Genomic DNA, 230,686 nt, shown 5'->3' with positions numbered 1-230,686 from the left:
AGGATTGCGTGCGTCGTACGTTTCGTGACACACCGGTCGGACGCTTCCGCCCGCCGGACCGCACTCGCTTCGCGGGTCACACCCGGGGCAGCGACTCCACCCCGATGCCGCCCTCGATCGCCAGGATGCGGTGCAGTCTGGTGGCGACCAGCAGGCGCTGCATCTGCGGCGGTACGTCGCGCAGGACCAGCCGTCGGCCGCAGCGGCCGGCCCGCCGGTGTGCCCCCATGATCACCCCGAGGCCGGTGGCGTCCCAGGAGTCCAGCTCGGACAGGTCCAGGACCAGATCGCCGACGCCGTCATCGACGGCCGAGTGCAGGACCGTACGGGCGTCCGCCGCGCTGCGTACGTCGAGGCGGCCCCCGACGACCAGCTCGGCGTGGTCGCCCCTGATGTACATACTCGCTCCCCTGTGCGTGCGTGCCGTGCTCCGCGAATGAGTTGCCTTGCCGTGTGCCAGGTGATGCAACCTCTGACGGCGGTGAGCGGTCAGAGGTTGCCGTCTGTAAGCGAACCGATATCGAATTCACCCTGGCGTGTGATGCGCCAGGGGCCTGTGCGAGGTGAGAGCTCTCAGTGCTTGTAGAAGCCCTGCCCGCTCTTACGTCCGATGTCACCGGCGTCCACCATCCGGCGCATCAGCTCCGGCGGGGCGAACTTCTCGTCCTGGGACTCGGTGTAGATGTTGCTGGTGGCGTGCAGCAGGATGTCGACGCCGGTGAGGTCCGCCGTGGCCAGCGGGCCCATCGTGTGGCCGAAGCCCAGTTTGCAGGCGAGGTCGATGTCCTCGGCGGTGGCCACGCCCGACTCGTAGAGCTTGGCCGCCTCGACGACGAGCGCCGAGATGAGACGGGTGGTGACGAAGCCGGCCACGTCCCGGTTGACGACGATGCAGGTCTTGCCGACGGATTCGGCGAACTCCCGCGTGGTGGCGAGGGTTTCGTCGCTCGTCTTGTAGCCGCGCACCAGCTCGCACAACTGCATCATCGGGACCGGCGAGAAGAAGTGCGCGCCGACGACCCGCTCCGGGTGCTCCGTCACGGCCGCGATCTTGGTGATCGGGATCGCGGAGGTGTTGGAGGCGAGGACCGTGTCGTCGCGGACGATCTTGTCGAGCGCACGGAAGATCTCGTGCTTGACTTCGAGCTTCTCGAAGACGGCCTCGACGACGATGTCCGCGTCGGCGACCGCGTCCAGGTCGGTGGTCGCGGTGATCCGGGCGAGGGCCGCGTCGGCGTCGTGCGCCTCCAGCTTGCCCTTGCCGACGAACTTGTCGTACGAGGCCTTGATGCCGTCGGTGCCGCGCCTGAGCGCCTCGTCGGTGACGTCGCGCAGTACGACGTCCCAGCCCGCCTGCGCGGAGACCTGGGCGATACCGGAACCCATCAGGCCGGCGCCGATGACGGCAAGCTTCCGTGCCACTGTGCGACTCCCCTTCGAATGACTGCACACGAGCGCTCACATGACTGCACACGTGCGCTCACACGCTGTTCATGTTTGCCTCTCCGGCGGACCCTAGCGCCCGTGAAGGGCGGTGTGACCGGTAAGTAATGCGCGTCACGTCTCATCTGACGGACATCACACCGCCACGGGTCATTCGACGCCACGGACGGCGTAGTTGGGCACCCGCCGGCCCAACAGCTCCTCCTTGCCGCCGAGAAGCGCGAGGACCACTCGCTCCCCTTCGTCCGGATTGCGCCGCCCCCTGCCGTACGGCGTCCCGATGGCCGTCCGCCGTGCCGCGCGGTCCGTGACAGTGGGCACACCAGCGCGCCGGACGTACGGTACATAACTACTCTGACCCCATGGTCAATCTGACGCGCATCTACACCAGGACCGGCGACCAGGGCAGCACCGCCCTCGGCGACATGAGCCGGGTCGCCAAGACCGATCTGCGGATCTCCGCGTACGCGGACGCCAACGAGGCGAACGCGGCCCTCGGCACGGCGATCGCGCTGGGCGACCTGGACGAGGAGATCGTCAAGGTCCTCACCCGCGTCCAGAACGACCTGTTCGACGTGGGCGCGGACCTGTCGACGCCGGTCGTGGAGGACCCGAAGTTCCCGCCCCTGCGGGTCGAGCAGTTCTACGTGGACAAGCTGGAGGCGGACTGCGACCGCTTCCTGGAACAGCTGGAGAAGCTCCGCTCCTTCATCCTCCCGGGCGGCACCCCCGGCGCGGCCCTGCTCCACCAGGCCTGCACGGTCGTACGCCGCGCCGAGCGCTCCACCTGGGCCGCGCTGGAGGTTCACGGCGACACGATGAACCCGCTCACCGCGACCTACCTCAACCGGCTGTCCGACCTGCTGTTCATCCTGGCCCGGACGGCGAACAAGGCCGCGGGCGATGTCCTGTGGGTCCCGGGCGGGGAGCGCTGAGCCGAACGCGCCGGGCGGTGCGCGCCGACGCTATCGGCCCGGCGCCGACGGGCGGTGGTCCGGCTCGGGGACGTCCGGGGCCTTCTTCGGCCAGATCAGGTAGGTCAGTGCGATGAGGCCGTGGATGCCGGCGGCCCGCCAGGCGGTGGCGCGCCAGCTCTCCAGGGAGCCGGTGCGGGAGGAGTCGTCGACGTACCAGACGGCGATCTGGAGCAGGACCGTCGCGACGACGGCGGCCCCCACCGTGCCCAGCCACACCCTGCCCTCGTGCCGGGCCCGCGGCATCCCGTAGCGCGGCGGTCCGACGGGCTTCGGCGCTCCGGCCAGGCGGTGCGCGGCGTGACCGTCGAGCCACTTCACCGTGCGGTGGCCGTGACCGACCGTGTAGCCGATGTACAGCGCGGCCAGACCGTGCTTCCAGCTCGGGTCCGCCCCGTTCTTCAGGTCGACCGCGGTGGCCACCAACAGCACGACCTCCAGCAGGGGCTCGCACAGCAGCAGCGCCATGCCGGTGCGCTCCATCCGCAGCAGGTACCGGACGGCCAGACCGGCGGCCAACAGCACCCAGAAGCCGATCTCGCAGGCGACGATCAAGGCGACGATCACGGTTCGCTCCTCTCGGTCCCCTTCAGGCTCCCGCCGCGGACGGACCGGGTCGTCGTCGCCGGTGACGAACCTCCGGTACATCGAAAGATGCAGTCCGGGACCGTTCCCGGGGGCCAGGCGTCCGCCGTGCGGGCCGTGTTGGATGGAGACATGGCCTTCCGACCATCCCGCCCACCCCGCTTGCACCGGCCACACCGCTTCGATGTGTACGTGGCGGTGTCCGGGCTGCTCGGCGGGCTGTTCCTGTGGGGTATCGGCCTGGGCGTCCGGCCGGCCGACGATCCGATCGTGCTCCTCGACGGGCGCTGGGCGATCCTGCTGCCGCTCGCCGTCACCGCCGGCTGCGAGGTGCTGCGCCGGGCCGCCCCCCGTACGGCCCTGCTGGTCGGCACGGCCGCGGTGGTCGTGGACCTCGTCACCCAGGGGAGCCTGTTCACGCTCCTGATGTACACCGACCTGATGTACGCGGCCGTCCTGTACGGCACGCCCGGGTCGGCCCGCCGCATCCCCCGGATCACCGGGCTGCTCACGGTGGCCGGGGCGCTGGTGCCGTTCGCGGTGTGGCGGGTGCCCGAAGCCCTGCTGATCGGGGTGACCATCGGCCTCGTGTCGTTCGCGCCCGCCTCCACCGGGCTGATCGTCCGCAACCACCGCGACGTCGCCGAAGCGGCCCAACTGCGTGCCGAGCAGACGGCCCTGCTCGCCGAGATGGACCGCACCCAGGCGGTGGTCGCCGAACGGGCCCGGATGGCCCGGGAGTTGCACGACATGGTCGCCAACCACCTCTCCGCGATCGCCATTCACTCCACGGCCGCGCTCTCCCTGGACGACGCGAAGACCTCCCGGGAGGCGCTCGCGGTCATCCGGGAGAACAGCGTCGAGGGCCTCGCCGAGATGCGGCGCCTGATCGGGATCCTGCGCGACGGCGACGGCGAGCCCACCGCGATCCCGACACTCGACGGACTGCCCGCGCTCGTCGCCGGCGCCCGCGGCAACGGCCTCGACGTCACCCTCGACAACCCCCTCCCCGACACCACGCACGGCCAGGTCCCCGCCCCGGTCGAACTCGCCGCCTACCGCATCGTGCAGGAGTCCCTCACCAATGCCCTCAAGCACGCCTCCGCCGGCCGCGTCACGGTGAGCCTGGACCGGCCGAACGGATCGCTCACGGTCCAGGTGACCAGCCCGTACGGTGACCGGGACGGGCCGAGCGCACCCGGCTCGGGCGCCGGACTCGTCGGCATGCGGGAGCGGGCCGCCCTGCTGCACGGCACCTTCGAGGCCGGACCGGAGGACTCGGCGGACGGCAAGATCTGGGCCGTACGCGCCACCCTGCCCGTCGGGGACGCGGACCCCGCGTGACACCGTCACCGACAGACCCCGCGCGCGAGCGCCGACCAAGGCCCGGAACGAGTCGCCCGAGGCCCCGCGTGAAAGGTGAACCCGCATGATCCGTGTCCTCGTCGCCGAGGACCAGTCCGCCGTCCGCGCCGGACTCGTCCTCATCCTGCGCAGCGCCCCCGACATCGAGGTGGTGGGCGAGGCGGGAGACGGCGAGCAGGCGGTGGCGCTGGCCCGAAAGCTGCGTCCCGACCTGGTGCTGATGGACATTCAGATGCCGCGCCTCGACGGGGTGTCGGCGACCCGGCAGGTCGTCGCCGAGGAACTGGCCGACGTGCTCGTCCTGACCACCTTCGACCTCGACGAGTACGTCTTCGGAGCGCTGCGCGCCGGTGCGGCCGGGTTCCTGCTCAAGAACACGGAGGCGAAGGACCTGCTGGAGGCGGTGCGCGCGGTGGGACGCGGGGAGGGCCTGATCGCCCCGGCCGTCACCCGGCGTCTGATCGCCGAGTTCGCGGCGAAGCCGGTACGGCAGCCGGGCGCCGACCCCGCCGTCCTGGAGAGCCTCACCCGTCGCGAACGCGAGGTGCTGTCCTGTCTGGGTGAGGGGCTGTCCAACGCGGACATCGCCACCCGTCTCACGATGGCCGAGGCGACCGTGAAGACACACGTCAGCCGTCTGCTCGGGAAGCTCGAGCTGCGCAGCCGGGTACAAGCGGCGGTACTGGCGCAGGAGTTGGGGATCTGACGCCCCGTAACAGAACTGGTCCAGACCTATTGACCCGTGGTCCAGACCTTTCTATTCTCGCGGCACCGTGGGCGTGAAGGCTCAGCCACGCCCCCAATCCCCGAGGAGGCGCCGCATGCGCTTCAGACACAGAGCCGCGGCAGGGTTCGCCACCCTGCTCCTCCCCCTCGCCGGCCTGGTCGGCCTGGCAAGCCCCGCTCAAGCGGCGACGACAGCCACCGCCACCTACGCCAAGACCCAGGACTGGGGCTCCGGCTTCGAGGGCAAGTGGACGGTGAAGAACACCGGCACCACCGCCCTCAGCTCCTGGACCGTCGAGTGGGACTTCCCCTCCGGCACATCCGTCACCTCCGCCTGGGACGCCGACGTCACCTCCTCCGGCACCCACTGGACCGCCAGGAACAAGTCCTGGAACGGCTCCCTCGCCCCCGGCGCCTCCGTCTCCTTCGGCTTCAACGGCACCGGCTCCGGCTCCCCCGCCAACTGCAAACTCAACGGCGGCAGTTGCGACGGCGGCACGGTCCCCGGTGACGCGGCTCCCTCCGCCCCCGGCAAGCCGACCGCGTCCAACGTCACCAACACCTCGGTGAAGCTGGCCTGGAGCGCGGCCACCGACGACAAGGGCGTCAAGAACTACGACGTGCTGCGCGACGGTGCGAAGATCGCCACCGTGACGACCACCTCGTACACCGACACCGGTCTGACCGCAGGCACCGACTACTCCTACACCGTCCAGGCCCGCGACACCGCCGACCAGACCGGCCCGGCCAGCGCCGCGGTCGCCGTGCGCACCACCGGCGGCCCCACGGACCCGCCGCCGACCGGTGACAAGGTCAAGCTCGGCTACTTCACCGAGTGGGGCGTCTACGGCCGCAACTACCACGTCAAGAACCTGGTGACCTCGGGGTCGGCCTCCAAGATCACGCACATCAACTACGCCTTCGGCAACGTCAAGAACGGCAAGTGCGTCGTCGACGACACCTACGCCGCCTACGACAAGGCGTACACCGCCGACCAGTCCGTCAGCGGCACCGCCGACACCTGGGACCAGCCGCTGCGCGGCAACTTCAACCAGCTGCGCCAGCTGAAGGCCAAGTACCCGCACATCAAGGTGCTGTACTCGTTCGGCGGCTGGACCTACTCCGGCGGCTTCACCCAGGCCGCGGCCAATCCCGCCGCCTTCGCCGCGTCCTGCAAGTCCGTCGTGGAGGACCCGCGCTGGGCCGACGTCTTCGACGGCATCGACATCGACTGGGAGTACCCGAACGCCTGCGGTCTGACCTGTGACACCAGCGGGGCGGCCGCCTTCAAGAACCTGATGGGGGCGCTGCGTTCGGAGTTCGGCTCCAACTACCTGGTCACCGCGGCGATCACCGCCGACGGCTCCTCGGGCGGCAAGCTCGACGCGGCCGACTACGGCGGCGCCTCGGCCCATCTCAACTGGTACAACGTGATGACGTACGACTACTTCGGCGCCTTCGACGCGGACGGCCCGACCGCCCCGCACTCGCCGCTGACCTCGTACTCCGGCATCCCGGCCGCCGGCTTCAACTCCGCCGACGCGATCGCGAAGCTGAAGTCGAAGGGTGTCCCGTCATCCAAGCTGCTGCTCGGCATCGGGTTCTACGGCCGCGGCTGGACCGGCGTCACCCAGTCCACCCCGGGCGGCACGGCGACCGGCGCGGCACCCGGCACGTACGAGGCGGGCATCGAGGACTACAAGGTGCTCAAGACGTCCTGCCCGGCCACCGGCACCATCGCGGGCACGGCGTACGCCTACTGCGGCAACAACTGGTGGTCGTACGACACTCCCTCGACGATCGCCGGGAAGATGACCTGGGCCAAGAACCAGGGCCTGGGCGGCGCGTTCTTCTGGGAGTTCAGCGGGGACACCGCGGGCGGTGAACTGGTGAGCGCCATCAACAACGGGCTGTCGTAAGGAACATGCGCCTTCGACGCTCCCCCGGACAGCGCGCGGACGTGGTTACGCGACGTTCACTCGCTGTCCGGGCGGGGCCGCCTCGAGCCAGGCGAGGAAACCGGTCAACGCGTCCTCGCTCATCGCGAGTTCGAGACGCGTGCCGCGGTGCAGACAGGTGAGGATGATGGCGTCGGAGAGCAGCGCCAACTCCTCCTCGCCCTCGGGCAGACGGCGGCCGGCCACCTCGATGGCGGCACGCTCCAGGACACGGCGGGGGCGGTAGGCGTAGGAGAAGACGCGGTACCACTCGACGCGGTCGCCGTTGTAGCGGGCGACGCCGTAGCTCCAGCCCTTGCCACTGGTGTCGGACTTCTCCGGTACGTCCCAGCGCAGACTGCAGTCGAAGGTGCCGCCGGAACGCTGGATGAGCCTGCGGCGCAGGCCGAAGACGAACAGCCCGATGACCACCAGGGCCACGACCAATCCGCACACAGTCAGAGCGAGGACCATCGACACCGACCCTCCTCGTCTCCTCGGTTACGGATTTCTCGGTAACGGAATGGAAAAAACACCCACATTCGCCTCAGCCGCGACCGGTACCGGATCGCTCCGGTTCCAGCCGCGGCTGAGTGACGTCATCGCGTGACGTGGCGGGTCAGCGCGCTGTCGCCGCGCGCAGTCGTACGTCGGCGCGACGCTCGGCGGACGCGTCGCCCTCCGCCTTCGCGCGTTCCAGCTCGCGCTCGACGCGCTGGACGTCGATCTCGTCCGACAGCTCGGCGATCTCGGCCAGCAGCGACAGCTTGTTGTCGGCGAACGAGACGAAACCGCCGTGCACGGCGGCGACGACCGTTCCACCGTCACTCGTACGGATGGTCACCGGGCCCGACTCCAGCACACCGAGCAGCGGCTGGTGACCGGGCATGACGCCGATGTCGCCGGACGTGGTGCGCGCGACGACCAGGGTGGCCTCGCCGGACCAGACCTCTCGGTCGGCCGCGACCAGCGCGACGTGCAGCTCAGCAGCCAAGGTGGCTCCTCGGGTCACCACCCGGCGGTTGTGCCGGGTGTTGGTTACAAGTCTAGTGGGCGTGCAAGAGGGGGCGGGACGCGCCCGCCCCCCTCACACGAGCTCAGAGCTCAGATTCACTGAGCCCGGCGTTCAGGAGACGCCCAGCTCCTTGGCGTTGGCCTTGAGGTCCTCAATGCCACCGCACAGGAAGAACGCCTGCTCCGGGAAGTGGTCGTACTCACCGTCGATGATCGCGTTGAACGCGGTGATCGACTCGTCCAGCGGGACGTCCGACCCGTCGACGCCGGTGAACTGCTTGGCGACGTGGGTGTTCTGCGACAGGAAGCGCTCCACGCGACGGGCACGGTGGACGGTGAGCTTGTCCTCCTCGCCGAGCTCGTCGATACCGAGGATCGCGATGATGTCCTGGAGGTCCTTGTACTTCTGCAGGACCGTCTTGACGCGCATCGCGGTGTTGTAGTGGTCCGCCGCGATGTAGCGGGGGTCCAGGATGCGGGACGTGGAGTCCAGCGGGTCCACGGCCGGGTAGATGCCCTTCTCGGAGATCGGACGGGACAGAACCGTCGTCGCGTCGAGGTGGGCGAACGTGGTGGCCGGGGCCGGGTCGGTCAGGTCGTCCGCGGGGACGTAGATCGCCTGCATCGAGGTGATCGAGTGACCACGGGTCGAGGTGATGCGCTCCTGGAGGAGACCCATCTCGTCGGCCAGGTTCGGCTGGTAGCCCACCGCGGAGGGCATACGGCCGAGCAGGGTCGAGACCTCGGAACCGGCCTGCGTGAAGCGGAAGATGTTGTCGATGAAGAACAGCACGTCCTGCTTCTGCACATCGCGGAAGTACTCCGCCATGGTCAGACCGGCCAGGGCCACGCGCAGACGGGTGCCCGGGGGCTCGTCCATCTGACCGAAGACCAGGGCGGTCTTGTCGATGACGCCCGACTCCGCCATCTCCTCGATGAGGTCGTTGCCCTCACGGGTGCGCTCGCCGACACCGGCGAACACGGAGACACCGTCGTGGTTGTTGGCGACGCGGTAGATCATCTCCTGGATGAGCACCGTCTTGCCGACGCCGGCACCACCGAACAGACCGATCTTGCCGCCCTTGACGTACGGGGTCAGCAGGTCGATGACCTTGACGCCGGTCTCGAACATCTCGGTCTTCGACTCGAGCTCGTCGAAGTTCGGGGCCTTGCGGTGGATGGACCAGCGCTCACCGTCGTAGGTCTCGTCGACGTTCAGCACCTCACCGAGGGTGTTGAACACCTTGCCCTTGGTGAAGTCGCCGACCGGGACGGTGATGCCCGTGCCGGTGTCGGTGACGGGGGCCTGGCGGACCAGACCGTCGGTGGGCTGCATCGAGATCGTGCGGACCAGGCCGTCACCCAGGTGCTGGGCGACCTCCAGGGTCAGCGTCTTCTTCGCACCGGCCTCGGCCGGGTCGGAGATCTCGACGTGAAGGGCGTTGTAGATCTCCGGCATGGCGTCGACGGGGAACTCCACGTCGACGACCGGGCCGATGACCCGGGCGACGCGGCCCGTGGCAACGGCCGTCTCAACTGTCGTCGTCATTACCTGTCACTCCCCGCGTTCGCGTCGGCCAAGGCTGCGGAGCCACCGACGATCTCGCTGATTTCCTGGGTGATTTCGGCCTGGCGGGCCGCGTTGGCAAGGCGGGAGAGGGTCTCGATGAGCTCTCCGGCGTTGTCGGTCGCCGACTTCATCGCGCGCCGCGTCGCGGCGTGCTTGGAGGCGGCCGACTGGAGCAGCGCGTTGTAGATCCGGCTCTCCACATAGCGCGGCAGCAGGGCGTCGAGGACGTCCTCCGCCGACGGCTCGAAGTCGAACAGCGGAAGGATCTCGTCCTTCGTCGTGGACTCCTTAGCCACCTCGTCGAGGCTGAGCGGCAGCAACCGGTCGTCGAGCGCCGTCTGCGTCATCATCGACACGAACTCGGTGAACACGATGTGGATCTCGTCCACCCCGCCGTCCGCCGTGTCCGTCTCGATGGCCTCGATCAGCGGGGCCGCGACCTTCTTGGCGTCCGCGTACGTCGGCTCGTCGGTGAACCCGGACCACGACTCCGCGACCTTGCGCTCGCGGAAGTTGTAGTGGGCGAGGCCACGACGGCCGACGATGTACGTGTCGACCTGCTTGCCCTCACGCTCCAGGCGCTCGGTCAGCTGCTCCGCCGCCTTGATGGCGTTGGAGTTGAAGGCGCCGGCCAGACCGCGGTCGCTGGTCAGGAGCAGTACCGCGGACCGCACGACCGTCTCGGCCTGCGTGGTCAGCGGGTGCTTCGTGTTCGACCCGGTACCGACCGCCGTGACCGCGCGGGTGAGCTCGGTCGCGTACGGCGTGGAGGCCGTCACCTTGCGCTGCGCCTTGACGACGCGCGAGGCGGCGATCATCTCCATCGCCTTGGTGATCTTCTTGGTCGCGGTGACGGATCGGATGCGACGCTTGTAGACCCGGAGCTGGGCTCCCATGAGTCAGGTCCCTTCCTTACGTCACTTGGAGACGTTGACAGCCGCCGGGGCGTCCTCGCCGAGCAGCTTGCCGTCCGAGGTCTCGAACTGCTTCTTGAACTCGGCGATGGCGTCCGCGATGGCGGTGAGGGTGTCGTCCGACATCTTGCCGCCCTCCTTGATGGAGGTCATGAGGCCCTGCTCCTTGCGGTGCAGGAACTCCAGGAGCTCCTTCTCGAAGCGGCGGACGTCGGAGACCGGAACGTCGTCCATCTTGCCGGTGGTACCGGCCCACACGGAGACGACCTGGTCCTCGGTCGGCATCGGCTGGTACTGAGGCTGCTTGAGCAGCTCGACCAGGCGCTGACCTCGCTCCAGCTGCGACTTCGACGCGGCGTCCAGGTCGGAACCGAAGGCGGCGAACGCCTCCAGCTCACGGTACTGGGCGAGGTCGAGGCGGAGCCGGCCGGAGACCTGCTTCATCGCCTTGTGCTGCGCGGAACCACCGACTCGGGAGACGGAGATACCGACGTTCAGCGCGGGGCGCTGACCGGCGTTGAACAGGTCCGACTCCAGGAAGCACTGGCCGTCGGTGATGGAGATGACGTTGGTCGGGATGAACGCCGACACGTCGTTCGCCTTGGTCTCGACGATCGGCAGACCGGTCATCGAGCCGGCGCCCAGGTCGTCGGAGAGCTTCGCGCAGCGCTCCAGCAGACGGGAGTGCAGGTAGAAGACGTCGCCCGGGTAGGCCTCGCGGCCCGGCGGGCGGCGCAGCAGCAGCGACACGGCGCGGTAGGCGTCGGCCTGCTTGGAGAGGTCGTCGAAGATGATGAGGACGTGCTTGCCCTCGTACATCCACTGCTGACCGATGGCCGAACCGGTGTACGGCGCCAGGTACTTGAAGCCGGCCGGGTCGGACGCCGGGGCGGCGACGATGGTCGTGTACTCCAGCGCGCCGGCCTCTTCGAGGGCGCCACGCACGGAGGCGATGGTCGAGCCCTTCTGGCCGATGGCGACGTAGACGCAGCGGACCTGCTTCTTCGGGTCGCCCGAGCGCCAGTTGTCGCGCTGGTTGATGATCGTGTCGACGGCCAGGGCGGTCTTGCCGGTCTGGCGGTCACCGATGATCAGCTGACGCTGACCGCGGCCGACCGGGGTCATCGCGTCGACGGCCTTGTAGCCGGTCTCCATCGGCTCGTGCACCGACTTACGGGCCATGACGCCGGGAGCCTGCAGCTCCAGGGCACGGCGGCCGGACGTCTCGATCTCGCCGAGGCCGTCGATCGGGTTGCCGAGCGGGTCGACGACGCGGCCGAGGTAGCCCTCGCCGACAGCCACGGAGAGCACCTCACCGGTACGGGTGACCGGCTGGCCCTCCTCGATGCCGTTGAACTCTCCGAGGACGACGCAACCGATCTCGCGCTCTTCCAGGTTGAGCGCGAGGCCGAGGGTGCCGTCCTCGAACTTCAGCAGTTCGTTGGCCATGGCCGAGGGCAGACCCTCCACCTTCGCGATGCCGTCGCCGGCAAGCGTGACCGTACCGACCTCATCGCGCGAGGCCGCGTCCGGCTTGTACGACTGGACGAAGTTCTCCAGCGCGTCCCGGATCTCCTCCGGCCGGATCGTGAGCTCCGCCATCTGGGTTCCCTGCTCTCCTTGTTGGGCCCGAAGTTTCACTTTGGGGGTCTGGGGGCGACCCCCAGGATTCTTCTGCACGACCCAACTGGGCCGTCATCACGTACGTACTGCTATTAAGTTGCGGTCAGCTCGCCAGCCGGCGGGCGGCGTCCTCGATGCGGTCCGCGATGGAACCGTTGATGACCTCGTCGCCGACCTGCACCCGGATTCCGCCGAGGACCTCGGGGTCCACGTCCAGGTTGAGGTGCATCGTGCGGCCGTAGAGCTTCGCGAGGGCAGCACCGAGGCGCTGCTTCTGCGGGTCGCTCAGCGGAACCGCCGAGGTGACGACGGCCACCATGCGGTCCCGGCGGTCGGCTGCCAGCTTGGACAGGGACTCCAGTCCCGCTTCCAGGCTACGTCCCCGCGGCGCGGCGACAAGGCGCGTCACCAGACGCTCGGTGGCCGGGGCCGCCCTGCCGCCGAGGAGGCTGCGCAGCAGCTCGCTCTTGGCCGAGGTGGTGGCCTTGCGGTTGGTCAGCGCGGCACGCAGCTCGGTGTTCGAGGTGACGATCCGGCCGAACCGGAACAGCTCGTCCTCGACGCTGTCGAGCGTGCCCGCCTTCTGGGCCGCGGTGAGGTCGGCGAGGTTCGCCAGCTCCTCCAGGGCGTCCACCAGGTCGCGCGACTGCGACCAGCGGGAACGCACCAGGCCGGACACCAGGTCGACGGTCGAGCCGCTGACCTGGGATCCGAGCAGTCGCTGGGCCAGCTCGGCCTTGGCCTCACCGGACTGCGCCGGGTCGGTCAGGACCCGACGCAACGACACCTCGCGGTCGAGCAGCGCGGTGACGGCGGCCAGCTCGTCGGCGAGCGAGCCGGCGTCCACGGACGTGGAGTCCGTCAGCGCGTCGAGTCGCTCACGTGCGGCTGCCAGGGCGTCGCGGCTCGCTCCGTTCATCGCGCGGCCTCGGCCTTCTCCTCGAGCTCGCCGAGGAAGCGGTCGATGACGCGGCTCTGCCGGGCGTGGTCGTCGAGGGACTCGCCGACGAGCTTGCCGGCCAGGTCGGTGGCGAGCTTGCCGACGTCCTGGCGCAGCGCGGACGAGGCGGCCTTGCGGTCGGCCTCGATCTGGGCGTGACCGGCGGCGACGATCTCCTCACGCTGCCGCTGGCCTTCCGCGCGCATCTCCGCGATGAGCGTGGCGCCCTGCTCCTGCGCCTCCTGGCGCAGCCGCGCGGCCTCGTGACGGGCCTCAGCGAGCTGGGCCTTGTACTGCTCGAGGACGCTCTGGGCCTCGGTCTGCGCGGCCTCGGCCTTCTCGATACCGCCCTCGATGGCCTCGCGACGCTCTTCCAGAACCTTGTTGATGTTCGGGAGGAGCTTCTTGGCGAGGAAGCCGAAGACGATGACGAAGGCGATCAGGCCGATGACGAGCTCGGGGATCGGCGGGACGAGGGGATTCTCCATCTCCTCGGCCGCGATCGTGAGCAGCGGGCTCATGTGTATGCCTTTCGTCTAGTCGGCTGGTCCGGCAGCGGTTTACTTGTAGCCGTAGACGAAGGGCATGACCAGACCGATCAGGGCCAGCGCCTCACAGAAGGCGAAGCCGAGGATCTGGTTGGCACGGATCAGGCCGGCGGCCTCGGGCTGACGGGCCAGAGCCTGGGTGCCGTTACCGAAGATGATGCCGACGCCGACGCCGGGGCCGATGGCAGCAAGGCCGTAACCGATGGAGCCGAGCGAGCCGGTGACAGCGGCAAGGTTAGACATGCCAGTTCTTCCTTTTCTTTACGGACCCGGTGGGGTTGGCCACCGGACGACTTGTAGGGGGTCCTCAGGGGCGGCGGCTCAGTGGTGCTCGGCCAGCGCGCCCTGGATGTAGGTGCAGGTCAGCAGCACGAACACGTACGCCTGCAGCGCCTGGATGAACAGCTCGAAGGCAGTCATCACGATGGTCATGATGAACGAGACACCCGCGTAGGCGATACCGATGCCGTTCAGCAGGTACCAGCTGGCGAGCGTGAAGAGCAGCAGCAGGGTGTGACCGGCGAACATGTTCGCGAAGAGTCGCACGGCGTGGGTGAACGGGCGGACCAGGATGTTCGAGAAGAACTCGATCAACATCGCCAGCGGAAGCACCGGGCCCAGCGACTTGTCGTAGCCCGTCACGTTCTTGAAGAAGCCGACGAAGCCGTGCCGCTTGAAAGTCAGCGACACCCACAGGATGTAGACGATGGCCGCGAGTCCCGCCGGGTAGGCGATGATCGATGTGACCGGGAACTGAGCGAGCGGGACGATCGCCCACAGGTTCAGCATCCAGACGAAGAAGAAGAGGGAGACGATGAACGGTACGTACTTCTCACCCTCCTTCTTGCCGATGGTCTCGTAGACGACTCCGCGGCGGACGAAGTCGTAGCCCGCCTCGGCCACCATCTGGAGCTTGCCGGGGACGACCTGCGGCTTACGGAAGGCGGCCCAGAAGAAGCCGACGATGATGATCGACCCGAGGAGCGCCAGCAGCATCGTCTTGTTGAAGTACACGTTGCTGTCCGCGTCGCCCACGAGGGGCTCGAACAGGAACGAGTGCAGGCCGGGAGAGGGGAAGCCACAACCTTCGAAGATGTGGCAATCGGTCTCGAAGGCGAGCACCTGCGTCGGGTCAGCACTCACCGCGGGCTCCTTCAGCGTGACGCATAGGTACGGCAACCTCGTTGTGTCGGCGCGGCATGCAGCCGCGGTTCGGCACGGGACTGGTGTTTCGGATGTGGGGGCGGCTCTTGGGCATCTCGCCTCGCGATTGAACAGGCGTCAGCTCAGATGCCCGCGCCCGCGATGCCGCAGTTGGCACCGGACGATAGCAGGAGATCTCGTGCGCCTTTATTCCGGCCCTACCCCTCACGACGAGTGCCCCGATTTTTCGGGTTCGACGTAGAGAATCTTGGACTTCATGTGCGCACGGGTCTGCGCGGCGATCCAGGCGAGGGTGCCGGCGACCAGCGTGAACGCGAAGGCCCTGGGGTGGAAGAGCGTGGTGTTCTTGAACGCGGCCAGGAAGACGAACAGCAGCAGGATCTGGGTCGCGTACAGCATGAGGCCCATCGCCTGGAAGAGGTGCGGAAGCGATTTGGCAGTGCGCTGCAGAATGTAAAGGCCCAGCCCCATGAAGAGGATCACGACCAGCGTCGCGACGACGGCTCCGACCGCTCCCTTGCCACCGGCGACCACACCACTGACGACGGCGGCGAGCGCGCCGGCGACAGCTGTGGGCACAGCGGCCTGGAGGAGGATCCGGACGTCGTTGGACGGCATGGCGGCAACTCCGCTTTCGCAGGGGGGCAGGGGTGTCGTCATGGACGAGCGTAGTCCCCGGGTCGAGTGTCGAGATCTCGCACCAATGAACCGTCGCACTGCGGTCCTTTGGTTCTATCCGGGTTCTCGTGAACCGTATCACAAACTATTTGATGCGGTCTTTACCAAGTGGGTGTGCTCGCTGTCACACATGAGAGTGACAGTGCGCGTCTGTGCAAGATCCGGGGTGTCTTGTCTGGTATTGGGCGGCTTTGCTTCCCCACGAGTTGGCAATGCTCTAGTCAGATTCTTACCTTGTGACGTCAGCGCGAGGTGCTGGCCTTCGCCCGTCCAGGACGTGTGAACGAGCGCCGAGGGCGGTCGCCCCGTTGACACCCGCCACTCCCGCGACCACGGGGGTACGGCTCTTCTCGTCCTCCAGCAGGGCCGCGGGCACCAGATCCTCCACGGCCTGCCGCCGACGGCGGTAGCGCGGCGGCAGGAGGTGCTCGGCCCAGCGCGGGGCGCGTGGCGTGAAGCGCGGCAGAAGGAGCAGGAGGAGTCCGATCGCGCTGAGGAACACGACGCCGAGCACGATCCACATGGACGCGGAGTTCACCGAGTAGGCCAGCGCGCCGAAGGCGATCAGCGCCGACCAGAAGTACATGATCAGCACCGCGCGGCTGTGCGAGTGGCCGACCTCCAGCAGGCGGTGGTGCAGGTGCCCGCGGTCCGCCGCGAACGGCGACTGGCCGCGCCAGGTGCGGCGCACGATGGCCAGGATCAGGTCGGCGGCCGGGATCGCGATGATCGTGAGCGGCAGCAGCAGCGGGATGTACACCGGGACCGTCTGGTGCACGGCCGCCTGCTCGGAACCGGCGAACAGCTTCAGCGCGTCCGGGTCGACCTGCCCGGTGATGGAGATGGCGCCGGCGGCCAGCACCAGGCCGATGAGCATCGAACCGGAGTCGCCCATGAAGATCCGCGCGGGGTGCATGTTGTGCGGCAGGAAGCCCAGGCACATGCCCATCAGGACCGCCGAGAACAGCGTGGCCGGGGCGGCGGCCTCGATGCCGTACGACACCCAGACGCGGTAGGCGTACAGGAAGAACGCGGCCGACGCGATGCACACCATGCCGGCGGCGAGGCCGTCGAGGCCGTCCACGAAGTTCACCGCGTTGATGGTGATGACGACGAGCGCGACCGTCAGCAGGGTGCCCTGCCACTGGGTCAGCGCCACCGAACCGACACCCGGGACGGGCAGCCACAGGATGGTCAGACCCTGCATGACCATCACGCCGGCGGCGATCATCTGGCCGCCCAGCTTGATCAGGGCGTCGATCTCGAACTTGTCGTCCAGGACACCGATCAGCCAGATCAGGGCCGCCCCGGAGAGCAGGGCCCGGGGCTCGTTGGACTTGGAGAAGACCTCGTTGAGGTTGGCGAGGTGGTCGGCGACCAGCAGCCCCGCGCACAGACCGAAGAACATGGCGATCCCGCCGAGCCGCGGAGTTGGCTCCCGGTGCACGTCACGTGCCCGGATCTCCGGCATCGCTCCGGCGACGATCGCGAACTTCCGTACCGGCCCTGTCAGCAGATACGTCACCGCGGCCGTCACGCAGAGCGTCAGCAGGTATTCACGCACGGGCTTCCCCACAGGTCTCGCTGGCCATCTCAGCCCCACACACTAGCGATGCGCGCATACCGTTGGGGACTTTCGGGTAGCGACGATGGTTGCACGTGTGGCTGTGTACGGATGTGCGCCTACCCACGCTCAGCCGGGATAGGGGGGAAATCCGCCGACCAGCTCCCGTACTTCTTCACGAGCCCGCTGGGCCTCGGTCACGCCTCTGAGCACCTGCCCGAACAGCAACGCGATCCGTGCCATCTCCAGCTCCCCCATGCCCTGCGTGGTCACGGCGGCCGTGCCCAGGCGCAGTCCACGGGCGTCGCCGTGCGGCAGCGCACAGCAGTCGAGCACCACGCCGGCGGCGGCGAGACGGCCGCGGGCGGTGCGTCCGTCGACGCCCAGCGGCGCCGGGTCGGCCGTCACCAGATGGGTGTCGGTCCCGCCGGTGGTGACCACGAGACCCTCGGCGGCCAGCCCGGCGGCCAGTACCCGCGCGTTGGCGACCACCTGGTGGGCGTACGCCGAGAAGGCCGGCGTCGCCGCCTCGCCGAACGCGACGGCCTTGGCGGCGATGGTGTGCATCTGGGCGCCGCCCTGGGTGAAGGGGAAGACCGCCCGGTCCACTCGCTCCGCCAGTTCGGCCCCGCACAGGATCATGCCGCCGCGCGGACCGCGCAGCACCTTGTGGGTGGTGGCGCACACCACGTCGGCGTACGGCACCGGACTGGGCGCCGCTCCCCCGGCGACGAGCCCGATGGGGTGGGCGGCGTCGGCGATCAGATAGGCGCCCACCTCGTCGGCGACCTCACGGAAGAAGGGGTAGTCGAGGTGCCGGGGATAGGCGATGGACCCGCACACGATCGCCTTGGGCCGGTGCAGGCGGGCCAGCGTGCGTACCTGCTCGTGATCGATCAGCCCGCTCTCCGCGTCCACCCCGTACCCGACGAAGTCGAACCAGCGGCCGGAGAAGTTGGCGGGCGAACCGTGCGTGAGGTGACCGCCGTAGGGCAGCCCGAGGGCGAGGACGGTGTCCCCGGGTCGCAGCAGCGCGGCGTACGCGGCCAGCACGGCCGACGACCCCGAATGCGACTGCACGTTGGCGTGCTCGGCCCCGAACAGTGCCTTCGCCCGCTCCACGGCGATCCGCTCGGCGACGTCCACGATCTCGCAGCCGCCATGGTGCCGGGACCCCGGATACCCCTCCGCGTACTTGTTCGCCAGAGGTGAGCCGAGGGCCGCCAGCACTGCCGGCGAGGTGAAGTTCTCGGCGGCGACGAGCTGCAACGTCGTCGCCTGCCGGTCCGCCTCCCCGAGCAGGATCTCGGCCAGCTCGGGGTCCTGCCGCCGCAGGACTTCGACGGTCTCTGGGGCATGGGTGACCGGCATGGTGGACTCCGGGCGTCGACGATGGCGTACGTCCAATGTAGGCCCGGGGCGGGTGGGGTGCTCGGCTGTTACGCCTTCGCGGGGACGCCGGTGGGGACGGTGACCACCGGCCGGCACGTCACATGCGCGCGGGCAGCCCGGTCAGCGCCGTCACCACCGGATCCAGCGCCTGGTGTATCTCGTCCCCGATCGAGCGGAAGAAGGGCAGCGGGGCTCCGTACGGGTCGTAGACCTCGTCCGCCTCCGCCGTCGGGGCCAGCAGCCACCCGCGGAGCGCCGCGGCCGCGCGGACCAGGGCGCGGGCGCGGGCCACCATGCCGTGCTCCAGGGGCGGCAGGGTCGCCGGGTCTATCGCCTTCACCAGGCGGGTGAACTCCTTCAGGGTGAAGGTGCGCAGGCCCGCCGAGTGGCCCATGGAGATGACCTGGGCGCGGTGGTCGCGGGTCGCGGTCAGGACCAGGTCGGCCATGATGACGTGCTCGTCGAGCAGTTCCCGGCCGGTGAAGCCGGAGGCGTCGGCGCCGAAGTCGGCGAGGACCGCCTCCGCGTTGGCCTCCATGGGCGCGCCCTCATGGCCCCAGGTGCCCGCGCTCTCCACGATCAGCCCGCCCCACAGGGGGTCGCCGAGCCGGTCCGCCAGGGCATGACGGGTCAACCGCTCGGTGATCGGCGAGCGGCACACGTTGCCGGTGCTGACGTGGAGGATGCGGAAGCTGTCACGCGGTAGCCCTGTGAAGGTCCGCGTCTCTTCCCCGTCCCATATGCCACGCCCCGCGTCAGGGGCCGTCAATTCGCCACCTCGAGGTCGGGTACGACCTTCCTGAGCTCGTCCGCGGAGATCGCGCCCGCGCGCAGCAGCAGGGGCACCTCGCGGGTGACGTCGACGATCGAGGACGGCACGTTGCCCGGGGTCGGGCCGCCGTCCAGGTACACGGAGACCGAGTCGCCGAGCATCTCCTGGGCCGCGTCGCAGTCCTCCGGCGCGGGGTGGCCCGTCAGGTTCGCCGAGGAGACCGCCATGGGGCCGAACTCGGTCAGCAGCTCGATGGCGACCGGGTGCAGCGGCATGCGTACGGCGACCGTGCCGCGGGTGTCCCCGAGGTCCCACTGGAGGGACGGCTGGTGCCTGGCGACCAGCGTGAGCGCGCCCGGCCAGAACGCGTCGACCAGCTCCCAGGCCAGCTCGGAGAAGTCGGTGACCAGGCCGTGCAGGGTGTTCGGGGAGCCGATGAGGACAGGGGTGGGCATGTTGCGGCCGCGGCCCTTGGCCTCCAGCAGGTCGTGCACCGCTTCCGAGGAGAACGCGTCGGCGCCGATGCCGTACACCGTGTCGGTCGGCAGCACCACGAGCTCGCCACGGCGGACGGCGGACGCGGCTTCGCGCAGACCGGTCGTGCGGTCGGTCGCGTCGTTGGTGTCGTATCGCCGAGCCATGTCTAGCGGGCCTCCTCGTACACGAAGTACACGTTCAGCTGCGGGTCGAGAGTCTGCGGGGTGCTCACGGCATCGCCCGGCGGGCGGTCGCGAAGCGCGGGCGGTTGTTGAGGTCGGGGTGGTCGGCCGCGTCGGCCCAGCCCCGTTCCTCGGTGAAGATCCACGGCACCTGGCCGCCCTGGGTGTCGGCGTGCTCGATGACGACGACCCCGCCGGGACGCAGCAGCCGGTGCGCGGTGCGCTCGATGCCGCGGATCAGTTCGAGGCCGTCCTCCCCCGAGAACAGAGCGAGTTCGGGGTCGTAGTCCCGCGCCTCGGGAGCGACGTACTCCCATTCGGTGAGCGGGATGTACGGCGGGTTGGAGATGACCAGGTCGACCTGGCCGTCGAGGTCCGGGAAGGCGTCCAGGGCGTTGCCCTGACGCAGGTCCACCCTGGACCCCTCCACGTTCTTGCGCGTCCACCGCAGGGCGTCCTCGGACAGCTCCACGGCGTGCACCCGGGAGCGCGGGACCTCCTGGGCGAGGGCCAGCGCGATGGCGCCGGAGCCGGTGCACAGGTCGACGATCAGCGGCTCGACGACGTCCATCGCGCGGACGGCGTCTATGGCCCACCCGACGACCGACTCGGTCTCCGGACGCGGGACGAACACCCCGGGCCCGACCTGGAGTTCCAGGTAGCGGAAGAAGGCCCGTCCGGTGATGTGCTGCAGCGGCTCGCGCTGTTCACGCCGGGCGATGACCTCCCAGTAGCGGGCGTCGAAGTCGGGGTCCTTCACGGTGTGCAGCTCGCCCCGCTTCACGCCGTGCACGAACGCGGCGAGCTCCTCCGCGTCGTTGCGCGGCGAGGGCACGCCGGCGTCGGCCAGCCGCTGGGTGGCCTGGGCTACCTCAGCGAGCAGCACGCCTCGGGGGTTGGGGGGCCGCCCCCCAAATGATTGCTGCACGCAGGTCCTCCGTGTCGTACTCGTGCGTGGGTACGTCCTTACGCGTTTATACGTCCTTACGCGCTCACGCGGCCGCCAGCTTCGCCGCCGAGTCCGCGTCGACGCAGGCCTGGATCACCGCGTCGAGGTCGCCGTCCAGGACCTGGTCCAGGTTGTACGACTTGAAGCCCACGCGGTGGTCCGAGATGCGGTTCTCCGGGAAGTTGTACGTGCGGATCTTCTCGGAGCGGTCGACGGTGCGGACCTGGCTGCGGCGGGCGTCGGCGGCCTCCCTCTCCGCCTCCTCCTGCGCCGCCGCCAGCAGCCTGGAGCGCAGGATACGCATCGCCTGCTCCTTGTTCTGCAGCTGGCTCTTCTCGTTCTGGCAGGAGGCGACGACTCCGGTGGGAAGGTGCGTGATGCGCACCGCGGAGTCGGTGGTGTTGACCGACTGGCCGCCGGGTCCGGAGGAGCGGTAGACGTCGATGCGGAGGTCGTTCGCGTTGATCTCGACATCGACCTCCTCCGCCTCGGGCGTGACGAGGACACCGGCCGCGGAGGTGTGGATACGGCCCTGGGACTCGGTCGCGGGCACGCGCTGCACGCGGTGCACCCCGCCCTCGTACTTCAGGCGGGCCCAGACGCCCTGGCCGGGCTCGGTGGCACCCTGGCCGCCCTTGGTCTTCACGGCGACCTGGACGTCCTTGTAGCCGCCCAGCTCGGACTCGGTGGCGTCGATGATCTCGGTCTTCCAGCCGATCCGCTCGGCGTAGCGCAGGTACATCCGCAGCAGGTCACCGGCGAACAGGGCGGACTCGTCGCCGCCCGCGCCCGCCTTGATCTCGAGGATGACGTCCTTGTCGTCGCTGGGGTCACGCGGGACGAGGAGAAGGCGCAGCTTCTCGGTCAGCTCCTCGCGCTGCTTCTCCAGCTCCTTGACCTCGGCGGCGAAGTCGGGGTCGTCGGCGGCGAACTCGCGCGCGGTCTCCATGTCGTCGCCGGCCTGCTTCCAGGAGCGGTACGTGGCGACGATCGGGGTGAGCTCGGCGTAACGCTTGTTCAGCTTGCGCGCGTTGGCCTGGTCGGAGTGGACCGACGGGTCGGCGAGCTTCGTCTCCAGGTCGGCGTGCTCGGCGACGAGTTCCTCGACGGCCTCGAACATCTTGGGCTCCTGATACGGCGATGAGGGGGAAGGCGGGCGACCAAAAACGCCGGTCCCGGTGCGCCCGGAGAAGGGGCGCGACCGTGGACCGGCGGATTGGGGCTCGCTACTTCTTGGAGCCGGCGGCCTTGCCGAAGCGGGCCTCGAAGCGGGCCACGCGGCCACCGGTGTCGAGGATCTTCTGCTTGCCCGTGTAGAACGGGTGGCACTCGGAGCAGACTTCGGCGCGGATGGTGCCGCTCTGGATCGTGCTACGGGTGGTGAACGACGCGCCACAGGTGCAGCTGACCTGCGTCTCGACGTACTCGGGGTGGATGTCGCGCTTCAAGGTGTCTCCTAGTTTCGGGAGGGTTCCGGGTCGCAGCCGCACGATGCGGAAGCGTGAACCGGGACCGACGTACCAGTCTGCCAGGACTGGGCGCATCCCCCAAAACCGGGGGACGCGTCGTTCTATTCCCCGGGCTCCGTGGGGGCCGTACGACCGGCCGTCGCCGACTGCCGACGGTCACGGTCGGTTGCCGCCGACTACGGCGAGGTCACGACACCGGCGGCGTCGCCCTTGGCGTTGCCCTCGGTGGCCGACTTGGGGATCGCCCGGTCGTTCTCCAGGGCGGTCCACACCTGCTTGGCCTTGCTCTTCTGGACGATCACGCGGTTCATGTTCGCCGGGTCGTACTGGACCGGCATCGTGACCATCTTCATGTCCGAGGAGCTGATGCCCTTGAGGCCGTCGGCGAACGACATGAGCGAGTTGACGGAGCCGAGGTCGGAGTCGGTCGTCACGGCCTTGGTCGCGGTGTTGGCGAGGTTGTACAGGTTCTTGGGGTTGCCGAACAGGTCGACGTGCTTGACCTGGTTGATCAGCGCCTTGATGAAGGCCTGCTGGAGCTGGATGCGGCCGAGGTCGGAGCCGTCGCCGACGCCGTGCCGGGTGCGGACCAGGCCGAGGGCCTGCTCGCCGTCGAGCTGGTGCGTGCCGGCCTTCAGGTCGAGGTGGCTGTCGGGGTCCTTGATGGCCTTGGTGGTGGTGACCTCGACACCGCCGAGCTCGTCGATGAGCTTCTGGAAGCCGCTGAAGTCGACCTCCAGGTAGTGGTCCATGCGGATGCCGCTGAGGGACTCGACGGTCTTGACCGCGCAGGCCGCTCCGCCGGTGGTGTACGCGGAGTTGAACATCACGCCGGACGCGGCGTCGTGCTCGATGCCCTTGGCGTCGGTGCACTCGGGGCGCTTGATGATGGTGTCGCGCGGTATGGACACCACGCTGGCCTTCTTGTGGCCCTGGTAGACGTGCACGACCATCGCGGTGTCGGAGCGTGCGCTGCCGTCGTCGGTGCCGCCGCCGAGCTTCTTGTTGCTCCCAGAACGGGTGTCCGAGCCGAGGACCAGGATGTTCTCGGAGCCGTTGTCGACCTTGGTGGGCCGGTCGGTGCCGAGGACGGAGTCGATGTCGACGCTCTTGATGTTGCCGTTGAGCTTGAAGTACAGATAGCCGGCTCCGGTGCCGCCCAGGACGACGACGCCCGCCGCCATCCAGGCCATGATCAGGACACCCTTGCGTTTCGCACGGGGTTTACGGCGGCTGCCCTTGGCTCGGTGGCGGCCTGTGCTTCCGGGCTCTCCGGGTATGCCGGGCTCCGGTGTGCTCTCGGCGGACATGCGCTCCTCGAATCTGGTCCGGTCGGTTACCCCCTGCGTTCAGGGTCAGATGCGGTCCGGGTGGGCCCCTACCGCACCATCGTCGCTCCGCCTGGTCAGACGGCGGAACTCGGGAAAGGGTTGCACAACGCACCGTGACCGCCCTGTGGGCAGGCAGCCACAACACGTAACGGATTCTTCCGGCCAAACACCGTTCACCTGCGGTTTCAGCCACATATGCGGTACGGCGGGAAATCGCCGCCCGCGAAGATCCTTGTGGCCAAGGTCTCGCGCGGCGCCGTGTTCCCGGGCAGTTCGGCGGGTGCGGTCCCGCCCAGCACAAAGGGCCGCCCCCGCGCCGGGGACGGCCCTCTGTCACATCCTTGGACGACTAGTCACCGTTGCCCGGCGTCGGCGTCGTCTTCTGGATCTGCAGCAGGAACTCGGCGTTCGACTTCGTCTGCCTCATCTTGTCGAGCAGCAGCTCGATCGCCTGCTGCTGGTCGAGCGCGTGCAGCACCCGGCGCAGCTTCCAGACGATGGCGAGCTCGTCGCTGCCGAGCAGGATCTCTTCCTTACGGGTGCCGGACGCGTCCACGTCCACCGCCGGGAAGATGCGCTTGTCGGCGAGCTTGCGGTCGAGCTTGAGCTCGGCGTTGCCGGTGCCCTTGAACTCCTCGAAGATGACCTCGTCCATGCGGGACCCGGTGTCCACCAGCGCGGTGGCGAGGATGGTCAGCGAGCCGCCGTCCTCGATGTTGCGGGCCGCACCGAAGAAGCGCTTCGGCGGGTACAGAGCGGTCGAGTCGACACCACCGGACAGGATGCGGCCGGAGGCGGGCGCGGCGAGGTTGTACGCACGGCCCAGACGCGTGATCGAGTCGAGCAGCACGACGACGTCGTGGCCCAGCTCCACCAGACGCTTGGCGCGCTCGATGGCGAGCTCGGCGACCGTGGTGTGGTCCTCGGCCGGGCGGTCGAAGGTCGAGGAGATGACCTCGCCCTTGACCGACCGCTGCATGTCGGTGACCTCTTCCGGACGCTCGTCGACCAGGACGACCATCAGGTGGCACTCGGGGTTGTTGTGCGTGATCGCGTTGGCGATCGCCTGCATGATCATGGTCTTGCCGGTCTTCGGCGGGGCCACGATCAGACCGCGCTGGCCCTTACCGATCGGCGCGACGAGGTCGATGATGCGGGTGGTGAGGATGCCCGGGTCCGTCTCCAGACGGAGGCGGTCCTGCGGGTACAGCGGCGTCAGCTTGTTGAACTCCGGCCGCCCGCGACCGGATTCGGGCGCCATGCCGTTCTGCGAGTCCAGGCGGACCAACGCGTTGAACTTCTCGCGGCGCTCGCCCTCCTTGGGCTGACGCACGGCACCGGTGACGTGGTCACCCTTGCGCAGGCCGTTCTTGCGGACCTGGGCGAGGGAGACGTACACGTCGTTGGGGCCCGGAAGGTAGCCCGACGTACGGATGAAGGCGTAGTTGTCGAGGATGTCCAGGATGCCCGCGACGGGGATCAGGACGTCGTCCTCGTTGACCTGCGGCTCCGGGGCCATGTCGTCGCGGCCACGACGGCCACGACGGTCCCGGTAGCGGCCGCGGCGGCCACGGCGCCCGCCCTCGAAGTCGTCGTCGTCCTGCGGGCCGTTGTCACGCTGACGGTCCTGACGGCCACCGCCGCCCTGCTGCTGGCGGTCCTGACGGTCCTGACGGTCCTGGCGCTGCTGGCCGCCACCCTGACCGCCGCCCTGCTGCTCGTCGCCCTTGCCGCCACGGCGGTCGCGGTCACGGTCCCGGCCGCGCTCACGGCGGTCGCGGCGGCGGCCGTCGCCACCATCGGCGTCGCCGCCCTTGGAGTCGCCCTGCGGCTGCGTCTGGGCGGGCGTCTCGGTCTTCGGCTCGCTCTTGGCCTCGGCGACGACCGTGTCGGGGCTGCCGGCCTCGGCGGTGGCACGACGGCGGCGGCGCTCCGCGGGAGCGTCGTCTCCCCCGCGCTCGGCCGCGTTCGCGCGGGAGCTGCCCCCATCGCGGGAGGCGCCCCCGGCCGGCTGGCCGGGAATCTCGATCTGCTGCTGGGCCACGGCCTTCTCGGCGGGCGCCTCAGCCTTCGCGGCCGCCTTCTTCTCGGCGACGGACGCGGTGTCCTCGCCGGTACGGGCCTTGGAGGTGGCCCGGCGCTTCGGCTTGGTCTCGGCGGCGTCGGCCTTCGCGGCCGGGGCGCCCCCACCTGCCTGCGCCTCCTTGATGACCTCGATCAGCTGGCTCTTGCGCATACGCGCGGTGCCCCTGATGCCGAGGCCGGATGCGACCTGCTGCAGCTCGGCCAGCACCATGCCCTCGAGGCCGGTACCGCGGCGCCGCCGGGAGCCGGCACCGCTGGCAGGCGCGGAGGCGTCCGTGGCGGGCGCGGCAGCGGTCTCCTCGACACGTGCGCCCATCAGATCGGTGGTGTCGCTCACGAAGGGTCCTTCCCTGGAGCGGACGTCGGCCTGTCTGGCTCGGCGACCGGTTGTGCTGTCCGACAGTGGTCCTTGCTGTGTGGACCCTGCCGGGGCGGTGGTCCGCCTGAACGGCGGAGGAATGTGGTGACGGCGCTTCCCAAAGCCGTGGCACTGAGTGTCTGTGTCACATTGCTTGGTCGCACCGGTTCCGGAGCGTGCCCGGCAGGTCGCTCAGCGCTCGGGTACGACGTACTGCTCGCGTACGGCGTACTGAACACAGTGCGGCTTGGGAGGCTCCCGGAAGGATGTCTGTCCCGGACGGGGACACGAAGCACCTCGCCATGGTGGGGTCGGGTGCAGACTTGAGGTTAACACTACCGGATCCAACAAACATTCCCCCTCTCGAAATCCGGCGAGCGCCGCCGGATTTCACCTGTCAACGTCAGATGTCGCTGGTGCTGGCGAGCGGCATCACGCTCGCGCCCCGTGCGTCGAGCTTCAGCCGGTTGGCGGCCCAGCCCTCGCCCGCCAGATGGGCGACCTTGTCGGCGCTGGCCTCGTCGACGAGGGCCAGCACCGTCGGTCCCGCGCCGGAGATCACTGCCGGGACCCCGTCGGCCCGCAGCCGCTCCACCAGCGCCGTGCTCTCCGGCATGGCCGGCGCGCGGTACTCCTGGTGGAGCCGGTCCTCGGTGGCGGGCAGCAGCAGCTCGGGACGCCTGGTCAGGGCCTCGACGAGCAGGGCCGCGCGGCCCGCGTTGGTGGCGGCGTCGACGTGCGGCACGGTGCGCGGCAGCAGTCCGCGCGCGGTCTGGGTCAGGACCGGGTTACCGGGCACGAAAACCACCGGAACGATGGAATCGGAGGGCTCCATCCTGATCGCCCGGGCGGCTCCGGACTCCATCCAGGAGAGGGTGAAACCGCCGAGCAGACAAGCGGCCACGTTGTCGGGGTGGCCCTCGATCTCGGTGGCGAGCTCCAGCAGCGCCGCGTCGTCGAGCCGGGAGTCGCCGCCTATGGTCACGGCACGCGCGGCGACGATGCCGGCGCAGATGGCGGCGGAGGAGGAGCCCAGGCCACGGCCGTGGGGGATGCGGTTCGCGCAGACGATCTCCAGGCCGCGCGGCTGTCCGCCCAGCAGATCGAAGGCGGTGCGCAGGGACCGTACGAGAAGGTGGTTTTCGTCACGGGGGAGCGTCTCGCTGCCCTCTCCCGCGATGTCGACGTGCAGCCCGGAGTCGGCGACCCGGACGACCACGTCGTCGTAGAGCCCCAGCGACAGGCCGAGGGCGTCGAAGCCCGGACCGATGTTGGCGCTGGTGGCGGGGACGCGCACCCGGACGGCGGCGGCGCGGAAGGCTGGACCGGCCATCGCTCGATGACTCTCCTTGAGCTGCGGAACTGTCGAAGACGTTCGATACGTGCATGAGGTCCTGGGGACCTCTGAGGAACCGTGGGACCGCTTCCGGGCCGCGGAGACGGCGCGGCACCCGGCCGTATGCGAGGCATATGCGGCGGGCGGGTTCGCCTACAGCCTATCGAAGGAAGGTTCTGTGGCGACATAGGGCGCACAGGAGGCGCACGATGCGTGTCGTAAGCCCCCTGTGCACCCCCTCTGGCGGTCACCCGTTCCCAGAGGTCAACGCTCAGGTCAGACGAGGCCCAGGCGCTCGGCGGCGGTCGCCGCGTCGACCGGGACGGTGACCGGCTGCGGTGCGCCCGCGACCGCCCAATCGGGGTCCTTGAGGCCGTTGCCGGTGACGGTGCACACGATCTTCTGCCCCGGGTCGACCTTGCCCTGCTCGGCGGCCTTCAGCAGACCGGCGACGGAAGCGGCGGACGCCGGCTCGACGAAGACACCCTCCTGAGAGGCCAACAGCCGGTAGGCACGCAGGATCTCACGGTCCGTCACCTCGTCGATGAAGCCGCCCGACTCGTCCCGCGCCGCCAGGGCGAACTGCCAGGACGCAGGGTTGCCGATCCGGATGGCGGTGGCGATGGTCGACGGGTCCTTGACGACCTCGCCGCGCACGATCGGGGCGCTGCCGGACGCCTGGAAACCCCACATCCGGGGAGTCCTCGCGGCGACCTTGTCGGCGGCGTACTCCTGGTACCCCTTCCAGTACGCGGTGATGTTGCCCGCGTTGCCGACCGGCAGGACGTGGATGTCCGGCGCGTCACCGAGCATGTCCACGATCTCGAAGGCGGCCGTCTTCTGGCCCTCGATACGCACCGGGTTGACTGAATTCACCAGCGCCACGGGGTAGTTGTCGCTCAGCGCGCGGGCCAGGGTGAGGCAGTCGTCGAAGTTTCCGTCGACCTGGAGGATCTTCGCGCCGTGCACGAGGGCCTGGCCCATCTTGCCGAGCGCGATCTTGCCCCGCGGGACGAGCACGGCGCACACCATGCCCGCGCGCACCGCGTACGCGGCGGCCGAGGCGGACGTGTTGCCGGTGGAGGCGCAGATGACCGCCTTCGCGCCCTCTTCCTTCGCCCGCGTGATCGCCATCGTCATTCCGCGGTCCTTGAAGGACCCGGTGGGGTTGGCGCCCTCCACCTTGAGGTGGACCTCGCAGCCGGTGCGCTCGGAGAGCACCTGCGCGGGGACGAGGGGCGTACCGCCCTCGCGGAGCGACACGACCGGCGTGGTGTCGGACACCGGCAGCCGCTCCCGGTACTCCTCGATGATTCCGCGCCACTGGTGGGTCATTGCTGGTTACTCTCCTTCAACCCGCATGATGCTGGCGACACCACGCACGGTGTCGAGCTTGCGCAACGCCTCGACGGTCCCGCCCAGGGCGGCGTCGGACGCGCGGTGCGTGACGACGACGAGGGAGGCCTCGCCGTCCTTCCCCTGCTGGCGAACCGTATCGATCGACACGCCGTGCTCGGCGAACACGGTGGCAACCTGGGCGAGAACTCCGGGTTTGTCCGCCACGTCGAGGCTGATGTGGTAACGCGTGACGACCTCGCCCATGCCCGACACGGGCAGCGCGGCGTACGCGGACTCGCCGGGGCCGGTGGCGCCGTTGAGCCGGTTGCGGCAGACGGCCACCAGGTCGCCCAGGACGGCGGAGGCGGTGGGGGCGCCGCCCGCACCGGGGCCGTAGAACATCAGCTGACCGGAGGCGTCGGACTCGACGAACACGGCGTTGTACGCGCCGCGCACGGAGGCCAGCGGGTGGGTCAGCGGAATCATCGCGGGGTGCACGCGCGCGGTGACGGACGCGCCGTCGGCGGCCCGCTCGCAGATCGCGAGCAGCTTGATGGTGCAGCCCATCTCCTTCGCGGAGGCGAAGTCGGCGGCGGTGACCTCGGCCATGCCCTCGCGGTAGACGTCGTCGAGGCGCACCCGCGTGTGGAAGGCGATCCCGGCGAGGATGGCGGCCTTGGCGGCGGCGTCGAAGCCCTCGACGTCGGCGGTGGGGTCGGCCTCGGCGTACCCGAGCGCGGTGGCCTCGTCGAGGGCCTCCTGGTAGCCCGCGCCCGTGGTGTCCATCTTGTCGAGGATGAAGTTGGTGGTGCCGTTGACGATGCCGAGCACCCGGTTGACCTTGTCACCGGCGAGCGACTCGCGCAGCGGCCGGATCAGCGGGATGGCGCCGGCGACGGCGGCCTCGTAGTAGAGGTCCGCGTCATGGTCTTCGGCGGCGGCGTGCAGGGCGGCGCCGTCCTGGGCGAGCAGCGCCTTGTTGGCGGAGACGACGGAGGCGCCGTGCTCGAAGGCGGTGGTGATGAGCGTCCGGGCGGGCTCGATCCCTCCGATGACCTCCACCACCACGTCGATGTCGCCGCGTTTGACGAGGGCGGTCGCGTCGGTGGTGACGAGGCTCTGGTCGATGCCCGCACGAACTCGGGCGGGCCGCCGGACGGCCACTCCGGCGAGTTCCACGGGGGCGCCGATCCGGGCGGCGAGGTCGTCGGCGTGCGTCGTCATGATGCGCGCCACCTCTGAGCCGACCACTCCACAGCCCAGCAGCGCCACCTTCAGCGGACGCGTACGCATCATCCGACCTCGTTTCCTCATACCGTCTACGGTTGGTCCAGTCTCACTCACCGGACGGGACTTTCTATCCCATGTCCGGATCGTGAGACATCTATTTCATTTGTACGGAGGCGGAAGACAGGAGATCTTCCGCCTCCTCTTTCCGGGCGGATTCACCGACGTTCTCCGGGCGGATTCACCCGACGTCGAGGCGCAGCAGGTCCTCCTCCGTCTCCCGGCGGACGATGACGCGGGACTCACCGTCGTTGACCGCGACGACGGGCGGCCGCAGTACGTGGTTGTAGTTGCTGGCCATCGACCGGCAGTACGCGCCCGTCGCCGGTACGGCGATCAGGTCACCCGGTGCCAGGTCGGCCGGCAGGAACGTGTCCTTCACGACGATGTCGCCGCTCTCGCAGTGCTTGCCGACGACGCGGGCCAGCATCGGCTCCGCGTCCGAGGTGCGGGAGACCAGGGCGACGCTGTACTCGGCGTCGTAGAGCGCGGTACGGATGTTGTCGGACATGCCCCCGTCGACGGAGACGTACGTCCGCAGTCCGTCGAGGGGCTTGATGGTGCCGACCTCGTACAGCGTGAAGGCGGTGGGGCCGACGATGGCCCGCCCGGGCTCGACGGAGATACGGGGAGTGCGCAGCTTGGCGGCCTCGCACTCACGGGTGACGATCTCGTGGAGCGCCTTGGCGATCTCGTGCGGCTCGCTGGGGTCGTCGTCGCTGGTGTAGGCGATACCGAGACCGCCACCGAGGTCGATCTCCGGCAGTTCGACGCCGTGCTCGTCGCGGATGTCCTTGAGCAGCCCGACGACCCGGTGGGCGGCGACCTCGAAGCCGGACATGTCGAAGATCTGGGAACCGATGTGGCTGTGGATCCCGATCACCTCGATCCCGTCCAGCTGCAGCGCACGCCGTACGGCCTCGGCGGCCTGCCCGCCGGCCAGCGGGATGCCGAACTTCTGGTCCTCGTGGGCGGTCGCGATGAACTCGTGGGTGTGCGCCTCCACCCCGACGGTGACTCGGATCTGCACCCGCTGCCGCCTGCCCAGCGACTGAGCGATGTGGGCGACGCGGACGATCTCCTGGAAGGAGTCGAGCACGATCCGGCCGACGCCCTCGCTGACGGCCCGGTGGATCTCGTCCGTCGACTTGTTGTTGCCGTGGAAGGCGATGCGGTCGGCGGGCATGCCGGCCGACAGGGCGGTGGCGAGCTCTCCGCCGGAACAGACGTCGAGGTTGAGCCCTTCCTCGTGCAGCCAGCGGACCACGGCCCGGGACAGGAACGCCTTGCCGGCGTAGAAGACGTCGGCGTCGGTCCCGAAGGCGGCGCGCCACGCCCGCGCCCGGGCGCGGAAGTCGGCCTCGTCGACGATGTAGGCGGGGGTGCCGTGCTGCTCGGCGAGGGTCTTCACGTCGATGCCGCCGACGGTGACGACACCGTCCTGGTCCCGGCCGACGGTCTGGGCCCACACCTTCGCGTCGAGGGTGTTGAGGTCGGCGGGCGGAGCGGAGTAGTGCCCCTCGGGATACACATCGGCGTGACGGGGCCCGGCGGGGTGTGCGGAACGGCTCATGGCTTCTCTTGGGCTCTCTGTGCGTCTGTGTGCGTCTGTGCGCGCTGTCTCACAGGTGATCAGGTGCGTCGATGCCGAGCAGGGTCAGGCCACCGGCCAGCACCGTCCCGGCGGCTTCGGCAAGCGCCAGCCGGGCACGGTGGGCGGCCGAGGGTTTCTCCCCGCCGCGCGGAAGGACAGTGGGGAGGAAGGGGAGAACGGCATCGGCGACGGTGACGAGGTGCCGAGCGAGACGGTCCGGCGCACAGTGCGCGGCGGCCGCGGCGAGGATCCGGGGGTGGTCGGCGAGGACGCCCGTCAGGTATTCCTCTTCCGGTACGTCGCCGGGTTCGGCGCGGAACCCCAGGTCAGCGGCGTTACGGCTGACGGCCCGGGTGCGGGCGTGAGCGTAGCGGACACGGAAGAGCGGGTTGCCCGCACGCTGGACGAGGTGCTCGCCGCCGATCCGGGGGCGGTCGTGGGCGGCGGGGTGCAGGAGTGCCCAGCGGGCGGCGTCGGGGCCCAGGGGGGTGGGGTCGGTGGGGGTGGGGTGCGGGGCGATTTCGATAGGAACCGGGGGCTCCGCCGGGGCCTCTGCCAGGGACTGGAAGGCGCCGTACGCGTCGACGTGGACGCCGAGGACCCTCACCCAATCCAGATCGGGCCGAGCCTCACAGGTGACGCGGACGAGTGCGCCCTGCGCGCGGAGGAGACGGACGCCGGCGTCGGCGACGACGAGGGCCCGGACCTCGTGGGCGGCATGCAGTCGACGGAGCTGCCCGGTGAGCGCGTCGGAGTGCCCGTACGTCTGCCCCGTCCGCAGGATCTCGCCGACGAGAGCGGCGGAAGCGGTGCCGCGCAGGCGGATGTTCAGGAAGCCGGGGCCGGTGATGACGACGTCGGCGATACGGCTGGTGTCGGCGGTACCGCCGCTGCTACCGAGGCCCCCGTCGGTGGCGTCGGTGCCGATGTCGTCACTGAGCAGATGGTCCCGAAGGACCTCGGCGACGTACCGGGGTGTCCGCTCAGCCGGCCGCGCCAGCTGAAGGGCGATGTTGGTGGCGTAGTCCCCACAGCCCCCGGGCCCCGGCGCCGTCACCACGGCCCGCTCCGGAACGGTCACACTCAGCTCCCCCCGGTCCACAGCCCGACGCACCGCGCGCAGCACGGTACGGGAGAGCTCGACGGGGATCACGGGACCAGCGTAGGGGAGGAGGGGGGTGGGTAGGCGAGCCGGTTTGAGCGGGGTTCCGGGATGTGGACGGCGCGAGGACGCGGGCGGCCGCCTCAGTCGCCCCCCAGGGGACGGCTACGGAAACAATCAGCCGCCGGACCGCCCGGCCCGATCGGCCCGTCCAGCCCGCTCGGCCTCTGCGGCGGTCCCGAGAACACCGTCGAACGCGGACTCCTCCGGACCCCCTTCCACAGCCCCGCTGAGGGCACCCCCACTCCCCCCACTCCCCCCACTCCTCTCCCCCTCCACCAACTGCCCTACGAGGCGCACGAGTTCGGCAGGATCGAAGGGCTTGGCGAGGAAAGCGTCGACACCGGCCTCAAGCCCGTTCTCGACCTCGGACTGCGTGCACGCACTGACGATGGCGAGGGGCAGATGACGGGTACGCGGGTCGGATCGCAGCCGAGCGGCGGTCCGGAGCCCGTCGAGGCGGGGCATGACGACATCGAGGGTGATCACATCGGGCCGCACCTGATGAACGACATCCAGACACTCGGCACCATCGGCCGCGGTCACCACCTCGAAACCCTCCAGTTCGAGATTGACCCTGATCAGCTGCCGGATGACCTTGTTGTCGTCCACAACAAGCACCCGGCCGGACGCGCCTGGCACAACTCGAGAGTAGGTCGGCACCGGCCACCGCGTCCGGCTTTTCCCGACTTCCACCCCGCGCGGGCAACCCTCCTCCACGTCAGCCCCACGTCCACCCCTCAAGCCTGCCCCGCCCTTCCCCTTCAGCCCCGGCACCCGCCCTCCCCTCGCCCGACGACGCGACCTCGCCCGACGCCGCAAAACCCGTTCATGAACACCCGGACGGAGCTGGTAGTGTTCTACCCGTCGCCGCGAGCAAGCGCTCAGCCGCCGACACGCCCCCGTAGCTCAGGGGATAGAGCAACGGCCTCCGGAGCCGTGTGCGCAGGTTCGAATCCTGCCGGGGGCACCTTGGATTAGGTGCCCAAAGACCCCGTCACCAGCGGAAACGCTGAGGCCGGGGTCTTCGCGTATGTGCAGGCGGATGCAGCCCAAAGCCGCCGCATGTCGAGGTCTGTGGACGAGGCGTGGACGGGATCTTGGGGTATCGCCGCAGGTGAGGTCTAAGAGAAGCCGACGCTCACGCTAACGCCAGACCCAGGTGCATGTCGTCGCGCCACCGGGGCTACCAACGGCGCCCATGAGTGCTGCCAGCGCCCAGGGGTTCTCTTATGGATCTAGACGAACGACGAGGCCGGAGTCAGAGACGGGCTGACCTGCGTCGTACCGTCCCATCCAATCGTTGGTCCGGCCGTCCCGTCGACTGACGCGTATTGGGTGTACCTGAGCCGCGAATACCGTTCACAGAGTCATGGCGAGCAGGCCGAGGAAGAGGGGCTTGTCGATAGGCACCGCTACTATCCGGGATGCCTCACGGGACGACGAGTGGAGTCAGGGGATGGGCGACGTGAACGAATCAGCGGTCAAGCGGAAGTTGGGGATCCCGAACTGGCGGAACCTGTCCAAGGACAAGGTGCTCAAGTTCGCGGCAGCGATGCCCGAGATGGCCACCGAGGCGCGGCTCAAGCTCATCGAGCAGTTCCCTGCATTCAAGGACCTGGGCAAGGCCAACATCGATGCAGTCGCAGAGGCCCACAGGTCCACTCTCGCAGCCAACGAGAACAGTCAGAACCACTTCTACAAGGCTGCACAGGACCAGCGGGACGCTCTGCAGGCCGACCTTGCTCGGGACGACCTCAGCGAGGCACGGCGGGAGTCCCTCCACGACCGCCTCGAACGAAACGTGGGGCGAGTATTCGAGAAGGACAGCGAGAGCAAGCAGTTCCAGGGGGCGGGGATGAAGCTGGTAGCAGCCACCGGTGTAGCCGCCCTCGCGCTGAGCGTGGCGTTCGTCGGCGGCAGAGTCGCTGGAGTGAGCGAGGACGGTTCCGAGGAATCCCAGTAGGGCTGTTATCGGCCCGTTACGAAACGAAGCATTGGCGCGGGTAGGGCCGGAACGAGGGAGGCCCCAGGCGGCATGCCTGGGGCCTCGGTGTCGGCGCAGGTTGTCTCACTCGTACTCGCGGAGCAGATCCTCGATACGCCGGTTCGCAACGTCCTGCCGTCCGTCGAGGCACTTCGCGTAGCGGGTCAGCAGGACCTCGACGCTGTTGCCAGCGCGCTCGGCCACCTCGGTCGGGTCGACGCCGGCGTTGAGCCATGTGGACAGCGCCGAGTGACGAAGGTCGTACGGCCGACTCGCGAGCGGCGAGGAGGCGACGGCCGGCGGGAGCGCGAGGAGTCGAGCCTCCTGCCAGACGCGGTAGTAGGTCGAGGACGGGACGACCGAGCCCTTCTCGCTGAAGAACAACCGCCCGTCGTCAGCCGTGCCGAAGGTGGCGAGGTGCTCGCGGAGCACGACGACGAGGTGGGGCGGGATGGGTACTCGCCTGACATCCTCGGTCGGCCGGTTCTTCAGCCCGCGGTCGTCGTGGGTCTCCCCCGAATCGGTCCACTGCTTGCCGACCGACGGGCGAGTCCGGTGCAGCAATGCCGAGCCCCACCCCTGTCCGGGAAGCATCAGGTCTGTCTCGACAAGGCCGACCGCTTCAGCCGGCCGAAGGCCACCGAAGTACATGGCGGCGAACAGACCCACCAGGCGACGACCACGAGCGCGCCGGTAACCGCCCACGTAGGAAACCGCCGCCAACAGGTTCCGCGCCTGCTCCGGGTTGGCGACAACCCGAGGATCGACCTGGTTGGACACCTTCGGCTTCTGCCAGCGGACAGCCGTGATGGGGTTTTCGCGCAACTCCCCCAGGTCAACGGCGTAATTCGCGGCATTGACGAGCGCCCGACGCTTACGCCGCACGGTTTCCGCCGCTGCTGCCGTGCCGTCGAGCTTGAGCTTCAGCGAGTCGAGTACCGCACGGGCCGTGGCGGGTTCGGCAAGGTCGGCGAGGGGCCGGGATGCCTTGGACACCCAGTGAAGAACGTTCCGCACGTCGTCCGGGACTTCGCGATCGTTGGGCCCCGGAAGCACGAAAGCCCAGTTCCGAAGCGCCTTGCGGATCACCTCATCCGACGGCCGTCCGGCGCGCTCGTCGAGGAGCTCCACTGTCACGCTCGTGAGCGATTCGTTGATGCCGTCCCGCGTATTGGGGGCGGCGTGCGGCCACTTCATCGCGAGGTACCTGAGGGCGAAGTCGTACCACGACAGGGCCGACTTCTTCTCTTCCATCAAGGCCGGGAGCCCCGACGCCGTGTCGAACTCCTCGCCGTCGCGCATCGCACGCATGAGCTTCGTGCGGTAGTGGTCGGCGAGCGCCTTTGTGCGGAAGGATTCCGAGAACACGTTGCCCGCGACGGACCAGCGCACACCGTACGAGGGCGTTTTGGTGTCCCGCTTTCGGACGCCCCAGACCTTCACGTCAAGAGACTTCACGCCGCCGCCTCCAGCTGTCGCAGCCACGTGGTGAAGTCGCTCCGCCACACCCGGAGCTCTCCGTTGGGCAGCTTGAACGCGGCCGGCCCGTAGCCCAGCTCCCGCCAGCGGTAGAACGTCCGACGAGAGACACCGCCCAGCTCATCCAGGACCTGGCGAACAGTCATTAGCTCGTCGTGACGGGTGTCCATGTCGGTTCTCCTTCCGTTCCAACGGCGGGTTCGAGGGATGAAGCAAGCCAGGCTTCCCCACGGCTCAGGCCAGTTCCGGCGAAGACCCAGTGCGAGAGAACGAGGGTGGTTTCCGACGTCGTCTCGTTCGTCGGGGCGGCTTGGGCGCGTCGCCATTCGGCGCGAGCGTCGCGGAGTGCGCCGAGGGTGGTGGAGTAGCGGCGGGATTTGGTGGAGAAGTGGCCGCGGAAGCCGAGCATGTGCGCCCACGCGCGTAACCGGAGCTCGGCAAGCTCGGGGCGGGCGCCGAGGGTCCAGGCGACGCGGATCATGCGCCGGGCGTGGTCGGTGACGCGTGCTTGGGCGAGTTCGGCGAGAAACTTGAGCGGGCGGTCGAGGGTTCCGGTCGCCGTCTCGGCGCCCTTGGTCGCGTACTTCGCGATGTACGAGGCAACGGCCCCCTCGGTTAGCTCCTGGCCGTCGTCGAAGTCGGCGGAGCGGATCGTGCGGACGTCGAGCTGACGACCGAAGGTGAAGACATGGGGGCGGCCGTCGACGGTCGGGCCGTCGATGCGGGCGGCCGTTGCTGCGGCTTCGATGGCGTCCGTCAGGAGCTCTGCCGTCGCCCAGGCGGGCGGCGCTGTGTCGCCACCTTCCGGGCCGTCTATGCGGATGACCGCATGGAAGTGCACGGCACCGCGTTTCTGGTACTCGGCGACCTTCGCGAAGGAGACGCGGGCATGGTCGCGGAAGGTGCGTTGGGTAAGGCCGGCGCGCTTGGCGATCTCCCGGCGGAGGTAGATGGAAAAGCGCCGCCAAAGAAGCCCGGCGTGGGCGTTCCAGAGCACGGCCGCTTCGTAGTCGTACCGGTCCGGGTCCAGGGGTGTGCCCAGGGCCTGGTCGTCCTCTTCGTGGCGGGTGCCGCAGCGGCAGGGGCGGCCGTCGGTGCGCCGGTTGTGGACCGGGCCGAAGCCGGGGGCGGTGAAGGTGGCGAAGACGCGTGGGTGTGTGGCGACCTGGTCCGAGGTGCCTTTGCCGCCGCGGAGTCCGGCGGTGATCAGGTGGTACGTGTCGCGACGGTAGGTCTCGGCGCAGGCCGGGCAGCGAGTTGCGCGGCGGTTGTTGCAGCGGACCAGGAGTTGGCCGGCCGGAAGGGCGGTCGAGTCGAGGTGGTGCAGGGTTCGGCCGATCTCGCCGGTCGCCGTGTCGACCGCGTATTCGGTGCGGTGGCCGTCGAGGCGGACGGGGTGGGTGCAGCCGCCCAGGCCGGAGAGTTGGCGGGCCAGCTCGGGCATGGTGCCCAGGGAGGCCAGCATGGAGAGTTCCGCCAGTGGGGGCGGAGTCTGCCGGGTGATGATGGGTGTTCCTTTCGGCTGTTTCTGCGGTTGGGAGGGACGGCCCCGGGGCGGCGGGATGCTTGGCGGCGTTTGCCGCCCCGGCGGCCGGTCAGCGCCTGTTGGCGTTGTTCAGCAGGGAGCGCAGGACCACGGCGGCGATGGCCACGGACACGGCCGTTATGGCAACCGCCGCCAGGAGCGCGGTGAGGACGACCCCACCGACGAGGACCGCCGCGACCGGGCCCGCGTAGGGGCTGAGCGAGCGGCCGGCCATGGGGGCCGGGCTGTGCTGGTGGTGCTGCTGAGGGATGAGGGCCGACGGCGGAGCGGGGACATCGGGCAGCTTGGGGCGGAACATGGCGGAGCTCCCTTCAGCGGTTGTCGCCGTTGACGACGCCGACCCCGGAGCGGGTGCCGGACTCGATGGCGGGGGCGAGGAAGGTGTGGGAGAGCCAGAAGCCGAACAGGGCGATCACGACGGCAACCCACATGCGGACGCCCAGGAACTTGATCGCGGCCCAGGCGACGGCGCCCAGGACGAAGACCAGCGGGAGCGAGACAGTCACGGGATCTCCTCAGCGGACGCGGCAGCGGTGGGTGCGGGCGGCGAGTTCTGCGGCGGCTCGGGTGTCGTAGTCGTGGGAGAAACCGCAGCGCGGGGCCGTGCAGACGGCGGTGTGCTTCTCGCGGCCGCGGCCGTCGTAGGCGGTGCCGACCTGGACGGGGCCGATGCGCACGACGTTGCGGAAGCGGCGGTTGGCGGGCATCAGGGCAGCTCCTTCGGGTCGTTGTGGTTCTCGCCGGTGAAGTCGGCGACGTGGTCGGCAAGCCAGCGCAAGATCTCGTCGCCCTCGTAGCTGTCAGCGGCGAGGATCACCGGTTCGGCGATGAGCACGGCTTCGGTGAGGTGGTTCTGTCGGGTCAGCTCGGCGGCACGCTTGAGCGCGCGGAGCGTGGACGGACGCAAGGTGGAAAGTCCTCCGGGGTCAGGTGAGTTGGGCGGCGATGGCTTCGGCGAGCTGGAGCGGGACGCCGAGCCGGGTACGAAGGGTTGATGTGTCGATGTCGCTCCCGGTCCGGGTCCGGTGGTCGTCGGCGACCTTGCGGGCCATGGCGACAAGAGCGGGCGGGACCGGGGCGGCTGTGGGTTGTACCGCCGGTTGCGGATCGACGGCGGGTAGCACAGGCGCAGTTGACGTGTCGGGCTTCGCGGGTACCTCCTCGTCTGTTGGTGGCGCCTCGTCGCGGTCCGCAGTGCCGTGGGCGAGGAGGGTTCCGCCGAGGAAGGCGACCGCGGGCCATCCGGCGACGAGAATGCGCAGCCAGGCCGGGACGTCACCAAGGTCGAGCAGGCCGGCTGTGGCGATGTTCGCGCCCAGCGACGCGACCAGGGCGACGATGAACCAGCACCAGCCAGCGGCTTTCGTGGCACCAGAACGCAGCCGCCGCCAGGCCGCTACCAGAAGCAGGTCAACGCTGATCGGGTAGGCCCACGCCTTCCACCCGTCCTGTCCGGCCGCCGCGGCGAGGTCGTGCAGGTGCGCGAAGGAGAGCGCTGCGGCGATGGCCGCTTGGACCAGGACGGGGTCGAGTCGAATGCGGTGGGTGCGCATCGGTCAGTCCTCCGTTGTCTCGGAGGCCAGGCGCTCGGTGGGTGCCGGTTCGGGGGTGTCCAGGACTACGGGCGGGGCGTACGGCCGGAAGGGCGTGAGCGCCGGAACGTCCGGAGCGAGGTGGGCCGTGTCGCGGCAGGTGGCCGCAGCGGCGGCGAGGGACAGGTGGGGAGTGCGGATGCGGGACCAGCCGCCGGAGGTGTCACCCGCCACGGCCAGGCCCGGCAGCTCGGCGGGAATGGCGCAGGAGGCATAGACCGCTTCGGGCGCGATGTCGCCGAGGGCCATCTTGGCGGATGCTTCGTCGTTGACGCGGTGGCAGACACGGCCGGTGAGTTGGGCCCGCAGCATGGTCGCGCCCTTGCCCAGCTCGGCGCCGAAGCGCTGCCCGCACACCTCCAGGTAGATGCCGGCCGCACGACCGAGCTGGGCGAGCCGGATGAGGTGAGTGACCATCTCGTCGCGGCGTTCCTCGTCCTTACGTGTGGCGATGAGGAAGAGTTCGGCCACCTCGTCGACGAACAGCACGATGGGGGTGGGCCGTTCGCACTCCGGCAGGCCCCAGATATCCGAGGTGATCTCCTCGTCGGGGGTGCCGGGGGCGATCCCCTGCCGTGCTTTGATGAGGTCGTATCGGTCCTCCATTTCCTTGACCAGGACGGGCAGCAGTTCGGCGCCTCGTCCGGGTCGGTCGCCAGCGCGGCGAACCGCGAGGCGAACGGCGCCAGCTCGACGCCGCGCTTGCAGTCGATGCCGACCAGGGCGACGGGCTGTCGCGCCAGACCGGTGATCAGGTTCCGCAGATACATGGACTTGCCCGACAGCGTTGCGCCGAGGACGAGTTCATGTGGCACGGCGCGGTAGTCGCGTAAGAACGCCGTAGCGTCCTCCCGCAGCGCCACCGGCACCTTGAGGAACTCGCCATCGGTCCGCCGAGGCATCCGGACCTTGCGAAGGACGTCGAAGCCGATGAGCCGCAGTTCGACGACACCGGGCTTCACGTCCTTCACGTAGACGCCGTGCACACCCCAGGCGTGGCGGAGCCGTTCCGCAGAGGCGACGACGTCGGCGGGTTCCTGGCCCGGCGCCAGCCGAAGCCGGACACGCAGACCGGTCGTGGTGGGGCGGATCAGGCCCCGACGAGGCGGGACGGGGCGGACCTCCCGGCGACTGGTCGCTTTGATGGCCAACACCCGCAACCGGGACGGCTCGACGGTCAGGCCGCAGGCGTCCATGGTCGAGGAGTACGAGGCCAGCAGCCGGGCCACCGAAACCGGGAGCCCGACCGTGGACCAGTACGCCGCCGGGCTGGCGTGCCGGACGTAGACGGCGCCACCTATCGCAGCGAGCGAGCCGCCCAGTTCGGCAAACGTGATCAGGTCCGACACGGCGATCAGCTCGCCTGAGCGACCGGGAAGGCGCCCGGCGCGATGGCGGTGGCGCGGTACGCGATGCCGTGCCGCTGCTGGCCGTTGAACACGCTCTCCCACGGCCGGGCGATGAGGCCCGGCAGTGATACCGGAGAACCAACGGCCAGGCCCTCCGTCACACCGCTTTCGGGAACGGTGACCTGGATGAGCGACGAGTCCCCCTCGTCGATGAAGACAACGCCGACGGTCATCAGCGCCTCACCGCTCACGGTGTCCTTGGCGATCTCACCGGTCTGCCGGTCACGCACCTTCGGGGTCGGCGCTTCGGTCAGCAGGATCGTGGCCGACGAGGCGTCAACACGGATCACACGCACAGAGATTTCTCCTTCTGAGATCGATCAACTTGCCTCCTGACAAGTTGACTTAGCAAGTTCGAAGCTAGAGATGCCAAGTTGACTTGTCAAGTGGCTTCGGTGACCACAACGAGCGCCACCGACATCACGAGCGCACCATGAAGCCATCAGCGCAGAGGAGGGCGCGACATGGGCAGACAACACCGCGCTCAGGAGCCGCAGTCATGGGGCCCACGCAGCCCGCAAGGCTCCGAACCACCGCCGGACGCCCGGTCGGCACCGCAGCAAGGGCCCCCGCCAAACAGCTCCTACCAGGGCGGGACGACACCCCCGCCGAAGAAGCGACGTCGCGTCTTCCTGTGGCTCTTCCTGGCCCTCCAGATCGCGTTTCTGATCTGGGTGATCGCGGGCGCCGCGAGCGGAAGCGGCACACCCGCGGAGTGCCGAGGCCGGACAGGCGACGCCCTGAAGCTGTGCGAGGACGCAAGCGACGTCGGAACCACCATCGGCGTGGGACTCATCATCGCCCTATGGGCGGCAGTCGACGTCATCCTTGGCTTTACATACGTGGTCTACCGGCTCGCCACCCGCCGCACCAGATAAAGGCCATCACAGCCAAGCAGTGGCCGGCCCGCAGGTTCAGCTCAGCCTGTAAGTGTCTTCGAGTTCCTGCCGATCGGCGGGAAGCAGCACGTCAGAGACTTGCAGAGCTTGACCGGAAGCGTCGCACGCGACGACCAGGACGCTAAGGACGGGCACACCGTCCGGGAGCTCCAAAAGCTCAGCCTCACCCCGCTCAGGCAGCCGAGCCGAGACACGCTCCTTCACATGGTCGAAGCGAGCCTTCTTCCGCGCCTCAAGGTGAGCGCGGGTGCCGCCGCTCAAAGGGGTGGCACTCTCCAACTCGGTACCCTCGACCAGGCTGGCGGGGAAGTACGACGAGACCAGCTCGAAGGGTTCGCCGTCATCGATGACCAGGAACCGGCGCACGAGGACCTTGGCACGCTTCGGCAACCCAAGCACGGAGGCGATGCGCGCCGGAACAGGTACATGACCGACTTCGACCAGCCGCCCTGGGGTCTGTGCCTCGTCACGCGTGAGCGCTTCACTCCCCCGGCGACCCTTTTGCTCGACGACTGCGGGAAGCCCTCGCACCAGCGTGCCGTACCCCTGGCGGGACTCCAGCCAGCCATCACGCTTCAGCAGTTCCAGCGCCCGGACGACGGTCGGACGGGACATTCCGAAGGCCTGCACCAGTTGGTTCTCACTGGGCACGCGGGTCCCGGGCGGGTACGTGCCGTCCTCGATGCGCTGCTGAATCGTCTGGGCGAGGCGTACGTACTTCGGTGCCTCCACTTCATACGCCATGAACGCCGCCGCCTGTCATGATTGGCCAAGTCAACTGGTCAACCAGACTAGCGACGAATCCGCCGGCGCAGTACCAAGGGAGGGTATTCCCCTCGTCACGACGGCCAGGCATCGGCGACCACAAAACTGACCACCGTCCCCCCGAAGCAACTGGGCCCGGAGTGCCACGATTCGGCGATTGAGTCGACGAGCAGCAGCCCGCGGCCGTGCGCGTCGTTGGCGTCCGGACTCCTCAGCCGGACGTTCGCCGGGAAGCCCGGGTTGTGTACCTCGACCCGCAGCGAGGTCTCCTCGCGGAACCATTCCACCCGCACTACCCAGGGATCATCAGCCCGCCCATAGCGGATGGCGTTGGTGACCAACTCCGAGATCATCAGCTCGCAGTCCTCGACCGAGCAGGAGGGGTTGTAGGGGGCGATGAACTTCCGGAACCAGCGTCGCGCCCGGGGTACGGATTCCGGGGCCGGATGCAAGGTCATTGCTCCGAGCCGCGGTGAGCCCTCAGAGGGGTAGCGGTCGATCCTGTAAGCCATCCGCACTCACTCCTTGCCGCTGCCGTCACAGTCGAGGCAGCGCCGCTTCGATGTGGCACGGGTGCGGTCGGCGACAGCGGCGAGCGCCAGGGACGTACGCGAACTGACCCGCTTCCAGCCACGCCCCCGGCAACCCCGGCAAGGTAAGTGCTCTCCCTGGTCCGGCCGCCGACTCGTCACACCGCGCCTCCTCCCGATCAAGTGGCCTTAGCCACTTACTGGATGGTGGCATTAGCCACTTGCGTCGCGCAAGCCGTTCGCCGAAGTAATGAACCATCAGGCGAGCGGATACCCCTGCTCGAACGCCCAGCGCTGCGGCGGGTAGGTGGCTTCAGCGAACTCCAACGGCCGATCCTGGAGGTCGAAGACGACGTGATGCACGATCAGGACAGCCGATCCCTGCTCAAGCTGGAGGTCCGCCGCCTCCTCGTCCGTCGCCTGCCGGGCACACATGCGATCTTCGGCGTAACTCCCCTGCCGCCCCGTCATGTTCTCGACGTACATCAGGGTGCCCTCCTGGATCCGTTCGGGCTCCAGAAGCTTGGGCGCCCGCTGCCCGACGTCCGGCGCGAACCACGAAGTGGACAGATTGATGGGCCCGTCCTGGTTGTTGGTGACCCGTCGGCGGTGCACAGCCCGACGCTCCTTCACCAGACCCAATGCCTCAGCGACATGATCCGGCGCGTCCAGCCACCCGGCCGACGTGATCACCGCGTACTCACCGGCCGTGTAGATTTTCCCGGTCTGCCGGGCCCGCCCGTACAACTCCCTCGCCCGTCGGTTCACTTCGAGGCTCCGCACATATGTGCCCGAGCCCTGCCGCTTCTCGACGAGCCCCTGATGGCTCAGCGCCTCCAGCGACCGCGCCGCCGTCGGCCGGGACACCTTCCAGTCGGCCGCCAACTGCCGCTCCGAGGGAACCTCGTCCCCCGGTCGCAGGTCACCCCGAAGGATCTGATCGCGAATGAAGTGTGCGATCTGAAGATACTTCGGCTGCGCCTCCTCAATCTGAGGCATGTCTCCTCCTCCAAGTGGCTATAGCCTCTAGCCACTATAGGGTGAGTGGTCAAGAGCCGACCCCGTAGTCTTGAGCACATGACGCGGTTGATCGTCGCAGCAGGAGGAGGGGGCGACGCAGTCGCCGCCACAATGCTTGACGCCGCCCTGTACGGGGATGCCGGCGAACAGGCGGTAATCCTCACGTACGCGTGGGACCGCTTGCTCATCGACCCGCTACCGGGCCCCCGAGGAGCCGACGACTTCACAGGCCTCGAACCGCTCACCCCAGCCGTCTGGAAGGTGCCGGCGGATGCCCGCCCGGTCGCACCGGCAGGTTCCACGCTCCCACGACTCGCCGCAGAGCTCCGGCACACGTTCGCGCTGATCGAACCGAGGCACGGCGCCGAGGGAGTCACGCACCAACTCGAAGAACTCGTCACCCACTTAAAGCCGACCTCGATCGATCTCCTGGACGTCGGCGGCGACGTGTTGGCCCGAGGCAACGAACCGACGCTGAAAAGCCCCCTCGCCGACTCCCTGACACTGGCAGCGTGCGGCCAAGTGAACGCGCCCATACGCCTGTTGATCGCAGGCCCCGGCCTGGACGGCGAGCTGCCGCACGAGGACTTGCGAGACGTGCTCGGGCCACTCGTCCACACCTTCACCGCGAAGGACACGGAGCCAATCGGCCCGGTCCTGGAGTGGCACCCCTCAGAGGCAACGGGCATGCTCGCCGCAACAGCCCGAGGCGTACGCGGCACATGCGAGGTCCGAGACGCCGGACTTCCCATCCCCCTCACCGACGAGAGCCCGACAGTCCACGAGGTGGACCTGGACGAGGCTCTGAGCCGCAACGAGTTGGCCCGCGCCATCATGTCGACAACCGCCCTGGACCAGGTGGAGGCACTGAGCCGCGAAATCTGCGGCTTCTCCGAAATCGACTACGAGCGCAACAAGGCCCTCTGGCTCAAGGAGCAACAGCCGGCGAAGCTCGACGCCGAGTCGGCACTTCCCCAACTCGCCCAGTTCGAGGCAGAGGCCCGAAGCCGCGGAGTCACGCACACGACGTTCCGCCACCTCACCGAGGTCCTGAACCTTGACGGCTCACAACGCGATGACCTGCGCCGACTGCTCATTAACAGCCAACCGGAGCGGTACACAGCCCCACTGTGGCGCATCCCAGCCACCACCTGAGTAACAACCTTCATTACGGGTTCAAGCACCCGGCTGCGCTCCGCTCCGCCGGGCGGGCTTCCCGGCTCCGCTCGGGGCGCCGCTCCTGCCTCCGGCCCGCTCCGCCCCGGCTGCGCCGACGCCCGCCCACTGTGGATAGGCCCGGAGGTCATGAGTCGAGCACCCGATGCATCCGGCCCACGGTCAAAGGCGATGCCTCCGGCGGGGGATCGGCCGGCACCGGGATGGAGGGGGCGCCATTCCCGGCTGCGGGCACATCGTGGCGAGTGTGGTGGGCTCCCATCCCGTCCACCATCGCCCCAGGCAGAGCCGAGCAGACGCGGCCCATGGCGTCCAGGTCGTTCGTACAGTGGCGCGCTCCACCTGGACGCCATGAACCACGCCCGCTCCACAGTGTGTGGGTCGACGGCGGACGGGATGGGAGCAGGAGAAAGTGGTGGGCTATGGAGCGTGACAAGTCCCCTTATCCGGGGACGAGTTCACGCCCTAGACACCAGCCATTTTGCGCAGATGCTGACCGATGGTCGCCGCGACGTCAACAGCGACAGCGTTACCCAGCGCCCGCATCGCTTTTGTTCGCGTGCCAACTACGTCGTACCAATCAGGGAAAGACTGCACTCTAGCCGCCTCGCGTATCGTGAGATATCGGAGCGAATCATCGGCATACCGAATCATTCCTTCCCCGCCGCATACACCATGTACGCCAGCCTTCAATGTCTTAGAGGGCATGTCGTAAGGGCTACCGGTATGACCTTTATAGGACCGGGCACCGGGAATACTCCAATGGTTGAGCACTCCATGAGCCTCATCAGGGTCAGGCAAGTCAGCCACCGCATCACGCACAGTGCGCCACCGGTGTTCAGATGGAGCCATGAGTAGCGACCTCAGCCGATTTACACGCCCTGCAGCAGTCAAGGGCACAGCCTGAGGGACATCTTCCTTACATTGTTCCCAGTAGCTGTAATCTACATACTGAGAGTAAAGAAGTGAATCCAAGCTATGCGTGCGCGGAACACTGACCCAATCTTCCTGCCGGATCAAATCGGTTCGAATTCCGATAAGAAAAACTCGACGGCGACTCTGGGGGACCCCTACGTCAGCCGCGTTTATATCTTCCCGGAACACGTGGTAGCGAAGACCCGACTTACGCGACCTCTTGATCCGCTCATGATGTTCAGCCCAGAGCTCTGATTTACCCCGAGGTCGAACTTCCGGCCTACGAAGCTGATCGGCTATATACTCGTAATAAGGCAGAAAAGATTCACGCAGCAGCCCAGGAACATTCTCAAAAACAAAAAGTTTGGGTTTGAGCTGCCGCACTGCATCGATCGCGGCCGGGAACATGTTGCGGTCATCTTCATGCCCAGCATGACTACCGCTCACCGAAAACGGCTGACAGGGTGGCCCGCCAGCCAGCAAGTCGATTTCCCCGAGGTTCAGGGAAGGCACCTCCCGGAGCCACCTTCGAACGTCCATCTCGCGAACGTTTTCGGATTTCCACAGCTCTGGGCGGCTTTCGGCATTAGCCCGCAGAATTTCGCAAGCCGAGGGCATCAACTCAACGAGTTGCTCGTTCGCAAATCCAGCTCTATGCATACCAAGTGCCATTCCGCCACCGCCGGCGAATAGCTCAATTGATCGGGGCACTAGGGCTCCGCTCTCGATGATGCACCACTTTCCCCACCTTTGCGCAAATTCATAGGCGCGTTGCGTTACGCACTTCACACTCGATCTCATCAACGACGGTTTCGAGATCGCTCTTAAGCCGTGATTCGAAGACACGATACACGCGCCAGCCACATTCTTTCAGCTTGACGGTTACTTCCCCATCGCGCTGAACATTGGCAGCGATCTTCGCGCGCCACTTCTCACCATTGTTGATGTTGCGGAACTGGTCATCAAAAGACACCATTCCTCTCAAACGCCAAGCATTCCCATGCCAAAAATCACCATCCACAAAAACAACGAGCCTGGCAGAAGAGAACACAATATCGGGACGGCCCGGAAGCGAGGTGTGCAAGCGGTACCTCAGACCACGATTCCAGAGGGCCTTCCGAAGAGTCACCTCGGGCCGCGTGTTTTTAGATTTAACAGCAGCCATGATCCTACTTGTGACAGCTGGGTCTCTCGGCACTCTTACCTCCCTACAGGGGATCCGTGTCACTGAGCTCGCGCAACGCGACGTGCACAACTTCCAGACCAGCCTGCCGCCCCAAGGTCACATGACGCGCCTTCTCGCCTGGCGCCACTCTGTGCCCTTGCAAGGTCGTAATGACAATGACTGGAAGCGGCAATCTATCAACGACCGCGTTGATGCCCGACCATACAAGTGAGCTCAAGTTAGCTGCCGGCCCCCAGATCATGAGGTGCTTGCTTTCGCCATCACTCACGAGTCCCCTGTTCGGCTTCTCTCGCAAGCTTCCATCGATAACTGACCAGTCACCCCCAAAGACCTGCCGGGCAATCTGCTCTGGCCCTGGAAGACGACGCGCCGCCAATGTTGCATACGGCCCTAGCCCAGACCGGGCACGCGCGTAGTGCTTCATTGGAACGTCCTTGAGCCAGCCGCGAGCCCTCTCCCGCGGCATGTGGCAAAGAATCACGCCACCGATTTCCTGCTCATCAAGCCAGCGATTGTACCAACTGGTTCTATCCCTCTGAGTGAGACCATCCCAGTCTAGCTCATCTGCTCTCTTATACACTGAACGGATTAACTGCTGCCTAATGGATTCGGGAATATCGCTCATTTACTCCCCTCAAGCACCCAAAGCGGGAAATTGGAGCTTAGCCTCGTCTAGTTCCGTTTCCAAGCTTGCGGCGTCATTGATCCACTCACGCATAAGTCCCTCAACCCGCTTGTCGTCGAATTCAAATGAGGTTTCGTTGGGCGGTAGGTAAAGCGTTTCCGTCTCACCTGGTGCCACCTTGTCGCGCAAGCTCATTACTGCTGCGACCCGCCTGATGTCACTGACAAAATCGAGGACCTCCACATGCGTCTTGCCCTCACGTAGTCGCAGCCCGCGCCCTAGTTGCTGAACGAATATTCTCCGACTATGAGTCACTCGTGCGAAACAGAGGATGTTGACGTCAGGCACATCCACGCCCTCGTTAAGAATATCTACTGCGGCAATGATCGGCACCTCACCGTGGCGGAACTTCATGAGCCTCAGCTGGCGGTCTCTCTTTCCTAGGCCAGCGTGCATCGCTTGAGCACCTCGCCACTGAGGCACCTGGTTGAGCAGCTCAGCCATGCGCTCACAATGTTCAATTGTTCGACAGAAAACGACTGCACGAGGGTCTCTCACCTTAGACCAAGTAGCAATCAGCTGATCTCGAATAGCCTCATCCCGTTGCGGGAGAAATAGACGCGAGTTGAGATCGCGAATCGCATAGCTGTGTTGGCTGGCCTCGCGGACAAAATCCCAATTGACATTATCAGCGAAAAGACGGTACTTCACCTCGGCTAGATACCCAAGCCGCATCCCGTCAGAGATGCCGAGGGTGTAGCTCGGCTCACCGAACCTGTCTCGAATATCGAAGCGGTCACCACGCCACGGAGTTGCGGTCGCACCAAACTGCACAGAAGCCTTCAGCCTCTGAAGGAGCTCCGCGAACTGTCCATCCTCAGCAACATGATGTGCTTCGTCCGCCATCACCAGCTGGGGCCTATAGCCGGCTCTCACATAGCTGAGCGCACTCGCAACCGTCGCACACGTGATACCGCGAAGATCGTCAGGACGGTCCAGGCCCGTGAGAAGTTGAGTTCGAACGGTCTTCGGGACGTGATGCCAGAGAGCGCGCTCAAGCTGCTCGACCAGATCCCTGGTAGGAGCAACGACTAGAACCTTGGCTTCCGGAAATCGGCGAACATGTTGGGCGATCACCTCACCGCCGACCACGGTCTTCCCGAGACCGGTAGCAAGTATCAGCAACGCCCTATCTGTTGCTTCTAGAGACTCAAGCACGTTCTCAAACGCAGCCTCTTGATACGGGCGCAACTCTCGTCGCGGCAGACTCTCACGAGCCAGCGAACTATTGTGATATAGATCGCTTAGTTCCTGGCCCGACCAAAGCTCAACTCGAATGCCGAGCCTGTCCAAGTCTGCTCTACGCTCAAAACTGGACGGACCGAACCTCGAGTTTGTGACTACAGCCATCTTATCTGCACCATAGAAGGCTTTTGCGTTAACGACCTCATCAATTGCCGACGGTGCTACAGCGCCTTGCTTCTTCCATTTACTTTGGAAGACCCAACGCTTACCTCGACGGGTAGCGACAATATCGCCACCTTGGTCATTAGCGCCATCGACATTGAATACGTCGGTGAAACCCAAGTGAAGCAGCAAGCGCTCTACTTGCCGGGTAAAGGCAGCCGGGCCAACCTCGCGCAGAAAAGTTGGATTAACGAAAGACGTTTCCATCTCTCACTCCGCCTGCCTCAGCTCGTCGTCCAACATTTCCAGAGTCAGCCGCGTGGAAGAGAGTTCGAGCCGCCCCTTGACGCTTTTGCTGGCAATGAACTCGGCTACGGTGTCGAGGAGTCGCGCTACTCTACTGGCTTGACGTTCGCGTGTGGCTTCATCACTCCAGCTTGAGTAGGTGGAAGTGAATACACCGCCGTCTAGAAGCAAATCTGGACGTGCTCGCACCAACTCAGCAATGGACGCGCCATCCAGGTACGAAGCGAATTCGCCACTTTCCGTGGCAGCACGCCAGTCCAGTTTGGATTGAAGACTCGCCGCCTCTCTTTCGGCGAGCAGTTTACCTTCCTGAGGTAGCTTCGCCCAAAGATCCTTTGGATGAGCTGCAGAGAGTGGAGACAGCAGCTCCCGGATACGAGAGAGGATGGCCTCAGCTCTCTCGCGCAAGGCCGCATCCGTGATTCTCTGATCGGGCAGTTGGCGAATTACCTCAGCGGCCAGAACCGTGATTCTTTCTTTTGTATTGGACACGGTTCTTAGGTGGTCGGCCAACTCAGCAATAGCAAAGTCTCGCGGTTCGCGACCATATTCTCGGAACACCTCGTGCGTACCGTTTACGTATATCTCGATCTTGGGTCCACGCGGTGTGTAGATTACGCATGGAACACGTAGCCCGTCTGTAGCCTGAAGCGTCTCGGTAGTTTCGTATATAGATACGTTGCGCTTACCGATACTACTCAGAGTAAAATCGCCGCGAAGCAGCATTCGCGACTCGGCCCTGTACCGGGCATACCGCTCTTCGTCGGTTTCGCCACGGGTCGAACGACTCTGCGGTGGGATCGTCACCGCGGTCGCTGTCGCTCGATCCGACTCCTGGTCCGGTGCCGGCGGGTCGTCGAGCCCAGTCTTCTTGCTCAGTTCATGCGTTGCCGAATTCTGCTGACTTGCCTGATCGCCAGGATTCCTGACGTCGTCCTTTATTGCCTGGTGGTCAAGAACTGCTTGGTACCAAATTTGATCTGTGAGGTAGTCAGGAAGCCCCTTACGGAAATCCTCTCCCCACTTCCTGGCTTGCTCGTGGGTTGCCTTCTCGCCGTTTCCTGGGATCAGACACTTAGGGCCAGGGTCATTCCTGCGGAATCCTTTGAAGAGCAAGGCCAGTGGAGTACTGTTCTCGGAATATTCCCTCTTGCGTGCTTTCTCGGGCTGTAGCGGGGCGTCACCACGTATTACGATTACTGCATCGTTCCAGTCCCGGGAGGTCCTATCAAAATCCGTCTTCTGATAGAAAACCGGAACATGGTCGAGATGCACCTCGCCCACAATTCGCCCTTGGTTTGCCGGTAGCTCGATCGGGTACTCGACAAAGGATTCGTCGGTATCGATATTTTCCCAGGTGAAGAGCGACTTATCCGCTACCAGAATCTTGCGGCCATTGCGCAAAAAGTCGATGCCAAAATCTGATACGTCCAGGTATCGCTGGATTCCCAGCCAGCCACGTATCTTTCGAGACCTGAGTTCCAAATCTTCGCTTTGGCACTCAACACAGTTGTCAGTTTCCAATCGATGCCAGTGGCCGCACGCCATGCAGGCGTAAGCATCCGGGAGGTCACGCTCTACAGTCTGGATGGCCTGGATCGGAGCACCCCGGTAGTCAACACTTCTATGAGCACTCCAGACGCACGGCAACCGTGGTTTGACGCGACGGTTGTTCACGTACAGCTGGAATCCTCGCCCAGCTAATGAACTATCCGGCATCTCCGGAATCGGAGCCTCGCTCCGAAGGAGATAGGAATAGACATTTCCGAGTTTCTCGCGAATTACTGACGCGGTGTTCGATCTTCTTAGCGAATCACGAATCTCGGGCTTCAGTCGTCGGACGACAATCTCTGTGCCGTGCAAGAGAACGTCGTCTTTCGGTTCGCGCCGTAGTGGCACCTTGAAGTCATTGCTACTACGCATAGCTTGAAAGTCGATCTCCGCGACCAACCATTCAGCATCGCCAGCGCGCGTGGTTCGAACCTCGGTTAGATGACCCAAGCGGGCTGTTGCAATGTTGAAGCCCATGCCGAAGAGCCCCAGGTTGCCGTACCGCGCGTTGGCGCTGTAGCCGGCCTTCAACGCGTTCTGCAAGCGGTCCGCGCTCATCCCGCGGCCGCCGTCAGCTACACAGACTTCGGCATCGAGGTCGGCCGTGCTCGGTTTGGGAAGGGTGACTCGAACGGTTGGCTGCCTGTCACCGTGAGGGTCCGGGTTGGTCAAGAAGTCGTCGAAGGCGTTGTCAATCAACTCTGCGAGGCACTGCCACGGCTTGTAAGGAAGGTCTCCAAGGACTTCCAATAGTCGTGGCGAGGGAGTCAGGTCTAACTGCTCCGGCGTAGCTCGCATCGACTCAACACCCACGCTTCGCCCTCCCATTTGCTCTCACCGTGTCTGGTTCGAGCACGATACGTCAGGTGATAGGCCAGAGTCATAGTTCTCCACAACACAAGCGACATACAGAGAGCGCTTATATCCGTATAGCGGCGTTTTGCAACTTATGTCCGTTATCCGTAACGTGCCGCTCCGATGCCTCTGGACCACCCGTGGACAAGCGGCCGACTTCCGATCAACTTTGGTCGCCTGGCCAGGCATAACGCTAGAGCAGACACCGGCCTCCGGAGAGGCGCGTGCAAAGAGCCGCGCCAGCGCCGTCAGGGTGAGCAGACACGGCTAGCTTGACTCTGGCCTCACTCAAGATCGATATCCAAGATTTCTGCGAAGCGGGAGAGCCCTTCGAGGGATCGCTCCATGTGTACGGGGATGATTCGGTCTCGCGCTGCTCTGGGAAGCTCCTGGTCCGCCTCCTGCATGAGGGAGGCGTACTCGCTGAAGACTTGTACGCACAGGTTCGCGAGTTGCGCGGCTTGACGACGAACCGGATCGTCCGTGTTGAGGTCTGCCTCAAACAGCGCCAAAGCCTCTTGTAGGAGGGAGTGACGATTGGGCGCAAGGGCACCGGGCGTTGGTCGGTCATCCACAGGCGCAGTCTGACGGATCGCACGCAGTCCTGTGAAGAGGGCGCTGGCCCACCTCGACACCGGGGCCGCGTGACACTTGGGCGTCACAGCGGCGCGCGATGTCGCATGGAGGAAGTTCCGTGAAGGTGATGAAGCGGACCATTCACAATCAGGTCACCTGTCTGCGCGCGCCTACTTTTCCTCGGCCAGATGGAACACGGTGGGCCGATGGGGCTTCCGTAAAGCTAACGGTTAGTAAATTGAGCGGTCGGTTTACCACCGCTCTCGCATGGCACAATTGGCTCTTATCGATATCGCGGGGACTCCCCAGCAGATCGCAGACCCGAGTGCCTCAGATTCGGCTTCGAGTAGTAACTAGGCCGTGAATTGCTGAATTCCACGAGGCGTCAAGGTCGCTGGAACCAAATAGAATATTGAGGAAATATCCATACGAAAGGCACAATTGCCATGATTCGACACAATCATCACGGAACATTCAAAAGGTCCACTCGGACTCGTACAGGTGAGCGGGCATCCCCTGTCGTTGTCAACAGTCCTTGCTCGGCTGCGAATGGAGTGGTTAAAGTGCGAACTGATAGGGATCCATCCCTTTACTATGGGTTCCCGTACAGCTGGGGGGCGCACGCGGATCAGAGCCGCATTGCGCTTCCATGTCGCCGTACCAGCGACTGGAAGTCTTCGCTCATGCCGAGGCGTCCGAGGTGGTCTGACCACCCGTCGTCCATGTCGAAGGCTGTAATTTCAATGCAGTCTGGGGGATATTTTCCATGTCCGATTCTGTACGGGAGGCGGACGACGTCGTTGATGTGGTCGAGGACCTGTCACGGCGTGTCCTGAACGTCTATCGGGCGGATCCGGGCCATGTTCTGGAGCATGCGAACAACGAGCGACGTATCACGCAGGGGGGCTACGGCGAGCGACAGATCTACGAGCTCGTCCAAAACGGCGCTGACGAGAACATGGAACGCGCGCCCGGAGTCGTGGGCACGATCCACGTACTCCTCACCGACACCCACCTCTACTGCGCCAACACCGGCACGCCGATGACTGCTGCCGGCGCCGACACGATCCTGCGTATGGCAGTGTCCCGGAAACGGACCGGCAAGATCGGACGTTTCGGGGTCGGCGTCAAATCGGTCCTGAGCGTGTCGGACACTCCCCGCTTCTACAGCACGACCGGGTCGTTCGGCTTTGACAAGGAGTGGTCGGCCCGCGTTATCCGAGAAACGATCCCGGATCATTCGGCGCTGGACCCCACGCCGGTGCTGCGGATGGCGCAGCCGCTGGACCTGAACTCGGAACGTCGGCGTGACGAGCATCTCGACGAACTGATGAGGTGGGCTTCGACGACAGTGGTGCTCCGACTGCATCGCGATGCGGCTGACCGGCTGGGTCGAGACATCGTCAACTTCCCAGCCCACTTTATGCTCTTTTCCCCTCACGTGGATCGCCTCATCCTGGAGGACACCCGCGCCGGCCGCCAGTTGTGTCGGGAGATCACGCAGGAGACGCGCGGCGTCGAGCACCGGGTCGTTGAGTTCCGCAACGGTAACCGTCATAGCAGCGAGCGCTGGTTCGTCTTCAGCATCGACCACGCGCCCAGCGCCACCGCAGCGCGAACAGCGGGAGAATTGCACGATCGGCCTGTCGTCACCATCTCGTGGGCGGTTCCCGACAAGGGGGTCCCGCAACGCGGGAAGCGTGGGAATTTCTGGGCCTACTTCCCAACCAACTACGACACGACCCTAACCGGAATCCTCAACGCGCCGTGGAAGACCCCGGAGGACCGCCAGAACCTGACGAAGAGCGACTTCAACGAGGAGTTGGTGACCAGGGCGGCGGAGTTGGTGGTCGATTCCATCCCAGACCTGTACGAGGAGAAGGACCCGGGGTCCTACCTCACCTTGCTCACAGCGCGTGGCCGGGAGGCCTCCCAGTGGGGCGATGAGATGCTGAGCCAGAAGGTGCTGCAGGCAGCCGCACACCGACCCTCCCTGCCGGACCAGGACGGATTCCTCCGAGTCCCCAAAGGACTGCTGCTTCACCCGGAAAATCTCGAGCTGGCCTGGCTCGAACAGTGGGCGACCCACCCTGGGCGCCCCAAGAACTGGTGTCACCACAGTGTGGAGAGCCGCGAAAGGCGATCAAGGGCGAGGGACATACTCCACCAGGCCAACGTGGCTCCGTCCTCACTGCGCACCTGGCTCGAAGCACTCGTCGCCGACCGCAGCGTGGAAGCAGCAAAGTGCGCGCTGACACTGACTGCCTCCATCGTCGAGACCGGTACTCACCTGCAAGCGACCGAGGCGCGTACGGCCAGAGTCCTGCTCACGGAGCGGGGTGACTTTCGTTCACCTTCCGAGGGCAAGGTGTTCCGCCGACACGATGGTGTTCGTCTCCCCAACGAACCCACGTTGTACTTGCAGGACGCGATCGCGCAGGACCCCGAGATGCTGCACGCGCTGCAGGTTCTGGGCGTAGAAGAGGCCAACGCGGTCGGCCGGCTGCGGGCCGCCGTCGCATCCAAGTTCACCCGGTACCGCAACAACGACTGGGAAGAATTTTGGGCTCTGACTCGCACGGTCGATGGCGACGAAGTAATCAAGGTCGTCAAAGAACACTTTCCCGAACCGGAGCGGACACTCAAGGTGCGCACCGCCATCGGTCAGTTCCGTTTCATCCGCGACTGCATCCTTGCGGGGCCTGTGGTGCCCGAGGACGGACGGCGTGATGCCTCGCTGCTCGTCGACCCAGTCTTCCATGCGGCCGACACCAACGTGCTCAAGGACCTCGGCGCGGTGGCCCGTCCGGCACTGCGGATGAACCCTCGCTCCGATTCCTGGTTCAGCGACTACAACAGCGTCATGTACAACCAGTTCTGCACCGCTTTGCCGCCCCATACCTCCCGCCCTCGACCGTCCTCCGTGAGCCTGGTCGGCCAGGACACTCCTGGCCCCCTGCACCTGCTGCCAGAGCTGTCCCAGGAAGGAAGGGCCGCTTTCGCACGGGAACTTCCCGACGCTGGGATCGTGCCCGACTGGAGGTGCATCCGGACCACCGGTCAGGGCGGTGATCTTCGCGTCGAGTCGCCCCTGGTCTGGATGCTCCGCCAGGAGGGCATGCTCTGCACCTCGATCGGCGCGCGGCGGCCGGGTGCTGCCGTGAGTCCCGAGTTGACCGTGGACGACCGCTTCCTGCCCGTCGCCGACATCGCCGTGGCCTACGCACGCGCGCTCCGGTTGCCGTCCACCATCCAGGACGTCCCCGTCGCCTTGTGGAGTGAACTGGCCCAGCGAGCGGACTCGGGGGCGGACGCCGCCTTCGTGGGAAGCGCCTATGCCTTCATGGCCAGTTCGGCCCCTTCCGGCACTCTCGGGGACGGGCGGCGCCTGTTCCGTTGCCAGGTGGGCGAGAACTGGGAGATGCAATCGAGCGACAACATCGCCGTCACCTCCCAGGAAGACCAGTACGAGGTCCTACTCCGTGAACGCGTGCCGACCCTCCTGGTCCCGACCGAGACTGACGCACAGCTCCTCATCGACCGGTTCCGCTTCCGCGCCCCTTCCGACCTCTTGGTCGAGGAGATCCACTCCGTCCCGCTGACGGAGCCGGTCCCGGTGACGGATGTCTTTCCTCGGCTGCGTCAGGTGCTCCCTCGGGGAGCAGCCTGGAAACTGGGGCACTGCTCCGAGCTGGTCAAGATCGTCCGCAGCCCGGAGGGGCGCCGCGAGCAGATCCTGACCGAAACGCTCGACGGGCTCACGGTGCTACTGGCCGGGGAGCGTGACGATGAGTCGACCCTGCTGGCCGTGGACCGACTACTTGGGCTGCGACTGGGGGTCGACGGTTGTCAGGAGCTCCTGCGTCAGCAGGCACGGGACCGTGACGATAAAAAATTGCTGCTGGTCCGCCAGGAGACTGATCTATCCAAAAAGCTCCTGCTTGCCGTCGGCGAGAACCGACTGATAACCGAGCTGCCCCGGGGGCTGGCGCTCGCCGATGTGGAGCTGCGCGGGATTCCGATCGATGGCCTGCGAGCGGCCGAACTGCTGCTCGCAGCGCACGGGGAAGACGTCCTACGCGTCCTCGCCCCCACACTCACCGAGGCAGGTTTCGATGGGCCGCAGATCTGGTCAGGCGGTCCGGCTGCACGGCGTTTCGTCCGCACGTATGGCTTTCCGGAGTCTTGGGCCGGTGACCCGCAGACCACCAGCAGCCCCAAGCCCTACGAAACGGTGCCGGGTCCGCGAAAACCGCTGAAGTTGCATGACTACCAGATCACCCTGGTGCAACGCATGTACGAGCACCTCGCGCAGACAGCGGAGAAGCGGGCCATGCTGCAGATCCCCACGGGGTCGGGCAAGACACGGATCGCAGCCGAGGCCGGCGTCCGGGCACTGCGTGACGGCCTCCTCAACGGGCCGATCCTGTGGATCACGCAAAGCCAGGAACTGGCGGAACAAGCCATCGAGACGTGGGCCTACGTCTGGCAGAGTAAAGGAACGGACAAGCCGCTGCGCATCACCCGCTTGTGGGGCGGTATCCCGGATGCCGTTCCCGTCTCTGAAGGGCCGCAGGTAGTCGTCGCCATCGACGACACCGCCGTCAAGCGGCTCCCGAAGGAGGATTACGCCTGGCTACGTGAGTGCCCCCTTGTGATCGTCGACGAGGCCCACTTCGCCGTACCGAAGACCTACACCCAAATCCTCGACACCCTCGGCATCGACCAGTACCAGACCTCACGTCATCTCGTAGGTCTGACGGCCACCGCCTTCCGCGGAGACAATGACGACGAGACACGGACCCTGGTCTCCCGGTTCGGACAAAAGCGCCTGGATCACGGCGTCTTCGAGAACAGCGACGCTTATAGTCACCTCCAGTCGTTGAAGGTCCTGGCCGACGTCGAACACGAGGAACTCCTCGGTGGTTCCTATTCGCTGAGCAACGAGCAAGTGACAGAGATGCAGAGAACTCACGCGATGGCCCTGCCAGCAGACGTCATCAGGAGCCTCGCACAGGACGTCGAACGCACTCGGCGCATCGTGGACAGGATTGAAAAGCTGCACCCCGACTGGCCGGTACTGGTCTTCGCCACCTCGGTGGAACACGCCCAGATCCTTGCCGCACTGCTGCAGGACCGCGGTATCACGGCGGCCTCAATCGACGGACGGACACCACCGAGCATCAGGCGCCGCCGCATCGCCGCCTTCAAGGATAAGAAAATCAGAGTGCTGACCAACTACAAGGTGCTAACGCAGGGATTCGACGCGCCCGCCGTCCGAGCCGTCGTGGTCGCCCGTCCCACCTTCAGCCCCAACACCTACATCCAGATGATCGGCCGAGGCCTACGAGGCGAGCTGAACGGGGGCAAAGACTCCTGCCTGATCCTCAATGTGGCCGACAACATCAAGAACTTTGGTCGCGGACTCGCCCACACCCGCATGGAGCATCTGTGGCACCAGACGGATCGATGACCGCATCGCCGGCCGATGCACCGGAACTGACGGATGTCCAGCGCCGCATCGTCGAGGAGCCAGCGGGACGCAAGGCGCTGGTCACCGCAGGCGCCGGAACCGGCAAGACCTTCACACTGGTCAGACGGCTCGAGTACCTGGTATCGGAAGGTCTCGCCAGCGGAGACCTCCTCGTCTTGACCTTCTCGCGCGCAGCCTCAGCGGAGTTGCGTGAACGACTGAGGTCGCTGAGCGGCAGGTCCCGACACACGCGTGTTGCAACGTTCGACGCCTGGGCCCTCAGTCTGCTCCGTGAGGCGGCAAACGACGAAGCCTGGTACGCCCGCGCTTTCGACGAAAGGATCCGTGCGGCCACCCGAGTCATCGAAGACGAGATGCGAGCTCCCGAGTCACTCGACGAGGTCCGACACATCGTCATCGACGAAGTCCAGGATCTCGTCGGTGATCGCCGACGGCTCGTGGAGACCTTCCTTGACACGTACGAGTGCGGGTTCACCATTGTCGGCGACCCGGCCCAGGCCATCTATGGCTTCCAGGTCCAAGACCCCGAAAAGCGAGCCTGTGAGACGGGCAGATTCTTCTCCTGGCTTCGCGAGCGGTTCTCCGACGAGCTCGTGGAATTCACCCTTGATGAGAACTTCCGAGCCGCTTCCGACGAGGCCGCCTGTGCCCACCCCTACGAGGCCGCAGTCCGCGCGTGCTCCACCCGCGCAGAGGCCGACGAGGTCCACGAGCAACTGCGCACGGAGCTGGCCTCCAAGCTGGAGTTCGGAGACCTGCAGGTCCAATATGTGCGGGCTTCCCTGTGCGACGCGAGCCTCACCACTGCCATCCTGTGCGCCACCAACGGTGACGCACTGCTGATCTCGCGGTGGCTGGCCGATCTGGGCATCGACCACCGGGTCCGTAGAGGCACGGATGATCACTTTGTCCCCTCGTGGGTCGCTCAGGTCGTTTCCCGCCTGCCCCATGCCCTCTCCATTTCGCAGGACCGGTTCCTGGAGGTCTGGCAATCCCTGCCGCACGCCCCCGACCTCGACCATGGTCGCAGTGCATGGCAACTGCTTCTGCGGGCCGCGGGCGATCGGAGCCGGCGCGTCATCGAGCTGGAACGGCTTCACGAAGCCATCGTCCGCAGCAACCTGCCGGACAGCCTCGTGGCACAGCATCAGGACGGCCTGATCGTATCCACGTTCCACCGGGCCAAGGGCCTGGAATTCGACCGGGTGCTCGTCGTCGCCCCTGGCTCACTGGACGACGACCACGAGCAAGTGGCTACCGATCGCTGCGACGCTGCACGGGCTCTCTACGTCGCGATGACCCGGGCCCGCCACGATCTTTACCGTCTGCAACCGCCCGATGCATACGCTACTCGTCACCGCGGGTTTCGGCTGGTACGCAAGGTCAAAGGCACACAACGATGGGGGCGATACGGCTACAGGCCGAGCCAGCGATTGGGGCTTTCGTGCCTGGGTGAGGACGTCCGTGGTAACCATCCGGCAGGATTGGAACAGGTCACCTGCGACCCCGGACAGGTACAGGCATACCTGGCGCACAAGGTCCGCCCCGGCGACGAGGTGGTCTGGACAAGACTGACCGACGTGCCAGAGGACCACGAGAACCGGATGGCTCCCGGTTACGCCATCATGCACGGCGAACAGATCGTCGGTGTCGCCTCCGAAGTCTTCCGCCACGACCTATATCGCTTCATGCAGCAATGGAGGTCACATCAGCCAGCGAGCTGGCCTCGTCATGTCACCGGAACACGGATCGACCTCGTCGAGACGGTAGCGGGCGAGGATGCCGCAGCCCTCCGTGCCGGTCTCGGTCCCAGCGGACTCTGGCTCGCACCACGGCTGATCGGAATCGGCCGGTTCCATTACGACCGCAAGGACGAGAACACATGACGGATGATCACGCTCGACACTATTGGTTTCGCGGGCAGTTGACCGAGCGTTTGAAATCGGACCTGCTCGGTCCCCACGGCGAACATCGCCATGACGTCGAGATCCTCCACGACTGGCCTGTGACCACTTACTCCACCGGGGTCCTGTTCCCCCGCGTCGCGGACCCGACGCAGACGGAACATCCCGACCCGGACACCGCGGAACAGGATCTTGACGATGCTGATTCCTCTGTAGCGGTGGATGAAATACCCGACACAGGCATCGTCCTCGCGAAGGTCGCCCGTCCCTCGGCCACCGGTCTCACCTTCGCCGTCGACCCCGCGCGCAGCCGTCACATCCTTGTGAAGGCGTTCGCCGCCGTATACGAGCCGGTGAACGCCACAGGCGAATCGGTCGAGCCCCAACGTGCCGAACAGCGCAGCACCCAGCAACCCGACGTGCGCTGGCGCCGCCGTCCCCTGCTGCTCTCCCCCACACTCGTGGACGTTCTGGCTCCACCCAACAAAGCGGTGAAACTCGACGAAGGCCTGTACCTGCATCTGCGGGTCCGTCCTCCTCACGGGCCGCGCAGAACGATCTCCGTAACTGCCACCCTGATGAACACTCACACCGCGGAGCAGCAGGAGATCAAGGATCCGAAGTGCTTTTTCCAGGTGGGACTCAAGATCACGGTTCCCGACGACAGCCCGGCGCTCGTCGAACGTCCGACAGCCCGTGATCTCGACGAAGAGAGCCGACTCGCCCTGCTGCTGTATCGCCATGCCCCCACGTTCGCCGTCGGCCACGGCTGCGCAGCGGACTGGTCCTGGACCCCCGCACCAGTCGGCCAGCCACAGCGGCACGATACGCCCGCAGGAGTCTGCTCCGTGTGGACGGAGCACGTCCCCGTTAGCGAGGTCCTCCTCTCCGACTCCAACTCCTCCGTCCCCGCGACACTCCTGGAGATGGGGTATCTCGCCGATGCGCCAAAGCACGAACTCATTCGCTCCTTGCGCACATTCGTCTCCCTGTACGGGAATTGGATCGACGACCGCGCCAAGGATGCGGAACTGCTGCGCGACGGAATCTTCGGCGACCCCGCCTACCTGCACCTGGCCGAGGAACAGCTGAAGCGTTGCCGGATCGCGCGGCAGCGCATGAACGCCGGGATCGATCTGCTGGAGAACGATCCAGATGCGTTGGAGGCATTCCGCCTGGCCAACCGCGTCATGGCGCTGCAGCGCGGCAGAGGTCAATGGATCAAGCGGGAACGTGCCGGCGCGCCCTCGCTCGAGGGCACATGGCGGCCCTTCCAGCTCGGGTTCGTGCTGCTGTGCCTGAACGGCATGGTGGACGCGGCCCACCCCGACCGGGCCATCGCCGACCTCCTGTGGTTCCCAACCGGCGGCGGCAAGACGGAGGCCTACCTCGGGTTGATCGCCTTCACCGTCTTCCACCGGCGTCTGAGTCATGGCGCAGCAGGTGGCGGAGTTACCGTGCTCATGCGGTACACCCTGCGTCTACTCACCCTGCAGCAGTTCGAGCGGGCGGCCCTGCTGATCTGCGCGATGGAGACCGTACGTGCCGAGCAGCCCGAACGCCTGGGAGGAGAGAAGATCTCCATCGGCATGTGGGTGGGGAAGGCCGCCACACCCAACAGGCTCAAGAATGCCGACAAGGCGCTGAAGAAGCTGGCACGAGGCGAGAAGCTCCACGAGGAAAACCCGGTCCAACTCAAGAACTGCCCCTGGTGCGGCACCCCTCTCCTGGTCCGCAACCACAAGGTCGACGTGCCCGGGAACCACATGATCATCCACTGCGATGACCAGATGTGTCACTTCTCCTCCGGGCTCCCCGTACATGTCGTCGACACCGAGCTCTACCGGGTCCGCCCCACACTCGTCATCGCCACCGCAGACAAGTTCGCCCGCATTGCCTGGCGTGAGGATGTCGCCGCCCTGTTCAACCGGGACGAGGACCGACTCCAGCAGGGCACCCCACCACCCGAGCTCGTCATCCAGGACGAACTCCACCTGATCTCCGGCCCTCTCGGCACCCTCGCCGGCCTGTACGAAGCGGCCGTGGACATCGCCTGCGCCCAACCGAAGATCATCGCTTCTACCGCGACGATTCGACGAGCCGCAGAGCAAGGGCGGGCTCTCTTCGGCAGGGACGTAGCTCAGTTCCCGCCGTCCGGCCTGGACGCCCGCGACTCATGGTTCGCCGTCGAGGCCCCCGCTGAAATCAGGCCCTCACGCCTCTACGTCGGCCTTCTCGCGCCCGGGCTATCCCAAGCAACCCTCCTCATCCGCGCCTACGCGTCCCTTCTTCACAACGCCAAGCACCTGCCGTTCCCAGACGAGGCGGTACGCGACACCTACTGGACACTGCTCGGATACTTCAACAGCCTGCGATTGCTTGGCGCCGCAGAGCTACAAGTCAACGCAGACGTCAACGAACGGCTCCGGACACTGGCCATGCGGGACGCGGTGGAGCCGCGGCAGGTCCTACCGACCGAAATCACCAGTCGCGTTCCCTCCAGCGACCTTCCAGGACTCCTCAGTGCCCTCGGCCGATCTCTACGGACCGGATCGGCTCTGGACGTGCCGCTGGCGACCAACATCATCTCCGTCGGTGTCGACTTCGATCGTCTCGGCCTCATGGCTGTGGCGGGACAGCCGCAGACCACCGCCGAGTACATCCAGGCCACCAGCCGTGTCGGCCGCGCCCACCCCGGTCTCGTCGTCACCCTGTTCAACGCAGCCCGGTCCCGGGACCTCTCCCACTACGAGAACTTCGTCAGCTACCACTCGGCTCTGTATCGCCAAGTCGAGTCGACCAGCGTGACGCCGTTCGCGGCCCGTGCCCGTGACAAGGCCCTTCATGCCACGTTCCTCGGGCTCGCCCGCCTGCTGCACCCGGAGATTCGGAAGAACACAGACGCCAAGGATGTGAACGGTTTTACCCATCAGCTCTCCTCGGTTCGGCAGCAGTTGGTGAACCGCATCCAAGCCATCTCGCCCTCAGAGGCCGCCCATGCCGACGCGGAGATCCGCGCCTTCGTTCACCACTGGCGCCACCTCGTCGAGACCAACGAGAGGCTGGAGTACGAGGCCGCTTTCGAGTTCAAAGCCGACCCCCGGCGTAGACCGGACCTCGCCTTGCTCCGCACTCATCAGGACCACGACCTCATCAAGGCCCGTCCCACCCTGTGGAGCCTGCGAGACGTCGACGTCGAGTCCCATCTGTACCTGGAGAGCTGACATGCCTCGCAGAATCAACACCAGCACCGCGGCGGCCGGCGACGATCGCAAGCGCCCCTCCGTCGGCTCCATCCGGCGTGCCCAACAGATCACCACGTACGGCGTGGGTGGCCTGCTCGCCGTCGCCGATCAGTCCTACATCGTCAGCGGTCTGGACACCTGGGACGTGACCGGCGAGCCCGATCTGCGAGACCAGCGCTTGGAACCGATGCTGCACGTCAACGGCTTCCGGCGCCCGCCCGCGGCCCGCGTGGCCACCGGCCGTGGCGTGCGTGTGCGTCGCTTCCCAGCCACGTACTCGTGCCCCGAGTGCAAGGCACTCAAGGCATTCCGCGACCTCAGCGTGGGACCTGACAATAACCGGTGCGTCCAGTGCTCGACCCTGCTCGCGCCCTCCCGCTTCATGGTGGCCTGCGAGCACGGGCACCTCGACGAGTTCCCCTACTGGGAGTGGGTCCACGCCGATCCGAAGCGCAAAGGCGTTCGCCCCACTACATGCTCGCGAGCCAACGCGGAGCTGACATTGGAGACCGACGGTCGCACCGCCAGTCTCCGCGGCATCGTCATCAGTTGTAGCTGCGGGCAGAAGGCATCGATGGAAGGTGCCTTCGGCAAGATGGCTCTCCGCTCCCTGGGCCTTCGCTGCCACGGGATCCGCCCGTGGCTGGGCCGTAACGCGGCAGAAAGCGGATGCAACCGTCCTCCCAGGACCCTCCAGCGTGGTTCCTCGGCAGCATGGTTCGCCGACCTGCGGTCCGCCTTGTCCATCCCCCCGTGGCACACGAAGTTGATGGAACTCGTCGAGGCGTACCGCAGGCACCTCGTCAACAAGAACGACGAGCGCATCAGGGAGTTCGCAGAGGACGAAGGCTGGCTCACGCCGGGCGAATACTCCCTCTCCCAGGTGCTGCGCACCGTCCGCACCCTCGAGAACGCAGCCCGCCCCGAACCCGCAGAGGACGACGAAGACCAGATCCGTTTCGCCGCCGGCGAGCCACTCCGGCAGGAGGAGTACGAACAGCTCTGCAGGGTCACCGAGGACACACCTGAGAACAAGCACTTCGTCTGCGAGCCCCCCGAGGAGGATCCGTCTCACATCCCCGGCATCGACCACGTCATGTTGGTCAAACGCCTTCGCGAGGTCCGAGCCCTCACCGGTTTCACCCGCATCCGTCCCCCGCAAGGCTCGAAGGCCGACCGTGATCGCATCAGCCGCCTGAGTAAGAGCCCAAATCTCGGTTGGCTCCCGGCTATCGACGTCGTAGGCGAGGGCGTCTTCCTCACCTTGGACCAGGAGCGACTGCAACAGTGGGAGTCGGCTGTGCTCCGCGCTGACTCCGACCGAACCGAGCGCATGCGGGTAGCGCACGAGGGCCTGCTCCGCGAACAGGAGTGGGAGAGCCCCCGCTCGCCACTGACGTCACGCTTCGTCCTGCTGCACACGCTGGCCCACGTGCTGATCAACGAGTGGAGCCTGGACTGCGGCTATCCCGCAGCGTCTCTGCGGGAGCGGCTCTATGCCAGCGACGAGATGTGTGGCGTCCTCCTCTACACCGCGACCAGCGACTCGGCGGGCAGCCTGGGCGGCATCATCGCGCGAGGAGAGATCGCGGAACTGTCGAGAAGCCTATCGTCCGCCTTGGAACGCGCCTCCTGGTGCTCCTCCGACCCCTTGTGCATGGAGGTCGATGCCAACGGGGTCGGCGGGCTCAACCTGGCCGCTTGCCACGCATGCCTCCTACTGCCTGAAACCAGTTGCGAAATGAACAACACGTTCCTCGATCGAGCCCATCTCAGGGGAACACCTGACGGAGACTTCCCCGGCTATTTCGCTTGAGTCGTCCATACATGTGGCAGCGGCTCTGCGACAGCGCTCGACGAGTATCCCCGTTTCGGTCCGATCGCCAGTGGTCCTGGAGGAATAGCACTGCTTCGCCAGTCGCTCGTCACCGCCGTACAAGACCGCGTCCGATGAACAGAGGCGTCTCTCCGCCCGTGGCCTATTCGTGGACCAATGAGAGGCTTCAGCCAGCCACCGGGCCTCTGACGTGCTGAAACACGATAGCCACACGGGCCCTCCGGAGCCGTGTGCGCAGGTTCGAATCCTGCCGGGGGCACCTTGGATTAGGTGCCCAAAGACCCCGCCATCAGCGCTTTTGCTGAGACGGGGTCTTTGCGTATGCGCAGGCGTGTGCCGCTCGGAGCGGCCGCATGTCGGCGACTGTGTCTTGAGACATTCCCCCAGGTGCACCCCACGAGTGTGACGCCCTTGAACCTCTCCTTTTAGGGGCGGAAATTCGAAGAGGCGGGGCCGCTCCCCGATCCAGCGAGGCAGGCGCTCCCGTACTCACACACCACCAGCTGAAGCAGCGACCTTGAGCCGTCGACTACCGGTAGAAGACAGCCACGCCACCGTGATGCGAGCAGGCCCCCTGATGGTGAGCCGCGTACGAGTACGTACCGTCACTACACAGAGCCGTTGCGCCGCCGCCCGCGGAGCTGGAGCCACCCGACGAGCTGGACCCGCCACTGGATGACGATCCGCCAGACGTCGCACTGCCGCCCGTCCCCGACTCCGCGGCAGCGGCGTGCGCGGTGACGGTCACCTTCACCTTGACCTTGACTGTTTCCGTCACTGTCGGCGCGGGCTTCGGCTTCGCGGTTTCCGTGGCCGTGGCCGTTGCTGTCGCCGTGACCGTGGCGGTGGCCGTCGGCCGCGCCTTGTCGCTAGCTACCGCCTTCGTCGTGTTCGGATTCTGGGTGTCCGCGCCGGCGCTGCCCACGCCGATGATGAACGCAAGGCCCAGGGCGGGCAGTACGAATCGCTTGCGGGCCCACCTCGGTGCGCGACGGGCGGTCGGCGGTCCCGACGGAGGCTGTGACGGCGGTTGAGGCTGGTAGTAGGACACGGGACCCCCCAGTTGAAATACGTGAGGGATGAAACTACCTACGTCGACGCGTCAGATGTAAGGAAAAAGTGAAGACGGTGATCCAGTTGTGACCTCGCGAGGACCAGGACGGAGTCCCAGTCGGATGCGGTAGGTGCGCACCGGTCAGTTCTCCGTTGGCAAGTACCGGTTGACTGCGGACGCGGGACCAGCCATCGGAGGTTTCACCGCCACAGCCAGGACCGGCAGCTCTGCGACCTCGGTTGCGTCGACTCCAGAGTTGAGCCAGGTCGACAGTGCCGAGTGTCGGAGGTCGTACGGGCGGGCAGCGAGCGTGTTCGTTGGTGAAGAGCCGTCCGTCATCGGCCAGGCCGAAGGTGTCGATGTGGTTCCGCAGGATCGCGACGAGGTGAGGCGGGATCCGCACGGGCCGGACCTCTTCCACGGGCCGATTCTTGAGTCCCAGGTCGTCGTGTGTCTCCCCGGAGCCGGTCCCCCGCTTTCCGACGCTGGGACGAGCGCTATTCAGCAGTGCCGTTCCCGCATAGTGCATCGCGTTGACGAGGGTTCGCCGCTTGCCCTGTACGGTTCGGCCGCTGCCGCCGTCCCATCGAGCTTCAGCTTCCGCGAATCCAGTACGGCTGTGGCGGTCGCTGCGGGCCGAGGTCTGAGAGCGAGCACGAGGCCTTGACCACCCAGGGAGTGGGAGCCCGCCCGCGACCTCCCGCTCGACGCAGCAGAACGTGCTGCGACCTTCTGACGAGCAGTCACCGAACGAGGCTGAATCGCTATCTACTGCGATCCGGTCAGATGCACTCACACTCGGCACATGGGGGCATTAGGGGATCACGAGTGGTCATGCCATCGCTGTGGGAGGACAAGCCCCGCTGTGCGCGATCGAGGGCGGATCGACCTCATGGCGAGACTCTGTGAGACGTGCTGGAACATCCTCGCGAACGAGATGGCCCAAGCCGACGGTGCCACGGCTGCACCAAGGCCTGATCCTGGTCCTGACGACGTGTCTTGGATCGAGCCGCCAACCTGCCCCGAGTGTGGGGCGCCGATCCGCGTCTACCCGACCAACTACGACCGGTGGGTGAGCCTCGCCACGGTGGAACTGCCCGCCAAAGACGTCCCAGAGCCCTTCCGGTGGCGTTTGACTAAGCTTCCGGGCCAATCATCCGTCACCGATATCGTGGCTGTACGGGTCCGTGGAGTCGATCCGCTACCCGGCGAGCCCGTCGTACCGGCGCACCACATCATGTGCGTGCCCGGCCTGCGTGAGCCCTAGATCACCGCATGGGGCCGCGAATCGGGGCAGTGTCCTCCGCGTGTCCGATCGAGTGGACAGGTCCCGCCCTAATGATCAATACGCGGCCGTGACCAGGAACAATTCGTAGGACAGCAGGCCCCGATCGGAGCAGGCACAGGGTGGGGCGAGCGCCGCGTGACCGGGTCTCCCGCTGTTCCCGGTGGCACCCTCGTCCTGGACAGCGAAGGGCTGGCCAAGGCCGTGCTGCGTGATCGCACCGTCACCGGCCGGCTCAGCCTCGCCCGCGCCGACGACCTACGCGTGATCATCTCCGCGGCAACCCTCGTCGAGGTGGTTCACCCCCGGATCAACCGGCCAGCCCCGCGCCACCGTCATCAAGATTTGACGCCGGAGGTCTCGGGCAGGCCCCCTCAGACCTCGAGTTGGGCCTCGATTCTCCTCAGCTGGTGGCGGGCCATCGCGAGGTTGGCGCGGCCGGAGTCCAGTACGAGGTAGAGGAAGAGGCCGTTGCCTCCCTGGCTCCTGAGCAGGCGGATGAGGTGGTACTGGGTGCCCAGGGTGATGAGGATGTCCTCGATCTCGTCGTTGATGCCGAGGAGTTCCATGGTGCGCAGCTTGGCGCGGACGACGTCGGTGTTGCCGGCGGCGGCCACGTTCAGGTCGAAGTTGTTGCTGCCTCCGACGGTTCCCAGCGCCATCCCGCTGGTGTAGTCGACGAGCGCGGCTCCGGTCGCGCCCTCGATCGATGAGAGGGCTTCCTTCAGCGCTGCTTCGGTGTTCGCCATGGCGTGCTGTTCCCTTCGGACTGTGCCGGCCCTGGGTGGTTCGGGCCTGTGTTGAGCTGTGGTCAGGGGAGAGGCGTGCGGTCTACCTGGTCGGCGCCTCCCCGGTGGTGGGGCGCGGGGCGCGGGGGCGGGTGCCGTCGGGCCGTGGTGCGGGGGTCCGTACGGGCAGCGGGCCGCCGGGGGCGGTGGTGGGCGGCGGCGGATGTCTCGGGGGGCGGTCGGGTTGCTGGACGGCGGCCTGCAGCAGTTCGCCGATTCGGTTGCCGGAGCGGCGGCCTTCCAGGTGCAGTCGGCCGACGTTCACCCGTCCCTCGGCGACCAGAGTCAGCACTCCGGACGGGCCGGCGGCGTAGGTGGCCACGTAGCCGTGCGCGCCGCGGACGAGGAGTTCGCGGAAGTCGCCCTGTCCGGTGGCGTCGGTGAGCCGCAGGGCGACGCCCTGAGCGGTCGCGGTGAGGGCGGCCAGCCCCTCCGGTTCCACCCCCCGGATGTCCTGGGCCAGCACGAGACCGTCGACGCTGGCGGCGAGGGCGCCGGTCAGTTGGGGAAGGCGGGCCCGGAGGCTGTGCAGTTCGTCGAGGACATCGGCCTCGGCCGCCATGAGCTGTCTCCTCTCGGCGCGCTGTCTGATCGCGCGGATCACAGGGCCTCCAATGCGTTCTTGATTCGGCGCAGCAGGGCGACGTCGGGGCCCGTCGAGGTTTCTGGAAGGCGGGCGGGCGCGGTGGGGCGCGGTCGTCGCCGGGCCGCGGTCACGATGCCGACGGCGGCGAGACGGCGGACGTCGACGAGCGTGTGGAAGGCGGGCCGGCCCAGGACATGGGAGATGTCGGCTGCCGTTCGCGTCCCGTCCACGTGCTGCAGGACCGCACGTTGACGCCGTGGCAGGCATGTGTCGAGGGGGAGACGAGTGCGTACGAGGGGTTGGGTGTCCGTCCCCTCCTCGGGCCAGATCGCGGTCAGCAGCTCCCGTCGGCGCGCCGTCTCACGCTGCACCGCGTCGACGGGCACCGGACGCACCGCCCCCAGCCAGTGCGCGACGCCGCGCCGGAACCGGGCCGGGCCGCCACCCTGGCCGAGCACGAAGAACGCCGCGTCGTACAGCGCCCCGAGGTGACACAGTTCCAGCGCTCCCTCGGGGAAGCGACCGCTGTCCACCAGGAACCGGGCCACCCGCTGCTGGGGCCCGGCCTGGGTGAGGGCCTCGGACCACTCCTCGGGTGACAGGGCGCCGCCCGTGGTGAGCAGCACGTCGAGTCCGGGCGTGTGCGGGCTCTCCGCGTGGATCACCTGGCCGTCGGCGAGGTAGAGAGTGCCGCGTTCCCGCATGAGGGAGCCGGTGGCGTGCTCGGCGACGAGCCGGTCCAGCATCGGCGAGCCGAGCAGCGCGGTGCCGGGGCTTCGCTGGGGCATGTCGGAGGACAGCGTCCGCACAGTGGTCATCCCAGTACGAGCTCGCGCGCCAGGTCGCGCAGCCGGATGCGGGCCAGCGCGAGGTTGCCCTCGCTGCGGCCGAGCCACAGGTGCAGGAAGACGCTGCTGTCGAAGGTGGTGCGGACGAACTGGAGGAGGTGGTAGCTGTCGCGGTTGGTGAGGATCAGATCCTCTACGGGAGTGTCGTCGCCGTTCTGATCGGACCAGTCGGAGCCGTCGGCGGGGGCGAAGGACTGGTACTCGGCCGCGATCCGGGCGAGCTCCGCCGCTTCGGCCGCCGCGACCTCGTCGTCATCGCCCGGGGACTCCCCTGCTGTGCCCAGAGCCAGGCCGCTGGTCCAGTCGACCACCGCGACGCCGCGGGCGCCGGGCAGCTTCATGATCTCCAGCAGACACTCGTCAATTCCGGGCAACGAGGACTCCCCTCCCGAAGTGCGTCGAAGGAATCATGCAGAACCTAGACTCCGTATGTGGAGCTGTTGTGACTACTCAGTCAAACTGACGTGGAGTGTGAGACTGATGGGTAGCTTCTGTTGACTGTTTGATGTTTCGTCAGGCGACTTGGTCGCGGTGTGATAGCCCGGTGGTGACGGGCTCTGGCCTTCGAGCATCGACGTGGTGAAGGTGAAGCGGGCACGGCCGCGGCGCCGGCGGGTCACCCGCCCTGTGTCCCAGTCGGCCTCCAGGCGTCGGGGCGGGGCAGCAGCACCACGGCGACCACCGCGTGGGACGAGGTCATGACGTCGGCCACGAAACGTCGGCGCCCGATGCCGAGTCGGCGCAGGGCCGGGCCGTGGTCGGCGGCGACGACGAGACAGGCCGCGAGTAGAAGAAGTCGCCACAGGGCCATCACCGGGCGGCGCATGGCGCGGGGCAGCTCTGCCAGGGAGGCGTGCAGTCGCTCGCAGTGGAAGGGGACGTGGAGCTGCTCGTCGGACAGGATCCGCCCAGCCACATCCGTGGTGAGCGCGTCGTCGGTGCCGTCGCGCAGGGCCCGGTAGTAACGCAGGGCCACCACTTCCGCGATCATCAGCACCAGCAGTTCCATGCGGAGGCCCATGAGACGCCGTAGCCGTACGAAGACCACGTCGCTCCAGTGGTGGGTCAGCGTCGGTACGCCTCCGGCGGCCAGCAGCCGGGCCAGGAGACGGGCGTGGTTCTGTTCCTCGGCGATGAAGAGCCGTACCGCCTGCGCGTAGTCGGCGTCGCCGGCCTGGTCCGCCTTGCCGATGAGGTTGGCGCCGTCACCGTCCTCGCCGACCTGGAAGCGCTGGATGCCGGCCCACACCGCCGGGTGCAGCGTCGCGCCGCGCCCCCAGTCCGGGTCACCCAGGGCGTGCCTGCACTCGCGCTCGTCCTCGAACCGTCTTGTCCACTTGGCGAAGCCGTCGGTATGCATCCGGTCTCCCTCCCTCAGGACACGGCCACCGTGCCCGGAGAGGGACGACGCAGCCGGGCACCGAGCCGTTCCAGTGCTGCGGGTCGCTCTCCTCGTTCAGCAATCACGTGCCGCACCGTGTGAGCGACCCGCCGGTCCCCGCGGCATACCATCTCCCTGATGAGCAGCGGGGCGGAGTGGAGCGGGGTGCGGGGGAAATCTCTCGCGTTGCTCTGGGGTGTCCTGGGCGTGCTGCTCGGCTCGCAGGTGGTGTGCGTGGATGCGGGGCATGGGGAGCGGACGCAGCAACAGGCGAAGCCACTGGTGCAGGCGCAGGCGCAGGCAGAGGTGCGGCAACTGGTGTCCGAGGGCTGGGGGTCGGCCGTCGCGATCGGCACGCAGGTCTCGGCGGCGCAGGTCGCCCACCGTGTCGTAGCCGCGGAGCACCCGCACCACTGTCCCGCCGGCACCCCGTGCTGCGTCCGGTCCCAGCACGCGGCCCTGCATCCCGTACGGACGACGCTCCCCGGTACCGTCCAGGCGCTGTCGGCCCTCCTCCCCCGGCTGCCGCGCCTTGCCGCCCCGGACGGGCGCCCCTCCCCTCGGCCTCCGTCCAGCCGGGGCGCTCCCGATCTGCACGTCCTTCAGGTGCAGCGGACGTAGGTGAACTCCCGCTCATCCAGGCGGGTCCCTTTCACTCTGCACCCACGTACCGCCGCGTCATCACATCGCGCGGCGGGGACAAGGACGTACCCATGAGCAAGACCAGTAAGAAGGCGGCCTCTTCGGCCCGCAAGGAGCGGATAGAGGAGATGCGCCGGGCCGAGAAAGCCCGCGAGCGGCGCAACCGGATCCTCACCATCGGTCTCAGTACGGTCATCGTCGCCGGGCTCGTCGGCTGGGGCGGGTACGCGCTCAACAGGGCCAACGAGAAAGAGGAACGGCAGGCCGCCGAGGCGAAGGAGCCGGTGCGCGGTGAGAAGACGTGGGAGGCCAAGAAGCTCGGCCGCAACCATGTGACCAAAGCCGTCTCGTACCCGATGACTCCGCCCGTCGGTGGTGATCACCATCAGGCGTGGATGACCTGCGACGGCACCGTCTACACGAAGGCCATCGCGCATGAGAACGCCGTCCACTCGCTCGAACACGGGGCGGTGTGGATCACGTACAGCGACAAGGCCTCCGACGGGGATGTGAAGAAGCTCGCCGACAAGGTGGGCCGTACGCCGTACACGCTGATGAGCCCGGAGAAGGACCAGGCGGGGGCGATCATGCTGTCGGCCTGGGGCCGTCAGCTCACGGTCGACAGCGCGTCCGACCCGAGGGCCCAGCAGTTCCTCAGCAAGTACGTGCAGGGCGCGCAGACACCCGAGCCGGGGGCCGCCTGCACGAATGGGCTGACCGCGACCTGAGCGGACGGCACGGGAGGGGAAGGGGTGGGGCACACCCCTCCCCCCTGCCGGACTCACCTCTCTCCCTCCAGGTCCGCCGCCAGCTCGGCACGCCAGTGGAGGGACATCCGGTGGTGCAGGATCGTCGAGGCGGCCGCGGGAACCGGTGTCTCGACGAACTCGCGTAGCGCGCGGGCCGCCTGTGCGCGCAACACCCACGCGCTCAGGTCGGCCTCCGTCACCGGTCCGTGGTCGTCCCGCGTCCCGTGCTGTCCTCTCCGGCTCTCGCGGGCCGCCCAGACCTCGGCTTCGAGGGTGCGGATGCGCAGGTCCAGTGGGCTGTCCGGGGCGAGTTGAACGGGCTCGTCGCGGTCGATGCGCGCCAGCGCGTCCCTCACCTCGTCGTACACGTCGAGCCGGGTCTCCGCGGCCAGTCGTGCCAACTGGGCCGCTGTCGCCGCCCGTAGACGCCCGGGCGGGGTCCGTGCGACGAGTGCTGCCAGGTCGAACTCCCGTACCTGGTCGACCACTCGGTCCGCCGCCCCGCCGATGTGCTCCAGCGGCGGCAGCAACAGGGCGCTCGTCAGTTCCGTTTCCGTGTCGTCGTCCGGTCGGTACGTGATGCCGAACTCCGCCTCCAGTTCGGTCAGGAAGCGGGCGTACGTCGCCGTCGACCCGGGCCAGTGATCGGGCCCTGCCTCCCGCGGTGACAGGACATGGCGCACGGCGTCCGGAAGCGGTACGCCGTCCTCGGTCACCGTGACCTGGACTTCGGGACCCCGCCTGGTCAGGGCCACCGCGCGGGTGCCCGCGGATGCCCTGCGCAGCACCTCCGGGCGGGTGAACTGGGCCGCCCCGCCCTCCTGGGTCGCGTACGCCCAGCCGCCGACGCTGCCGGCGCGGGCCATCGGACGGTACGCCGCCCAGGGCGAGGCCGCCGACTCCTGGGCCCGGCCACGGGTGCGCGGGCGGACGGTGTCCGGTATCGCGCCCAGCCGGCGCAGCAGTTCGGCGGGGGTGAGGTGCTCCGCGAAGACGATGTCGGGCTGGATCGGCGGGGGCGGGAAGTTGCGGTGCCGGATCCAGATGAGGCGCGGGCCCTTCAGGGCCCCCTCCGGATTCGGCTCCGGATTCGGCTCCGGATTCGGCTCCGGGTTCGGCTCCGGCTCTGGTTCCGGTTGCGGTTCCGGCTCGCCGGCCACGGCGGCGAGGGCGAGCGGAGACACCGGGTCGGGGATGGTGGTCCGCTCGTTCTCCCACAGCAGGATCCCCTCGTGCGGCAGTGGTAAGAGGCCGTTGAACGGGCTGCCGTTCTCCAGGGCGTCCGCGTAGTCGGCGAGCACGTGGCGCAAAGCCGGCCAGGGGGTGAAGGAAGGAGAGTCCTCGTCGAAGTAGCGGCCGGGGCGGCCCCAGTTCGCACCGGCGTGGCAGGTCAGGAACAGGCCGTCGGAGGACTGCCAGCCGACGCCGAGGGTGATCAGCAACCAGTCCTTGTGCCACCAGGTGTCGAGTTCGTGGTCGTCCTCGTCGTACTGGTCGTCCTCGTCGAAGCCTTCGTCGGCTGAGACGTCCGCGCCGATGTCGCGGAGCATCGTGGTGCTGCCGACGATGTCCGAGACGCGGGACAGCGGTCCGAAGTGGGCCAGTACGGGCGCGCCCGGCTTCAGTTCCACGCCGTCGTGGCAGCGCAGGGAGTCGACCAGATCAGGGTGGAAGCGGACCCCGAGGGTGCGCTCGGCGGCCTCGATGTCCGACGTGGACGCCGGCGGACGCAGCAAAGCGTGGCTGACGGGGGCGTGCCGACGCAGCCAGGTGTCGATGCGGGCCCATGAGGCCTCAACGGCGGGAACACTCATGATCGGACCATAGAGGCCACCACTGACAACGGGACGGAGTCGCACGGTTGTCACCAGCTCGCTGTCGCGGCGAGCACGGCCAGGGCGTCAACCTATCGGCGATTCCAAGTCGTTGAGGTTTCCGGCAGGGGCAGATCCGTCCAGGTCGTCTCGGGTGGATCGGTGTCGTACCGGGCACGGATTGGTTGCGGCACGGTGTTTTCGGCGTGCCGGCGCGGGTGGCTCGGCAGCATCACGAGGTATGGACAGAGACCGGTACGTCGACTCCCTGCGCGCCGTGGCGATCGTGCTCGTGGTGTGCGGGCACTGGCTGATCACCGGCCTGGTGCGCGGACCCGGCGGGGAGATCGACGCGCCGGAGTTGCTCGCGGTCGTGCCGTGGACCCAGTGGCTGACCTTGGTGTTCCAGATCATGCCGTTGTTCTTCCTGGCCGGTGGCCATGGAGCGGCGGGCTCCTGGGAACGGCAACGGGCGTCGGGCGGCACGGCCGCCGGGTGGGTGCGGCGGCGGTCGCTGCGGCTGCTGCTCCCGGCGGGTGTCTACAGCGGGCTCGTGTTGCTCGCGGTGGGAATCGCGGCGGGCGTGGGCGTGGATCCGTACACCCTGTCGCTCGTCGGGTGGGCCATGGCGATGCAGTTCTGGTTCCTGCCGGTGTATCTCGTGCTGGGCGCGCTGACGCCCGTGCTGCACACGGCCCATCGTCGTTGGGGCGCGCGCGTTCCGGTCGTGATGGGCGCGGTCGCGCTGGTCACCGATGCCGTGGTGATCGCGGGGGACCTGTCGTACGTCGGGCCACTCAACTACGTGCTCGTGTGGGGCGTCGCCTACCAGTTGGGGTTCTGCTGGCGGGCCGGGCTGCTGGGCCGGGGCCGGGTGGTGCCCGCCGTGCTGGCCGCGGGAGGCGGGCTCGCCTTCGCGCTGCTGATCGGCCTCGGGCCCTTCCCGGTCAGTCTGATCCGGGTGACGGGGCAGCAGCCCGGCAACACCGATCCGCCGTCGGCGGCGATGCTGGCGTGGGCGGTGGCGCAGGTCGGGGTGTGTCTGCTGGTCGCGCCCTCGGTACGGCGGGGGCTGGCTCGGGAGCGGGTGTGGCGGCCGGTGCGGTCGGTGGCCGGCGCCAGCATGAACCTGTACCTGTGGCACATGCTGCCGGTTCTGGTGGTCGCCGCCGCGTTCTATCTGACCGGTCTCGCGCCCGAGCCTGCGTTCGGGTCCGCGGCGTGGTGGGCGCTGCGAGTGCCGTGGCTGCTGGTGCTCGGGGTCGTCATGGCCGGGGTGCTGTCGGCGCTGCGGCCGTTGGAGCGGGGGCTGTCGGCCGCGTACGAACGGGTCCGTCCGGACGCCGGTCCGCGCCGGGCCTGGACGTTGTGGCTGGGGCTGCTCGCGTGTGTCGCCGCACTGAGCCGGTTCGCGGTGCAGGGTTCGCGCACGACGGGCGGTTCCCGGTGCTGCCCGCGGTGGTACTGGTCGCCGGTCTGGTGCTGGTGATGGTGCCCGGAGCGCGGCGGGTCCCGCTCCGGACGGACGGGCCCGGCGAGCGAAGGGCCTTGAGGGGGGCCGCCTGACGTGCGGTGGGATGTCAGGTTCCACGGCCGGTCGCATGTCGGGGGCGGCAAGCGTGGGGGGGCAGGTCGGGCGCCGGTTGGCCCGGGCGCCGGGCGCGCGGGGGGCTGTGTGACAAGATACTGCGGCCAAGACCCGCCAGAAAGGGACGAATTACATGTCCAGCGTCGAGCTGACCACGAACTTCGGCCGTATCGTTCTCGAACTTCATGACGCCGAAGCTCCCAAGACCGTCGAGAACTTCCTGACGTACGTCCAGAACGGCCACTACGACGGCACGATCTTCCACCGTGTGATCGACGGCTTCATGGTCCAGGGCGGTGGATTCACCGCGGAGATGGCGCAGAAGCCCACCCTGGCGCCGGTCCCGAACGAGGCCGACAACGGACTGAAGAACACCGCGTACACCGTGGCGATGGCGCGCACCAGCGACCCGCACTCGGCCACCGCCCAGTTCTTCGTCAACGTCTCCGACAACGAGTTCCTCAACTACACGGCGAAGACGCCGAGTGGATGGGGCTACACCGTCTTCGCCCGGGTCAGCGAGGGCAAGGACGTCGTGGACCAGATCAAGAACGTGCGCACCGGCAGCAGCCGCGGCCACCAGGACGTGCCCACCCAGCCCGTGATCATCGAGTCCGCCAAGGTTCTCGGCTGACGGGACGACGGCGCACCACGGGCCGCCGCCGCGACCTGCGGCTGCGGGCAGGCCGCTGACGCGGTACGCAGGTCATGCGGCGCGGGGCGCACGTGGTGCCCAGGGCACCTGGTGTGCGGGGCTCTCCGTGCGCGGGCCCTCGGTGCGCGGCGCTCGGCTCACGCGGTCCGTTTGCGGGCGGCGGCCTTCTTGGCCGGGGTCTTCTTCGCCGCCGTCTTCTTCGCCCCGGTCTTCTTCGCCGTCGACTTCGTCGTGCTCTTGGCGGACGTCGTCTTCTTTGCTCCCTGGGCCGACTTCGCGGTCGACTTCCGGGCAGCCGTCGTCTTCTTCGCGGCCGTCTTCTTCGACGTGGACGTCGACTTCTTGCCGCCCGCCTGCTTGGGGGTCGACCGCGCCGACTCGCGGGCCGGCATCTGTCTGACTTCCGCGGGCTCCTCGTCCGCCCCTTCCTCCCCACGTGCCTCCTTGGCGTCCCGCACGCTCTTCTCCAGGGCCGCCATCAGGTCGAGGACCTTGCCACCCTTCGCCGGTTCGGGCGCCTCGGGTGGGGCCTCCCCGGCGGCCTTCGCGGCGACGACCTCCTCCAGGGCCTCGCGGTACTCGTCGTGCAGGTCGTCCAGGTCGATCTCGCCGAGGGTGTCCATGAGGGCGTCCGCGAGGTCGAGCTCCTTGTCGTTGACGGTGACGTTCGCGTCGGGGGCGAGGCCCTCGGGGGCACGGACCTCGTCCGGCCACAGCAGTCCGTGCAGGGCGATGGCGTCCTCCACGACGCGCAGCATGCCGAGGCGTTCCCGGCCGCGGAGGGCGTACTTGGCCACGGCGACCTTCTGACTGCGCTTGAGGGCCTCGCGCAACAGGATGTACGGCTTGGCGGCGGGGGCGCCGCCGGCCGCGATGTAGTACGCGGCGTCCATCTGGAGCGGGTCGATCCGGTCGGCCGGCACGAAGGCCACGATCTCGATCGTCTTGGCCGTCGGAAGCGGCAGGTTGGACAGGTCCTCCTCGGTGATCGGGATGATCGTGCCGTCCGCGTCCTCGTAACCCTTGCCGATCTCCGACTGGGTGACCTCGCGGTCGTCCAGTTCGCACACCTTGCGGTAGCGGATACGGCCGCCGTCCTCCGTGTGGATCTGGCGGAAGGAGATCGAGCGGCTCTCGGTCGCGTTCACCAGCTTGATCGGGATGCTGACCAGGCCGAACGAGATGGCGCCGTTCCAGATGGATCGCACGTGCAGCACCCTTTCGATCGGTTTGCCAAGACTTGTATCTACTTCCAGATGAATGTCTGGAATTCTCATCGTATGACGCCGATCACAGAGGTGGAGGGGCGAAGGCTCGCGCTCAGCAATCTGGAGAAGGTGCTGTATCCCGCGACCGGCTTCACCAAGGGCGAGGTGCTCCACTACTACGCGACCACCGCGGAAGTCCTGCTGCCCCATCTGCGTGACCGGCCGGTGTCCCTCCTGCGCTATCCGGACGGCCCCGAGGGCCAGGTGTTCTTCACCAAGAACATCCCGCCGGGCACGCCCGACTGGGTCACCACCGCCGAGGTGCCCCGATCCGAGGGGCCGGCCCGGATGGTGCTGGTGCAGGATCTGCCGAGCTTGATGTGGGCGGCGAACCTGGTCACCGAGTTCCACACCCCGCAGTGGCTGATCGACGCGCCCGGCGAGGCCGACCGGATCGTGTTCGACCTCGACCCCGGCGCGCCGGCGACGATCGTCGAGTGCTGCGAGGTCGCGCTCTGGCTGCGGGAGCGGCTCGCGGCGGACGGGATCGAGGCGTGTGTGAAGACCGCCGGGTCGAAGGGCCTGCACCTGCTGGCGGCCGTACGGCGGACCTCCTCCGCTCAGGTGTCGGAGTACGCCAAGGAACTGGCCGTGGAGGCGGAGCGGGCGCTGCCCAAGATGGTCGTCCACCGGATGACGCGGAGCCTCAGGCCGGGGAAGGTTTTCGTGGACTGGAGCCAGAACGCCGCCCGCAAGACCACGGCCACGCCGTACACCCTGCGGGCCCGGACCGAACCGCTGGTGTCGGCACCGGTGACCTGGACGGAGGTCGAGGAGTGCGGCGAACCCGCCCAGCTGGCCTTCCAGGCACCGGACGTCGCTCCCCGCGTACAGGACCACGGCGACCTACTGGCCGCACTCCTGGACGTCGACCGCGCGGGCACGTTGCCCTGACCCAGGTGCTCTGACTTCGGCTGCGCTGACACCGGCAAAAGATCACCCCAGCCGACGGGGCGCGGTCAGCCGTCGGAGGCCCACGTGTGCCGGTCCCGCGCCATCGCGTGCAGCGCCTCCACGTCCGCCGGTTTGAGGACGCCGCCGGTGCGGGCCAGGCCGTCGAGTTCCGTGGCCGTCAGGACCCGGACCTCGCGCGGTGGGACGGTGACCGACACGTCCGCGGGGCCGACGAGGGCCAGGACCGGGCGGACCTCGGCCGTCAGGGCGTAGGAGGCGCGGTCGGCGTCGGCGCGGACGCGGCGCAGCAGCGGGCGTGGTTCGCGGCGGCCCAGCGCGATCATGGGGTCGGCGACCGTGACCCGCTGCTTGTGGGCGTACAGCGTGTGGACGGCGAACAGACCGCCGGGGCCGATCACCAGATGGTGGACGCGGTCGCCGCCGGGCAGCGGGATCGAGTGCAGGGCGCGCCAGCCCGCCCCGTCCAGCCGGTCCAGGGCCTCCCCCACCGCCTGCTCGGCCGCGAGGGCCCTCCGACGCGGGTCGGGGCGCAGCCGGTGCGCGGGACCCGGGTCCCGGTCCAGGGCGATCTGGAGCGCCTCGCCGGGACGGTTGGGCGCGAGGTCGTCGTCGGGATGGAGGGACAGCCTGGCCAGCTCCGCGGGGGTCGGCACCGGGGGCGGGCCCACGGCCACCGTCCCGGTCAGGAAGGGCCCGAGAACGTCGAGCACATCCTGTCTGCGGTCCTCGCTGAGCAGGTTGATCCGGGCTGCCTCACGGTCGTACCAGGCGATGTTCCTGCCGTCCGTGAGGCAGACGTACAGCCGCTCCTGACCGTGGTTCCAGGTCGGTACGACGCGCAGTCCGCTCATGCACCATCACCCCTCACCATGGGAACAGGCGGGGTGCTCCCGTCGCAAGGACCCGGTTACCTTTGAGGAGGGGCTGACGCGGGTAGGTTCTGTCGGCCCAGGCGAGTTGGCGGGGCTCGGGGAGGCGCCGTTGCGCACACGCGGGAAGCAAGCCGAGGTACCCGCTCCGGACGGTCCGTGGGACGAGATCGTGCCCGGTCTGTGGATGGGCGGGCACGAGTTCAGGAACGGTCCGGGGCAGGTCCAGTTCGCCGTCGTAGGGAACGAGTTCGATCTTGTGCAGACCTTGCTGAGGCTGCCCGGCCACGGGCCCGACCCGGGCGTCGAGCACCATGTGTGGCCGATTCCCGACGGACCCCTGGACGGCACCCAGCTCGCCGGGGTGATCCGTCTCGCGCAGGCCGCGTGCGAGGCGCTGGACGGGGGTCGCAAGGTCCTCGTGCGCTGTTATCACGGGTACAACCGTTCGGGGCTGGTCGTCGCCCACGCCCTGATCCGCCAGGGCCGCTCGGCGGACGAGGCGATACGGCTGATCCGGACCCGACGTTCGCCCTGGGCGCTGCACAACGAACTGTTCGTCGAGTACCTGAAGGCGGGACTGCCGACGGCCCGGCTGCTGGAGGAGCTCGCCGAGTAGTCGCTCCCCGGTGGCCGATCTCCCCGATGGCGCAGTGTGAGGGGCGCCGTGCGATCACCGCTCCTAATGTGGCGATTAGTCAGGTTCCGACTGCTTCGCTCCCTCATGGAGGTACTCCCATGTCCCTGCGTTCCTCCCTCACCCACCGCCTCGCCATAGCGGCCGCCGTCGGCTCCCTGGCCGTCGCGACCCTGGCCGCCCCCGCCGTCGCGGACGACGACTGGAACGGCCAAGGAGGCCAAACCAGCGGCAACGACGGCAACTGGAACCAGGGCGGGGGGAACCAGGGCGGCAACCAGGCCGGGGGGAACCAGGGCGGCAACCAGGCCGGGGGTAACCAGGGCGGCGGCAACCAGGCCGGGGGGAACCAGGGCGGCAACCAGGCCGGGGGTAACCAGACCGGGGGCAACCAGGGCGGCACTCAGACCGGAGGTAACCAGACCGGGGGCAACCAGGGCGGCACTCAGACCGGAGGTAACCAGACCGGGGGCAACCAGGGCGGCACCCAGGCCGGAGGCAACCAGACCGGGGGCAACCAGGGCGGGGGCAACTGGAACCAGAACGGAAACGGGAACAGCAACGCCAACGCGAATGGCAACGGCAACGGGGCCGGGACCGGGAACACCACCGGCAACGGCAGCGGCAACGGGGCCGGGACTGGGACCGGGAACACCAACGGCAACGGCAACCCGAATGGCAACGGCAACGGGGCCGGGAACACCAACCAGAACGGCCACGGAACCGGAACCGGAAACAGCAACCAGAACGGCCACGGGACGGGAAGCGGAACCGGCAACGGCCACGGGACGGGCAACGGCACCAGCAACGGCAACCCGAACCAATCCGGCACCAGCAACGGCAACGGCAACGGCAACCCGAACCAATCCGGCACCAGCAGCGGCACCAGCACCAGCACCGACCCCGGCACCAACACCACCCAGTCCCTCTACAAAGGCCGAGTAACAGCCAGCACCCTCGCCCTGCGCGCCCGCCCCGACCGCGGCGGCCAGATCATCCGGTACGCCCACAAGGGCGAGATCGTCTCGATCTTCTGCAAGACCGGCGGCGAGACCATCGACGGCAACCCGCTCTGGTACCTCCTCACGGACGGCACCTGGGCCTGGGGTGCGGCCCGGTACATCGACAACATCGGGTCCGCGCCACGCTGGTGCTGACGACGAAGACTGACAACCGGTGCTATTTGGGTAGGTTCCGGACATGATCGAGGCCGGAACCACCGTGCGGGCGGCGGACCCGCCCCTGCCCGCCGTACTCCTCCCCCGGCGCCGCGGCGTCGAACTGGCCCTCATCGTCCTCGCCGTGGCGCTGTCGGTGTACGGCTACTGCGCGGTCGGCGTCGCCAGGAACGGCACCGTCCCGCCCGGCGCCGCTGGCTACGGCGCCGGGCTCGGCGTGCTCGCGCTGCTCGCGCACTGCGCGGTACGGCTGCGCGCCCCCTGCGCCGACCCGCTGCTGCTGCCGATCGGCGTGCTGCTCAACGGCCTCGGCCTGGTGCTGATCTACCGGCTCGACCTGGAGACGCCCGGCGACCGGGCCGCGCCCACCCAACTGGTGTGGTCCACCCTCGGTGTGGCCCTGTTCATCGTGATCGTGCTCCTGCTGCGCGACCACCGCGTCCTGCAGCGCTACGCGTACGTCTGCGTGGCCGCCGCCCTCGCCCTGCTCACCCTGCCGATCTTCTTCCCGGCGGTGAACGGCGCCCGCATCTGGATCCGGATCGCCGGATTCTCCATCCAGCCGGGCGAGTTCGCGAAGGTGCTGCTCGCGGTGTTCTTCGCCGCGTATCTGGCGGCCAACCGCAACGCGCTGGCGTACGCGGGCCGGCAGGTCTGGCGGTTCAGCAGGATCCAGCTGCCGACCGGCCGCGTCCTCGGCCCGATCCTGGCCGTCTGGCTGGTGAGTGTCGGCGTGCTCGTCCTGGAACGCGACCTCGGGACCTCGCTGCTGTTCTTCGGCCTGTTCGTCGTCCTGTTGTACGTCGCCACCGGCCGCATCGGCTGGATCGCCGTCGGTGTGCTGCTGGCCTCGCTCGGCGCGGTCGCCGTCGGCTGGCTGGAACCGCATGTGCACAGCAGGGTCGAGGACTGGCTGCACCCGTTCGCCTCGATCGAGGCGGGGCAGGGACCGAACCAGCTCGCGCAGTCCCTGTTCGCGTTCGCGGCGGGCGGTGTGCTCGGCACCGGTCTCGGACTCGGCCACTCCGTCCTCATCGGCTTCGCCACGAAGTCGGACTTCATCCTGGCCACGGCGGGCGAGGAGCTGGGCCTGACCGGCCTGTCGGCGATCTTCCTGCTGTACGGCCTGCTCGTGGAGCGCGGTTACCGGACGAGCCTGTGCCTGCGCGACCCCTTCGGCCGGCTGCTCGCCGTCGGGCTGGCGTCCATCGTGGCGCTCCAGGTGTTCGTGATCGGGGGCGGGGTGACCGGCCTGATCCCGCTGACCGGCATGGCGATGCCGTTCCTGGCCCAGGGCGGTTCCTCGGTCGTCACCAACTGGGCGATCGTGGCCCTGCTGATCCGGGTGAGCGACTCGGCCCGCGGCCGGGCCGAGAACGAGAAGGAGAACCCCGAGCAGGTGATCTGGTGATCCGGCACATCCGGCACGCCGCTGTCTTCTGTGTCCTGCTGCTGATGGCGCTCCTGGTCAGCGCCACCCGCGTACAGGTCTTCCAGGCCCGCCTCTACGACGACAACGTGGGCAACCGCCGCTCGGAGATCGCCCGTTACGGCCAGCCACGCGGCGACATCCTGGTCGGCGGCAAGCCGGTCACCGGATCCCGGGACTCCGGGGAACAGCTTCGTCACGAACGGACGTACACCGACGGCCCGATGTTCGCGCCCGTGACCGGCTTCGCGTCGCAGGAGTACGGGACGAGTCTCCTGGAGCACGCGGAGGACGGCGTCCTGTCCGGCGAGGATCCGATGCTGTCGCCGTTCCCGCTGTGGAACGACTTCACGCGCGCCCGCAACCCGGGCGGCGACGTCGTGACGACCCTCGACCGGGCCGCGCAGCGGGCGGCGTACCGGGGGCTGGCCGGACGCAAGGGCGCGGTGGCGGCGATCGAGCCGTCGAGCGGGCGGATCCTGGCGCTGGTGTCGAGCCCGTCGTACGATCCCGCGGTGCTGTCCGGGAACGACGCGGAGGTGGCCCGGTCCTGGGAGCGGCTGAACAGTGACGCGGACAAGCCGATGCTCAACCGGGCGGTACGGCAGACGTATCCGCCGGGCTCGACCTTCAAGGTGGTCACCGCGGCCGCCGCGCTGGACGCGGGTGTGATCACCGACCTCGACGAGCCGACCCGCTCGCCGGCCCCCTACACCCTGCCCGGGACGACGACCAGGCTGACCAACGAGTCCGACGGCTGTGTCGACCTCTCGCTGCGGGAGGCCTTCAAGTGGTCGTGCAACACGGTGTTCGCGAAGCTCGGCGTGGACGTGGGCGTGCGGGACATGACGGCCACCGCGCAGGCCTTCGGCTTCAACGACAGGGGGCTGCGGATCCCGTTCTCGGTGGCGCCGAGCACCTTCGACACGACGCTGGACCGGGCGCAGTTGGCGCTGTCGTCGATCGGCCAGTACAACACGCGTGCCACGCCGTTGCAGATGGCGATGGTCGCCGGGGCGGTGGCCGACCGGGGGCTGGTGCGGGAGCCGTATCTGGTGGAGCGGACGCTCCGGGCGAGCGGGTCGACGGTGGGGACGGCCGGGTCCCGTCACGTGCGGCAGGCGATGCAACCGCAGACGGCGGCCCGCCTGCGGGAACTGATGACCCAGGTGGTGACGGAGGGCACCGGCACCAACGCCGCCATCCCGGGCGCCACCGTGGGCGGCAAGACCGGCACCGCCCAGCACGGCATCCTCAACTCCGGCACACCGTATGCCTGGTTCGTGTCCTGGGCACAGGACGACAGAGACCTCGAGCCGAAGGTCGCGGTGGCCGTGGTGGTGGAGGACGCGTCACAGGCCCGGGGCGACATCACGGGCGGCGGGATGGCGGCACCGATCGCGCGGGCGGTGATGGCGGCGGTGCTGAATCTGCCGTAGACACCGACGGGCTCGGGCACGTGGGACGGTCGCGGGCCGACACGTCACGCCCAGGGGATTGACGAGCTTGCTGACAGGCAGTCTCATAAGACCCGGACGATGTGACCCCGGGTAACGAGGTGGCCAGCCATGACGACCCTGCCGGAAGCCGACGCGCTCGACGGCCTGCGTGACGCGCTCGGCCTGCTCAAGGACCGGGAGCAGGTGGCCGAGCGGCTGCTCGCCTCTTCCGCCAAGCACTCCTTCGACCCGGACCGGGAGCTCGACTGGGACGCCCCCTTCGAGGAGGGGAAGTGGTTCTGGCCGCCGGAACTGGTGTCGCTGTACGGCACCCCGCTGTGGCGGCGGATGGGCGAGGAGCAGCGGATCCTGCTCTCCCGGCACGAGGCCGCGGCGCTCGCCTCGCTCGGCATCTGGTTCGAGATCATCCTGATGCAACTGCTGGTACGGCACATCTACGACAAGGCGGCGACAAGCGCCCACGTGCGGTACGCGCTCACCGAGATCGAGGACGAGTGCCGGCATTCCAAGATGTTCGCCCGGCTGATCTCGCGGGGCGGCACACCGTGGTACCCGGTGAGCCGGGCCCACCAGCGGCTGGGGCGGTTGTTCAAGACCATCTCCACCACCCCGGGTTCCTTCACCGCCACCCTGCTCGGCGAGGAGGTCCTCGACTGGATGCAGCGGCTGACCTTCCCCGACGAGCGGGTCCAGCCCCTCATCCGGGGCGTGACCCGCATCCACGTGGCGGAGGAGGCGCGCCATGTGCGGTACGCCCGCGAGGAGTTGCGCCGCCAGATGGTGACCGCGCCGAGGTGGTCGCAGGAGTTCACCCGCGTCACGTCCGGCGAGTTCGCACGGGTCTTCTCCGTGGCGTTCGTGAATCCCGCGGTCTACGCGAATGTGGGGCTGGACCCGCGGGAGGCCCTGGCGCAGGTGGGGGCGAGCGGCCACCGCCGGGAGGTCATGCAGACGGGGGCCAAGCGGCTCACCGACTTCCTGGACGACATCGGGGTGCTGCGGGGCGTGGGGCGGCGCCTGTGGCGGTCGTCCGGACTGCTGGCCTAGGAGAACCGTCACTTTGGCCGGGTATTGACCTGTTCGTCAGGGTACTGACGCGGAGTCACCGGTTACGCTGCCCGTCATGACCCCCGCCGCCCCCACCCCCGCCTACCGCCGTCTGAGCGTCGAGGAGCGCCGCAGTCAGCTCCTCGACGCCGCACTGTCCCTCTTCGCCCACCGGGCACCCGAGGAGGTCTCGCTCGACGACGTGGCGGAGGCGGCCGGCGTCTCGCGACCCCTGGTGTACCGGTACTTCCCGGGCGGCAAACAGCAACTCTACGAAGCCGCCCTCAGGTCCGCCGCCGAGGAACTCCGGCAGTGCTTCGACGAGCCCCGCGAGGGCCCGCTCCTCGACCGCCTCGCCCGCGCCCTGGACCGTTACCTCGCCTTCGTCGACCAGCACGACGCCGGCTTCAGCGCCCTGCTCCAGGGCGGCAGCGTGGTCGAGACCTCTCGTACGACCGCGATCGTGGACGGCGTACGACGGGCCGCGGCCGAGCACATCCTCAGCCACCTGCGGGTCACCAATCCGGGCTCCCGGCTGCGGATGACCGTCCGGATGTGGATCACGGCGGTGGAGGCGGCCTCGCTCATCTGGCTGGACGAGGACAAGCAGCCGCCCGCCGGTGAACTGCGGGACTGGCTGGTGGAACAGTTCGTGGCGGTCCTCTCGGTGACCGCGCGCCGGGACCCGCAGACCTCCGCACTGGTCGACGGCCTCCTGGCGGACGGCTGACCGCTACGAGGGGCGGATGACCGACGCCGGTGCGGGGCGGACGGCCGACACTGGTGCGGGTCGGATGGCCGACACTGGTGCGGGTCGGATGGCCGACACTGGTGCGGGTCGGATGGCCGACACTGGTGCCGTGAAGAGCGAAGACACCCCCTTCGAGGGCGGCCCCATGGACGGTCGGGTGCTGCCGGTCCTGCTGGGGCCCACCGGGCATCCGCCCAAGACGTACCGCATCCCCGTCCCGGACGCCGCCGGCGGGCCGCCCACCGTGCTCGTCTACCAGAGGGCCCCGCGCGGCCACAGCAAACGCCTCGGCCTCCCGCGGGGATGGAAGTACGTGTACGACCCCGAGGGGAAGCAGGACAGCAGGCTCAGGTGGCCCTGGTCCAAACCGGAGACCACCGAGCCGGGCACCTGACCCGGCGGCCCGGTCCGGGGGCCGACCAGATGCCGCCCCGGACACCACGCCGGGCGGCAAGCGGTGCGACACCGACGGGTGACCGCGTTGCGCCGAACCGCGCACACCCCGCGCGCGAATCTCCACGACACGTCACATGCTCGCGATGCGGAACCGCGCGGAAGGGCCGCGTACCGCGCACCGGAGGTGATGGCGTGTCAGGAAGGTTTCTGCGTCTCGTATGTACGGCCGCGACGGCGGCGTTGGCGGCCGGAACCGTCCTCGCCCCAATCTCCGCGACAGCCGTACCCGACCCGGCCGCACCGGGCAGCCGCTCCCTGCCCAAGCTGCTGACGGATCTTCAGCGCCTGTACCGGGAGGCGGAGAAGGCCACCGAGACGTACAACGCCACCGAGGAACAGCTGACCAGGCAGCGCGCCCGGACCGAGCGGCTGGAGAACGAGCTCGCCCTGGCCCGGCTCTCCCTGCAGGACAGCCGGGGCGCGGCAGGGCGGCTGGCCCGGCAGCAGTACCAGAGCGTCACCGGCGTCTCTCCGTACGTCCGCCTCCTGCTCGCCCGCGATCCCCAGCACGCCCTCGACCAGGGCCACGTGATCGGCCAGTTGACCCGGGAACGGGCCGAGACGGTGGGCCGCCTGGTCGGCAGCGAGAAGAAGGCCGACGACCTGGCCCGCCGGGCCCGCAAGGCCCTGGACGACCAACTCACCCTCGCCGCCCGCCGGCAGAAGGTCCGCGACGACGTCCACAGACGCCTCAGGAGCGTCGAGGGGCTGCTGTCCTCCCTCACCGCTCAACAGCTCACCGCGCTCGCCGAGTTCGAGAAGAAGGGGGTCGACAAGGCGCAGGGCGAGCTCATGACCTCCGGTGCCCTCAAGGACGACGCCAAGCCGCCGCCGGGCAAGGGCGACCGGGCCGTGCGGTACGCCTTCCGGCAGCTCGGGAAACCGTACGAGTGGGGCGCCGAGGGGCCCGAGTCCTACGACTGCTCGGGCCTGACGTCCGAGGCATGGCGCAGTGTCGGGGTCCCCATCCCGCGCACCAGCCAGGAGCAGTGGGCCCGGCTGCCGAAGATCCCGCTGGACCGACTGCGTCCCGGCGACCTGGTGGTCTACTTCCCCGAGGCCACACACGTGGCGGTGTACGTGGGCAAGGGCCAGGTGGTCCAGGCGCCCCGCCCCGGCACGAAGATCACGATCTCACCCATCGCCTCGAACCCGATCCTCGGCGCCGTACGCCCGGACGCCCCGCAGCGGCCCAGGGGTGACAAGATCCCGTCCGATCACCACCCACAGCCGAAGGGCAACAAGAACCCGCCCGATCACCACCCACGGCCGAAGGGCGACTCACGGCCGAAGGGCGACAAGAACCCGCCCGATCACCACCCACGGCCAAAGGGCGACTCACGGCCGAAGGGCGACAAGAACCTGCCCAATCACCACCCACGGCCGAAGGGCAACAAGAACCCGTCCTAGGACCCGACCACCGACGCCAGGTACGCCTCGGTCTTCTGCGGCTCGTAGAAGAAGTTCTCGAAGTCCGCCGGATCGTTGAAGCCGTTGGCGAACCGGTCGGCGACCGGCGGCAGCTGGCCCGCGGCGCCGATCAGGTTCAGGATGTGCTCCGGCGGCGGGGCCAGCATGGCGTTGGTCCACTTGGTCACGTGCTGGGCCGTCTGCCAGTAGCGGTCGAAGGTGCTCCGCATCCAGATCTCGTCGAACTCCTTCTCCCCGTGTTCGAGGATGGACGCGAGGTACGCGGCGGCGCACTTGGACGCCGAGTTGGAGCCCTGTCCGGTGATCGGGTCGTTGGCGACGACCACATCGGCGACGCCGAGGACCAGGCCGCCGCCGGGGAGCCGGCCGACCGGGTTGCGGACGGTGGGCGCGTACCGGCCGGCCAGCGTGCCGCCGGCGTCGGTCAGTTCGACCTTCGTGGCCCGCGCGTACTCCCACGGGACGAACTTCTCCATGAGTTCCAGGGTCAGGGAGAGGTGCTCCGCCGGGTCCTTGACGCCCTTGAAGACGTCCAGCGGGCCGCCGGGCACGCCCTCCCAGAAGAGGATGTCCGCCCGGCCGGAGGTGGTGAGTGTCGGCATGACGAACAGCTCGCCGACCCCGGGGACCAGGTTGCAGCGGACCGCGTCGTAGTCGGGGTGCTCGGGACGCGGCCCCAGCCCGTGGACGTACGCCACCGCGAGGGCCCGCTGCGGTTCGCTGTAGGGAGAGCGTTCCGGATCCCGGCCGAACATCTGCACGAGCTCGCCCTTGCCCGCCGACACCAGCACCAGGTCGTAGGTGCGGGCGAAGTAGTCGAGGTCGCCGACCGCCGCGCCGTGGATGACCAGCTGGCCGCCGCGCTGAGCGAACGTCTCCATCCAGCCGGCCATCTTCACCCGCTGGTCGACCGACTGCGCGTAACCGTCGAGCCTGCCCACCCAGTCGATCGCCCGCTGGGTCGGGCCCGGGTCGTGGGATCCGGGGGCCGCCACCGAGACGCCGAGTCCCTCGATCTTCGGGGCCTGGGACTCCCAGAAGTTCAGCTGGAGATCCCGCTCGTGCTCGAGTGCCGTGTGGAACATGCACTGCGTCGACATGACCCGGCCGGAACGGATCTCGTCCGCCGTCCGGTTGGACATCAGGGTGACCTCGTACCCGTGCGACTGGAGTCCGAGGGCGAGCTGGAGACCGGACTGGCCGGCTCCGACGACGAGTATCTTCCGCATGCGGGTGCTGGCTCCTTACGGGGACGTGCTCAGGACTACTCGGGGGTCTCGTCCAGCGCGTGGCCGACGAGGGACAGCAGGGTCTCGATCACCGAGATCCTGCGCCGAGCGTCCATGATCATGACAGGTATGTGTGGAGGGATCGTGAGCGCCTCGCGTACATCGTCAGGCTCGAACAGCTCGCTGTGGTCGAAGTGGTTGACCGCGACGACGTACGGAACCCCGCAGCTCTCGAAGTAGTCCAGCGCCGGGAAGCAGTCCTTCAGACGGCGGGTGTCGGCCATCACGACCGCGCCGATCGCGCCACGCACCAGGTCGTCCCACATGAACCAGAAGCGCTGCTGGCCGGGCGTGCCGAACAGGTAGAGCACCAGGTCGTCGTCGAGGGTGAGGCGGCCGAAGTCCATGGCCACGGTGGTGGTCAGTTTGTCGGGCGTGGCGGTGAGGTCGTCGTGCTCCTCGCTCGCCTGGGTCATCAACGCCTCGGTCTGCAGGGGCGTGATCTCCGAGACGGCGGTGACCAGGGTGGTCTTGCCGACGCCGAAGCCGCCCGCCACCACGATCTTCGTCGCGATGGGGGCCCGGGTACGGTCCGTCTGCCAGGACCTCAGGTCCTCCTCGGCCTCGACGAACGGGGAGACGACGCTTCGAGCGGCGTCAGAGGCGACGGAGTCCACCCAGCACCCTTTCCAGCAGCACACGGTCCGGCCGGCCGGTGCCGTGACCGGTCCCGGTTCCGTACACACGGATCTTTCCCTGGTCCGCGAGGTCGCTCAGCAGCACCCGGACCACGCCGAGCGGCATCTTCAGCAACGCGGCGATCTCGGCCACCGTGCGCATCCGGCGGCACAGTTCGACGATGGCCCGCATCTCCGGCATGACCCGGGGGTTGAGCGAACCGTTCGTCAGTTCCTTGCGCTCCTCGGGCGCTTCGAGCGCCGCGACGAACGTCTCCACCAGGAGGACGTGTCCGAAGCGGGTCCGGCCGCCGGTGAGCGAGTACGGGCGCACCCGGGCGGGCTTGCGGTCGGCGCCGCGGACGGGGAGCCCCTTCGGGGTACTGCTCGGTGTGCCGCTCATCGGGCGCTCCCCGTCGACGTCGAGTCGTTCTCCAGGGTCTGTCGTAGCTCGCTGCGCAGTTCGGGCGTCAGGACATGCCCGGCGCGGCCGACGAACAGTGCCATGTGGTACGCCACGACACTCATGTCGCACTCCGCGGAGCCGTGCACGCCGAGCAGTGAGCCGTCGCTGATCGACATCACGAACAGGCTGCCCTCGTCCATCGCGACCATGGTGTGCTTCACCTGGCCGGATCCCATCAGCCGGGCGGCGCCGACGGTGAGGCTGCCGATGCCGGAGACGATGGTGGCGAGGTCGGCGGCGGAGCCACGCGGCCCGGAGGGCGTCTGCGCACGGGCCTCCCGGACCGGGAGACCGTGGGTCCCCCCGCGCGGGCCGGGCCGGGTCGGGGGCAGGACGGGGTCGGTGGACAGCAGGAGCAGTCCGTCGGAGGAGACGACCGCCACCGACTGGATGCCGGGCACCTCCTCGACGAGATTGGTCAGCAGGAAGTGAAGATTGCGGGCCTCACGGCTCAGTCCGAAGGTACTGGGCGCGGTCAACTGCTTGCCTCCTCGACGGTGCCCCCCGTGGCTTCTTCGGCTTGTGCGGGTCCTGCGGTTCCCCCGGCCGGCGCTTGGTGCCGTCCCGTCCCCTCGGCGATCTCCGCCTCCACCTCGCGGTAGCCGGCCTCCGCCCCCCGGCGGAAGCCGCCCAAGCGGCGGCGGAGTGCTTCGGCGTCGACGGATCCGCCGCGTTGACGCGGGGCCGTGGCCGGGGCGGTGATCTTCGGGGTGCGCTTGGGGAGGCCCTTGTCGGTGACCAGCTCCTCCGTAGCGCCCGGGGCGTCCGGCGCGTCCGGGGTGCGGTCGTGGCTCGGCTCCGCCTCGGCTTCGCGTGCGGTCGGTCCGGTCGCGTACGCACGGTCGGCGCGGACGTCGTTCTCGGCCGGGAGCGGTCCCGGTTGGACAGCCTCGCCGTCACCGGGCGCCGGCTCGAAGGTCTCGGGTGCGGAAGTCTCTGGTGCGGAAGTCTCGGCTTCGCGGGTCCCTGATTCACGGACCCCTGATTCGGGGGCCTCGGCTTCGGGGGCTCCGGGTTCCGCCTGCGCGGGTATCGGAACCAGAAGTTCCATGGTGGTCTCGGCCGGGGTCTCGGGAGCCACCGGGTGCTCCTCCGGGCCCGTCCGCGCGTGCCGTACGGCGTCCTCCGCGAGGGCGACCAGCGGGTCCTCGGCCTTGGAACGGCCGCTGAGGACGTTGGAGTTGACCTCGGCGTCCGCGCCCGGCAGGGAGAAGCTGTGGGTGCCGCCCACGACCGGCGCCGACGACGCCGTCGGGACGGCGGCGGACGGCGCGGGAGCCAGCAGGCTCTTCGGCAGGACGACGACCGCGGCGACCCCGCCCTGCTTCTGCTCGCGCAACCGCACCCGCACACCGTGCCGGTGGGCGAGCCGGGCCACCACGTACAGGCCCAGCCCGAGCCCCTCCTCGCCGCCCTGCTCGGACGACGCGGGCGACTCGGACGATCCGGGCGAGCCGTAGGAGTCGTAGGAGGTCTCGGGGGTGAAGTCGGCGAGGCGGGCGTTGAGGCCGGCCAGGCGGTCGGCGGTCATGCCGATGCCCTCGTCCTGGACGGAGAGCATGACCTCGCCGTTCTCCAGGAGCCAGCCGGAGACCTCGACGGGCAGGTCGGGCGGGGAGAACGAGGTGGCGTTCTCCATGAGTTCGGCCAGCAGGTGGGAGAGGTCGTCCGCGGCGAACCCGGCCAGGTGCGCGTGCGGCGGGAGCGCGGCGATACGGACCCGTTCGTACCGCTCGATCTCGCTGACCGCCGCGCGGACCACGTCGACCAGTGGAACCGGACCGGCGCTCTGCTGGACGTGTTCGGTGCCGGCGAGGACGAGGAGGTTCTCGCTGTGCCGGCGCATGACGGTGGCGAAGTGGTCGAGCTTGAAGAGCGTGGCCAGCCGCTCCGGATCCTGCTCGCGCTCCTCCAGGCCCTCGATGACGGCGAGTTGCCGCTCGACCAGGCCCAGGGTACGGAGCGCGAGGTTCACGAAGGTGGCGGAGATGTTGGTGCGGGTCCGCTCCAACTGGGCGGCGGATTCGGCGAGTTCCGCCTTGAGTTGCTCGCGGGCGTCGGCCATCCGCTGCCGCTGGCCGACCAGGTGCTTGCGGTCCGCCTCCAGGGTCATGACCCGCTCACCGAGGGCGGCGGCGTGTGCGTGCAGGGCGTTGACGGAGCGGACGACCTGGGCGAACTCGTCGTTGCGGCCGGTGAAGGCGACCGGTTCCTCGGCGCTCGGGTTCTCCGCCTGGGCGAGCCGGGCGGAGCCGCGGCGCAGCACGGAGAGCGGCTGGGTGAGGGTGCGGGCCATCGCGGTGGCGATGCCGACGGCCAGCAGCATCAGCGTGCCGAGGAGGGCGATCCGGATCTCCAGCGCGGTGACATCGTCGTCGCGCAGCTGGGCGAGTTCCTTGACCCGGCGGTCGTAGAGGGCGGACTCCGCGCCGCGCATCGCGTCGATCCGGGCGGAGAGCGCGGCCTGGACCTTGCCGGCGCTGGTGCCGAGCTCCTTGTCGGCGAGGGACGGCTGGTCGGTGAGGGTCGCCAGGTACTTCTCGGCGGAGTTGACCTCGGGGCCGGTGACCGTGGAGTCGTAGCTCGCCTTGGCCGCCGCGGGCGCGGAGTCCTGGAAGTCGGCGAGGGCGGCGTCGGAACGCACCCGGGCCTGCTGGGCGGCGGCGCTGAGGGCGTCGCGCAGCTTGGTGTCGGCGGCCGAGGAGGTGGGCCGCGTGGTCGGCAGGCCTGTGGCGGGGTCGATGACGTTCGGTGTCGTCGTCGGCACGTTCAGGGCGGCCAGCAGCAGACCTCGGGTCGCGGCGGCCTGTTGGACGGCGGTGTCCAGCTCGGCGAGCGCGTGGGCTCCGGCGCCCGCGCTGGGCGGCATCCCGTCGGCCAGCTGCTCGGCGAGCCGGTGCAGGTCGGTGACGGTGGCGGAGTAGGCCTGGTGCGCTTCCAGCGCGCCGCTCTTGCCGGTGAGGGCCGCCCTGCGGACGGCGTCGATGGTGTCGAGGTCCTTGCGGACGGCGGCGGGGGTGTCCGGGTCGGCGCGCAGTTCCTCGACCTGCCGGTCGACCCGGGCGCTCTGCTGCTCGCTGGGCGCCTTGGACTTGGGGCGGCCGGCCGCGATGTAGGGAGTGACCTCGTCGCGTTCGTCGGCGAGCGAGTGGGCGAGGGTGAGCGCGTCCTGGGTCTGCTCGGCGAGGGTCACCAGGTCCTGGGAGTCACTGAGCTGCCCGGAGGCGGTGACCAGGGAGGGGACTCCGGCTCCGGCGATGGCAGCGGCCACGACGGTGACGGCGAGAATGAGCCGCGTGCGCACATGAGTGGGGCGGCCCTTGCCGACGGGCGCGGCGGAGGGGTTGCCGGGTATGCCGGGGGGCGGGGTTCCCGGCGTGCCGGGGGCGGGCGTGCCGGGTGTGTGGTCCACGCCTTTGCCGGAGGCCGCCTGCTTGCCCGTACGACGAGGCCGCGTCTTCTGCACCGGTGCTCGCATTCCTGACTCGTGAATACCCATGGCCCGGGCGATGGCCCATCAGCCCACCTATCGGGGCCAACTGGTGCATACGCCAGGCGCGGTTCCCGACCCTCCCAGTGCCGGTGGGCGACGGTCGCGCATCGCCTGACCCGCCACCCGAAGGAGTGAACATCGGACGGGAGTTGGCGGGCAAGTTTCTCTGGCCCTTGCAGCGGTCTCGGGCGGCGGGCCGGTTGGACGTCCACGGCGGGCGGTGGCAATATTCGCCGACACACCTTCCCGGAGTCAGTTATTCCACCCCAAATCAGACGTCTGACCTGCACGGCTGCGTGAAATCGGGAACTGATGTCAGCCTTCTGCACACCTTGTGGAGTGCTCGTGCAGACTGGCCGAATGCGTACGGAACTTGTTTCGGAGCCCGGCGACCGGGTCCGCGCCAACGAGGACTTCGCGAGCGTCGCGCTACCGGCTTCCGGGCTGGGCGGCGCGCTCGTGGCCCTGGACGGGGTGACACCGCCGAACGGCGCCACGGGCTGTCTGCATTCCGTCCCCTGGTTCACCGCGCGACTCGGCGGGGCCCTGACCGAACTGACCGTTTCCTGCCGGAATCTTCCGCTGCCGGAGATTCTCTCCCGAGCGATTCTGCGAACAAGCGGGGCCCATCAATCCACTTGTGACCTTTCTCACCCGCGTACCCCGCAGGCCACGGTGGTTCTGGCCCGCTGGTCGTCGGAGACGGTCGAGTACCTGGTCCTCTCGGACTCGGCACTCCTGCTGGAGTCCCCCGACGGCACGGTGACCCCCCACCTGGACGACCGTCTGGCACTCCTGCCCCGCTCCGCCCTCGCCACGGACGCGCTGATCGACGCCACGATCCGCAACAAGGAGGGCGGCTTCTTCACGGCGGCGGCGGATCCGACGGTGGCGGCGCGCGCGGTGACCGGGGCCGTGGCGCGCGAGGACGTCCGTGCCCTGGCCGCCCTGACGGACGGTGCGACCCGCTGGGTGGAGAAGTTCCAAGAAGGCGACTGGACCGACTGCTTCACCTACGTCCGCAAGGAGGGGGCGCAGGCGTTGGTGGACCGGGTACGGGAGTTGGAGCGGGCGGACGCCCGGGAGCGGACGCATCTGGGCCGCAGCAAGACGCACGACGACGCGACCGTGGTGTACGTGGAGCTCTGAGGGGACCGGCCCACCGGACGCGGGTGCCGACGCGGGTGCCGACCGGCCCCGTGGACCTGACCTACTTCTCCATGCCCCGGTTCAACTGGTTGAGCAGGCGCGCCAGTTCCGCGACCTCGCGCGAGTCCCAGTCCTCCAGACGACCGGCGTACCGCGCCCGCCGCGCCTCACGCACCCTGGTCACCCGGTCGTGGCCCTCCTGGGTGAGGGCGATCAGCCAGGCGCGGCCGTCGGCCGGGTCCGGTTCCCGGGCCACCAGGCCGAGTTCCTCCAGCGCCCGCAGCTGACGGGACATGGTGGCCTTGCCGACCCCGATGTACCCGGCGAGCGCGGTGGCCCGCTGACCTCCGCATTCGTCCAGCCGGACGAGGAGGCCGTACGCCGCGGACTCCAGGTCCGGGTGGACCTCGCGGGCCATCTCGCCCTGGTTGGCACGGGCGCGCCGCAGCAGAACGGTCAGTTCGCGTTCCAGCGCGAGGAACGCGGGCTGGTCCACACCGCTCGCGGGGACGTCGGATTCGACTTGGCGTCCGTCGCCGTTCCCGTCTTCGTGCACGTCAGCCCCTGCCTCGGTTTCCCGATCCTGAAAAGTTTCCGCCGAGCGCCGTGGTCGCCGCGGCCCCGCCAGTATTTCGCAGGGCCGGACCAACGGTGGCCTTCGCCCCACCTGCGTGGCCTCTTCGTCCGGCCGAGGTCGGGCGTGGTACGCGACGCACCCGAGGCGAAGGCCCGGGCCTCCCTCACGGGACCCGGGCCTCCCCTCATCCGACCGCGTCCGTCACGCCGCGACCGGAACCTCCGACGCGGCCCCGTTGGTCGCGGGGGCCAGCGCCAGCTCCAGGACCTGGCGGACGTCCGTGACGGCGTGGACGTCGAGCTTGTCCAGCACCTCCGCCGGGACGTCGTCCAGGTCGGGCTCGTTGCGCTTGGGGATGACGACCGTGGTGACACCCGCCCGGTGCGCGGCGAGCAGCTTCTGCTTCACCCCGCCGATGGGCAGTACCCGGCCGGTCAGCGAGACCTCGCCGGTCATCGCGACGTCCGTACGGACCAGACGGCCGCTCAGCAGCGACGCCAGCGCCGTCGTCATCGTGACACCGGCGCTCGGCCCGTCCTTCGGCACCGCGCCCGCCGGGAAGTGGATGTGCACGCCGCGGTCCTTCAGGTCCGCGACCGGCAGCTCCAGTTCGGCTCCGTGCGAGCGCAGGAAGCTCAGCGCGATCTGCGCCGACTCCTTCATGACGTCGCCCAGCTGGCCCGTCAGCGTCAGGCCCGCCGCGCCGGTCTCCGGATCGGCCAGCGACGCCTCGACGTACAGCACGTCACCGCCCGCTCCGGTGACCGCGAGCCCCGTCGCCACACCCGGCACGGCGGTCCGCCGCTCCGCCGGGTCCTGGGCGGACTCCGGCACATGGTGCGGCCGGCCGATCAGCGCGCGCAGGTCCTCGTCCGTGACGGTGAACGGCAGTTCCCGCTCGCCCAGTTCGTGCTGGGCCGCGACCTTGCGCAGCAGCCGCGCGACGGAGCGCTCAAGGGTTCGCACCCCGGCCTCGCGGGTGTACTCGCCGGCCAGCTTGCGCAGCGCGCCCTCGTCGAGGGTGACCTCGTCCTTGTTGAGGCCGGCCCGCTCCAGCTGGCGGGGCAGCAGGTGGTCACGCGCGATGACGATCTTCTCGTCCTCGGTGTAGCCGTCCAGCCGGACCAGTTCCATGCGGTCGAGCAGCGCCTCCGGGATGGCTTCCAGCACGTTGGCCGTGGCCAGGAAGACGACGTCCGACAGGTCGAGTTCGACCTCCAGGTAGTGGTCCCGGAAGGTGTGGTTCTGCGCCGGGTCGAGGACCTCCAGCAGAGCCGCGGCCGGGTCGCCCCGGAAGTCGGACCCCACCTTGTCGATCTCGTCCAGCAGGACCACCGGGTTCATCGACCCGGCCTCCTTGATCGCGCGCACGATCCGGCCGGGCAGCGCGCCGACGTAGGTACGCCGGTGGCCGCGGATCTCCGCCTCGTCCCGCACCCCGCCGAGCGCGACCCGCACGAACTTGCGCCCCATGGCGTGCGCGACGGACTCGCCCAGCGAGGTCTTGCCGACACCGGGCGGGCCGACGAGCGCGAGCACGGCACCGCCGCGCCGCCCGCCGATGACACCGAGGCCCCGGTCGCTACGGCGCTTGCGCACCGCCAGGTACTCGGTGATCCGCTCCTTCACGTCCGCCAGCCCGGAGTGCTCGGCGTCCAGCACCGCCTTGGCGCCCTGGATGTCGTACACGTCCTCGGTCCGCTCGTTCCACGGCAGTTCGAGGACGGTGTCGAGCCAGGTCCGGATCCATGAGCCCTCGGGCGACTGGTCGCTGGACCGCTCCAGCTTGTCGACCTCCTTGAGGGCGGCCTCGCGGACCTTCTCGGGCAGGTCGGCGGCCTCGACCCGGGTCCGGTAGTCGTCGGACTCCTCGCCCTCCGACTCGCCGTTGAGCTCGCGCAGCTCCTTGCGTACGGCTTCCAGCTGGCGGCGGAGCAGGAACTCCCGCTGCTGCTTGTCGACGCCCTCCTGGACGTCCTTGGCGATGGTCTCGGCGACGTCCTGCTCGGCGAGGTGGTCGCGCAGTTGCCGTACCGCCAGCTTCAGGCGGTCCACCGGGTCCGCGTTCTCGAGAAGCTCCACCTTCTGCTCGGTGGTCAGGAAGGGCGAGTAACCGGAGTTGTCCGCCAGGGCCGACACGTCGTCGATGGCCTGCACCCGGTCCACGACCTGCCAGGCACCCCGCTTGCGCAGCCACGCCGTGGCGAGTGCCTTGTACTCCTTGACCAGTTCGGTGACGTGACCGGGCAGCGGCTCGGGCACGGTCTCGTCGATGCGGACGCCCTCGACCCAGAGGGCGGCACCGGGGCCCGTGGTCCCCGCGCCGATCCGCACCCGGCCCCGGCCGCGGATCAGCGCGCCCGGGTCACCGTCGGCGAGCCGGCCGACCTGCTCGATCGTGCCGAGCACACCGGTACTCGCGTATGTCCCGTCGATGCGCGGCACCAGCAGGACCCGGGGCTTGCCGGGCTCCGAGCGGGCGGCGGCCTGGGCGGCCTCCACGGCGGCGCGTACATCGGCGTCGTTCAGGTCCAGCGGAACCACCATGCCGGGCAGCACGACCTCGCCGTCGAGCGGCAGCACAGGCAGAGTGAGCGGTGTAGACGTCGAAGCCATGATCTCCCCTTCGGCATTCAAGTTGAGCTATGCCGACTCAATGCACATGAGCGCTTGAATGTTCCCCACGGGGCGTTCGCTGTCAGCGATCACGGTCGGGGAGGCGGAAACGGCCCGTCCCTCGACCCAACAGCCGGACGGTCCGAAAGATGCCCGGGGGTATCGGGGAGTTACCGGACGGTCGTGCCCTGGTGGGCCCGGCGAGCGCGCCGCGTCACCGGCCAGGTGGCCACGCCGATCCCCAGCGAGATCAGGTGCCCCCAGTTGGTCATGGGGTCCGTGAACGCGATCAGGTCCTGCACCACCATGCCCCCGAAGGCGGCCAGCAGGGGCCAGCGCAGCCAGGGCGTGAGCAGTCCGGCGAGGGCGCCCACGCAGGTGGCGACGCCGAAGCTGACGCCGTAGTCGAGGCGGTGCAAGGAGCTGTCGGGCAGGTGCCCGACCAGGACCGCGAGCCCCACGGTCCCCTCGGTCGCCAGGGTCGCGAGGACATGCCCGAGCAGGAAGACCCCGGCGGTGCGCACGCCACCGATCCGTCGTTCCAGAGCCGTGAGTACGAGCAGGAGACCGATCGCGTACGGCGACAGCATTCCGCCCGCTGTCCACAGCGCGCTGGCCAGCAGTACCGGCACGGGCCACTGCACGAGGTGGGCCACATCGGTGCTGGAGGCCTGGTGCAGGGTGTGCACGACGGCGGGGTCGGCGTACTGCGTGACCAGCGAGGTGACGGCGAGCAGGGCGGCGTACCCGAAGGTGAAGGGCGTCCCGGCGGGCGTGGGGAGCAGCCGCCAGGGGCGCGGGCGCCGGGCGGCCGCGGGGGCGGCGGGCGGGGTCGGTGTGGTGGTCGTGGCTGGGGCGGTCGCGTTCCGCTGCCGCGGCATCGCCTGCAGCAGCCCCGAGGCGTCGGGCAGACCGGCGCCGACGGACGCCTCGGAGGGAGCCTCGTGCGCCACCTCGCACCGCACGCGACCGGGATCGCCGCCAGGCATCTCGCGCGGTGCGCCGCACGGCGAAGGAGCCACATCCGCCGTCGCGTCGGCGGCCGTCACGGTCCGGTCCACGGTGAGGCGCTCCTTCCGTTTCGCCCACCCTTCGCCGTCCCGCACGCCCCTGTCTATGACTGGGGCCACGAAAGCCGCCATTCACAGCGACTTCCCAGGGAAATTCGCGCGCCCCACCCGGCACGGGACTGCCAGGATGGGCCGATGCTCACCCCGAACGACACCCCCGAAGTCCTGGATCGTCGCGAGGGCCCGTACGGCGAGGTCGTGCTGCGCCGCCACGGTGGACTGCTGCAGATCATCGCCAACGGGTGCTTCCTGATGGACACCTCCGACGGCCGCTCGGAGCGGCGGCTGGTCGACACGGCGCTGGAGGCTCTCGACGGACGGGCCGAGCCGAGCGTGCTGATCGGCGGTCTCGGCGTGGGGTTCTCCCTCGCACACGCCGCAGCCGATCCCCGCTGGGGCCGCATCACGGTGGTCGAGCGCGAGGCCGCGGTCGTCGACTGGCATCGCGAGGGACCGTTGTCCGGTTTGTCCTCGCGCGCGCTCGCCGATCCGCGTACCGAGGTTGTGGAAACCGATCTGGTCGCATTCGTCAATGAGACATGCGACACATTCGACGCGCTGTGCCTCGACATCGACAACGGGCCCGACTGGACGGTCACCGAGGGCAACCACGGCCTCTACTCACCAGCCGGACTCACCAGCTGCGCAAGGGTGTTGAGGCCAGGAGGGGTGCTGGCGGTATGGTCCGCCCAACCCTCTCCGGAATTCGAGGGAACCTTGCGGAATGCCGGGTTCCAACAGGTGCGTACCGAAGAGATCCCGGTTGCCCGGGGCGTTCCGGACGTCGTGCATCTCGCCGTCCGACCTGGATAGCAAAGAAACGGTGACTCCCCGTACTCTGCTTCCCTGACGCCGATCATTCAAGCGTCAAGCGCAGTCATGCGCAGACAAGGGATCACCCCACTGGTTCCGGAATTGCACACCTCAGGGGCGGGCGATGGAGCAGACACACACCTCCCACAACGGCACGGCGGCAACCCAGGGCGCACAGCGCCGGGTCCTGGTCGTCGAGGACGACCCGACGATCGTGGACGCCATCGCGACCCGCCTGCGCGCCGAGGGATTCCTCGTGCAAACGGCGGTCGACGGCCCGTCCGCCGTCGATACGGCCGAGGCCTGGCAGCCCGATCTGCTGATCCTCGACATCATGCTGCCCGGCTTCGACGGTCTGGAGGTCTGCCGTCGTGTGCAGGCCGCCCGTCCGGTGCCGGTGATGATGCTCACCGCGCGCGACGACGAGACCGACATGCTGGTCGGGCTCGGGGTCGGCGCCGACGACTACATGACCAAGCCGTTCTCGATGCGCGAGCTGGCGGCGCGGGTGCACGTGCTGCTGCGCCGGGTCGAGCGGGCCGCGCTGGCCGCCGCCACTCCGCGCAGCGGCATCCTGCGGCTGGGCGAGCTGGAGATCGACCACGCGCAGCGCCGGGTACGGGTGCGCTCCGAGGACGTCCATCTGACGCCGACGGAGTTCGACCTGCTGGTCTGCCTGGCCAACACGCCGCGTGCGGTGCTCTCCCGGGAGCAGCTGCTGGCGGAGGTGTGGGACTGGGCGGACGCCTCCGGCACCCGTACGGTCGACAGCCACATCAAGGCGCTGCGCCGGAAGATCGGCGCCGAGCGGATCCGCACGGTGCACGGCGTGGGTTACGCCCTGGAGACGCCGACGCCATGAGCGAGGGTCCGGCCGGACGGAGAGGTCCCGGGGAGCCCTGGGGCGGCGTACGCCCGTTCTCGATCAAGACGAAGCTGGGCGCGCTGGTCGTCACGTCGGTGCTGATCACCACCGGCCTGTCGATGATCGCGGTGCAGACCAAGACGGAGCTCCGCTTCATCACGGTCTTCTCGATGATCGCCACACTGCTCATTACGCAGTTCGTGGCGCATTCACTCACCGCGCCGCTGGACGAGATGAACGCGGTGGCCCGCTCCATCTCGCACGGCGACTACACCCGCCGGGTGCGGGAGAACCGCCGTGACGAGCTGGGCGACCTGGCCGAGACGATCAACCGCATGGCGGACGAGTTGGAGGCCCAGGAGCGGCAGCGCAAGGAGCTCGTGGCGAATGTCTCGCACGAGTTGCGCACGCCGATCGCGGGCCTGCGGGCGGTCCTGGAGAACATCGTCGACGGTGTGACCCAGGCCGACCCGGAAACCATGCGGACGGCCCTGAAACAGACCGAGCGGCTCGGTCGGCTGGTCGAGACCCTGCTGGACCTGTCCAGGCTGGACAACGGGGTCGTACCGCTGCGCAAGCGGCGTTTCGAGGTGTGGCCGTACCTGTCGGGCGTGCTGAAGGAGGCCAACATGGTCGCCTCGGCGCGGGCCGGCATCGCCTCCGGATCCGGCAGCCACACCCGTACGGACGTGCATCTGCACCTGGACGTGTCCCCGCCGGAGCTGACCGCGCACGCGGACCCGGAGCGGATCCACCAGGTAGTGGCGAATCTCATCGACAACGCGGTCAAGCACAGCCCGCCGCACGGCCGGGTCACGGTGAAGGCGCGGCGCGGGTCCCGCTCCGAGTCCCTGGAGCTGGAGGTGCTCGACGAGGGCCCCGGCATTCCGAGGTCGGAGTGGCACCGGGTCTTCGAGCGGTTCAACCGCGGCAGCGTCAACCGGCCGCACGGACCCGGCAGCGACGGCGGTACCGGGCTCGGCCTGGCGATCGCCCGCTGGGCTGTGGATCTGCACGGCGGACGGATCGGGGTGGCCGAATCCGAGCGGGGCTGCCGGATCCTTGTCACCCTTCCGGGACTTCCCTCTCTGCCAAGTTGACGTAAAGTTCGAGGCGGAGCCACAAGATCCATCGGTGTCCGCCGCGGCGTACACGTGTGATCAGGCACAGGCCCGCGCGTTCGACGCGCCGAGGCCCGGTCGCGTCATCCCTCGCGCAACAGAACCACGTTTTTTTCCCGCCATTTCCAGCCCCGAAACCCGCTGTTCGATGTGACTTACACGACGATGAACGGGCCCGGCCTGACCTTGGCGGTCAAGGGGGCGTAGCCTTTATTCCCGCTGTCCATCACCTTGTGAAGCGGAAGAGGGCGGTTGCCGCCGTGTCGCCACAGTCCCCCAGTAACTCGAGCATCTCGACCGACACCGACCAAGCGGGGAAGAACCCCGCGGCCGCGTTCGGACCCAATGAGTGGCTCGTCGACGAGATCTATCAGCAGTACCTCCAGGACCCGAACTCGGTAGACCGTGCCTGGTGGGACTTCTTCGCCGACTACAAGCCGGGCGCGGCCGCCGCGCCGGCTCCGGCGGGTACTGCGGCCGCGGGGGCCGCAGGGACCACCACCCCGGCCGCGCCTGCCGCCCCGCAGGCGCAGGCGCCCGTACCGGCCCCGGCTGCCGCTCCCGCGCCCGCCGCGAAGCCCGCCGCCGCTGCTCCGGCGCCCGCCAAGGCCGCCGCGCCCGCCGCGCCTGCTCCGGCCCAGGCCGCGAAGCCCGCCGCCGCCAAGCCGGCGGCCAAGGCCGCGCCCGCCGCACCGGCGTCGGGCGGCCCGGAGATGGTGACGCTGCGCGGCCCCGCCGCCGCCGTCGCGAAGAACATGAACGCCTCCCTGGAGCTGCCCACGGCCACGTCCGTGCGCGCGGTCCCGGTGAAGCTGCTCTTCGACAACCGCATCGTCATCAACAACCACCTGAAGCGCGCCCGGGGCGGGAAGATCTCCTTCACGCACCTGATCGGCTACGCGATGGTGCAGGCCATCAAGGCCATGCCGTCGATGAACTGGCACTACGCGGAGAAGGACGGGAAGCCCACCCTCGTCAAGCCGGAGCACGTCACCTTCGGCCTGGCCATCGACCTGGTGAAGCCGAACGGCGACCGCCAGCTCGTCGTCGCCGGCATCAAGAAGGCCGAGACGCTGAACTTCTTCGAGTTCTGGCAGGCCTACGAGGACATCGTCCGCCGCGCCCGCGACGGCAAGCTGACGATGGACGACTTCTCCGGTGTCACGGTCTCCCTGACCAACCCCGGCGGCCTCGGCACCGTCCACTCGGTCCCGCGTCTGATGCCCGGCCAGTCGGTCATCATGGGCGTCGGCTCGATGGACTACCCGGCGGAGTTCCAGGGCACCTCCCAGGACACCCTGAACAAGCTCGGCATCTCGAAGGTCATGACGCTCACGTCGACCTACGACCACCGGGTGATCCAGGGCGCCGCGTCCGGCGAGTTCCTGCGCATCGTCGCCAACCTCCTCCTCGGCGAGGGCGGTTTCTACGACGAGATCTTCGAGGCGCTGCGCATCCCCTACGAGCCGGTCCGCTGGCTCAAGGACATCGACGCCAGCCACGACGACGACGTCACCAAGGCCGCCCGGGTCTTCGAGCTGATCCACTCCTACCGGGTCCGCGGCCACGTCATGGCGGACACCGACCCGCTGGAGTACCGCCAGCGCAAGCACCCCGACCTGGACATCACCGAGCACGGGCTCACCCTGTGGGACCTGGAGCGCGAGTTCGCCGTCGGCGGTTTCGCGGGCAAGTCCCTGATGAAGCTGCGCGACATCCTCGGCGTGCTGCGCGACTCGTACTGCCGCACCACCGGCGTCGAGTTCATGCACATCCAGGACCCGAAGCAGCGCAAGTGGATCCAGGACCGCATCGAGCGCTCGCACACCAAGCCGGAGCGCGAGGAGCAGCTGCGCATCCTGCGCCGCCTGAACGCGGCGGAGGCCTTCGAGACCTTCCTGCAGACCAAGTACGTCGGCCAGAAGCGCTTCTCCCTGGAGGGCGGCGAGTCCGTCATCCCGCTGCTCGACGCGGTCATCGACAGCGCGGCCGAGTCGCGCCTGGACGAGGTCGTCATCGGCATGGCCCACCGCGGCCGCCTCAACGTCCTGGCGAACATCGTCGGCAAGTCGTACGCGCAGATCTTCCGCGAGTTCGAGGGCAACCTCGACCCGAAGTCGATGCACGGCTCCGGCGACGTGAAGTACCACCTGGGCGCCGAGGGCACCTTCACCGGCCTGGACGGTGAGCAGATCAAGGTCTCACTGGCCGCCAACCCCTCGCACCTGGAGGCGGTCGACCCGATCCTCGAGGGCATCGCCCGCGCCAAGCAGGACATCATCAACAAGGGCGGCACGGACTTCACGGTCCTGCCGGTGGCCCTGCACGGCGACGCGGCCTTCGCGGGCCAGGGCGTGGTGGCCGAGACCCTGAACATGTCGCAGCTGCGCGGTTACCGCACCGGCGGCACGGTCCACGTGGTCATCAACAACCAGGTCGGCTTCACCGCGGCCCCCGAGTCCTCGCGTTCCTCCATGTACGCCACGGACGTGGCCCGCATGATCGAGGCCCCGATCTTCCACGTGAACGGCGACGACCCGGAAGCGGTCGTGCGCGTCGCGCGACTGGCCTTCGAGTTCCGCCAGGCGTTCAACAAGGACGTGGTGATCGACCTCATCTGCTACCGCCGCCGCGGTCACAACGAGTCGGACAACCCGGCGTTCACCCAGCCGCTGATGTACGACCTGATCGACAAGAAGCGCTCGGTGCGCAAGCTGTACACCGAGTCCCTGATCGGTCGCGGCGACATCACCCTGGAAGAGGCCGAGCAGGCCCTGCAGGACTACCAGGGCCAGCTGGAGAAGGTCTTCACGGAGGTCCGTGAGGCCACCTCGCAGCCGTCCTCGGTGGAGCCCGCGGACCCGCAGGCCGAGTTCCCGGTGGCGGTCAACACGGCCGTCTCCACGGAGGTCGTCAAGCGGATCGCCGAGTCCCAGGTCAACATCCCCGACAGCATCACCGTCCACCCGCGTCTGCTGCCGCAGCTGCAGCGCCGGGCCACGATGGTCGAGGACGGCACGATCGACTGGGGCATGGGCGAGACGCTGGCCGTCGGTTCCCTCCTCCTGGAGGGTGTCCCGGTCCGGCTGTCCGGTCAGGACTCGCAGCGCGGCACCTTCGGCCAGCGCCACGCGGTGATCATCGACCGGGAGACCGGCGACGAGTTCACGCCGCTGATGTACCTCTCCGAGGACCAGGCGCGCTACAACGTCTACAACTCCCTCCTGTCCGAGTACGCGGTGATGGGCTTCGAGTACGGCTACTCGCTGGCCCGCCCCGACGCGCTCGTCATGTGGGAGGCGCAGTTCGGCGACTTCGTCAACGGCGCGCAGACGGTCGTGGACGAGTTCATCTCGTCGGCGGAGCAGAAGTGGAGCCAGACCAGCGGCGTCACGCTCCTGCTCCCCCACGGCTACGAGGGCCAGGGCCCGGACCACTCGTCCGCCCGCCCGGAGCGGTTCCTCCAGCTGTGCGCGCAGAACAACATGACGGTCGCGATGCCGACGCTCCCGTCGAACTACTTCCACCTCCTGCGGTGGCAGGTGCACAACCCGCACCACAAGCCGCTGGTCGTCTTCACCCCGAAGTCGATGCTGCGTCTGAAGGCCGCCGCGTCGAAGGCGGAGGAGTTCACCACGGGCCAGTTCCGCCCGGTCATCGGCGACGAGTCGGTGGACCCGGCGGCGGTCAAGAAGGTCGTCTTCACCGCGGGCAAGGTCTACTACGACCTGGAGGCCGAGCGGAAGAAGCGCGAGGCCACGGACACGGCGATCATCCGCATCGAGCGCCTGTACCCGCTGCCGGGTGCCGAGCTCCAGGCCGAGATCGCCAAGTACCCGAACGCCGAGAAGTACCTGTGGGCGCAGGAGGAGCCGGCGAACCAGGGTGCCTGGCCGTTCATCGCCCTCAACCTGATCGACCACCTGGACCTCGCGGTCGGCGCGGACGTGCCCCACGGTGAGCGGCTGCGGCGGATCTCCCGTCCGCACGGCTCCTCGCCCGCGGTGGGTTCGGCCAAGCGCCACCAGGCCGAGCAGGAGCAGCTGGTGCGAGAGGTGTTCGAGGCGTAGCCCTCTCCCGCAGGCCGTACGTGACCGGGCCGCACCCTCTTTCGGGGGTGCGGCCCGGCCGTTTCCTCGCAATATCCTTGAGCCATGTACTTCACGGACCGAGGCATCGAAGAGCTGGAGAAGCGGCGCGGCGAGGAGGAGGTCACCTTCGAGTGGCTCGCCGAGCAGTTGCGGACCTTCGTCGACCTGAACCCGGACTTCGAGGTGCCGGTGGAGCGGCTGGCGACGTGGCTGGCTCGGCTGGACGACGAGGACGAGGACGACGAGTAGCGGCGTCGGTGACAGGGCGTGGCTTGGGTGCGGGGCTCCGGATGGGGCCCCGCTTCTTCGTACGGTGTGGCGTGCGGTCCGCTGGAGATCACCGAAATGGGTGTCTTGACTTTCCGTGTCCGCGATATATCGTGAATAGCGAGAGGACGCGATATGGCGCGTTGCGACGGGGAGGTCTGCACCATGCCCGAGTGGTCCGTCACGGAGCCCACCAAGCTCACATTCGACGATCCCGTCACGACCCTTCACGTACGCACCGTCAGTGGAACGGTGAACGTGGTGGGCACGGACGAAGGTTCCGCACGCCTGGAGGTCTCCGAGATCCAGGGGCCTCCCCTGACCGTCACGCTGGACGGCGACACACTCACGGTGGCGTACGAGGATCTGCCGTGGAAGGGCTTCCTCAAGTGGCTCGACCCGAAGGGCCGGCGGCGCAGCGCCGTCGTCTCGCTGGCGGTACCGGCGGACACCCGGGTGGAGGTGGGCGTGGTCGACGCGGGGGCCGTCGTCTCCGGGCTGCGCGGGCCGTCCGTCGTCAAGGGGGTCACCGGCGACACGACCCTCGTGGCACTCTCCGGCCCGGTCCGCGCCGACACGGTGTCCGGGAGCCTGGAGGCACAGGCCGTCACCGGTGACCTCCGCTTCAACTCGGTCTCCGGGGATCTCACGGTCGTCGAGGGCTCCGGCCCGTCCGTGCGCGCCGACTCGGTCAGCGGGTCCATGATCGTCGACCTCGATCCGGACGGCCCCACCGACATCAGACTGACCAGCGTCTCGGGCGAGATCGCCATCCGACTGCCCCAGCCTGCCGACGCGGACGTGCAGGCCAATACCGCCAGCGGCACGATCTCCAACGCCTTCGAGGGCTTGCGGGTGCACGGCCAGTGGGGCGCTCACAAGATCACCGGTCGCCTGGGCGCGGGTACCGGCAAGCTGCGGGCTACGACCGTCTCCGGGTCGATCGCCCTGCTGCGCCGGCCTCCCCGGGAGGACGAGAGCGGGCCCTGGGAGGACGAGAGCGGCACACCTCAGGACGCCGGACCCGCGAGCGGCGCCCCGGCGCAGGGACCGCGGGGCGACTCGGGAGACAATTCCGTTTCCGGCCCGGGCAGCGGCTCGCCGAGCTCCCAGGCCGACGGCACGACCGACAAGAAGGTGCTCTGACATGCCCCCCGTCTTCGCCCATGGCCGCCTCCGCCTCTACCTGCTGAAGCTGCTGGACGAGGCCCCGCGTCACGGCTACGAGGTGATCCGCCTCCTGGAGGAACGCTTCCAGGGTCTGTACGCACCCTCGGCGGGCACCGTGTACCCCCGCCTGGCCAAGCTGGAGGCCGAGGGACTGGTCACCCACACCACCGAGGGCGGCCGCAAGGTGTACGCCATCACGGACGCCGGCCGCGCCGAGCTGGCCGACCGCAGCGGCGAACTGGCCGACCTGGAGCTGGAGATCCGCGAGTCGGTCGCGGAACTCGCCGCCGAGATCCGGGCCGACGTCCGCGGAGCCGCGGGCGACCTGCGGCGGGAGATGCGGGCGGCCGCGTCCGAGGCTCGCAGGGGTTCCGCTTCCCGTGGGGCCGGCGCCCGGGCCGACGGCGGACAGGACGGCCCCTTCGCGGGCTTCAAGGACGACACCGACCACGAGGCGTGGCGTGCGGCCAAGGAGGAGATGCGCCGCGTCAAGCAGGAGTGGAAGGAACAGGCCCGGCGCGCCAAGGACGAGAGCCGGCGGGCCCGTGAGGAGGCCCAGCGTGCCCGCCGCCAGGCCAAGGAGGCGCAGGAGCACGCCCGGACACAGGCCCAGGAGGAGGTACAGCGCATCGCCCGGCGGGTCCAGGAACAGGTGCAGGACCACTTCGCCCGGGGCGACTGGCCGACCGGGGTGCGAGAGGGCCTGAGTGAACTGGCCAAGGAGTTCGGCGAGTTCGGGAAGGACTACGGCAAGGAGTTCGGGAAGGACTTCGGCTTCGGCCGCGGCCCCACCGAGCAGGCGGCACCGGCCCCCGAGTACACGCACACCCCGGAGGACTTCCCCGCCGAGTACGAGCCGTCCTGGGCCCATGAGGACCCCACGGGCGACCCGCCCCGAGACCTGGAGCGCCTGCTCGACCGCTTCCGCGACGACATCCGCGACGCCGCCCGCGACCACGGCGTCACCCCCGACCAACTCCGCGACACCCGCCGCCACCTCTCGACAGCGGCGGCCCACATCGGGGCACTGCTGCGCACACCGAAGCCCTGAAGAACCCGCCGGATCGCTCAGCTCGCCCGGCCCTCGCCCTCGCCCTCGCCGTACAGCACCCGTACCAGGGACTCGTACGTCACCCCGTGGTCGGCGAGCACCTCGGCGGGGACGCCGGGGCGGGCGGTGAGGGCCAACAGGATGTGCTCGTCGCCGATGTGGCGGTCACGGCGGGAGACGGCGATGCGCAGCGCCCTCTCCAGGGTGTCCTTGGCGCCCCGCTCGAACGAACGGCGTCCTGACCACCATGCCTTGTCCTTCCGGTCGCCGGACATCGCGCCGACGCCGTGCACTTCCTCGACCCGGGCGACGATCTCCGAGACATCGATCCCCAGGCCGGCCAGAGCGTCGGCCTCGGCCTGGGACAACCCGGCCCGCCGTCGCGCCTCGACCAGCGCCTCCCGGACCGCGTCCCCGCGCTCGGCCAGCCCGAGCGCGGCCAGCGCGAACGAGCCACGGCTTGCCTCCCCGTCGAGGAGAGCCAGCAGCAGGTGCTCCGCCTCCACGGACGGCGCTCCCGACCGCTCGGCGTGCTCGGCCGCCCCGCGCACCACGTCCCGGGCGTTCTTGGTGAACCGTTCGAACATCAATGCCTCCCGTACTTCTTGTGCACGGCTTGCCTGCTCACACCGAGTTCCGCGGCGATCTCCTGCCACGACCAGCCCTGATTGCGCGCCCCACGCACCTGCACCGCCTCCAACTGCTCCAGCAGCCGGCGCAGCGCGGCGACCGCCCGCAGCCCCACCCGGGGATCGCGGTCACCCGCTCGCTCGGCGAGATCCGTTGCTTCGGTCATGGCGTCAACCTACGTTGACATGACCCATGCGTCAACCTTCGTTGACAACAAAGGCCCGCGGACACGCCGACGGCCGGCCCGGAAAACCGGACCGGCCGAGTGGGGCGGAGGGGTCGCGAGGGATCGCGAGGGATCGCTACGCGTTCGTGAGCACGATCTTGCCGAACTGCTCTCCGGACGCAAGTCGTTCGAAGCCCGCTCGGGCCTGGTCCAGCGCCAGCACCTCGTCGATGACGGGACGTACACCGGTGGCGGCGCAGAAGGAGAGCAGATCTTCCAGCTCGTCCTTGGTTCCCATCGTCGACCCCACGACCTTGAGCTCCAGGAAGAAGATCCGGGTCAGTTCGGCGTGCGCGGGCCGGTCGCCACTCGTGGCGCCGGAGATGACGAGCGTGCCACCCGGCCTCAGCGACTTGACCGAGTGCGACCAGGTGGCGGCACCGACCGTCTCGATCACGGCGTCCACACGCTGCGGCAGCCGCGCTCCCGGCTCCAGCGCCTCCACGGCCCCGAGTTCGACGGCGCGCTTCCGCTTCGCCTCGTCCCGACTGCTGGCGAACACCCGCAGCCCGGCCGCCTTCCCGAGCACGATGGCCGCCGTGGCCACGCCACCGCCCGCACCCTGGACGAGTACCGAATCTCCGGGACGCACCTGCGCGTTGGTGAAGAGCATGCGGTAGGCCGTCAGCCAGGCGGTCGGCAGGCAGGCGGCCTCCGCGAAGGAGAGCTCCTTGGGCTTGGGCAGGACGTTCCAGGTGGGCACGGCGACCTGTTCGGCGAACGTGCCCTGGTAGCGCTCGGTGAGGATGGACCGTGGTTCCTCGGGGCCCACGCCGTGGCCGCTCTGCCCGACGACGGAGTGCAGGACGACCTCGTTGCCGTCCTCGTCGACGCCGGCGGCGTCACAGCCGAGGATCATCGGCAGCTTGTCCTCGGACAGGCCCACGCCCCGCAGTGACCAGAGGTCGTGGTGATTGAGGGAGGCGGCACGGACGTTCACGGTGCTCCAGCCGGGGCGCGCCTCGGGAGCGGGCCGCTCCCCCAGTTCGAGGCCGGTGAGGGGCTGGTCACGGTCGATGCGGGCGGCGTAGGCAGCGAACATGACCTTGACGATAGGCTCCGCCGACGACCCGGGGGAACCACGGGGCGCTGTGACACACGCCCTCTTGTCAGGGCGCGGAGGCGGGCCTACGGACGACGCCTCCCGGCCTCACCCGATCCTGTCCCGGCTCTCCACTCGAACGGGCTGACGAGTCGACACATAAATGGCCCCGTCCGCGAACGGACGGGGCCATCACAACCGCACGTACTTCAGCGACGAGCCACGCCCTCGGCCCGCGCCGCCGCGGCCACCGCCGCCGTCACCGCGGGGGCCACCCGCTCGTCGAACGGCGAGGGGATCACGTAGTCCGGGGCGAGGTCGTCCCCGACCACCGCCGCCAGCGCCTCGGCCGCCGCGATCTTCATGCCCTCCGTGATCCGGGACGCCCGCACCTGCAGCGCGCCCGCGAAGATGCCGGGGAAGGCCAGCACGTTGTTGATCTGGTTCGGGAAGTCCGACCGCCCGGTGGCCACGACCGCCGCGTACTTGTGCGCGACCTCGGGGTGCACCTCGGGGTTCGGGTTGGCCATCGCGAACACGAAGGCGCCGTCCGCCATCGAGGCCACCGCGGGCTCCGGGACCGTACCGCCGGAGACGCCGATGAAGACGTCGGCCCCTTCCAGGGCTGCCTCCAGCGATCCGGTGATTCCGGCCTTGTTCGTGAAGGACGCCAGCTCCCGCTTGACGGACGTCAGATCGTCCCGGTCGTCCGAAACGATTCCCTTGCGGTCCGCGACGGCGACGTCCCCGATGCCGGCCTCGACCAGCATCTTCGCGATGGCGACACCGGCCGCGCCCGCGCCCGAGATGACGGCCCGGAGCTCACCGATGCCCCGGCCGGTCAGCTTCGCCGCGTTCCGCAGAGCCGCCAGCGTCACGACCGCCGTACCGTGCTGGTCGTCGTGGAAGACCGGAATGTCCAGCCGCTCCTGCAGCTTCCGCTCGACCTCGAAGCACCGCGGCGCCGAGATGTCCTCCAGGTTCACGCCGCCGAAGGACGGGGCGAGCCGCACCACGGTCTCGACGATCTCGTCGACCTCGGTGCACGCCAGCGCGATCGGCACGGCGTCGACGCCACCGAACTGCTTGAACAGAATCGCCTTCCCCTCCATCACCGGGAGGGAGGCCTCGGGTCCGATGTCACCGAGTCCGAGCACCGCCGTGCCGTCGGTCACGACGGCGACCACGGACGACTTCCACGTGTAGTCGTGGACCAGCTCCGGCTGCTCGGCGATGGCGCTGCACACCTTCGCCACGCCGGGCGTGTACGCCAGGGACAGGTCGTCCTTGTCACGGACGGGCACGGTGGCCTGCACGGCCATCTTGCCGCCACGGTGCAGCGCGAACGCCGGATCGAAGGAATCGAGGGGCTCGGCCTCGCCTTCCTGGTCCGTATTGCTGTCGCTGCGAGGATTGACGATCTCCGCTGCCACTTTGTTCTACCCCTTAGGTATGCATGGTTTGAGGGTGGCCACTCCTGGTTGAGAAGTGGGCGGGCACCGCGCATTGCCCTTGAATGGTGCTGCGTACGGGGGGTACGTACGGGCACATACGCGACGGGCGCGCCGCACACGCGCCCTGAGCCCCGGATGAGGGGTGTAAAGAACCTTCTTACCGGACGAACGGCGCCGAGGACGAGTCCAATGGGTCACATGGCTTGCAAGATCACATCCAGCGTCCCGTCCGCCACACGATTCCGGCGGCACTCAGACTCGTGCCGGTGACATGAATCATGACGAAACTTAGGCGCGGGCCCTCAAGGGCCCCTTGACGGACACTGAACCGATGTCGAACCGGCCCCTGACCAGCTCCGCGCTCCGCCGCGACCTCGAAGCGTGTCCTGAAGGCAGCCGGAGATCCTGCTGCCGGAACGGCGGATTCCTGCAGATGGTGCGGCCAGGATGTACCGACCTGGCCCGATTCGAGGGTGGCTCGTTATCCGATTTTGACATGGCGGGCGTCCTGCACGCCTTCGTCCGAATGGCAAGATGCGGTCATCACACGAGGTCGCGACACTCGAAAGTGTGTGCACTCGTCGACCCAGAACCCAAGGCGGCCGCCGAACCCATCGGTAACCGCCCGCCCCATCGGCAACTCCACCCATCCGCCGGAGGAACCCACCATGACCGCAAGCTCCACCCGTCGTACGACCGCGCACACCCGGACAGCAGCGGTCGGTGCGATCGCGGTCGCAGGCGCGCTGATTCTCACCGGTTGCGGTGACCAGACGGACAAAGGCAGTGACGGCGCGTCGGAGTCGTCCACGTCCGCCGCGCCGCTCGCCGGCAAGCTCCCCGCCGACATCAAGAAGGCCGGCGTCATCAAGGTGGGTTCCGACATCGCGTACCCGCCCGTCGAGTACATGGAGAGCGGCAAGGCCGTCGGTATCGACCCGGACATCGCGGAGGCCCTCGGCAAGCAGCTGGGCGTGAAGTTCGACTTCCAGAACGGCAAGTTCGCCCAGCTCATCGTGGGTCTGCAGTCCAACCGGTTCAACGTGATCATGTCCGCGATGAACGACACGAAGGACCGCCAGACCGGCATCGACGACAACGGCAAGAAGGTCGGCAACGGCATCGACTTCGTCGACTACTTCACCGCCGGTACGTCGATCCTGGTCCAGAAGGGCAACCCCAAGGGCATCAAGTCCCTGGACGACCTGTGCGGACAGGTCGTGGCACTGCAGCAGGGCACGACGTCCGAGGGCATCGCCAAGAAGCAGAGCACGAAGTGCAAGAAGGACGGCAAGAAGGCCATCACGCTGCAGACCTTCGACACCGACCCCGAGGCGCTGCTGCGCCTCAAGCAGGGCGCGTCCGTCGCGGACCTCAACGACTTCCCGGTGGCCGCCTACAACGCCAAGACCGCGGGCGGCGGCAACGACTTCGAGGTCGTCGGCGACCAGATCGAGGCCGGTCCCTACGGCGTCGGCGTCAGCAAGGAGAACACCCAGCTGCGTGACGCCATCCAGGCGGCCATGAACGCGATCATCAAGAACGGCGAGTACACGAAGATCATGGAGAAGTGGAACGTCACGGACGGCGCGGTGACCGAGGCAAAGATCAACGGCGGCTGATGACCCTGCCTGACGCAACACTGAAGGGCAGTCACTGTGACTGACACTGTCGACAAGACTCCGGCGCCGGTACCGCCGGAACAGATCAAGGCCATCCCGGTGCGCCACTACGGCCGCTGGGTGGCCGGCGCCCTGGTCATCGCGGTCCTGGTGCTCATCGGGATCGCCTTCTCCAACGCGAAGATCAACTACAGCATCATCCCGGACTACCTGACGGACGACCTGATCCTGGACGGGGTCTGGCACACGCTGTACATCTCCGTGCTGTCCATGGTCCTCGGACTGGTCCTGGGCGTGATCCTCGCGGTGATGCGGATGTCGTCCAACCCGGTCACCAGCACGGTGGCCTGGGTCTACATCTGGTTCTTCCGCGGCACCCCGGTGCTGGTGCAGCTGCTCCTCTGGTACAACATCGCCCTCGTGTTCCCCATGCTCAACCTGGGGTTCTACAAGGACGAGATGAACGACGTGATGACGCCGTTCCTGGCCGCCCTGCTCGGACTCGGTCTCAACGAGGCCGCGTACATGTCCGAGATCGTCCGGGCCGGCATCCAGTCGGTGGACGAGGGCCAGACGGAGGCCTCCCACGCGCTGGGCATGACGCAGGGCAAGACGCTGCGCCGTGTGGTCCTGCCGCAGGCCATGCGCGTGATCGTGCCGCCGACCGGCAACGAGTTCATCAACATGCTGAAGACCTCGTCGCTCGCCTACGCGGTGCAGTTCAACGAACTCATCAAACGGGCCCAGGACGTCTCCAGCACCACGCTCGCGGTCGTCGAGATGTACTTCGTCGCCTCGATCTGGTACCTGATCCTGACCAGCGTCTTCAGCGTCGGTCAGTACTACCTGGAGCGCCGCTACGCACGCGGCTCCTCGCGCAGCCTGCCGCCGACGCCGCTGCAGCGGCTGCGGAAGAACCTGCGCCTGTTCGGCTCGTTCCGCCGCCCGGAGGTGTCCCGATGACCAGTCTCGGCAAGGACATCGCACAGGGCACGAGCGGCCAGCCGATGGTCAGGGCCGAGGGCGTGCACAAGTCCTTCGGGCTCGCGCACATCCTCAAGGGCATCGACCTGCAGGTGAACCCGCGTGAGGTGTTCTGCCTGATCGGTCCGTCCGGCTCCGGCAAGTCCACCTTCCTGCGCTGCATCAACCACCTGGAGAAGATCAGCGCCGGCCGGCTGTACGTCGACGGCAGCCTGGTCGGCTACCGGCAGAGCGGCGACAAGCTCTACGAGCTGAAGGAAAAGGAAGTGGCCGCGCAGCGACGGGACATCGGCATGGTGTTCCAGCGCTTCAACCTCTTCCCCCACATGACCGCGCTGGAGAACGTCACCGAGGCGCCGATCCAGGTCAAGGGCGAGACCAAGGCCGTCGCCAGGGAGCGCGCCCGGCGGCTGCTGGACCGGGTGGGCCTCGGCGACAAGATGGACAACTACCCCGCGCAGCTCTCCGGCGGCCAGCAGCAGCGCGTCGCCATCGCCCGTGCGCTGGCGATGGAACCGAAGCTGATGCTCTTCGACGAGCCCACCTCGGCCCTCGACCCGGAACTCGTCGGTGAGGTCCTGGACGTCATGCGCGACCTCGCGGAGGACGGCATGACGATGATCGTCGTCACGCACGAGATGGGCTTCGCCCGTGAGGTCGGCGACTCGCTGGTCTTCATGGACGACGGCGTGGTGGTCGAGTCCGGCCACCCGCGCGAGGTGCTGGCCAACCCCCAGCACGACCGGACGAAGTCGTTCCTGTCCAAGGTCCTCTGACCTCGCGGGACGACGACGAAGGGCCGGTGCGGCGGGAGATTCCCCGCCGCACCGGCCCTTCGCTTTCATACGACAGGAAGAGCACTCCTGCTCGGGCGCCGCCAACAGTGCCGGCGACCACGCCTACTTCAGTGCCAGCAACAAGGTGTCCGACGGCGAGCACCACACCGGCCGTGCCTCGCCGAACCCCTTCTCGCGCAGGGTCCGGGCGTGCCACGCGGCGGACGGCATGTCGCCGTCGGCGTGCTCGCCGTAGATCTCGAAGCGCCGGGCGGTGGGCCCGGCGAGGACGGGGTCCTGGGCGGCGAGTTGCCACCACTCGGCCCAGTCGAGGGCGCCGTTCGCCTTGGCCTGATCCATGCCCGCGTGCCGCTGCGCCCGCTCGGCCGCGTTGATCCGGGGCGTGGACTCGTCGATCATGTGGTCCGCGTTCATGAAGACACCACCGTCACGGACGAGTTCCGCGACCTGACCGTAGAGGGCGGCGAGGGGTTCGCTGTGCAGCCAGTGCAGGGCGGTGGCGGTCAGGACCGCGTCGTACGAGTCGTACGGCAGCCTCGAAGGCCAGCTGGGGTCCTTGAGGTCGGCGGTGACGAAGCTGACCCGGTCGTCGTCGGCGAAGGTGCCCTCGGCGATGGCGAGGAGCGCCGGGTCGAGGTCGACGCCGGTGCTGGTGGCCTCGGGGAACCGCGCGAACAGCCGGGCCGTGATGCTTCCCGTGCCGCACGCGAGGTCCAGGACGCGCGGGGCGGTGCCCACCAGGGCCTCGACCATGTCGAGCATGATCCGGAAGCGGTCCTCCCGGTCCGGCATGTACCACTCCTGCTGCCGGTCCCAGCTCTCCTGCCAGGCCTGCCAGTCGGTACCCGCCGTGGTGGTGTTGGTGTCCGTCATCGAGCCCCTCCGTCGCGCGACGTCGCGTAATACCCTGAATGCACGACCGGCTGTTACCCCGACCGCACCACGACCATAGAACGCCTCCGTAAGGACTACAAGTGGAACTGGCCTATTACTCGGACTATGCCGTGCGACTCGTCAACACCGAGGAGCCCGCCCGCGGCAAGGACGCGCTGACCTCGGTCGAGGTGATCCACGACCTCTTCGGGGGCAACCAGGGGGCAGCCCGGCGTGCCACGGACGCGGACGTCACCCGTTTCCGGGGCGTACGGGCCCGGCTGCGAGCGGTCTTCGAGGCGGCGGACGCGGGCAGCGAGACCCTGGCCGTGGACCTGCTGAACTCACTCCTCCTGGAGTTCCCGGTGAGTCCGCAGATCTCCGGTCACGACCACCGGGACGACGAGGGGCGCCCGCTGTGGCACATGCACCTGGCGGACCATCCGTCCAACGCGACCGCGGGCTACGCGGCGATCGCGGCGATGGGCCTGGCCTTCCACCTCACCGAGTACGGCGTCGACCGGCTGGGCCTGTGCGAGGCGCCCCCCTGCCGCAACGCCTACCTGGACACCTCCACCAACCGCTCCCGGCGCTACTGCTCCGACCGCTGCGCCACCCGCGCCAACGTGGCGGCCTACCGCGCCCGCAAACGCCTGGAGGCGGACCGGTCGGACAGCACCGGCCTCGCGGCCGACAGCGCCCAGCGCACCGCGGCGAACGGCGAGCGCTGATCCGGCCGGCGCGGCCGGTAACGGAAGCGGACCCTGCCCAGGACCAACTCGTCGGGCACGGTGCCGTAGTCGGTGCTGTCGCCGCCGGCGTAGGGGTTGTCGCCGAGCACCCACCAGCCGCCGTCGCGCCGCTGGGCCGCCCGCTTGACCACCAGCAGGTCCTGCTGGAACGGATGACGCAGCACGAGCACGTCCCCTGGCCTGATCCGGGCGCCCCACTGCACCACGAGCTGGTCCCCGTGGCGGAGCGTGGGCACCATCGACGGCCCGGTCACCTCGGCCAGCCCGAACGGCAGCACGGCGCCCCGGCCCTCGGTCTCCTGCGACAGCTCCGGCATCACCCGACACCTCCCCACTCCATCCTCCACCAGTCTCAGTCTGACCCCGGACTTTTGTCCTAAGCCCATGGGGGCACCCGCGAAATCCCTTCGCGCGGGGAGTAATGTCGCACCTGAGAAGACGATCACGAGGAAGGAACGCTCCATGCTTTCCCGCCTGTTTGCCCCCAAGGTCAAGGTCAGCGCCCACTGCGACCTGCCCTGCGGCGTGTACGACCCGGCCCAGGCCCGCATCGAGGCGGAGTCGGTCAAGGCTGTCCAGGAGAAGATGGCCGGCAACGACGACCCGCACTTCCAAGCGCGCGCCACCGTCATCAAGGAGCAGCGTGCCGAGCTCGCGAAGCACCACGTCTCCGTGCTGTGGAGCGACTACTTCAAGCCGCCGCACTTCGAGAAGTACCCGGAGCTGCACCAGCTGGTCAACGACGCCCTGAAGGCCCTCTCGGCCGCCAAGGGTTCGACCGACCCGGCCACGGGTCAGAAGGCCCTGGACTACATCGCCCAGATCGACAAGATCTTCTGGGAGACCAAGAAGGCTTGATCTTCGATCCCGCCGCTCGACCTGCGCATTCCCTGGTCGCCCGGTCTTCCTGCCCGCACCCGGTCCGCAGGCCGCCGAGAACGGCGTCCATGACGGTCCGGGTGCGGTCTTTTTCGCCCGGCCACAGCGTGATGACGGGACTGTGGCCGAAAACCAGCTGACCGCTCAGCCGCGCAGGGGTTCGGCCAGGCGCCCGAGGAGCCCGGCGACCAGGGCGGTCTGGTCGGGCACGGTGTCGGGGTAGACGAACTCGCCCCGGGCGTGGGCGCCGTCGCCGACCGCGCCCATGCCGCACAGGACCGGCAGACCGAGTGCGGCGACGAAGTTGGCGTCGCTGGCGCCGCCGACGGCCGCGTAAGGCAGGTCCGCGCGTCCCTGCTCGCGGGCGACCTCGCGGGCGAGGGCGAACAGCGGGGCGGAGGCGTCGTTCAGGGTCATCGGCGGCCGGTTCCAGGCGTGGTCGACCTCGATGCGCACGCGGGGGTCACTGACCCTGATGGCGGCGAACTCGGCGTCCACGCGGTCCTGTTCGGACTCGCTGCTGATCCTGATGTCAATGCTCGCGGTGGCCCGTCCGGCGACCACGTTGGTGGCCGAACCGCCGCTGATCAGGCCGGTGTTGATGGTTGTGCCCCGCTCGGGGCGGGCGACCTTCGCGGCGGCGATCACGAACTCGGACAGTGCCAGGATCGCGCTCGCCCCGTCCTCGGGCGCGAGCCCGGCGTGGGCCTCGACGCCAGTGGCGGCGGCCTTGAAGATGCCGGAGCCCTTGCGGGCGGTCTTCACCGCGCCGTGCGCGGTGGGCTCCAGGACCAGGGTGACGTCGGCCTTCCTCGCGACGTCCTCGATCACCGGCCGCGAGGACAACGAGCCGGTCTCCTCGTCCCCGTTGAAGAGGAAGGTGACGGTGGGCACGGACGCCCCGCTCTCCCGGGCGAGCCTCAGGGCCCAGATGCCCTGCGCCAGACCGGTCTTCATGTCGAAGATGCCGGGCGCGCTGAGCTTCTCGCGACCGTCGCCGTCCGCTTGCGGCTGCTCCCAGTCGGCCAACGTGCCGGTCGGCCAGACGGTGTCGTAGTGGCCGACCAGCGCGACGTGTCCGGCGCCGGTGCCGGTGTAGGTCAGCGTGAGGGTGTCGCCCGACTCGCCGCCGGGGTGGCGGTGCTCGTGGTCGGGCGGCCCGAGCCGGTGCACGGCCAGTTCGCGCAGGAGGTCCAGGCCCGCCGCGAGGGCGGCCAGGTCGTGGCTGCTGGTCTCCTGGCGGACGAGGGTGAGGATGTCGGTGAGGATCTCCGATGACACCTGCTGGGCGCGGGCGGTGAGGGCGGCGGCGGGTTCGGGGGATGTGGTCATGATCGACTTTCTTCGTGTCTGTCGTACGTCTCGCCGGACAGACACGACCCGGTGTCTGTCGTAGGTCCCGTACGACGGCGTGTGGGGGCGCTTGTCGATGGCGGGGCCGGGTCAGCCGACGCCGAAGGGGATGCCGAGCAGGTACCAGAGCACGAAGAACGCGACCCAGACGACCCAGACGACGGCGGCGATCGGGATGGTGAACGAGGCCAGCGTGCCGATGCCGGCGGACTTCCGGTGCTGCTGGATGAAGCCGAGTGCCATCGCGAAGTAGGGGCTCATCGGGGTGACGCAGTTGGTGACCGAGTCGGCGACGCGGTAGACGGCCTGGGTGGTCTCGGGCTCGATCCCGATGAGCATCAGCATCGGGATGAGCACCGGCGCGGCCAACGCCCACAGGGCGGAACCGCTGGTGATCACGAGGTTCATGAAGGTGATCAGTACGGCGATGCCGACCAGCACGCTCCAGCCGCCGAGGTGCATCTGCTTCAGCGTCTCGGCTCCCTCGATGGCGATGACGTTGCCGATGTTGGTCCACTTGAAGTACGCGAGGAACTGGGAGATCGCGAAGAACAGGACCAGGATCGGGGCGAAGGTGCGGGTGCCTTCGACCAGCGCGTCCACGAGGTCGCCCGCCGCGCGGAAGGTCCCGGTGATACGGCCGTAGACCCAGCCGAGCAGGGAGAAGAACAGGAACAGCACGATCGACATGCCGCTGATCACCGGGGACTCGACCAGCGACCCGCCGTCCCCGCGCAGTGGGGAGGACGCCGGGATCATGGCGGCCACGAGGACCGCGATGAAGCCGAGCGCGGCCAGGCCGGTCGCCCGCAGGGCGCGGAGCTGCTCCGGAGTGACCTCGATCGACTTCGACTCCGCGGCGGTCAGCGCCGTGACCGGCTCGTCGGGATCCAGGTCCGAGCGCTTGGCGATGACCTTGTCGACGACGAGCGTGATGACCAGGGCGACGAGCACGGACGAGGCGACGCCGAAGAAGTAGTTCGCCACTGGGGTCACGACGTGGTGCGGGTCGATGGTGTGGGCGGCGGCGGTGGAGATCGACGACAGCAGGACGTCCGTCGTGGTGAGGGACGGGGAGGCGTCGTAGCCGGCGGAGATGGAGACGTAGGCGACGATGCAGCCGAGGACCGGGCTGCGGCCGGCCGCGCGGAAGACGAGCGCGCCGAGGGGGATGAGGGTGACGTACGCGGCGTCGCCGGCGACGTGGGCGACCATCGCCGTCATCGACAGCGCGAAGGTGAGGTACCTGCCGGGCACCCGCGCGACCATGCGGCGCAGCAGGGTCGTGAACAGCCCGCTCGCCTGGGCGACGGAGATCCCGAAGCCGACGATGAGGATGGTGGCCAGCGGCGGGAAGGTCGCGAAGTTGTCGACGGCCCCCTCGACCATCGTCGTGAGCCCGGCCTTGCTGAGCAGGCTCTGGACCTTGATGGTCTCGTGCGTTCCGGGGTGCGGGGTGCTGACGCCGGCCGCCGCCAGGATCGCGCTGAGGACGATCACGACCCCCGCGAGGATCCAGAACAGCCAGAAGGGATTGGGCAGCTTGTTGCCGACCCTCTCGATCGCCGCGAAGGCGCGGAACGCGGCGCGCAGGACTCTCGAAGGCGGTTCGGTCGGCTGGGGCTCGGTGGCGGTGGCACTCATGGGTACCTCTTCGTGCATTCGGGGGGACGTCGGGGAGAACGCTCAGGGGGGACGCCCAGGGAGGACGTTCGGGGAGGACGTTCGGGCGGGCTCAAGATGACGCCGGAGGGATGTTCCTGCAAACCATGACACCAGAGTGAGAGATTCTCTAGACTCGGTTTGTAACAGTGGAATTAATCAGCAGAGGACCGCGGTCTAAGGTGGGCGCATGACCCGCCTTCTCCTGGACGAGCTCGACCGGCGCCTGATCGGGGCACTGCACCTGGCACCCCGGGCCACCTGGGACGACATCGGCGGGATCCTGTCCGCCGACGCCAGCACTCTGAAGCGCCGCTACGACCGGCTGCACGAGGCCCGAATGGTCCGTGTGATCGGCCAGGCCGACTGGGGCATGCACTCCACGGCGATGCCGATCCACGTGTTTTTGGACGTTACCGGCGAAACCCCACTGGCCGTCCTCGACCGGTTGCGTGAGCTGCCCCACCTCCAGCTCCTGGCGCAGATCTCCGGTGACTATCCGCTCTATGCCGTGGTCCACGCCCCCAGCGATGCCGCCACCAGCGAGGCCGTCGACCGGATGTTCTCGGTCCCCGGAGTCCGCCGTGTCAACGCCCTGCCCGCGCTCAGCACCCTGCGCCGGGGCATCACCTGGGACCCGCAGCTCCTGAACGGCACCGAACGGGCCGACCTACTACGCCTCACCGGTGCGCAGCCCGAGGGCATCGCGACGGCGACACCTCCCGCCAAACCTCTGAGCGAGGCCGAGCGCGCGGCCGTCACCCTGCTGATGCGGGACGGCCGGTCCTCCGCGGCGAGCATCGCGCGAGCCGCCGACCTGGCGACCTCCACCGCGCACCGCGTCGTCCGCCGGGTCCTCGACGAGCAATGGGTCAAGCCGCGTCTGGAGATCGTGTCGGAATGGCTCGGCTTCCAGACCCCGTTCCTGCTGCGCCTGCGGGTCGCCCCCGGCGACACCCCGGACGTCATGCGGCGCCTGGACCAGCTCCCGCAGACCCGGCTCGCCGTCCACGTCGCCAGCGACATGTCCGTCCTGTGTGCCGGCCTGGTCACCGACCGCTCCGCCCTCGCGGTCTTCGTCGACGACGAACTCGCCAGGATCCCCGGCATCCTCACCGTCAGCACGGCCGTCATGCTCGCCGAACCGCGCCGCTACTGGCTGGACCGGGACCGGACCTCGGGGCTCGGGGAGTTCCACGCCCCGGCGCTGCTGTAGCCGAGGGGCCACCCCAGGAGTGCCGGGTGACGGAGCCCGTGTATGGATCCGCTGGCCGGCAGTAAACCCGGAGGGGCCCGGCCGGACAGGTTCCGGCCGAGCCCCTTCGTCGTTCCCGCACCGCGGTCCGGGTCAGTGGAACTGCGGCACGATCAGATAGATCCCGTACGCCACCACCGCCGCGCACGCGGCGAAGCAGAGGGCGGCCTGGGTGAGGCTCACGGCGTGGGTGGTGCCGTTCTCCGCCCGTGCTCCCTCGAACCGCGCGAGGCCGAGGACACCGAGGGCGAAGACGACGACCACGGCGACGGTGACGCCGATGCTCACCGCGGTGACCTGGCCCAGTGCGCTCCAGTCGAGACTCATGCTGTGAACTCCCCTGACTCAGGCGGCCGTGCCGACACCGGCCGGCGTGGCGGCTTTGATGGCGACCTCATGGGCGTCGTTGACGTTGTTCGCGTGCACCGGGTTGCGCCGGGACAGGAGCACGATGCCGGCGGCGACCGCCGCACCGACCAGGGCGACCACGATCGTGCCGAGATTGCCGCCGTGCTTGACCACACTCGCGGACACCCCGCCGACCAGCGCGGCGGCGGGCAGAGTGATCAGCCAGGCGGCGACCATCCGGCCCGCGACTCCCCAGCGCACCTCCGCGAGCCGTCGCCCCAGGCCCGCGCCGAGGATGCTGCCGGAGGCGACCTGAGTGGTGGACAGGGCGAAGCCGAGGTGGGCGGAGGTCAGGATGACGGTCGTGGAGGCGGTCTCGGCGGCGAAGCCCTGCGGCGACTGGATCTCCGTCAGGCCCTTGCCCATCGTGCGGATGATCCGCCAGCCGCCGAGGTAGGTGCCCAGACCGATGGCGAGCCCCGCCGACGCGATGACCCACACCGGCGGACCGGCGTCGTGGCCCAGCGCGCCCGCCGAGATGAGCGCCAGGGTGATGACGCCCATGGTCTTCTGCGCGTCGTTCGTGCCGTGCGCCAGCGAGACCAGCGAGGCGGAGGCGATCTGCCCGAGCCTGAAGCCCTTGGTCACCGACTGATTGCGGGCCCGGGCGGTGAGCTTGTAGGCGAAGTAGGTGGCGATCAGCGCCGCGACCCCGGCGACCAGCGGCGAGGCCACCGCCGGGATCAGCACCTTCTCGACCACCTTGTCGAAGTGCACGCCGTGGGAGCCGGCACCGACCCAGACCGCGCCGATCAGCCCGCCGAACAATGCGTGCGACGAACTGGACGGCAGCCCGACCAGCCAGGTCAGCAAATTCCACAGGATCGCCCCGATCAACCCCGCGAAGATCATTCCTGGGGAGACCAGGGTGTCGTCCACGATGCCGCCGGAGATCGTCTTGGCGACCTCGGTGGACAGGAAGGCGCCGACCACGTTGAGGATTCCGCTGATGACGACGGCGGTTCTCGGCTTCAACGCCCCCGTGGCGATGGAGGTGGCCATCGCGTTCGCCGTGTCGTGGAACCCGTTGGTGAAGTCGAAGGCGAGCGCCGTGACGATGACGACGGCCACCAGGAACGTGATGTGGTCCATTCCGCCATGCAAACAAGGCCAAGCCAATCCCCGGAGAACCGGAGGCAACGGCTGTTCCAGAACCGCGCGCACAAGTGATGGAGACCGTGTGACGCTGGGGGCGCGACCCTCGAGGACCCGGTCCGGCTAGGGAAGGCGCGTGACTGGACGGACCGCGCATACGCCGAGCCTGGACCGAATTCGGGCGAGGTCCCTCAGGTGACGTCCCCTGCACCGTCCAGGATGGGGCGGATCACCACCGGGTGGACGGGAGCACCCTCCGGCTGGGGGCAACGGGTGACACGGTCGGCGATCTCCGTGACCCGCTCCAGGCTCGCGCACTCCAGCACCCAGTAGCCCGCCATCAACTCCTCGGTCTCGCTGTACGGCCCGTCGGTGATCACCGCGTTGCCGTCCTCGCCGAGCGTGACCGTGCGGATCCGCGCCGGCTCGGCCAGGCCCTGTCCGTCCACGAGCTCGCCGGTCTTGGAGAGGTCGTCGTTGATCGCGCCCATGTAGGCGTACATCGCCTGGACGTCCTGCTCGTCCCAGGCCGGAGAGCCCGGCGTCGCCTTGCCGCGCATCGCCTCGTAGTCCGTCTGCGTGCCCTGCACCATGACCAGGTACTTCGCCATGAGTCCACTCCTTCGGCTGCCTTCGGAGGCCCCAGTGCGGGGGTCTCACAGGGGACGCCGGAGCCGGTCGGGGTGCCGACACCGTTCGGGTCGTGTTCTCAGGTGCTCTTCTCGGCCCTGTGCGCGCCGGTGTTCCGAGGATCCCCCGCACCGGGCTCGGCCCTGCCGGATTTCCTCCCGGCCTCGGCGCTGTCCGCGAATTCCGTGCCCTCCGCGACGTAAGCCGCGCACTCGGGGTTGCGGCACGGTCCCGCCACCCACACCGGGACCCACGCGCCCAGCGTCTTGTGACGCCGGACGACCGTGTCGACGGGCTGTCCGCAGACGGGACAGGCATGTGCGTCGCTGTCCATGTCCTCAGAGTAGGACGAGCGGGGCGTCAGCGCTTCCTGCTGTACGTGCGCACCAGGGCGCCATTCTTGAAGGTCCGCACGTCGTCGAGCTCGAACTCGCTGATCGCGAAGCCGGACCGGAACATCGGCATGCCGGAGCCCTGCACCACCGGGTAGGCCTTGATGACCAGTTCGTCGATCTCGTCGACCAGCTCACCCGCGAGCACCGACCCGCCGCACAGGTAGATACCGAACGCGCCCTCCTCCGCCTTGAGTTCGCGCACCTTGCCGACCAGGTCGTCCGCGACGATCTCGACGTTCGGGTCGGGCGACTCCTTCAGGGTGCGTGAGGCGACGTACTCACGCAGATGGGCGTACGGGCTGGTGATGCCCTCCTTCAACGCCAGGTCGTAACTGGCCCGGCCCTGGATGACCGTGTCGAACCTCCTGTTCGCCAGGTCGTCGAGGCCGAAGGCCCGGCGGCCCTGGGTCGACATCGTCTCCGGATACTCGGCCTTCAGGAACTCGAAGAACTCCTCATCCACGAAGCGGAACATGTACGACGCGTCGCCGCTCTCGTCCCCGATGAACCCGTCGATGGAGCAGGCGATGAAGTACGTGAGCTTGCGCAAGCCGGTCTCTTTCCGTAGGGGGCGTTCCACGGGAGCCGTGTCAGCCCCCTCTTCAACCACTTCAGTTATAGTGCTCCACTCGTAGTGGTCACAAGGGAATTCCGAGCAGGGAATCAAGTGGGAGAAGAGGTTCCGCCTGGCCTGCGATCCGGAGCGCCGATCCGGGATCAGCCATGAGGCTCACGCCACATCGGCCACATCCTGGGGCCCTCGGGCAGGTCGAGGGGGCGGCCCATGAGCTCGAAGCCGAGGCGCTCGTACAGCAGGCGGCTGCGGGCGTTGCTCGCCTCCAGATAGGCGGGCAGCCCCTCGCGGTCACAGCGGTCGAGGACCGGGGTCAGGAGCGCGGTGCCGAGGCCCTCGCCCTGATGCTCGGGGGCAACGGCGATCATCCACAGGTAGGCGTGGGCGCGGCCCGAGGGGTGGATGTCCGCCGTGAGCCGCCCGATCATTTCGACCCGCTCATTGTCCGGGTCGACGGCCTCACGCAGCCGGGCGGGGCCGTCGCTCTCAGCGGAGTCGTCTCCGGCGGAGTCGTCCGGACCGGAGTCGTGACCATGCTCGTCCCCCGGCACGGGCAGCCACAGCGCGCAAGCCGTGCCGTCCTCGGTGACGTCGATCCGGCCCTCATCGAGCACGATGTCGGTGAACGCGGCCATCAGCAAGGGATGGGTCGTACGCCGGTGCTCGTCTCCTGGGAAAACCCAGCAGCTCACCGGATCGTTGCGAAACGCCGCGTCCAGCAACCGTACGACCGACTCCCGGTCCCCTGCGCCCGCCGTCCGGACCGCCACACCCATCGCTCACCCCTTGGTCTCAACCCGCCTTGGTCGTACGGCGGTTGAGCCTATACGGGACCCTCCGCCGCCTGGGCGGAGGAGCGGGGCCCGCACATCGTGGGGATGTGCGGGACCCGCCGGACCGGAGCCCGCGACCGTGCGGAGTCAGGAGCCGCACCGCCGTCAAGGCCTCCGGGGCCCCGGGCGTCCTCCCCCCTGGTGGACGCCCATCGGTGGACACCTCAGCCGGTGCGCCGGGTCACGAACTCGGCCAGCGACAGCAGACCGCCCGCCGCTTCCGGGTCGGACACCACCCGGGCCAGCTCCTGCATCGCCCGGGCCATCCGGTCGGCGGCCTGGACCTGCGCCCAGTCCCGCCCACCCGCGCGCTCCACCGCGAGGGCGGTCCGCTCCAGGTCCTCCTCCGCGTAAGGGGCTTCGTACAATGCGGCCAGTTCGGCGGACTCCGGTGTCCCGGACACCAGCGCGGCGACCACCGGCAGCGACTTCTTACGGGCGGCCAGGTCCGCGCCGGCCGGCTTGCCGGTGCTGCGCGGGTCCCCCCATATGCCGATCACGTCGTCGATGAGCTGGAAGGCGAGCCCGGCCTCCCGGCCGAACCCGTCCAGCGCCTGGACGTCCTCGTCTCCCGCACCCGCGTACAGCGCGCCGAGCGCGCAGGCGCACCCGAGCAGCGCGCCCGTCTTGGCCTCGGCCATGGTGAGCACCTCGTCGAGAGTGACGTCGCGCGGGCCGAGCGCCTCCATGGCGGTGTCGGCGTGCTGGCCGGCGCAGAGTTCGACGACACAGTCGGCGAGCCGGGCGGCGGCCCGCGCGGACGCCGGATGCGGGTCCTCGGCCAGCAACCGCAGGGCCAGCGCCTGGAGCGTGTCTCCGGCGAGAATCGCGTCGGCGTCACCGAACACGGTCCACGCGGTGGGACGGTGCCGGCGGGTGGTGTCCCGGTCCATCACATCGTCGTGCAGCAAGGTGAAGTTGTGGACCAGCTCCACCGCCGCGGCCGCCCGCACCGCCGCCGCCCGCGCCCCCGGCCCACCGAGCGCGGCGGCCGCGGCGAGGACCAGCGCCGGACGTATCGCCTTGCCCGAGTTGCCCGCCGCCGGGGTTCCGTCCGCGTGCTCCCAGCCGAAGTGGTAGAGCGCGATGCGACGCATGGAGCCGGGCAGCGACTCGATCGCGGAGCGCAACTCGGGATCGACCGACGCCCGCGTCCGTTCAAGGATCACCCCCGCCTCGTGACCGTCGAGCGGATGCGTCCCGGCCAAGCGTCGCTCCGTCTCCGCCATGAACTCGGTCATGGGCCCCCCTCGGCGAATCCGCGGACGGTGGTGTCCGCGCCGCGGCCGGGCGCGGACGACCGGGGTGCACCCGCCCCGAAGGGCGGGAACACGACCTTCAGCTGCGAGGACGTCACCTCCAGCGACCGATCTCGACGTTCTCCAGGACACCCAGCGCGTCCGGCACCAGGACCGCCGCCGAGTAGTACGCCGTCACCAGGTACTTGATGATCGCCTGCTCGTTGATGCCCATGAAACGCACCGACAGGCTCGGCTCGATCTCGTCCGGGATGCCGGCCTGCTGGAGGCCGATGACACCCTGCTCGGCCTCACCGGTACGCATGGCGATGATCGAGGTCGTCCGGGCCTCGGTGACCGGGATCTTGTTGCACGGGTAGATCGGCACCCCGCGCCAGGTGGGAATCCGGTTGCCGGCCACCTCGATGGTCTCGGGGACCAGTCCGCGCTTGTTGAGCTCACGGCCGATCGCGGAGATCGCGCGCGGATGGGCGAGCAGCAGCTTGGTGCCGCGCCGCCTGCTGAGCAGCTCGTCCAGGTCGTCGGGGCCGGGCACGCCGTCGTGCGGCTGGAGGCGCTGGTCGTACTCGCAGTTGTTCAGCAGACCGAACTCGCGGTTGTTGACGAGCTCGTGCTCCTGGCGTTCCTTCAGCGCCTCGACCGTGAGCCGGAGCTGCTGCTCGGTCTGGTTCATGGGCTGGTTGTAGAGGTCGGCCACGCGGGAGTGGATGCGCAGCACCGTCTGGGCGATGCTCAGTTCGTACTCGCGGGGCCGGGCCTCGTAGTCGACGAAGGTGTGCGGGATGTCCGGCTCACCGTCATGGCCGGCCGCGAGGTCGATCTCCTTCTCGCCGAACTTGTTGGTGCGCTGCGAGGGGATCGAACGCTGCTCCTGGAGGTGTTCGCTCAGGGATTCGCTGCGCTCGGCGACCTGCTCGACCGACTGGCGGGGCAGCACGAGCACGGTGCACGCGGTGACCGCGCGGGCCGTGTACTCCCAGATGGCGTCCGGGTCGAGCAGCGCCTGGTCGCCGAAGTACGCGCCGTCGGCGAGGACTCCGAGGACCGCGTCGTCGCCGTAGGGCCCGGTGCCGACCTTCTCCACCCGGCCGTGCGCCAGCAGGAAGACCTCGTCGGTCCGGCTGCCGAACTCGGCGATCACGGTCCCGGCGTCGAACTCCCGCTGCTCGCAGCGCCGAGCCAGTTCGCTGAGCACGTCCTCGTCCCCGTAGGACCGCAGTGCGGGCAGCTCGCCCAGCTCCGCGGGGATCACCTCGACGCGGTCGCCGGTCTTCACGAACGTCACCCGGCCGTCCCCGACCGCGTAGGTCAGTCGCCGGTTCACCCGGTACGTACCGCCCTGCACGTTCACCCACGGAAGCATGCGCAGCAGCCAGCGGGAGCTGATCTCCTGCATCTGGGGTGCGGACTTGGTGGTGGTGGCCAGGTTCCGCGCGGCCGCCGTACCGAGACTCTGCTGCGGCTTGTCCTGCTGTGCGCGGACCTCTTCGCCTACCGACATAAGGAATTGCCCTCCCCGGTCATACGCGGCAGCGTGTGCTCCGCGCATCGATCTGCACGGACAAGCCTTTCATCACGGAGCGTGCCGGTGCTATTACACGAAAGAGCGGGGTTGGATCACTCACGACTGGGCAGACAGGCCTGTCCGTCGGCGGTTCCTGGTGGTGACAATGGATCCGTGACCAGCCTCGCCTCCCTGCACCCCCGGCTCCCCTCCCCGTTGCAGGAGATCGAGGACGACCGTTTCACCCGGTACGGCGTCGGTCTCGTCCTCAAGCGCGACGACCTCATCCACCCGGAGCTCGTCGGCAACAAGTGGCGCAAGCTCGCGCCGAACCTCAGCGCGGCGGCCGGGCGTACCGTCGTCACCTTCGGCGGCGCGTACTCCAACCACCTGCGCGCCACGGCCGCCGCGGGTCGTCTCCTCGGCCTTCGCACCGTCGGTGTGGTGCGCGGTCAGGAACTCGCCGGCCGCCCGCTCAACGCCTCCCTGGCCCGCTGCGCGGCTGACGGCATGCGGCTGCATTTCATCGACAGGTCGACTTATCGTCGCAAGACCGAGCCCGAGACCCTGGCGGCCGTGTTGCGCGCGGCGGGCGCCGAGGACGCGTACGTCGTGCCTGAGGGCGGAAGCAACGCCCTCGCCGTGCGGGGATGCCGCGCACTGGGCGAGGAGTTGCGCGGCCACGCCGACGTCGTCGGGGTGGCCTGCGGCACCGGGGGCACCCTCGCGGGGCTGGCGGCCGGACTCGGCCCCGATCGGCGCGCGCTGGGCGTCCCCGTCCTCAAGGGGGGCTTCTTGGACGGCGACATACGGGCCCTGCAGCAGCAGGCCTTCGGCGGCTTGCGCGGCAGCTGGCGCCTCGACGAGCGGTTCCATTTCGGCGGCTACGCCCGCACCACCCCCGAACTCGACTCCTTCGCCGCGGACTTCGAGAGCCGCCACGGCCTGCCGGTCGAGCGGCTCTATGTCGCCAAGTTGTTGTACGGACTTGTTGCCCTCGCCCAGGAGGGCCACTTCACGCCGGGAACCACCGTGGCCGCGGTGATCACGGGTCGGCCCTAGCAATCAGGCGGTCAGGTGGTCAATCGGTCAGCGGGTGACGGAGGCCCGCGGGGCGCGCGGACGGGGTCCCCCCGTCCTCCAGCAGTGAGTGCTCGGGGGCGTCCACCCACACCTCGACGGAGTCCCACCAGACGACCACCGGGGCGTCCTGGGAGGCCGGGTGCTCGGCACTGCCGATCGCGTGCACGTTGTAGCCGACGAGGTAGACGAGCATCACGGCGGTGACCGCCTTGAAGGAGACCCGGGTGCAGGCGCGCATGCCCCGGCCCAGGCTCTGACCCGCGGTCTTCGTCCAGTCGGAGACGTTCTCGGCCCACTGGCCGTAGATCCGAAGCAGCAGCGGAATACCCCGGCCCTGCCGGAGGAGCAGCAGGGTGCACGCGTACTCGGGGGCGAGGAGCACCGTCGCGACGAGCGCGGACAGTTTCGTTCCCGACCAGTCGGCGGTGCCGCCCGCACGCGGTACGACATGCCGCAGGACGAGCCAGAGCACCACGATCGCCGCGATGATCAGCAAGGGGACGCGTATCGGGTAGACGAACCAGGAGAAGACCTCGGTCCACACGTCCACGAGCAGGTTGAAGATCTCGATCATCGAGCCGGCCCCGTCAGTCGTCTTCACGGCGTGGCTGTCCGGCGTCGTCGTCCTTGTCCGGGCCCGGCCCGCGGTCGCGTCGGTCCTCGTACACGCCGTCGTCCTGGCGACGGGCCCTGCGGTCCCGGCGGCGGGACCGGCCCTCGCCGAGCTGGCGGGGTACGTTCGCCGAGGCCGCGGGCGGCAGCTGGGTCGCCGAGCCCGGCAGGGTGTTGCGGATCTGGGTGAGCAGCTCGTTGACCGCGTGGGCCCGTTCGTGTTCCTCGCTCGAGTCCGACCCGGCCACCGCCTTGACGATCTCCAGATGGGCGAGCATCGCCACCCGCTTGTCCTCCCGGAGGTCGCGGTAGAACTCCATGGCGGCCTCGGGGTCCTTGCTGAGCGCCTCGGCCATCAGGCCCATCTCGCCCTCGTTGAGGATCGCGGCCGCGTTGGTGCGCTGCATGCTGCTCAGCGTGCCGGTACGGGTGATGTCCGTGGCCTCGGCGTCGGGCCGCAGGGCGCAGGCGACCTCCAGGACCTCCAGCAGTCCGTCACCGAGGTGCACGGTCCACTGCTCCCGTGCGGCCCAGGACTCGAACTCCCCGACCGCGTCCAGTCCGAAACCGCGTGCGGCGCTGTTCAGCCGCGGCACGACACGGCGCTTGAGGATCTTCGGTACGTCGAAGGGGGCCTGCTCGGCCGCCAGCCGGGCGTCGGCGATGCGCCAGACCACCTCGACCGAGCCCTGGAAGCGCAGCCCCTTGTCCGCGCTCTCGAGTTCCACGTCCAGAGTGGTGCCCAGTTCCCGCAGGTCCACGATCCAGTACTGCCCCTTGGGCCGGAACCAGCCGATGCCGGACGTGGGCACCTCCCCCCTGGGCAGAGGCTGGAGTTGGTTGCCGAGTTGGACCACCGCGCATTCACCGGCTCCCGGGCGCCCCTGGTCCTCGATGTCGCGCGGGCGAGTCACCGGAAAGGGCCCGCGCACCGGCCCGTTGGTCATGGCCACACTGCTCCTGTCGTTCGTGTCGTTGCCGCTCAGCGCAGCGCGTCCAGCTCCTCGAGGGCCAGTTGCGCGGTGTAGGACGGTGTGGACGGCCCTTGGGCGAGCCGCTGCAGGTAATGGTCGAGCCGACGGAAGTCGCTGTCGTTCACGATCAGTTCGTCGATGAGGTCGAGCAGGGCCTCGCGGCACTCGCCGTTGCGGTCGGCCTGCCGGATCCAGGACTCCAGGACGTCGAGCGCATCCCTGGCCGTGGCGTGGTGCGCGAGGGCGGACCGCCAGAGGTCGACGACGTCATCCTCGACCTCCGCGCCGCCGCTCGGGCCCTGGGGACGATCATGGTCCGAGCCGCTCCGTCCGAACAGCCACAGGACCGTGGGCCAGTTCACCGCGTCCGGTCTGCCGTCCGCGCCATGCAGGCGGCAGACCCGTAGGAACGCGGCGAGAAGCTGACCGCGGGAGGGATCGTCGGCGCCGTCGAGCCAGGTGCCCATCGCCTCCAGGACGAGCGTGGAAGGCCCGCTGGTGAACGCGGCTGACAGCCCCACCCTTGTCGACCAGGCCACGCCCACGTCCTTGGTGTCCAGCAACTCGCCGAGCCCCTGGATACCGACGACCGGCTCCACGGGACTCACCGCGAGTCCCCAGGCGAGCGCGGCGGTCATGCGCCGGTACCGGTTGGGGGCCGCGCCCCAGGACTCCACCAGGCCCAGAGCGTGACCGGCGACGGCGGGGTCGCGCACCGCGACGGAGAGCGCGATGGCCGCGGCCACCCGGTCGCGGCCATCGGGCGAGAGGGACCACGGCTGGAGCACCTCCTCCGCGATCTCGACGAAGCTCAGCAGGGACAGCCGGCCCACGCACACCGCCGCGCGCCGCCGGACCGCCGCGTCGGGGTCGTGCACGAGGTCGGAGAGCCAACGCAGCAACTCGAAGCCGTCGTAATCCAGCCACATGGCGTCGATCAGCGCCGGTGCCAGACCCCGCGCGGAGAAGTCCACGACCTCCGCCGGACTGCTGCCGTAGCGGGTGTGCACCGTCCCGGTGGCGGTGACGGCGCGTACCGCTTCGAGCCGTTGTCTGCGGGTGACGGCGAGGAAGGGGCGCGGACGGGCTCCGTCGTGTGCCATCGCCTCGTGGACGACATCGGCCAGCCGGTTCTCCAGGCGGGTGACCGTGGCGTACGGGAACCCGCCGAAGAACGCCACGGCGAGTGCCAGTTCCCGGGGCAGCTCCGGGTTCTTGAGCAGGTCCGCCGCGTCCTGTTTGAGGCGTACGGCGACCTGCGCCATACACTCGGCCACGGTTACCGATCCGTCGGCGGTCCGCGCCAGTTCGCGGGCGGTCCGTGCGATCTCCTTCGGCGTCGGACTGGTCGCGAGCCACCTGGTCACCTCCTCGTGGCCGAGCAGGGTCTCCGCGTGCGAGCGTCGCTGTGCGGGCAGCCGGTGCCGCAGGTGACTGCCCAGCAGACGCGCGCCGTCCGGACGTGCGTCCACCGACACGGTCCACACCGCCGTGTCCGTCGGCGCGGGCGAGTCGTCGTCGACCGTCAGCACCAGGAAGGCGTCCCGGTCGGTGAGGATCTGCGACAGCTTGGACAGGGTGAAGCCGCTCAGGGGGCGGTCCGTCCGCGCCGGCCCGGTCTCCAGGACGTAGGCGCACCCGGCGGCCAGGTCCTGCGCGACGAGGGCGTCCGGATCGGTGCCCGGGTGGAGGAGGCGGCATTGTCCGTCGGGCGGCGCGAGGGTGACGGCCACGGCCGTGGCGAGAAAACGCAGGCCGCTGTGGCGGGGTCCTCGCAGCACCAGGACACGGTGGCGGCGCAGCGTGCCCTCCGCCTCCTGAGCGCAGGACGGACGCACGTAGACCTGCTCCATCTCCATCAGCTCGGCGTCCGTGAGGCGGTACCAGCTGGGGCGGCGGGCGGGGCGCCCGGCCATGTTGAGGATGAACTGGTCGCCGCCCACGATCGACTCGGCCCGCACCCGGCGTCGGAAGGTCATCGACCCGGCGCCGTCGAAGCGGCCCACGTCGTTGTCCAGGTCGGAGCGCAGCCGGTGCATCTCCCCCGGCTCGAACTCTTCCTCGTCGGCACCGGACACCTGGTCGCCGGTCACGCCCGGCCCGCCACTCGCGGGATCGTCGTCCTTCAGGTCGGTCGCGTCGGCGAGGTCCGGGGACTCCGGTGGACTCACCGAATGTTCCACTGCTTGCCGCTGACCACGTTCTTGGCCCGCACCTGCCCGTTGAAGGTGATACCCGGCCAGGGACGCTCGTCGGAGGATGCGGAGGCACCGCCGTCGCGGCTGGGCGCCTGGTCGGCCTGTCGCGTCTGCGAAGGCTCGGGTTTCGGTGCGGGCCGCGAGGTGCGGGCGGCCGGAGTCAGCCAGGTGGCCACCTTCAGTCCACCCTTGACGGTCAGCTCGCCGGGCGTGAAGGCGTCCGGGTCGAGTTCGCCGTGCCCGTGCCGGACAGCGCCGTACCAGATGCTCTCCGACACCGCGAGCACGTACGGCGCGCCGTTCTCGACGAGCTCGGAACGCAGCCGCTCCGCGTCCAGCATCCCGTGCAGCAGGTTGACGTCCGCTCCGTCGGCGTCGCCCCCGTCGGGGGTGGGCACGAGGTATCCGCCGTGCACGACCAGCCGCAGTACGAGCTGAAGCGCCTCGGACGACTGCTTGTTGTGGCGCCGCAGCAGGCCGGGGAGCCGGCCGGTGACCGCTTCCACCACGGGGACCGGAGAGACACCGGGACGGAAGTCGTACCGACCGCCGTCGCCGCGGCTGCGGAGCGCGTACGAGTCCTGGTCGACGCCCTGCTGGCCCAGCGCCTCGGCGATCAGCCTGGTCTGTGCGGCGCGCAGCGTCGGCAGGACGCTGTCGTCACGGGAAGGCCGGGACGAACCCTGGATGTCGAGGCCGAGCATGACGTGATGAACAGGAAAAACACCGGAAGTGGTCAAGCTGCTCGTCCCCCAAGGTCAAGCACCCCAGAACGCCCCGCCCTTGATGGATGAGGCGGCGGATGCGGCACCTCGACGGGGAGAAACCAGAGATTAGCCAGGAAACCGTGCGTCGAGCCAATGGATCATCAGATCATGCCCAAATGATGACAATCAGTAGCGACAGCAGGGTTCCGCCCGCTACCATCGCCCACGCCAACGCGACCCGGAAGGTGACGTACTTCCGCTCGGCGATCACCGCGAGGTCGACCGCGTGCTGCCACGCCTCGGCCCGCGCCCGCCTGCTTTCCCCGCCCGTTTCCGGAGCCGGCTCCGGGTCGCCGGTCCGCCGCGCGAGCGACGGCCAGCCGTACCGTGTCGGCAGGCCCGCCGTCGACTTCGGGGCCAGCGTGCGGAGGATGAACCAGCCCGACATCGCCACCGAGACCATCACCAGATGCGCCAGCACCAGGATCAGGGCTTCCCGGACCGTGTGCGGCGGAGCCATCGTCCGCAGCGGGGCCGCCTGGGTCAGGAGCCCGGCGACCAGGACCCCCAGGCTCGCGGCCAGCAGGCCCGCCTTGGTGTCGGCCGCGACGATCCACGCGCTCACCTGGTTGATGGCGAGCGTGGCGTCCGCCCCCGGCTCACACGCGTCCCCCATCAGGCCCCCCGCCCCCGTCCTGCATACCGGGATCACCGCGTACGGGGATCACCGCCATGACCACATTAGGGGGAAACGACCCTTCTTCACACCGCTTCCCGGTAAGCCGCCGCCTCCTCCAGGTCCAGCCTGCGCAGCAGCGTTCGCAGCATCTCGTCGTCGATGTGGCGGGCGTCGCGAAGCTTGACGAAGACCTCGCGTTCGGCGCCGATCATCTCCCGGGACAGGCGCCGGTAGGCGTCGTCGACGGTCTCACCGGTGAGCGGGTTGACCTGGCCGAGGCGTTCCCAGACCGCGTTGCGGCGCCGCTCCAGGACCGAGCGCAGACGGTCGGCCAGTGGCCCCGGAAGGACGTTGCGCTCGTCGGAGAGGAGGTCGGCCAGGCGTCGCTCCGCGGCCCGGGAGGCCTGCGCCTGGGCGTTTGCCTCCGCGAGGGTCTCGGCCTGCGCGTCCCGGCCGGGGAGCTTCAGGAGACGGACCAGGGAGGGCAGGGTGAGGCCCTGGAGGACCAGGGTCCCGATCACCGTGGTGAAGGTCAGGAAGAGGATGAGGTTGCGCTCGGGGAAGGGGCCGCCGCCGTGCACGGTCAGCGGGATCGAGAAGGCGATGGCCAGGGAGACCACGCCCCGCATGCCCGCCCAGGCTATGACGAACGGCGCCTTCCAGGTCGGGTTGTCCTCACGTTCCCGGATGCGCGCCCACAGCCTGCGGGGCAGGAAGGTCGCCGGATACACCCATACGAAACGGGAGACGACCACCACGAGGAACACGGCGATCGCGTACCAGGCGGCACGACCCCCCTCGTACTCGCCCAGACCCTTGAGGATCACCGGCAGTTGCAGGCCGATCAGGGCGAACACCGCGGACTCCAGGACGAAGGCGACCATCTTCCAGACGGCCTCCTCCTGGAGACGGGTCGCGAAGTCGACCTCCCAGGCGCGATGTCCGAGATAGAGCGCCACGGTCACGACCGCGAGGACACCGGAGGCGTGCACCTGCTCGGCGGCCGCGTACGCGACGAACGGGATCAGCAGGGAAAGGGTGTTCTGCAGCAGCGCCTCCTTCAGGTGGGTGCGCAGCCAGTGGATCGGCACCATGAGCACCAGCCCGAAGCCGACGCCGCCGACCGCCGCGAGCAGGAACTCGCCGATCCCGCCGGCCCAGGTGGTGCCCTCGCCGACCGCCGCCGCCAGGGCCACCCGGTAGGCCGTGATCGCGGTGGCGTCGTTCACCAGCGACTCGCCCTGCAGGATCGTGGTGATCCGGGACGGCAGCCCAACCCGGCGGGCGACCGCCGTGGCCGCGACGGCATCCGGCGGCGCCACCACCGCGCCCAGCACCAGAGCCGCGGTCAGCGGCAGATCCGGCACGATCATGTATGCGGCCCAGCCGACGGCGAAGGTCGCGAAGAGGACGTACCCCACGGACAGCAGCGCCACCGGCCGCAGCTGCGCGCGCAGGTCCAGGTAGGAACTGTCGGCGGCCGACGTGTACAGCAGCGGGGGCAGCACGAGGGGCAGGACGACATGCGGGTCGAGAGTGTACCCGGGGACTCCGGGGACATAGCTGACCGCCAGCCCGGCCGCGACCAGCAGCAGCGGCGCCGGAACCGGGGTACGCCGAGCCGCCGCCGCGACCACGGCACTGCCCGCCACCAGCAACAGCAGTGGCATCACGTCCATGCTTCCCGCCCACCCTCATCCGTCGTCGGGTGCCCGCCCGCGCCTTTTCGCGCGGCCGTCCGCACGACCGTCGTAACCTGGCAATCATGAAACAGTGCACGCATGCCGACGAGCTGCCGCACCCCGAACCCGAGCCGCTGAGCGACACCTGTACGGAGTGCCAGGCGACCGGCACCCATCCGGTGCAGCTGCGACTGTGCCTGACCTGCGGCCACGTCGGCTGCTGCGACTCCTCGCCGGGCCGGCACGCGACGGAGCACCACAAGGACGCCGGACATCCGATCATGCGGACGTTCGAGCCCGGTGAGGCATGGCGGTGGTGCTTCGTCGACCACGTCCTCGTATGACCCCCGGCCCCACCCCCGATCAGGACGGTTCGACCGTCTGACGTCTGGGTACGTCAACCCGGCGCGCGCTCTTCCCAATTGGGCCCGCAGACCCCCTAGCCACGGAGCGTATCCGTGTGTTTACTATGAGTGACAGCAAGGGGCTGGGGTCACGGGGACAGGAAAGTTCAGAGCGCGGTAGCGTCACCGCAGAACCATGTATCGCGTTATCCCGGGGGGCGACCCTCGGCCCCTGTAAAGCTTGTACCACCTTGGAGGTGAGGGTGTCCCAGATCGCAGGCGAGCCCGCGACCCAGGACTTCGTCGAAGTCCGGCTGCCGGCCGCGGGTGCCTACCTGTCGGTGCTGCGTACGGCCACGGCCGGTCTCGCGGCCCGTTTGGACTTCACCCTCGACGAGATCGAGGACCTGCGCATCGCGGTGGACGAGGCGTGCGCGATCCTGCTCCAGCAGGCCGTGCCCGGCTCAGTCCTCAGCTGTGTGTTCCGCCTTGTCGACGACTCGTTGGAGGTCACCGTCTCGGCGCCGACCACCGACGGTCACGCCCCCGCGCGGGACACCTTCGCGTGGACCGTGCTGTCGGCCCTCGCCGGCAAGGTCTCCTCGGCCGTCGACGAGGACAAGACCGTTTCGATCAGCCTCTACAAACAGCGCGGCGCGGGACCCGGGCCGGCGTGAGGAACGGGGACGGGCCGGTGCGGGACGAAGAGCGCGGCACACGGGAGCAGCCCGCCGCCACGGGCACGGGCGGTCCGAGCACATCCCGACGCATGGCGGACGGCATCGACGGCATCCCCGAGCAGGCCCGGCCACACCCGGAGGACGACTCCTCGGAGGCGGGCCTCCTGGAGGACGGGCAGCATGACGGGGAAGGTGCCGTGCAGAGCACGCCTGCGGACGGACGGATCGAGGTCACCCCTGTCCGAGCCGAGGCGAGGGCTCGGGGAAGGGCGACGGGCGGGACGATGAGCGAGCACCAGCGAAACTCCGAGGACGACGCGAAGGTCGCGCAGCGGGTGCAGGCCACCCGGCACGACCATCAGGACCGCAGCGGGGCGCGCGCCAGGTTCGTCGAACTGCGCGGCCTGAAGGAGGGCAGCCCGGAGTACGCGGAGCTGCGCAACCAGCTGGTCCGTATGCACCTGCCGCTCGTCGAGCACCTCGCGCGCCGCTTCCGCAACCGCGGTGAGCCGCTGGACGACCTCACCCAGGTCGCCACCATCGGCCTGATCAAGTCGGTGGACCGTTTCGACCCGGACCGCGGCGTCGAGTTCTCGACGTACGCGACACCGACGGTCGTCGGAGAGATCAAGCGGCACTTCCGCGACAAGGGCTGGGCGGTGCGAGTACCGCGCAGGCTCCAGGAGCTGCGGCTGGCCCTGACCACGGCCACGGCTGAGTTGTCCCAGCAGCACGGCCGCTCCCCGACGGTGCACGAGCTGGCCGAGAAGCTGGCCATCTCGGAGGAGGAGGTCCTGGAGGGGCTGGAGTCCGCCAACGCGTACTCCACGCTGTCCCTGGACGTCCCCGACACCGACGACGAGTCTCCTGCGGTCGCGGACACCCTGGGCGCGGAGGACGAGGCGCTGGAGGGCGTCGAGTACCGCGAGTCCCTCAAGCCGCTGCTGGAGGACCTGCCCCCGCGCGAGAAGCGGATCCTGTTGCTGCGCTTCTTCGGCAACATGACCCAGTCCCAGATCGCGCAGGAGGTCGGCATCTCGCAGATGCACGTCTCGCGGTTGCTGGCCCGCACACTGGCCCAGCTGCGGGAGAAGCTGCTGGTGGAGGAGTAGTCGGCCGCCGGTCGGGGCGACGGGTCGTCGCCGGGCCCGCCACTCCCCCGGACCGGTTACTTGCCGGGTTCCTGCCTACGACCCGGCCCCTTGATCCCGAGGGCCTGGGTCGTTGCGGCGTTCACCAGCAGCACCAGCGCCGCGATCGCGACCACTGCGAGCGCGATCCCCGCCGGGATGGCCACACTGTCCGCCTGGAGCAGGTTGTAGGCAACCGGCAAGGCCATGATCTGCGTGATCACGGCAGGCCCCCGGCTCCAGCCGCGCCGACCGAGGAGCCCGCGCGCGGCGAGCAGCGGCAACAGCGCGAGCACGATCAGAGTGATGCCCCCGGTGACCGCCGACCGCCGATCGTCCGGGTCCCCCGCGAAGCCCTCCACGAGCATCCAGGCGCCACCGACGACCAGGGCCAGCCCCTCCAGCGCGGTCAGCGCCGCCGCGGCGACCAGCCGACCGGGACGGGGACCCTCCGGACCGGCGGATTCCGCTTCGGACGTGGGGTTCTGCTCAGCGCTCACCCCTGAAGAGTAGCTCTCGGCCCGTACGGCCTCGTGGCGAGGTTCACGGCCCGAAGCCTTACTTGATCCCTACCTCGCCCTGTGCCCGGTACCACCCAGTAGGTACGCTGCAACCCATGCGTGCACTTCTCGTGGTCAATCCGGCGGCAACCACCACAAGCGCACGTACGCGCGATGTCCTGATCCACGCGCTCGCGAGCGAGATGAAGCTGGACGCGGTCACCACCGAGTACCGCGGCCACGCACGCGACTTGGCCCGGCACGCCGCGGAGAGCTCGGACGTCGACCTGGTCGTAGCCCTCGGCGGCGACGGCACGGTCAACGAGGTCGTCAACGGCCTCCTGCACGCGGGGCCGGACCCACAGCGCCTGCCCGGTCTCGCGGTGGTCCCCGGTGGATCCACGAACGTGTTCGCCCGCGCCCTGGGCCTGCCCAACGACGCCGTGGAGGCCACCGGCGCCCTGCTGGACGCCCTGAGCGAGGGCAGTGAACGCACCGTGGGCCTGGGGCTGACCTCGGGCACCCCGGGCACGGAGGACGAGGCAATACCGGCGCGCTGGTTCACTTTCAACGCGGGGCTCGGATTCGATGCCGGCGTCGTCGGGCGAGTCGAACAGCAGCGTGAGCGTGGCAGGAAATCCACCCACGCCCTTTATGTGCGCCAGGCCATGCGTCAGTTCTTCGGCGAGGCGCACCGCCGCCAGGGAACCATCACGCTGGAGCGTTCGGGTGCGGACCCGGTGACCGATCTGGTGCTGTCCATAGTGTCAAACACCTCTCCGTGGACCTTCCTGGGTAATCACCCGATGTACGCCTCACCTAAGGCCTCGTTCGATAAAGGCCTCGACGTACTCGGTCTCAGCCGTATGACGGCACCCGCGGTTGCCCGGTATGGCACCCAGTTGCTCACTTCGTCCCCCGAGCGTGGACCCCATGGCAAGCACGCGGTCTCCCTCCACGACATGGACCAGTTCACCTTGCATTCGAAGGTGCCGCTCCCCCTTCAGATGGACGGCGACCACCTAGGGCTCCGTACGAGCGTGACGTTCACAGGCGTTCGCCGTGCACTGCGTGTGATTGTGTGAGCAGAAAGGGCTGAAGTCCTTTCACTCGAACGTTTAGGCCAGGGTCCACCCCATGGAAGTACGGCTGTGACCTAGTCGACACCGAGGAATCAAAAAAAACTTTCCGGTAGGGGTTGTATCCGCCGCTGAGGTTTGCGAGTCTCTACGTGGCGATCGGGACGGCCCGCAACACCAGCCTCCACTGATCACCAGAACCCCTCTTCAAACCACAGGACCACGTCGGCGAAGCCGGCGGTCGGCCCTTCACTTGTTGAGGGATTCGTGAAAGCGTTCACATTCACAAGCAACCCGCACGTAATACCAAGGAGAGGTAGCAGCCATGGACTGGCGTCACAACGCCGTTTGCCGCGAGGAAGACCCCGAGCTCTTCTTCCCCATCGGCAACACCGGTCCTGCGCTGCTGCAGATCGAGGAAGCCAAGGCCGTCTGCCGCCGCTGCCCCGTCATGGAGCAGTGCCTGCAGTGGGCGCTCGAGTCCGGCCAGGACTCCGGCGTCTGGGGTGGTCTCAGCGAGGACGAGCGCCGCGCCATGAAGCGCCGCGCCGCCCGCAACCGGGCCCGTCAGGCAACCGCCTGACACACCCGCCCCGCGACAGCCTGGCTTGGCGGCGCGTACAGCGAGTACGCATCTCCCGCTCCCGAGCCGCAGCGCGCAGTACCCCCGATGCGCAGCGAATGCTGGCAACGAGCATGATGAGCCCCGGACCCCTGAACGGTCCGGGGCTCTTTGCTGTGCGCATGGGCCCCGCCGCGGTGACCGGCCCCGCTGTACTCACGGGGTCTTGCGCGTCCCTACGGCGTCACTTGTTCGCCCGCACCGGGATGTCCAGGATCACCCGGGTTCCCCGCCCCGGCGCCGGGACCATGTCGAAGGTGCCGCCCAACTCGCCCTCCACCAGCGTCCGTACGATCTGCAGGCCGAGGTTGCCTGCGGTGTGCGGGTCGAAGGCCTCGGGCAGGCCGACACCGTCGTCCTGGACGGTGACCAGCAGTCGGGCCTCCTTGGCGGTGCCGCCGCGGACGGCCGAGACCTCGACGGTGCCGGTCTCCCCCTCGACGAAGCCGTGTTCCAGGGCGTTCTGGAGGATCTCGGTCAGGACCATCGACAGGGGGGTGGCGACCTCCGCGTCCAGGATGCCGAAGCGGCCGGTGCGCCGACCGGTCACCTTGCCCGGGGAGATCTCGGCCACCATCGCGAGGACCCGGTCGGCGATCTCGTCGAACTCCACGCGCTCGTCCAGGTTCTGGGACAGCGTCTCGTGCACGATCGCGATCGAACCGACCCGGCGTACCGCCTCCTCGAGGGCTTCGCGGCCACGGTCGGACTCGATCCGCCGGGCCTGGAGCCGCAGCAGGGCGGCCACCGTCTGGAGGTTGTTCTTCACCCGGTGGTGGATCTCCCGGATGGTCGCGTCCTTGGTGATCAACTCACGCTCGCGGCGGCGCAGTTCGGTGACATCGCGGAGCAGGACCAGAGAACCGATGCGCGTGCCCTTGGGCTTGAGCGGGATCGCACGGAACTGGATCACACCATCGTCGGACTCGATCTCGAACTCCCGTGGCGCCCAGCCGCTGGCCACCTTGGCGAGCGCCTCGTCCACCGGTCCATGGGTCGGGGCGAGTTCGGCGGTGGTCTTGCCGAGGTGCTGACCGACCAGGTCGGAGGCGAGCCCGAGGCGATGGTAGGCGGACAGCGCGTTCGGCGAGGCGTACTGGACGAGACCGTCCGCGTCGAGGCGGATCAGGCCGTCACCCACGCGGGGCGAGGCGTCCATGTCGACCTGCTGGTTCGCGAACGGGAAGGCGCCGGCCGCGATCATCTGCGCGAGGTCCGAGGCGCTCTGGAGATACGTCAGCTCCAGACGGCTCGGGGTACGCACGGTCAGGAGGTTGGTGTTACGTGCGATGACCCCGAGGACGCGCCCTTCCCGTCGCACCGGGATGGACTCGATCCGGACGGGGACCTCTTCGCGCCACTCCGGATCGCCCTCGCGCACGATCCTGCCCTCGTCGAGGGCGAGGTCCAGCATCGGTCGACGCCCACGCGGGACGAGGTGGCCGACCATGTCGTCCTGGTACGAGGTCGGGCCGGTGTTGGGGCGCATCTGGGCGACCGAGACGTAGCGCGTGCCGTCGCGGGTGGGGACCCACAGGACCAGGTCGGCGAAGGAGAGGTCGGAGAGCAGCTGCCACTCCGAGACCAGCAGGTGGAGCCACTCGAGGTCGGAGTCGTCGAGGGCCGTGTGCTGGCGTACGAGTTCGTTCATGGAGGGCACGTGTGCGAGCGTACCTGGCGGTACGGACATGTCCGGAAGCAGCCGCCGCAGGCCCCGGAAACACCCGCGGGCCGCGGCGCCTGAGAGGGACCCTCAACCCTCCCGGCACCGCAGCCCGGAGCAATATCGGCCGTGGGGTGTGCGGTCCCGGTCGGCCGAAGGACGAGGATCCGGGGCAGTCAGGGCAGAGAGCTCCGGTTCCTCGGTCCCGTCCTCCTGTGCGGGGAGGACGGAAGTCTGTTCGTTTTCAGTTGTCTCTACGCATTGTGGACTAGACCACTACGTGTGTCCATGCGTTGGAGGCTGTTTGTTGTTGGGACTTTTCCGCCGCATTCGCACCAGCGGAACCGGCCGGACGTCACTGGCCGGACATCACTGGCCGGATGCGCTCCGTCGGACGAGACCTGGTCGGACGTCCCGGCAACCACCACGCAGCCTAACGCGCGACGGTTCAGGTGTGAGGCCAGATGGCCATGGCAATTTCCACCAGCGCCTCCAACTCGGCCCGGCTCGCGCCGTCGCGCGCCTGCTGGGACATGCCCTGGATCATCGCGCCGGTGTGCCGGGCGAGGGCGGCGGCGTCCGTACCGGCCGGCAGGGCGCCGGCGGCGATGTCGGCCCTGACGCGGCTCTCGAACGCGGCGATGTTGGCATTGCGCCGCTCACGCAGGGAGTCCTCCACCTCGCGGGTCGTGCAGTTGATCGCCGCGTGGATGACGAGGCAACCGAACGGATGGGCGGGGTCCGTGTACTCGGCGGCGGCCTCGCGCAGGGTGCGCTCGACGGCGGCACGGGCCGTGGGCTCCTCGGCGAGAGCGCGGTCACCGAACGAGCCGTACCTGGTGCCGTACTCCCGGACGACCTCCTCGAACAGTGAGCGCTTGTCGCCGAAGGCCGCGTAGAGGCTCGGGGCGCCGATGTCCATCACGCGGGTGAGGTCGGAGACGGAGGTGGCCTCGTAACCGTGCTCCCAGAAGGCCAGGAGCGCCTTCTCCAGCGCGGTCTCGCGATCGAAGGAGCGGGGGCGGCCACGCGGCTTCGACGCCTGTCCGACCTGCGGCTTCGTGTCCTCGCTGCGCACCATGGAGTGAATTGTATAGCGGGTGCTAGAGAAATGATCGACGCGTGCTGTACGGTTTTTCTGTAGCGACCGCTAGGGAAATACGAAGGGGGCGCCGAGATGGGCGTGCTTGCTGGCAGGACAGCTCTGGTCACCGGGGCGAGCAGGGGCATCGGGCGGGGGATCGCCGAGCGGCTGGGGCGCGAGGGCGCCCGGGTGGCGGTGCACTACGGCAGGAACGAGACGGCGGCGAAGGAGACGGTCGACACCATCGAGGCTGCGGGCGGCTCGGCCTTCACCATCGGGGCCGAACTGGGACTACCGGGTGACACGGAGGCCCTGTGGCAGGAGTTCGACCGGCACGCGGACGGGCTGGACATCCTGGTGAACAACGCCGGCATCGGGAACACCCCACCCATCGAGGAGATCGGGGAAGAGGAGTACGACCGGGTCTTCGCGGTCAATGTGAAGGCGCCGTTCTTCCTCGTCAAGCACGGCATGAGCCGCCTGCGCGACGGCGGGCGGGTCATCAATGTCTCGTCGGGACTCTCCCGGACCGCGGTGATGCCGAACAACATGGCGTACGCGATGACCAAGGGCGCGCTGGACGTGCTCTCCCGTGATCTGTCCAAGGTGCTGGGCCCCCGGAACATCACGGTGAACTCGGTGGCGCCGGGGATCATCGCAACCGACAACACCTATGAGTTGCTGCACAGGAGCGAGGACGCCTGGGCGGAGGCGGCGGCGATATCGGCGCTGGGCAGGGTGGGCGAGGCGACCGACGTCGCGGAGGTGGTGGCCTTCCTGGCATCGGACGGGGGCAGGTGGGTCACGGGCAGCTGGGTGGATGCGACGGGCGGTTCACTGACCTAGCCGGCACGGGATTCCACGGGGCACGGCTCCCTGATGCGGGCTCCGCGGGCCCGGGTCCGCCACCCTGGGCCGGAGGGGCGGACTCTGTTAGATTGGTCTAAACCACACACTCCCGGTTCCCCCGTCGAGTCCCCTCTGTTCAGACCGTCTCTTCAGATCGGCAGGCCAGCGTGGAAGTTGTCATCGTCCCGGACGCCAAGGCGGGTGGCGAGCTCATCGCCGAGGCCATGGCACGGCTGCTCCGGAGCAAGCCCGCCGCCCTGCTCGGCGTGGCCACCGGTTCGACACCGCTGCCCATCTACGAGGCACTCGCGGCAAAGGCCCGCTCCGGCACCGTGGACGCCTCGCGGGCCCGGATCGCGCAGCTCGACGAGTACGTGGGGCTGCCCGCCGAGCATCCGGAGTCGTACCGGTCGGTGCTGCGGCGCGAGGTGCTGGAGCCGCTCGGGATAGGGATGGGCGCGTTCATGGGGCCCGACGGCACCGCGGAGGACGTGCAGGGGGCGTGCGAGGCGTACGACAGGGAGCTGACCGAGGCCGGCGGGGTGGACCTGCAACTGCTGGGGATCGGGACCGACGGTCACATCGGGTTCAACGAACCGTGCTCGTCGCTGGCTTCCCGGACCCGGATCAAAACGCTGACCGAGCAGACACGAGTGGACAACGCGCGCTTCTTCGACGGCGATATCGAGCAGGTGCCGCACCACGTGATCACCCAGGGCATCGGAACGATCCTGGAGGCGCGACACCTGGTACTCCTCGCGACCGGCGAGGGCAAGGCGGACGCGGTCGCGGCGACCGTGGAGGGGCCGGTCGCCGCGGTGTGCCCCGCCTCGGCACTCCAGCTCCATCCGCACGCCACGGTCGTGGTCGACGACGCCGCGGCGTCCAAGCTGAAACTGGCGGGGTACTTCCGGCACACGTTCGCCAACAAGCCTGACTGGCAGGGGATTTAGGCGGATCGGGGGTTGGGCCGGAGTCCAACACCTGACATCACCGGCCCTCGGCTCCCGGCTCCCTCAGGCGGTGGGCTCTGCGGCCATTGGGCTTTGCGCCGGTGGACTTTGAGGCCATTGGGCTTCAGGGCGCCGCGTGAATCTCGTCCTCCGTCGCGTCGTCCTGAGCGGTCAGGCCGGCCACCCACAGCGGCATCAGCCAGTGGACGACGAGGACGGCAATGAGGACGGTCGCCGCATAGGCCCTGGCTGCGTCGCCCTCGGCGGCATCCGCCGCGAGGAGGCCTGCGACGGCCAGGGCCAGCAGCAGGGTGGTGATCCGGTGGGACCGGGCCATGACCCGGCTGCGTTCGACCGACTGCCGCTCGTCCAGTGCACGTTCGCGCAGTTCCAGCAACCCACGTGTGGCGCCATTGAGGGCCCCCGTCGCGACCATCCACGGCAGCATCAGCACGGCCATCACAACGACGGCCCACATCTGCTGCGCTTTCGCGAGACAGAAGTGGATCATCAGTCCCCCGATGGCCGCGGTGAGCGTGACATGTGCGGCGACCGCCAGGCGTCGGCGGAGCGCCGTGGCGTACAGCGGCCGCCCTCTTGGGTCGTTCATCAGCCGCAGCATGCTCCGGTCGTAGCGGGTCATGCGAGTCGTCGTCATGGCTGTTTCCTCCCGTAGACCTCATCCGTGAGCGGCCGGAACGGTTCGAGGGAGAACAGCGCCTCCACCGGCAGTCCGAAGAACTTCGCGATCTTCAGAGCCAGGTCGAGGCTCGGGTTGTACTGCCCCCGCTCGATGTAGCCGATGGTCTGGTAATGCGCCCCGACGGCCTCGGCAAGACGCTGGCGCGACACCTTCCGCTCGGCGCGCACCACCGCCAACCTGTTGTGCACCTGCTCGCTCATGTATAAGAAGTACTACATTCGAGGGGAGGGCTGCAACGCCGAATGACACCGCGTTCCGTACTGCGCCGGTCAGCCACGCGACCGCGGAACCGCCTACGTCACCTATTCGGTGCTACATCCCTCTACGCCCGGCTCTACTCCTGCGACGACCTCCGCCGCTGCTCGGCCGCAGACGCGGGCCGCCCCATGGGTGGCGATGTGGAGGGAGCCCCGGGGGGCGGCCTGAGGCAGACCCATCTCGACGACGATCGTGTCGGGGCGGGCGGCCAGCAGGGTGTCGAGGGCCGCGGCCATCCAGGGATGACGGTGTTCGTCTCGGACGACGGCCACGATGCGGCGTCCGTCCGCCGCCTCCAGGGCGGCCGGGCCGGCGTGCTCGTTGGTGAAGATGCCCGTCTCCGTGCCGGGGAACAGACGGACCAGCTCCGCGGCCACGCCCCAGGGGGTCTCGTGGCCCACTGCGATGTTGGCCATCGGGGTGAGCGCGGCGACGTACGGGGGCTCGGTGAGCGGGGTGAACTTCTCAGCGCCGGTGAGGCGCAGGGCGCGGCGGGCAGCGCGGAGACCGACGTCGTCGACGGCGGCCTTCGCGGAGACCGGGGAAGCCGGCGAAGAGGGGGAAGCAGGGGAAGCAGGGAGGACCGGAGAGCCTTGCGAGGTAGTAGAGGAGGTCGGCGAGGCTTGGGGCGTCGAGGAGGTCGGGGAAGCCGGGGAGGCCGAAGGGGAGGGGAAAGTCGGCGAGACCGGGGAGGTGCCGAAGGGTTGGGGGGACGGCGCGATCCGCGAGGTCTCCTTCTCGTCCCCCCGTCCGCTCGTCGAGGCCGTCCAGCGGGCCAAGGCCCGGACGCGGTCCGCGGCGTCCGCCAGTCGTTCCTCGGGGAGTTCGCCGGAGCGGACGGCGGTGACGAGGGCGTCGCGGAGGCGGCGTACCGTCTCGTCGTCGGCCAGGCCGCCGCCCACGCAGATGGCGTCGGCGCCGGACGCGAGGGCGAGGACGCTGCCGCGTTCGATGCCGTAGGTGCCGGCGATGGCCTGCATCTCCATGCCGTCGGTGACGATGAGGCCGTCGTAGCCGAGTTCGCCGCGCAGCAGGTCGGTGAGGACCCGGCGGGACAGGGTGGCGGGACGTTCCGGGTCCAGGGCCGGGACCAGGATGTGAGCGGTCATCACCGCTCGGGTACCGGCGGCGATCGCCGCGCGGAACGGGGCGAGTTCACGATCGTGCAGCACGGGGGTGTCCGCGTCGATACGGGGCAGCGCGTGGTGGGAGTCGATCGCCGTGTCGCCGTGGCCGGGGAAGTGCTTGGTGCAGGCGGCGACTCCGGCGGCCTGGAGGCCGGTGACATAGGCGGCGGTGTGCCGGGCGACCAGGTCGGGGGCGGCGCCGAAGGAGCGCACGCCGATCACCGGGTTGCCCGGGTTCGAGTTCACGTCGGCCGAGGGCGCCCAGTTGAAGTTCACGCCGCAGGCCGCGAGGCGACGGCCGAGTTCGAACGCCACCTCCCGGGTCAGTTCCACGTCGTCCACCGCGCCCAGCGCGTGGTTGCCGGGGAAGCTGGAGCCCGTGCGCACCTCCAGGCGGGTCACGTCTCCGCCCTCCTCGTCGATCGCGACCAGTACGTCGTCACGTTCGGCGCGCAACTGCGCGGTGAGCGCCGCCAGTTGGTCGGGCGAGTCGATGTTGCGGCCGAACAGGCCGACCGAGGCCAGGCCCTCGCCGAGGCGGCGCAGCAGCCAGTCGGGGGCTGTGGTGCCCGTGAAGCCGGGCTGGAGGACGGTGAGGGCGTCTCGCGTCAGGGTGTCGGTACCGGCGAATGTCGTCATCGGTTGGGGTTATCCCTTCACGGCACCCGCGGTCAGACCCGCGGCCATCTTGCGCTGAACGAGGAGGAAGAGGACCACGATCGGCACGGCCATCATGGTGGATCCGGCCATCATCGGGGCGTATTCGGTGCCGTGCTTGGTGGTGAAGTTGCCGAGCCAGACGGTCGCGGTCTGGTTCTTCTGGCTGAGCAGCATGAGTGCGTACAGGTACTCGTTCCAGGCCTGGATGAAGCCGTAGACCGAGGTGGCGACCATGCCGGGGGCCAGGAGGGGGAAGACGACGCGAATGAAGGCGCCGGTGCGGGAGCAGCCGTCGACCATCGCCGCCTCCTCCAGTTCCCGGGGGATGTTGACGATGAAGCCGCGCAGCGTCCACACCGTGAAGGGGAGGATGAAGGTCAGGTAGGTGATGATCAGACCGGAGAGCTTGTCGTACTGGTCCAGGTCGTTGAGCAGCAGGAACACCGGGATGATCATGGCAACGAGCGGGATCATCTGGACCGCGAGGATGCCCACGATCACGATCTTGCGTCCGCGGAAGGCGAACCGGGAGATGGCGAGCGCGGCCAGCATGCCGACGACCATGCCGATCACGACCACGGTGAGCGACACGATCAGGCTGCGGCCGACAGGGCCCCAGAAGTCCGCGATGTCGAGCGCGCGGCTGAAGTTGGACAGGGTCAGCCCCGTCGGCAGCAGGCTCGGGTCCGGGTCGATGGCGTCCTTGGCCGGCTTGAACGCCGTGTTCAGCATCCAGTAGACGGGGAAGCCCGCGGTGACGAAGACGAGGAGGCCGAGAAGGTTCCAGCCGGCCTTCGACTTCCGGCGCACGGGAGTCGGCCCGCCAGTCGTCAGCGTGCTCATTCGACCTCTCCGATCTTCAGCATCTGTCGCATGTAGACGGCGACGACACCGAGCAGCAACAGCACGGTGAGCAGGGCGATCGCCGAGCCCTGGGCGTAGTCGTTGACCACGAAGGCGCGATCGTACGAATAGGTGGTGAGAAGTTGGAACTCGGGCTCCGGGTGGCCGTTGCGCATCACGAAGACCTGCGGGAAGACGCCCATGTCCCAGATGACCGAGAGGGTCGTGAGCATCACGACGATCGGTTTGAGGATGGGCAGGGTGACATGGCGGAAGACGCCCCAGGCGTCCGCGCCGTCCAGCCGGGCCGCCTCCTCCAGTTCCTTCGGGACCTGGGTGAGACCCGCGCTCAACGTGATCACCACGAAGGGGATGGCTCCCCAGACCACCAGCAGCATGATCACGGCCAGGCCCTGCGGCCCGCTGGCGAACCAGTTGTGGCCGATCATCTCCACCCCGGGCAGCTTGCTCAGCAGCGCGTTGAGGATGCCGTAGTCAGCGTCGAACAGCCATTTGAAGACCGTGGTGGCGACGATGATCGGCATGCCCCAGCTGGCCACCAGCGCGATGTTGACCAGCGTCTTCACCCAGCCGGAGACCCGCTGGAGCAGCAGGGCGATCAGCATGCCGGCGACCATGGTGAAGATCACGCTGCCGGCCGCGAAGACGATCGTCCGGACGACGACCGCCCAGAACTCGCCGTCCCCCAGCACCTCGGCGAAGTTGTCGAACCCGACCGACTCGGCCGGCTGGAAGCCCCACAGCTGGGACTGCCCGAACTTCTGGAAGGAGATGGTGACCAAACGGACCAGCGGATAGCCGAGGACCAATGCCAGGATCAGCAGGCAGGGCGCGAGCAGCAGCCAGGGGGTGCCCGACCCACCGGAACTCCGCCCGCGGGGTGACGTGTTCGCCTCGGTCGGCGGTGGCGGTGCCTGCCGCGGCGGCGCCTTGGCGGGGGTGGTCGTGTCGGCGCTCATCCGTGCTCTCCTCAGCGGTCCCTCAGGTCGTACGAAGGCGAAGTCCCGCACGCTCACGTGCGGACCAGGCCCGCGGAGCCGTACGAGAGGCGGGGCCCCGCCGTTGGTGACGGGGCCCTACCGGTGGTCACTTGACGTTGATGACCTTGTCGATCGCGGTGTCCGCTTCCTTCGCGGCGGCCTCGACCGACTTCTTGCCCGTGCCGATCTCCTGCAGCATGTTCTGCAGGATCTGGGCCTTCTCGACCTGGCCCCAGCCCGGTGCCATCGGGACGAACCAGTTGGACTCGGCCGCGGTGGCCGGAACCGCCGTGGCCGGGTCCTTCTTGAGCGTGGCGAGGTCGGTCTTGTTGTTGGGCAGGTTGCCCTTGGCGATCAGGCCCTTCTGGCCCGAGGGACCGGTGAACGCGTTGATCCACTCGGCGGCGAGGGCCTGCGCCTTCGACTTCACCGGAACGGCGAGGTCCGAACCGCCCAGGAAGACGGGGAGGTTCTTGCCGGACGGGCCGGGCATCACGAAGTTCTGGAGGTTGCCCTTGAGCTTGCCGGTCTTGTCGTTCTTCGGGTCCTCGGAGGTCGCGCCCTCCCAGGCCGCGCCGAAGATCATGCCGGACTTGCCCTGACCGTAGACGATGTAGCGGTCGGACTCGTCCTTGGTCTTGTCGCCGTGCATGTACTTGTCGACGACGTTCTTGAACTCGGTGAGGCCCTTGACGGACTCGGGCGAGGAGAGGTTGGCCTTCCACTGGCCGCCCGAGTCGACCGCGATGGAACCGCCGGCGTCGTAGACGAAGGACATGGCCGCGTACCAGTCACGGGTGGGCTGGTACCAGGCGCTGAACTTGTCGCCCTCCTTCTTCTGGACCTTGTCCAGGGCGGCGGTCAGCTCGGCGTACGTCTTGGGGACGGACTTGACGCCCGCCGAGGCGAACAGGTCCTTGCGCCAGTTGGCGACGCGGCCGCCGGCGTAGTAGGGGACGCCGTACGTCTTGCCGTCGTAGGTCACCGAGGCCTTGAGGCCGTCCAGCCAGCCGGAGGAGTTGGTGAACTTCGCCGGGTCGAGGGGGGCGAAGGCGCCCTTGACCATGTAGCCGAGCATCTCGGTGTTGCCCATCTCGACGACGTCGGGGGCCTTGTCGGTGGCGAGGACCGCGTCAAGCTTGGTGTTCTTGTCGGGCCAGCCGTAGTACTCGTGGTTGATCTTGATGCCGGGGTGCGCCTTCGTGACCGCGGCGTCGGCGGCCTTGACCAGCTGGGGCCAGTTGTTCTGCGCGTCGACGGTGAGCCAGACGGTCAGCTCCTTGGCGTCCGCGCCGCTCTTGTCCGAGCCACCGCTGCCGCTGTCGTCCCCGCACGCCGCGATGGAGACCATCATGCCCGCGATACCGATCGCGGCTATCAGCTTGCGCTTCACGCCACCCTCCTCAGGGATGCCACAAACCCCCCTGCTCCCACGTAGCCCATGGGCCAGGACCTGGACCAGTGGTGTAGACCAGTGGGCAGAGCTTGGCTCAGACCAATAAGGCTGTCAAGGGTGCGCGAGTCGGCTCTCACCAGCCGTTATGCGACCTACATATGCAGGAACCTTTAAGTAAGAAGCCCTCAAAAATCGCCGCCCCGATCGGGCGAATCGGGTAGACCACTTCACGCACCCCACGAGCCTGTGCGGTGGACTAGACCAGCGGGGTCCGTGGAGGTATACAGAAGGGATCACGCAGCGTGCGGAGAAAGTGCGCGCGCGGCCGTGTCACGATGTGCGCCACCAGGAGCCGGGAAGGCAGAACATGAGCACCGACGTCAGCAGTGCGGAGAACGAGGGTGGGGCTACCGTCCGTACCGCGCGCGTGCCCAAGTACTACCGCCTGAAGAAGCATCTGCTCGACATGACCCAGACGCAGTCGCCCGGCACACCCGTGCCTCCCGAGCGCACCCTGGCCGCCGAGTTCGACACCTCGCGCACCACCGTGCGCCAGGCCCTTCAGGAACTGGTCGTCGAAGGGCGCCTGGAGCGCATCCAGGGCAAGGGCACGTTCGTCGCCAAGCCGAAGGTCTCGCAGGCGCTCCAACTCACCTCGTACACCGAGGACATGCGCGCCCAGGGCCTCGAACCCACCTCCCAACTGCTGGACATCGGCTACATCACCGCCGACGACCGGCTCGCCGGTCTCCTCGACATCACGGCCGGCGGACGGGTGCTGCGCATCGAGCGCCTGCGCATGGCCAACGGCGAGCCGATGGCCATCGAGACGACCCACCTGAGCGCGAAGCGTTTCCCGGCCCTGCGCAGGTCACTGGTCAAGTACACGTCCCTCTACACCGCGCTCGCCGAGGTGTACGACGTCCATCTCGCCGAGGCCGAGGAGACCATCGAGACCTCGCTGGCCACCCCGCGCGAGGCAGGCCTGCTCGGCACCGACGTGGGCCTGCCCATGCTGATGCTGTCCCGGCACTCGCTGGACGGGACGAGTCAGCCGGTGGAGTGGGTGCGGTCCGTCTACCGCGGGGACCGCTACAAGTTCGTGGCGCGTCTGAAGCGCCCGCAGGACTGACGCCACGGCGGGAGGACACGCGGCGAAACCCAACCACCCCTGGCCGGCAGCCATTACGGACGCCCGCTGTTGACGGCTTACACGGAACCGACACATACCGGTATGCGGACGAGGGGTTCCATATCTGCGACACCGTGACCTAGATTGCCTGCGCATTACACAGGTGATCACAGGTGCTCAGCGAGGGGACGGAGTCGCCCGATGTCGAACGATCCGGAAGTGAGCAGAACGGTGGTGACACCCACACGGGTCGTCATCGCCCTCTGCCTCGTCGCGCCCTTCGTGGCGATGCTGTGGGTGGGGTCGTACGCCAAGACTGACCCCGCCTTCATCGGCATCCCGTTCTTCTACTGGTACCAGATGGCGTGGGTGCTGATCTCCACCGCGCTGACGGTGACCGCCTACAAGCTGTGGCAGCGTGACCAGCGCGCCCGCTCGACTCAGCAGGGCGGTGCGTCGAAGTGAACGACGGCGTGAACGGCGTCGCACTCGCCGTCTTCATCTTCTTCTTCCTGGCCGTCACGGTGATGGGCTTCCTCGCCGCACGCTGGCGCAGGGCCGACGACGAGCACAGCCTCGACGAGTGGGGCCTGGGCGGACGCTCCTTCGGCACCTGGATCACCTGGTTCCTGCTCGGCGGTGACCTGTACACGGCGTACACCTTCGTGGCCGTCCCGGCGGCGATCTACGCGGCGGGCGCGGCGGGCTTCTTCGCGGTGCCCTACACGATCCTGGTGTATCCGCTGATCTTCACCTTCCTGCCCCGCCTGTGGTCGGTGTCCCACAAGCACGGATACGTGACCACGTCGGACTTCGTGCGCGGTCGCTTCGGCTCGAAGGGGCTCTCGCTGGCGGTGGCCGTGACCGGCATCCTCGCCACGATGCCGTACATCGCGCTCCAGTTGGTCGGCATCCAGGCGGTGCTGGACGTGATGGGCGTCGGTGGCGGCGAGAACACCAACTGGTTCGTCAAGGACCTGCCGCTGCTGATCGCGTTCGGTGTGCTGGCGGCGTACACGTACTCGTCGGGGCTGCGTGCCCCCGCCCTCATCGCCTTCGTCAAGGACACGCTGATCTACATCGTCATCGCGGTGGCGATCATCTACATCCCGATCAAGCTGGGCGGCTTCGACGACATCTTCGCCAAGGCCGGTGACGCCTTCGCGCAGACGAACCCGGCGACGGGTAAACCGCGCGGCGCCCTGGCCCCGGCCGAGGCCGGCCAGTGGACGTACGCCACGCTCGCGTTGGGCTCCGCGCTGGCGCTCTTCATGTACCCGCACTCGATCACGGCGACGCTGTCCTCGCGCAGCCGTGAGGTGATCCGCCGCAACACCACGATCCTGCCGCTGTACTCGCTGATGCTGGGCCTGCTCGCCCTGCTGGGCTTCATGGCGATCGCGGCCGGGATCAAGGTCACCAACGGCCAGTTGGCGATCCCCCAGCTCTTCGAGGACATGTTCCCGGACTGGTTCGCGGGCGTGGCCTTCGCGGCGATCGGCATCGGCGCACTGGTCCCGGCGGCGATCATGTCGATCGCGGCGGCGAACCTCTTCACCCGCAACATCTACAAGGACTTCATCAAGCCGGACGCGACACCGAAGGAGGAGACGCGGGTCTCCAAGCTGGTCTCGCTGCTGGTGAAGGTGGGCGCTCTGGCCTTCGTCCTGACCATGGACAAGACGGTCGCCATCAACTTCCAGCTCCTCGGCGGCATCTGGATCCTGCAGACCTTCCCGGCGCTGGTCGGCGGCCTGTTCACCCGCTGGTTCCACCGCTGGGCGCTGCTCGCCGGCTGGGCGGTCGGCATGGTGTACGGGACGGTCGCCGCGTACGGGGTCGCCTCGCCGACGCAGAAGCACTTCGGCGGCTCGGCCAAGGAGATCCCCGGCATCGGGGAGATCGGCTACATCGGCCTGACGGCGTTCGTCCTGAACGTCGTCGTCACGGTGGTCCTCACCTTCGTCCTGAAGGCCCTCAAGGCCCCGGACGGCATCGACGAGACCTCCCCGCAGGACTACACGGCCGACGCCGGCGACCCGGGCGTCGAGACGGAACTGCCGCCGGCGACCTCGGGCGCGACCCACTAGCCGGGCCCAAGGCGTACGGAACCGCGCCGAGTCACGGCTCCGCGGTCGTGACCGAGAACAACCAGCCAACCCGCAACGGGCCGCCGAAACGCAAGAACAACGGCGGCCCGTTGCCGTACCCGCCGGATCACTTGACGTGTGCGGCGATGGTCCGTGCGCACTCCATCGCTTCGGTATGCGTGGTGTTCACCTCCAGGTCATAGGCCACGCCCTGGTGAACCACATCCGCCTGCGAGGCAGCCATCCCGATGGTCCGATCGCCTCGGGCGACCTCACGGCCTGCGGCAACCACACCGTCGCACCTGACGCCGACCCACAGAACACGCCGTTCACCCAAGGCCTTCTGCCAACGCTGCTGTGAGTAGGCCCCGCCGAGGAAGACCTCATCGACGATGATCCGGGCGCCGGCACGGGCCATCGCGGCGATCCCCTCGATCCACGCTGCTTCCAGCGTTCGGAAATCCGGACCGATGATCACCTCTCCGTCCGCGGCGAACTCGATCCCGCCGTCGGACGTCCGCATGGACACTGGCATCGCGTCAACGAGCGTGTCTGTCCCGAGAGCCAGCCACGGATCCGGCAGCACCGCTTGCAGACACCGGATGATCCCGGACTTCCCCGAGCTGGAACCACCGTTGAGAACGATCACCTGAGTCATCACCGCGCCACAGTAGAGGCACCGAGGCAACGCTTGAAACGGATCCGTCAAGGAGCGGCGAACGTTGTCCGTAGGGGCACTAGTTGTATTGATCACGAGCGTTGTTAACGCGGGTCGGACTTGATCGTGGCGAAGGCCCCCGTGTGTGGTGGAGGTGTCGAATCTTCACCGCACGGAGGCCTTCGTGTCCCACCGTAATGCCCGGCTGACCGTTCACGGCAGGCGACTGCTCGTCGAGCGTGTCCGCTCCGGCCGTCCTGTGGCCCATGTCGCCGCCGAGATGGGCGTCTCCCGTCCCACAGCCCACAAGTGGATCGGGCGCTGGCGGTCCGAGGGCGAGAGCGGACTCATCGACCGTTCCAGCCGCCCCCGCAGCACACCGCACCGGACCGCAGCCGCCACCGAGGCGCATGTCTGCAGGCTGCGACAGGACCGCAAACTCGGTCCGGCACGCATCGGACCGATCCTGGGCCTGCCCGCCTCGACCGTGCACCGCATCCTGGTCCGATACGGCCTCAACCGCCTGACCTTCCTGGACCGGCCCACCGGCCAGGTCATCCGCCGCTACGAACGCGACCGCCCCGGCGAGATGGTCCACGTGGACGTCAAGAAGCTCGGCCGGATCCCCGACGGCGGCGGCCACACCATGGGCTTCGACTACGTCCACTCCGCCGTCGACGACCACAGCCGCCTGGCCTACAGCGAGATCCACGGCGACGAGAGGGCCGACACCTGCGCCGGCTTCCTGCGGCGGGCCGCAGCATTCTTCGCCGCATCGGGTATCGACCGCATCGAGCGTGTCCTGACCGACAACGCCTGGCCCTACCGCAAGAGCTTTGCCTGGCGGCAGGCGCTGGCCGACCTCGGCGCGACCGGCAAGCTCACCCGCGCCTGCCGTCCGCAGACCAATGGCAAGGTCGAACGCTTCAACCGCACCCTGCTCGAGGAGTGGGCCTACCTGCGGCCCTACACCAGCAACACCGAACGCGCCGAGGCCCTGGCAGACTTCCTGCACGCCTACAACCACCATCGCTGCCACACCGCACTCGGCGGCCAGCCACCGATCAGCCGTGTGAACAACGCTGCGGGTCAATACAACTAGTCCCTCGTACGGCCGGCCATCGCGTTCCAGAAGTCGTCCAGTTCCCGCACCCGCATGCTGACCCACTGGGGCGTCTTGCGATGCAGCAGCCGGGGGAAGCACCGCCGCACCCGGCCGGGCAGCAGGGCCTGCTGCTGTCGGCAGAACGGCTCGCGTATCTCGCCCCGGGGCACACACCCTCGGGGCGGGTACGGGCAGAGCTGGAACTTGCAGTCGGGCAGGCAGGAGCTGCCCGGCGCGGGCGGAACCGAGATACCTGCCCGCAGGGCGGGTCGCAGCGGCTCCCGGTTCGAACGGATGCACGGCGGCAGCGGCATGCCGGGCTGCTCCGTGCGGGCCAGCCGCTCCTCGACCTCGTCCGGGTGCCCGTCCCGCTCGATGAGGTTCAGCATGACCAGCAGGTCGGCGACGAGGTGTTGGGCTCGCGCGTCGAGGGTGCTCCACCCGACCGAGGGCGGAATCCACAGGTTGTGCTTGCGGTATCCGCAGGGGTGGCCGGTGCGGGCACCGACGTTGTCGGCCACGCTTTTCTCGTCGATCCAGAGGAAGCGCTCGGGTTGCCCGGTCTCCAGGGCCAGGGCCGCCATGTCGCCCGCCTCGGCGACGAACGGATGCAGGCACCGCCGGGGTTCGTCGCCGTTCGCGCTGGGACGGCCGGGCGCCGGGTTCACCGTGCCGGCCATCGACAGCCAGCGCTGCACGGTCTGCACGGCGGTCATCCCGGTGATCGCCCGGGAATCGGGCACGCCGTCACGGTCGTCCTCCTGCCCCGCCACGGTGTCCCCGTCCGGCTCGTGGGCGCCCACACTGTCCGGAAGCTCCCACAGGCACAGCGCCTGGAGCAGGACGAGCTGCGTGTACCAGCACCGGGACTGCTGCAGCACGGTCTCCGCCTGCCGGATCAGGTCGGCACGACCGCCCGGGTAGGTCTCCGGGTGCCGCTTGCGCCGGTTGGCCGCGTACTTGAAGCCCTGGGCCAGCGCGGCCTCGAGGGCGAGCGGCAGATCGGGGGTGCCGCCGGTGAAGGCCGGGTCGAGGTGGCGCAGCCACTTGGTGAGGCGCTCCCGGGCCTCGTCACGGTGGGCCTCGTCCACGGAGCCCAGGAGCAGCGGGAGCATCCAGGCCCGCATCACGAATTCCCGAAGCAGAGCGACCCGTTGCCTGCGGTAGCTCCGGTTGATCTCCTGCCGCTCGCGCTGCAGTTGCCTGATGTTGTCGGCGCATGCGGCCCGTGAGGACACGTCGGCCGCCCTGGCTCGCCTCATGCGCGGGGCCCACAGCTCGTACTCCCCTCTCTTCCGGGCCTTCAGCTCGGTCAGCCGGTCGTTGTACTCCTGCACCGGATCACTGTTCAGACCGACCACCTCGCGGATCACGGCGAACGCCGCGTTGCCGCCGATGCCGAACTCCTGGGCGACGGCCAGGCGGATGGAGTACGACGGCTCCTCGATGCCCAACTCGTAGAGCTGCTGGTACAGCGGGGTGGTGTCGATCTTGGCGACCACCTTCCGCAGCGCGGCCCCCAGTTGCTTGATCAGCCTCAGCTTCGCGTCCTCGACGGTGCGCTGGTCTCCCTTGATGCCGGCCCAGCGGGCACGAACCGTACCGACGATGTCGCTCAGCATCGTCGGGTCGTCCTCCACGCTCTCGATCTCCAGGGCCGCCGCGTAGAGGTCGAGGGCCTTCGGGTCGTCCGTGCGATGGTTCGCGGTCGCGCACAACCGGTAGGCCAGGGGGCGCCCCCGCACAGGAGACTGCCGTACCCGCTCCTGGATCTCCTTCCTCACCACGGCCCGGACACCGCTCCCGCGGGCCGCGGGCCTCGCCGCCCGCCGACGTGACAAGAGCACCAGGGCGATGAGCAGTTCACGGCTGGGGCCGGGCGGCTGCAGGGCCTGCTCGACCAGATCGCCTGCGCCCTGTTCGCCCAGGTGGTTCAGCACGCGGTAGCCGAAGTAGGCCTGGATGATGCTGTGCGGGAAGCGGACCTTCTTGGAGTAGCCCTCCACGAACTTGAGCTTGTCCGCATTGCCGACCAGGCGGGCGAGGGCGGCCTGACACTGGTCCAGGTTCCCCTCCCGCAGTCGCCGGCTCTCCTTGTCGCTGAGCCTCTCGCAGAGCACGTTCCAGATCCGTTGCCGGTGCCACTCGGAGTAGACGTTCTGACGTTTGCCGTACCGGTCGAAGCCACGTCGTGTGGCCCACAGGTACTCGGCCCGGGTCTTCGCTCGGCGTGCCGCACTGGGGTGGACGTCTGTTTCGAGCAGTTCCTCGAAACCGACCTCCAGCTTGTCCTGGAGCAGTCCGATGCACGCCAGGGCGGAGACCACTTCGAGGGTGTCGCGGCGCTCCCGCGGGACCAGTGCGATGTCCTCGCGCAGCCGGCCCTCGCACACGGCTTCGTCCCACGTCTCCAGCAGCCAGAGCCGCAACGTGCCGCGGTCCCGGCTGCGCGTGTTCATGTGCTGTGGATCGTCACCCGGCCGGTCGTGCTCCAACGCTCCGTGGCGGTGCAGTTCGCGGGCGATGTGCAGGTAGACGGGCGATTCGGTCACCTCCGCGGTCTCCACGATCCAGTCCACCCGGCGCTCGTCCGTCTCCGGCGTGTGCGCCGTGACGAAGCGCAGCGCCGCCTCCCCGCTCAGTGGTTCCAGCTCCAGGATGGCGGCGGAGGTGCTCTCCAGCGGACTGTGCGGCCGGGATGCGATGACCAGGGGCAGCTTCTCGGCGTGGGCCCGCTCGATGGCGCGGCGGATGATGTTGTCCCGGTTCTGCTGGAGCTCGTCGTCGAGCAGCGCCTCCTCCAGTCCGTCGGCGATGACCACCGGCTTGTCGTCGGCGAGGAGTTGCTGCCACACACGCTCGGTCTTGCTGCGGGCGAGGATGCCCTGGGGCGCCTCCTCACCGAAGCGCTGTCTGGCCAGGCGTTCGAAGTTCAGGTCGGTCCCGTTGGTTGCGTCCCGCAGCCGGATCGGCACGGGCACGGCGTGTTGCTTGGCCAGCAGTTCGGTGAGCCGGACGAGAACGGCGGTCTTCCCCACACCGACGCCGCCGACCAGCAGATAGGGCCGGCGAGTGTCGCGCTCCCGCAACCGCTCGGCGATGACCTGGGCGATCTCCTCCCGGCCGACTATCTCGGCGGTGTCCGGTCCGGCGGTGGGCACCAGTCGCCGCGGGTCCTCGCGCGCCTTCACCAGGTAGCGCTTCTTGGTCCACCGGTACCAGCAGAAGAGGAAGAGCGCGGCGGCGAGCGAAGCGGTGAGGACCGGACCTACGAAGCGAAGGACGGCGTCCATCCCCTCGTTGTCCTTGCGCCACGTCTCGAAGGCAGTCGTGTGATGCACGATCAGGATGTACAGGCCCTCCCCGATCCAGGCGAGCACAGTGAGCGCGGCCAGCAGCCAGACGGCCCTGGTGGCGTTCGTGTAGGAAACCCATCTGCGCCACTTCTTGGGGCGTGTGGTGCCGCGGCGTGCCTCCAGACGGATCGTCAGGGTGTGCCAGTGCCCGAGGCAGGCGCGCCCGAACCGGCTTCCCACGCGTCTCAGGTCCAGCGTCGCCATCGGCGCGTTGCGCGGCCGCTCCTTGCCGGGCGGTCGACGGACGACCCTCGTCATGGCGGTCTCCTTCCGAGAGGGCTTCTCAGGGCGAGGACCGCGTGCACCGACGCCTTACCTCCATGGAATCACTCCGGTGAGGGCCCGCAACCCGGGCCGCCCGCTGCCCCCATCGTGGCGCTCCACCACGCTCCGCAGCCGACATGACACAACATCTGGGGGTGCCACCGCGCCCCGACACAAGATGTATGCTCATGCTCGCTGTCGCCGCAGGGGAATCCGGTGCGAATCCGGAACTGTCCCGCAACGGTGTACTCATGTGTGCAAAACGTGCGCATGAGAGTCAGTCCGAGGACCTGCCGACAGTGCGCCCGGCCATCCGGCCCGGGTGCATGACGTCCGGGCCTCGTGGAATGGGCCGGTGGACGCGACGCCGTGTGCGCTCGTGTGCTGCTGCCCGCCCTGAGGCCCCCTGCCGAGCGAGGGAGAGCCCCCACGTGACCATCGCGTCAGCCGATCCGGTATCAGCGACAGCTCCTGTGGAACCCGACGGCCCCGGAACCGCGTTGCAGCGGACCCTGGCCGAGCTGACCGCCGACCTCCCCGACGCCGACCCCGGCCGGGTCGCCGCCGCCGCGCTGCGCGGCCGCTCTGCGCGGGGGGACGAGTCGGAGCTGCGCGAACTGGCCACCGAGGCCGCCGCCGGCCTCATCTCCGAGGACCCCGTGTACTCGCGGCTGGCCGCCCGCCTGCTCGCCATCAGCATCCGCGCCGAGGCCGCCTCGCAGGGCGTCACGTCCTTCACCGGCTCGGTCGCCGTCGGGCACCGGGAAGGCCTGATCGCCGACCGTACGGCCGAGTTCGTGCGCGTCCACGCGGACCGCCTCGACACCCTCATCGACCCCCGGGCCGACGACGGCTTCGGTTACTTCGGACTGCGCACCCTGCACAGCCGCTATCTCCTGCGGCACCCGATCACCCGCCGCGTGATCGAGACGCCCCAGCACTTCATGCTCCGGGTTGCGTCCGGCCTCGCCGAGGACGACACCCACCGCTCCGTCGACGAGGTCGCCGCGCTCTACGGGCTCATGAGCCGGCTCGACTACCTCCCCTCCTCCCCCACCCTCTTCAACTCCGGCACCCGGCACCCCCAGATGTCGTCCTGCTATCTCCTCGACTCCCCCCAGGACGAGCTGGACTCCATCTACGACCGCTACCACCAGGTGGCCCGGCTCTCGAAGCACGCGGGCGGCATCGGCATCGCGTACTCCCGCATCCGCTCGCGGGGTTCGCTGATCCGCGGCACGAACGGGCACTCCAACGGCATCGTCCCGTTCCTGAAGACCCTCGACGCCTCGGTCGCCGCCGTGAACCAGGGCGGCCGGCGCAAGGGCGCGGCCGCGGTCTACCTGGAGACCTGGCACTCGGACATCGAGGAGTTCCTGGAGCTGCGCGACAACACCGGCGAGGACGCCCGCCGTACGCACAACCTGAACCTCGCGCACTGGATCCCGGACGAGTTCATGCGGCGCGTGAACGCCGACGCGCCGTGGTCACTGTTCTCCCCCGCCGACGTACCCGAGCTGGTCGACCTGTGGGGCGAGGAGTTCGACGCCGCCTACCGCCGGGCGGAGGCGAACGGACTGGCGAAGAAGACCATCCCCGCCCGTGACCTGTACGGCCGCATGATGCGCACCCTCGCCCAGACCGGCAACGGCTGGATGACCTTCAAGGACGCCGCCAACCGCACCGCCAACCAGACGGCCGAGCCGGGTCATGTGGTGCACTCCTCGAACCTCTGCACGGAGATCCTGGAGGTCACGGACGACGGGGAGACGGCGGTCTGCAACCTGGGCTCGGTCAACCTCGGCGCCTTCGTCAAGAACGGGGACATCGACTGGGAGCGGCTGGACGAGACCGTCCGCACCGCCGTGACCTTCCTCGACCGGGTCGTCGACATCAACTTCTACCCGACCGAGCAGGCGGGCCGCTCCAACGCCAAGTGGCGTCCGGTGGGCCTCGGCGCGATGGGTCTGCAGGACGTCTTCTTCCAACTGCGCCTGCCCTTCGACTCGCCCGAGGCCAAGGCGCTCTCGACCCGTCTCGCCGAGCGCGTCATGCTCGCCGCGTACGAGGCCTCCGCCGACCTCGCCGAGCGCAGCGGCCCGCTGCCGGCCTGGGAGAAGACCCGCACCGCCAAGGGTGTCCTGCATCCCGACCACTACGACACCGAGCTCACCTGGCCCGAGCGCTGGGCCGCCCTGCGCGCCCGGATCGCCGCCACCGGCCTGCGCAACTCCCTGCTGCTCGCCATCGCCCCCACCGCCACCATCGCCTCGATCGCCGGCGTGTACGAGTGCATCGAGCCGCAGGTCTCCAACCTGTTCAAGCGGGAGACGCTGTCCGGTGAGTTCCTCCAGGTCAACTCGTACCTGGTGAAGGACCTGAAGCGGCTCGGCGTCTGGGACGCGCGCACCCGGGAGGCCCTGCGCGAGGCCAACGGCTCGGTGCAGGAATTCAGCTGGATCCCCGAGGACGTACGGGCCCTGTACCGCACGGCGTGGGAGATCCCGCAGCGCGGCCTGATCGACATGGCCGCCGCCCGGACCCCGTTCCTGGACCAGTCGCAGTCCCTGAACCTCTTCCTGGAGACGCCGACCATCGGCAAGCTCTCCTCGATGTACGCGTACGCCTGGAAGTCGGGCCTGAAGACGACGTACTACCTGCGCTCACGCCCGGCGACCCGTATCGCCCGCGCGGCACGAGCCGCCGTCCCCGCCCAGCAGCCGGCGCCCGAGGACGCCGTCGCCTGCTCCCTGGAAAACCCCGAGTCCTGCGAGGCCTGCCAGTAATGACCAGCACCACCCGTAACCAGAACCTCCTCGACCCGGGCTTCGAGCTGACCCTGCGCCCGATGCGCTACCCGGACTTCTACGAGCGCTACCGGGACGCCATCAAGAACACCTGGACCGTCGAGGAGGTGGACCTCCACTCGGACGTCGCCGACCTCTCGAAGATGACGCCGGCCGAGCAGCACCTGATCGGGCGCCTGGTCGCGTTCTTCGCGACGGGCGACTCGATCGTCGCGAACAACCTGGTGCTCACGCTGTACAAGCACATCAACTCCCCAGAGGCGCGCCTGTACCTGAGCAGGCAGCTCTTCGAGGAGGCCGTGCACGTCCAGTTCTATCTGACGCTCCTGGACACCTACCTCCCCGACCCGGAGGACCGGACGGCCGCCTTCGACGCGGTGGAGAACATCCCGTCCATCCGCGAGAAGGCCGAGTTCTGCTTCAAGTGGATCAACGAGGTCGAGAAGCTGGACCGGCTGGAGACCCAGGCCGACCGCCGCCGCTTCCTGCTCAACCTCATCTGCTTCGCCGCGTGCATCGAGGGCCTGTTCTTCTACGGTGCCTTCGCGTACGTCTACTGGTTCCGCAGCCGGGGTCTGCTGCACGGTCTGGCCACCGGCACGAACTGGGTGTTCCGCGACGAGACGATGCACATGAGCTTCGCGTTCGACGTCGTGGACACCGTCCGCAAGGAGGAGCCGGAGCTGTTCGACGACCGGCTCGAGCAGCAGGTCACCGACATGCTGAGGGAGGCCGTCGAGGCCGAGCTGCAGTTCGGGCGCGACCTGTGTGGTGACGGTCTGCCGGGCATGAACACCGACTCGATGCGGCAGTACCTGGAGTGCGTCGCCGACCAGCGCCTGACGCGCCTCGGCTTCGCCCCGGTGTACGGCTCGGAGAACCCCTTCTCCTTCATGGAGCTGCAGGGGGTTCAGGAGCTGACCAACTTCTTCGAGCGGCGTCCGTCGGCGTACCAGGTCGCGGTGGAGGGCACCGTGGACCTGGACGAGGACTTCTGATCCTCCGACGCCTCGCGGGCCTCCTGGGCCTCCCTGATCTGACGGTCGATGCGCCTGTCGCGCAGGATCCCAACCGTGGACGGGAGGGCCAGGAGGACGAGGATTCCGAGGACGGTGAGCATCGCGATCAGTCCTTGTGTCTGTGCGGTAGTCATGACACCACTGTCGCGTCCCTGACTCCTTACCGACAGTGGCAGGACTGCCGCACACCCTCGATTTACTGCCAACCCTGAGGCACACTGGCAGCATGCTGCAGAACGTGGTCGCCGTCCTGCTCGACGGTGTGAATCCTTTCGAACTGGGCGTCGTCTGCGAGGTGTTCGGCACCGACCGCAGTGACGACGGCCTGCCCGTGTACGACTTCGCGGTCGTCTCGGCCGAGGGGCCCACCCTCAGCACCCGCTCGGGCTTCTCGATGCGGGTGGAGCACGGCCTGGAGCGCCTGGAGTCGGCCGACCTGATCGCCGTACCGGCGGGTGCGCACTACGACACCCGGACCTTCCCGCCCGAGATGCTGGACGCCCTGCGGCGCGGTGTCGACCGCGGGGCGCGGGTGCTCAGCGTCTGCTCCGGCGTCTTCGTGCTCGCCGCGGCCGGGCTGCTCGACGGCCGGCGCTGCGCCGTGCACTGGCATCACGCGGACGCGCTGGCACGGGCGTATCCCCGGCTGACCGTCGAACCCGACATGCTCTACGTCGACGAGGAGCCCGTGATCACCTCGGCCGGCACCGCCGCCGGTATCGACGCCTGTCTGCACATCGTGCGCAAGGAGCAGGGCCCCGAGGTAGCCAACAAGATCGCCCGGCGGATGGTGGTACCGCCGCACCGGGAGGGCGGCCAGGCCCAGTACATCGAGCGCCCGTTGCCGCGGTCGCAGGGCGACACCGTCGGCGAGACGCTGGTGTGGATGGAGCGGCACCTCGACGAGGAGATCACCGTGGAGCAGCTCGCCGAGCGTGCGCACATGTCACCGCGCACCTTCGCGCGCCGCTTCCAGCAGGAGACGGGGACGACTCCCTACCGCTGGATCCTGCGGCAACGGGTGCTGCTGGCCCAGCGGTTGCTGGAGGCGACGGACGAGACGGTGGACACGATCGCCGGTCGCACCGGGTTCGGTAACGCGGCCGCGCTGCGTCACCAGTTCGTCCGGGTGCTCGGGACCACGCCGAACGCCTACCGGCGCACCTTCCAGGGGCCGGAGGCGGGCTTGGAAGCCGGTACCGACGCGGCCTGACCCCTCGGTCCCCGCCCCGTCTCCCATGCCGTCGAACGTCAGTCCTCGCCGCACCGACCGCGGTCCCACCCCGTCACCGCGGCACCGCCCTCAGCAGCAGCCGCTTCGGCCGCAGGGTGATGCCCACCCGGGTCGACTCGTCGGCCTCCGGGAGCCGTTCGAAGCGCCACCGGGGGATCACGGTCGCCAGGATGATGCCGAGTTCGGCCACCGAGAAGTGGTCGGCGGGGCATTTGCGGTTGCCCGCGCTGAAGGGACTCATCGCGTACTTCGGCACCTCCTCGGAGTGTCCCGGCAGCCAGCGGTCGGGGTCGAAGTCGAGGTGCTGCCGGTACGACCGCGGGTCGCGCTGGAGCGCCAGCGGGCTGTACACGATGTCCGCCCCGGCCGGAATGCGATACCCGCCCAGCTCGGTTTCGGCCATGGCCCGCCGAGTCAGAATCCAGACAGCGGGGCGTAAGCGCAGCGCCTCGGTGACGACATTGTTCGTGTGGGTGAGCTTGTGGAGATCGCCGAATGTGATCACGCGGTCACCTACAACCGATTTCACCTCTTCGCTCACCCGGTCCGCGTGTTCCGGATGTTCCGCCAGCAACTGCAAGATCCACATCAACTGGGACCCGACGGTTTCGCTGCCCGGGGTGAGTATCGCGATGACCTGATCGTGCACCTCCTGATGGTTGACCGGTTCACCGTTTTCGTCCTTTGCCTCCAGCAAGGCGGTGAGCAAATCGTCGGGCTTCTCGGTGGCGGCCCGGCGTTCCGCGATGACCTCGTCGGCCAGCAGATGCAATTCGGCCAATGCTCGGTCGAATTCCCGGTGCGAGGGCAGCGGGAGCCGATAGAAGGGGCCGAAGGAGAGGATCATCCGCCGGTACATACCGCCGAACACGGTGGCGAGGGCGGTGCTCAGCCGCTCGGCCAGACCGTCGATGTGCTCGATCTGCAGGAAGCACCGGGCCGTCATGCGCACACCCACCCGGAACGCCTCCGAGGTGACGTCCACGGTGTCCCCCGGCTGCCAGCGCGCCGCGAAGGCCAAGGACTCCTCGACCATGACCCGCTCGTACTCGTGGATGACGTCCTTGCGGAACGAGGGCTGGATGGTCTGCCGCTGGCGTCGGTGCAGCGGCCCGTTGCTGGTCGCGACCCCCTTGCCGAGCAGGACGTCCAGGGTGTCCCAGAGCGGTCCGCCGATCTCGTAGCCGGGGCTGGTGAGCATGTCGCCGACGAGGTGCGGCGCGGTGACGGCGTACACCGTCTTCGGTCCGAGCCGCAGCCGGACGAGGTCGCCGTCGTCGCGCAGCCGGGCCAGGAAGCCCAGCGGGTCGCGGACCAGCTTCCAGCCGTGGCCGAGGCCCAGGGCGCCCCCGCCCGCGAGGGGCGCCTCACGCACCTGAGCGGTCGAAGACATCTCGGGCTTCACAGACTCGACGGTCATCACTCACCTGCCGCTTCGTTGTTGACGTACGGGGGTGTGGACGGGTCGTCCCAGCTGTCGACCCGGTACCGGCCGGACTCGTGGTGGAACCAGTAGACGGCGCTGAACCAGTTCCGCATATTGCTGACGCAGGCCTCGACGGCGGCGCTCAGTTCTTTTCCGTGCACGGTGCCGTCGGCCAGTTCGTCGGAGAGGCTCAAGGCGTCCTGTTCGGCCACGAGGAATTCCGTCACGCATTCCTCCACACGCCGCCGGACTTCCGCTATCGCTTCTTCCAGGGTCAGCCCCTCGTGTTTGATGAGACTGATCCCGAGATTGTGCACCTCGTCGCCCGCCAATTCCTTGGGAAGTGAGCAGAGGTCGTTGTACCAGGCGGCGAATTCCTGGCTCAGCAGTGCCGCCCGCCGATATGCCGGATGGTTTCTGACCCGCGCCGGTAGTTCGCGGCCGGCGCTCGGCTCCAGAAGGTCGGTCCAAATCCAGTGCGCGAAGGTGAGCCGACGCAGTGCCAGGTATTCCTCGACCGTCGGGACGATCCCCTCGGTGCGGTTGCCGAATTCCCGGTCGTACGCCTCGATCACCTCGTGGAAGTGGCCGGCGAAGCGGGCGTTCCACGTCCGGGGCAGGAACGAGTACAACCGCACCATGCTGTCGGCGAACCCGGCGACCAGGGGATCCTCGTGGTGCAGGTGGTCCCGCGGGGAGTCCAGGGCCCGGTGCAACCGGAACCTGAGCTGCCGCCAGGCGGCCGGGCGACCGTGCACGATGTCACGGTCATGGCGGTCGTCCCAGACGAAGAACCACGCGCTGTAGTCCGCTATCGCCTGCAGGACCTCGTCGGGGGCGCCCAGGTAGTAGCCCGCCATGAGGTCGGTGTAGCACAGGCCATCGGCATATTCCCGCACCTTGTCCGGCGACATGAGCCGTTTTTCCGTCAGCCAGCTTCGGGTCTTCTCTTGGAGCCTGGGCCAATACGGGTGCAGTTGCCTGGGAAACGCTGCCTCGATCACCGGGAGAGAGAGTGACGGTGGAACCGCGATCGCCGTCGGTGTCGATGTGGTGCTGTGTGGGAAAGCAGGCACGAACAAACCCCTTCCAGCCGCCAGTTGACGCACGCCCCTCCCGCCGTGCCGGGCGTGCGCCGTTGCGTATCCCCGCACTTCCATTCAGCACCACAACTGACCACTATGGGAACGGATTTGCTCCATTCGCTATCCCACAGTGCTGAGATTCTCCCCTTGCCCGACTGATTCTGGATCATTGAGGGTGCACATGGGATCGAACGTGCGAGGGACAGACGTACGGCGCCTGTTCGGGGTCCAAACCCCTGAACAGACGCCGTACGGAAGGGAGATGTGAGGCCCGGGTGGTGTCAGCCGTTGGCGACCACGGGGTAGCGGGGCTCGTTCTCGGCCATCTGCCGCAGCGCGTCCTTTCGCTCACGCTTGGAGAGCCGGTCGATGTAGAGGTACCCGTACAGGTGATCGGTCTCGTGCTGCAAACACCGAGCGAAGTAGCCGGTGCCGCGCACCTTGACGGGGTTGCCCTTCTCGTCCTGGCCGGTCACCTCGGCGTAGTCCGGGCGGGCCAGCGGCGCGTAGGCGGTCGGCACCGACAGGCAGCCCTCGTTGCTGTCGTCCAGTCGGCGCTTGTCGGCAGGCAGGTCGACGACCCTGGGGTTGCAGACCACCCCGACGTGCCGCCGGCCCTCGTCGTCCATGCAGTCGTACACGAAGACCTTCAGGTCGACGCCGATCTGGTTGGCGGCCAGACCCACACCCTCGGCGGTGCGCTGCGAGGCGAACATGTCCGCCACCAGCTGGTCCAGCTCCGCGCCGAACTCGGTGACGTCCTTGCACTCCTTGTGCAGCACCGGGTTGCCGACCACCGTGATCGGCCGCGAGGTGCCACGCTCACGCCAGGCGGTCTCGCGCTCCTCGGTGTCCTCGGTGTCGATGACGAAGCCCTCGTCGTCCACGGGGAGCACGCCCGCGTGCTGCTGATCGGTGTCCTGCTGCGCCATGACCGACGTATGCCTTCCTGCAAGCCTGGGAATTTCCGCGAGTACAGCCTAAGGGCAGCCCCGCGGCGCAGGATCCGTTCAGCAGACCTCTTCCAGATCCCGCCAGTCCCTGGACTCGGGGCTGTCCGCGACCCACCCGTCCAACAACCCCCGGACCAGCGAAGCCGGCGCGGCCACCCCGCACTCCCGCTCCGGCACCCACAGCTGCCCGTCGGTCCGGTGCTGGAGCGGCCCGGGATGCCCCGGCTCACTGTGATCATGCGGGTCGAGATGCTCGCCGTCGCCCTCGTCGGACGGCATCCGCGACTCGGAGCACATCCGGCACAGCAACCGCACCGACGACGACCAGTCCTCCGCCGCGAACCCCGCGTCCGCGGCCAGCTGCTCCAGCGCGTCCCGGTCGTCCTCGCTCGCGGCCTCCAGCAGCACCACCCAGGTCGGCACCGGCGACGGCGCCCACAGCTCGATCTCGTCGAACACCGGATAGGCGTGCCCGGCCGCGGTGGTCCGCTCCCCGTGCGGCACCCCGTCGTGCAGGACGACCTCGCCCCAGCGTCGCCCGGACGACGGCAGCGGAATGGACAGCACCTCGATGCGGGCGGGATCCAGCCGCCGTCCCCACACCACCTCCGCCTCCCCTTCCGGGGACAGGCGTACGGCCGCGCTGCCGAGGTCCATGCCGAGCGGTTCGCCGTTCGCGGTGGCGCCGCCGGGCACCCGCAGCCCGTACGCCTGCCAGGCCCGTCGCGCCAGCGGCCAGTCCTGCAGGGCGGTGGCGGCGATGCCGACGTTCCACCAGTCGGGCGCCCCGGTCTCCCGGTCGAGCAGTGCCACGGCACGCAGTCCCGCCGCCCGGGCCTGCTCCCAGTCGTGCCGGAACTTGTGGAGGAGGGCGAGGTTGAACCAGGACTCCGACAGCCAGGGCTCCAGATCGGCGGCCCGCGTCAGCAGTGCGCCCGCGTCCTCGTACCGACCGTCGCCGATCAGCGTGAACGCACGGTCTGTGGCCTGCCGCCAGGAGGCGGAGGGCCGGTGCCGTCCCTTGCCGAAGATCCTCACGATTCCCGCCTGCCAGTTCCGTTCAGTGGGCTGGCTGTGCCCCCGGACACCCTCTCCATCGCATCCAACCACGTACGGCTGGAAGGGCGCTCATTACCCATGGGTTACCCAGCCTGGGCGGGGGTCAGACAGTCCCTTGTCAGGACTCTGGCCAGCGCCTCGACCACCTCGGGTGCGTACACCCCGGCGCCGCCCAGGCGCAGCTCCTCCAGTGCCGTCAGGGGCCCGCCGGGCCCGGCGTCCCGCGCCTTCTCCTCGTACGCGTTGACGGCCCGCACGATCCGTGCGCCGAGCGGCTGCTCCGCGCAGGGGTCGGCCTGCCGCTCCACGACCGCCGCGACCTGCGCGTCCACCCCGGTCTGCCGGACCACGGCGCCGCCGAGCAGGGCGATGCGGCGCTGCTCCGACTGGGGCAGCGTGGCGGTGGCGCCCGCCGGTACGGGGTCGACGAGGCTCAACTGCCCGATGTCGTGCATGAGGGCCGCGTACTCCACCACGGTGAGCTCGGCCCCGGACAGCCCGAGGTCCCGGCCGACCGCGAGACTGAGCGCGGCGACCCGGCGGGCGTGCCCGACGGGGGTGTACCCGGCGATCTCGGTGGCCCGGGCGAGGGAGGCGATGGTCTGCCGGTAGGTGGCCCGGACGGCGGCGTAGCGCCGCAGGGACAGCTGGGTGAGCAGCAGCGGCAGCGAGAACACGGGCACCGCCCACAGGCCGACGACGGCCACCCCGAGTGCCATCACCGCCCCGCTCGCGCAGACCGCGGACCCGATCCCGAGCAGCGCCCGCAACTCGTCCCGCAGCAACGGACCGAAGGGCCAGCGGGTGCGGGAGTGGGCCAGCGCGGCGGCGAGCACGGCGTCGCACAGCGCGGTGAGCGAGAGCAGCGCGAGCACCAGCAGGGCATAGGCCGGGCCGTCCCAGTTCCCGAACCTCCCCTGGTGGTAGAGGGGTTGGAAGCACGCGGCGGCGAATCCGACGGTGAGCACCCGGCGGGCCAGGTGGTCCTGGGTCGGACCGTGGCCGCGCGCGATGTGCGGCACGCTGCCGAGGAGGGCCGCGGCGAGTACGACGCTGACCACCTGGAGGGCGCCGTGCCGCGTGGGCTGCCCGGCGTCCGCTCCTTGCAGGGCGTAGGCCAGCGCCCCAGCGGCCGCCAGTGGAGCTGCCTTTCCGCCCTGGGCGCCGGTCCACCGGGTGAGCTCACCGACGGTGACCAGTGCTCCGAAGGCCAGGGCGGCACCGCGTTCCTCGAGGCCGGTCCAGCAGGTGACGGCGAGGGAGAGAAGGGCGAGGAGAGCGGCACAGGTGTGGACGAGGGTGAGGAGGAGGGGACGCCGGCGGTGGCTCATCGGTGTGCTCCCGGCAGGTGGGCGCCGGAGGGGCGGGGCCGGGGCATGTCTGCGGTCTCGTCCCCGGTGACGGCGGGATACCAGCCTCCCCGGCCGTCGGCCTCGCTCGGGCGCGGGTATCCCCATCGGCCCAGTGCTCGCACGAGGGCCGTCACCATCCGGGGGTCGAACTGGGTTCCGGCGCAGCGGCCGAGTTCCTCCAGCGCCGCGTGCACGGGCCGCGCCCGCCGGTAGGACCGGGTGGACGTCATGGCGTCGAACGCGTCCGCGACGGCCACCACCCGTGCGGACTCCGGGATCTGACCGCCCGCCAGGCCGTACGGGTATCCGCTTCCGTCCAGCCGCTCGTGGTGGTGCAGCACGGCGGCCCGGGCCTCCCCGAGGAAGGAGATCCCCCGGACCATCTCGTGCCCGTACTCGGGATGCAGCTCGATCACCCGCCGTTCCTCGGCGGTCAGCGGGCCGTCCTTGCGCAGCAGCCGGGTGGGCACGCCCAGCTTCCCCACGTCGTGCAGGATGCCGGCGAACCGCAGCACCTCGACGCGCTCTTCGGGCATCCCCAGTTCGCGGGCGATCATCATCGAGGCCTGCCCGACCCGCTCGCTGTGCCCGCGCGTGTAGCAGTCCTTGATGTCGACGGCCTGCACCAGCGCCCGGATCGTCGCCTGGTGGGCGGCCCGCTGCCGGTGGTACTGCGCGAAGACCCACCAGGACACACACATCGGCAGCAGGACCAGCAGCGCGGCGACGGGCCCGTAGGGGCTGCGCCACAGCACCGCCATCATCAGCCCGGCGAGCCCCTGCACGGCGACCGGCGCGAGGGAACGCAGGAACAGCCCCCGGCAGGCCCGTCGTACCGGGACGCGTTCCGCGAGGACCAGGATGCCCGTGTCCAGCACGCTCAGCGCCAGGCAGAACGCGAGCACCGCGGCGCCGGCCGGGGCGAGCGCGTACGGGAAGTCGGGGTCGCCGACGGCGCCCTCTCCGCCGAGCGCCCCGTGCACCCGCGCGGCCACCCACACGGAGACGCCGAGCTGGGCGGCCCGCCACACCCGCCGCAGCCATCGCGACCGCTGCTCCACGCAGGACAGCAGTGCCCCCGGCAGCGCGACCAGCGCGGCGGCGGGCGGTGGCAGCAGGAAGGCTCCGGCGAGCAGGACGGGGTGGAACGTTCCGGCGAACCGCCGACGGGCGGTCGCGCGCTCGCAACCGGCGTACAGCGCGGCGAGCAGGGCGACCGCCCACCAGGGTGTGCGTACGTCCGGCAACGGGGCCAGGCAGATCAGCGCGAGGACGACGACACAGGCGACGTACACCCGTGCCCGTGCCGGTACCGCGTCCATCGCGCCCCTCCCCGGCCATACCTGCTCCGGGTCCGGAGCCTAGGACGGCGGGAGGGGAGGCGCGGGCTCATGGCCCGCGGTTAGCACGTTCGGGTGATGGCCGGCCGTTCAGCGCGTGCCCGAGACTCGTCGATCGGGCAGGGGCAGGGGCGGGAGTTCAGGACTCCTGCGGGGTCGCTGTGACGTCGTGCTCGGGCACGGTCTGGCCGGAGCGGATCAGGTCGAGCCGTCCCAGGACCTTGGAGCGCAGGTCGGTCGGCACGTCGTCATGGCCGCAGCACCGCTTGACCAGCTTCTTCACGGCCTCTTCCAGGCCGTACTTCTCCAGGCACGGCGAGCACTCCGTGAAGTGCTGTTTGAACTTGTCGCGGTCGACGTCCGGCATCTCACTGTCGAGGAACTCGTACAGATGATCGAGTACCTCACTGCAGTCCGTCTCGTGCGGCTCTCCGCAGCTCATGAGCCCGAACCTTTCGCTTCGTTCGACTCTCCGGCACCGGCCGGGACCAGTCCGCGCTCACGGGCGTAGTCCTCGAGCATGCCGCGCAGTTGACGGCGGCCCCGGTGCAGCCGGGACATCACCGTACCGATGGGTGTCCCCATGATGTCCGCGATCTCCTTGTACGCAAAGCCCTCGACGTCCGCGAGATAGACGGCGATGCGGAATTCCTCGGGGATCGTCTGAAGTGCTTCCTTCACGTCCGAGTCGGGCAGGTGGTCGAGCGCCATCGACTCGGCGGAGCGCAGACCGGTCGACATGTGCGACTCGGCACGGGCGAGCTGCCAGTCCTCGATCTCCTCGGCCGCGGAGCGCTGGGGTTCGCGCTGCTTCTTGCGGTACGAGTTGATGAAGGTGTTGGTGAGGATCCGGTACAGCCACGCCTTGAGGTTGGTGCCCTCACGGAACTGGTGGAAGGACGCGTACGCCTTGGCATACGTCTCCTGCACCAGGTCCTCGGCGTCGGCCGGGTTGCGCGTCATGCGCAGAGCGGCCGAGTACATCTGGTCGAGGAACTCGAGCGCGTCCCGCTCGAAGCGCGCACTGCGCTCCGCGGCCGACTCGGCGCCCTTGCTGCCCTGGCCCTCGGGCTGCTCCGCCTGGCCGTGATCGGTCCCTGCGTCGGTACCGGTGACCGGACCCACCTCCTCAAGATTCCGGACGTGACCGAGACCGGTCGCGCCAGAATCGGAGGATAGACGACGATCCGGTCCGCCCGCCGCCCGAATAGGGGCGGTCTTCGCCGCGTGCAGCACCGTCCAGTCCAGGTCGGCGCGGGCGCTGCGGCTCGGGCAGGTGGTCGAACCCATGCGGCGGACTTCCTCTCGTACGACGTCGGTGCCTGTGCTTCAGCACTTCTGTCCGCCACAACGCCGGGCCCGGCCCGCAACATTCCCGAGCCATTACTCCAGTGACGCGACCCACGCGAGGACACCGTCAGTGACGAGCCTCACTGCCTGCTCCTGCGTGATCTCCGCCCGCTTCGGCACCGCGAAGCCGTGATCGCCGTGCGGAACCTCGACCAGCTCGTACGCCCCTTCGGGGAACTCGGACGGCTTTCCGAACGGGTCGTTCCCCCCTTGTACGACGAGGGTGGGCACCCCGGCGCCGAGCAGCTCCTCGGCGCGGGACTTCTCGGGCTTGCCCGGAGGGTGCAGCGGGAAGCTGAGGGCGAGCACGGCGTGTGCGCCCAGTTCGGTGGCGGTGCGGCAGGCGACGCGGGCCCCCGCGCTGCGTCCGCCGGAGATCACCGGGAGTCCTGGTTCGGCGAGTGCGGGCCAGACGCCCCGCCAGCCCACGTCCAGCGTCCTGGGCGCGGGCGCCAGCTTCTTCCCGGCCACCCGCCAGGGCTGTTCGACGAGGGCCACGGTCACGCCGTGCTCCGGGAGGGCCTGGGCGAGTGCCCGCAGGTCGCGTGCCTCGATACCGCCTCCGGCGCCGTGGCTGACGGCCAGCACCAGCCGTGCCTTCTGCGCCTCGTGCCAGGTGATGCGGGCGGCACCGGCTTCGGTGTCGATGATCTCTGTCACGTCGATCTCTGTCACGTCAGAAGAGTGTGCCCTCTTCGGGCCCCTCCAGCTCCTTCAGCAGCTCCGGTCCGTTGTTGCGGACGTTGCTGACGGCGGTGGTCACCGGGTACGCCCGCATCAGGCCCTCGGGCGGCGGTGCGAGCAGCGGGCGCAGATCGTCGAGGTCCGTACGGGAAGGGTCCAGCCACGCGTCCCAGCGGTCCGGGGTCAGCATCAGCGGCATCCGGGGGTGGATCTCGGCCAGCGAGTGCGGCCCCGACTCGGGTGCCACGGCGAGCGGGCTCGTCTCCGCCTCCGTGGTGATCACGGAGCAGGTCGCCCACCAGGCGCCCGGGTGGTCGTCGGGCAGGGTCCGGTCCCGCCAGAACTCGTACAGCCCGGCCATCGCGAACACGGACCCGTCGGCCGGGAGCACGAAGTAGGGCTGCTTGCGGGGCCGCTTCTTCTTCCCCTCGACCTCCAGGTCCCGCTCCTGCGCCCCGGTGACCCACTCGTAGTAGCCGTCGGCGGGGATGACGCAGCGCCGGGCGGCGAAGGCCCGCCGGTACGACGGCTTCTCGTGGACGGTCTCCGCGCGCGCGTTGATCATCCTGGCAGCGCCCTCGGGGGTCTTGGACCAGCTCGGGACCAGCCCCCACTTCAGCTTCCGCAGCTGGCGAACCGGTCGCGGATCGTCCGCGTCCTTGAGAGGGCGGTCGAGGACCACGTAGACCTCCTTGGTCGGGGCCACGTTGTAGTCGGGTGCCAGGGTCTCCTCGGGCTCCCACTTCTCGACCTCAAAGGTTCCCGCGAGATCCTCGGGGCCACGACTCGCTGCATACCGTCCGCACATACATGCCACACTGCCAGGCCCACCCGTCGCCCGACCACCACTCCCCGACGATCGCGCCACGCGTCAGACCCTGTTGACCGACACCCACGGAGCCACCGCCGACCATGCACACCACCGCCTCCGAATCGCTCGCCTCCCTCTGGGACGAGATCTTCGGCAGTCAGCCCGACCCCGACCTGTGGGTGGTGCTCGCGACGCTGGCCGCCTCGCTCGCCGTGGTCGTCCCGCACCCGCTGTGGCGCATATCGCGCAACGCCATCACCATCGCGCACGAGGGCGGCCACGGCCTGATCGCGCTGCTCACCGGCCGCACCCTCACCGGCATACGACTTCACTCGGACACCAGCGGGCTGACCGTCAGCCGCGGCAAGCCGCACGGCCTCGGCATGATCCTCACGGCCGCCGCCGGCTACACCGCTCCCCCATTGCTGGGCCTCGGCGGCGCCGCGTTGCTCGCCTCCGGCCACATCACCGCCCTGCTGTGGCTGGCGACCGCCCTGCTGGTCGCGATGCTCGTGATGATCCGCAACGCCTACGGCGCGCTCACCGTGGTCGTCTCCGGCGGGACGTTCGTGATGGTGTCCTGGCTGACCGGTCCCCAGGTGCAGGCCGCGTTCGCGTACGCGGTGGTCTGGTTCCTGCTGATCGGCGGGGTGCGTCCGGCCTTCGAACTCCAGGCGAAGCGGGCACGCGGCGGTGCGGGCGACTCGGACGCGGACCAGTTGTCGCGGCTGACGCACGTACCGGCGGGACTGTGGCTGTTTCTGTTCCACGCGGTCTCGCTGTGCGCGCTGATGGGTGGGGGGCGCTGGCTGCTGGAGGTGTGAGGCCCCGAGCGCGGCACGTCGGCGGCGCCGGGCCGTGTCCACAGGCGCCCGCCCCCGTGGGTGCGACCAGCCACAATGCTCCCGCACCCGCCCGACCGCCTCCTTATAGAGTGGCCCCATGGCCCCGAACCCCGCAGACACCGCCCTCTGGCCCGCCCCGCACGCGAGCGGCGCCGTCGACGCCACGGTCCACGTGCCCGGGTCCAAGTCGGTCACCAACCGCGCCCTGGTGCTTGCGGCCCTCGCCTCCGAACCGGGCTGGCTGCGCCGTCCCCTCCGCTCCCGCGACACCCTGCTGATGGCCGACGCGCTGCGCACCATGGGTGTCGGTATCGAGGAGGGCGTGGGCCCCGACGGCACCGGCGAGACCTGGCGGGTGCTCCCGGCGGGCCTGCGCGGCCCGGCCACGGTCGACGTCGGCAACGCCGGCACGGTGATGCGCTTCCTGCCCCCGGTCGCCGCGCTCGCCGACGGCCCCATCCGCTTCGACGGCGACCCGAGGTCGTACGAACGTCCCCTGCACGGCGTGATCGACGCGCTGCGGGTTCTCGGCGCCCGTATCGACGACGACGGCCGCGGCGCGCTGCCGCTGACGGTGCACGGCTCAGGTGCCCTGGACGGCGGCCCGGTGGAGATCGACGCGTCCTCGTCGTCCCAGTTCGTGAGCGCCCTCCTGCTGTCCGCCCCGCGCTTCAACCAGGGTGTGGAGGTCCGCCACACCGGTTCCACGCTGCCCTCCATGCCGCACATCCGGATGACCGTCGACATGCTGCGCGCGGTCGGCGCCCAGGTGGACACCCCGGAGTCGGGCGGCGAGCCGAACGTCTGGCGGGTCACCCCGGGCGCCCTGCTCGGCCGTGACCTGACCATCGAGCCGGACCTCTCCAACGCCCAGCCGTTCCTGGCGGCGGCCCTGGTGACCGGCGGCAGGGTCGTGATCCCGGACTGGCCGGCCCGCACCACCCAGCCCGGTGACCGGCTGCGCGAGATCTTCACCGAGATGGGCGGCACCTGCGAACTGACCGATTACGGCCTGGAGTTCACCGGATCGGGTGCGATCCACGGTATCGATGTGGACCTGGGCGAGGTCGGCGAGCTGACCCCGGGCATCGCGGCGGTCGCGGCCCTCGCGGACTCCCCCTCCACGCTGCGGGGCGTGGCCCATCTGCGTCTGCACGAGACGGACCGGCTGGCCGCGCTCACCAAGGAGATCAACGAACTCGGCGGTGACGTCACCGAGACCGCCGACGGTCTGCACATCCGCCCGCGCGCACTGCACGACGGGAACTTCCACACGTACGAGGACCACCGCATGGCGACGGCCGGAGCGATCATCGGCCTGGTGGTCGAGGGAGTACGGATCGAGAACGTGGCGACGACGGCGAAGACGCTGCCGGACTTCCCCGACCTGTGGACCGGGATGCTCAGGGCTTAGGGGCTTCGCATGCGCCGCTACGGCAAGCACACCGACGAGGACGACATCCGCTCCCGCCCCAACCGCAGGGGCAACCGGCCCCGGACGCACATCCGGCCCAAGCACGAGGACGCCGTCGAGGGCATGGTCCTCACCGTCGACCGCGGCCGGCTGACCTGCCTCGTCGACGGCCGGATCGTCATGGCGATGAAGGCCCGCGAACTGGGCCGCAAGGCCGCGGTGGTCGGCGACCGGGTCGCCATCATCGGTGACCTGACCGGCAAGAAGGACACCCTCGCACGCATCGTCCGCATCGAGGAGCGCACGTCGGTCCTGCGGCGCACGGCCGACGACGACGATCCCTACGAGCGGGTGGTCGTCGCCAACGCCGACCAGCTGGCGATCGTCACGGCCCTGGCCGACCCGGAGCCCCGCCCGCGCCTCATCGACCGTTGCCTGGTGGCCGCGTTCGACGGCGGTCTGGAGCCGTTGCTGGTGATGACGAAGTCGGACCTGGCGCCGCCCGACAAACTCCTGGAGCTGTACGGCGACCTCGACATCCCCTTCGTCGTCACCAGCCGCGCGGAACTGGAGAACGGCGACGCGGTGCACCGGGTGCGCGAGGAACTCGACGGCAGGATCACGGCGTTCATCGGGCACTCGGGCGTGGGCAAGACGACTCTGGTGAACTCGCTGGTCCCTCAGGACCGCCGCCGACTCACCGGCCATGTGAACGCGGTGACCGGGCGCGGCCGCCACACCACCACCTCGGCGCTCGCGCTGCCGCTGGCGGGAGACGACGGCTGGGTGATCGACACCCCGGGCCTGCGGTCGTTCGGTCTGCACCACGTGGACCCGTCCCGGGTGATCAACGCCTTCCCCGACCTGGAGCCGGGCACCGAGGGCTGCCCGCGCGCGTGCAGTCACGACGAGCCGGACTGCGCGCTGGACCAGTGGGTGGCGGACGGCCACGCGGACCCGGCCCGCCTGTACTCACTGCGCCGGCTGCTGTCCACGAGGGAACGCACGGAAGGCGACTGAACTCCGCGTTGTTTGTCGTCCCGTAGGTCTGGTAAGGGCATAATCGCGCACCGAACCGGATCCAAGCCTGACCAGAGCCGGACAGGGCAGTCACCGAACGCTTCAACACGTGGACATACGAGAGGACAGCACATGGCGTGGCTGCTGGTCATCGTGGCCGGGTTCCTGGAGACCGGGTTCGCCGTCTGTCTGAAGCTCTCGCACGGCTTCACCAGGCTGTGGCCGACGATCGCGTTCTGCGCCTTCGCACTCGGCAGCTTCGGTCTGCTGACCCTGGCCCTGCGCAAGCTCGACGTGGGCCCGGCGTACGCGGTGTGGACCGGCATCGGCGCGGCGGGCACGGCGATCTACGGGATGATATTCCTCGGTGACCTGGTGTCGACGCTGAAGATCGTCTCGATCAGCCTGGTGATCATCGGCGTGATCGGCCTGCAGTTGTCGGGGTCCGCTCACTGAGACCGGGCGACCGCCCCGGGGTGCCACCGCACCTGAGCCGGCGGCCCGCCAACAATCGCCACACCGAGTCCCCTCCGCCCGGCCGGGCCCGTCGTCACAGCGTCAACTGGCGCGGCAGCGCGCTCCGTACGAGATCCGCCAGTCCGCCCTCGCCGGGCGGCGCGGCCGCGCACGACAGGGCGATGCGGACGACGAGTTCGCAGGAGCGAGCCAGGTCGGCGGACTGCGACTTGGGCGTGCCGGGCCCGGCGAGCACGGTGACGGCGCGGTCACGGACGAGGGTCACGAAGTCACCGGGCGACGGGAGCGGGCCGTCCGCCCGGCGCTGCGCCGGAACGACCGAAGAGGACGGCACGGCCTTCAGAGGCGGGGAGGGCAGCCGCTCGCTCCAGCAGCCGGTGAGCATGGCCCGTACGAGGGCGTTCTCCTGGGCGGTGGACGCCGTCCACTCGGCGGTGGCGGTCAGCCGCGCCAGGGCGTCCCCGTGTCCGGTCAGCGCCCGCTCGACTCCGGTGAGGTAGCCGTCCGCCTCTCGCCGGACGAGCGCGCGAGCCAGGCCTTCCTTGCTGCCGAACTCGTTGTACAGGGTCTGCCGGGACACTCCGGCCGAGGCGGCCACGTCCACCATCCGTACCGCGGACCACGGCCGGCGCGTCAGCGCCGTGTGAGCGGCATCCAGCAGGGTTTCCCGCGCTGCAGGCATCATCGCCTCCCGGGGCGATCGGCTCTGCGCCCAGATTTGACGCGCGCAGAGTCACTGTCAAGGGTTCGCGGGGGCGCGCGGGGGCGCCCGGCCGGCTCACATCAGCCTCCATACCGGGCGCCCCGATCATGAAGGCCCCCTGTAGCCCGTACCCACCTCGGCAGATACCGTTCCCTACATGCCCGATTACCACGACGACCTCCGCCTCGCCCACGTCCTCGCGGACGCGGCGGACGCGGCCACCATGGACCGCTTCAAGGCCCTCGATCTCAAGGTCGAGACGAAGCCGGACATGACCCCGGTCAGCGAAGCGGACAAGTCCGCGGAGGAACTCATCCGGGGCCACCTCCAACGCGCCCGGCCCCGCGACGCGGTCCTCGGCGAGGAGTACGGCATCGAGGGCACCGGCCCCCGCCGCTGGGTCATCGACCCGATCGACGGTACGAAGAACTACGTACGGGGGGTGCCCGTATGGGCCACCCTCATCTCCCTCATGGAGGCGGCGGAGGGCGGTTACCAGCCCGTCGTCGGCGTGGTCTCCGCTCCCGCCCTCGGCCGCCGCTGGTGGGCCGCGAAGGGACACGGCGCCTTCACCGGCCGCAGTCTCACCGCCGCCTCCCGGCTGCGGGTCTCCCGTGTCTCGAATCTGTCCGACGCCTCCTTCGCGTACTCCTCGCTCACCGGCTGGGAGGACCAGGGACGTCTGGGCGGCTTCCTGGACCTGACCCGCGCGGTGTGGCGCACGCGCGCGTACGGCGATTTCTGGCCCTACATGATGGTCGCCGAGGGCTCGGTGGACCTCTGCGCCGAACCGGAGCTCTCGCTCTGGGACATGGCCGCGAACGCGATCATCGTGACGGAGGCGGGCGGCACCTTCACGGGTCTCGACGGCCGCCCGGGCCCGCACAGCGGCAACGCGGCGGCCTCCAACGGGCTGCTGCACGACGAGTTCCTGGGTTATCTCAACGAGCGCTACTGACCGGCGAGGGTCACTGCCGGGGCGAGAAGACACCGGCGCCGACGGCGGGCGCGGATGGGCGCGCACGCCCTCAATCGGCCGCGTGCGCCCTCTTGTTGACCTCCGCTTTACCTGCCACTCTGAGAGCACCCTCATTTGTGAACTTGTGAACCGCTGAACGAACTCGGCGGCCCCAGGAGGTGACTCGGAACCCATGCTGGTCCGCGACGCCATGAGCACGGTGGTTCTCACCATCGGCCCCGCCCACACCCTCCGCAGAGCGGCATCCCTGATGTCCGCGCGCCGCGTCGGCGCCGCGATCGTCCTCGATCCCGACGCCGGCGGCATCGGCATCCTGACCGAACGCGACATCCTCAACTCCGTGGGGCTCGGTCAGAGCCCGGACACGGAGCACGTCCACTCCCACACCACCACCGACGTCGTCTTCGCCGCCCCGGCCTGGACCCTGGAGGAGGCGGCCCGCGCCATGGCGCACGGCGGCTTCCGTCACCTGATCGTGCTCGACCGCGACGAGCCGGTCGGCATCGTCTCGGTGCGCGACATCATCCGCTGCTGGGCCCCGGCCCGACAGCCCGCGCCGGCCTGACCACGCGTGCGGGCCGGACCTTCCCTCCCGGAGGGGCCGGCCCGCACGCTCATGACAAGCAACCAACCCGGGTACCGATCTCGTCATGGATAATGTCTAAGTCAAAAATTATTCCAAATTCACACCCATTCGGAACCTGGTCACCCTTCCTGTTAGGCTGTTCGGTATGAGTGACCTTCTGGAACGGCTGCGCGGACGCGGATGGCGGATGACCGCGCAGCGACGCGTCGTGGCCGAGGTCCTCGACGGCGAACACGTCCACCTGACGGCCGACGAGGTCCACGCCAGGGCTGTCGTCAAGCTGCCCGAGATCTCCCGGGCGACCGTCTACAACACGCTGGGCGAGCTGGTCACCCTGGGCGAGGTGCTCGAGGTCGCCACCGACAAGCGCGCCAAGCGGTACGACCCGAACGCGCACCAGCCGCACCACCACCTGGTCTGCGCCCAGTGCGGCGCCATCCGGGACGTCCACCCCACCGGGAACCCGCTGGCCGACCTCCCGGACACGGAGCGCTTCGGCTTCTCGGTCTCCGACGTCGAGGTGACGTACCGCGGCGTGTGCCCGAACTGCGCGGCGGCCTGACCCGCCCCGGCGACACAGCCCTCCCTTCTCGCAAGCCCCGGCACCCATGGATGCCGGGGCTTTGAGCTGCGTACCCCTTCAGCACCCTTCCCGTATCTGACGGGTCGTCATATCGTCGTGCGGCACGCCCACCCCCCTACCGAACTCCGCGAGGAGCCATCGTGGGAGATCCGCACCCAAAACTCCACGCCACCGAACTGACCCGCACCTTCGGCCGCACGCCCCACGCCGTCGAGGCCCTGGGCCCCGTCGACGTCACCGTCGCCCCCGGCGAGTTCGTCTGCCTGGTCGGCCCCTCCGGCTGCGGCAAGTCCACGCTCCTGCGCATCGCCGCGGGCCTGCTCCGTCCGAGCACGGGTCGCCTGGAGATCCGCACCTCCAGCGCCCGCCCGGCCGCCATGATCTTCCAGGACTACGGCATCTACGACTGGAAGACGGTCCGGGCGAACGTCCGTTTCGGCCTCGACATCCAGCGCGTCCCGCGCCACGTGGCGAACGCGCGCGCCGACGAGTGGCTGACCCGCATGGGCCTCGCCGACTTCGCGCACGCCTACCCGGCGACCCTCTCCGGCGGCATGCGTCAGCGCGTGGCGATCGCCCGCGCGCTCGCCGTCGAACCCGAACTGCTGCTCATGGACGAGCCCTTCGCTGCCCTCGACGCACAACTCCGCATGGTCCTCCAGGAGGAGCTGCTGGAGCTCACCCAGACCACCCGTACGACCACCCTCTTCGTGACCCACAGCCTGGAGGAGGCGATCGTCCTCGGCGACCGTGTCCTGGTGATGTCGGCCCGCCCGGGCCGGATCATCGCCGAGCGCCGTCCGCCCTTCCCGCGTCCACGCACCGGCGACATCCGCTCCACACCCCGGTTCACGGCCCTCAGGAGCGAGCTGTGGGACCTGCTCCGGAAGGAGGCGGTGCCGGCATGACAACGATCACTCCGCGCCGGGACCCGCTCGTCGTCCGTCGCCCCGGCCCCCCGGAACTCGACCCCGTACGCGCCCACCGCCGCCGCCGCGCCCTGGAACTGTCACTCGCGGTGGCCGTCCCGCTCCTCCTGGTCCTCCTGTGGCAACTGGCGGCCACCCGGGCCTGGATCGACGACCGCGTCTACCCGGCCCCGTCCACGATCCTCGCCGACGGCTGGGACCGGGCGGCGGCCGGTGACCTGTGGCCGGATGTGTGGGCCACACTGAAGCGCGTCCTGGCGGGTTACGCGATCGGAACGGCGGCGGGCTACGCGCTCGGTTTGCTGATGGGCTCCCTCCCACTGGTCCGTGCCGCCCTCGAACCCCTCCTGGACGCGCTGTACGTCGTACCGAAGCTCGCCCTGCTCCCGGTCTTCCTGAACATGTTCGGCCTGGGCGAGGGCCCCCAGGTGGCCCTGGTGGCGGCGACGGTCTTCTTCTTCGTGTGGATATCGACGATGTCGGCGGTGATCGCGGTCCCGGCCGGCCATCGCGACGCGGGCCGGGTCTTCGGCGCCTCGCCCTGGCAGATGTTCCGCCACGTGCTGCTGCCGGCGTCGTTGCCGCAGGTCCTCGTGGGCGCCCGGATAGCGGCCGGGGTGGCGGTCCTGGTGATCGTCGCCTCGGAACAGATCGCCGCCACGAACGGTCTGGGCCACCTGATCTTCGACTCCCGCGCGCTGTTCCAGAACGACGTGATGTTCGTCGGCATCGTCTGCGTGGCCGCGCTGGGTGTGCTCTTCTCCGAACTGATCCGGCTGGTGGGCAGGTTGCTCACCCCATGGGCACCGAGGGACCGCGGACGGGGGCAGTCATGAGGGGAACCGTGAGACGGCACATGAAGGGACACGCGTACGGTGCCGTGGTCGCAGTCGGCGTCCTGCTGGCGTCCGCGGCCTGCTCTTCCCCGTCGGCGGACCGCACGCAGCCGAAGGCGGACCTGGCGACCCGCACGGTCCGCCCGGTGGACGGCTGCCAGGACAGGTCCTGGACGGACCCGGCGGACCGCTCACCGACCCGCGCGCCGGCCCGTTGTCGCCCCGGCGCCCCCGCCCCACGACCACTCTCCGAGCCCCGGAAGCTGACGATCGCGACGGGGACCCTGAGCGCCGAGTACGTGGCCCCGCTCCAAGTGGCCGCCGACAAGGGCGAGTTCGAGAAGGAAGGTCTGGACGTCACACTGAAGGTCCTGCCCACGCCGGACGCGCTCCCGCTGCTGGCCAAGGGGGACGTCGACGCGCTGTGGGCGGCCCCGGAGGCGGCGGTCATGAACGGCGTCCGGGGCGGCTTCGACATCAGGTGGGTGGCGGGGAACTTCTCCCCCGACCCGAAGTCCAAAAGCGGCCTGTGGGTGCGCTTGAGGGACGGGGAGAGCACGGACCGGGTCACGATGGCCGGGCGTCGCATGGGCACGATGATCGGCAAGGGTTCGGTGATCGCCTACCCGATGGAGAAGGCGCTGAAGGCCCACGGCGGCGGCCTCGACCGTATCCGGTACCAACAGCTGGGCTCGGCCGACGTACTCACGGCCCTGCAGAACGGAGGCGTCGACTCGGCCTGGCTCCTCGACCCGGTCTGGCGCCGAGTCGACGGCGAACCGGGCTACGCCTTCCTCGGTGGACAGCCGCCGGGTGAGCCGCTGGGCGGCATGATGTACGGCCCGAGCCTGCTGAGCGACGACGTGGACGCCGGGGTGGCCCTGCTCCGCGCGTACATCCGCACGGTCAACACGTACTTCGCGGCGGACTACAAGAAGGACGAGACCTTCGTCACCTACCTGGCACGGCTCCTGAAATCGGACGCGGCGATCCTCCGTTCCACCCCGCCCCTGCGCATGGACTGGGAGATCCGCAGCGGCACCACCGACCGTCTCCAGTCGGCCTACCACGCCCAGGGCGTCACGGAGGGCGATGCGCTCCCCGAGTCGAAGACCGTGAACAGGGCTCTCTACGAGGAGGCAGTGGGCCACCGGCCCTGAAAACGAACCGAGGGCCGGAACCCTTTCGGATTCCGGCCCTCGGCCTTCAGTAGCGGGGACAGGATTTGAACCTGCGACCTCTGGGTTATGAGCCCAGCGAGCTACCGAGCTGCTCCACCCCGCGTCGATGAATGGAACACTACGTCAACGACACAGCCAGAGGCAAATCCAATAACCGCCGCGTATCAACGCAGGTCAGCCGCCCCCGCCGGGAGCGACGACAGCACAGGCCGAGCCGCCCCCGCCGCGGCCCGACGCCGCGTCACGCCGACAGCTCCTGCCGCAACGCGTCCCGCAGCCGGGCCGCCCGCTCCGCGACCTCCACCGGCCCGAGCGACACCGCACGGTCGGCCCATCTCTGCCCCTCCGCCAGCTCCCCCCGACGCGCGTAGACAAGCGCGAGCCGCAACGCCGCCCGCCCATGCCCGGCGTCAGCCGCCCGAGTCCACCACACCGCCGCCTCCGGCTCACTCCCCTCCCGGGCAAGCAGCAGGCCCAGATTGAACGCCCCGTTCCGGGACCCCGCCTCGGCCGCCTCCCGGTACCACCGGGCCGCCTCGACCACGTCCCCCCGAGCCGCCGCAAGCATCCCGACCCGCACCTGCGCCCGCCGGTGCCCCTGCGACGCCGCCCGCTCGTACCACTCCTCGCATTCGCTCTTCTCGTGCACCGACTCACCCAGCTCGTGCGCGGGCTCCGGCGGCCGTCGCGCGTCCAGCACGGTGGCCAGCCGATACGCGGCCTCCGCGCTCCCGCACCCCGCCGCACACCGCAGATGCCGCTCGGCCTCCTGCTCGTCGCCGTCCCGCAGCCGCGCTATCCCGACCTGCAACGCCGCCTCGGTGTGCCCGGCCGCCGCCGCCCGCTCGTACCACCGCAGCGCGACCGTCTCCTCGCCCCGCCCGGCGAACAGGATCCCCAGGTTGAACGCGGCGTCCACGCTCCCCGCCTCGGCCGCCTTGGAGAACCACGGCTCCGCTCCGGCGGTGTCCCCGACCTGCAGCAGGAGGATCGCCAGCGCGTTGGCCGCCTCCCGGTGCCCGGCGTACGCGGCCCGCCGGTACCACTGCTCGGCCTGCGCGGTCCTTCCCTGCTCGGCGCAGAGCAGCCCGAGGTTGTACGCCCCGTTGTCGTCCCCGGCGTCCATCGCGGCCCTGTACCACCGCTCGGCGGTCTGCGGCTCGCCTCGCTCGGCATGCAGCGCGCCCAGCGCGTTCGCCGCGTTCCCGTCGCCGTCCTGCGCGGCCCGCAGCCACCACACGGCGGCGCTCTCGGTGTCCCCGGCGTCGCGCAGCAGGAATCCGAGCGCACAGGCGGCCCGCGCCTCACCGTCCTTGGCGGACGTCAGGTACCAGCGCCCGGCCTCCTTGAGTTCACCGCGCTTCTCCAGGATCGCCCCGAGGTGCAGTGCGGCCCGCCGGTGTCCGCGCGCGGCGGCCTGCCGGTACCACTGCTCGGTCTCCTCGGTCGCGACGACACCGTCGTCGGCCCCGGCCCCTCCCTCGGGCGCGGCCCTGCGATCGAGCGCGCGAGCCAGCCGGTACGCCGCTTCCCGGTGTCCCCGCTCGGCCGCCGACCGCATCCACCGCTCGGCCCCGGCCTCCCCACGGTGCTCCAACAGATCCGCGAGGGCGTACGCACCGAGCGCGTGGCCCTGTTCGGCGGCCTGGCGCAGCCAGTACTCCGCGGCGGGCTCGTCGCCCCGCTCGCGGTGGTGCCGGCCCAGCGCGTGCGCGGCCGCCGCGGACCCGGCGACGGCGGCGATCCGCCACCACCCCGCGGCCTCGTCGGCGTATCCGCGCTGGTGGAGAAGGACACCGAGGTTGTTGGCGGCGGCCCGGTCACCGGCCGCGGTGGCCGCCCGCAGATGGGGTTCGGCTCCGTCGAGATCACCGCGGCGCAGCAGCATGGCGCCGAGGACGCTCATCGCCTCGACGTCGCCCGATTCCGCGGCCAGCCGCTGACGGACCTCCTCGGCGGCATCCTCAGCCACCTCCCCGACCTCGTCCGGTCCGGAAGGATGCACAAAACGCCCTGTCTCGAACAGAGTTGCCTTGTCCCCCATAACGTCCATCGTCGCACCACCTGCAACCTGGGTACACCTGGTATACCGCAGCCATTGAGGTCACTACAGCGTTTTGTCGACTTGCCCACAGAGAGACAAGTCAAACACAGATCCCCCAACTCGCCTCCACAGCATGGCCGTGCCCCTTCCCGGCACATGCGTTCGCACACGACGAAGGCCCGGATCCTTTTGGATCCGGGCCTTCGTCGGCGTACGACTCGCGTCGCCGACGTCAGTAGCGGGGACAGGATTTGAACCTGCGACCTCTGGGTTATGAGCCCAGCGAGCTACCGAGCTGCTCCACCCCGCGCCGTTGTTCTGCAACCGTATCACGGCGCGGGGTGGGCTTGATCAGCCGCTGGGACTGCTGCTCGGGGTCGGGCTGCTGCTGGGTTTGCCGCCGCTGGGGCTGCTGCTCGGACTCGGGCTGCTGCTGGGCTTGTTGCTGCCCTTGTCCTTGTCGGCTGCCGCCTGCGCGTCCTCGGCCCGCTTCAGCGCGGCCTCGAGGTCCTTCTGCGCCTTGCCGTAGGCCTCCCAGTCGATCGGCTGCTTGTTCAGCGCTTCCTGGCCGGCGTCGAAGGCCTTCTGGGCGTCGTTCAACGCCGCCTGGACCGTGGGGTTGGTGGATGACGGCGGCGGGTTCGAGGTGTCACCCGTGTCCGGTGGCGGCTCGGTGGCCGAACCGTTCGCTCCGAAGACCTTGTTGAGGGCCTGGCCCAGGGTGTCCTCGAAGGCGGTGTTGCCTCCGTACGTCACCAACACCTTCCGCAGCAGCGGGTACTTCAGACCGCCACCGCGCACGTAGACCGGTTCCACGTACAGGAGTTCACCGTCGAGTGGCACCGCCAGCAGGTTGCCGTACTCCACTGTGGAGTCACCGCGGTTGAGCAGGCTGATGGTCTCGGCGATGTCCTGTTCGGAGTTGAACTGGCTCTGCACCTGTTTGGGCCCGTTGACGGTGGTGTTCGTCGGCAGTTTCAGGATTCTGATCTTGCCGTAGTCGCCGGTGCCCGCCTCCGCGTCGACCGTCATGAACGCGCTGAGGTTGTCCCGGCCGTTGGGCGTGAACGTCGTCGTCAGCGAGAACACCTGCGACTGCTGGTCGGGCATCTTCATGCTCAGGTAGTACGGCGGCACCGCGTTGCCCGACTTGTTGGTCGGGTCGTCCGGCACCTGCCACACCTCGCTGCCGCTGAGGAAGGTCTGCGCGTCCTCGACGTGGTAGCGGCTGAGCAGCTCGCGCTGGACCTTGAACAGGTCCTGCGGGTACCGCAGATGCGCCATCAGCGCGTCGGAGATGTCCTTCTTGGGCTCCACCGTGTTCGGGAACGCCTTCATCCAGGTCTTCAGGACCGGGTCCTCGGTGTCCCACTGGTAGAGCTTGACCTCGCCGGTGTACGCGTCGACGGTCGCCTTCACCGAGTTGCGGATGTAGTTGACCTGGTTCTGCTGCGCCACCACCGCACGCGAGTTGTTGGTCGCGGTCAGCGAGTCGGCCGTCGTGTCGCCCAGGGTCGTACGGGAGGCGTACGGATAGCCGTTGGTGGTCGTGTACGCGTCCACGATCCACTGGATCTTGCCGCCGACGACCGCCGGATAGGCGTCCCCGTCGATGGTCAGCCACGGGGCGACCGCCTCGACGCGCTCCTTCGGGGTGCGGTTGTACAGGATCCGCGATCCTTTGCCGATGGCACCCGAGTAGAGGATCTGCGGTTCGTTGAACGCCACCGCGTACGCGGCGCGGTTGATCGGGTTGGAGAGGTTGACCCCGCTCTTGCCCGTGTAGCTGAAGGTCTTCTCGCCGGTGTCGTCGGAGTAGTCGATCTCCTTCTGGGGACCGCCGACGATCGAGTACGAGTTGGTCTTCTCGCCGTAGTAGATGCGCTGCTGGTACTTCCCCAGATCGCCCTTGGACGGCAGGTCGTACTCGGTGAAGACCGGACGGCCCTGCGAGTCGGCCTCGGTGCCCTTCGCGGCGACCGCGCCGTACCCGTGGGTGTAACGGAAGTGGTCGTTGATCCAGTTGTTCTTCGGAATGCCGTTGAGGTTCAGCTCGCGCAGTCCGATGACCGTGTCCTGGTCCCCGGCGCTCTTGCCGTCCTTGCTGTACCGGTCGACGTCCAAATTGGTGGGGAATGCGTAGTAGTTCCGCATCTGCTGGAGCTGCTGGAACGTCGGCGAGACGATGTTCGGGTCCATGATGCGGATGCTGGCCGCGTCGGCGGCGTCGTCACGCAGCTTCGCCTTGTCCGTGGTGTTGGACTTGCCCTCGTACTCGGTGACCTTGGCGTCGTCGATGCCGTACGCGTCACGTGTCGCCTTGAGGTTCTTCTCGACGTACGGCGCTTCCTTGGCCTGCTCGTTCGGCTGGACCTGGAACTTCTGGACGATCGCCGGGTACAGCCCGCCGATGAGGATCGCCGAGAGCACCATCAGGCCGAAGCCGATGACGGGCAGCTGCCAGGTGCGCCGCCACAGGGTGGCGAAGAACAGCAGCGCGCAGATGACGGCGATGCAGAACAGGATCGTCTTGGCCGGCAGATAGGCGTTGGCGTCGACGTACCTGAGGCCCGTCCAGTTGTCGGTGGCCTTGAAATCGCTGGACTTCACCGCCAGGCCGTACCGGTCGAGCCAGTACGCGACCGCCTTCAGGGCGACGAAGAGGCCCAGCAGCACCGACAGGTGCCCGGTCGCGGCGGCCGTCGCACGCGCGCCCGGAGAGGTGACCCTGAGCCCGCCGTACAGGTAGTGGGTGAGCGCGGCGGCGATCACGGAGAGGATCGCGGCGGCGAAGCCGAAGCCCAGCAGGAACCGGTACCAGGGCAGGTCGAAGGCGTAGAAGGAGACGTCGAGGTGGAACTGCGGGTCCTTCTGGTGAAAGGGCACGCCGTTGACCCACATCAGCCAGGTCCGCCACTGGCCGGAGGCCGAGGCGCCCGCGATCAGGCCCACCAGGGCGGTGATTCCGAGCAGCAGCCACTTCTTGTACGGCGCGATGCCCATCCGGTAGCGGTCGAGGCTCTGCTGTTCCATCGACATGGCGCTCAGCGGCGGACGCATCCGGTGCGCCAGCCAGATGTTGAAGCCGACCGCGAGGGCCATCAGCAGGCCGAAGACGAAGAACAGCCCGATCTTGGTCCACAGGGTGGTCGTGAACACGGACGAGTAGTTCACCGACCGGTACCAGAGCCAGTCCGTCCAGAACCCCGCGAACATGGTGAACGCCATGCCGAGGACGGCTAGGACGCCCAGCGTCATGAGCAGGGTCCGGACTCGCCGGGACGGGCGGCCCACTCTGATCCGTGGCCCCGTCGGGCCTCCGCCGCGGTCCGGCATCTGGAAAGCCAAGGTGCGCACCTCGAAGTTCGCTGTTGGTCCGTCAGACCCGCGTCGTCACGGGCCGTCCATGGGCCACGTGATCGTGGCCCTCACCTATGCAACTTACTCACGCTTTACTCGGTTCCCGATTCGGGCCGGGAACGAGGCAAGATTGTGATTATGTCCAACACTCCCATGGCGGCGAGCCCGCTCACCCGGGCGGTGCTCGAGATCGACGAGTACGCCTCCGGCCTCGGCTGGGACCAGCCCGCCCGCCTCTTCGCCCTCGTAGACACCGCCCGGCTGCGCACCCAGGAACCCGCGCTGGCGGCCCAGCTCGGCCTCGAGGCGGAGCAGGAGATCACCGGCCTCACCCCGATCGAGCAGGACGAGATTCCAGCGGGCAAGCCGCTCGACGAGTTCCTCGGCACCATCGCCTGGCCCGAGGCCGTGGTCGGTTGCGCCCTGACCGTGGAACGTCTGATGCTGCCGCCGTCCGCCGAGGCGTCCGTCCCGGAGGGGCTCGGCGATAAGAAGCTCGCCCGGTGGGTGGCCGAGCACCCGGACCGCCAGGAGGTCCGCATGACGGTCGCGGTCCTGCGGGACGGGGCCCGCGACTCCGCCCTGCGGCTGCGCGAGAAGGACTCCCCGACGGAGGTCCTCACCGGTTCCGATCTGGTACCGGGGCTGGCGGAGGCGCTGAAGGCGACGTTCGAGGAGTAGTTCCCGGGGCTACTTCGTCGTGCACTTCGGCAGGTCGGCGGTGTCGCCGGAGCGGATGTCCTTGAGGGCGCCCAGGGCGTCGTCGATGGTCTTCACCTTGACCAGGGTGAGGCCCTCGGGGGTGTCGCTCGCGGCGGCTGCGCAGTTCTCGGCGGGCGTGAGGAAGTACTGGGCGCCCTTGTCGCGCGCGCCGACGGTCTTCATCTCGATGCCGCCGATCGGGCCGACCTTGCCGGCGTCGTCGATGGTCCCGGTGCCGGCGACGAACTTCCCGCCGGTGAGGTTGCCGGGGGTGAGCTTGTCGTAGATGCCGAGCGAGAACATCAGGCCGGCGCTCGGCCCGCCGACGTCGGCGAGCTTGATGTCGATGCTGAACGGGAAGGTGTGATCGGTCCCGGCGGAGATCCCGACGATGGCGCGCTTCTTACCGCTGTCGTCGGAGGTCCTGGTCGTGATGGTCACCTTCTGCGTCTTCGTCGCCGTCCGGTGCTCCTTCTCGGCGGCGGCCTGCTCCTTGGCGGGCACGATCGTGAAGACGACCTTGTCGCCCGGCTTGTGCTTGGTCACCAGCTCGGCGACGTCGGCCGGCTCCTTCACCGCCGTACCGTCGACGGCTTTGATCACGTCGCCCGCGTGCAGCCTGCCCTCGGCCGGGGAGCCCTTGACGACCGTCGAGACAATCACCCAGGACCGCACCGGAACGTTCAGTTCCTTCAGGGCGGCGACCTTGGCGCTCTCCTGGGACTGGCTGAACTCCTCGGCGTTCTCCTGGGTGGACTGCTCCTCGGTCTTGCCGTCGGGGTAGAGGGTGTCGTGCGGCACGACCTTGTTGTCGTGCGCGAGCCAACCGTAGACGGCCTCGACCAGGTTCATCTTGTAGTCGGCGCTGGTGACCCGGACGGTGGTCATGTTCAGGTGCCCGCTGGTCGCGTACGTCTTGCGTCCCGAGATCTGCAGCACCGGCTCGCCGTCGTGGTCCCCGAGGGTGTTCACCGTCGGCCCCGGTGACATCTCCGAGTAGGGCACGGTGATGAAGACTCCCGCGCACAGCAGCGCGATCAGCATCAGGGTGGAGGCGAGCATCGTCGCGGTGCGGCGTGGCATGGCACGACAGTACGGGACGGGCCTGTCAGCGCATCGTCAGGGCCGTATCCGGGTCACGTGCCGGACTGGGGCTTCTCCATGGCCGCGCGGAACCGGGCATATCCGTCGAGCTCGGGACCGTCGCCCCGGGCCTTGCGGGTCCGGTTCGCCCAACTGCCCCACAGGCCCGCGCCGATCGCGGCCAACAGCGGAATCAGCAACCAGACGAGCGCCCCCATGCCTGCCTCCAACCCACCCTGAACTACTGCAACTGACTGATCAGCAGATTAATCATCCGCACTGACAACGCTCACGCCAGGGGTGCGGTTACGCAACCGGAGCGGTGAGGGAAGGGGACAGGGTCCCCGGCTCCCCAGGCGCTCAGGTCTCCAGATCCCGCAGGTCCCCAAGAGCGCCCGAGTTCCCCTCAGCGGCAGATCGACACGCGGGGGTGTCAGGTGCCGGTTCGCCGCGTCGGCGGGGTCAACACGCCCCGACCCACTCCTCGGTCCCGTCGGAGAACTTCTGGTGTTTCCAGATGGGCACTTCGTGCTTGAGATCGTCGATCAGTTTCCGACAGGCCTCGAAGGCCTCCCCCCGGTGCGGGCAGGAGACGGCGACGACGACGGCGAGGTCCCCGACCCGCAGGTCTCCCACCCGGTGCACGGCGGCGAGCGCACGCACCGGGTACTCCGCGACCACCTTCTCGGCGATCCGCCGCATCTCGGCCTCGGCACTGGGATGACACGAATACCCGAGCGCCTCGACGTCGGCGCCCCCGTCGTGGTTGCGCACGGTGCCGACGAACAGGGCGGTGCCGCCGGCGGCGTCGTCCCCGACGGCCCGGAAGACCTCGTCCAGGGAGAGATCCGTCTCCCGGACGGCAAGCAGCTTGATCGGGTCCTGAGCCGCCTGCTCACCGGGGTGGTCGTGTGTGGGTGCCATACCCCCATCGTGCCGCACGCCCGCGGCCACGGGGATCAGATCCGCGCCGCACGCCCGCGCCCATGGGGATCAGATCCGCCGACGCGCCTTGCGAGCCCGGCGCACCACCGCCGCCGCTCCCAGCAGCGCCACCGTCGCCCCCGCGGCACCGGCGGCCGTCGCGTCCTTGCGGCCGAGCCGGCGCCCGGCGACCGTGTGTCTCCCGGACACCTCCTCGAGAAGTTCCGCGAGTACCTCCTCGTTGGTCCACTGCGGGCGCCACCCCGCGTCATGCAGCCTGCTCCCGCTCACCACCCAGGGGTACATCGTGTACGCCAGGTCCCCCGCCGGTGACGGCGTGAGCCCGATCCGGTGGAGCCGGGCGGCCGCCCCCAGCGCGACAGCCGAGGGCAGCTCCATCCGCCGGATTCCGCTCAGCTCCTCGACCTCCTCCTGTTCCAGCCATCCGTCGCACCCGACGGCCAGCTCCCCCTCGACCTTCTCCAGGACGGCGTACTCCAGGGCGCTGCACAGGTCCTCGACGTGACAGAACTGCCAGGCGGGCCGGGACCCGGCCACGACGAGCAGGCGAGGAGACTCGAAATACCTGGTCAGCGCGGTGTCGGTACCGCCGACGAGCACGGCGGGGCGCACGACGGTGACGTTGAGTCCCGGATGCGCCCGAGGAGCCCTGCGGGCCAGTCGCTCGATCTCCAGCAGGTCCCCGACTCCGGTCGCCTCCGCGGTGGCCCGCAGCTCAGCGTCCTCCGACAGGGGCAGCTCGTTGTCCGGCAGGGCCCCGTACACCATGGAGGACGTGCACAGCACGGCCCGATGGACACCGGCCGCGGCGGCCGCGGTCAGCACGGTCTGCGTCCCCCGCACGTTGTACGCCGTCCGGGCAGCGGCATCGCTCTCCAGGTCGAGGTCGAGAGCGAGGTGCACCACGACATCCGCCCCGCGCAGCTTCTCCGCGATGGCCGGATCCCGCACGTCCAGGATGTGCCACTGCGCGCCGGCGCACTCTCCTCGCCGCTCGTCGAGGCCGATGACCTGCTTGATCTCCTCCGAGGCGGCGAGCCGCTCGGTGAGCAGCGCGCCGACGCCGGAGGCCGCGCCGGTGACCGCGACGACGGGCCCGCGCCTGGCGGAACTGGTTGACTGGTTTCGCGCTGCGCGAACCTGTGGATCTGGGGAACTCACCGGGCGTCTCCAGTGGTTGTCTTCAGTATGAGCGCGCGTGAAGCGTGCGTACCAGGTGGCATCCATCCTGCCGCAGGCCGCGAGTCGGCGAAGCACCGAGGCCCTAACCGCCCATGGTGTCTACGCTGGGTGGTGTTGTCGGGCAGCCGCGCCGCCGGAGAGAACCGGTGGCCTTACCAGCCGAGGAATCCCGTGAGTGACACCCCATTCGGATTCGGCCTTCCGCCGGAGGAGCCGGACGACGGCGACGAGGGCAAGAAGAAGGACCCGCAGAGCGGCGGTGGTCAGGGACCGGCCAACCCGTTCGGTTTCGGCGAGATGCCCGGCGCCGGAGGCTTTGGCGGCCCCGGCGCGGACAATCCGCTCGCTGCCATGTTCGGTTCGCTGAACCCCACCGACCTGGGCGCCGCCTTCCAGCAGCTGGGCCAGATGCTCTCCTACGAGGGCGGCCCGGTGAACTGGGACATGGCCAAACAGATCGCCCGCCAGACGGTCTCGCAGGGCACGGCGGACGGCACCAAGGACACGAGCGTCAGCGCCGCCGAGCGCACTGCCGTACAGGAGTCCGTCCGCCTGGCGGACCTGTGGCTGGACGACGCGACGTCGCTGCCGTCCGGCGCTGCCTCCGCGGTGGCGTGGAGCCGCGCGGAGTGGGTCGAGGCGACCCTGCCCGCGTGGAAGGAACTGGTGGACCCGGTCGCCGAGCGTGTCGGCGCCGCCATGGGTGACGTCCTGCCGGAGGAGATGCAGGCCATGGCCGGCCCGCTGATCGGCATGATGCGCTCGATGGGCGGCGCCATGTTCGGCACCCAGATCGGGCAGGCCGTCGGTGTGCTCGCGGGCGAGGTCATCGGTTCCACCGACATCGGCCTGCCGCTCGGCCCGGCCGGCAAGGCCGCGCTGCTGCCCGTGAACATGGACGCGTTCGGCAGGGACCTCGGCGTGTCGAAGGACGAGGTGCGGCTGTACCTCGCCCTGCGCGAGGCCGCCCACCAGCGTCTCTTCGCGCATGTGCCGTGGCTGCGCTCGCATCTGTTCGGCGCGGTCGAGGGCTACGCGCGCGGGATCAAGGTCGACACCGCGAAGCTCGAGGACGTGGTCGGCCAGTTCGATCCGCAGAATCCGGAGCAGTTGCAGGACGCCCTTCAGCAGGGCATGTTCCAGCCGGAGGACACGCCGGAGCAGAAGGCGGCCCTGGCCCGTCTGGAGACCGCTCTGGCCCTCGTCGAGGGTTGGGTCGACGCGGTGGTGCACGCGGCCGCGAAGCCCCGTCTGACGGGCGCGGACGCGCTGCGCGAGACCCTGCGCCGCCGTCGCGCCTCCGGCGGTCCGGCCGAGCAGACGTTCGCCACGCTGATCGGCCTGGAACTGCGTCCCCGCCGCCTGCGAGACGCGTCCCGGCTGTGGGCCTCGCTCACGGACGCGCGCGGTGTCGACGGCCGGGACGCCCTGTGGGCCCACCCGGACATGCTGCCGAACGCCTCCGACCTGGACGACCCGGACGGCTTCGTCCACCGTGAGCAGCTTGACTTCTCCGAGCTGGACAAGATCCTCGGCGAGGCGGCGGACAAGCCCGACCTCAGGAAGAAGGACGGGGGCCCCAAGGAGGGCTCCACCGAGGGTTCCACGGGCGAGGGCGGCTCCAAGGACGAGGGCGAGGGCGACGACACCGAGTGAGCCTGTACGACGACGCGGTCCTCGTCCTGAAGAACTACGAGGGCCAGGCAGAGCTGCGCCAGGCCTACCTGGACCACCTCGCGGAGCATCCGGACGGCCTGTGGAAGGCCTGCGCGGCCGGTCACATCACGGCGAGCGCCATGGTGATCGACCCGGAGCAGGGACGCGTGCTGCTGACCCTGCACGGAAAGATCCGCAAGTGGCTGCAGATGGGCGGCCACTGCGAACCGGCCGACGACACCCTGGCGGCCAGCGCCCTGCGCGAGGGCACCGAGGAGTCGGGCATCGCGGGGCTGCGCCTGCTGCCCGGCGGTCCGGTGCGCCTCGACCGCCATCACACGCCCTGCGCCTGGCACCTGGACGTCCAGTACGCGGCGCTCGCTCCGTCCGGTGCCGTCGAGGCGATCAGCGACGAGTCCCTGGACCTGCGCTGGTTCGCCTACGACGAGGTCGCCGATGTCGCCGACGAGTCGATCGTACGTCTGCTGGAGGCGGCCCGCGCGAGACTCTGAGGCACCAAGGGCGGACCTGAGGGGCGCACGCTTCCACGTGCGCCCCTCAGGTCCGCTTGCCGACCGGTGCGGGGGGCGTCAGCTGTTGCTGCCCCCGAGGGAGTTGCCGCGCAGGCCGCCACTGCCCATGCCGAACTGGCCGAGCACGCCCGATGTCCGCAGATGCTGCGGCGGCAGCAGCTCACTGGGCTGCACCAGGACATGGCCCGTCCCGGAGAACTGCATTTCCCAGCCCTCACCGCTGGAGCCCCGGCGGCGCCACACCGCGGAGGTGGAGGTCGGAGCCTGGAGCTGGGTCCGCAGCGACGTCGACCAGGCGACCACCGCGTCCGCGTCGCAGCAGACGTTCTTCTCCGGGGTGACCTCCAGTGCCAGCGGCTCGCCCGAGGTCATGAGGACGATCTGCCCCGAGCCGGACAGCTCCAGGTTGTAGGCGCCCGCCGAGGCCACCTCCACGGCACTGTCGACCGCGACGATGCCGACCCCCAGGGAGCCGTCGAAGGCGAGCACGTAGGAGCTGTCGACGGTGAGACCACGGCCGACCTCCATGATGTGCAGGTGCTGGGCCAGGTTGGCGAGGTAGACGACGCCGTTGCCCTTGCAGCGCATGAGCTCCAGACGCTCGCCGGTCATCCGCTCGACGTTGCGCCAGCTGCGGTTGCGGTACTGGCTGTCGAACTCCACCTGCCCCTCGAACGCCACCATGGCCCCCTGGCGCGCGAGCACGGGGCTGCTGCCCTGGGTGACGTCGGTCTTGAGGAGCTGCGGGTTCTGCAGGGTGTAGCGGCCGGTGGACTCCACCGGAATGTGTGCGAAAAGTGTGCTGTGCATGATGTGCCTGGTGCTCCCCTCAGCCCCGGACCTTGAATCGGTCGCCGGTGTCCTCGCTCGGCTGGACCACCACGAAGCCCTGGCCCTTGAAACCGATCTGGAACGCCTCACCACTGCCCCGGCCAAGCAGAGCGCTCGCCTTGACCGTGCGGCGGGCCTTCATGTCCAGGCCGGTCGTCCAGGCGATGAGCGCGTCCGGGTCGACGTACGTCTCACGCTCGGCGCAGTCCAGGGCCATCGGGATGCCCCGGCTGACCAGCGAGACCCAGCCCGTGCCGCGTACGACGAGGTTGGTCAGTCCCGAGCCGGACAGCTTGGCGAGGCCTTTGACCGGTTCGACGGTCAGCTCCAGCGAGGCGTCGCAGGCGAGCAGTGTCGCTCCGTTGACCGACAGGGCCTCGTTGTCGAGGTGCAGGACGAGGACGTCGCCGCCGTAGTCGGCTAGGTACAGGTCGCCGTCGCCCCGGCAGAGCATCAGCTTGCCGCCCTCGCCGGTGACCATCTCCTCGGCCGATCGACGCAGGTTGGCGGGCGCCCCGTCGAACTGCACATAGCCGTCGTACGCGATCATGGAGCCGGCCTTGGCCAGCAGGTCGTGCCCGGTAGCCATGGTGACCTTGAGCGTCTTGGAGCTGTGCACGGTCATCCGGACGCCGGTGGAAGCGGCGCTGTGCGCGCTGAGAGTCTGGGTGTCCATGGGCCTCACACCTCGAAGGGCTGTACGACGACGAAGTTTCCGGGGGCGCCCCGGAACTGGAGGTTCACGGCCTCGGAGGCCTGGCGGGCATACCCGGACCGGCGCAGCCTGAGCGCGGCCGTGGTGACGGCCTGCGCGCCGGCCGACCAGGCGATGACGGCGTTCCCGTCGACGTAGGTGGCCGGGCCGACGGGGATGACGACCGGCACACCGCGGGTCTTCACGACGACTGCTCCCGTACCCGAGAACAGCATGCTGAACAGGCCGCCCCCGGGGAGTCCCGCGCCTTCGATCCGGCGGACCTCGGTGTCCAGGGCTTCGTCGAACGCGAGCACGCCCTGCGCGCTGGTGTAGAGCTGCTCGCCCTGGAGTCGGATGACGAACACGCGGCTCGCCTCGTCGGCGAGGAACACCTCCCCGTCGCCGGAACAGCGCATCAGGGACATGCCCTGGCCGGTGAGAGCTCCGGTGAGCTTGCCGAGCAGGCCGGATCCCTTGTGGGCGAAATCGATGTCGCCCTGGTAGGCGACCATGCTGCCCTGCTTGGCGAGGATCGGGGCGCCCTTGGAGAGCGTGGCGCGCACGAGCTGCGGGTTCTGCTCCGTCCAACGGTCGCCCACCGGGGCTTCCGCGTACTTCGTCAGGACGACCCGCACGTTGGCCTCGGGCGGCACGGGCGCGAGCGCCGTGGCTCCGCCGAACGGCTGCCCCTGGCCGGGAAAGACGCCGGGAGCGCCCGGGGGCGTGAACGTCTGCGGGCCCGCTCCGGGCGGCGTGAACATCTGCGGGCTGGTCGGCGCGGGCGCCTGCGGCGGGACGCCGGGAGGCGCACCGGGCGGGGTGGTCCCGGCGATCGTCGGCGCCGTGTGGACCGACGGGGCGGGGGCGGGCGGGGCGGGCGGAGCCGGGTCGGGCGCGGGAGCCGGCGCTCCAAACGTGGGCGCGGGGGGCGGCGGTGCGGGTGCCTGCGGCGCGGGTGCCTGCGGCGGCGGTGCGAAGGCCGGCGCCTGGGTCTGTGCCGGGGCGTCCGGCGCGGGCGCCGGTTCCTCCTCGGCGACCTCGCCGCCGAAGTTCTTCAGCAGCGCGTCCAGGCCCCCGTCGAAGCCCTGTCCGACGGCGGCGAAACGCCACACGTCCTTCAGGTAGAAGTCCCCCAGCATCACGGCGCGCTCGGTGGTGAACTCACCGCCGTCGAAGGAGTACCGGGCGACCTCCTCCCCGCCGGCGACGATCCGGACGTATCCGGGAGCGATCTGTGACATCTGGCCGTCGCCGTCGATGGTCGCGGTGAACGACAGCTTCTGGATCTGCGAGGGGATCTGATCGAGCGTGACGCGGAAGGACTCGGTGTCGCCCGCCTGCGGGCCGAGGAGCTGGATGGAGTCCTCGGGTGACTTCGGCTGGTTGAAGAAGATGAAGTACCGGTCGTCGGAGAGCCGTTCGTCGGCGTCGAGACCGAAGCAGCTGATGTCGAAGGTCAGTCCGGGGCCGGAGATCTGTACGCCCACGTACAGATCCGTACCCGCGGTCAGGTCACTGATCTTGGCCTTGTGGCCTCGTTGGAATTCCCTGGCCATACGTAACGACCGTCCCCCATCCCGTATACGAGTGCGTCGCGACAGGCTAACTGCAAACTCGGACACCGGCAGAAGTCGGTACAGATCCGGTACAGAATCCCCCTCGGGAATCGGGGCCGGTGCCGGTGCCGGTGCCGCCGGGTGGCGTCATTCTCCGTCTGCGACCGGCAGGTGCGGCAATCGTCCGACGGCGACCACGCCTTCGAGATAGCCCTTGGCCCGCTCCGTGCGCGGATACGCCTCCAACAAACGCCAGAATCGCGGCCCGTGGCCGGGCACGAGCAGATGTGCGAGTTCGTGGAGGAGGACGTAGTCGACGACGTACTCGGGCATGCCCTGAAGCCGGTGCGACAGACGGATGCTGCCCTCGGCGGGGGTGCACGAGCCCCAGCGCGTGTTCTGGTTGGTGACCCAGCGCACCGAGGTGGGCCTGGCCCGGCCCTCGAAGTACTGGGCGGACAGCCGTTCGGCACGCTCACCCAGCTCGACGTCGCCCAGGACCCGCTTGCTCTCCTGGGCGGCCAGCTTGTCGAGCATGACACCCACCCAGCGCTGCTCCTCCGCCTCGGACATCCGGGCAGGGATGAGCACGATGGTGCGATCACCCTCGCGGTAGGCGGAGACGGTCCGGCGACGTCGGGCACTCCTGCGCACCTCGATCGCGCTCGCCCCCGAGCCGCCCGGCGGCTGGCTCGTCGTACGGCGCTGCGGCGTTCCTGCGCGGTGCAGGGGGTCGGCGGACACGGCACGACGTTACCCGGTGCACACCGGGGAAGTCCCGCCTCCGGGACGGTTCGGCTTCGATACCCCACATGTGTTTGAACCCCACATGCGTTTGATTCGTACGACCGACTTGTACGACGAATGCCGCCGCCTGTGGACAACTGTCGGCGCCCGACGCCCGGCCCGGGGCATGCTGGCACTCGCCGGCGGAGGTGTGGCGGGGTGTCCTGACCTGTCCGACGCCCCAACGGAATCCGCCGGCCGAACGGGGATGTTTTACGAGGGCTACGGGGGTCTGTCATGCAGTCGACGGTTTCGCAGGCGACGATGTCGCAGTCGATGGTTCCGATCGTGAAGCCCGCGCTCAGGCGCGGCTGGCGCGACCTCAACACCGTGCAGTTCGGGATGACTCCGGCGCACGCGATGACACTTGGCCCGATGGACACGGCGACAGGTAGTTTCCTCGACCTGCTCAACGGCACCCGTGGGCTTCCGCTCCTCCGGGAGGAGGCCCGTCGGATGGATCTGCCCGAGGGGCACGTCGACGCCCTGGTGGAGCGGCTGGCGCGGGCCGGGCTCGTCGACGACGCGAGAGGCGGCGGGCCGGGCGCCGAGGCCCTACGGGAGAAGAAGGAGGTTCTCGACCGATTGCGCCCCGACCTGGCCTCGCTGTCGCTGACCGCGTCCGAGCCGGGCGAGGCGATCGGTCTGCTGGCCGCGCGTCGTTCCCTGCGCGTCCAGGTGAGAGGCGCGGGCCGGGTGGGCGTGGTCCTGGCCTCGCTGCTGTCGGGCGCGGGTATCGGCGAGGTCGAGGTGCGCGACGTCGGCCGCGTCGAGCCGGGGGACGTCGCGCCGGGCGGGCTGACCGCGGAATCGATCGGCGAGCGCAGGGACGAGGCTGCCCGGCGGGCGGTGCGCCGGGCCGCCCCGGAAGACCCACCGCGCCGAGGCTCCCGCGCCCCGTCCGAGGGCGACAACGCCGGCCTGTCCCTGGTGGTCCTCGCCCCGCGGGACGACGTGGACGTACACGCTCCCGACTCCTCCACCGCCGAGCCCTTGATCACTTCCGGCACCCCTCATCTGTACGCCGGGGTCGTGGAGGGAACCGGAGTGGTGGGCCCACTCGTCCTGCCCGGCGAGACGGGCTGCGCCGGCTGTCTGCACGAGGCACGCGTCGACCGTGACCGGACCTGGCCCCGCCTGGTCGCCCAGTGGCGCTCCGGTACACCACGCCAGGCACGACAGCCGCGCCCCTGCGACCTGACGCTGGCCACGACGGTCGCGGGTCTGGCGGCAGCGCACGCGCTCGCTTTCCTGGACGGCCGGGTCCCGTCGAGCGCGGGCGCACGCTGGGAGGTCGCCCTGCCCGCCCTCAACTGGCATGCTCGGCCGGTCTGGGCGCACTCCGCTTGTCGTTGCGGAGCAGCGGAGAAGGGTAACGAGGAACACACCTCCGAGGCCGAGGAGTGGCACGAGACAATGGCGGAGCAACAACCGTCGAAGGAGTTACGCCGTAGGGCTGACGCGGCGCGGCTGGCTGGCACCTGGAGGGCGCATGTCTGATCTTCCCCGCAAGGCGGTCACCCGTACCGCCAAGCTCGCCGCACTTCCGCTCGGATTCGCCGGACGAGCGACCTGGGGGCTCGGCAAGCGGATCGTGGGCGAGTCCGCGGAGCTGGTCGGCCGCGAGCTGCAACAGCGCACGGCGGAGCAACTGTTCAAGGTGCTCGGCGAACTCAAGGGCGGCGCGATGAAGTTCGGCCAGGCCCTGTCGGTGTTCGAGTCGGCGCTGCCCGAGGAGGTCGCCGGTCCCTACCGGGCAGCCCTGACGAAGCTCCAGGAGGCGGCTCCCCCGATGCCGATCCGCACCGTGCACACGGTGTTGACCGAGCGCCTCGGCGAGGACTGGAAGGGCCTGTTCCTGGAGTTCGAGGACAAGCCCTCGGCGGCCGCCTCGATCGGCCAGGTGCACCGTGGGGTCTGGCACGACGGCCGCGAGGTGGCCGTCAAGGTTCAGTACCCGGGCGCCGGCGAGGCGCTGCTGTCGGACCTGACCCAACTGAGCCGGTTCGCCCGCCTACTGGGTCCCCTCGTCCCCGGCGTGGACATCAAGCCGCTGATCACGGAGCTCAAGGACCGGGTCTCCGAGGAACTGGACTACGGCCTGGAGGCGCAGGCCCAGCGCGCCCACGCCGAGGAGTTCGCGGACGATCCGGATGTCGTGGTGCCCGGGGTGGTCCATCAGTGCGAGCAGGTTCTGGTCACGGAGTGGATGGACGGCGTTCCGCTGTCGGAAGTGATCGCCGACGGCACCCAGCAGCAGCGCGACCGCGCCGGTCAGCTACTGGCCCGCTTCCTCTTCTCCGGCCCGGCCCGCACCGGACTGCTGCACGCCGACCCGCACCCGGGTAACTTCCGGCTCCTGCCCGGCGGCCCGGACGGCGAGGAGGACTGGCGCCTGGGGGTCCTGGACTTCGGCACGGTCGACCGTCTCCCGGGCGGCCTGCCCACCCCGATCGGCACCTCCCTGCGCATGACGATCGACGGCGATGCGGAGGCCGTGTACGAGCTCCTGTGCGCCGAGGGCTTCGTCAAGGAATCCATAGAGCTCGACCCCGACGCGGTCCTCGACTATCTCCTGCCGATCATCGAACCGGCCCAGGCCGACGAGTTCACCTTCACCCGCGGCTGGATGCGCAGCCAGGCGGCCCGCATCGCCGATCCCCGCTCCCCCGCACATCAGCTGGGCAAACAGCTCAACCTGCCCCCGGCCTACCTCCTGATCCACCGCGTGACCCTGAGCACCATCGGCGTGCTCTGCCAGCTGGGCTCGACGGTACGTCTGCGTGAGGAACTGGAGGAGTGGCTGCCGGGATTCGTCCCGGAGACGCTCCTGGAGAAGAACGACGGCGCGGCGGACGTGGTCGAGGCGGACGAGGAGCAGTCGGTCGCGGAGGCGTGAGGGCGCCGGCCTGGCTCACCACCAGGCCGAGTCCGACAGCCCCTCGATCGCCCTGAAGCTCTCCCGAGAGCAGAGATGGTCGGCACAACGCACGGCGGGGACCGGTCCGTTCGGGCGGACCGGCCCCCGCGGGGAAAGCTCCGCCTCCCTGGCCGGGAGGCCACCGCTTCAGGTGTCGTTCGGGACTACTGCATGACGGCCATGGCGAGCGCGCGGCGGGCGCGCAGCGAGGCGCGCTCGGCCCGGCGCTGCATCCGGCGGGCGGCCGCCAGGCGCACGGCCTGACGGTCCCGCTCGGCCTCATGCAGGAGCTCGTGCATATGCGCACGGGCCAGGGCTTCTGGGATGAGTTGCATCTCTCGGGTCCTGTTCTGGCGCGAGTCCATCGCGCCGCTCATGGTGAAGTCTTCAGGCGTCGCGCCTGCGGGCTCGTCGGTGGACGGCTTCATCGGGGCCTGCTTCTTGGGGTCGTGCGTGACGGGACGATCGATGGTTCCTGCGGTGTTCATGCCGTGACCGGGTTCTTGCGCGGGCGACCACGCGGCCGCTTCCGGGCGACGACGACACCCTGCACGAACAGTTCGCCACCCCAGACGCCCCAGGGCTCACGCCGCTCCTTGGCACCGGCGAGGCAGGCCTCGACCAGGGGGCAGGTGCGGCAGAGGGACTTGGCGTACTCGACGTCCGCCGGCGACTCGGCGAAGAAGACCTCCGGGTCGTAGGAGCGGCAGGGGACGGGCACGCCGAGGTTCTCGATGGCGTCGTCGAGCGCGGTGAGCGCGGTGAGCGGGGTCAACAAGGTGGAGTCCTCCGTGAGGCCGGGCGGGGGGATCGTTTCGGAAGGCGGTACGGACGGGGCGTGCGCTTCGAGTTGCACGGTTCGTCTTCCTCGTCTGGTCGTTCCGGCCCTGTTGGACCGGTTGTCGGCTGGTACCGGGTTCTTTTCTTGTCCCGAGGCCCCTTCGTTCCGTCATCCCCGTTCGAGGACAAACAGAAGGGCCGCGGATCCCGGGTGGGGTTCCGCGGCCCTGAAGGCGCCGGCCTGATCGACGATCAGGCTGGATCACTCCAGGGTTCTGGCCCACGGAAGGCCCACATCAGGTGGTGCTGCGTCTGCTTCCGGCTACCGGCACCGGCCGCCGCAAAGGCATAGGCCTGCGCCTGTGCCCCTACTGCTTCCAGTGCCTTGATCGGTCGCTCATTGCGCTCTCGGACGGGAAGACCCGCAAGAGACACGGAGGACACCGGACGCACGGCACGAATGCCGGACAGACCGGTGCACGGAGCAGAGGCGCCGAGCATGCACGTGGAGACGACCGAGCGATCGGTCATTTTGCTGATGAAACCGCTGTTGATGCTGATCACTGGAATCGCCTCCTCTCGGCGTCTCTGGGACTGGGATGAACCAGTCCTACGGGTATGCAAGTACAGCACGGAATCGGGGCCTCCGAGAAGGCCTCCGTCCCCGTGGCTAAGAACCTATGGGGATTGCCGGGGCATGCGCAAACTATTTTTTCGACGAGTTCGCATCAAACCCCGTCTTCTTCTCCCGCAGGCTCCTGGCCAGCACAAAGGGCGAGGACATCAGCTCCGTAGCGCTTGAGTTTGCGCATGCCGACCCCAGGAATCCGGGCGAGCTCCCCGTCTTCGTCGGGGGCGGCCTCGGCGATCGCCATCAGCGTCTTGTCGGTGAAGACGCAGAAGGCGGGCTGTCCGCTGCGCTGCGCCTGGACCGCGCGCCACTCGCGCAGCCGCTCGTAGAGACCCTCGTCCATGTCGGACGGGCAGTCCTCGCAACGCATCAGTTTCATCTCACCGGCGTCGGTGAGCGTGCGCCCGCACACTCGGCAGCGGGCCGGAGTGCGCTGCCTGCGCCGCGGGGTGGCGCCCGGCCTGCTCGTGAAGCCCCGCTCGACGCCTCCGGGGCCGGCTGCGGCGGCACGACTCCCCGCGGCGGCGGCCGAGCCGGGGCGCAGCCCGTCGAGGAAGCGGCTGGGGCGGCGGCTCGGACGTCCACCCGGAGAGCGGGAAAGCGCCCAGGAGACGTGGAGGTGGTCCCGGGCGCGGGTGACGCCTACATAGAGAAGCCGGCGCTCCTCCTCGATCTGCTCGGGGGTCTTCGCGTAGGTGATCGGCATCATGCCCTCGGCTACGCCGACCAGGAAGACGACGTCCCACTCCAGGCCCTTGGCCGAGTGCAGGGAGGCGAGAGTGACGCCTTCCACGGTCGGGGCGTGCTGGGCGGCCGCCCGCTCGTCGAGTTCGGCCACGAGGTCGCCCAGGGTGGCGCCGGGTCTGGCGGCGGCGAAGTCCTGCGCGAGGTTCACGAGGGCCGCGAGGGACTCCCAGCGCTCCCTGACGGCTCCCGAGCCGGCCGGGGGCTCGGTGGTCCACCCCTCGCCGGACAGCACCGCACGCACCTGGGAGGGCAGGTCGACGACGTCGTCGAGGAGGGAGTCGTTACCGCCGAAGCGGGCGGCGCCGCGCAGGGCGACGCCGGCCTTGCGGACCTCGGGGCGGTCGAAGAAGCGCTCCGCCCCTCGCAGCTGGTAGGGCACTCCGGCGTCGGCGAGGGCCTGTTCGTAGGTCTCCGACTGGGAGTTGGTGCGGAACAGGATGGCGATCTCGCTGGCCCGGACGCCCGCGTCCATGAGCTCACGTATCCGCCGTGCGGCGCCCTCGGCCTCGGCGGGCTCGTCGGGGTACTCGCTGTAGACGGGCTCGGGGCCGGGGGCGCGCTGGGAGACCAGCTCCAGCCGATGGTCGGCGGCGCGGCCGTGCGCCTGGGCGAGGAGGCCGTTGGCGAGGTGGACGACCTGAGGTGTGGAACGGTAGTCGCGGACCAGCTTGACCACCGTGGCCCCGGGGTGGCGGGTGCGGAAGTCGAGAAGGTGGTCGGGGGTCGCTCCGGTGAACGAGTAGATCGTCTGGCTGGCGTCTCCGACCACGCAGAGGTTGTCCCGGTCGCCCAGCCACAGCTCCAGCAGGCGCTGCTGGAGGGGACTGACGTCCTGGTACTCGTCGACCACGAAGTGCTGGTACTGGGAGCGGACCTGGTCGGCGACATCGTGCCGATCCTGGAGGACGGCCACGGTCAGCAGCAGGACGTCCTCGAAGTCGATGAGGGCGCGGTCGCGCTTGAGGTCCTCGTACGCGGAGTAGAGCTGGGCGATCTCGGCGGGTGCGCGGGGGGCCTCGCGTCCTGCCTTGACCGCGGCGAACGGGTAGTCGGCGGGGACGGTCTGGGTGACCTTGGACCACTCGATCTCGCCGGTGACGTCCCGCAGTTCGCCCCGGTCGAGACGGATGCGGCAGGCGGCGGCCGCGTCGGCGACGAGCTGGATCTTGCGGTCGACCAGCCGGGGCATGGAGCCACCGATGGCTTTCGGCCAGAAGTACTGGAGCTGACGCAGGGCGGCGGAGTGGAAGGTACGGGCCTGGACGCCGCCCGCGCCGAGCTGCCGGAGCCGGCCGCGCATCTCGCCCGCGGCGCGGTTGGTGAAGGTGACGGCCAGCACGCTGGACGGCTGGAGGATGCCCGCGCGCACGCCGTAGGCGATGCGGTGGGTGATCGCCCGTGTCTTGCCCGTGCCGGCACCCGCCAGCACGCACACCGGACCGTGCAGGGCGGTGGCGACCTCGCGCTGCTCGGGGTCGAGCCCTTCGAGTACCGCGTCGGCCGAGTCCGGTGTCTGCGGGAAGAGGGTGGAGTGCGTTGCTGCTGTCACACAGCCATGCTGCCAGGTCGCCGGAGACGGAAGAGCCGGTTGTCCACAGGGGAGCACCCGCAGTCGTACTAATGCGGCAGGCGTCACGTCCCGGTCGTGCGGCGGACTCACCATGCGTCACGTCCGGTCGTGCGGCGGGACTCACATCGAGTTGACCATCCGGAAGGGAATGGTGGCCCTTTCGCGTACGTTCCCTCACTGCGAGCACGACCCCCGAGCCGCCGAAGGAGCGCGAGAGACATGCCGGGCACTGTGACGATGTACAGCACCACGTGGTGCGGCTACTGCCGTCGGCTGAAGAGCCAGATGGACCGCGAGGGCATCCCGTACAACGAGATCAACATCGAGCAGGACCCGGAATCCGCCGCGTTCGTCGAGAAGGCGAATGGCGGAAACCAGACGGTTCCGACCGTGCTGTTCCCGGACGGCTCGACGCTCACCAACCCTTCGCTGGCCCAGGTCAAGCAGAAGGTCGGGGCGTAACCGCTCCCGCGTGTGAGAAGGGCGGCCCCCGAGGATTCCTCGGGGGCCGCCCTCGCCTTTCGTGGCTAGACCGGCGGGGGGCCGTGTCTCACAGGAAGCTTCTGGTCGGCAGTGGCTTGCCGTACCAGAGCTCTATCAGACGGGCCGCGATCGAGATGCCGTAGGGCGGCAGGACTTCGCCGGAGTCGAAGGCGGCACGCAGTTCGTCGCGGGAGAACCAGCGGGCTTCATGGATCTCGTCGCCGTCGACGTCGATGTCGGTCGAGGTGGCGTGGGCCATGAAGCCCAGCATCAGGCTGGACGGGAACGGCCAGGGCTGGCTGGCGACGTATTCGACCTCGCCGATGGTGACACCGACCTCCTCGAAGACCTCGCGGCGCACCGACTGCTCGATGGCCTCGCCGGGTTCGACGAAACCGGCGAGCGTCGAGAAGCGGCCCTCGGGCCAGTGGACCTGGCGGCCCAGCAGGATGCGGTCGTCCTCGTCGGTCACCGCCATGATCACGGCGGGGTCGGTGCGCGGGTAGTGCTCGGCGCCGCAGGCCTGGCAGCGGCGGATGTGACCGGCCGCGGCGATGACCGTGCGCTCGCCGCAGCGCGAGCAGAAACGGTGCGTGCGCTGCCAGTTCTCCAGGCCGACCGCGTGCACCATCAGGCCGACGTCCCGGGCTGACAGGAGCGCGCCGGCCTCGCGCAGGCCCGCCTGGCGCGCGGACTGGTCGATACGGCCGGGGAGCGAGTCCTTCTGGAGGGCGAAGTAGCGCACGCCGTCCTCGTCGATGCCGAGGAAGTAGCGGTGCGCCTCGGTGAGGGGCGCCTCGAAGGACGGCGTCATCACGAGTTCGGTGCGGCCGTCGGCCGTCTCGTCGATGAGGACCTGGCCGCCGGAGACCACGAAGCAGCGGGTCGTCGGGTGGCTCCATGCCGCCGCGAGCCAGGCCTCGTCGAGCCGGTGGTGGGCGGCGCGGTCGATGCCGCTCGGGGCGGTGAGCGAGATGGGGCGGTCGGCGGTGTGGTCGGTCCAGGTGGTCACGGGTGCTTCCAACTCCCCCGGTGGAAAGGGTGTTTCTCGGGCGGTTCAGCGGGACGTCAGGCGGGAGGTGGCCGGGCGCGGCTGGGCGTGGCGGTACGGGACAGTTCTTCCAGTGTGCCCCGCCCGCTGTGCCGACCCGGGCGGCTCGGGGCGGTCAGGGCGCATGACTCCAGTGTTCCGCGAGGTCGGTCCACAGGTACGCGGCGGTTTCGACGCCCTTGAGGAGCAGGTCCAGCTCGACCTTCTCGTTGGGGGCGTGCCAGCCGTCGGAGGGGACGGAGATGCCCAGGAAGAGCACGGGGGCGCCCAGCACTTCCTGGAGGTCGGCGGCCGGTCCCGAACCGCCGACGCGGGTGAAGCGGACAGGCTTGTCGAAGGCGCACTCCATGGCCCGTACCACGGACTGGAGGGCGGGATGGTCCAGCGGCGTGAGGCATGGGCGGGTGGCGGCCAGGAACGTGATCTCGCTGCGGATCCCGGGGGGCACCTGTTTGTCGACCCACGCGCGGACGATCTTCTCGATGTGATCGGGGTCCTGTCCCGCGACCAGCCGGAAGGAGAGTTTCACCATGGCGGAGGATGGGATGATCGTCTTGCTGCCGGGGCCCTGGTAGCCGCCGCCGATGCCGTTTACCTCGGCGGTCGGGCGGGCCCAGACGCGCTCCAGGGTGGTGTGCCCTGCCTCTCCGTGAGTGGCGTGCGACGTGGCGGTCCGCAGCCACTGCTGTTCGTCGAACGGCAGCTCGGCGAAGAGTTCGCGTTCCTGGTCGGTCAGCTCGATGATGCCGTCGTAGAAGCCGGGGATCGCCACGCGCGCGTGCTCGTCGTGCAGGGCGGCGACGAGACGGGCGACGGCCGTCGCCGGGTTGGGGACGGCTCCGCCGAATGCACCGGAGTGGATGTCCTGGTCTGGGCCATGCAGCCGGATCTCGCACTCGGCGAGGCCACGCATGCCGGTGCACACGGAGGGGGTGTCCTCGGACCACATGCTGGTGTCGGAGACGACCACGACGTCGGCGGTCAGCCGGTCCACGTGCTGTTCGACAAGGGCGCGGAAGTTCGGCGAGCCGGATTCCTCCTCGCCCTCGATCAGCAGCTTGAGGTGGACGGCGGGAGTCGTGCGGCCGGTGGCGGCGAGGTGGGCGCGGACGCCGAGTGTGTGGAAGAACACCTGGCCCTTGTCGTCGGCCGCCCCGCGCGCGTAGAGGCGGTTGTCGCGGACGACGGGCTCGAAGGGCTCGCTGTCCCAGCCGTCCTCGCGGGCGGCGGGCTGTACGTCGTGGTGGCCGTAGACCAGGACCGTGGGCGCCCCGGGGTCGGCGGAGGGCCACTCGGCGAAGACGGCCGGGGCACCCGGTGTCTCCCAGACCTCGGCGGTCGGGAAGCCGGTCTCCCGGAGCCTGGCGGCGAGCCAGTCGGCGCTGCGTCGTACGTCGGGCGCGTGGTCGGGCTGGGCCGACACGGACGGGATGCGCAGCCACTCGGCCAGGTCGTCGAGGAAGACGGCACGGTGCCGCTGGACATAGGTACGGACGGCGCTGACGGCACTGTCAACGGGGTGGCTCATGGTCACGAGCCTATCGGCCCGCGGTGACATCCTCGTCGTGCGGTTCCTCACCTCCGGGCTCCTCCAGGAGGATCCGTTCCAGTGCCGCGCGGTCCGGCAGCCCCTCGGGCCGTACGACCTCGCCGCTGCGCACGTACAGGAAGGCCGCCGTGACCGACTCCGGGGAGATGCCCTGCTGCTCGGCCCAGGCGAGCCGGTACACCGCGAGCTGGAGCGGGTCGGCGGTGTGGCCGCGGTTGGTCTTCCAGTCCACGATGTCGTACGTCGTCTCGTCTCCGTCGCCCGACTTGTAGACGGCGTCGATCCGGCCCCGGATCACGCGGCCGGCGAGGGTGAGCTGGAAGGGGGCCTCCACGCGGTAGGGCGTGCGCTGGGCGTAGTCGGTGCGCTCGAAGGCGTCCTTGAGGGTTTCCAGGTCGTGTTCGTCGGCGATGTCGGCCTCGCTTCCGGGCAGTTCCTCCGGTTCCAGCATGGGCAGCGTGAGCGCCTCGAAGCGGGACTCGACCCAGGCGTGGAAGCGCGTGCCGCGGCGGGCGGCGGGCTGCGGGGGGCGGGGCATGGGACGGGCCAGTTCCTGTGCGAAGCCGTCCGGATCGGCGGCCAGGCGCAGCAGCTGGGACGCGGTGAGCGAGGCGGGCAGGGGGACGTCGGTGACGCTGTGCCGGGCTCGCAGGAGTTCGCCGGTGAGGGCGTCGAGGTCGCGGTCCCAGGAGGCGAGGGTGCGGGCCTCCTCCGGGGTGAGGCGCGGGTGGTCGGCCTCCGCTTCCGTGGGGTGGGGGCGTGCGGGCTCGGGGCGGGGGCGCGTTGGCTGAGGGTGGGGGCGTGCGGGTTCCGGGCGGGGCTGCCGTGAGGTGTCCGGGGCGGCCGCCTGGTGCGGGACGGTCGGGCGGTCGGCGGTCCAGGAGTCCCAGTCGGCCGGGTCCTCCTCGCCGAACGAGCCGGCCCCGGCGTGGGAGCCCTCCCCGGCGAAGGAGTTCTCGTCCGCGTAAGGGCCGTCGTCGTAGGGGTCCTCGTCGTAGGGGTCGTCCTCGATAGCGGTCTCGTGGTCCGGTGGTGCGGGCCAGTCCGGGTCGTCGTAGGTGTCCGGGTCGTGCGTGGCCTCCGGGTGGCCGTCCGGGTGCGAGGCGAGGTGCTCCAGGTGGGCCAGTACGGTCTCGGCGGCTGCCCGGCGCCTGGTCAGGGCGGCCTCGTCCAGGGGCAGGGGCCACACCTGGTCGGCGGACACCTGGTGCAGAACGGGGTTCTCCTCGTCCTCGTCGGGCTCTTCCGCCCAGACCTCGATCTCGCCGTTCCCGTCCGCGCAGTGCTGGTACAGGGCGCTCAGGAAGTCGGAGGGGCCCCGCCGCTTCTTCTGGGTCGGGCCCCACCAGTGGCCGGAGCCGAGGAGGAGGGAGCGGGGGCGGGTGAAGGTGACGTAGCCGAGGCGGAGTTCCTCGGTGTGCTGGTGCTCCTTCATGGCCTGCTGGAAGGCCTTCAGTCCCCGCGAGTCCCAGGACGCGGGGTCGGGAAGGGTGTCGGCGTCGCCGCGCAGTTCGTGCGGCAGCACCTTGCCCTGGGAGGTCCACTTCTCGCGGCCCTGGCTGCTGGGGAAGGTACCGGTGACCAGCCCCGGCACGGCGACGACGTCCCACTCCAGGCCCTTGGACTTGTGCGCGGTGAGCACCTTCACGGTGTTCTCGCCGCCGGGCAGTGCGTTGTCCAGGCCCTTCTCGTACTGGGCGGCGGTACGCAGGAAGCCGAGAAAGGCCAGCAGGGTCGCCTCACCGTCGCCGGCGGCGAAGGAGGCGGCGACGTCCAGGAAGTTGGACAGGGTCTCGCGTCGGCGGGCCGCCAGGGCGTGCGGGGACGCCGACAGCTCCACCTCCAGGCCGGTGACGGCCAGGACGCGGTGCAGGACGTCCATGAGGGGGTCGGCCAGGGAGCGGCGCAGGTCACGCAGTTCCGTGGCCAGGCGCGCGAACCGTACGCGCGCGTCCGGGGAGAAGGGCAGGCCGTCGTGGTCCCCGTCCCCGTCGAACGGGGTCTCCAGGAAGGTGTCGAGGGCGTCGGCGAGCGATATCACCTCGGCCGGGTCCACCCCCTCGACGGCGGCGGCGAGCCGGCGGTCCGGGTCGTCCTCGCCGTCCACCCGCGCGTGCGACACCAGGAGCCGGGCGCGCCGCCCCAGCAGGGCGAGGTCGCGCGGGCCGATCCGCCAGCGCGGGCCGGTCAGCAGACGGACGAGCGAGGCGTTGGCGCCGGGGTCCTGGAGGACCTCGCAGACGGCGACCAGGTCTGCGATCTCGGGCAGGTGCAACAGCCCGGACAGCCCGACGACCTCGACGGGGACGTCCCGGGCGACGAGCGCGCCCTGGATCTCGGCGAAGTCGGTGGCCGTACGGCACAGAACGGCGATCTCTCCGGGAGCCTTGCCGGTGTTCACCAGGTGCGCGATCGAGCCGGCGAGCCACTGGATCTCCTCGGCGTGGGTGGGCAGCAGGGCGCAGCGGACGACGCCGTCACGTTCGGCGCCGGGGGCCGGGCGGAGTGCCTCCACTCCCGCGTGCATGGCGCGCAGTGGCTCCGCGAGGTCGTTGGCGAGGTCCAGGAGCCGTCCGCCGCTGCGGCGGTTCTCGCTGAGCGCCTGTCGGACGGACGGGCGGCCGTCGGCGTGGGCGAAGTGCTCGGGAAAGTCGTCGAGGTTGGCCACGGAGGCCCCGCGCCAGCCGTAGATGGCCTGACAGGGGTCGCCGACCGCGGTGACGGGATGGCCGGTGCCACTGCCGAACAGGCCTGCCAGCAGGATGCGCTGGGCCACGGACGTGTCCTGGTACTCGTCGAGGAGCACCACCCGGAACTCGTCGCGCAGGACGCGGCCCACTTCGGGGATCTGGGCGAGCCCGGCGGACAGGGCGATCTGGTCGCCGAAGTCCAGCAGGTCACGTTCCCGTTTGGCGGCGCGGTAGCGGACCACCAGGTCGGCGAGTTCACGGCGGGCGGCGGCCGTCTCGGGCACCTTGCGCAGATCGGCGTTGGTGAGCTTGACGCCCTCCAGTGTGCGCAGCAGGTCGGCGTCGTAGGCGCGCAGGTCCTCGGGTCGTACGAGGTGTTCGGCGAGTTCGGCGTCCAGTGCGAGGAGGTCGCTGACCAGGTCGGCGAAGGAGCGGGTGAGTGCCGGGTAGGGGCCTGGGGCTTCGCGCAGGACGCGCGCGGCGAGTTGGTAGCGGGTGGCGTCGGCGAGCAGGCGGGAGGTGGGTTCCAGCCCGATGCGCAAGCCGTGGTCGGCCAGCAGGCGGCCCGCGAAGGCGTGGTACGTCGAAATCACCGGCTCGCCCGGCGGGTTGTCCGGGTCGATGACGTCCGGGTCGGTGACACCGGCCCTGATCAGTGCCTTGCGGACCCGCTCGGCGAGTTCACCGGCGGCCTTGTTGGTGAACGTGAGGCCGAGCACTTGTTCGGGGGCCACTTGGCCGGTTCCGACCAGCCACACCACACGTGCCGCCATCACCGTGGTCTTGCCCGAACCGGCGCCGGCCACGATCACCTGCGGGGCGGGCGGCGCGATGATGCAGGCCGTCTGCTCCGGGGTGAACGGGATGCCGAGGAGCTCCTTGAGCTGGTCGGGATCGCTGATACGGGCGGGCATGACGGAGAGGCTAGTGGCGGGCACTGACAGTGGAGACCAGATCCCCGTCGGGGCAGGCCGAGGCGCAGGTCAGCACCTGTGGTGCGGTGTATCACAACAACTCGCGTCCGTACCCGGGTCACTCGACCACGTGGCGCCCCTCGGGCCGCGCGCTGCAGGACGCCCGGAACGCGCAGTGCGTGCAGTGCTGGCCCGTGCTCGGCGTGAACCGTTCGTCGAGGACCTTGCCGGCCGCCGTGGCCAGCAGGTCACCGACCCACTCCCCCGCCGCCCCTTCGAGGGGTTCCTGGGCCTGCACCTTGGGCAGGGCCTCGCCGCCGTCCCGTTGGGCGGCGGCCTGGCGCAACTGGACGAGTTCCGCGCCGCCCGCTTCGGGACGCCGGCCGTCGAAGGCCTCGTCCACGGCGCCCTCGCGGACGGCGAGTTGGTAGACGGCGAGCTGGGGGTGGCGCTCCACTTCCTTGGCGCTGGGCGTGTGCTTGCCGGTCTTGAAGTCGACGACGTAGGCACGGCCGTCGCCGTCGGCCTCCACCCGGTCCAACTGGCCGCGGATACGGACCTCGTAGTCGCCCGCTTCGAGGGTGACGTCGAAGTCGTGCTCGCTCGCCACCGGCGTCCGTCCGGTGCGGTCCATGACGTGCCATCGCAGGAAGCGTTCGAGCGCCACGCGCGCGTTGTCCTTCTCCTGGGCCGACTTCCACGGGGCGTCGAAGGCGAGTGCGTTCCACACGGAGTCGAGGCGTTCCATGAGGACGGAGAGGTCGGCCGGGGTGCGCCCGGAGGCGACCTCGTCTGCGAGGACGTGCACCACGTTGCCGAAGCCCTGGGCGGCCGTCGCGGGCGCGTCGGCCTTCACCTCGCGGCCCAGGAACCACTGCAGGGCGCAGGTGTTGGCGAGTTGGTCCAGGGCGCTGCCGGAGAGCACCACGGGCTGGTCGCGGTTGCGCAGCGGCACCTTGCTCTCGGTCGGCTCGAACATGCCCCACCAGCGGTAGGGATGGGCGGACGGCACCAACGGGCGGCCGTCCTCGTCGGACAGAGCGGCGAGCCGGGCCAGTCGGCGGGCGGCGGCCTGCCGGAGAGTCTCGGACACGCGCGGGTCGACCGTGGTGGCGCGCAGTTCGGCGACGAGTGCGGCGACGGACAGCGGGCGGCGGGGGCGGCCCGTGACGTCCCTGGGTTCGACGCCGAGTTCGGTCAGGAAGCGGGAGGGCTGGTCGCCGTCGTCGGCGGGTGCCTTCACCGCGGTGACGACGAGACGCTCACGCGCGCGGGTGGCGGCCACGTAGAACAGGCGTCGCTCCTCGGCGAGCAGCGCGCCCGGGGTGAGGGGTTCGGCGAGGCCGTCGCGGCCGATGCGGTCGGCCTCCAGGAGGGACCCGCGGCGGCGCAGGTCCGGCCACAGGCCCTCCTGGACGCCCGCGACGACCACCAGGCGCCACTCCAGGCCCTTGGAGCGGTGCGCGGTCATCAGGCGGACGGCGTCCGGGCGTACGGCACGTCGGGTGAGGGTGTCGGCGGCGATGTCCTCGGCGTCGATCTCCTCGAGGAAGTTCAGGGTGCCCCGGCCGCCGGTGCGCTCCTCCGCGCGGGCCGCGGTCGCGAACAGCGCGCACACGGCGTCCAGGTCCCGGTCGGCGTTGCGTCCGGCGGCGCCGCCGCGGCGGGCGGCCCGCTCCAGGCGGGTGGGCCACGGTGTGCCCTCCCACAGGTCCCACAGCGCCTCCTCGGCCGTGCCACCACCCGCGAGGCGCTCGCGGGCCTTCCGCAGCAGCGCGCCGAGCCGCTGGGCACCGCGCGCGTACGCGGGGTCGTGCACGGCCAGTCGCTCCGGTTCGGCCAGCGCCCGCGCGAGCAGGTCGTCCGAGGGCGGCGGCAGGGCGTTGCCCGCGGCCCGCTCCTCGTCGCGCAGGGCACGTCCGAGGCGGCGCAGATCGGCGGCGTCCATGCTGGCGAGAGGGGACGTGAGTAGCGACAGGGCGGTCTCGGTGTCGAGCCAGCAGGCATCCGATTTCGGTTCGGCTCCCGGTTCGGCGGAGAGCGGCGCACCGCTGTTCTCCCCCGTGGCCGGCGTCCGGGCCGCTTCCACCGTGGCCACCGCCCGCAGTGCCGTCAGCAGCGGGGCCACCGCCGGTTCGTGCCGCAGCGGGAGGTCGTCACCGTCGATGTCCAGGGGAACACCGGCCGCGGTCAGGGCGCGGCGGACCGTGGGGAGCGTGCGGGCTCCGGCGCGCACCAGGACGGCCATCTCGCTCCACGGGACACCGTCCTCCAGGTGTGCCCTGCGGAGGATGTCGGCGACGTTGTCCAGCTCGGTTCCGGGGGTCGGGTACGTGTGGACCTCGACGGTGCCGCCTTCCCGTACCGGAGTGAGCTCCCGGTGGGCGCGTGCCTTGTCGGCCGGGAGCCGGGTCAGCGGCATGCGCTGCGTCAGCAGCCGGGTCGCGGCCAGCAGGGTGGCGCCCGAGCGGCGGGAGGTGCGCAGCACCTCCACCGGCGCGGGGCGGCCGTCCGCGCGCGGGAAGTCCCGGGGGAACTCCAGGATGCCGTTCACGTCCGCGCCCCTGAAGGCGTAGATCGACTGGTCGGGGTCGCCGAACGCGACCAGGGTGCGGCCGCCGCCGGCCAGGGCGTGCAGCAGCCGTACCTGTGCCGGGTCGGTGTCCTGGTACTCGTCGACGAGGACGGCGTCGTACTGCGCGGCGAGCCGTGCGGCGACCTCGGGCCGGCGGGCGAGGAGGACCGCGCGGTGGACCAGTTCGGCGTAGTCGAGGACGCCCTGGAGGTCGAGGACGTCGAGGTACTCGGCGAGGAAGGCGGCCGCCGCGCGCCAGTCGGGGCGGCCGATACGGCGGGCGAAGGCGTCCAGCGCGCCGGGGTCCAGGCCCAGTTCGCGGGTGCGCGCGAGGACCGCGCGGACCTCGTCGGCGAAGCCACGGGTGGTCAGACAGGCGCGCAGTTCGTCCGGCCAGCGCACGTGCGCGAGGCCGAGCCGTTCCAGGTCGGGCTGGCCGGCCAGCAGTTCCCGGACGGCGACGTCCTGCTCGGGGCCGGACAGCAGCCGCAGCGGCTCGACGAACAGGTCGGTGTCCTGGTGGGCGCGGACCAGGGCGTAGCAGAACGAGTGGAAGGTGGTCGCCTGGGGTGCGCGGGCGGCTCCGATGCGCAGCGCCATGCGGTCGCGCAGTTCGACGGCGGCCTTACGGCTGAACGTCAGCACCAGGATGCGCGCCGGGTCCCCTCCTCGGGCGATCCGTGCCGCCACCGACTCGACGAGGGTGGTGGTCTTGCCGGTGCCCGGACCTGCGAGGACGAGCAGCGGGCCGGTCCGGTGGTCAACCACGGAGCGTTGTGCGGCGTCAAGACGAGGGGGATCGACCCGGGCCGGCGGGGTACGGACAAGTCGGTAAGCACCACGGTTCCCCTGTCGCACCTGGGTGTGCGACAGGCGCCTGGTGGAGGAAGAGGAGCTCACGTGGTTCGCCGGTCCTGGTGGGTGTGCTGTGGGAAGGACCGCCGCGCTCGGCGGGCGGCAGGCCTGGGGGTGAGAGGTGCGCGCGCGGCCGACGCTACGCCGACGAGCGGTGCGGAAGCGGTACTTCCCCTTCTTCCCTCGGGGAACTCCCGACCCGTACGCCCCTCGCCCCACGAACGTACTTCATGCCACGGACGTGCCCTGTTTCCCCCGTACGGGCCTCCGGGTGTCCCTGGGCCGGTCCGATGGCGGAAGCTGTCAGGTGTGACCCTCCGTGTGTTCACCGCCGTCCCATCGGGCCTGTCTCATGTCGACCCGTGGCAGATGGCCCTCGGCGGCTTGGCTCGCCTGCTTCAGGGGGGTGCCCTCCTCGCGGTACCGGGACAGCGCCTCCACTTCATGGCCGGGGATCAGGACACCGTCCGCGCGGACGACACGCCACCACGGAACGGCTCCTCCATAGAGGGACATGACCCGGCCGACCTGACGGGGGCCGCCCGCCTCCAGCCACTCGGCGATGTCGCCGTAGGTCATCACGCGCCCGGGCGGGATGCGTTCGGCGACGTCGAGGACCCGCTCGGCGTACTCCGGCAACGCGTCCGCGTACTCCGCGCGGATGTCAGGCGGAAGGCTCTCCTCGCTCATCCGACCCATCCTGCCCCACCCCACCGACAGTGTGACGCCCGCGTGACTGTGCGTATTCCTCGCTCCGGGTCGGCCCTTCGGGCAGACTGTGCGCCCCACATGTGCACCCTGACGCCCGTGACTGTCGGTGGGGCATGCCACCATCGTGCGGGCGGTGACTGGTGATACGAGACCAAGAAGAGGCGATGGAGCAGCAGGGCGTGCATCCCGACGACGCGGAGAGCACCTCTGACGCCTCGTCGCGCCCGGACAGCGGCGACGCGGTCGAGAAGAACACCGGAAAGAAGAACACCGGAAAGAGGGCGGCGGGGCAGCCCGAGCCCGACGTCGAGGAGCCTGACGAGGTGCGTGCCGACGAGGTCGAGGGAGACGAGCCGCTGCTCCCCGCGCGGGTGCACCGGCCCTCCGACCTCATGCGGCTGCTGATCGGCGTGCTGGCCGTCGTCATGCTGCTGGCGATCGCCGCGTTCGCGCACGGCACCACCTCGGGTCTCGAACAGGACATCAACAAGGGCACCGGACAGGCGCCCGACCTGCTGATCAAGATCGCGGGGCTCGCCTCCAGCATCGCGATCCTGCTGGTGCCGGTCGCGTTCGCGATCGAACGGCTGATCAAGCGTGACGGGCTGCGGATCGCCGACGGCGTCCTCGCGGCGGTCCTGGCACACGGGGTGACCCTCGCCACGGACCTGTGGGTCGCCAAAGCCGCCCCCGACTCCATCCAGGAGGCGCTCACCCAGCCCTCCCCCGGCGACATCCACGCCCTGACCGATCCGGTGCACGGCTATCTGGCCCCCGTCATCGCCTACATGACGGCGGTCGGCATGTCACGCAGACCGCGCTGGCGGGCCGTGCTGTGGATCGTGCTGATGCTCGACGCGTTCTCGATGCTCGTCACCGGCTACACCACGCCGTTCTCGATCATCCTGACCGTGCTGATCGGCTGGACCGTGGCCTACGGAACGCTGTACGCGGTCGGCTCCCCCAACGTCCGCCCGACCGGGCGGACCCTGATGGCGGGCCTGAGAACCGTCGGTTTCCACCCGGTGAGCGCGGCCCGTGAGGAGACCCCGGACACCCCGGAGACCGGCGACCGCGGCCGACGCTACTTCGTCACCCTGGAGGACGGCCCGCCGCTGGACGTGACGGTGGTCGACCGGGAACAGCAGGCCCAGGGCTTCTTCTACCGTGCCTGGCGCAACCTGACCCTGCGCGGCTTCGCCACCCGCAGCAGCCTGCCGTCGCTGCGGCAGGCACTGGAGCAGGAGGCGCTGCTCGCGTACGCGGCCATCGCGGCCGGTGCCAACGCGCCCAAGCTGATCGCCACCTCCGAACTGGGCCCCGACGCGGTGATACTCGTCTACGAGCACACCGGCGGGCGCACCCTGGACTCCCTCGCGGACGAGGAGATCACCGACGACCTGCTGCGCGACACCTGGCTCCAGGTGCAGGCGTTGCAGTCCCGGCGTATCGCACACCGCAGGCTCGTCGGTGACGCGATCCTGGTGGATCGTTCCGGCACGGTGATCCTCACCGACCTGCGCGTCGGCGAGATCGCGGCGGGCGACCTGCTGCTGCGTATGGACGTCTCCCAGCTGCTGGTGACGCTCGGCCTGCGGGTCGGAGCGGAGCGCGCGGTGGACGCCGCGCTGAGTGTTCTCGGGCCCGACGCCGTCGCCGACTGCCTGCCGATGCTGCAGCCCATCGCACTGAGCCGCTCCACGCGTGCGACGCTGCGAAGGATGGCCAGGGACCGGGCCGAGCGCGAACGCGAGGCGGTCCTCGACGCGTCCCGGCAGGCCAAGCAAGCCCGCCTGGAGTCGGCGGCGGACGACACCGCACCCGTGCTCGAGAAGCCCGACAAGAAGGCCGTGCGCGCGGAGGCCAGGGCCGAGAAGCGGGCCATCGACGAGGCCGTGGAAGAGGCCCGGGAGGAGGATCTGCTCACCCAGATCCGCCACCAGGTGCTGCTGATCCGGCCGCAGGCACCGGTCGAACCGGCCCGGCTGGAACGGGTGCGTCCGCGCACGCTGATCAGTTTCATCGCCGGCGCCATCGGCGCGTACTTCCTGCTCACGCAGCTCACCCACATCGAGTTCGGCCCGCTGGTGGCCAACGCGGAGTGGGGCTGGGTCGCCGCGGCCGTGCTGTTCTCCGCGGCGAGCTACTTCGCGGCGGCGATGGCGCTGCTGGGCTTCGTGCCGGAGCGGGTGACCTTCCTGCGGACCGTCGCGGCGCAGGTCGCGGGGTCGTTCGTGAAGATCGTCGCACCGGCCGCGGTGGGCGGTGTCGCCCTGAACACGCGCTTCCTGCAGCGCGCGGGAGTGCGGCCGGGGCTCGCGGTGGCGAGTGTCGGCGCGTCGCAGCTGTTCGGGCTCGGCTGCCACATCCTGATGCTGCTGTCCTTCGGCTATCTGACCGGCACCGAGAAGACCCCGTCGCTGTCACCGTCCCGGACGGTCATCGCGGGTCTGCTGACGGTCGCGGTGCTCGTGCTGGTCGTGACCTCGGTCCCGTTCCTGCGGAAGTTCGTCTCCACGCGCGTGAGGTCGCTGTTCGCGGGTGTGGTGCCGCGCATGCTCGACGTGCTCCAGCGGCCGCAGAAGCTGGTCACCGGCATCGGCGGCATGCTGCTGCTGACCGCCTGCTTCGTGATGTGCCTGGACGCCTCAATCAGGGCGTTCGGCGACCAGACGACCTCGCTGAGCATCGCCAGCGTCGCGGTCGTCTTCCTGGCCGGTAACGCCCTGGGGTCCGCGGCGCCGACGCCGGGCGGTGTGGGCGCGGTGGAGGCGACCCTGACGGTCGGTCTGATCGCCATCGGTCTGCCCAAGGAGGTCGCCGCGCCGGCGGTGCTGTTGTTCCGGCTGTTGACCCTGTGGCTGCCGGTGCTGCCGGGGTGGCTCGCCTTCAACCATCTGACCCGCAAGGGCGCGCTGTAGGAAGCGCTGTGAGGAGTGCCGCGGTACTTCTTACAGCCCGTGCCCCGAGCGGTCTCCCGGCGACGACGCCAAGATGGGACCATGCCCGCTTCCTTCCGGCTGCGCGCCACCGCCCTCACCGCCACCGCCCTGCTGTTGGCCTCCGTGCTGGCCGGCTGCGGCGGCGACTCCCACAACGAGGACCTTCCGGCGCAGAAGCTGAGCTGGGGGGACTGCCCGGCGCCGTCCCCGGCGGAGGGCGGCGGTGACCCCCCGCCTCCGCTGCCGGACGGCGACCCGTGGCAGTGCGCCACCCTGAAGGCCCCCCTCGACTGGGACGAGCCCGACGGGGACACGATAGACCTCGCGCTGATCCGGGCGGAGGCGAGCGGCGCCGCGCGCGAACGGATCGGTTCGCTCGTCTTCAACTTCGGCGGCCCCGGCGGCTCGGGAGTCACCGCCCTGCCCTCCTTCGGTGAGGACTACGCGAACCTGCGCACGCGCTACGACCTGGTGAGCTTCGACCCGCGCGGCGTCGGCCGCAGCGCCCCCGTGGAATGCGAGAACGCCGCCCAGCTCGACGCGTACTTCCAGCAGGACGCCACCCCCGACGACGCGACCGAGCGCACCGCGTGGCTGGACAACACCAAGGAGTTCAACGCGGCCTGCGAGGAGAACTCCAAGAAGGTGCTGCCGCACGTGCGCACCACCGACGCGGCCCGCGACATGAACCTCATGCGCCAGGTCCTCGGCGACGACAAGCTGTACTACTTCGGCATCTCCTACGGCACCGAACTCGGTGGCGTGTACGCGCACCTGTTCCCGAAGAAGGTCGGCCGTGCGGTGTTCGACGCGGTCGTCGACCCCACCCAGAGCCCCGAACAGGGCTCTCTCGCACAGGCCGAGGGCTTCCAGCTCGCCCTCGACAACTTCGCCGAGGACTGCGCGTCGAAACCCGAGGGCTGCCCCATCGGCGACAGCGCGCGGAACGTCGAGGACCGCATCGGCGAGCTGCTCAAGAACCTCGACAGCGAGCCCATCCCCGGTATCCCGCCGCGTGACCTGACCCAGACCGACGCGATCAACGGCATCGCGCAGGCGTTGTACTCGAAGGACTTCTGGGAGTACCTCGCCGAAGGGATTGAACAGGCGTACGAAGGGAACGGTCAGATCCTGATGGCGCTGTCCGACTCGTTGAACGGCCGCAACCAGAACGGCGAGTACAGCAACCTCGCCGCCGCCAACATCGCCATCAACTGCGCGGACGACACTCCGCGCTACAGCGCCGACTACGTCGTGCGGAAACTGCCCGAGTTCCGCGCCGCCTCGGCGGTGTTCGGCGACTTCCTCGCCTGGGGCCTGGTCAGCTGCACCGACTGGGCCGTGCCGGGCGCGGCCGACCATCCCGACGTGAGTGCGCCCGGGTCCGCGCCGATCCTCGTGGTGGGCAACACGGGCGACCCGGCCACGCCGTACGAAGGTGCGCGGAGGATGGTGTCGGCCCTCGGCAAGGGCGTCGGGGTGGAGCTGACGTACAAGGGGCAGGGACACGGGGCGTACGACAGCAAGAACAAGTGCGTGCAGGACGCCGTGAACGGCTACCTGCTGAACGGGACGGTTCCGGCACCGGGAACGGTCTGCTCCTGACGTCGCCCGCTACGTCACGGCCGACCGAGCGACCGACGGAGGACCAGGGGCCGACCGGGCCTACCGACGGACAGCCGACGGACGACCGATGGGCAGCGAGCCCAAATTCAGCAATACCCGCAGGTCAGGACGTTATCCACAGGCCCCGGCGGTCATCTCGTGATCCGCCTACCATGGCGGGAAAGCCATCCGCGGCACAGAGTGGAAGGCCTGCGAGGGGGGACGCGATGAGGAGTTTCGCACGGTGGACGGCTCTGGGTGCCGCCGTCGCACTGCTGGTGACGGGGTGCGGCGGCTCGTCGGGAGGCGACAGGGGCGGCGGGAGGACCGACCGAGCCCAGCCGACGGCCGGCCCGTCCGCGTCGGCCGGCGATCTGCCCTCCGCACTGACCTCGCAGAGACTCGACTGGGGACGCTGCAAGGCCACCGCGGACTCCACCCCACCGGGCAGCGACTGGCAGTGTGCGACGCTCAGGGCGCCACTGGACTGGTCGAAGCCGGACGGCGACACGATCGGGCTCGCACTCATCCGCACCAAGGCCCGGGACGAGAACCGCATCGGCTCCCTGCTGTTCAACTTCGGAGGCCCCGGCAGCTCCGGCGTGTCCACCATGCCGGCGTACGCCGCCGTCTCCGTGCTCCGCGAGCGCTACGACCTGGTCAGCTGGGACCCGCGCGGGGTGGCCGCGAGCGAGGGCGTCCGCTGTCGCGGCGACCAGCAGATCCAGGCGGCCGAAACGGTGGACATCACCCCGGACACCCCCACCGAGGAGAAGGCGTACCTCCAGGACTCCACCGACTTCGGAAAGGGCTGCCAGAAGGACGCCGGCGCGCTGCTGGCGCACGTCTCGACCACCGACACCGCCCGCGACATGGACCTGATGAGGCAGGTCCTCGGCGACAGGAAGACGCACTACTTCGGCATCTCCTACGGGACCGCGCTCGGCGGGGTGTACGCGCATCTCTTCCCGCGGAACGTGGGCCGACTGGTCCTCGACGCGGTCAGCGACCCGAGCGCCGACATGGTGGGCCACAGGAAGAATCAGGCCCGCGGCTTCCAACGGGCACTGAACGCCTACCTCAAGTCGACCGGCCAGGACCCCGAGCAGGGGTCACGGAGGATCGCGGACCTGTTGAAGCGGCTCGACGCGAACCCACTGCCGACGTCGTCGGGGCGGAAGCTGACGCAGGCGCTCGCCTACCTCGGCGTCATCCTGCCGCTGTACAGCGAGGACAGCTGGCCCACCCTGACCAGCGCGCTGGACACCGCGCAGCGGGGGGACGGTTCGGAGCTGCTGGCGCTCGCCGACGACTACAACGAGCGTGACCCCTCGGGCCGCTACGGCACGGGGGCCCATGCACAACGAGTCATATCGTGCCTGGACGACAGGCAGCGGCCGACGGTCGAGGAGACGAGGAGACTGCTGCCGGAGTTCGAGAAGATCTCCCCCGTCTTCGGGCCCTTCCTGGGCTGGGACACGGCCGGCTGGTGCCACGACTGGCCAGTGGCCGGCCAGTACGAGACACCGGAGGTGAGCGCTCCCGGAGCGGCGCCGATCCTGGTGGTCGGCAACACCGGCGACCCGGCGACGCCGTACGAGGGCACCGCGAAGATGGCCGCCGAACTGGGCGAGGACGTGGGCGTGGTGCTCACCTGGAAGGGCGAGGGCCACGGGGCGTACGGCAGCGGGAGCGACTGCGTGGACTCCACGGTGAACGCGTACCTGCTGGCCGGCACCGTGCCGAGGGACGGCAAGGTCTGCTCATGACGGCGGCGGGGGCTTCGGGCACTCGCGGCACCCGAAGCCCCCGCCGTCATCCGACTGGGACGAGCCGAAGCTCAGTACACCGGCTTGTCGGGCTCGATCTGGTTGACCCAACCGATCACACCGCCGCCGACGTGCACGGCGTCGGAGAAGCCCGCGGACTTCAGGACCGCGAGGACTTCCGCACTGCGGACACCCGTCTTGCAGTGCAGGACGATCTTCTTGTCCTGCGGGAGGGACTCCAGGGCGGTGCCCATCAGGAACTCGTTCTTCGGGATCAGCTTGGCGCCCGGGATGGAGACGATCTCGTACTCGTTGATCTCGCGGACGTCGATGATCTCGATGTTCTCGCCGTCGTCGATCCACTCCTTGAGCTGCTTGGGAGTGATCGTCGAACCGGCCGCCGCCTCCTGGGCCTCCTCGGAGACGACGCCGCAGAAGGCCTCGTAGTCGATGAGTTCGGTGACGGTCGGGTTCTCACCGCACACCGCGCAGTCCGGGTCCTTGCGGACCTTGACCTGGCGGTACTGCATCTCCAGGGCGTCGTAGATCATCAGACGGCCGACCAGCGGCTCACCGATGCCGGCGAGGAGCTTGATGGCCTCGTTGACCTGGATGGAGCCGATGGACGCGCACAGCACGCCCAGGACGCCGCCCTCGGCGCAGGAGGGGACCATGCCCGGCGGCGGGGGCTCGGGGTAGAGGCAGCGGTAGCAGGGACCGTGCTCGGACCAGAAGACGGAGGCCTGGCCGTCGAAGCGGTAGATCGAGCCCCATACGTACGGCTTGTTGAGCAGCACGCAGGCGTCGTTGACCAGGTAGCGGGTCGCGAAGTTGTCCGTGCCGTCGACGATCAGGTCGTACTGGCTGAAGATGTCCATCACGTTCTCGGCCTCGAGCCGCTCTTCGTGAAGGACCACGTTCACATAGGGGTTGATGCCGAGGACGGAGTCGCGCGCGGACTCGGCCTTGGAGCGGCCGATGTCGGCCTGGCTGTGGATGATCTGGCGCTGCAGGTTCGACTCGTCGACCTCGTCGAACTCCACGATGCCGAGCGTGCCCACGCCTGCGGCGGCCAGGTACATCAGCGCCGGCGAGCCCAGGCCGCCGGCGCCCACACAGAGCACCTTGGCGTTCTTCAGCCGCTTCTGCCCGTCCATCCCGACGTCGGGGATGATCAGGTGGCGGGAGTACCTGCGGACCTCGTCTACGGTGAGCTCGGAAGCGGGCTCGACCAGGGGTGGCAGCGACACGGGAACTCCGTTGGTCGGTCAATCACTACAGTTGTTCTCCTGGTAACAGTGCCATGGGCTTCTTCATTCCGAGACACCCGTTCCGATACGCGAGACGATGTCGTCCCAGTAGCCGGGCATGGTCTCCCAGGGGTCGCTGCGGCCGAAACGGTCCGTGCGGTCGGTGAAGTAGACGGTCGCGGCGCCCTGCCAGCGGGCGATGCGCAGCGCCTCGTCGAGGTGGCCGCGTGGGACACCGTGGACGAAGTGGCAGAAGCGCTCGGGCGAGTGCTCTGCGGTCCACTCGGCCACCTGCGACCAGCGGTAGTCGCTCCACGAGCCGGAGAACGTGACCAGTTGGTCGGCGGTCTCGGCGTAGCCGGGGTACGGGTGGGTGCCGTGGCCGAGAACGATGTGGGCGCGGTCGCTGATCGCTCGGAGCGTGGTGACCGTCCGGCGGACCTCGGGGAGGGCGACCCGTTCGGTCGGGCAGCGGCCCAGCAGGAAGCCGTCGACCCGGTACCAGTCGATGTAGCGGTGCGCGTCGGAGATCATCTCCCCGAAGGCACGGGCCCCGTAGGTGGCGTCGAGGTGGCCGAGGACCCGGATCCCCGCGTTGCGCAGCCGCCCGGCCGCCTCCAGGCAGTGCTGGTCGGGGCGGGTGCCGGGGCCGTGGCCCGTGATGTTCAGGACGACCCAGTGCAGCGGGGTGCCGGGGCGGATGAGTTCGGCCCATTCCGCCGGGGCGACGAGGGGGTGGGCGAAGCCCGGGATGCCGAGGGCGGTGCGCAGGTCGGTGCTCGCCGTGCCGGGGGTGGCGCCGGTCAGATGCGGCATGCCGCCTCCATCCAGATGTCGGCCAGGGATTCCTCCAGGTTGATCCGCGGGCGCCAGCCGAGCCGGTCGCGTGCGGTGCGCACGTCGGCCTGCTGCCAGGTGCCGCAGCCGTCCGGGTACGGGTACGCGACCGGGGCCGCGTGGTCCGGCTCGGTGCGGGGGTGGCCGATGGTCGCCCTGAGGTGGCTGCCGGGGGGCCCGTCGAGCTCCTGGAGGGAACCGCCGTATCCGGCGACGCGCGCGAGGATCGCGGCGGCGTCACGCAGCCGGACGGCGCGGCCGGAGCCGATGTTGATGACGCCCTGCGCGGCGGAGAGCGAGGCGGCGTGCACGGCGCGGGCGACATCGCGTACGTCGACGAAGTCCCGTTGGGCGCCGAGGCCGCCGAGTTTGAGCTCGCCGTCGCCGGACTGCATGGCGCGCCGCATGGCCTCGGCGAGCCGGCCGAGCGGGGAGCCTGCGGGGGTCCCGGGGCCGGCCGGGGAGAACACCCGCAGGACCACGGCGTCCAGGCCCGAGCCGAGGACGAGTTCGGTGGCGGCGAGCTTGCTGACGCCGTACGGCCCACCGGGGCGGGGGACGGCGTCCTCGGCGGTGGAGGAACCGGGCTGGCTGGGGCCGTACTCGGCGCCGCAGCCGATCTGCACGAGGCGGGCGCCGCATCCGCTGCGCCGCAGCGCCTCGCAGACGGTGGCGACGGCGACGGTGTTGTGGCGGGTGAGGTCGCGCGCGCCGCCCCGGGTGGCTCCGGCACAGTTGATGACGACTCCGGGGTGGACCGCGTCGAGGAAACGGGTGAGGGCGCCGGGGCTGCCGGTCGCCAGGTCGAAGCGGACGTCGGCGTCGTCGCCACGGCCGAGGGCGGTGAGCTGGACGGCCGGGTCGGCGAGCAGGCGGTCGGCGACGAAGCGGCCGAGGTAGCCGTTGGCTCCGATCAGCAGAACTCTCATCGGGCTGCTCCCGGGGCCGAGGCGTCGGGTCGGGAGGTGATCATGTGGTGGTCTCCTTCGAGAAGGTGCGGTGCGGGTGCGGGTGCCTGCGGCTCCGGGGCCTGGTACCGACGCGGGCCACCGCGCTCGGGCGCGGTCGCGGGTGCGGCTGCTTGTGGCACCGGGCAGGGGGTCCTGTGGCGTGCTGTGCGGGTGAGTGCTGGTGCGGGTCCTGCCGGGGGGCGGGTGTGCGGGGCGGCGGCAATCGGCAGGCGGCGGTCCCTCGCGATCCGGCGGTCATGGCTGTGGTCATGGCTGCGGTCACAGCGGTGGTCATGGCTGAGGTCATGGCTGCTCACCGGGGTGGGCGTGGGCCGACGCTCGGGTCAGCGTGCGCAGCGCGTGGACCAGGAGGGTCAGGGCGCCCAGGCCGCAGATGAGGGTCGGGACGGCGCCCGGCCCCCAGGCGTCGGTGATCGTCTGGACGGGCACGGCCAGGAGGTCGCAGCCGGGGAGGCGGGCCGCGAAGACGGTGGCCAGGGCCGATGCCTGAGAGGCCGCCGCGACCGCGAGGACGGCCTTCGGGGCGTGGGTGAAGCCGTGGACGGCGAGGAGGCGGGCGAGGAACAGGAGGGCACCCAGGGTCAGGGTCTGGGCGTAGGGGGGTGATTCGTCGAGGGCCCGGCCGGCTCCGGCCAGGAGGGCGGTGAGGGCGACGAGGAACAGGGCGAACGTGCCGAGCAGGAGTGGGCGTACGGAGGCGGCGAAGTCCTCCAGCCCTCGGCTGGCGGTCAGTCTGCGGCCGACCCGGACGGCGAAGAGGTGGGCGCTCAAGGCGGCGGGTGCGCAGGCCCAGGCGAGGGCGAGTGCGGGCGCCGTGGCGAGGGGCCAGGGGGAGTTCGCGGTGCCGTCGGGGAGGTTGTCGGGGCCACCGGCCAGGGCCGCGCCGAGCAGCCCGTCGCCGAGGACGGCGTAGGCCACGAGCCAGGCCGTCCAGGCGCCGGTGGCGCTCCGCTGGGTGCGGCCCCTGGTGCCGAGCTGGCCGCGGTCGAGCGCGGCCCGCACCCCGAGGGCCACGGCGAGAACGCCCACGGCGGCGATGGTCAGGCGGGCTCGTCCGTGGGTGAGGTGCAGGCCGACCACCGTGCCCGTGCAGAGGGCGCCGGGAAGGAGGGTGAGCAGTACCTGGCCGGCGCCTGCCTGCGGGGCGTCGCTCGATGTCGGGTTCGAGGGCGTTTCGCCGTCGCGGGGGACGCGGGCGTACATCTCCTCGGCGAGGGAGAAGACGTCACGGTGTCGGAAGCGGGCCGCGGTGCGGTCCGTGACGCCGTGCGCCTCCAGGCCCGCCGCGATCTCCAGGGGGTCCACGGCACGTTCGCACAGTTCGCGGTGACGGTGCATCAGTGCCTTCACCGGGTCCGCGGCGCCTGCTCGGCGGGCGGCGGGGACGGTCGGGCGGGCTCCGGGGGCTTCGACACCGCCGGTGGCCCCGGCGACGGGCCCCGCGACGGCCCCGGCGACGAGCCCGACCCCTGCCTCGGGGGCGGCGTCCGACGCCAGGTCCAGGTCGGCCGACCCGTGCACGGACCGCTCCCCCGACTCCGTCTCCGTCTCCGTCGCCCCCGCCGTCCCCCCCGACTCCGCCTCCGTCCTGATCGACTTCCGCGACCGCTGCTCACACGGCTCGGCGTCGCTCGGGCTCCCGTGGCGGTCCAACTCACCCAGTCCGCTCATCACGCTCCCTCCCCCGCGGCGATCGGCGCGGTGGCCCGTCCCTGCTGTTCCGCCGCCCAGGCGGGTCCGCCGCGAGCCACCACACGCGCGCCCCGGTCGGTCCAGTAGCCGGGTACGTGGGACTCGGCGGGCGCGGCGAACGGCAAGGGCTCACCGGTCTCGTCGAGGACGACGTGCCGGACCGGGTTGCGCGAGACGATCTCCAGGTAAATGCCGTGAAATGCCGCGATGTTCTGCTCGACGGTGAACAGTTCCAGCGCACGGGCGCGCGCGGCGGCACCCAGGCGCGCACGGCGCTCGGGGTCACGCAGCAGCGCCAGGCACGCGTCGGCGAGCGCCCGCGGATTGCGCGGGGGCACGACCAGCCCGGTGCCGCCGATGACCTCCACGACCGCGCCGACATCGGTGGAGACCGTCGCGCGACCGCAGAACATGGCCTCGATCAGACTGACGGGGAAACCCTCGACCACGCTGGACAGGACGGCCACGCAGCCCGCGGCGTACGCGTCGGCGAGGGTCGGCAGGTCCGGGCCGCCTCGCTCCTCGAAGGAGACCGGATTGTCGCCGACGGCGTGCGGCCCGTCGGCCTCGTCCGGGAAGAGCTGCGCGGCCAGCACCTTGCAGTGCCCGAGATACGCGGCGCCCTCGGGACCCGCGGGGGCGCCGACGATCCGCAGCCGGGCCTTGGGCTCCTCCTTGCGGATCTCAGCGAAGGCGTGCAGCAACGACACCAGGTCCTTGGTCGGCTCCACCCGGCCCACCCAGACGACGGTGTCGGGGTCGGCGCACTCCGACGACTCCCCGACCTCCGTGAAGTCGGAGGCGTCCATGCCCGGGTAGACCGTGCGGAGCTTGTCGCGGTCCGCGCCGCAGCGCTCCTGCCAGCGCCGGGCGTGCGCGTTGCCGGGCGTGACGATCGCGGCCCTGCCGTAGGCCTCGGCGGCGAGCCTGCCGTGGAAGGCGGTGAGCAGGGCCCGTACGCCGGGCGCGGCCTCGGTCGCGGTCAGGTAGTGGGTGCGCAGCCGCACGCCGTACTCGGTCACCAGCAACGGCACCCCGACGAAGTGGCGTGCGAGCAGCCCGGGCAGGGCCGCGGGGCCGCCGGACGCCGCGTGGCACAGGTCGACGGAGCCAAGACCCTCGTCCTCGTACCAGTCGAGCGAGAGGGGGCGCAGGGCACGTTCCAGATGCCCGGCGACGGCGAGCAGTTCGGGTACGCGCGCCTCACGCGCCACGCGAGGCGCGCCGGGCGCGCGACAGGCGCGTTCGAGGGCGCGCACGGCTGCCTCGGAACGGAGTGCTCCCGCCAGTCCGCCGTGCTCGCGGGCGAGTTCGGCGAGCCCGTACAGCCCGCTGGCGAAACGGTCCGCCTCGGTGGCGGACGGCTCCTCGGAAGCCTCAGCCGGGCCCCCGTGACACAACGAGGCCGCCAACTCGCCGTAGCACTCGGCGAACCGCCGGCGTGCGCGCCGTCCGTACACCACCCCGTCGTCCTCCGCGGTCCACAGCGGTGCCGTACGCACCCTGCTGACCTGCGGCGGCAGCGGGACCCAGCCCTCGTCCTCCTGGCGTTCACTGCGACTGAGCGCGTAGATGTCGAACTCGTGCTGCTCAAGCCCGCGCACGAGCCGGTCGCACCAGAGCCTGGCATCACCGCTCACATACGGATAGCCACCCTCCGTAAGCAGTCCGATGCGCACGAGCGCACCCCCGATCTCCCGTATGGAGAGCCGCCGTTGGCCCGGCAGCTCGCAGCGGGACGAACGTATGCGGACAAGGCGGTGGCGCGACGGACTCCCGACTCGACCGTCGGTCTCTTCCAGCACGACCGGGTGCCCTACCTGGGGTGGCCGGTGGCACTGGTGGTCGCCGAGACACCCGAGCAGGCACG

Annotated in this window: 204 protein-coding genes, 4 tRNA genes, 5 pseudogenes and 1 riboswitch; of the genes and pseudogenes, 77 read left to right on the top strand and 136 right to left on the bottom strand. The window is 69.3% G+C overall.

What is annotated here, in order from left to right; genetic code table 11:
• Positions 1-76: 76 nt before the first annotated feature.
• The 3 genes from ABZ027_RS03265 to ABZ027_RS03255 all read right to left on the bottom strand — a co-directional run bounded on the left by ABZ027_RS03265 (position 77) and on the right by ABZ027_RS03255 (position 1,764).
• Entirely contained in the window at positions 77-400 is a 324-nt protein-coding gene (locus ABZ027_RS03265) for an STAS domain-containing protein (protein WP_031040714.1), read from the bottom strand.
• Between the two features lie 173 nt (positions 401-573).
• The gene (locus ABZ027_RS03260; protein WP_356763836.1) at positions 574-1,422 is read right to left on the bottom strand and encodes a 3-hydroxyacyl-CoA dehydrogenase family protein; all 849 of its coding nucleotides are present in this window, start codon (positions 1,420-1,422) and stop codon (positions 574-576) included.
• 171 nt (positions 1,423-1,593) lie between these two features.
• Positions 1,594-1,764, bottom strand: a complete 171-nt coding sequence (locus ABZ027_RS03255; RefSeq protein WP_356763834.1) for a hypothetical protein — start codon at positions 1,762-1,764, stop codon at positions 1,594-1,596.
• A gap of 41 nt (positions 1,765-1,805) precedes the next feature.
• On the opposite strand from ABZ027_RS03255, the gene ABZ027_RS03250 reads away from it, so the two are divergent.
• Complete coding sequence (locus tag ABZ027_RS03250) at positions 1,806-2,378, top strand: cob(I)yrinic acid a,c-diamide adenosyltransferase (protein WP_356763832.1); 573 nt, start codon at positions 1,806-1,808, stop codon at positions 2,376-2,378.
• A 30-nt stretch (positions 2,379-2,408) separates the two neighbouring features.
• On the opposite strand, the gene ABZ027_RS03245 is transcribed toward ABZ027_RS03250, so the two are convergent.
• Positions 2,409-2,984 (bottom strand): hypothetical protein, encoded by a 576-nt coding sequence (locus tag ABZ027_RS03245; protein WP_356763830.1) that lies wholly within the window; start codon positions 2,982-2,984, stop codon positions 2,409-2,411.
• A gap of 150 nt (positions 2,985-3,134) precedes the next feature.
• Between ABZ027_RS03245 and ABZ027_RS03240 the strand changes: the two genes are divergently transcribed.
• From ABZ027_RS03240 to ABZ027_RS03230, 3 genes are all read left to right on the top strand, one after another.
• On the top strand, positions 3,135-4,346 hold the full coding sequence (locus ABZ027_RS03240; RefSeq protein ID WP_356763828.1) for a histidine kinase: 1,212 nt from the start codon (positions 3,135-3,137) through the stop codon (positions 4,344-4,346).
• 85 nt (positions 4,347-4,431) lie between these two features.
• Positions 4,432-5,073 (top strand): response regulator transcription factor, encoded by a 642-nt coding sequence (locus ABZ027_RS03235; RefSeq protein WP_356763826.1) that lies wholly within the window; start codon positions 4,432-4,434, stop codon positions 5,071-5,073.
• Between the two features lie 115 nt (positions 5,074-5,188).
• Entirely contained in the window at positions 5,189-7,012 is a 1,824-nt protein-coding gene (locus ABZ027_RS03230) for a glycoside hydrolase family 18 chitinase (protein ID WP_356763824.1), read from the top strand.
• Between the two features lie 45 nt (positions 7,013-7,057).
• Here ABZ027_RS03230 and ABZ027_RS03225 read toward each other — a convergent pair whose 3' ends face one another.
• The 25 genes from ABZ027_RS03225 to ABZ027_RS03105 all read right to left on the bottom strand — a co-directional run bounded on the left by ABZ027_RS03225 (position 7,058) and on the right by ABZ027_RS03105 (position 33,419).
• Complete coding sequence (locus ABZ027_RS03225) at positions 7,058-7,504, bottom strand: DUF2550 domain-containing protein (RefSeq protein WP_356763822.1); 447 nt, start codon at positions 7,502-7,504, stop codon at positions 7,058-7,060.
• A 145-nt stretch (positions 7,505-7,649) separates the two neighbouring features.
• Positions 7,650-8,024, bottom strand: coding sequence for a F0F1 ATP synthase subunit epsilon (locus tag ABZ027_RS03220; protein WP_356763820.1), 375 nt, complete (start codon positions 8,022-8,024; stop codon positions 7,650-7,652).
• Between the two features lie 132 nt (positions 8,025-8,156).
• The gene (gene atpD, locus ABZ027_RS03215) at positions 8,157-9,593 is read right to left on the bottom strand and encodes a F0F1 ATP synthase subunit beta (protein WP_053753232.1); all 1,437 of its coding nucleotides are present in this window, start codon (positions 9,591-9,593) and stop codon (positions 8,157-8,159) included.
• Positions 9,593-10,510, bottom strand: coding sequence for a F0F1 ATP synthase subunit gamma (locus ABZ027_RS03210; protein ID WP_356763818.1), 918 nt, complete (start codon positions 10,508-10,510; stop codon positions 9,593-9,595). The genes atpD and ABZ027_RS03210 overlap by 1 nt, the downstream gene beginning before the upstream one ends.
• Positions 10,511-10,531: 21 nt before the next feature.
• Positions 10,532-12,130 (bottom strand): F0F1 ATP synthase subunit alpha, encoded by a 1,599-nt coding sequence (atpA, locus tag ABZ027_RS03205; protein WP_356763816.1) that lies wholly within the window; start codon positions 12,128-12,130, stop codon positions 10,532-10,534.
• Between the two features lie 124 nt (positions 12,131-12,254).
• The gene (locus ABZ027_RS03200; protein WP_356763814.1) at positions 12,255-13,070 is read right to left on the bottom strand and encodes a F0F1 ATP synthase subunit delta; all 816 of its coding nucleotides are present in this window, start codon (positions 13,068-13,070) and stop codon (positions 12,255-12,257) included.
• Entirely contained in the window at positions 13,067-13,612 is a 546-nt protein-coding gene (locus ABZ027_RS03195; RefSeq protein ID WP_356763812.1) for a F0F1 ATP synthase subunit B, read from the bottom strand. The genes ABZ027_RS03200 and ABZ027_RS03195 overlap by 4 nt, the downstream gene beginning before the upstream one ends.
• 39 nt (positions 13,613-13,651) lie before the next feature.
• Entirely contained in the window at positions 13,652-13,882 is a 231-nt protein-coding gene (gene atpE / locus ABZ027_RS03190; RefSeq protein WP_356763810.1) for an ATP synthase F0 subunit C, read from the bottom strand.
• Between the two features lie 78 nt (positions 13,883-13,960).
• Positions 13,961-14,782 carry a F0F1 ATP synthase subunit A gene (atpB, locus tag ABZ027_RS03185; RefSeq protein WP_356763808.1) on the bottom strand — a complete coding sequence of 274 codons (822 nt, stop codon included), beginning with the start codon at positions 14,780-14,782 and terminating at the stop codon, positions 13,961-13,963.
• A 225-nt stretch (positions 14,783-15,007) separates the two neighbouring features.
• Entirely contained in the window at positions 15,008-15,421 is a 414-nt protein-coding gene (locus ABZ027_RS03180) for a hypothetical protein (RefSeq protein ID WP_356763806.1), read from the bottom strand.
• 289 nt (positions 15,422-15,710) lie between these two features.
• Positions 15,711-17,045 (bottom strand): MraY family glycosyltransferase, encoded by a 1,335-nt coding sequence (locus ABZ027_RS03175; RefSeq protein WP_356763804.1) that lies wholly within the window; start codon positions 17,043-17,045, stop codon positions 15,711-15,713.
• 129 nt (positions 17,046-17,174) lie between these two features.
• A complete protein-coding gene (gene glyA, locus ABZ027_RS03170; protein WP_356763802.1) occupies positions 17,175-18,416 on the bottom strand; it encodes a serine hydroxymethyltransferase in 1,242 nt (413 codons plus the stop codon).
• A 118-nt stretch (positions 18,417-18,534) separates the two neighbouring features.
• The gene (locus ABZ027_RS03165; RefSeq protein WP_356763800.1) at positions 18,535-19,206 is read right to left on the bottom strand and encodes a protein-tyrosine-phosphatase; all 672 of its coding nucleotides are present in this window, start codon (positions 19,204-19,206) and stop codon (positions 18,535-18,537) included.
• Complete coding sequence (locus tag ABZ027_RS03160; protein WP_356763798.1) at positions 19,203-19,850, bottom strand: L-threonylcarbamoyladenylate synthase; 648 nt, start codon at positions 19,848-19,850, stop codon at positions 19,203-19,205. The genes ABZ027_RS03165 and ABZ027_RS03160 overlap by 4 nt, the downstream gene beginning before the upstream one ends.
• Positions 19,851-19,914: 64 nt before the next feature.
• Positions 19,915-20,754, bottom strand: coding sequence for a peptide chain release factor N(5)-glutamine methyltransferase (prmC, locus tag ABZ027_RS03155; protein ID WP_356763796.1), 840 nt, complete (start codon positions 20,752-20,754; stop codon positions 19,915-19,917).
• A gap of 106 nt (positions 20,755-20,860) precedes the next feature.
• Positions 20,861-21,937, bottom strand: coding sequence for a peptide chain release factor 1 (gene prfA / locus ABZ027_RS03150; RefSeq protein ID WP_356763794.1), 1,077 nt, complete (start codon positions 21,935-21,937; stop codon positions 20,861-20,863).
• A 106-nt stretch (positions 21,938-22,043) separates the two neighbouring features.
• Positions 22,044-22,265, bottom strand: a complete 222-nt coding sequence (gene rpmE, locus ABZ027_RS03145) for a 50S ribosomal protein L31 (protein WP_059301453.1) — start codon at positions 22,263-22,265, stop codon at positions 22,044-22,046.
• Positions 22,266-22,462: 197 nt separating this feature from the next.
• Positions 22,463-23,596: an LCP family protein gene (locus tag ABZ027_RS03140; protein WP_356763791.1), complete on the bottom strand. Its 1,134-nt coding sequence runs from the start codon at positions 23,594-23,596 to the stop codon at positions 22,463-22,465.
• Between the two features lie 370 nt (positions 23,597-23,966).
• Entirely contained in the window at positions 23,967-26,039 is a 2,073-nt protein-coding gene (gene rho, locus ABZ027_RS03135) for a transcription termination factor Rho (RefSeq protein WP_356763789.1), read from the bottom strand.
• 424 nt (positions 26,040-26,463) lie between these two features.
• A complete protein-coding gene (gene thrB / locus ABZ027_RS03130) occupies positions 26,464-27,393 on the bottom strand; it encodes a homoserine kinase (RefSeq protein ID WP_356763787.1) in 930 nt (309 codons plus the stop codon).
• Positions 27,394-27,672: 279 nt separating this feature from the next.
• Positions 27,673-28,731 carry a threonine synthase gene (thrC, locus tag ABZ027_RS03125; protein ID WP_356763785.1) on the bottom strand — a complete coding sequence of 353 codons (1,059 nt, stop codon included), beginning with the start codon at positions 28,729-28,731 and terminating at the stop codon, positions 27,673-27,675.
• A gap of 6 nt (positions 28,732-28,737) precedes the next feature.
• Positions 28,738-30,030 carry a homoserine dehydrogenase gene (locus ABZ027_RS03120; RefSeq protein ID WP_356763783.1) on the bottom strand — a complete coding sequence of 431 codons (1,293 nt, stop codon included), beginning with the start codon at positions 30,028-30,030 and terminating at the stop codon, positions 28,738-28,740.
• Positions 30,031-30,202: 172 nt separating this feature from the next.
• Complete coding sequence (gene lysA, locus ABZ027_RS03115; RefSeq protein ID WP_356763781.1) at positions 30,203-31,594, bottom strand: diaminopimelate decarboxylase; 1,392 nt, start codon at positions 31,592-31,594, stop codon at positions 30,203-30,205.
• A gap of 49 nt (positions 31,595-31,643) precedes the next feature.
• Positions 31,644-32,768, bottom strand: a complete 1,125-nt coding sequence (gene nrtL, locus ABZ027_RS03110; protein WP_356763779.1) for an ArgS-related anticodon-binding protein NrtL — start codon at positions 32,766-32,768, stop codon at positions 31,644-31,646.
• A gap of 126 nt (positions 32,769-32,894) precedes the next feature.
• Positions 32,895-33,419, bottom strand: coding sequence for a response regulator (locus ABZ027_RS03105; RefSeq protein WP_356763968.1), 525 nt, complete (start codon positions 33,417-33,419; stop codon positions 32,895-32,897).
• A 256-nt stretch (positions 33,420-33,675) separates the two neighbouring features.
• Here ABZ027_RS03105 and ABZ027_RS03100 point away from each other — a divergent pair.
• Together ABZ027_RS03100 and ABZ027_RS03095 are read left to right on the top strand one after the other, a co-directional pair.
• A tRNA-Arg gene (locus tag ABZ027_RS03100) sits at positions 33,676-33,747 on the top strand.
• Positions 33,748-34,149: 402 nt separating this feature from the next.
• On the top strand, positions 34,150-34,743 hold the full coding sequence (locus ABZ027_RS03095) for a hypothetical protein (RefSeq protein WP_356763777.1): 594 nt from the start codon (positions 34,150-34,152) through the stop codon (positions 34,741-34,743).
• Between the two features lie 105 nt (positions 34,744-34,848).
• Here the strand turns inward: ABZ027_RS03095 and ABZ027_RS03090 are convergent, their stop codons facing one another.
• From ABZ027_RS03090 to ABZ027_RS03045, 10 genes and pseudogenes are all read right to left on the bottom strand, one after another.
• Positions 34,849-36,222, bottom strand: coding sequence for a site-specific integrase (locus ABZ027_RS03090; RefSeq protein WP_356763775.1), 1,374 nt, complete (start codon positions 36,220-36,222; stop codon positions 34,849-34,851).
• On the bottom strand, positions 36,219-36,413 hold the full coding sequence (locus tag ABZ027_RS03085) for a helix-turn-helix domain-containing protein (protein ID WP_356763773.1): 195 nt from the start codon (positions 36,411-36,413) through the stop codon (positions 36,219-36,221). The genes ABZ027_RS03090 and ABZ027_RS03085 overlap by 4 nt, the downstream gene beginning before the upstream one ends.
• On the bottom strand, positions 36,389-37,708 hold the full coding sequence (locus tag ABZ027_RS03080) for a replication initiator (RefSeq protein ID WP_356763771.1): 1,320 nt from the start codon (positions 37,706-37,708) through the stop codon (positions 36,389-36,391). Before ABZ027_RS03080 ends, ABZ027_RS03085 begins: the two co-directional genes overlap by 25 nt.
• A gap of 130 nt (positions 37,709-37,838) precedes the next feature.
• The gene (locus ABZ027_RS03075) at positions 37,839-38,087 is read right to left on the bottom strand and encodes a SpdD protein (protein WP_356763769.1); all 249 of its coding nucleotides are present in this window, start codon (positions 38,085-38,087) and stop codon (positions 37,839-37,841) included.
• A 13-nt stretch (positions 38,088-38,100) separates the two neighbouring features.
• Complete coding sequence (locus ABZ027_RS03070; protein WP_356763767.1) at positions 38,101-38,295, bottom strand: hypothetical protein; 195 nt, start codon at positions 38,293-38,295, stop codon at positions 38,101-38,103.
• Between the two features lie 9 nt (positions 38,296-38,304).
• Positions 38,305-38,496: a mobile element transfer protein gene (locus ABZ027_RS03065; protein WP_356763765.1), complete on the bottom strand. Its 192-nt coding sequence runs from the start codon at positions 38,494-38,496 to the stop codon at positions 38,305-38,307.
• On the bottom strand, positions 38,496-38,696 hold the full coding sequence (locus ABZ027_RS03060) for a hypothetical protein (protein WP_356763763.1): 201 nt from the start codon (positions 38,694-38,696) through the stop codon (positions 38,496-38,498). Before ABZ027_RS03060 ends, ABZ027_RS03065 begins: the two co-directional genes overlap by 1 nt.
• A 19-nt stretch (positions 38,697-38,715) precedes the next feature.
• The gene (locus tag ABZ027_RS03055; RefSeq protein WP_356763761.1) at positions 38,716-39,342 is read right to left on the bottom strand and encodes a DUF2637 domain-containing protein; all 627 of its coding nucleotides are present in this window, start codon (positions 39,340-39,342) and stop codon (positions 38,716-38,718) included.
• A 3-nt stretch (positions 39,343-39,345) separates the two neighbouring features.
• Positions 39,346-40,730 (bottom strand): annotated as a pseudogene (locus ABZ027_RS03050) (FtsK/SpoIIIE domain-containing protein).
• Between the two features lie 5 nt (positions 40,731-40,735).
• Positions 40,736-41,086 carry a hypothetical protein gene (locus ABZ027_RS03045; protein WP_356763759.1) on the bottom strand — a complete coding sequence of 117 codons (351 nt, stop codon included), beginning with the start codon at positions 41,084-41,086 and terminating at the stop codon, positions 40,736-40,738.
• A 168-nt stretch (positions 41,087-41,254) separates the two neighbouring features.
• On the opposite strand from ABZ027_RS03045, the gene ABZ027_RS03040 reads away from it, so the two are divergent.
• Positions 41,255-41,668, top strand: coding sequence for a hypothetical protein (locus ABZ027_RS03040; RefSeq protein WP_356763757.1), 414 nt, complete (start codon positions 41,255-41,257; stop codon positions 41,666-41,668).
• 36 nt (positions 41,669-41,704) lie between these two features.
• Here ABZ027_RS03040 and ABZ027_RS03035 read toward each other — a convergent pair whose 3' ends face one another.
• The 3 genes from ABZ027_RS03035 to ABZ027_RS03025 all read right to left on the bottom strand — a co-directional run bounded on the left by ABZ027_RS03035 (position 41,705) and on the right by ABZ027_RS03025 (position 43,983).
• Positions 41,705-42,433 (bottom strand): GntR family transcriptional regulator, encoded by a 729-nt coding sequence (locus ABZ027_RS03035; RefSeq protein WP_356763756.1) that lies wholly within the window; start codon positions 42,431-42,433, stop codon positions 41,705-41,707.
• Between the two features lie 95 nt (positions 42,434-42,528).
• Positions 42,529-42,966, bottom strand: a complete 438-nt coding sequence (locus ABZ027_RS03030; protein WP_356763755.1) for an ATP-binding protein — start codon at positions 42,964-42,966, stop codon at positions 42,529-42,531.
• A gap of 276 nt (positions 42,967-43,242) precedes the next feature.
• Complete coding sequence (locus tag ABZ027_RS03025) at positions 43,243-43,983, bottom strand: GntR family transcriptional regulator (protein WP_356763753.1); 741 nt, start codon at positions 43,981-43,983, stop codon at positions 43,243-43,245.
• Positions 43,984-44,061: 78 nt separating this feature from the next.
• On the opposite strand from ABZ027_RS03025, the gene ABZ027_RS03020 reads away from it, so the two are divergent.
• The gene (locus ABZ027_RS03020) at positions 44,062-45,159 is read left to right on the top strand and encodes a DUF1152 domain-containing protein (protein WP_356763751.1); all 1,098 of its coding nucleotides are present in this window, start codon (positions 44,062-44,064) and stop codon (positions 45,157-45,159) included.
• Positions 45,160-45,645: 486 nt separating this feature from the next.
• On the opposite strand, the gene ABZ027_RS03015 is transcribed toward ABZ027_RS03020, so the two are convergent.
• The 5 genes from ABZ027_RS03015 to ABZ027_RS02995 all read right to left on the bottom strand — a co-directional run bounded on the left by ABZ027_RS03015 (position 45,646) and on the right by ABZ027_RS02995 (position 52,600).
• Positions 45,646-46,806, bottom strand: coding sequence for a DNA cytosine methyltransferase (locus ABZ027_RS03015; RefSeq protein ID WP_356763749.1), 1,161 nt, complete (start codon positions 46,804-46,806; stop codon positions 45,646-45,648).
• A 49-nt stretch (positions 46,807-46,855) separates the two neighbouring features.
• A complete protein-coding gene (locus ABZ027_RS03010; RefSeq protein WP_356763747.1) occupies positions 46,856-47,293 on the bottom strand; it encodes a very short patch repair endonuclease in 438 nt (145 codons plus the stop codon).
• Positions 47,294-47,915: 622 nt separating this feature from the next.
• Positions 47,916-49,580, bottom strand: coding sequence for a DEAD/DEAH box helicase family protein (locus ABZ027_RS03005; RefSeq protein ID WP_356763745.1), 1,665 nt, complete (start codon positions 49,578-49,580; stop codon positions 47,916-47,918).
• Between the two features lie 3 nt (positions 49,581-49,583).
• On the bottom strand, positions 49,584-51,983 hold the full coding sequence (locus ABZ027_RS03000; RefSeq protein WP_356763743.1) for an ATP-binding protein: 2,400 nt from the start codon (positions 51,981-51,983) through the stop codon (positions 49,584-49,586).
• 326 nt (positions 51,984-52,309) lie between these two features.
• A complete protein-coding gene (locus tag ABZ027_RS02995) occupies positions 52,310-52,600 on the bottom strand; it encodes a hypothetical protein (protein WP_356763741.1) in 291 nt (96 codons plus the stop codon).
• A 767-nt stretch (positions 52,601-53,367) separates the two neighbouring features.
• Between ABZ027_RS02995 and ABZ027_RS02990 the strand changes: the two genes are divergently transcribed.
• The 5 genes from ABZ027_RS02990 to ABZ027_RS02970 all read left to right on the top strand — a co-directional run bounded on the left by ABZ027_RS02990 (position 53,368) and on the right by ABZ027_RS02970 (position 65,340).
• Entirely contained in the window at positions 53,368-58,074 is a 4,707-nt protein-coding gene (locus ABZ027_RS02990; protein ID WP_356763739.1) for a helicase-related protein, read from the top strand.
• Positions 58,071-59,981 carry a UvrD-helicase domain-containing protein gene (locus ABZ027_RS02985; RefSeq protein WP_356763737.1) on the top strand — a complete coding sequence of 637 codons (1,911 nt, stop codon included), beginning with the start codon at positions 58,071-58,073 and terminating at the stop codon, positions 59,979-59,981. The genes ABZ027_RS02990 and ABZ027_RS02985 overlap by 4 nt, the downstream gene beginning before the upstream one ends.
• Complete coding sequence (locus tag ABZ027_RS02980) at positions 59,978-63,223, top strand: DNA helicase (protein WP_356763735.1); 3,246 nt, start codon at positions 59,978-59,980, stop codon at positions 63,221-63,223. The genes ABZ027_RS02985 and ABZ027_RS02980 overlap by 4 nt, the downstream gene beginning before the upstream one ends.
• Position 63,224: 1 nt before the next feature.
• Entirely contained in the window at positions 63,225-65,060 is a 1,836-nt protein-coding gene (locus ABZ027_RS02975; protein WP_356763733.1) for a DUF1998 domain-containing protein, read from the top strand.
• Positions 65,061-65,262: 202 nt separating this feature from the next.
• Positions 65,263-65,340, top strand: a tRNA-Arg gene (locus ABZ027_RS02970).
• A gap of 270 nt (positions 65,341-65,610) precedes the next feature.
• On the opposite strand, the gene ABZ027_RS02965 is transcribed toward ABZ027_RS02970, so the two are convergent.
• Positions 65,611-65,829: a DUF3761 domain-containing protein gene (locus ABZ027_RS02965; RefSeq protein WP_356763731.1), complete on the bottom strand. Its 219-nt coding sequence runs from the start codon at positions 65,827-65,829 to the stop codon at positions 65,611-65,613.
• Here ABZ027_RS02965 and ABZ027_RS02960 point away from each other — a divergent pair.
• Positions 65,819-66,115: a hypothetical protein gene (locus ABZ027_RS02960; RefSeq protein ID WP_356763729.1), complete on the top strand. Its 297-nt coding sequence runs from the start codon at positions 65,819-65,821 to the stop codon at positions 66,113-66,115. The genes ABZ027_RS02965 and ABZ027_RS02960 overlap by 11 nt on opposite strands.
• 245 nt (positions 66,116-66,360) lie before the next feature.
• On the opposite strand, the pseudogene ABZ027_RS02955 reads toward ABZ027_RS02960, so the two are convergent.
• A pseudogene (locus ABZ027_RS02955) lies at positions 66,361-66,809 on the bottom strand (hypothetical protein); the annotation flags it as partial.
• Positions 66,810-66,940: 131 nt separating this feature from the next.
• On the opposite strand from ABZ027_RS02955, the gene ABZ027_RS02950 reads away from it, so the two are divergent.
• Both ABZ027_RS02950 and ABZ027_RS02945 read left to right on the top strand, forming a co-directional pair.
• Positions 66,941-67,402, top strand: a complete 462-nt coding sequence (locus ABZ027_RS02950; protein WP_356763727.1) for a DUF6083 domain-containing protein — start codon at positions 66,941-66,943, stop codon at positions 67,400-67,402.
• 156 nt (positions 67,403-67,558) lie between these two features.
• Positions 67,559-67,744, top strand: a pseudogene (locus ABZ027_RS02945) (DNA-binding protein); the annotation flags it as partial.
• Between the two features lie 50 nt (positions 67,745-67,794).
• Here ABZ027_RS02945 and ABZ027_RS02940 read toward each other — a convergent pair.
• From ABZ027_RS02940 to ABZ027_RS02920, 5 genes are all read right to left on the bottom strand, one after another.
• Positions 67,795-68,169, bottom strand: a complete 375-nt coding sequence (locus ABZ027_RS02940; RefSeq protein ID WP_356763725.1) for a hypothetical protein — start codon at positions 68,167-68,169, stop codon at positions 67,795-67,797.
• A gap of 82 nt (positions 68,170-68,251) precedes the next feature.
• Positions 68,252-68,770, bottom strand: coding sequence for a roadblock/LC7 domain-containing protein (locus ABZ027_RS02935; RefSeq protein ID WP_356763723.1), 519 nt, complete (start codon positions 68,768-68,770; stop codon positions 68,252-68,254).
• A 38-nt stretch (positions 68,771-68,808) separates the two neighbouring features.
• Positions 68,809-69,582, bottom strand: coding sequence for a transcriptional regulator (locus ABZ027_RS02930; RefSeq protein ID WP_356763721.1), 774 nt, complete (start codon positions 69,580-69,582; stop codon positions 68,809-68,811).
• A gap of 26 nt (positions 69,583-69,608) precedes the next feature.
• Entirely contained in the window at positions 69,609-70,016 is a 408-nt protein-coding gene (locus tag ABZ027_RS02925) for a hypothetical protein (protein ID WP_356763719.1), read from the bottom strand.
• 242 nt (positions 70,017-70,258) lie between these two features.
• Positions 70,259-71,002 carry a ferritin-like domain-containing protein gene (locus ABZ027_RS02920; RefSeq protein WP_356763717.1) on the bottom strand — a complete coding sequence of 248 codons (744 nt, stop codon included), beginning with the start codon at positions 71,000-71,002 and terminating at the stop codon, positions 70,259-70,261.
• A 159-nt stretch (positions 71,003-71,161) separates the two neighbouring features.
• Here ABZ027_RS02920 and ABZ027_RS02915 point away from each other — a divergent pair, with 159 nt between their 5' ends.
• Positions 71,162-71,644: a hypothetical protein gene (locus ABZ027_RS02915; protein WP_356763715.1), complete on the top strand. Its 483-nt coding sequence runs from the start codon at positions 71,162-71,164 to the stop codon at positions 71,642-71,644.
• Positions 71,645-71,736: 92 nt separating this feature from the next.
• Entirely contained in the window at positions 71,737-72,393 is a 657-nt protein-coding gene (locus tag ABZ027_RS02910) for a DUF3105 domain-containing protein (RefSeq protein WP_356763713.1), read from the top strand.
• A gap of 53 nt (positions 72,394-72,446) precedes the next feature.
• Here ABZ027_RS02910 and ABZ027_RS02905 read toward each other — a convergent pair whose 3' ends face one another.
• Positions 72,447-74,228 carry an SMI1/KNR4 family protein gene (locus ABZ027_RS02905; protein WP_356763711.1) on the bottom strand — a complete coding sequence of 594 codons (1,782 nt, stop codon included), beginning with the start codon at positions 74,226-74,228 and terminating at the stop codon, positions 72,447-72,449.
• Positions 74,229-74,469: 241 nt separating this feature from the next.
• Between ABZ027_RS02905 and ABZ027_RS02900 the strand changes: the two genes are divergently transcribed.
• The gene (locus ABZ027_RS02900; RefSeq protein ID WP_356763709.1) at positions 74,470-75,717 is read left to right on the top strand and encodes an acyltransferase; all 1,248 of its coding nucleotides are present in this window, start codon (positions 74,470-74,472) and stop codon (positions 75,715-75,717) included.
• A gap of 232 nt (positions 75,718-75,949) precedes the next feature.
• The gene (locus ABZ027_RS02895) at positions 75,950-76,450 is read left to right on the top strand and encodes a peptidylprolyl isomerase (protein WP_356763707.1); all 501 of its coding nucleotides are present in this window, start codon (positions 75,950-75,952) and stop codon (positions 76,448-76,450) included.
• A gap of 158 nt (positions 76,451-76,608) precedes the next feature.
• Here the strand turns inward: ABZ027_RS02895 and ABZ027_RS02890 are convergent, their stop codons facing one another.
• On the bottom strand, positions 76,609-77,679 hold the full coding sequence (locus tag ABZ027_RS02890; RefSeq protein ID WP_356763705.1) for a Ku protein: 1,071 nt from the start codon (positions 77,677-77,679) through the stop codon (positions 76,609-76,611).
• 72 nt (positions 77,680-77,751) lie between these two features.
• Between ABZ027_RS02890 and ligD the strand changes: the two genes are divergently transcribed.
• The gene (gene ligD, locus ABZ027_RS02885) at positions 77,752-78,633 is read left to right on the top strand and encodes a non-homologous end-joining DNA ligase (RefSeq protein ID WP_356763703.1); all 882 of its coding nucleotides are present in this window, start codon (positions 77,752-77,754) and stop codon (positions 78,631-78,633) included.
• A 65-nt stretch (positions 78,634-78,698) separates the two neighbouring features.
• Here ligD and ABZ027_RS02880 read toward each other — a convergent pair whose 3' ends face one another.
• Positions 78,699-79,505: a nuclease-related domain-containing protein gene (locus ABZ027_RS02880; protein WP_356763701.1), complete on the bottom strand. Its 807-nt coding sequence runs from the start codon at positions 79,503-79,505 to the stop codon at positions 78,699-78,701.
• Between the two features lie 130 nt (positions 79,506-79,635).
• On the opposite strand from ABZ027_RS02880, the gene ABZ027_RS02875 reads away from it, so the two are divergent.
• The 8 genes and pseudogenes from ABZ027_RS02875 (at position 79,636) to ABZ027_RS02840 (ending at position 87,891) form a co-directional block, all read left to right on the top strand.
• Positions 79,636-80,142, top strand: coding sequence for a dual specificity protein phosphatase family protein (locus ABZ027_RS02875; RefSeq protein ID WP_356763699.1), 507 nt, complete (start codon positions 79,636-79,638; stop codon positions 80,140-80,142).
• 947 nt (positions 80,143-81,089) lie between these two features.
• Positions 81,090-81,317, top strand: a pseudogene (locus ABZ027_RS02870) (SH3 domain-containing protein); the annotation flags it as partial.
• 43 nt (positions 81,318-81,360) lie between these two features.
• A complete protein-coding gene (locus ABZ027_RS02865) occupies positions 81,361-82,749 on the top strand; it encodes an FtsW/RodA/SpoVE family cell cycle protein (RefSeq protein WP_356763697.1) in 1,389 nt (462 codons plus the stop codon).
• A complete protein-coding gene (locus tag ABZ027_RS02860; RefSeq protein WP_356763695.1) occupies positions 82,746-84,206 on the top strand; it encodes a penicillin-binding transpeptidase domain-containing protein in 1,461 nt (486 codons plus the stop codon). The genes ABZ027_RS02865 and ABZ027_RS02860 overlap by 4 nt, the downstream gene beginning before the upstream one ends.
• Positions 84,207-84,335: 129 nt before the next feature.
• On the top strand, positions 84,336-85,274 hold the full coding sequence (locus ABZ027_RS02855) for a diiron oxygenase (RefSeq protein ID WP_356763693.1): 939 nt from the start codon (positions 84,336-84,338) through the stop codon (positions 85,272-85,274).
• A gap of 76 nt (positions 85,275-85,350) precedes the next feature.
• Positions 85,351-86,004 carry a helix-turn-helix domain-containing protein gene (locus ABZ027_RS02850; RefSeq protein ID WP_356763691.1) on the top strand — a complete coding sequence of 218 codons (654 nt, stop codon included), beginning with the start codon at positions 85,351-85,353 and terminating at the stop codon, positions 86,002-86,004.
• A gap of 112 nt (positions 86,005-86,116) precedes the next feature.
• Positions 86,117-86,419 carry a hypothetical protein gene (locus ABZ027_RS02845; protein ID WP_356763689.1) on the top strand — a complete coding sequence of 101 codons (303 nt, stop codon included), beginning with the start codon at positions 86,117-86,119 and terminating at the stop codon, positions 86,417-86,419.
• Positions 86,420-86,613: 194 nt separating this feature from the next.
• Complete coding sequence (locus ABZ027_RS02840; protein ID WP_356763687.1) at positions 86,614-87,891, top strand: NlpC/P60 family protein; 1,278 nt, start codon at positions 86,614-86,616, stop codon at positions 87,889-87,891.
• Here ABZ027_RS02840 and ABZ027_RS02835 read toward each other — a convergent pair.
• Genes ABZ027_RS02835 through ABZ027_RS02815 form a run of 5 tightly spaced genes read right to left on the bottom strand, consistent with a single transcriptional unit; the run spans position 87,888 to position 93,750 of the window.
• Positions 87,888-89,141: a styrene monooxygenase/indole monooxygenase family protein gene (locus tag ABZ027_RS02835; protein ID WP_356763685.1), complete on the bottom strand. Its 1,254-nt coding sequence runs from the start codon at positions 89,139-89,141 to the stop codon at positions 87,888-87,890. The genes ABZ027_RS02840 and ABZ027_RS02835 overlap by 4 nt on opposite strands.
• A gap of 35 nt (positions 89,142-89,176) precedes the next feature.
• On the bottom strand, positions 89,177-89,818 hold the full coding sequence (locus tag ABZ027_RS02830) for an ATP/GTP-binding protein (RefSeq protein WP_356763683.1): 642 nt from the start codon (positions 89,816-89,818) through the stop codon (positions 89,177-89,179).
• Positions 89,799-90,221: a DUF742 domain-containing protein gene (locus tag ABZ027_RS02825; protein WP_356763681.1), complete on the bottom strand. Its 423-nt coding sequence runs from the start codon at positions 90,219-90,221 to the stop codon at positions 89,799-89,801. The genes ABZ027_RS02830 and ABZ027_RS02825 overlap by 20 nt, the downstream gene beginning before the upstream one ends.
• The gene (locus ABZ027_RS02820) at positions 90,218-90,763 is read right to left on the bottom strand and encodes a roadblock/LC7 domain-containing protein (RefSeq protein WP_356763679.1); all 546 of its coding nucleotides are present in this window, start codon (positions 90,761-90,763) and stop codon (positions 90,218-90,220) included. Before ABZ027_RS02820 ends, ABZ027_RS02825 begins: the two co-directional genes overlap by 4 nt.
• The gene (locus tag ABZ027_RS02815) at positions 90,760-93,750 is read right to left on the bottom strand and encodes a nitrate- and nitrite sensing domain-containing protein (RefSeq protein WP_356763677.1); all 2,991 of its coding nucleotides are present in this window, start codon (positions 93,748-93,750) and stop codon (positions 90,760-90,762) included. Before ABZ027_RS02815 ends, ABZ027_RS02820 begins: the two co-directional genes overlap by 4 nt.
• Before the next feature lie 387 nt (positions 93,751-94,137).
• On the opposite strand from ABZ027_RS02815, the gene ABZ027_RS02810 reads away from it, so the two are divergent.
• The gene (locus tag ABZ027_RS02810) at positions 94,138-94,926 is read left to right on the top strand and encodes a hypothetical protein (RefSeq protein WP_356763675.1); all 789 of its coding nucleotides are present in this window, start codon (positions 94,138-94,140) and stop codon (positions 94,924-94,926) included.
• A 61-nt stretch (positions 94,927-94,987) separates the two neighbouring features.
• Here ABZ027_RS02810 and ABZ027_RS02805 read toward each other — a convergent pair whose 3' ends face one another.
• From ABZ027_RS02805 to ABZ027_RS02795, 3 genes are all read right to left on the bottom strand, one after another.
• The gene (locus tag ABZ027_RS02805) at positions 94,988-95,482 is read right to left on the bottom strand and encodes a MarR family transcriptional regulator (protein WP_356763673.1); all 495 of its coding nucleotides are present in this window, start codon (positions 95,480-95,482) and stop codon (positions 94,988-94,990) included.
• A 222-nt stretch (positions 95,483-95,704) separates the two neighbouring features.
• Positions 95,705-98,119, bottom strand: a complete 2,415-nt coding sequence (gene lon / locus ABZ027_RS02800) for an endopeptidase La (protein WP_356763671.1) — start codon at positions 98,117-98,119, stop codon at positions 95,705-95,707.
• 170 nt (positions 98,120-98,289) lie between these two features.
• On the bottom strand, positions 98,290-99,180 hold the full coding sequence (locus ABZ027_RS02795) for a rhomboid-like protein (RefSeq protein ID WP_356763669.1): 891 nt from the start codon (positions 99,178-99,180) through the stop codon (positions 98,290-98,292).
• Positions 99,181-99,324: 144 nt separating this feature from the next.
• On the opposite strand from ABZ027_RS02795, the gene ABZ027_RS02790 reads away from it, so the two are divergent.
• From ABZ027_RS02790 to ABZ027_RS02760, 7 genes are all read left to right on the top strand, one after another.
• The gene (locus tag ABZ027_RS02790) at positions 99,325-100,002 is read left to right on the top strand and encodes a spermidine synthase (RefSeq protein WP_356763667.1); all 678 of its coding nucleotides are present in this window, start codon (positions 99,325-99,327) and stop codon (positions 100,000-100,002) included.
• Between the two features lie 124 nt (positions 100,003-100,126).
• Entirely contained in the window at positions 100,127-100,864 is a 738-nt protein-coding gene (locus tag ABZ027_RS02785; RefSeq protein WP_356763665.1) for a response regulator transcription factor, read from the top strand.
• Positions 100,861-101,967 (top strand): ATP-binding protein, encoded by a 1,107-nt coding sequence (locus tag ABZ027_RS02780; RefSeq protein WP_356763663.1) that lies wholly within the window; start codon positions 100,861-100,863, stop codon positions 101,965-101,967. The genes ABZ027_RS02785 and ABZ027_RS02780 overlap by 4 nt, the downstream gene beginning before the upstream one ends.
• Before the next feature lie 281 nt (positions 101,968-102,248).
• Complete coding sequence (locus tag ABZ027_RS02775; protein ID WP_356763661.1) at positions 102,249-106,058, top strand: multifunctional oxoglutarate decarboxylase/oxoglutarate dehydrogenase thiamine pyrophosphate-binding subunit/dihydrolipoyllysine-residue succinyltransferase subunit; 3,810 nt, start codon at positions 102,249-102,251, stop codon at positions 106,056-106,058.
• An 84-nt stretch (positions 106,059-106,142) separates the two neighbouring features.
• Positions 106,143-106,328, top strand: a complete 186-nt coding sequence (locus tag ABZ027_RS02770; protein WP_007266501.1) for a DUF6104 family protein — start codon at positions 106,143-106,145, stop codon at positions 106,326-106,328.
• Between the two features lie 183 nt (positions 106,329-106,511).
• Entirely contained in the window at positions 106,512-107,492 is a 981-nt protein-coding gene (locus tag ABZ027_RS02765; protein WP_356763659.1) for a DUF4097 family beta strand repeat-containing protein, read from the top strand.
• A 1-nt stretch (position 107,493) separates the two neighbouring features.
• Positions 107,494-108,567, top strand: a complete 1,074-nt coding sequence (locus ABZ027_RS02760; protein WP_356763657.1) for a helix-turn-helix transcriptional regulator — start codon at positions 107,494-107,496, stop codon at positions 108,565-108,567.
• Positions 108,568-108,584: 17 nt separating this feature from the next.
• Here the strand turns inward: ABZ027_RS02760 and ABZ027_RS02755 are convergent, their stop codons facing one another.
• From ABZ027_RS02755 to ABZ027_RS02740, 4 genes are all read right to left on the bottom strand, one after another.
• Complete coding sequence (locus tag ABZ027_RS02755; protein ID WP_356763655.1) at positions 108,585-109,154, bottom strand: Clp protease N-terminal domain-containing protein; 570 nt, start codon at positions 109,152-109,154, stop codon at positions 108,585-108,587.
• Entirely contained in the window at positions 109,154-109,363 is a 210-nt protein-coding gene (locus ABZ027_RS02750) for an HTH domain-containing protein (RefSeq protein WP_232026758.1), read from the bottom strand. The genes ABZ027_RS02755 and ABZ027_RS02750 overlap by 1 nt, the downstream gene beginning before the upstream one ends.
• A 136-nt stretch (positions 109,364-109,499) precedes the next feature.
• Positions 109,500-110,465, bottom strand: coding sequence for a zinc-binding dehydrogenase (locus ABZ027_RS02745; RefSeq protein ID WP_356763653.1), 966 nt, complete (start codon positions 110,463-110,465; stop codon positions 109,500-109,502).
• A 209-nt stretch (positions 110,466-110,674) separates the two neighbouring features.
• Positions 110,675-111,898 (bottom strand): NADP-dependent malic enzyme, encoded by a 1,224-nt coding sequence (locus ABZ027_RS02740; protein ID WP_356763651.1) that lies wholly within the window; start codon positions 111,896-111,898, stop codon positions 110,675-110,677.
• Between the two features lie 689 nt (positions 111,899-112,587).
• On the opposite strand from ABZ027_RS02740, the gene ABZ027_RS02735 reads away from it, so the two are divergent.
• Genes ABZ027_RS02735 through ABZ027_RS02725 form a run of 3 tightly spaced genes read left to right on the top strand, consistent with a single transcriptional unit; the run spans position 112,588 to position 115,301 of the window.
• Positions 112,588-113,541, top strand: coding sequence for an ABC transporter substrate-binding protein (locus ABZ027_RS02735; protein WP_356763649.1), 954 nt, complete (start codon positions 112,588-112,590; stop codon positions 113,539-113,541).
• Positions 113,542-113,577: 36 nt separating this feature from the next.
• A complete protein-coding gene (locus tag ABZ027_RS02730) occupies positions 113,578-114,504 on the top strand; it encodes an amino acid ABC transporter permease (protein WP_356763647.1) in 927 nt (308 codons plus the stop codon).
• Positions 114,501-115,301, top strand: coding sequence for an amino acid ABC transporter ATP-binding protein (locus tag ABZ027_RS02725; protein ID WP_356763645.1), 801 nt, complete (start codon positions 114,501-114,503; stop codon positions 115,299-115,301). Before ABZ027_RS02730 ends, ABZ027_RS02725 begins: the two co-directional genes overlap by 4 nt.
• Positions 115,302-115,424: 123 nt before the next feature.
• Here the strand turns inward: ABZ027_RS02725 and ABZ027_RS02720 are convergent, their stop codons facing one another.
• On the bottom strand, positions 115,425-116,195 hold the full coding sequence (locus ABZ027_RS02720) for a class I SAM-dependent methyltransferase (protein ID WP_356763643.1): 771 nt from the start codon (positions 116,193-116,195) through the stop codon (positions 115,425-115,427).
• A gap of 101 nt (positions 116,196-116,296) precedes the next feature.
• Between ABZ027_RS02720 and ABZ027_RS02715 the strand changes: the two genes are divergently transcribed.
• Positions 116,297-116,926, top strand: coding sequence for a CGNR zinc finger domain-containing protein (locus ABZ027_RS02715; protein ID WP_356763641.1), 630 nt, complete (start codon positions 116,297-116,299; stop codon positions 116,924-116,926).
• Here ABZ027_RS02715 and sodX read toward each other — a convergent pair.
• Positions 116,830-117,264, bottom strand: a complete 435-nt coding sequence (gene sodX / locus ABZ027_RS02710) for a nickel-type superoxide dismutase maturation protease (protein ID WP_356763639.1) — start codon at positions 117,262-117,264, stop codon at positions 116,830-116,832. The two genes, ABZ027_RS02715 and sodX, sit on opposite strands and share 97 nt — an antisense overlap.
• A gap of 145 nt (positions 117,265-117,409) precedes the next feature.
• On the opposite strand from sodX, the gene sodN reads away from it, so the two are divergent.
• Positions 117,410-117,805, top strand: coding sequence for a superoxide dismutase, Ni (sodN, locus tag ABZ027_RS02705; RefSeq protein ID WP_030928916.1), 396 nt, complete (start codon positions 117,410-117,412; stop codon positions 117,803-117,805).
• Between the two features lie 10 nt (positions 117,806-117,815).
• On the opposite strand, the pseudogene ABZ027_RS02700 reads toward sodN, so the two are convergent.
• From ABZ027_RS02700 to ABZ027_RS02690, 3 genes and pseudogenes are all read right to left on the bottom strand, one after another.
• Positions 117,816-117,965 (bottom strand): annotated as a pseudogene (locus tag ABZ027_RS02700) (site-specific integrase); the annotation flags it as partial.
• A 5-nt stretch (positions 117,966-117,970) separates the two neighbouring features.
• Positions 117,971-119,158, bottom strand: a complete 1,188-nt coding sequence (locus ABZ027_RS02695; RefSeq protein WP_356763637.1) for a M20/M25/M40 family metallo-hydrolase — start codon at positions 119,156-119,158, stop codon at positions 117,971-117,973.
• 111 nt (positions 119,159-119,269) lie between these two features.
• Positions 119,270-120,823: an AbgT family transporter gene (locus ABZ027_RS02690; protein WP_356763635.1), complete on the bottom strand. Its 1,554-nt coding sequence runs from the start codon at positions 120,821-120,823 to the stop codon at positions 119,270-119,272.
• A gap of 208 nt (positions 120,824-121,031) precedes the next feature.
• Here ABZ027_RS02690 and ABZ027_RS02685 point away from each other — a divergent pair, with 208 nt between their 5' ends.
• Positions 121,032-122,057: an Lrp/AsnC ligand binding domain-containing protein gene (locus tag ABZ027_RS02685; protein WP_356763633.1), complete on the top strand. Its 1,026-nt coding sequence runs from the start codon at positions 121,032-121,034 to the stop codon at positions 122,055-122,057.
• A gap of 132 nt (positions 122,058-122,189) precedes the next feature.
• On the opposite strand, the gene ABZ027_RS02680 is transcribed toward ABZ027_RS02685, so the two are convergent.
• The 8 genes from ABZ027_RS02680 to ABZ027_RS02645 all read right to left on the bottom strand — a co-directional run bounded on the left by ABZ027_RS02680 (position 122,190) and on the right by ABZ027_RS02645 (position 128,791).
• A complete protein-coding gene (locus ABZ027_RS02680) occupies positions 122,190-122,423 on the bottom strand; it encodes a hypothetical protein (protein WP_356763631.1) in 234 nt (77 codons plus the stop codon).
• An 18-nt stretch (positions 122,424-122,441) separates the two neighbouring features.
• Entirely contained in the window at positions 122,442-123,596 is a 1,155-nt protein-coding gene (locus tag ABZ027_RS02675) for an inorganic phosphate transporter (protein WP_356763629.1), read from the bottom strand.
• Positions 123,597-123,790: 194 nt separating this feature from the next.
• Positions 123,791-124,210: a YciI family protein gene (locus ABZ027_RS02670; RefSeq protein WP_356763627.1), complete on the bottom strand. Its 420-nt coding sequence runs from the start codon at positions 124,208-124,210 to the stop codon at positions 123,791-123,793.
• 98 nt (positions 124,211-124,308) lie between these two features.
• Positions 124,309-124,563 carry a hypothetical protein gene (locus ABZ027_RS02665; RefSeq protein ID WP_356763625.1) on the bottom strand — a complete coding sequence of 85 codons (255 nt, stop codon included), beginning with the start codon at positions 124,561-124,563 and terminating at the stop codon, positions 124,309-124,311.
• Between the two features lie 26 nt (positions 124,564-124,589).
• A complete protein-coding gene (locus ABZ027_RS02660; RefSeq protein WP_356763623.1) occupies positions 124,590-125,174 on the bottom strand; it encodes a dihydrofolate reductase family protein in 585 nt (194 codons plus the stop codon).
• Positions 125,175-125,341: 167 nt separating this feature from the next.
• Positions 125,342-125,974: a GNAT family N-acetyltransferase gene (locus tag ABZ027_RS02655; protein WP_356763621.1), complete on the bottom strand. Its 633-nt coding sequence runs from the start codon at positions 125,972-125,974 to the stop codon at positions 125,342-125,344.
• A gap of 221 nt (positions 125,975-126,195) precedes the next feature.
• Entirely contained in the window at positions 126,196-127,272 is a 1,077-nt protein-coding gene (locus ABZ027_RS02650) for a family 2 encapsulin nanocompartment cargo protein polyprenyl transferase (RefSeq protein ID WP_356763619.1), read from the bottom strand.
• 112 nt (positions 127,273-127,384) lie between these two features.
• On the bottom strand, positions 127,385-128,791 hold the full coding sequence (locus tag ABZ027_RS02645) for a family 2B encapsulin nanocompartment shell protein (RefSeq protein WP_356763617.1): 1,407 nt from the start codon (positions 128,789-128,791) through the stop codon (positions 127,385-127,387).
• A gap of 177 nt (positions 128,792-128,968) precedes the next feature.
• Between ABZ027_RS02645 and ABZ027_RS02640 the strand changes: the two genes are divergently transcribed.
• On the top strand, positions 128,969-129,856 hold the full coding sequence (locus ABZ027_RS02640; RefSeq protein WP_356763615.1) for a pyridoxal-phosphate dependent enzyme: 888 nt from the start codon (positions 128,969-128,971) through the stop codon (positions 129,854-129,856).
• Between the two features lie 19 nt (positions 129,857-129,875).
• On the opposite strand, the gene ABZ027_RS02635 is transcribed toward ABZ027_RS02640, so the two are convergent.
• From ABZ027_RS02635 to ABZ027_RS02610, 6 genes are all read right to left on the bottom strand, one after another.
• Complete coding sequence (locus tag ABZ027_RS02635; protein WP_356763613.1) at positions 129,876-130,478, bottom strand: hypothetical protein; 603 nt, start codon at positions 130,476-130,478, stop codon at positions 129,876-129,878.
• Complete coding sequence (locus ABZ027_RS02630; RefSeq protein ID WP_356763611.1) at positions 130,465-131,436, bottom strand: hypothetical protein; 972 nt, start codon at positions 131,434-131,436, stop codon at positions 130,465-130,467. The genes ABZ027_RS02635 and ABZ027_RS02630 overlap by 14 nt, the downstream gene beginning before the upstream one ends.
• A 35-nt stretch (positions 131,437-131,471) precedes the next feature.
• Entirely contained in the window at positions 131,472-133,634 is a 2,163-nt protein-coding gene (locus tag ABZ027_RS02625) for a HEAT repeat domain-containing protein (RefSeq protein ID WP_356763609.1), read from the bottom strand.
• Positions 133,631-134,365, bottom strand: a complete 735-nt coding sequence (locus tag ABZ027_RS02620; RefSeq protein WP_356763607.1) for a hypothetical protein — start codon at positions 134,363-134,365, stop codon at positions 133,631-133,633. The genes ABZ027_RS02625 and ABZ027_RS02620 overlap by 4 nt, the downstream gene beginning before the upstream one ends.
• Before the next feature lie 169 nt (positions 134,366-134,534).
• Positions 134,535-135,044, bottom strand: a complete 510-nt coding sequence (locus ABZ027_RS02615; RefSeq protein WP_356763605.1) for a hypothetical protein — start codon at positions 135,042-135,044, stop codon at positions 134,535-134,537.
• An 86-nt stretch (positions 135,045-135,130) separates the two neighbouring features.
• Positions 135,131-136,726: a Na+/H+ antiporter gene (locus tag ABZ027_RS02610; RefSeq protein ID WP_356763603.1), complete on the bottom strand. Its 1,596-nt coding sequence runs from the start codon at positions 136,724-136,726 to the stop codon at positions 135,131-135,133.
• An 86-nt stretch (positions 136,727-136,812) separates the two neighbouring features.
• Here ABZ027_RS02610 and ABZ027_RS02605 point away from each other — a divergent pair, with 86 nt between their 5' ends.
• The 3 genes from ABZ027_RS02605 to ABZ027_RS02595 all read left to right on the top strand — a co-directional run bounded on the left by ABZ027_RS02605 (position 136,813) and on the right by ABZ027_RS02595 (position 138,865).
• Positions 136,813-137,073, top strand: a complete 261-nt coding sequence (locus ABZ027_RS02605; RefSeq protein ID WP_356763601.1) for a UBP-type zinc finger domain-containing protein — start codon at positions 136,813-136,815, stop codon at positions 137,071-137,073.
• A 263-nt stretch (positions 137,074-137,336) separates the two neighbouring features.
• Positions 137,337-137,750, top strand: a complete 414-nt coding sequence (locus tag ABZ027_RS02600; protein WP_019058277.1) for an anti-sigma regulatory factor — start codon at positions 137,337-137,339, stop codon at positions 137,748-137,750.
• 17 nt (positions 137,751-137,767) lie between these two features.
• Complete coding sequence (locus tag ABZ027_RS02595) at positions 137,768-138,865, top strand: RNA polymerase sigma factor SigF (RefSeq protein WP_356763599.1); 1,098 nt, start codon at positions 137,768-137,770, stop codon at positions 138,863-138,865.
• 56 nt (positions 138,866-138,921) lie between these two features.
• On the opposite strand, the gene ABZ027_RS02590 is transcribed toward ABZ027_RS02595, so the two are convergent.
• On the bottom strand, positions 138,922-139,383 hold the full coding sequence (locus tag ABZ027_RS02590) for a hypothetical protein (RefSeq protein ID WP_356763597.1): 462 nt from the start codon (positions 139,381-139,383) through the stop codon (positions 138,922-138,924).
• 116 nt (positions 139,384-139,499) lie between these two features.
• Between ABZ027_RS02590 and ABZ027_RS02585 the strand changes: the two genes are divergently transcribed.
• Positions 139,500-140,468, top strand: a complete 969-nt coding sequence (locus tag ABZ027_RS02585; protein WP_356763595.1) for a diacylglycerol kinase family protein — start codon at positions 139,500-139,502, stop codon at positions 140,466-140,468.
• 319 nt (positions 140,469-140,787) lie between these two features.
• On the top strand, positions 140,788-141,045 hold the full coding sequence (locus ABZ027_RS02580; RefSeq protein ID WP_006380970.1) for a WhiB family transcriptional regulator: 258 nt from the start codon (positions 140,788-140,790) through the stop codon (positions 141,043-141,045).
• Positions 141,046-141,268: 223 nt separating this feature from the next.
• Here ABZ027_RS02580 and ABZ027_RS02575 read toward each other — a convergent pair whose 3' ends face one another.
• Together ABZ027_RS02575 and ABZ027_RS02570 are read right to left on the bottom strand one after the other, a co-directional pair.
• Positions 141,269-142,735 (bottom strand): PAS domain-containing sensor histidine kinase, encoded by a 1,467-nt coding sequence (locus ABZ027_RS02575; protein ID WP_356763966.1) that lies wholly within the window; start codon positions 142,733-142,735, stop codon positions 141,269-141,271.
• Between the two features lie 460 nt (positions 142,736-143,195).
• Positions 143,196-143,828 (bottom strand): TetR/AcrR family transcriptional regulator, encoded by a 633-nt coding sequence (locus ABZ027_RS02570; RefSeq protein WP_356763593.1) that lies wholly within the window; start codon positions 143,826-143,828, stop codon positions 143,196-143,198.
• Positions 143,829-143,924: 96 nt separating this feature from the next.
• On the opposite strand from ABZ027_RS02570, the gene ABZ027_RS02565 reads away from it, so the two are divergent.
• Together ABZ027_RS02565 and nagB are read left to right on the top strand one after the other, a co-directional pair.
• Positions 143,925-144,677: an SDR family oxidoreductase gene (locus tag ABZ027_RS02565; RefSeq protein WP_356763591.1), complete on the top strand. Its 753-nt coding sequence runs from the start codon at positions 143,925-143,927 to the stop codon at positions 144,675-144,677.
• Between the two features lie 170 nt (positions 144,678-144,847).
• On the top strand, positions 144,848-145,633 hold the full coding sequence (gene nagB, locus ABZ027_RS02560; RefSeq protein ID WP_356763589.1) for a glucosamine-6-phosphate deaminase: 786 nt from the start codon (positions 144,848-144,850) through the stop codon (positions 145,631-145,633).
• Positions 145,634-145,757: 124 nt separating this feature from the next.
• On the opposite strand, the gene ABZ027_RS02555 is transcribed toward nagB, so the two are convergent.
• From ABZ027_RS02555 to ABZ027_RS02530, 6 genes are all read right to left on the bottom strand, one after another.
• Entirely contained in the window at positions 145,758-146,291 is a 534-nt protein-coding gene (locus ABZ027_RS02555) for a hypothetical protein (RefSeq protein WP_356763588.1), read from the bottom strand.
• Positions 146,288-146,536 carry a helix-turn-helix transcriptional regulator gene (locus ABZ027_RS02550; protein WP_356763586.1) on the bottom strand — a complete coding sequence of 83 codons (249 nt, stop codon included), beginning with the start codon at positions 146,534-146,536 and terminating at the stop codon, positions 146,288-146,290. Before ABZ027_RS02550 ends, ABZ027_RS02555 begins: the two co-directional genes overlap by 4 nt.
• 102 nt (positions 146,537-146,638) lie before the next feature.
• Positions 146,639-148,360 carry a glycoside hydrolase family 3 protein gene (locus ABZ027_RS02545; RefSeq protein WP_356763584.1) on the bottom strand — a complete coding sequence of 574 codons (1,722 nt, stop codon included), beginning with the start codon at positions 148,358-148,360 and terminating at the stop codon, positions 146,639-146,641.
• 9 nt (positions 148,361-148,369) lie between these two features.
• Positions 148,370-149,224 carry a carbohydrate ABC transporter permease gene (locus ABZ027_RS02540; protein WP_356763582.1) on the bottom strand — a complete coding sequence of 285 codons (855 nt, stop codon included), beginning with the start codon at positions 149,222-149,224 and terminating at the stop codon, positions 148,370-148,372.
• Positions 149,221-150,204, bottom strand: coding sequence for a sugar ABC transporter permease (locus tag ABZ027_RS02535; RefSeq protein WP_356763580.1), 984 nt, complete (start codon positions 150,202-150,204; stop codon positions 149,221-149,223). Before ABZ027_RS02535 ends, ABZ027_RS02540 begins: the two co-directional genes overlap by 4 nt.
• A gap of 127 nt (positions 150,205-150,331) precedes the next feature.
• On the bottom strand, positions 150,332-151,618 hold the full coding sequence (locus ABZ027_RS02530; RefSeq protein ID WP_356763578.1) for an extracellular solute-binding protein: 1,287 nt from the start codon (positions 151,616-151,618) through the stop codon (positions 150,332-150,334).
• Positions 151,619-151,988: 370 nt separating this feature from the next.
• On the opposite strand from ABZ027_RS02530, the gene ABZ027_RS02525 reads away from it, so the two are divergent.
• The 3 genes from ABZ027_RS02525 to mctP all read left to right on the top strand — a co-directional run bounded on the left by ABZ027_RS02525 (position 151,989) and on the right by mctP (position 154,843).
• A complete protein-coding gene (locus ABZ027_RS02525) occupies positions 151,989-152,753 on the top strand; it encodes a GntR family transcriptional regulator (RefSeq protein WP_356763576.1) in 765 nt (254 codons plus the stop codon).
• Positions 152,754-152,954: 201 nt separating this feature from the next.
• Positions 152,955-153,218, top strand: a complete 264-nt coding sequence (locus ABZ027_RS02520; protein WP_356763574.1) for a DUF3311 domain-containing protein — start codon at positions 152,955-152,957, stop codon at positions 153,216-153,218.
• Positions 153,215-154,843, top strand: coding sequence for a monocarboxylate uptake permease MctP (gene mctP / locus ABZ027_RS02515; RefSeq protein WP_356763572.1), 1,629 nt, complete (start codon positions 153,215-153,217; stop codon positions 154,841-154,843). Before ABZ027_RS02520 ends, mctP begins: the two co-directional genes overlap by 4 nt.
• Positions 154,844-154,970: 127 nt before the next feature.
• Here mctP and cpt read toward each other — a convergent pair whose 3' ends face one another.
• On the bottom strand, positions 154,971-155,501 hold the full coding sequence (cpt, locus tag ABZ027_RS02510) for a chloramphenicol phosphotransferase CPT (RefSeq protein WP_356763964.1): 531 nt from the start codon (positions 155,499-155,501) through the stop codon (positions 154,971-154,973).
• Positions 155,502-155,685: 184 nt separating this feature from the next.
• Between cpt and ABZ027_RS02505 the strand changes: the two genes are divergently transcribed.
• Positions 155,686-156,603, top strand: a complete 918-nt coding sequence (locus ABZ027_RS02505) for an IS481 family transposase (RefSeq protein WP_356763570.1) — start codon at positions 155,686-155,688, stop codon at positions 156,601-156,603.
• Here the strand turns inward: ABZ027_RS02505 and ABZ027_RS02500 are convergent.
• Positions 156,600-160,220: an ATP-binding protein gene (locus tag ABZ027_RS02500; RefSeq protein WP_356763568.1), complete on the bottom strand. Its 3,621-nt coding sequence runs from the start codon at positions 160,218-160,220 to the stop codon at positions 156,600-156,602. The two genes, ABZ027_RS02505 and ABZ027_RS02500, sit on opposite strands and share 4 nt — an antisense overlap.
• Positions 160,221-160,433: 213 nt before the next feature.
• A riboswitch (cobalamin riboswitch) is annotated at positions 160,434-160,517 on the top strand.
• Positions 160,518-160,657: 140 nt separating this feature from the next.
• On the opposite strand from ABZ027_RS02500, the gene ABZ027_RS02495 reads away from it, so the two are divergent.
• From ABZ027_RS02495 to ABZ027_RS02485, 3 genes are all read left to right on the top strand, one after another.
• The gene (locus ABZ027_RS02495) at positions 160,658-163,012 is read left to right on the top strand and encodes a ribonucleoside-diphosphate reductase subunit alpha (RefSeq protein ID WP_356763566.1); all 2,355 of its coding nucleotides are present in this window, start codon (positions 160,658-160,660) and stop codon (positions 163,010-163,012) included.
• A complete protein-coding gene (locus ABZ027_RS02490) occupies positions 163,012-164,031 on the top strand; it encodes a ribonucleotide-diphosphate reductase subunit beta (RefSeq protein WP_356763564.1) in 1,020 nt (339 codons plus the stop codon). The genes ABZ027_RS02495 and ABZ027_RS02490 overlap by 1 nt, the downstream gene beginning before the upstream one ends.
• A 247-nt stretch (positions 164,032-164,278) precedes the next feature.
• Positions 164,279-165,265, top strand: a complete 987-nt coding sequence (locus ABZ027_RS02485; protein ID WP_356763562.1) for a helix-turn-helix domain-containing protein — start codon at positions 164,279-164,281, stop codon at positions 165,263-165,265.
• Positions 165,266-165,338: 73 nt separating this feature from the next.
• Here the strand turns inward: ABZ027_RS02485 and ABZ027_RS02480 are convergent, their stop codons facing one another.
• The 10 genes from ABZ027_RS02480 to ABZ027_RS02435 all read right to left on the bottom strand — a co-directional run bounded on the left by ABZ027_RS02480 (position 165,339) and on the right by ABZ027_RS02435 (position 175,343).
• Positions 165,339-166,706, bottom strand: a complete 1,368-nt coding sequence (locus ABZ027_RS02480) for a cytochrome P450 (RefSeq protein WP_356763560.1) — start codon at positions 166,704-166,706, stop codon at positions 165,339-165,341.
• Positions 166,706-167,788 (bottom strand): epi-isozizaene synthase, encoded by a 1,083-nt coding sequence (cyc1, locus tag ABZ027_RS02475; protein WP_356763558.1) that lies wholly within the window; start codon positions 167,786-167,788, stop codon positions 166,706-166,708. The genes ABZ027_RS02480 and cyc1 overlap by 1 nt, the downstream gene beginning before the upstream one ends.
• Before the next feature lie 290 nt (positions 167,789-168,078).
• Positions 168,079-168,729, bottom strand: coding sequence for a peptide deformylase (gene def / locus ABZ027_RS02470; protein WP_356763556.1), 651 nt, complete (start codon positions 168,727-168,729; stop codon positions 168,079-168,081).
• A gap of 78 nt (positions 168,730-168,807) precedes the next feature.
• Positions 168,808-169,788 (bottom strand): hypothetical protein, encoded by a 981-nt coding sequence (locus tag ABZ027_RS02465; protein WP_356763554.1) that lies wholly within the window; start codon positions 169,786-169,788, stop codon positions 168,808-168,810.
• A gap of 104 nt (positions 169,789-169,892) precedes the next feature.
• The gene (locus tag ABZ027_RS02460) at positions 169,893-171,140 is read right to left on the bottom strand and encodes a metal-dependent phosphohydrolase (protein ID WP_356763552.1); all 1,248 of its coding nucleotides are present in this window, start codon (positions 171,138-171,140) and stop codon (positions 169,893-169,895) included.
• Entirely contained in the window at positions 171,137-172,483 is a 1,347-nt protein-coding gene (locus tag ABZ027_RS02455; protein ID WP_356763550.1) for an HD-GYP domain-containing protein, read from the bottom strand. Before ABZ027_RS02455 ends, ABZ027_RS02460 begins: the two co-directional genes overlap by 4 nt.
• Positions 172,484-172,640: 157 nt before the next feature.
• Positions 172,641-172,943 (bottom strand): mycothiol system anti-sigma-R factor, encoded by a 303-nt coding sequence (gene rsrA / locus ABZ027_RS02450; protein ID WP_356763548.1) that lies wholly within the window; start codon positions 172,941-172,943, stop codon positions 172,641-172,643.
• Complete coding sequence (gene sigR, locus ABZ027_RS02445) at positions 172,940-173,626, bottom strand: RNA polymerase sigma factor SigR (RefSeq protein WP_356763962.1); 687 nt, start codon at positions 173,624-173,626, stop codon at positions 172,940-172,942. Before sigR ends, rsrA begins: the two co-directional genes overlap by 4 nt.
• Before the next feature lie 258 nt (positions 173,627-173,884).
• Positions 173,885-174,517, bottom strand: a complete 633-nt coding sequence (locus ABZ027_RS02440) for an alpha/beta family hydrolase (protein WP_356763960.1) — start codon at positions 174,515-174,517, stop codon at positions 173,885-173,887.
• A 10-nt stretch (positions 174,518-174,527) separates the two neighbouring features.
• Positions 174,528-175,343: an SOS response-associated peptidase gene (locus ABZ027_RS02435; RefSeq protein WP_356763546.1), complete on the bottom strand. Its 816-nt coding sequence runs from the start codon at positions 175,341-175,343 to the stop codon at positions 174,528-174,530.
• 104 nt (positions 175,344-175,447) lie between these two features.
• Between ABZ027_RS02435 and ABZ027_RS02430 the strand changes: the two genes are divergently transcribed.
• The 4 genes from ABZ027_RS02430 to ABZ027_RS02415 all read left to right on the top strand — a co-directional run bounded on the left by ABZ027_RS02430 (position 175,448) and on the right by ABZ027_RS02415 (position 179,081).
• Positions 175,448-176,170, top strand: a complete 723-nt coding sequence (locus ABZ027_RS02430; RefSeq protein WP_356763544.1) for a M50 family metallopeptidase — start codon at positions 175,448-175,450, stop codon at positions 176,168-176,170.
• A 118-nt stretch (positions 176,171-176,288) separates the two neighbouring features.
• Complete coding sequence (aroA, locus tag ABZ027_RS02425; RefSeq protein ID WP_356763542.1) at positions 176,289-177,605, top strand: 3-phosphoshikimate 1-carboxyvinyltransferase; 1,317 nt, start codon at positions 176,289-176,291, stop codon at positions 177,603-177,605.
• Positions 177,606-177,614: 9 nt separating this feature from the next.
• Complete coding sequence (gene rsgA / locus ABZ027_RS02420; protein WP_356763540.1) at positions 177,615-178,625, top strand: ribosome small subunit-dependent GTPase A; 1,011 nt, start codon at positions 177,615-177,617, stop codon at positions 178,623-178,625.
• Between the two features lie 132 nt (positions 178,626-178,757).
• Positions 178,758-179,081, top strand: a complete 324-nt coding sequence (locus ABZ027_RS02415) for a multidrug efflux SMR transporter (protein ID WP_356763538.1) — start codon at positions 178,758-178,760, stop codon at positions 179,079-179,081.
• A gap of 94 nt (positions 179,082-179,175) precedes the next feature.
• On the opposite strand, the gene ABZ027_RS02410 is transcribed toward ABZ027_RS02415, so the two are convergent.
• On the bottom strand, positions 179,176-179,787 hold the full coding sequence (locus tag ABZ027_RS02410; protein ID WP_356763536.1) for a TetR/AcrR family transcriptional regulator: 612 nt from the start codon (positions 179,785-179,787) through the stop codon (positions 179,176-179,178).
• Between the two features lie 175 nt (positions 179,788-179,962).
• Between ABZ027_RS02410 and hisN the strand changes: the two genes are divergently transcribed.
• From hisN to ABZ027_RS02380, 6 genes are all read left to right on the top strand, one after another.
• Entirely contained in the window at positions 179,963-180,763 is an 801-nt protein-coding gene (hisN, locus tag ABZ027_RS02405) for a histidinol-phosphatase (RefSeq protein WP_356763534.1), read from the top strand.
• Positions 180,764-180,956: 193 nt separating this feature from the next.
• A complete protein-coding gene (locus tag ABZ027_RS02400; RefSeq protein ID WP_356763532.1) occupies positions 180,957-181,349 on the top strand; it encodes a CBS domain-containing protein in 393 nt (130 codons plus the stop codon).
• Between the two features lie 166 nt (positions 181,350-181,515).
• Entirely contained in the window at positions 181,516-181,932 is a 417-nt protein-coding gene (locus tag ABZ027_RS02395; protein WP_356763530.1) for a Fur family transcriptional regulator, read from the top strand.
• 161 nt (positions 181,933-182,093) lie between these two features.
• Positions 182,094-182,861, top strand: coding sequence for an ABC transporter ATP-binding protein (locus ABZ027_RS02390; protein ID WP_356763528.1), 768 nt, complete (start codon positions 182,094-182,096; stop codon positions 182,859-182,861).
• On the top strand, positions 182,858-183,718 hold the full coding sequence (locus ABZ027_RS02385) for an ABC transporter permease (RefSeq protein WP_356763526.1): 861 nt from the start codon (positions 182,858-182,860) through the stop codon (positions 183,716-183,718). The genes ABZ027_RS02390 and ABZ027_RS02385 overlap by 4 nt, the downstream gene beginning before the upstream one ends.
• A 20-nt stretch (positions 183,719-183,738) precedes the next feature.
• The gene (locus ABZ027_RS02380; protein WP_356763524.1) at positions 183,739-184,878 is read left to right on the top strand and encodes an ABC transporter substrate-binding protein; all 1,140 of its coding nucleotides are present in this window, start codon (positions 183,739-183,741) and stop codon (positions 184,876-184,878) included.
• A gap of 50 nt (positions 184,879-184,928) precedes the next feature.
• Here ABZ027_RS02380 and ABZ027_RS02375 read toward each other — a convergent pair.
• The 4 genes from ABZ027_RS02375 to ABZ027_RS02360 form a co-directional block, all read right to left on the bottom strand.
• Positions 184,929-185,002 (bottom strand) — tRNA-Met (locus tag ABZ027_RS02375).
• Between the two features lie 138 nt (positions 185,003-185,140).
• Entirely contained in the window at positions 185,141-186,952 is a 1,812-nt protein-coding gene (locus ABZ027_RS02370) for a tetratricopeptide repeat protein (RefSeq protein ID WP_356763522.1), read from the bottom strand.
• A gap of 227 nt (positions 186,953-187,179) precedes the next feature.
• Positions 187,180-187,253, bottom strand: a tRNA-Met gene (locus ABZ027_RS02365).
• Positions 187,254-187,294: 41 nt separating this feature from the next.
• A complete protein-coding gene (locus ABZ027_RS02360; protein ID WP_356763958.1) occupies positions 187,295-190,279 on the bottom strand; it encodes a UPF0182 family protein in 2,985 nt (994 codons plus the stop codon).
• A gap of 162 nt (positions 190,280-190,441) precedes the next feature.
• On the opposite strand from ABZ027_RS02360, the gene ABZ027_RS02355 reads away from it, so the two are divergent.
• Positions 190,442-190,984, top strand: a complete 543-nt coding sequence (locus ABZ027_RS02355; protein ID WP_356763520.1) for a PPA1309 family protein — start codon at positions 190,442-190,444, stop codon at positions 190,982-190,984.
• Positions 190,985-190,993: 9 nt separating this feature from the next.
• Here the strand turns inward: ABZ027_RS02355 and ABZ027_RS02350 are convergent, their stop codons facing one another.
• From ABZ027_RS02350 to ABZ027_RS02335, 4 genes are all read right to left on the bottom strand, one after another.
• Positions 190,994-192,088, bottom strand: a complete 1,095-nt coding sequence (locus ABZ027_RS02350) for a PDZ domain-containing protein (protein WP_356763518.1) — start codon at positions 192,086-192,088, stop codon at positions 190,994-190,996.
• Between the two features lie 53 nt (positions 192,089-192,141).
• On the bottom strand, positions 192,142-192,306 hold the full coding sequence (locus ABZ027_RS02345; protein WP_356763516.1) for a hypothetical protein: 165 nt from the start codon (positions 192,304-192,306) through the stop codon (positions 192,142-192,144).
• 244 nt (positions 192,307-192,550) lie between these two features.
• Positions 192,551-193,012, bottom strand: a complete 462-nt coding sequence (locus ABZ027_RS02340) for a molybdenum cofactor biosynthesis protein MoaE (RefSeq protein WP_356763515.1) — start codon at positions 193,010-193,012, stop codon at positions 192,551-192,553.
• A gap of 69 nt (positions 193,013-193,081) precedes the next feature.
• A complete protein-coding gene (locus tag ABZ027_RS02335) occupies positions 193,082-194,194 on the bottom strand; it encodes an SDR family oxidoreductase (RefSeq protein ID WP_356763513.1) in 1,113 nt (370 codons plus the stop codon).
• Positions 194,195-194,386: 192 nt separating this feature from the next.
• On the opposite strand from ABZ027_RS02335, the gene ABZ027_RS02330 reads away from it, so the two are divergent.
• Both ABZ027_RS02330 and ABZ027_RS02325 read left to right on the top strand, forming a co-directional pair.
• Positions 194,387-195,871: a zinc-dependent metalloprotease gene (locus tag ABZ027_RS02330; protein ID WP_356763511.1), complete on the top strand. Its 1,485-nt coding sequence runs from the start codon at positions 194,387-194,389 to the stop codon at positions 195,869-195,871.
• The gene (locus ABZ027_RS02325) at positions 195,868-196,383 is read left to right on the top strand and encodes an NUDIX hydrolase (RefSeq protein WP_356763509.1); all 516 of its coding nucleotides are present in this window, start codon (positions 195,868-195,870) and stop codon (positions 196,381-196,383) included. The genes ABZ027_RS02330 and ABZ027_RS02325 overlap by 4 nt, the downstream gene beginning before the upstream one ends.
• A gap of 78 nt (positions 196,384-196,461) precedes the next feature.
• On the opposite strand, the gene ABZ027_RS02320 is transcribed toward ABZ027_RS02325, so the two are convergent.
• The 4 genes from ABZ027_RS02320 to ABZ027_RS02305 all read right to left on the bottom strand — a co-directional run bounded on the left by ABZ027_RS02320 (position 196,462) and on the right by ABZ027_RS02305 (position 200,232).
• On the bottom strand, positions 196,462-197,214 hold the full coding sequence (locus ABZ027_RS02320) for an AIM24 family protein (RefSeq protein ID WP_356763507.1): 753 nt from the start codon (positions 197,212-197,214) through the stop codon (positions 196,462-196,464).
• Positions 197,215-197,233: 19 nt separating this feature from the next.
• Entirely contained in the window at positions 197,234-197,911 is a 678-nt protein-coding gene (locus tag ABZ027_RS02315) for an AIM24 family protein (protein WP_356763505.1), read from the bottom strand.
• Between the two features lie 5 nt (positions 197,912-197,916).
• On the bottom strand, positions 197,917-199,488 hold the full coding sequence (locus ABZ027_RS02310) for a TerD family protein (RefSeq protein WP_356763503.1): 1,572 nt from the start codon (positions 199,486-199,488) through the stop codon (positions 197,917-197,919).
• A gap of 147 nt (positions 199,489-199,635) precedes the next feature.
• Positions 199,636-200,232, bottom strand: a complete 597-nt coding sequence (locus tag ABZ027_RS02305; protein ID WP_356763501.1) for a M48 family metallopeptidase — start codon at positions 200,230-200,232, stop codon at positions 199,636-199,638.
• A gap of 318 nt (positions 200,233-200,550) precedes the next feature.
• Here ABZ027_RS02305 and ABZ027_RS02300 point away from each other — a divergent pair, with 318 nt between their 5' ends.
• Positions 200,551-201,774 carry a TOMM precursor leader peptide-binding protein gene (locus ABZ027_RS02300; RefSeq protein ID WP_356763956.1) on the top strand — a complete coding sequence of 408 codons (1,224 nt, stop codon included), beginning with the start codon at positions 200,551-200,553 and terminating at the stop codon, positions 201,772-201,774.
• Entirely contained in the window at positions 201,767-203,173 is a 1,407-nt protein-coding gene (locus tag ABZ027_RS02295) for an AarF/ABC1/UbiB kinase family protein (protein WP_356763499.1), read from the top strand. Before ABZ027_RS02300 ends, ABZ027_RS02295 begins: the two co-directional genes overlap by 8 nt.
• Before the next feature lie 185 nt (positions 203,174-203,358).
• Here the strand turns inward: ABZ027_RS02295 and ABZ027_RS02290 are convergent, their stop codons facing one another.
• The 4 genes from ABZ027_RS02290 to ABZ027_RS02275 form a co-directional block, all read right to left on the bottom strand.
• Positions 203,359-203,682: a hypothetical protein gene (locus tag ABZ027_RS02290; RefSeq protein ID WP_356763497.1), complete on the bottom strand. Its 324-nt coding sequence runs from the start codon at positions 203,680-203,682 to the stop codon at positions 203,359-203,361.
• A complete protein-coding gene (locus ABZ027_RS02285; protein WP_356763496.1) occupies positions 203,679-204,050 on the bottom strand; it encodes a WhiB family transcriptional regulator in 372 nt (123 codons plus the stop codon). Before ABZ027_RS02285 ends, ABZ027_RS02290 begins: the two co-directional genes overlap by 4 nt.
• A gap of 176 nt (positions 204,051-204,226) precedes the next feature.
• On the bottom strand, positions 204,227-204,538 hold the full coding sequence (locus tag ABZ027_RS02280) for a hypothetical protein (protein WP_356763494.1): 312 nt from the start codon (positions 204,536-204,538) through the stop codon (positions 204,227-204,229).
• A 164-nt stretch (positions 204,539-204,702) separates the two neighbouring features.
• The gene (locus ABZ027_RS02275) at positions 204,703-206,901 is read right to left on the bottom strand and encodes an ATP-dependent DNA helicase UvrD2 (RefSeq protein ID WP_356763492.1); all 2,199 of its coding nucleotides are present in this window, start codon (positions 206,899-206,901) and stop codon (positions 204,703-204,705) included.
• 240 nt (positions 206,902-207,141) lie between these two features.
• Here ABZ027_RS02275 and ABZ027_RS02270 point away from each other — a divergent pair, with 240 nt between their 5' ends.
• Positions 207,142-207,384: a mycoredoxin gene (locus tag ABZ027_RS02270; RefSeq protein ID WP_356763490.1), complete on the top strand. Its 243-nt coding sequence runs from the start codon at positions 207,142-207,144 to the stop codon at positions 207,382-207,384.
• A gap of 88 nt (positions 207,385-207,472) precedes the next feature.
• Here ABZ027_RS02270 and nudC read toward each other — a convergent pair whose 3' ends face one another.
• The 5 genes from nudC to ABZ027_RS02245 form a co-directional block, all read right to left on the bottom strand.
• A complete protein-coding gene (nudC, locus tag ABZ027_RS02265) occupies positions 207,473-208,417 on the bottom strand; it encodes an NAD(+) diphosphatase (RefSeq protein ID WP_356763488.1) in 945 nt (314 codons plus the stop codon).
• Between the two features lie 154 nt (positions 208,418-208,571).
• Positions 208,572-209,984: a dipeptidase gene (locus ABZ027_RS02260; RefSeq protein WP_356763486.1), complete on the bottom strand. Its 1,413-nt coding sequence runs from the start codon at positions 209,982-209,984 to the stop codon at positions 208,572-208,574.
• A 10-nt stretch (positions 209,985-209,994) separates the two neighbouring features.
• Positions 209,995-213,609: a UvrD-helicase domain-containing protein gene (locus ABZ027_RS02255; protein ID WP_356763484.1), complete on the bottom strand. Its 3,615-nt coding sequence runs from the start codon at positions 213,607-213,609 to the stop codon at positions 209,995-209,997.
• 118 nt (positions 213,610-213,727) lie between these two features.
• Positions 213,728-217,084, bottom strand: a complete 3,357-nt coding sequence (locus tag ABZ027_RS02250; protein WP_356763482.1) for an ATP-dependent DNA helicase — start codon at positions 217,082-217,084, stop codon at positions 213,728-213,730.
• A 258-nt stretch (positions 217,085-217,342) separates the two neighbouring features.
• Positions 217,343-217,729, bottom strand: a complete 387-nt coding sequence (locus tag ABZ027_RS02245; protein WP_356763480.1) for an MGMT family protein — start codon at positions 217,727-217,729, stop codon at positions 217,343-217,345.
• Positions 217,730-217,914: 185 nt separating this feature from the next.
• Between ABZ027_RS02245 and ABZ027_RS02240 the strand changes: the two genes are divergently transcribed.
• The 3 genes from ABZ027_RS02240 to ABZ027_RS02230 all read left to right on the top strand — a co-directional run bounded on the left by ABZ027_RS02240 (position 217,915) and on the right by ABZ027_RS02230 (position 224,066).
• Positions 217,915-220,671 (top strand): lysylphosphatidylglycerol synthase domain-containing protein, encoded by a 2,757-nt coding sequence (locus ABZ027_RS02240; protein WP_356763478.1) that lies wholly within the window; start codon positions 217,915-217,917, stop codon positions 220,669-220,671.
• 81 nt (positions 220,672-220,752) lie between these two features.
• On the top strand, positions 220,753-222,297 hold the full coding sequence (locus ABZ027_RS02235; protein ID WP_356763476.1) for an alpha/beta hydrolase: 1,545 nt from the start codon (positions 220,753-220,755) through the stop codon (positions 222,295-222,297).
• Positions 222,298-222,524: 227 nt separating this feature from the next.
• On the top strand, positions 222,525-224,066 hold the full coding sequence (locus ABZ027_RS02230) for an alpha/beta hydrolase (protein WP_356763473.1): 1,542 nt from the start codon (positions 222,525-222,527) through the stop codon (positions 224,064-224,066).
• A gap of 71 nt (positions 224,067-224,137) precedes the next feature.
• Here ABZ027_RS02230 and moeZ read toward each other — a convergent pair whose 3' ends face one another.
• The 5 genes from moeZ to ABZ027_RS02205 all read right to left on the bottom strand — a co-directional run bounded on the left by moeZ (position 224,138) and on the right by ABZ027_RS02205 (position 230,495).
• Positions 224,138-225,316: an adenylyltransferase/sulfurtransferase MoeZ gene (gene moeZ, locus ABZ027_RS02225; RefSeq protein ID WP_356763471.1), complete on the bottom strand. Its 1,179-nt coding sequence runs from the start codon at positions 225,314-225,316 to the stop codon at positions 224,138-224,140.
• Positions 225,317-225,379: 63 nt separating this feature from the next.
• Positions 225,380-226,132, bottom strand: coding sequence for a spherulation-specific family 4 protein (locus tag ABZ027_RS02220; RefSeq protein WP_356763469.1), 753 nt, complete (start codon positions 226,130-226,132; stop codon positions 225,380-225,382).
• Complete coding sequence (locus tag ABZ027_RS02215) at positions 226,120-227,082, bottom strand: NAD-dependent epimerase/dehydratase family protein (protein ID WP_356763467.1); 963 nt, start codon at positions 227,080-227,082, stop codon at positions 226,120-226,122. Before ABZ027_RS02215 ends, ABZ027_RS02220 begins: the two co-directional genes overlap by 13 nt.
• Positions 227,083-227,406: 324 nt before the next feature.
• Positions 227,407-228,795 (bottom strand): hypothetical protein, encoded by a 1,389-nt coding sequence (locus ABZ027_RS02210; RefSeq protein WP_356763465.1) that lies wholly within the window; start codon positions 228,793-228,795, stop codon positions 227,407-227,409.
• Positions 228,795-230,495 (bottom strand): DUF3492 domain-containing protein, encoded by a 1,701-nt coding sequence (locus tag ABZ027_RS02205; RefSeq protein ID WP_356763463.1) that lies wholly within the window; start codon positions 230,493-230,495, stop codon positions 228,795-228,797. Before ABZ027_RS02205 ends, ABZ027_RS02210 begins: the two co-directional genes overlap by 1 nt.
• Positions 230,496-230,686 lie beyond the last annotated feature (191 nt).

The organism is Streptomyces sp. NPDC006332, assembly GCF_040612855.1.
Lineage (GTDB): Bacteria > Actinomycetota > Actinomycetes > Streptomycetales > Streptomycetaceae > Streptomyces.
The sequence above is the reverse complement of the archived record's forward strand: the minus strand, read 5'-3'. Positions and strand labels throughout refer to the sequence as shown.

Coding starts and splice junctions, on each gene's coding strand:
- rsrA (WP_356763548.1), bottom strand. CDS start 172,943: ATGAGCTGCGGAGAGCCGCACGAGACGGACTGCAGTGAGGTACTCGAT.
- ABZ027_RS03085 (WP_356763773.1), bottom strand. CDS start 36,413: ATGGACACCCGTCACGACGAGCTAATGACTGTTCGCCAGGTCCTGGAT.
- ABZ027_RS02260 (WP_356763486.1), bottom strand. CDS start 209,984: ATGAGCCACCCCGTTGACAGTGCCGTCAGCGCCGTCCGTACCTATGTC.
- cpt (WP_356763964.1), bottom strand. CDS start 155,501: ATGACTCAGGTGATCGTTCTCAACGGTGGTTCCAGCTCGGGGAAGTCC.
- ABZ027_RS02950 (WP_356763727.1), top strand. CDS start 66,941: ATGGGGGCATTAGGGGATCACGAGTGGTCATGCCATCGCTGTGGGAGG.
- ABZ027_RS02240 (WP_356763478.1), top strand. CDS start 217,915: ATGGAGCAGCAGGGCGTGCATCCCGACGACGCGGAGAGCACCTCTGAC.
- ABZ027_RS02765 (WP_356763659.1), top strand. CDS start 106,512: ATGCCCGAGTGGTCCGTCACGGAGCCCACCAAGCTCACATTCGACGAT.
- ABZ027_RS02685 (WP_356763633.1), top strand. CDS start 121,032: ATGACCCGCCTTCTCCTGGACGAGCTCGACCGGCGCCTGATCGGGGCA.
- ABZ027_RS03005 (WP_356763745.1), bottom strand. CDS start 49,580: ATGGAAACGTCTTTCGTTAATCCAACTTTTCTGCGCGAGGTTGGCCCG.
- prfA (WP_356763794.1), bottom strand. CDS start 21,937: ATGTTCGAGGCCGTCGAGGAACTCGTCGCCGAGCACGCCGACCTGGAG.
- glyA (WP_356763802.1), bottom strand. CDS start 18,416: ATGCCGGTCACCCATGCCCCAGAGACCGTCGAAGTCCTGCGGCGGCAG.
- ABZ027_RS02580 (WP_006380970.1), top strand. CDS start 140,788: ATGGACTGGCGTCACAACGCCGTTTGCCGCGAGGAAGACCCCGAGCTC.
- ABZ027_RS03095 (WP_356763777.1), top strand. CDS start 34,150: ATGGCGAGCAGGCCGAGGAAGAGGGGCTTGTCGATAGGCACCGCTACT.
- ABZ027_RS02845 (WP_356763689.1), top strand. CDS start 86,117: ATGGCCGACACTGGTGCCGTGAAGAGCGAAGACACCCCCTTCGAGGGC.
- ABZ027_RS02550 (WP_356763586.1), bottom strand. CDS start 146,536: ATGAGCGAGCAGGTGCACAACAGGTTGGCGGTGGTGCGCGCCGAGCGG.
- ABZ027_RS02605 (WP_356763601.1), top strand. CDS start 136,813: ATGAAACAGTGCACGCATGCCGACGAGCTGCCGCACCCCGAACCCGAG.
- ABZ027_RS02520 (WP_356763574.1), top strand. CDS start 152,955: ATGTCGAACGATCCGGAAGTGAGCAGAACGGTGGTGACACCCACACGG.
- ABZ027_RS02915 (WP_356763715.1), top strand. CDS start 71,162: ATGAGCAGCGGGGCGGAGTGGAGCGGGGTGCGGGGGAAATCTCTCGCG.
- ABZ027_RS03055 (WP_356763761.1), bottom strand. CDS start 39,342: ATGCGCACCCACCGCATTCGACTCGACCCCGTCCTGGTCCAAGCGGCC.
- ABZ027_RS03080 (WP_356763771.1), bottom strand. CDS start 37,708: ATGCTGGCCTCCCTGGGCACCATGCCCGAGCTGGCCCGCCAACTCTCC.
- ABZ027_RS02345 (WP_356763516.1), bottom strand. CDS start 192,306: ATGGGGGCGCTCGTCTGGTTGCTGATTCCGCTGTTGGCCGCGATCGGC.
- ABZ027_RS02500 (WP_356763568.1), bottom strand. CDS start 160,220: ATGACGAGGGTCGTCCGTCGACCGCCCGGCAAGGAGCGGCCGCGCAAC.
- ABZ027_RS02910 (WP_356763713.1), top strand. CDS start 71,737: ATGAGCAAGACCAGTAAGAAGGCGGCCTCTTCGGCCCGCAAGGAGCGG.
- ABZ027_RS02620 (WP_356763607.1), bottom strand. CDS start 134,365: ATGCTCGGCCTCGACATCCAGGGTTCGTCCCGGCCTTCCCGTGACGAC.
- ABZ027_RS02380 (WP_356763524.1), top strand. CDS start 183,739: ATGAAGGGACACGCGTACGGTGCCGTGGTCGCAGTCGGCGTCCTGCTG.
- ABZ027_RS02340 (WP_356763515.1), bottom strand. CDS start 193,012: ATGGCACCCACACACGACCACCCCGGTGAGCAGGCGGCTCAGGACCCG.
- ABZ027_RS02210 (WP_356763465.1), bottom strand. CDS start 228,795: ATGAGCGGACTGGGTGAGTTGGACCGCCACGGGAGCCCGAGCGACGCC.
- ABZ027_RS02920 (WP_356763717.1), bottom strand. CDS start 71,002: ATGCATACCGACGGCTTCGCCAAGTGGACAAGACGGTTCGAGGACGAG.
- ABZ027_RS03140 (WP_356763791.1), bottom strand. CDS start 23,596: ATGTCCGCCGAGAGCACACCGGAGCCCGGCATACCCGGAGAGCCCGGA.
- ABZ027_RS02360 (WP_356763958.1), bottom strand. CDS start 190,279: ATGCCGGACCGCGGCGGAGGCCCGACGGGGCCACGGATCAGAGTGGGC.
- ABZ027_RS02645 (WP_356763617.1), bottom strand. CDS start 128,791: ATGTCGGTAGGCGAAGAGGTCCGCGCACAGCAGGACAAGCCGCAGCAG.
- ABZ027_RS02745 (WP_356763653.1), bottom strand. CDS start 110,465: ATGTTCGCTGCCTACGCCGCCCGCATCGACCGTGACCAGCCCCTCACC.
- rsgA (WP_356763540.1), top strand. CDS start 177,615: ATGCGCCGCTACGGCAAGCACACCGACGAGGACGACATCCGCTCCCGC.
- ABZ027_RS03075 (WP_356763769.1), bottom strand. CDS start 38,087: ATGTTCCGCCCCAAGCTGCCCGATGTCCCCGCTCCGCCGTCGGCCCTC.
- sodN (WP_030928916.1), top strand. CDS start 117,410: ATGCTTTCCCGCCTGTTTGCCCCCAAGGTCAAGGTCAGCGCCCACTGC.
- ABZ027_RS03200 (WP_356763814.1), bottom strand. CDS start 13,070: ATGAACGGAGCGAGCCGCGACGCCCTGGCAGCCGCACGTGAGCGACTC.
- ABZ027_RS03235 (WP_356763826.1), top strand. CDS start 4,432: ATGATCCGTGTCCTCGTCGCCGAGGACCAGTCCGCCGTCCGCGCCGGA.
- ABZ027_RS02245 (WP_356763480.1), bottom strand. CDS start 217,729: ATGAGCGAGGAGAGCCTTCCGCCTGACATCCGCGCGGAGTACGCGGAC.
- ABZ027_RS02675 (WP_356763629.1), bottom strand. CDS start 123,596: ATGGACCACATCACGTTCCTGGTGGCCGTCGTCATCGTCACGGCGCTC.
- thrC (WP_356763785.1), bottom strand. CDS start 28,731: ATGACCCACCAGTGGCGCGGAATCATCGAGGAGTACCGGGAGCGGCTG.
- ABZ027_RS02665 (WP_356763625.1), bottom strand. CDS start 124,563: ATGGACAGCGACGCACATGCCTGTCCCGTCTGCGGACAGCCCGTCGAC.
- ABZ027_RS03240 (WP_356763828.1), top strand. CDS start 3,135: ATGGCCTTCCGACCATCCCGCCCACCCCGCTTGCACCGGCCACACCGC.
- ABZ027_RS02790 (WP_356763667.1), top strand. CDS start 99,325: ATGCTCACCCCGAACGACACCCCCGAAGTCCTGGATCGTCGCGAGGGC.
- ABZ027_RS02985 (WP_356763737.1), top strand. CDS start 58,071: ATGACCGCATCGCCGGCCGATGCACCGGAACTGACGGATGTCCAGCGC.
- ABZ027_RS02760 (WP_356763657.1), top strand. CDS start 107,494: ATGCCCCCCGTCTTCGCCCATGGCCGCCTCCGCCTCTACCTGCTGAAG.
- ABZ027_RS03120 (WP_356763783.1), bottom strand. CDS start 30,030: ATGATGCGTACGCGTCCGCTGAAGGTGGCGCTGCTGGGCTGTGGAGTG.
- def (WP_356763556.1), bottom strand. CDS start 168,729: ATGGCGCAGCAGGACACCGATCAGCAGCACGCGGGCGTGCTCCCCGTG.
- ABZ027_RS02855 (WP_356763693.1), top strand. CDS start 84,336: ATGACGACCCTGCCGGAAGCCGACGCGCTCGACGGCCTGCGTGACGCG.
- ABZ027_RS03210 (WP_356763818.1), bottom strand. CDS start 10,510: ATGGGAGCCCAGCTCCGGGTCTACAAGCGTCGCATCCGATCCGTCACC.
- ABZ027_RS02385 (WP_356763526.1), top strand. CDS start 182,858: ATGACAACGATCACTCCGCGCCGGGACCCGCTCGTCGTCCGTCGCCCC.
- ABZ027_RS02810 (WP_356763675.1), top strand. CDS start 94,138: ATGCGTACGGAACTTGTTTCGGAGCCCGGCGACCGGGTCCGCGCCAAC.
- ABZ027_RS02825 (WP_356763681.1), bottom strand. CDS start 90,221: ATGAGCGGCACACCGAGCAGTACCCCGAAGGGGCTCCCCGTCCGCGGC.
- ABZ027_RS02525 (WP_356763576.1), top strand. CDS start 151,989: ATGAGCACCGACGTCAGCAGTGCGGAGAACGAGGGTGGGGCTACCGTC.
- ABZ027_RS02780 (WP_356763663.1), top strand. CDS start 100,861: ATGAGCGAGGGTCCGGCCGGACGGAGAGGTCCCGGGGAGCCCTGGGGC.
- ABZ027_RS02680 (WP_356763631.1), bottom strand. CDS start 122,423: ATGAGTCTCGACTGGAGCGCACTGGGCCAGGTCACCGCGGTGAGCATC.
- ABZ027_RS02585 (WP_356763595.1), top strand. CDS start 139,500: ATGCGTGCACTTCTCGTGGTCAATCCGGCGGCAACCACCACAAGCGCA.
- ABZ027_RS03030 (WP_356763755.1), bottom strand. CDS start 42,966: ATGGCTTACAGGATCGACCGCTACCCCTCTGAGGGCTCACCGCGGCTC.
- ABZ027_RS02900 (WP_356763709.1), top strand. CDS start 74,470: ATGGACAGAGACCGGTACGTCGACTCCCTGCGCGCCGTGGCGATCGTG.
- ABZ027_RS02255 (WP_356763484.1), bottom strand. CDS start 213,609: ATGCCCGCCCGTATCAGCGATCCCGACCAGCTCAAGGAGCTCCTCGGC.
- ABZ027_RS03035 (WP_356763756.1), bottom strand. CDS start 42,433: ATGGCGTATGAAGTGGAGGCACCGAAGTACGTACGCCTCGCCCAGACG.
- ABZ027_RS02770 (WP_007266501.1), top strand. CDS start 106,143: ATGTACTTCACGGACCGAGGCATCGAAGAGCTGGAGAAGCGGCGCGGC.
- ABZ027_RS02435 (WP_356763546.1), bottom strand. CDS start 175,343: ATGTGCGGACGGTATGCAGCGAGTCGTGGCCCCGAGGATCTCGCGGGA.
- atpD (WP_053753232.1), bottom strand. CDS start 9,593: ATGACGACGACAGTTGAGACGGCCGTTGCCACGGGCCGCGTCGCCCGG.
- ABZ027_RS02850 (WP_356763691.1), top strand. CDS start 85,351: ATGACCCCCGCCGCCCCCACCCCCGCCTACCGCCGTCTGAGCGTCGAG.
- ABZ027_RS02395 (WP_356763530.1), top strand. CDS start 181,516: ATGAGTGACCTTCTGGAACGGCTGCGCGGACGCGGATGGCGGATGACC.
- ABZ027_RS02610 (WP_356763603.1), bottom strand. CDS start 136,726: ATGGACGTGATGCCACTGCTGTTGCTGGTGGCGGGCAGTGCCGTGGTC.
- ABZ027_RS02410 (WP_356763536.1), bottom strand. CDS start 179,787: ATGATGCCTGCAGCGCGGGAAACCCTGCTGGATGCCGCTCACACGGCG.
- ABZ027_RS02720 (WP_356763643.1), bottom strand. CDS start 116,195: ATGACGGACACCAACACCACCACGGCGGGTACCGACTGGCAGGCCTGG.
- ABZ027_RS03160 (WP_356763798.1), bottom strand. CDS start 19,850: ATGGCTCGGCGATACGACACCAACGACGCGACCGACCGCACGACCGGT.
- ABZ027_RS02880 (WP_356763701.1), bottom strand. CDS start 79,505: ATGAGCGGACTGCGCGTCGTACCGACCTGGAACCACGGTCAGGAGCGG.
- ABZ027_RS02865 (WP_356763697.1), top strand. CDS start 81,361: ATGATCGAGGCCGGAACCACCGTGCGGGCGGCGGACCCGCCCCTGCCC.
- ABZ027_RS02490 (WP_356763564.1), top strand. CDS start 163,012: ATGACCAGCACCACCCGTAACCAGAACCTCCTCGACCCGGGCTTCGAG.
- ABZ027_RS02300 (WP_356763956.1), top strand. CDS start 200,551: ATGGTTCCGATCGTGAAGCCCGCGCTCAGGCGCGGCTGGCGCGACCTC.
- ABZ027_RS02980 (WP_356763735.1), top strand. CDS start 59,978: ATGACGGATGATCACGCTCGACACTATTGGTTTCGCGGGCAGTTGACC.
- ABZ027_RS02400 (WP_356763532.1), top strand. CDS start 180,957: ATGCTGGTCCGCGACGCCATGAGCACGGTGGTTCTCACCATCGGCCCC.
- aroA (WP_356763542.1), top strand. CDS start 176,289: ATGGCCCCGAACCCCGCAGACACCGCCCTCTGGCCCGCCCCGCACGCG.
- ABZ027_RS03065 (WP_356763765.1), bottom strand. CDS start 38,496: ATGCCCGCCAACCGCCGCTTCCGCAACGTCGTGCGCATCGGCCCCGTC.
- ABZ027_RS02215 (WP_356763467.1), bottom strand. CDS start 227,082: ATGAGAGTTCTGCTGATCGGAGCCAACGGCTACCTCGGCCGCTTCGTC.
- ABZ027_RS03040 (WP_356763757.1), top strand. CDS start 41,255: ATGGGCAGACAACACCGCGCTCAGGAGCCGCAGTCATGGGGCCCACGC.
- ABZ027_RS02460 (WP_356763552.1), bottom strand. CDS start 171,140: ATGAGCCACCGCCGGCGTCCCCTCCTCCTCACCCTCGTCCACACCTGT.
- ABZ027_RS02930 (WP_356763721.1), bottom strand. CDS start 69,582: ATGCCCCAGCGAAGCCCCGGCACCGCGCTGCTCGGCTCGCCGATGCTG.
- ligD (WP_356763703.1), top strand. CDS start 77,752: ATGACGCCGATCACAGAGGTGGAGGGGCGAAGGCTCGCGCTCAGCAAT.
- ABZ027_RS02540 (WP_356763582.1), bottom strand. CDS start 149,224: ATGAGCACGCTGACGACTGGCGGGCCGACTCCCGTGCGCCGGAAGTCG.
- ABZ027_RS02735 (WP_356763649.1), top strand. CDS start 112,588: ATGACCGCAAGCTCCACCCGTCGTACGACCGCGCACACCCGGACAGCA.
- ABZ027_RS02785 (WP_356763665.1), top strand. CDS start 100,127: ATGGAGCAGACACACACCTCCCACAACGGCACGGCGGCAACCCAGGGC.
- ABZ027_RS02320 (WP_356763507.1), bottom strand. CDS start 197,214: ATGCACAGCACACTTTTCGCACACATTCCGGTGGAGTCCACCGGCCGC.
- lysA (WP_356763781.1), bottom strand. CDS start 31,594: ATGAGCCGTTCCGCACACCCCGCCGGGCCCCGTCACGCCGATGTGTAT.
- sodX (WP_356763639.1), bottom strand. CDS start 117,264: ATGCCGGAGCTGTCGCAGGAGACCGAGGGCCGGGGCGCCGTGCTGCCG.
- atpE (WP_356763810.1), bottom strand. CDS start 13,882: ATGTCTAACCTTGCCGCTGTCACCGGCTCGCTCGGCTCCATCGGTTAC.
- ABZ027_RS02230 (WP_356763473.1), top strand. CDS start 222,525: ATGAGGAGTTTCGCACGGTGGACGGCTCTGGGTGCCGCCGTCGCACTG.
- ABZ027_RS03195 (WP_356763812.1), bottom strand. CDS start 13,612: ATGAGCCCGCTGCTCACGATCGCGGCCGAGGAGATGGAGAATCCCCTC.
- ABZ027_RS02415 (WP_356763538.1), top strand. CDS start 178,758: ATGGCGTGGCTGCTGGTCATCGTGGCCGGGTTCCTGGAGACCGGGTTC.
- ABZ027_RS02270 (WP_356763490.1), top strand. CDS start 207,142: ATGCCGGGCACTGTGACGATGTACAGCACCACGTGGTGCGGCTACTGC.
- ABZ027_RS03180 (WP_356763806.1), bottom strand. CDS start 15,421: ATGCCGTCCAACGACGTCCGGATCCTCCTCCAGGCCGCTGTGCCCACA.
- ABZ027_RS02650 (WP_356763619.1), bottom strand. CDS start 127,272: ATGACCGAGTTCATGGCGGAGACGGAGCGACGCTTGGCCGGGACGCAT.
- ABZ027_RS02545 (WP_356763584.1), bottom strand. CDS start 148,360: ATGACGACATTCGCCGGTACCGACACCCTGACGCGAGACGCCCTCACC.
- ABZ027_RS02630 (WP_356763611.1), bottom strand. CDS start 131,436: ATGACCAACGGGCCGGTGCGCGGGCCCTTTCCGGTGACTCGCCCGCGC.
- ABZ027_RS02990 (WP_356763739.1), top strand. CDS start 53,368: ATGTCCGATTCTGTACGGGAGGCGGACGACGTCGTTGATGTGGTCGAG.
- ABZ027_RS02455 (WP_356763550.1), bottom strand. CDS start 172,483: ATGGACGCGGTACCGGCACGGGCACGGGTGTACGTCGCCTGTGTCGTC.
- ABZ027_RS03225 (WP_356763822.1), bottom strand. CDS start 7,504: ATGGTCCTCGCTCTGACTGTGTGCGGATTGGTCGTGGCCCTGGTGGTC.
- ABZ027_RS02220 (WP_356763469.1), bottom strand. CDS start 226,132: ATGCCGCATCTGACCGGCGCCACCCCCGGCACGGCGAGCACCGACCTG.
- ABZ027_RS02310 (WP_356763503.1), bottom strand. CDS start 199,488: ATGGCCAGGGAATTCCAACGAGGCCACAAGGCCAAGATCAGTGACCTG.
- thrB (WP_356763787.1), bottom strand. CDS start 27,393: ATGGCCGGTCCAGCCTTCCGCGCCGCCGCCGTCCGGGTGCGCGTCCCC.
- hisN (WP_356763534.1), top strand. CDS start 179,963: ATGCCCGATTACCACGACGACCTCCGCCTCGCCCACGTCCTCGCGGAC.
- ABZ027_RS03025 (WP_356763753.1), bottom strand. CDS start 43,983: ATGCCTCAGATTGAGGAGGCGCAGCCGAAGTATCTTCAGATCGCACAC.
- ABZ027_RS02535 (WP_356763580.1), bottom strand. CDS start 150,204: ATGAGCGCCGACACGACCACCCCCGCCAAGGCGCCGCCGCGGCAGGCA.
- ABZ027_RS02670 (WP_356763627.1), bottom strand. CDS start 124,210: ATGGCGAAGTACCTGGTCATGGTGCAGGGCACGCAGACGGACTACGAG.
- ABZ027_RS02835 (WP_356763685.1), bottom strand. CDS start 89,141: ATGCGGAAGATACTCGTCGTCGGAGCCGGCCAGTCCGGTCTCCAGCTC.
- ABZ027_RS02690 (WP_356763635.1), bottom strand. CDS start 120,823: ATGAGTGCCACCGCCACCGAGCCCCAGCCGACCGAACCGCCTTCGAGA.
- ABZ027_RS02575 (WP_356763966.1), bottom strand. CDS start 142,735: ATGAACGAACTCGTACGCCAGCACACGGCCCTCGACGACTCCGACCTC.
- atpA (WP_356763816.1), bottom strand. CDS start 12,130: ATGGCGGAGCTCACGATCCGGCCGGAGGAGATCCGGGACGCGCTGGAG.
- ABZ027_RS02355 (WP_356763520.1), top strand. CDS start 190,442: ATGTCCAACACTCCCATGGCGGCGAGCCCGCTCACCCGGGCGGTGCTC.
- ABZ027_RS02755 (WP_356763655.1), bottom strand. CDS start 109,154: ATGTTCGAACGGTTCACCAAGAACGCCCGGGACGTGGTGCGCGGGGCG.
- ABZ027_RS03265 (WP_031040714.1), bottom strand. CDS start 400: ATGTACATCAGGGGCGACCACGCCGAGCTGGTCGTCGGGGGCCGCCTC.
- ABZ027_RS02975 (WP_356763733.1), top strand. CDS start 63,225: ATGCCTCGCAGAATCAACACCAGCACCGCGGCGGCCGGCGACGATCGC.
- ABZ027_RS02655 (WP_356763621.1), bottom strand. CDS start 125,974: ATGGGTGTGGCGGTCCGGACGGCGGGCGCAGGGGACCGGGAGTCGGTC.
- ABZ027_RS02750 (WP_232026758.1), bottom strand. CDS start 109,363: ATGACCGAAGCAACGGATCTCGCCGAGCGAGCGGGTGACCGCGATCCC.
- ABZ027_RS02570 (WP_356763593.1), bottom strand. CDS start 143,828: ATGGTGCGCAGCGAGGACACGAAGCCGCAGGTCGGACAGGCGTCGAAG.
- ABZ027_RS02295 (WP_356763499.1), top strand. CDS start 201,767: ATGTCTGATCTTCCCCGCAAGGCGGTCACCCGTACCGCCAAGCTCGCC.
- ABZ027_RS02290 (WP_356763497.1), bottom strand. CDS start 203,682: ATGAACACCGCAGGAACCATCGATCGTCCCGTCACGCACGACCCCAAG.
- ABZ027_RS02895 (WP_356763707.1), top strand. CDS start 75,950: ATGTCCAGCGTCGAGCTGACCACGAACTTCGGCCGTATCGTTCTCGAA.
- ABZ027_RS02485 (WP_356763562.1), top strand. CDS start 164,279: ATGCTGCAGAACGTGGTCGCCGTCCTGCTCGACGGTGTGAATCCTTTC.
- ABZ027_RS02480 (WP_356763560.1), bottom strand. CDS start 166,706: ATGACCGTCGAGTCTGTGAAGCCCGAGATGTCTTCGACCGCTCAGGTG.
- ABZ027_RS02430 (WP_356763544.1), top strand. CDS start 175,448: ATGCACACCACCGCCTCCGAATCGCTCGCCTCCCTCTGGGACGAGATC.
- ABZ027_RS02370 (WP_356763522.1), bottom strand. CDS start 186,952: ATGGACGTTATGGGGGACAAGGCAACTCTGTTCGAGACAGGGCGTTTT.
- ABZ027_RS02235 (WP_356763476.1), top strand. CDS start 220,753: ATGCCCGCTTCCTTCCGGCTGCGCGCCACCGCCCTCACCGCCACCGCC.
- ABZ027_RS02940 (WP_356763725.1), bottom strand. CDS start 68,169: ATGGCGAACACCGAAGCAGCGCTGAAGGAAGCCCTCTCATCGATCGAG.
- ABZ027_RS02935 (WP_356763723.1), bottom strand. CDS start 68,770: ATGGCGGCCGAGGCCGATGTCCTCGACGAACTGCACAGCCTCCGGGCC.
- ABZ027_RS02315 (WP_356763505.1), bottom strand. CDS start 197,911: ATGGACACCCAGACTCTCAGCGCGCACAGCGCCGCTTCCACCGGCGTC.
- ABZ027_RS02565 (WP_356763591.1), top strand. CDS start 143,925: ATGGGCGTGCTTGCTGGCAGGACAGCTCTGGTCACCGGGGCGAGCAGG.
- ABZ027_RS02615 (WP_356763605.1), bottom strand. CDS start 135,044: ATGGGGGACGCGTGTGAGCCGGGGGCGGACGCCACGCTCGCCATCAAC.
- ABZ027_RS03020 (WP_356763751.1), top strand. CDS start 44,062: ATGACGCGGTTGATCGTCGCAGCAGGAGGAGGGGGCGACGCAGTCGCC.
- ABZ027_RS03230 (WP_356763824.1), top strand. CDS start 5,189: ATGCGCTTCAGACACAGAGCCGCGGCAGGGTTCGCCACCCTGCTCCTC.
- lon (WP_356763671.1), bottom strand. CDS start 98,119: ATGGCTTCGACGTCTACACCGCTCACTCTGCCTGTGCTGCCGCTCGAC.
- ABZ027_RS02695 (WP_356763637.1), bottom strand. CDS start 119,158: ATGACCACATCCCCCGAACCCGCCGCCGCCCTCACCGCCCGCGCCCAG.
- ABZ027_RS02905 (WP_356763711.1), bottom strand. CDS start 74,228: ATGAGTGTTCCCGCCGTTGAGGCCTCATGGGCCCGCATCGACACCTGG.
- ABZ027_RS03250 (WP_356763832.1), top strand. CDS start 1,806: ATGGTCAATCTGACGCGCATCTACACCAGGACCGGCGACCAGGGCAGC.
- ABZ027_RS02725 (WP_356763645.1), top strand. CDS start 114,501: ATGACCAGTCTCGGCAAGGACATCGCACAGGGCACGAGCGGCCAGCCG.
- ABZ027_RS02350 (WP_356763518.1), bottom strand. CDS start 192,088: ATGCCACGCCGCACCGCGACGATGCTCGCCTCCACCCTGATGCTGATC.
- ABZ027_RS02555 (WP_356763588.1), bottom strand. CDS start 146,291: ATGACGACGACTCGCATGACCCGCTACGACCGGAGCATGCTGCGGCTG.